148 protein-coding genes and 10 pseudogenes are annotated in these 171,726 nt (G+C 59.4%); 70 read left to right on the top strand and 88 right to left on the bottom strand.

The features are described from left to right. Positions 1 to 251: 251 nt before the first annotated feature. Positions 252 to 729: pseudogene (locus ASD60_RS29605) on the top strand (RHS repeat-associated core domain-containing protein); the annotation flags it as partial. A gap of 659 nt (positions 730 to 1,388) precedes the next feature. Here ASD60_RS29605 and ASD60_RS26770 read toward each other — a convergent pair. From ASD60_RS26770 to ASD60_RS26755, 4 genes are read right to left on the bottom strand one after another with little or no spacing between them, the layout of a single operon-like run. Next, positions 1,389 to 2,837 (bottom strand): curlin, encoded by a 1,449-nt coding sequence (locus ASD60_RS26770; RefSeq protein ID WP_056856865.1) that lies wholly within the window; start codon positions 2,835 to 2,837, stop codon positions 1,389 to 1,391. Between the two features lie 27 nt (positions 2,838 to 2,864). Further along, complete coding sequence (locus tag ASD60_RS26765; protein ID WP_056856864.1) at positions 2,865 to 3,326, bottom strand: curlin; 462 nt, start codon at positions 3,324 to 3,326, stop codon at positions 2,865 to 2,867. 60 nt (positions 3,327 to 3,386) lie between these two features. Then, the gene (locus ASD60_RS26760) at positions 3,387 to 5,636 is read right to left on the bottom strand and encodes an Ig-like domain-containing protein (RefSeq protein ID WP_056856863.1); all 2,250 of its coding nucleotides are present in this window, start codon (positions 5,634 to 5,636) and stop codon (positions 3,387 to 3,389) included. A 35-nt stretch (positions 5,637 to 5,671) separates the two neighbouring features. Then, positions 5,672 to 7,018 (bottom strand): hypothetical protein, encoded by a 1,347-nt coding sequence (locus ASD60_RS26755; RefSeq protein ID WP_056856862.1) that lies wholly within the window; start codon positions 7,016 to 7,018, stop codon positions 5,672 to 5,674. A gap of 277 nt (positions 7,019 to 7,295) precedes the next feature. Between ASD60_RS26755 and ASD60_RS26750 the strand changes: the two genes are divergently transcribed. The 4 genes from ASD60_RS26750 to ASD60_RS26735 all read left to right on the top strand — a co-directional run bounded on the left by ASD60_RS26750 (position 7,296) and on the right by ASD60_RS26735 (position 13,102). Then, positions 7,296 to 8,744 carry a sensor histidine kinase gene (locus tag ASD60_RS26750; protein ID WP_056856861.1) on the top strand — a complete coding sequence of 483 codons (1,449 nt, stop codon included), beginning with the start codon at positions 7,296 to 7,298 and terminating at the stop codon, positions 8,742 to 8,744. Between the two features lie 246 nt (positions 8,745 to 8,990). Next, the gene (locus ASD60_RS26745; protein WP_056856860.1) at positions 8,991 to 10,106 is read left to right on the top strand and encodes an SCO family protein; all 1,116 of its coding nucleotides are present in this window, start codon (positions 8,991 to 8,993) and stop codon (positions 10,104 to 10,106) included. Positions 10,107 to 10,206: 100 nt separating this feature from the next. Next, on the top strand, positions 10,207 to 11,703 hold the full coding sequence (locus tag ASD60_RS26740; RefSeq protein ID WP_056856859.1) for an ATP-binding protein: 1,497 nt from the start codon (positions 10,207 to 10,209) through the stop codon (positions 11,701 to 11,703). After that, positions 11,672 to 13,102 (top strand): sigma-54-dependent transcriptional regulator, encoded by a 1,431-nt coding sequence (locus ASD60_RS26735; protein WP_056856858.1) that lies wholly within the window; start codon positions 11,672 to 11,674, stop codon positions 13,100 to 13,102. The genes ASD60_RS26740 and ASD60_RS26735 overlap by 32 nt, the downstream gene beginning before the upstream one ends. Positions 13,103 to 13,117: 15 nt before the next feature. Here the strand turns inward: ASD60_RS26735 and ASD60_RS26730 are convergent, their stop codons facing one another. After that, entirely contained in the window at positions 13,118 to 13,501 is a 384-nt protein-coding gene (locus ASD60_RS26730) for a hypothetical protein (RefSeq protein WP_056856857.1), read from the bottom strand. Positions 13,502 to 13,679: 178 nt separating this feature from the next. Here ASD60_RS26730 and ASD60_RS26725 point away from each other — a divergent pair, with 178 nt between their 5' ends. Next, positions 13,680 to 14,486 (top strand): class I SAM-dependent methyltransferase, encoded by an 807-nt coding sequence (locus tag ASD60_RS26725; RefSeq protein WP_056856856.1) that lies wholly within the window; start codon positions 13,680 to 13,682, stop codon positions 14,484 to 14,486. A 109-nt stretch (positions 14,487 to 14,595) separates the two neighbouring features. Here the strand turns inward: ASD60_RS26725 and ASD60_RS26720 are convergent, their stop codons facing one another. The 19 genes from ASD60_RS26720 to ASD60_RS26630 all read right to left on the bottom strand — a co-directional run bounded on the left by ASD60_RS26720 (position 14,596) and on the right by ASD60_RS26630 (position 34,048). Then, positions 14,596 to 14,910, bottom strand: coding sequence for an addiction module antidote protein (locus tag ASD60_RS26720; RefSeq protein WP_056856855.1), 315 nt, complete (start codon positions 14,908 to 14,910; stop codon positions 14,596 to 14,598). 2 nt (positions 14,911 to 14,912) lie between these two features. After that, entirely contained in the window at positions 14,913 to 15,206 is a 294-nt protein-coding gene (locus ASD60_RS26715; protein ID WP_056856854.1) for a type II toxin-antitoxin system RelE/ParE family toxin, read from the bottom strand. Positions 15,207 to 15,336: 130 nt separating this feature from the next. Beyond that, positions 15,337 to 16,029 (bottom strand): GNAT family N-acetyltransferase, encoded by a 693-nt coding sequence (locus ASD60_RS26710; RefSeq protein WP_056856853.1) that lies wholly within the window; start codon positions 16,027 to 16,029, stop codon positions 15,337 to 15,339. Beyond that, entirely contained in the window at positions 16,026 to 16,841 is an 816-nt protein-coding gene (locus ASD60_RS26705; protein WP_056856922.1) for a ChbG/HpnK family deacetylase, read from the bottom strand. The genes ASD60_RS26710 and ASD60_RS26705 overlap by 4 nt, the downstream gene beginning before the upstream one ends. Then, on the bottom strand, positions 16,813 to 18,018 hold the full coding sequence (locus ASD60_RS26700; RefSeq protein ID WP_056856852.1) for a GNAT family N-acetyltransferase: 1,206 nt from the start codon (positions 18,016 to 18,018) through the stop codon (positions 16,813 to 16,815). Before ASD60_RS26700 ends, ASD60_RS26705 begins: the two co-directional genes overlap by 29 nt. Before the next feature lie 4 nt (positions 18,019 to 18,022). Further along, the gene (locus ASD60_RS26695; protein ID WP_056856851.1) at positions 18,023 to 18,712 is read right to left on the bottom strand and encodes a hypothetical protein; all 690 of its coding nucleotides are present in this window, start codon (positions 18,710 to 18,712) and stop codon (positions 18,023 to 18,025) included. An 86-nt stretch (positions 18,713 to 18,798) separates the two neighbouring features. Then, on the bottom strand, positions 18,799 to 20,718 hold the full coding sequence (locus tag ASD60_RS26690; protein WP_056856850.1) for a hypothetical protein: 1,920 nt from the start codon (positions 20,716 to 20,718) through the stop codon (positions 18,799 to 18,801). Continuing rightward, positions 20,715 to 22,019 (bottom strand): lipopolysaccharide biosynthesis protein, encoded by a 1,305-nt coding sequence (locus tag ASD60_RS26685; RefSeq protein ID WP_056856849.1) that lies wholly within the window; start codon positions 22,017 to 22,019, stop codon positions 20,715 to 20,717. The genes ASD60_RS26690 and ASD60_RS26685 overlap by 4 nt, the downstream gene beginning before the upstream one ends. Next, positions 22,016 to 23,017: a polysaccharide deacetylase family protein gene (locus tag ASD60_RS26680; protein ID WP_056856848.1), complete on the bottom strand. Its 1,002-nt coding sequence runs from the start codon at positions 23,015 to 23,017 to the stop codon at positions 22,016 to 22,018. Before ASD60_RS26680 ends, ASD60_RS26685 begins: the two co-directional genes overlap by 4 nt. Before the next feature lie 12 nt (positions 23,018 to 23,029). Continuing rightward, positions 23,030 to 24,166, bottom strand: coding sequence for a glycosyltransferase (locus ASD60_RS26675; RefSeq protein ID WP_056856847.1), 1,137 nt, complete (start codon positions 24,164 to 24,166; stop codon positions 23,030 to 23,032). After that, complete coding sequence (locus ASD60_RS26670) at positions 24,159 to 25,127, bottom strand: glycosyltransferase (RefSeq protein ID WP_056856846.1); 969 nt, start codon at positions 25,125 to 25,127, stop codon at positions 24,159 to 24,161. The genes ASD60_RS26675 and ASD60_RS26670 overlap by 8 nt, the downstream gene beginning before the upstream one ends. Beyond that, a complete protein-coding gene (locus tag ASD60_RS26665; RefSeq protein WP_056856845.1) occupies positions 25,124 to 26,491 on the bottom strand; it encodes an O-antigen ligase family protein in 1,368 nt (455 codons plus the stop codon). The genes ASD60_RS26670 and ASD60_RS26665 overlap by 4 nt, the downstream gene beginning before the upstream one ends. Beyond that, positions 26,488 to 27,585: a glycosyltransferase family 4 protein gene (locus ASD60_RS26660; RefSeq protein WP_056856921.1), complete on the bottom strand. Its 1,098-nt coding sequence runs from the start codon at positions 27,583 to 27,585 to the stop codon at positions 26,488 to 26,490. Before ASD60_RS26660 ends, ASD60_RS26665 begins: the two co-directional genes overlap by 4 nt. Before the next feature lie 2 nt (positions 27,586 to 27,587). Continuing rightward, the gene (locus ASD60_RS26655; protein WP_056856844.1) at positions 27,588 to 29,180 is read right to left on the bottom strand and encodes a GumC family protein; all 1,593 of its coding nucleotides are present in this window, start codon (positions 29,178 to 29,180) and stop codon (positions 27,588 to 27,590) included. Positions 29,181 to 29,201: 21 nt separating this feature from the next. Beyond that, a complete protein-coding gene (locus tag ASD60_RS26650; protein ID WP_056856843.1) occupies positions 29,202 to 30,224 on the bottom strand; it encodes a polysaccharide biosynthesis/export family protein in 1,023 nt (340 codons plus the stop codon). A gap of 23 nt (positions 30,225 to 30,247) precedes the next feature. Further along, complete coding sequence (locus ASD60_RS26645; protein WP_056856842.1) at positions 30,248 to 30,895, bottom strand: CpsD/CapB family tyrosine-protein kinase; 648 nt, start codon at positions 30,893 to 30,895, stop codon at positions 30,248 to 30,250. After that, positions 30,895 to 31,641, bottom strand: a complete 747-nt coding sequence (locus ASD60_RS26640; RefSeq protein ID WP_056856841.1) for a sugar transferase — start codon at positions 31,639 to 31,641, stop codon at positions 30,895 to 30,897. The genes ASD60_RS26645 and ASD60_RS26640 overlap by 1 nt, the downstream gene beginning before the upstream one ends. Next, on the bottom strand, positions 31,638 to 32,699 hold the full coding sequence (locus ASD60_RS26635; protein WP_056856840.1) for an NAD-dependent epimerase: 1,062 nt from the start codon (positions 32,697 to 32,699) through the stop codon (positions 31,638 to 31,640). The genes ASD60_RS26640 and ASD60_RS26635 overlap by 4 nt, the downstream gene beginning before the upstream one ends. Beyond that, positions 32,696 to 34,048, bottom strand: coding sequence for a UDP-glucose dehydrogenase family protein (locus ASD60_RS26630; protein WP_056856839.1), 1,353 nt, complete (start codon positions 34,046 to 34,048; stop codon positions 32,696 to 32,698). The genes ASD60_RS26635 and ASD60_RS26630 overlap by 4 nt, the downstream gene beginning before the upstream one ends. Before the next feature lie 389 nt (positions 34,049 to 34,437). On the opposite strand from ASD60_RS26630, the gene ASD60_RS26625 reads away from it, so the two are divergent. Next, complete coding sequence (locus tag ASD60_RS26625; protein WP_056856838.1) at positions 34,438 to 36,135, top strand: sulfatase-like hydrolase/transferase; 1,698 nt, start codon at positions 34,438 to 34,440, stop codon at positions 36,133 to 36,135. Positions 36,136 to 36,251: 116 nt separating this feature from the next. Here ASD60_RS26625 and ASD60_RS26620 read toward each other — a convergent pair whose 3' ends face one another. Continuing rightward, complete coding sequence (locus tag ASD60_RS26620; RefSeq protein ID WP_056856837.1) at positions 36,252 to 37,307, bottom strand: helix-turn-helix transcriptional regulator; 1,056 nt, start codon at positions 37,305 to 37,307, stop codon at positions 36,252 to 36,254. Positions 37,308 to 37,378: 71 nt separating this feature from the next. Here ASD60_RS26620 and ASD60_RS26615 point away from each other — a divergent pair, with 71 nt between their 5' ends. After that, positions 37,379 to 38,293, top strand: coding sequence for a LysR family transcriptional regulator (locus ASD60_RS26615; RefSeq protein ID WP_056856836.1), 915 nt, complete (start codon positions 37,379 to 37,381; stop codon positions 38,291 to 38,293). A 50-nt stretch (positions 38,294 to 38,343) separates the two neighbouring features. Here ASD60_RS26615 and ASD60_RS26610 read toward each other — a convergent pair whose 3' ends face one another. Then, on the bottom strand, positions 38,344 to 39,270 hold the full coding sequence (locus ASD60_RS26610; RefSeq protein ID WP_236708513.1) for a LysR family transcriptional regulator: 927 nt from the start codon (positions 39,268 to 39,270) through the stop codon (positions 38,344 to 38,346). Between the two features lie 93 nt (positions 39,271 to 39,363). Between ASD60_RS26610 and ASD60_RS26605 the strand changes: the two genes are divergently transcribed. Beyond that, positions 39,364 to 40,203 carry an AraC family transcriptional regulator gene (locus tag ASD60_RS26605; protein WP_056856834.1) on the top strand — a complete coding sequence of 280 codons (840 nt, stop codon included), beginning with the start codon at positions 39,364 to 39,366 and terminating at the stop codon, positions 40,201 to 40,203. A 77-nt stretch (positions 40,204 to 40,280) separates the two neighbouring features. Here ASD60_RS26605 and ASD60_RS26600 read toward each other — a convergent pair whose 3' ends face one another. From ASD60_RS26600 to ASD60_RS26540, 13 genes and pseudogenes are all read right to left on the bottom strand, one after another. Next, complete coding sequence (locus ASD60_RS26600; protein WP_056856833.1) at positions 40,281 to 41,189, bottom strand: ChaN family lipoprotein; 909 nt, start codon at positions 41,187 to 41,189, stop codon at positions 40,281 to 40,283. A gap of 41 nt (positions 41,190 to 41,230) precedes the next feature. Then, complete coding sequence (locus tag ASD60_RS26595; protein WP_056856832.1) at positions 41,231 to 41,998, bottom strand: heme ABC transporter ATP-binding protein; 768 nt, start codon at positions 41,996 to 41,998, stop codon at positions 41,231 to 41,233. Beyond that, positions 41,998 to 42,981: a FecCD family ABC transporter permease gene (locus tag ASD60_RS26590; RefSeq protein ID WP_162250590.1), complete on the bottom strand. Its 984-nt coding sequence runs from the start codon at positions 42,979 to 42,981 to the stop codon at positions 41,998 to 42,000. Before ASD60_RS26590 ends, ASD60_RS26595 begins: the two co-directional genes overlap by 1 nt. 329 nt (positions 42,982 to 43,310) lie before the next feature. Then, positions 43,311 to 44,753, bottom strand: coding sequence for a catalase (locus tag ASD60_RS26585; protein ID WP_056856830.1), 1,443 nt, complete (start codon positions 44,751 to 44,753; stop codon positions 43,311 to 43,313). A 183-nt stretch (positions 44,754 to 44,936) separates the two neighbouring features. Then, entirely contained in the window at positions 44,937 to 45,317 is a 381-nt protein-coding gene (locus ASD60_RS26580; RefSeq protein WP_056856920.1) for a response regulator transcription factor, read from the bottom strand. Between the two features lie 132 nt (positions 45,318 to 45,449). After that, on the bottom strand, positions 45,450 to 45,980 hold the full coding sequence (locus ASD60_RS26575; protein WP_056856829.1) for a hypothetical protein: 531 nt from the start codon (positions 45,978 to 45,980) through the stop codon (positions 45,450 to 45,452). Positions 45,981 to 46,139: 159 nt separating this feature from the next. Then, a pseudogene (locus ASD60_RS26570) lies at positions 46,140 to 46,841 on the bottom strand (AraC family transcriptional regulator); the annotation flags it as partial. 21 nt (positions 46,842 to 46,862) lie between these two features. Further along, the gene (locus ASD60_RS26565; RefSeq protein ID WP_056856918.1) at positions 46,863 to 48,317 is read right to left on the bottom strand and encodes a sensor histidine kinase; all 1,455 of its coding nucleotides are present in this window, start codon (positions 48,315 to 48,317) and stop codon (positions 46,863 to 46,865) included. Positions 48,318 to 48,586: 269 nt separating this feature from the next. Beyond that, complete coding sequence (locus ASD60_RS26560) at positions 48,587 to 48,847, bottom strand: hypothetical protein (RefSeq protein WP_056856828.1); 261 nt, start codon at positions 48,845 to 48,847, stop codon at positions 48,587 to 48,589. A gap of 22 nt (positions 48,848 to 48,869) precedes the next feature. Beyond that, entirely contained in the window at positions 48,870 to 50,069 is a 1,200-nt protein-coding gene (locus ASD60_RS26555; RefSeq protein WP_056856827.1) for an NAD(P)/FAD-dependent oxidoreductase, read from the bottom strand. Positions 50,070 to 50,292: 223 nt separating this feature from the next. Beyond that, positions 50,293 to 50,667, bottom strand: coding sequence for a response regulator transcription factor (locus tag ASD60_RS26550; protein WP_056856826.1), 375 nt, complete (start codon positions 50,665 to 50,667; stop codon positions 50,293 to 50,295). Positions 50,668 to 50,766: 99 nt separating this feature from the next. Next, positions 50,767 to 51,420, bottom strand: coding sequence for a response regulator transcription factor (locus tag ASD60_RS26545; protein WP_056856825.1), 654 nt, complete (start codon positions 51,418 to 51,420; stop codon positions 50,767 to 50,769). Between the two features lie 102 nt (positions 51,421 to 51,522). Further along, positions 51,523 to 52,977 (bottom strand): sensor histidine kinase, encoded by a 1,455-nt coding sequence (locus ASD60_RS26540; protein ID WP_330219581.1) that lies wholly within the window; start codon positions 52,975 to 52,977, stop codon positions 51,523 to 51,525. 415 nt (positions 52,978 to 53,392) lie between these two features. Here ASD60_RS26540 and ASD60_RS26535 point away from each other — a divergent pair, with 415 nt between their 5' ends. Further along, positions 53,393 to 54,367, top strand: coding sequence for a LysR family transcriptional regulator (locus tag ASD60_RS26535; protein WP_056856823.1), 975 nt, complete (start codon positions 53,393 to 53,395; stop codon positions 54,365 to 54,367). Here the strand turns inward: ASD60_RS26535 and ASD60_RS26530 are convergent. The 4 genes from ASD60_RS26530 to ASD60_RS26515 all read right to left on the bottom strand — a co-directional run bounded on the left by ASD60_RS26530 (position 54,343) and on the right by ASD60_RS26515 (position 56,201). Beyond that, on the bottom strand, positions 54,343 to 54,771 hold the full coding sequence (locus ASD60_RS26530) for a nuclear transport factor 2 family protein (RefSeq protein WP_056856822.1): 429 nt from the start codon (positions 54,769 to 54,771) through the stop codon (positions 54,343 to 54,345). The two genes, ASD60_RS26535 and ASD60_RS26530, sit on opposite strands and share 25 nt — an antisense overlap. A 27-nt stretch (positions 54,772 to 54,798) precedes the next feature. Beyond that, a complete protein-coding gene (locus ASD60_RS26525) occupies positions 54,799 to 55,530 on the bottom strand; it encodes an SGNH/GDSL hydrolase family protein (RefSeq protein ID WP_056856821.1) in 732 nt (243 codons plus the stop codon). A 100-nt stretch (positions 55,531 to 55,630) separates the two neighbouring features. Then, positions 55,631 to 55,945: a type II toxin-antitoxin system YafQ family toxin gene (locus tag ASD60_RS26520; RefSeq protein WP_056856820.1), complete on the bottom strand. Its 315-nt coding sequence runs from the start codon at positions 55,943 to 55,945 to the stop codon at positions 55,631 to 55,633. Beyond that, positions 55,911 to 56,201: a type II toxin-antitoxin system RelB/DinJ family antitoxin gene (locus ASD60_RS26515; protein ID WP_056856819.1), complete on the bottom strand. Its 291-nt coding sequence runs from the start codon at positions 56,199 to 56,201 to the stop codon at positions 55,911 to 55,913. Before ASD60_RS26515 ends, ASD60_RS26520 begins: the two co-directional genes overlap by 35 nt. A gap of 156 nt (positions 56,202 to 56,357) precedes the next feature. Here ASD60_RS26515 and ASD60_RS29065 point away from each other — a divergent pair, with 156 nt between their 5' ends. Beyond that, positions 56,358 to 56,933 (top strand): hypothetical protein, encoded by a 576-nt coding sequence (locus ASD60_RS29065; RefSeq protein ID WP_156386301.1) that lies wholly within the window; start codon positions 56,358 to 56,360, stop codon positions 56,931 to 56,933. Positions 56,934 to 56,983: 50 nt separating this feature from the next. Here ASD60_RS29065 and ASD60_RS26505 read toward each other — a convergent pair whose 3' ends face one another. The 3 genes and pseudogenes from ASD60_RS26505 to ASD60_RS29600 form a co-directional block, all read right to left on the bottom strand. Then, a complete protein-coding gene (locus ASD60_RS26505; protein WP_056856817.1) occupies positions 56,984 to 57,550 on the bottom strand; it encodes a chorismate mutase in 567 nt (188 codons plus the stop codon). A gap of 81 nt (positions 57,551 to 57,631) precedes the next feature. Beyond that, on the bottom strand, positions 57,632 to 57,931 hold the full coding sequence (locus ASD60_RS26500; RefSeq protein ID WP_056856816.1) for a DUF7693 family protein: 300 nt from the start codon (positions 57,929 to 57,931) through the stop codon (positions 57,632 to 57,634). Positions 57,932 to 57,985: 54 nt separating this feature from the next. After that, positions 57,986 to 58,183 (bottom strand): annotated as a pseudogene (locus ASD60_RS29600) (thioesterase); the annotation flags it as partial. Position 58,184: 1 nt separating this feature from the next. Between ASD60_RS29600 and ASD60_RS29060 the strand changes: the two are divergent. Further along, positions 58,185 to 58,331 (top strand): annotated as a pseudogene (locus ASD60_RS29060) (GlxA family transcriptional regulator); the annotation flags it as partial. 68 nt (positions 58,332 to 58,399) lie between these two features. On the opposite strand, the pseudogene ASD60_RS26490 reads toward ASD60_RS29060, so the two are convergent. Then, positions 58,400 to 58,727: pseudogene (locus ASD60_RS26490) on the bottom strand (hypothetical protein). A gap of 236 nt (positions 58,728 to 58,963) precedes the next feature. On the opposite strand from ASD60_RS26490, the gene ASD60_RS26485 reads away from it, so the two are divergent. Next, positions 58,964 to 60,637: a tetratricopeptide repeat protein gene (locus tag ASD60_RS26485; RefSeq protein WP_056856814.1), complete on the top strand. Its 1,674-nt coding sequence runs from the start codon at positions 58,964 to 58,966 to the stop codon at positions 60,635 to 60,637. 31 nt (positions 60,638 to 60,668) lie between these two features. Here ASD60_RS26485 and ASD60_RS26480 read toward each other — a convergent pair whose 3' ends face one another. From ASD60_RS26480 to ASD60_RS26470, 3 genes are all read right to left on the bottom strand, one after another. After that, positions 60,669 to 61,361, bottom strand: coding sequence for an RES family NAD+ phosphorylase (locus tag ASD60_RS26480; protein WP_056856813.1), 693 nt, complete (start codon positions 61,359 to 61,361; stop codon positions 60,669 to 60,671). After that, positions 61,355 to 61,759 carry an antitoxin Xre-like helix-turn-helix domain-containing protein gene (locus ASD60_RS26475; RefSeq protein WP_056856812.1) on the bottom strand — a complete coding sequence of 135 codons (405 nt, stop codon included), beginning with the start codon at positions 61,757 to 61,759 and terminating at the stop codon, positions 61,355 to 61,357. Before ASD60_RS26475 ends, ASD60_RS26480 begins: the two co-directional genes overlap by 7 nt. 92 nt (positions 61,760 to 61,851) lie before the next feature. Beyond that, positions 61,852 to 63,438, bottom strand: a complete 1,587-nt coding sequence (locus ASD60_RS26470; RefSeq protein WP_056856917.1) for a winged helix-turn-helix domain-containing tetratricopeptide repeat protein — start codon at positions 63,436 to 63,438, stop codon at positions 61,852 to 61,854. A 248-nt stretch (positions 63,439 to 63,686) separates the two neighbouring features. Between ASD60_RS26470 and ASD60_RS26465 the strand changes: the two genes are divergently transcribed. The 4 genes from ASD60_RS26465 to ASD60_RS26450 all read left to right on the top strand — a co-directional run bounded on the left by ASD60_RS26465 (position 63,687) and on the right by ASD60_RS26450 (position 67,644). Further along, on the top strand, positions 63,687 to 64,439 hold the full coding sequence (locus tag ASD60_RS26465; protein WP_056856811.1) for an SDR family oxidoreductase: 753 nt from the start codon (positions 63,687 to 63,689) through the stop codon (positions 64,437 to 64,439). A 43-nt stretch (positions 64,440 to 64,482) separates the two neighbouring features. Further along, complete coding sequence (locus ASD60_RS26460; RefSeq protein WP_056856810.1) at positions 64,483 to 64,902, top strand: cupin domain-containing protein; 420 nt, start codon at positions 64,483 to 64,485, stop codon at positions 64,900 to 64,902. Between the two features lie 79 nt (positions 64,903 to 64,981). Next, positions 64,982 to 66,079, top strand: coding sequence for an HlyD family secretion protein (locus ASD60_RS26455; RefSeq protein WP_056856809.1), 1,098 nt, complete (start codon positions 64,982 to 64,984; stop codon positions 66,077 to 66,079). Continuing rightward, the gene (locus ASD60_RS26450) at positions 66,076 to 67,644 is read left to right on the top strand and encodes an MFS transporter (RefSeq protein WP_056856808.1); all 1,569 of its coding nucleotides are present in this window, start codon (positions 66,076 to 66,078) and stop codon (positions 67,642 to 67,644) included. Before ASD60_RS26455 ends, ASD60_RS26450 begins: the two co-directional genes overlap by 4 nt. Before the next feature lie 10 nt (positions 67,645 to 67,654). On the opposite strand, the gene ASD60_RS26445 is transcribed toward ASD60_RS26450, so the two are convergent. Beyond that, positions 67,655 to 68,047 carry a response regulator transcription factor gene (locus tag ASD60_RS26445; RefSeq protein ID WP_056856807.1) on the bottom strand — a complete coding sequence of 131 codons (393 nt, stop codon included), beginning with the start codon at positions 68,045 to 68,047 and terminating at the stop codon, positions 67,655 to 67,657. Between the two features lie 282 nt (positions 68,048 to 68,329). Here ASD60_RS26445 and ASD60_RS26440 point away from each other — a divergent pair, with 282 nt between their 5' ends. The 4 genes from ASD60_RS26440 to ASD60_RS26425 all read left to right on the top strand — a co-directional run bounded on the left by ASD60_RS26440 (position 68,330) and on the right by ASD60_RS26425 (position 78,307). Beyond that, positions 68,330 to 73,798, top strand: coding sequence for a trifunctional serine/threonine-protein kinase/ATP-binding protein/sensor histidine kinase (locus ASD60_RS26440; RefSeq protein ID WP_056856806.1), 5,469 nt, complete (start codon positions 68,330 to 68,332; stop codon positions 73,796 to 73,798). Between the two features lie 119 nt (positions 73,799 to 73,917). Beyond that, a complete protein-coding gene (locus tag ASD60_RS26435; RefSeq protein ID WP_056856805.1) occupies positions 73,918 to 74,478 on the top strand; it encodes a lecithin retinol acyltransferase family protein in 561 nt (186 codons plus the stop codon). 108 nt (positions 74,479 to 74,586) lie between these two features. Then, on the top strand, positions 74,587 to 75,231 hold the full coding sequence (locus ASD60_RS26430) for a response regulator transcription factor (protein WP_056856804.1): 645 nt from the start codon (positions 74,587 to 74,589) through the stop codon (positions 75,229 to 75,231). Between the two features lie 178 nt (positions 75,232 to 75,409). Next, positions 75,410 to 78,307 (top strand): sensor domain-containing phosphodiesterase, encoded by a 2,898-nt coding sequence (locus ASD60_RS26425; protein WP_056856803.1) that lies wholly within the window; start codon positions 75,410 to 75,412, stop codon positions 78,305 to 78,307. A 99-nt stretch (positions 78,308 to 78,406) separates the two neighbouring features. On the opposite strand, the pseudogene ASD60_RS29055 reads toward ASD60_RS26425, so the two are convergent. After that, a pseudogene (locus ASD60_RS29055) lies at positions 78,407 to 78,661 on the bottom strand (hypothetical protein); the annotation flags it as partial. Positions 78,662 to 79,262: 601 nt separating this feature from the next. Between ASD60_RS29055 and ASD60_RS26415 the strand changes: the two are divergent. Further along, positions 79,263 to 79,757 (top strand): cupin domain-containing protein, encoded by a 495-nt coding sequence (locus ASD60_RS26415; protein WP_056856802.1) that lies wholly within the window; start codon positions 79,263 to 79,265, stop codon positions 79,755 to 79,757. A gap of 58 nt (positions 79,758 to 79,815) precedes the next feature. On the opposite strand, the gene ASD60_RS26410 is transcribed toward ASD60_RS26415, so the two are convergent. Both ASD60_RS26410 and ASD60_RS26405 read right to left on the bottom strand, forming a co-directional pair. Continuing rightward, positions 79,816 to 82,398 (bottom strand): bifunctional diguanylate cyclase/phosphodiesterase, encoded by a 2,583-nt coding sequence (locus tag ASD60_RS26410; RefSeq protein WP_056856801.1) that lies wholly within the window; start codon positions 82,396 to 82,398, stop codon positions 79,816 to 79,818. Between the two features lie 347 nt (positions 82,399 to 82,745). Beyond that, positions 82,746 to 83,648, bottom strand: coding sequence for a universal stress protein (locus tag ASD60_RS26405; protein ID WP_056856800.1), 903 nt, complete (start codon positions 83,646 to 83,648; stop codon positions 82,746 to 82,748). 386 nt (positions 83,649 to 84,034) lie between these two features. On the opposite strand from ASD60_RS26405, the gene ASD60_RS26400 reads away from it, so the two are divergent. Then, the gene (locus ASD60_RS26400) at positions 84,035 to 85,000 is read left to right on the top strand and encodes a TerC family protein (protein ID WP_056856799.1); all 966 of its coding nucleotides are present in this window, start codon (positions 84,035 to 84,037) and stop codon (positions 84,998 to 85,000) included. A gap of 56 nt (positions 85,001 to 85,056) precedes the next feature. On the opposite strand, the gene ASD60_RS26395 is transcribed toward ASD60_RS26400, so the two are convergent. Continuing rightward, on the bottom strand, positions 85,057 to 85,425 hold the full coding sequence (locus ASD60_RS26395) for an SH3 domain-containing protein (RefSeq protein WP_056856798.1): 369 nt from the start codon (positions 85,423 to 85,425) through the stop codon (positions 85,057 to 85,059). Positions 85,426 to 85,798: 373 nt separating this feature from the next. On the opposite strand from ASD60_RS26395, the gene ASD60_RS26390 reads away from it, so the two are divergent. After that, positions 85,799 to 87,700: a potassium transporter Kup gene (locus ASD60_RS26390; protein WP_131107961.1), complete on the top strand. Its 1,902-nt coding sequence runs from the start codon at positions 85,799 to 85,801 to the stop codon at positions 87,698 to 87,700. A gap of 177 nt (positions 87,701 to 87,877) precedes the next feature. On the opposite strand, the gene ASD60_RS26385 is transcribed toward ASD60_RS26390, so the two are convergent. The 3 genes from ASD60_RS26385 to ASD60_RS26375 form a co-directional block, all read right to left on the bottom strand. After that, entirely contained in the window at positions 87,878 to 88,804 is a 927-nt protein-coding gene (locus ASD60_RS26385) for a MurR/RpiR family transcriptional regulator (protein ID WP_056856796.1), read from the bottom strand. A gap of 69 nt (positions 88,805 to 88,873) precedes the next feature. Continuing rightward, entirely contained in the window at positions 88,874 to 89,986 is a 1,113-nt protein-coding gene (locus ASD60_RS26380) for a succinylglutamate desuccinylase/aspartoacylase family protein (protein WP_056856795.1), read from the bottom strand. 58 nt (positions 89,987 to 90,044) lie between these two features. Further along, entirely contained in the window at positions 90,045 to 90,821 is a 777-nt protein-coding gene (locus tag ASD60_RS26375; RefSeq protein ID WP_056856794.1) for an ABC transporter substrate-binding protein, read from the bottom strand. Between the two features lie 381 nt (positions 90,822 to 91,202). On the opposite strand from ASD60_RS26375, the gene ASD60_RS26370 reads away from it, so the two are divergent. Then, entirely contained in the window at positions 91,203 to 92,876 is a 1,674-nt protein-coding gene (locus ASD60_RS26370; RefSeq protein ID WP_056856793.1) for a cyanophycinase, read from the top strand. A 497-nt stretch (positions 92,877 to 93,373) separates the two neighbouring features. Here ASD60_RS26370 and ASD60_RS26360 read toward each other — a convergent pair whose 3' ends face one another. The 3 genes and pseudogenes from ASD60_RS26360 to ASD60_RS26350 all read right to left on the bottom strand — a co-directional run. Continuing rightward, positions 93,374 to 94,267, bottom strand: a complete 894-nt coding sequence (locus ASD60_RS26360) for a LysR family transcriptional regulator (RefSeq protein WP_056856791.1) — start codon at positions 94,265 to 94,267, stop codon at positions 93,374 to 93,376. An 82-nt stretch (positions 94,268 to 94,349) separates the two neighbouring features. Continuing rightward, positions 94,350 to 95,405 (bottom strand): alpha/beta hydrolase, encoded by a 1,056-nt coding sequence (locus tag ASD60_RS26355; RefSeq protein ID WP_056856790.1) that lies wholly within the window; start codon positions 95,403 to 95,405, stop codon positions 94,350 to 94,352. Between the two features lie 49 nt (positions 95,406 to 95,454). Beyond that, positions 95,455 to 95,913, bottom strand: a pseudogene (locus ASD60_RS26350) (alpha/beta hydrolase); the annotation flags it as partial. Here ASD60_RS26350 and ASD60_RS29595 point away from each other — a divergent pair. The 3 genes and pseudogenes from ASD60_RS29595 to ASD60_RS26340 all read left to right on the top strand — a co-directional run. Further along, positions 95,905 to 95,988, top strand: a pseudogene (locus tag ASD60_RS29595) (hypothetical protein); the annotation flags it as partial. The pseudogenes ASD60_RS26350 and ASD60_RS29595 sit on opposite strands and share 9 nt — an antisense overlap. Continuing rightward, entirely contained in the window at positions 95,988 to 96,452 is a 465-nt protein-coding gene (locus ASD60_RS26345; RefSeq protein WP_056856789.1) for an acyl-CoA thioesterase, read from the top strand. The pseudogene ASD60_RS29595 and the gene ASD60_RS26345, both read left to right, overlap by 1 nt. After that, positions 96,449 to 97,633: an acetyl-CoA C-acyltransferase gene (locus tag ASD60_RS26340; protein WP_056856788.1), complete on the top strand. Its 1,185-nt coding sequence runs from the start codon at positions 96,449 to 96,451 to the stop codon at positions 97,631 to 97,633. Before ASD60_RS26345 ends, ASD60_RS26340 begins: the two co-directional genes overlap by 4 nt. A gap of 261 nt (positions 97,634 to 97,894) precedes the next feature. On the opposite strand, the gene ASD60_RS26335 is transcribed toward ASD60_RS26340, so the two are convergent. After that, positions 97,895 to 98,449: a YdeI/OmpD-associated family protein gene (locus ASD60_RS26335; protein WP_056856787.1), complete on the bottom strand. Its 555-nt coding sequence runs from the start codon at positions 98,447 to 98,449 to the stop codon at positions 97,895 to 97,897. A gap of 649 nt (positions 98,450 to 99,098) precedes the next feature. On the opposite strand from ASD60_RS26335, the gene ASD60_RS26330 reads away from it, so the two are divergent. From ASD60_RS26330 to ASD60_RS26310, 5 genes are all read left to right on the top strand, one after another. Then, positions 99,099 to 100,661, top strand: a complete 1,563-nt coding sequence (locus ASD60_RS26330) for a sensor domain-containing diguanylate cyclase (protein WP_082557686.1) — start codon at positions 99,099 to 99,101, stop codon at positions 100,659 to 100,661. A 118-nt stretch (positions 100,662 to 100,779) separates the two neighbouring features. Beyond that, positions 100,780 to 101,478 carry a potassium channel family protein gene (locus tag ASD60_RS26325; protein WP_056856786.1) on the top strand — a complete coding sequence of 233 codons (699 nt, stop codon included), beginning with the start codon at positions 100,780 to 100,782 and terminating at the stop codon, positions 101,476 to 101,478. Between the two features lie 747 nt (positions 101,479 to 102,225). Then, positions 102,226 to 103,179: an enoyl-CoA hydratase/isomerase family protein gene (locus ASD60_RS26320; protein WP_056856785.1), complete on the top strand. Its 954-nt coding sequence runs from the start codon at positions 102,226 to 102,228 to the stop codon at positions 103,177 to 103,179. A gap of 207 nt (positions 103,180 to 103,386) precedes the next feature. Beyond that, positions 103,387 to 104,958: a gamma-glutamyltransferase family protein gene (locus tag ASD60_RS26315; RefSeq protein ID WP_056856784.1), complete on the top strand. Its 1,572-nt coding sequence runs from the start codon at positions 103,387 to 103,389 to the stop codon at positions 104,956 to 104,958. 113 nt (positions 104,959 to 105,071) lie between these two features. Beyond that, a complete protein-coding gene (locus ASD60_RS26310) occupies positions 105,072 to 105,764 on the top strand; it encodes a GntR family transcriptional regulator (protein WP_056856783.1) in 693 nt (230 codons plus the stop codon). Here ASD60_RS26310 and ASD60_RS26305 read toward each other — a convergent pair. From ASD60_RS26305 to ASD60_RS26290, 4 genes are read right to left on the bottom strand one after another with little or no spacing between them, the layout of a single operon-like run. Then, positions 105,761 to 106,990: an amidohydrolase family protein gene (locus tag ASD60_RS26305; protein WP_056856782.1), complete on the bottom strand. Its 1,230-nt coding sequence runs from the start codon at positions 106,988 to 106,990 to the stop codon at positions 105,761 to 105,763. The two genes, ASD60_RS26310 and ASD60_RS26305, sit on opposite strands and share 4 nt — an antisense overlap. After that, complete coding sequence (locus tag ASD60_RS26300) at positions 106,987 to 109,479, bottom strand: branched-chain amino acid ABC transporter ATP-binding protein/permease (RefSeq protein WP_056856781.1); 2,493 nt, start codon at positions 109,477 to 109,479, stop codon at positions 106,987 to 106,989. Before ASD60_RS26300 ends, ASD60_RS26305 begins: the two co-directional genes overlap by 4 nt. Further along, positions 109,476 to 110,345 (bottom strand): branched-chain amino acid ABC transporter permease, encoded by an 870-nt coding sequence (locus ASD60_RS26295; protein ID WP_056856780.1) that lies wholly within the window; start codon positions 110,343 to 110,345, stop codon positions 109,476 to 109,478. The genes ASD60_RS26300 and ASD60_RS26295 overlap by 4 nt, the downstream gene beginning before the upstream one ends. 3 nt (positions 110,346 to 110,348) lie before the next feature. Beyond that, on the bottom strand, positions 110,349 to 111,542 hold the full coding sequence (locus ASD60_RS26290; RefSeq protein WP_056856779.1) for an ABC transporter substrate-binding protein: 1,194 nt from the start codon (positions 111,540 to 111,542) through the stop codon (positions 110,349 to 110,351). 187 nt (positions 111,543 to 111,729) lie between these two features. Between ASD60_RS26290 and ASD60_RS26285 the strand changes: the two genes are divergently transcribed. Further along, positions 111,730 to 112,128, top strand: a complete 399-nt coding sequence (locus ASD60_RS26285) for a nuclear transport factor 2 family protein (protein WP_056856778.1) — start codon at positions 111,730 to 111,732, stop codon at positions 112,126 to 112,128. Positions 112,129 to 112,243: 115 nt separating this feature from the next. Here ASD60_RS26285 and ASD60_RS28640 read toward each other — a convergent pair whose 3' ends face one another. Together ASD60_RS28640 and ASD60_RS26280 are read right to left on the bottom strand one after the other, a co-directional pair. Beyond that, positions 112,244 to 112,645: a GFA family protein gene (locus ASD60_RS28640; protein ID WP_082557676.1), complete on the bottom strand. Its 402-nt coding sequence runs from the start codon at positions 112,643 to 112,645 to the stop codon at positions 112,244 to 112,246. 112 nt (positions 112,646 to 112,757) lie between these two features. Further along, entirely contained in the window at positions 112,758 to 113,654 is an 897-nt protein-coding gene (locus ASD60_RS26280; protein WP_056856915.1) for an AraC family transcriptional regulator, read from the bottom strand. A gap of 138 nt (positions 113,655 to 113,792) precedes the next feature. Between ASD60_RS26280 and ASD60_RS26275 the strand changes: the two genes are divergently transcribed. From ASD60_RS26275 to ASD60_RS26265, 3 genes are read left to right on the top strand one after another with little or no spacing between them, the layout of a single operon-like run. Beyond that, positions 113,793 to 114,536 carry an SDR family NAD(P)-dependent oxidoreductase gene (locus ASD60_RS26275; RefSeq protein ID WP_056856777.1) on the top strand — a complete coding sequence of 248 codons (744 nt, stop codon included), beginning with the start codon at positions 113,793 to 113,795 and terminating at the stop codon, positions 114,534 to 114,536. A gap of 10 nt (positions 114,537 to 114,546) precedes the next feature. Continuing rightward, entirely contained in the window at positions 114,547 to 114,948 is a 402-nt protein-coding gene (locus tag ASD60_RS26270) for a VOC family protein (protein WP_056856776.1), read from the top strand. Then, positions 114,945 to 115,922, top strand: a complete 978-nt coding sequence (locus tag ASD60_RS26265; RefSeq protein ID WP_056856775.1) for a saccharopine dehydrogenase family protein — start codon at positions 114,945 to 114,947, stop codon at positions 115,920 to 115,922. Before ASD60_RS26270 ends, ASD60_RS26265 begins: the two co-directional genes overlap by 4 nt. A 20-nt stretch (positions 115,923 to 115,942) precedes the next feature. Here ASD60_RS26265 and ASD60_RS26260 read toward each other — a convergent pair whose 3' ends face one another. After that, the gene (locus tag ASD60_RS26260; RefSeq protein ID WP_082557675.1) at positions 115,943 to 116,809 is read right to left on the bottom strand and encodes an AraC family transcriptional regulator; all 867 of its coding nucleotides are present in this window, start codon (positions 116,807 to 116,809) and stop codon (positions 115,943 to 115,945) included. Between the two features lie 204 nt (positions 116,810 to 117,013). Here ASD60_RS26260 and ASD60_RS26255 point away from each other — a divergent pair, with 204 nt between their 5' ends. Further along, positions 117,014 to 117,763 carry an SDR family NAD(P)-dependent oxidoreductase gene (locus ASD60_RS26255; RefSeq protein ID WP_056856773.1) on the top strand — a complete coding sequence of 250 codons (750 nt, stop codon included), beginning with the start codon at positions 117,014 to 117,016 and terminating at the stop codon, positions 117,761 to 117,763. Positions 117,764 to 118,178: 415 nt separating this feature from the next. On the opposite strand, the gene yfcF is transcribed toward ASD60_RS26255, so the two are convergent. Next, a complete protein-coding gene (gene yfcF / locus ASD60_RS26250; protein ID WP_056856772.1) occupies positions 118,179 to 118,811 on the bottom strand; it encodes a glutathione transferase in 633 nt (210 codons plus the stop codon). 442 nt (positions 118,812 to 119,253) lie between these two features. Here yfcF and ASD60_RS26245 point away from each other — a divergent pair, with 442 nt between their 5' ends. Then, positions 119,254 to 119,712 carry a metallophosphoesterase family protein gene (locus tag ASD60_RS26245; RefSeq protein ID WP_056856771.1) on the top strand — a complete coding sequence of 153 codons (459 nt, stop codon included), beginning with the start codon at positions 119,254 to 119,256 and terminating at the stop codon, positions 119,710 to 119,712. A 62-nt stretch (positions 119,713 to 119,774) separates the two neighbouring features. Here ASD60_RS26245 and ASD60_RS26240 read toward each other — a convergent pair whose 3' ends face one another. Next, a complete protein-coding gene (locus tag ASD60_RS26240) occupies positions 119,775 to 120,047 on the bottom strand; it encodes a hypothetical protein (RefSeq protein ID WP_056856770.1) in 273 nt (90 codons plus the stop codon). 444 nt (positions 120,048 to 120,491) lie between these two features. On the opposite strand from ASD60_RS26240, the gene ASD60_RS26235 reads away from it, so the two are divergent. The 10 genes from ASD60_RS26235 (at position 120,492) to ASD60_RS26190 (ending at position 132,943) form a co-directional block, all read left to right on the top strand. Continuing rightward, the gene (locus ASD60_RS26235) at positions 120,492 to 121,853 is read left to right on the top strand and encodes an MATE family efflux transporter (protein WP_056856769.1); all 1,362 of its coding nucleotides are present in this window, start codon (positions 120,492 to 120,494) and stop codon (positions 121,851 to 121,853) included. A 138-nt stretch (positions 121,854 to 121,991) separates the two neighbouring features. After that, positions 121,992 to 122,957 carry an alpha/beta fold hydrolase gene (locus ASD60_RS26230; protein WP_056856768.1) on the top strand — a complete coding sequence of 322 codons (966 nt, stop codon included), beginning with the start codon at positions 121,992 to 121,994 and terminating at the stop codon, positions 122,955 to 122,957. A 161-nt stretch (positions 122,958 to 123,118) separates the two neighbouring features. Then, positions 123,119 to 123,805 carry a phosphoribosyltransferase gene (locus ASD60_RS26225; protein WP_056856767.1) on the top strand — a complete coding sequence of 229 codons (687 nt, stop codon included), beginning with the start codon at positions 123,119 to 123,121 and terminating at the stop codon, positions 123,803 to 123,805. 83 nt (positions 123,806 to 123,888) lie between these two features. Then, positions 123,889 to 124,434 carry a sigma-70 family RNA polymerase sigma factor gene (locus tag ASD60_RS26220; protein ID WP_056856766.1) on the top strand — a complete coding sequence of 182 codons (546 nt, stop codon included), beginning with the start codon at positions 123,889 to 123,891 and terminating at the stop codon, positions 124,432 to 124,434. Then, positions 124,431 to 125,390, top strand: a complete 960-nt coding sequence (locus tag ASD60_RS26215) for a FecR family protein (RefSeq protein ID WP_056856765.1) — start codon at positions 124,431 to 124,433, stop codon at positions 125,388 to 125,390. Before ASD60_RS26220 ends, ASD60_RS26215 begins: the two co-directional genes overlap by 4 nt. A 192-nt stretch (positions 125,391 to 125,582) precedes the next feature. Next, complete coding sequence (locus tag ASD60_RS26210) at positions 125,583 to 128,078, top strand: TonB-dependent siderophore receptor (protein ID WP_056856764.1); 2,496 nt, start codon at positions 125,583 to 125,585, stop codon at positions 128,076 to 128,078. A 122-nt stretch (positions 128,079 to 128,200) separates the two neighbouring features. Next, a complete protein-coding gene (locus tag ASD60_RS26205; protein ID WP_056856763.1) occupies positions 128,201 to 128,770 on the top strand; it encodes a YceI family protein in 570 nt (189 codons plus the stop codon). Positions 128,771 to 128,871: 101 nt separating this feature from the next. Next, on the top strand, positions 128,872 to 129,381 hold the full coding sequence (locus tag ASD60_RS26200) for a sigma-70 family RNA polymerase sigma factor (RefSeq protein ID WP_056856914.1): 510 nt from the start codon (positions 128,872 to 128,874) through the stop codon (positions 129,379 to 129,381). Between the two features lie 3 nt (positions 129,382 to 129,384). Next, positions 129,385 to 130,338: a FecR domain-containing protein gene (locus ASD60_RS26195; protein ID WP_056856762.1), complete on the top strand. Its 954-nt coding sequence runs from the start codon at positions 129,385 to 129,387 to the stop codon at positions 130,336 to 130,338. 118 nt (positions 130,339 to 130,456) lie between these two features. Then, positions 130,457 to 132,943, top strand: a complete 2,487-nt coding sequence (locus ASD60_RS26190; RefSeq protein WP_056856761.1) for a TonB-dependent siderophore receptor — start codon at positions 130,457 to 130,459, stop codon at positions 132,941 to 132,943. Between the two features lie 156 nt (positions 132,944 to 133,099). On the opposite strand, the gene paoC is transcribed toward ASD60_RS26190, so the two are convergent. The 3 genes from paoC to paoA are packed head-to-tail and all read right to left on the bottom strand — an operon-like array spanning position 133,100 to position 136,868. After that, positions 133,100 to 135,295 (bottom strand): aldehyde oxidoreductase molybdenum-binding subunit PaoC, encoded by a 2,196-nt coding sequence (gene paoC / locus ASD60_RS26185; RefSeq protein WP_056856760.1) that lies wholly within the window; start codon positions 135,293 to 135,295, stop codon positions 133,100 to 133,102. Further along, on the bottom strand, positions 135,292 to 136,248 hold the full coding sequence (locus ASD60_RS26180; protein ID WP_056856759.1) for an FAD binding domain-containing protein: 957 nt from the start codon (positions 136,246 to 136,248) through the stop codon (positions 135,292 to 135,294). Before ASD60_RS26180 ends, paoC begins: the two co-directional genes overlap by 4 nt. Next, entirely contained in the window at positions 136,245 to 136,868 is a 624-nt protein-coding gene (gene paoA, locus ASD60_RS26175; RefSeq protein ID WP_056856758.1) for an aldehyde dehydrogenase iron-sulfur subunit PaoA, read from the bottom strand. The genes ASD60_RS26180 and paoA overlap by 4 nt, the downstream gene beginning before the upstream one ends. A gap of 215 nt (positions 136,869 to 137,083) precedes the next feature. Between paoA and ASD60_RS26170 the strand changes: the two genes are divergently transcribed. Continuing rightward, complete coding sequence (locus ASD60_RS26170; protein ID WP_056856757.1) at positions 137,084 to 137,806, top strand: GNAT family N-acetyltransferase; 723 nt, start codon at positions 137,084 to 137,086, stop codon at positions 137,804 to 137,806. Between the two features lie 500 nt (positions 137,807 to 138,306). Here ASD60_RS26170 and ASD60_RS26165 read toward each other — a convergent pair whose 3' ends face one another. Together ASD60_RS26165 and ASD60_RS26160 are read right to left on the bottom strand one after the other, a co-directional pair. Then, positions 138,307 to 139,437, bottom strand: coding sequence for a DmpA family aminopeptidase (locus ASD60_RS26165; protein WP_056856756.1), 1,131 nt, complete (start codon positions 139,435 to 139,437; stop codon positions 138,307 to 138,309). Positions 139,438 to 139,484: 47 nt separating this feature from the next. Then, a complete protein-coding gene (locus ASD60_RS26160; RefSeq protein WP_056856755.1) occupies positions 139,485 to 140,588 on the bottom strand; it encodes an extracellular solute-binding protein in 1,104 nt (367 codons plus the stop codon). 110 nt (positions 140,589 to 140,698) lie between these two features. On the opposite strand from ASD60_RS26160, the gene ASD60_RS26155 reads away from it, so the two are divergent. Together ASD60_RS26155 and ASD60_RS26150 are read left to right on the top strand one after the other, a co-directional pair. Beyond that, the gene (locus tag ASD60_RS26155; RefSeq protein WP_056856754.1) at positions 140,699 to 141,472 is read left to right on the top strand and encodes a helix-turn-helix transcriptional regulator; all 774 of its coding nucleotides are present in this window, start codon (positions 140,699 to 140,701) and stop codon (positions 141,470 to 141,472) included. Positions 141,473 to 141,567: 95 nt separating this feature from the next. Further along, complete coding sequence (locus ASD60_RS26150; protein ID WP_056856753.1) at positions 141,568 to 144,357, top strand: RHS repeat domain-containing protein; 2,790 nt, start codon at positions 141,568 to 141,570, stop codon at positions 144,355 to 144,357. A gap of 30 nt (positions 144,358 to 144,387) precedes the next feature. Here the strand turns inward: ASD60_RS26150 and ASD60_RS26145 are convergent, their stop codons facing one another. Beyond that, positions 144,388 to 145,329 (bottom strand): class I SAM-dependent methyltransferase, encoded by a 942-nt coding sequence (locus ASD60_RS26145; protein WP_056856752.1) that lies wholly within the window; start codon positions 145,327 to 145,329, stop codon positions 144,388 to 144,390. A gap of 281 nt (positions 145,330 to 145,610) precedes the next feature. On the opposite strand from ASD60_RS26145, the gene ASD60_RS26140 reads away from it, so the two are divergent. From ASD60_RS26140 to ASD60_RS26120, 5 genes are all read left to right on the top strand, one after another. After that, complete coding sequence (locus ASD60_RS26140; protein WP_056856751.1) at positions 145,611 to 146,228, top strand: cytochrome b/b6 domain-containing protein; 618 nt, start codon at positions 145,611 to 145,613, stop codon at positions 146,226 to 146,228. Beyond that, positions 146,225 to 147,010, top strand: a complete 786-nt coding sequence (locus ASD60_RS26135; RefSeq protein WP_056856750.1) for a molybdopterin-dependent oxidoreductase — start codon at positions 146,225 to 146,227, stop codon at positions 147,008 to 147,010. Before ASD60_RS26140 ends, ASD60_RS26135 begins: the two co-directional genes overlap by 4 nt. A 49-nt stretch (positions 147,011 to 147,059) precedes the next feature. Further along, complete coding sequence (locus ASD60_RS26130; RefSeq protein WP_056856749.1) at positions 147,060 to 147,326, top strand: pentapeptide MXKDX repeat protein; 267 nt, start codon at positions 147,060 to 147,062, stop codon at positions 147,324 to 147,326. A 233-nt stretch (positions 147,327 to 147,559) separates the two neighbouring features. Next, complete coding sequence (locus ASD60_RS26125) at positions 147,560 to 147,967, top strand: response regulator (RefSeq protein WP_056856748.1); 408 nt, start codon at positions 147,560 to 147,562, stop codon at positions 147,965 to 147,967. Between the two features lie 123 nt (positions 147,968 to 148,090). Next, positions 148,091 to 148,759 carry an HAD-IA family hydrolase gene (locus ASD60_RS26120; RefSeq protein WP_056856747.1) on the top strand — a complete coding sequence of 223 codons (669 nt, stop codon included), beginning with the start codon at positions 148,091 to 148,093 and terminating at the stop codon, positions 148,757 to 148,759. A gap of 211 nt (positions 148,760 to 148,970) precedes the next feature. Here ASD60_RS26120 and ASD60_RS26115 read toward each other — a convergent pair whose 3' ends face one another. Then, positions 148,971 to 149,918, bottom strand: coding sequence for a GlxA family transcriptional regulator (locus ASD60_RS26115; protein ID WP_056856746.1), 948 nt, complete (start codon positions 149,916 to 149,918; stop codon positions 148,971 to 148,973). A 124-nt stretch (positions 149,919 to 150,042) separates the two neighbouring features. On the opposite strand from ASD60_RS26115, the gene ASD60_RS26110 reads away from it, so the two are divergent. Further along, positions 150,043 to 150,834, top strand: coding sequence for an SDR family NAD(P)-dependent oxidoreductase (locus ASD60_RS26110; RefSeq protein WP_056856745.1), 792 nt, complete (start codon positions 150,043 to 150,045; stop codon positions 150,832 to 150,834). Between the two features lie 103 nt (positions 150,835 to 150,937). Here ASD60_RS26110 and ASD60_RS26105 read toward each other — a convergent pair whose 3' ends face one another. Together ASD60_RS26105 and ASD60_RS26100 are read right to left on the bottom strand one after the other, a co-directional pair. Continuing rightward, positions 150,938 to 151,255 (bottom strand): DUF2388 domain-containing protein, encoded by a 318-nt coding sequence (locus ASD60_RS26105; RefSeq protein WP_056856744.1) that lies wholly within the window; start codon positions 151,253 to 151,255, stop codon positions 150,938 to 150,940. Positions 151,256 to 151,356: 101 nt separating this feature from the next. Then, on the bottom strand, positions 151,357 to 152,373 hold the full coding sequence (locus tag ASD60_RS26100) for a GlxA family transcriptional regulator (protein ID WP_056856743.1): 1,017 nt from the start codon (positions 152,371 to 152,373) through the stop codon (positions 151,357 to 151,359). Between the two features lie 258 nt (positions 152,374 to 152,631). On the opposite strand from ASD60_RS26100, the gene ASD60_RS26095 reads away from it, so the two are divergent. From ASD60_RS26095 to ASD60_RS26085, 3 genes are all read left to right on the top strand, one after another. Continuing rightward, entirely contained in the window at positions 152,632 to 153,570 is a 939-nt protein-coding gene (locus tag ASD60_RS26095) for a cyclase family protein (protein ID WP_056856742.1), read from the top strand. 158 nt (positions 153,571 to 153,728) lie between these two features. Next, positions 153,729 to 155,312: an aldehyde dehydrogenase (NADP(+)) gene (locus ASD60_RS26090; RefSeq protein WP_056856741.1), complete on the top strand. Its 1,584-nt coding sequence runs from the start codon at positions 153,729 to 153,731 to the stop codon at positions 155,310 to 155,312. Between the two features lie 72 nt (positions 155,313 to 155,384). Further along, positions 155,385 to 156,314 (top strand): LysR family transcriptional regulator, encoded by a 930-nt coding sequence (locus ASD60_RS26085; RefSeq protein ID WP_056856740.1) that lies wholly within the window; start codon positions 155,385 to 155,387, stop codon positions 156,312 to 156,314. Here the strand turns inward: ASD60_RS26085 and ASD60_RS26080 are convergent. From ASD60_RS26080 to ASD60_RS26070, 3 genes are all read right to left on the bottom strand, one after another. Then, complete coding sequence (locus ASD60_RS26080; RefSeq protein WP_056856739.1) at positions 156,307 to 157,290, bottom strand: cyclase family protein; 984 nt, start codon at positions 157,288 to 157,290, stop codon at positions 156,307 to 156,309. The genes ASD60_RS26085 and ASD60_RS26080 overlap by 8 nt on opposite strands. Positions 157,291 to 157,461: 171 nt before the next feature. After that, on the bottom strand, positions 157,462 to 157,776 hold the full coding sequence (locus tag ASD60_RS26075) for an NIPSNAP family protein (protein WP_056856738.1): 315 nt from the start codon (positions 157,774 to 157,776) through the stop codon (positions 157,462 to 157,464). Between the two features lie 12 nt (positions 157,777 to 157,788). After that, the gene (locus ASD60_RS26070) at positions 157,789 to 158,955 is read right to left on the bottom strand and encodes an iron-containing alcohol dehydrogenase (RefSeq protein ID WP_056856737.1); all 1,167 of its coding nucleotides are present in this window, start codon (positions 158,953 to 158,955) and stop codon (positions 157,789 to 157,791) included. 155 nt (positions 158,956 to 159,110) lie between these two features. Here ASD60_RS26070 and ASD60_RS26065 point away from each other — a divergent pair, with 155 nt between their 5' ends. The 4 genes from ASD60_RS26065 (at position 159,111) to ASD60_RS26050 (ending at position 163,283) form a co-directional block, all read left to right on the top strand. Further along, positions 159,111 to 159,899 carry an SDR family oxidoreductase gene (locus tag ASD60_RS26065; RefSeq protein WP_056856736.1) on the top strand — a complete coding sequence of 263 codons (789 nt, stop codon included), beginning with the start codon at positions 159,111 to 159,113 and terminating at the stop codon, positions 159,897 to 159,899. Positions 159,900 to 160,165: 266 nt separating this feature from the next. After that, positions 160,166 to 161,479, top strand: coding sequence for an MFS transporter (locus ASD60_RS26060; protein ID WP_056856735.1), 1,314 nt, complete (start codon positions 160,166 to 160,168; stop codon positions 161,477 to 161,479). Position 161,480: 1 nt separating this feature from the next. After that, positions 161,481 to 162,602, top strand: coding sequence for an NAD(P)/FAD-dependent oxidoreductase (locus ASD60_RS26055; protein ID WP_056856734.1), 1,122 nt, complete (start codon positions 161,481 to 161,483; stop codon positions 162,600 to 162,602). 87 nt (positions 162,603 to 162,689) lie between these two features. Further along, a complete protein-coding gene (locus tag ASD60_RS26050) occupies positions 162,690 to 163,283 on the top strand; it encodes a DinB family protein (protein WP_056856733.1) in 594 nt (197 codons plus the stop codon). On the opposite strand, the gene ASD60_RS26045 is transcribed toward ASD60_RS26050, so the two are convergent. The 5 genes from ASD60_RS26045 to ASD60_RS26030 all read right to left on the bottom strand — a co-directional run bounded on the left by ASD60_RS26045 (position 163,204) and on the right by ASD60_RS26030 (position 168,731). After that, positions 163,204 to 164,124, bottom strand: a complete 921-nt coding sequence (locus ASD60_RS26045; protein WP_056856732.1) for a LysR family transcriptional regulator — start codon at positions 164,122 to 164,124, stop codon at positions 163,204 to 163,206. The genes ASD60_RS26050 and ASD60_RS26045 overlap by 80 nt on opposite strands. Positions 164,125 to 164,322: 198 nt before the next feature. Continuing rightward, positions 164,323 to 165,390, bottom strand: coding sequence for an RHS repeat-associated core domain-containing protein (locus ASD60_RS26040; protein WP_056856731.1), 1,068 nt, complete (start codon positions 165,388 to 165,390; stop codon positions 164,323 to 164,325). A 311-nt stretch (positions 165,391 to 165,701) separates the two neighbouring features. After that, positions 165,702 to 166,748 (bottom strand): RHS repeat-associated core domain-containing protein, encoded by a 1,047-nt coding sequence (locus ASD60_RS28635; RefSeq protein ID WP_082557684.1) that lies wholly within the window; start codon positions 166,746 to 166,748, stop codon positions 165,702 to 165,704. A gap of 258 nt (positions 166,749 to 167,006) precedes the next feature. Beyond that, positions 167,007 to 167,336, bottom strand: coding sequence for a DUF6124 family protein (locus ASD60_RS26035; RefSeq protein ID WP_056856730.1), 330 nt, complete (start codon positions 167,334 to 167,336; stop codon positions 167,007 to 167,009). A gap of 501 nt (positions 167,337 to 167,837) precedes the next feature. Next, positions 167,838 to 168,731: a LysR substrate-binding domain-containing protein gene (locus ASD60_RS26030; protein ID WP_056856729.1), complete on the bottom strand. Its 894-nt coding sequence runs from the start codon at positions 168,729 to 168,731 to the stop codon at positions 167,838 to 167,840. A 115-nt stretch (positions 168,732 to 168,846) separates the two neighbouring features. Between ASD60_RS26030 and ASD60_RS26025 the strand changes: the two genes are divergently transcribed. The 5 genes and pseudogenes from ASD60_RS26025 to ASD60_RS29230 all read left to right on the top strand — a co-directional run. Beyond that, positions 168,847 to 169,863, top strand: coding sequence for an aldo/keto reductase (locus ASD60_RS26025; protein WP_056856728.1), 1,017 nt, complete (start codon positions 168,847 to 168,849; stop codon positions 169,861 to 169,863). Between the two features lie 2 nt (positions 169,864 to 169,865). After that, a complete protein-coding gene (locus tag ASD60_RS26020) occupies positions 169,866 to 170,663 on the top strand; it encodes an SDR family NAD(P)-dependent oxidoreductase (protein ID WP_056856727.1) in 798 nt (265 codons plus the stop codon). 26 nt (positions 170,664 to 170,689) lie between these two features. Then, a complete protein-coding gene (locus ASD60_RS26015; protein WP_056856726.1) occupies positions 170,690 to 171,100 on the top strand; it encodes an SRPBCC family protein in 411 nt (136 codons plus the stop codon). A 220-nt stretch (positions 171,101 to 171,320) separates the two neighbouring features. Continuing rightward, positions 171,321 to 171,449: pseudogene (locus tag ASD60_RS29035) on the top strand (SRPBCC family protein); the annotation flags it as partial. 118 nt (positions 171,450 to 171,567) lie between these two features. Then, positions 171,568 to 171,696 (top strand): annotated as a pseudogene (locus tag ASD60_RS29230) (SRPBCC family protein); the annotation flags it as partial. Positions 171,697 to 171,726: the final 30 nt, after the last annotated feature.

The following is a 171,726-nucleotide window of genomic DNA, read 5'->3' as shown; positions in this document are numbered from 1 at the left end:
GCAGACCTCGAAAAACCGGAGCTCGCACATGTCTACCCGTCAACCCGCGCTGTACGTCCAATATCGCTACGATCCTCTGGATCGTCTGACCAGCCACAGCCAATCGGATGAACCCGCACACCAGCGCTTCTACTGCAAAACTCGGCTGGCCACCGAGATACAAGGCGAATTGCACCGTTCCATCGTCCAGTACGACGACCAGCTGTTGGCGCAGCAGGCACGACAGGGCGATGACCGCGACACTACGCTGNCTGCGCGCGGTGCCGGCAAGGTGGTGAACCCGCACACCAGCGCTTCTACTGCAAAACTCGGCTGGCCACCGAGATACAAGGCGAATTGCACCGTTCCATCGTCCAGTACGACGACCAGCTGTTGGCGCAGCAGGCACGACAGGGCGATGACCGCGACACTACGCTGTTGAGCACCGATCTGCAGCGCTCAGTGCTGCACCGTCTCAAGGGCAATCAGCCTCCTCATCCCAGTGTCTACACCGCATACGGCCACCGTGCCGAAAACGCTTTGACCTGCTTGCTGGGTTTCAACGGCGAACGACCTGAGCCGGTGACTGGGCATTATTTATTAGGTAATGGCTACCGGGCGTTTAACCCCGTGTTGATGCGCTTCAACAGTCCGGACAGTTTGAGTCCGTTTGGCAAGGGGGGCATTAATCCCTATGCGTATTGTTTGGGGGACCCGATTAATCGGTATGACCAGGATGGACATCACCCACTATTAATTATATCAAGAGTTAAAAAACTAGCAGGCATTTGGAAGAATCGCGCAACAGCCAAAATAGCAGCGAGGGTAGAAGAAGCAAAGGAAGTAGCAAGGACAAAAACTGTTTATATGCTTTTCAACACATACGATTTAAAACCTGACGTGTCGGCATTAGACGCTGTCAAGGCTCGTGACAAGATCAAATATCTCGACAAGCTGGGCTCTGCTGATGGTTATCACAACAGAAAGTATCTCGATGATCTGAGCAGCGCAGGCAGACGAAGTGAACTTGTTGAAAAAATGACGGGAATGCCGGCCAGTCAAAATGATCGCCTTAAGTTGCTAAATTATATAAAAGAACCCGACGCCCGCGGCTTTACGTTTTCCTATCCTAAGCTTTATAAAGCGGCTCTCGGAAAATTTGATCCTGCAACTTCACCGGCTAATCTCCCGAGCGTCGATTCAGCTAAGCTTTATCTGGCCGAAATCAATGCAGTCAAAAATCCCGATGAATCCGCATTCTGGGGCGAAGCTGAAAGTCTTAAACATCGTTACTTCACAATCAGGCGTTAAACGTCGCAATCGAAGCCGCTTCCGGGGTCAGTTCAAGCAGATATCAAACATCAAACCGCGACCCTCCCCTGAAGGCCGCGGTTTTTCACGCCGCGCGATTACTGCTGCAACACTGTTGCCTGGTTGGCCGAGCCAAACTGTTGCACGGTGGCCGTTTGCGTCATGCCGCTCTGATCGACACTGGCGATGTTGCCGGTGCCGCCCTGGGTGACGTAAGCCACGTTCAGGGTGTCGGCCTGTTTGATGGTGATCATGTTGTCGTCGCCGTACAGCTGGGCGGTGTATGCCTGGTTGCCGGTGCCTTCCTGGTTGAACTCGGTGCTGTTGCCGGTGCCGTTGGTGCTGCCCTGGGCCAGGTTGGTGGTGCCGCGCTGGTCGGAGATCAGGATGTTGTCGCTGCCGTTTTGATCGAAGTACAACTCGTTGTAGGAGTCGGCCTGGCTGACCGTGGTTTTGTTGCCGGTCCCGGTCTGGTTGGTGGTCATGACGTGGCCGACGCCGTCCTGGGTGAAGTTGGCGACGTTGCCGCTGCCGGCCTGGTTGACGGTGGCGCGCTGGTTGCTGCCGAACTGGCCGCCCGATTGCGGGCCTTTCCAGTTGCTGGCATAGACCTTGTTGTCGCTGCCCACCGACGTGGCATTGAGCACATGGCTGTCGCCGCTCTGGTAGGTGAAGTGCACGTTGCCGGTGCCCTGTTGATAGAGCGCGACAGTGGAACCGAGTGACTCGAACTGATCGGCGTAGATGGCGTTGAGGTCGCCGACCTGCAGCACGGTGGCGACGTTGTTTTCGCCAAAGCTCTGATCGACGATGGTTTCGTTGGCGCCGCCATATTGGTTGATGGTGGCCTGGGCGTTGACCTGAGTGTCTTGCCAGACTTCGGAGCCGTTGCCGTCGCCGTACTGGTTGATGGTCAGATTGCCGCCTTCACCATAGCGCTGATCGCCATAGGCATAGTTGGAGCTGCCGGCCTGATTGATGTTGATCTGGCCGTTCATGTGGCCGATCTGTTCGGCGGTCGCGTAGTTGGTGGTGCCGTACTGGATGATGACCGCGTTGTTGGCCATGCCTAACTGGATCTGCTCGATGTTGGCTTCGTTGCCGTCGCCGTACTGGTAGGTTTGCCCGGAGGTGTTTTCCTGACTGTCCTGATAGACGAACGAGAAGTTGCCGGAGCCTTCCTGCTGTTGCAGTGCTTCGCCATTGCCGACCCCGATCGACTGGCTGGCATGGCTGATGTTGAAGCTGCCGGTCTGGGTTTGTGTGATGGTGCTGTTGTTCTCGAACAGTTGTTCTGCGTACCCGGCGTTGTAGTCGCCGACCTGGGTTTGGGTAATGGTGCTGGTGGCCGTGTCTTGCACGGCGGCCGCATCGTTGCCTTGGCCAACTTGCTGCTGGGTGACGGTACTGAACGGAGCATTGCTCTGTTTCACATCGGCGATGTTGGCGGTACCGGCCTGGTCTTGTATCGACAGGCTGTCATCGGCCATTGCCTGGGCACTGACAATGACCAGTATGGCGGCTGTGAGGGGCGTCAGTTTGAACATTTTGAAACCTCCAAGTGGTGCAGTGCTTTAGCGAAATTGAGTGACCGATACGCTCATGCCATTGCCTGCCTGGGTCACAGCGCTTTGCTGACCCGTGCCGGCCTGGACGATGTTGGCGTCGTTGTTGTTGCCGTTCTGGGAAATCTGCGCACGGTTGTGGCTGCCGGTCTGGGTAATCGATGCGGCGTTGCCGGAACCTTGCTGGTTGATCAATGCCATCAGGTCGCTGCCTTGTTGCAGGATGAACGCCTCCTGATTGCTGCCTGACTGCACGATCTGGCCGAGCAGCGACTGGCCGTGCTGTTGCAGCAATGCGACGTTGGCCTGGCCGTTCTGGTCGATCAACGCTTGCTGGCCCACCGGGGGCGGCAGCTCGCCGAGATCGGCAGCGGGTGCCAGGTCGTCGTTTTCCAGCAAATCGTCGGCGCGCACGCCCGCGCTGCTGCAGAGCAGAAGCAGGCAGAGCAGGGCGGCGGTCGGCGTTTTCATGATGCAGTCCTTTGGTTGAGGGCTTGCCCCACCCGCCGCAGCGGCCGGTGGGGCGAGCGCTTACTGCACAGTGACGTTGACGGTTCGCACGGTGCCTTGGGACGAGGTGATGGTGGCTGTCGGGCTCGCCGACGGAATCACCGTGGTCGAGTTGCTGACGGTCAGGCGCCAGCGTCCGGTCAGCGGCACCGTGGTGCTACCCAGGGTTACCAGCCCGGTCGGCGTGGTCACCTGGATGGTGATGGTGTTGCCAGTGGTCACCGACGAAGTCCCCGTGAAGTCCCAGTTGAAGCGATTGTTGGAACGGGCTGTCACCGTGGCTGCCGTGACCGCGAAAGTTTCCGCGGCAGGACGTGGCGAGACCTGCACCGTGACCGTTGCCGGTGACGTCGACTGGGCACCGAAGCTGTCCCGGGCGATGTAGCTGAAGGTCGTAGTGAACGCCGTGGTGACCGTCGCCGGTGGGTTATAGGTCAGGACGGTACCGTTGCTGGTCACCGAGCCGCGATCCGCCGGTGGTTGGGTGAAGCTGGCGATTGCGAGCGGCACGTTGCCTTCCGGATCGGTGTCGTTGGCCAGCACGTTGATCGGAATCGACACACCCAGGGTCGCGATGCTGTCGGCGACGGCCACCGGAGGCTGGTTCGGCGCCACGGTGATGGTCACGGTCGCCGCAGCGGTCGAGGCCAGGCCCTTGGCATCTTGAGCCTTGTAGGTGAACGTTGTGGTCAACGGTGCATTGACCACGGCTGGCGGGGTGTAGACCACCGCGGTGGAACCGTTCAACACCACGCTGCCCTGGCCGGCAGCCGGTTGGGTCAACGCGGTGATGCTCAGCGGTGTGTTGCCATCCGGGTCGCTGTCGTTGGTCAGCAGGCTGAGGGTGATCGGCACGCCGAAACTGGTGCTGCCACTGTCGGCGACAGAAAGCGGTGCCTGGTTTTCACCGGTGTCCGGCGCGGTGCCGACCACGACGACCGGCTCGACATCGCTGCCACCTGAGGCCGATTTGATGGTCACGCTGGCCGGAGGCTGAGGCAGGTCGGCGATGGTCAGGCGTTGCAGGGTGCCTGACTTGGTTAACCGTCCGTAGCCCTGGGCAACCATGTCCGGCACCACCACTTCGTCTGACGAGATGGCTTCGATCAGCAGGCTGTGGTTACTCCAGTTGTAGCGAGCGGTTTGTACTTTCACCACGTCAGTGACTTTGCTCGAGACCGCTGTCGGCCGGGTGGTGCCGGTCGGGTCGGTCGCGGTGAGCACGACCACAGGCGGTACGGTGCTGCCGGTCAGGCGGTGGCCAAAGAACTGGCCGGTATTGTCGCCAAGCATGCTGGTGAGGCACGGCGATGGTGGTGGTCCGGGAACCAGAGCCACGGTTTCGCGGAAGCACAGGCTCGAATTGTTCGCCGATTTGCCGAACACCTCGACCCGGGTACTGCTGGTGCCCGGTCCTGTAGAAGTGCGGCGGTAAGTCGCGCGTCCGATTTCCGCAAGGGTCTGTGCACGGCTGTCGAGGACTTTGCCGGACACGGTAAAAAGCGTGGTCTGAATGGTCCCGGGCGGGCCCTGGACGCGCAGGAAGTTGGTGTTGTTGGGGCTGCCGGTGACCGCTTCGGTAAGGTTCGGGTCACCGACGAACGTCTCGATGGCGCCCGTGTCCGGGTTCACTTCGGTGTAGGGACCGTTGACGCTGCGCAGGAACGGGCCGACCTCACCGTTCAGAGCTCCACTGAAATTGCCTGGTGCGCCGATGCCGATGTCGCGGGTGATGTTGATGGCACGACGGCCGGGTGTGGTGACGTTGACCGTTTCCACGCCGTACGGGTGGGTGATGGTGTAGGTGCCTGCCACCGGTACGTTTATCCGCAGGCGAATGCGGGCGAAGCTTGCCTGGTCACCGTCGACAGGGTTTTCCGCGGCGAATGCCGCTTCGATCCCGGCCACGTAGGCGTCGACGCCATAGCCGCCGACATCGGGGATGGTGGTTTCGGCGAGGAACCAGAAGGTTTCCGGTGGCCAGTTGTCGGGGAATACCATCGGCAAGGTATCGTCATAAACCCCGGGTTCCGGATTCAGGATGCACATGTAGGAAGGTGCGCCAGGAACGCCCGGCGAGCGCGAGCTGGTGGCCCGCGACTGGCACAGTTCCAGCGACAGTGAATTGTTGTCCTGATACCACATGGGGAATTTCCCCGTGGCAAAGGTGTAGGGACCGGGATCGACCGCAGCGAGTTGCGCGAACGCACTGCCGGTCAGCGAAAGAGTCAGCCCGAGCGCGTTGAGCGCAAAGCGTGGCCACTTGTTCATGATGCCTCCTGATGCGGGTCTGGGCATGAGAGCGTTCATTGCACGATGACCACTTCTTCGGTGTCGCTGCCGCCATTGGATGACGCCACGTGAACCTTGGCCGGTGGAATCGGCGAGATGCCGGTCGACAGGGATTTCTCTGCGCCATCGCCACTGAGGGCGCCGATGGCGACCCCGGTACCGGTAGTGACGGTGAGGACCGGAGGCGAGGTTTCATCGCTGGTCGAGGCCACGACAGTGATCTGTCCGCTGTTCAGGCTGTACTCGGCCCGTGAGATCACCACCAGGTCGGTCAGCGGCATGGAGATGGAGGTTGGGGTGCTGGTGGGAATGGCCAGATGGTTGTCAGCCGTCACCACCAGGTTGCTCGGCAACGTCGGGTTGGCGGCGGACTGGGCGTACCAGTGGCCGGTGGTGTCAGCCTCGGTGAGGTTCAGTACCGGGCTGTTGCTGTCCAGCTTCACGGTGGCCGGTGGCGGCGGTGCCAACACGAAAACGTCTTGTTGCGCCACGGGTGCGCTTTCACCTGCCTTGCGAGAGTAGGTACTGCGCTCGGCGATCAGCGGAGTGGGGCGGGTCACTGTCGACAGTTTGCCGGAAATGGCCATCACCGTTGTCCGCAAGTCCAGGCCGTTCGGGCCCTCGATGCGAATGTAGTTGGTGTTGAACGGACTGCCGGTAAAGGCTTCTGCGAGGTTTGGATCGCCAACGAACTGCTCGGCAGCACCGGTGACCGGGTTGGTCTCGGTGTAGGGGCCGTTGACGCTGCGCAGGAACGGGCCAATGTCACTTTTGAGCGCGCCGTCATAGGTTTTCGGTGTACCGATACCGATGTCCCGGGTCATGTTGATGGCGCGGGTCCCGCCCGCGGGAACGTCGAAGATGTCGACGCCGTAGGGGTGGGTGATGGTGTAGACGCCCGCCGTGGGCACGTCGACCCGAATACGGATACGACCGAAACTGACCTGATCACCTTCCTTCGGTTCTTCGGCGGCGAAGGCTGCTTCGACGGCGCTGACGTAGGTCAGGTCGATGCCGCGGGCAGCATCGACGATGGCGCCGTCGCCGGTGAACCAGAACGTTTCATCGGGAAAGTTGCTCGGGAAAACGATGGGTTGGGTGTCGTCGAAAACCCCGGGAGTTGGATTCAAAACACACATGTAGGACGGCGCACCGGGTGCGCTGGGAACCCTGGAACTGACAGCCTTTGACAGGCAAAGGTCGAGGGTTCGACCGTGACTGTCTTGGTACCAGGAGGCGAAACCTCCGGTGGCGGGTGTGTAGGGGCCAGGGTCTACAGCGAACAGTGCAGCCTGGGCGACGCCTTGGGCCATAGCACTGACGATCAGAGCGATCGCGGTTTTGGACAGTAAAGGGTGCATGTGTAATCCCTCTATCAGAGTACCTGCCCCTTGGATATGGGTCAGTTGGGAGGACTTCGGCAACTCCCATGCCAATCGCGAAAAACGGCTATGAGAGGCCCGGTGCACAGGCGTTCGCCTGGCGACAAGCTGCATTTGCCTGCGGAGGGGAACGGGCCTCTTTCCCCAGGATTGGGGGTAGATGGGGGCAACGGAGCAGGGGGAGAACAGGTTGCAGCCGGGCAATCTGCCAGCAGTGGGCTATAAACCTATAGGGGCTTTTGCGGGAACAATATTGATGACCACGCTTGCCAAGACACTGACCACCGACCAGGCCGACATGCGCTTGAGCTCGCGCAAACAGCCGTTCAACCTGCTGCGTTGGTTTTCGCTCATCAGCATGGCGGTGATCGGCACAGTAGCGGTGGCGTTGGGCTCGGTGTCCACCAAGTTCGTGATTACCGAAAGCGTGCAGCGCGATGCGTTGCTGACATCTCAGTTCATTCAGGCGATCGCCGCCGCCGAAGTCCGCCACGTTTCAATCCCCAACGTGCGGACCATGGGCGAGTTGCTCGACCCGCGCAAAGATCGGGATTTCCCTGACGTCGATCCGATGGCCCGTGCCAATGCCCGGGGCGAGTTCCTCGACCACATCGAGCATTTGCCGGACGTGATCCTGGCGAACATCTATGCGCCTGACCGGATGATTATCTGGTCGACCAACCCGGCGCTGATGGGCACCACGATTCATGTCGATGAGGATCTGGATCAGGCCTTCGCCTCGAAGACACCGGTATCGGCCAGTTACCATGATGTCGACCATGGCCGCATGGAACAGAAGTTCGTCACACCGCCGGAATACATCTTCATCGAAAACTACATTCCGCTGTTTGACGCCGAAGGCAAAAACGTCACTGCGATGGTCGAGATCTACAAGGAGCCCAAGGATCTGATCAGCCGCATGGAACGTGGCCTGGTCTTGATCTGGCTGGCGACGGCGTTGGGCGGTGGGTTGATCTACCTGGGTCTTTACTGGATCGTGCGGCGGGCGGCGATTTTGCTGGCGACGCAACAAAAGCAACTGATCACCAACGAAACCTACGTGGCGCTGGGCGAGATGTCCTCGGCAGTGGCCCACAGTCTGCGCAACCCTTTGGCGACCATTCGTTCAAGCGCCGAGTTGGCGCTGGAGTTCGACAGCGGTCCGGCGCACAAGAACATCAACGACATCATCGGCCAGGTCGATCGCATGTCGAAGTGGGTCCGGGAGTTGCTGCAATCCTTGCGGCCGCTCAACGACGAAGCCGAACCGGTCAACCTGGTCGCTGTGCTGCACGACAGCCTGAACGCGTTCGAGCAGCAGATCGCCAGGGGCCGGGTCACGGTGGTGTTTACCCCCAAAGAGACGCCGATGGTCTTGAGTCAACACGTGCAGCTGACCCAGATTCTCAACAGTTTGCTGGCCAATGCGCTGGAGGCCATGGACGAAGGCGGTACGCTGACGATCAGCCTGGAACCGAGTGCTTCCCAAAGTGTGTGCGTGACCATCGGCGACACCGGCAAAGGCATGAACGAAGAGCAACGGCGCTTGGCTTTCCGACCTTTTTTCACCACCAAGCAAGGTGGGCTGGGGGTCGGGCTGGTGCTGGTCAAGCGAATCATGGAGCGCTTTGGCGGTACGGTGGCGCTCGATAGCCGTGAAGGCGAAGGCACGCGCGTGCGTCTTTCGTTCAAGCTAATCCCCTGAAAACGGGGGCAACTTTCCCCGTTAGCGGGTGCCATTCCCCAATTTTTCCCCCGAACATGGCAGATTGATGTTGATAAGCCATTGTTTTGTCGCTGGTTAATGCTTTTGTATAAATCAGTTACAAGATGGCGAGCTCCTTGCACATGCTCCATCACCCCCTTCACATATTTCGAGGTGGTTGGTGATGGACAAAAAAGAGCGCCTCCCCACCGGTGACGGCTTCGGTCCGAAAGTGACGGTCCAGCCATGAACCGGGAGGGTGTCGACATGAGACGCCATACACCACGCTCGCGCGCCTTGGGCATGCACCTTGTGCTGCTGTTGTCGGCCTGTTTGCTGGCCAGCCAGTTGCTGGTCGCCAAACCGGTGCCACCGACACCCGCACCGGCAACAGAAACCGCAGTCGCCGATAGCGCCACTCCGTGGGGTGGCGACTATTTCCCCAACACCCTGCTGACCAATCAGGACGGTCGGCAGGTGCGGTTTTTCGATGACCTGATCAAGGGCAAAGTGGTGGTGATCAATTTCATCTTCACTTCGTGCAGCGACTCCTGCCCACTGGAAACCGCCAGGCTGCGTCAAGTGCAGAAGTTGCTCGGCGACCGGGTCGGCAAAGACGTTTTTTTCTACTCCATCAGCATTGATCCCTTGAGTGATACGCCCGCAGTGCTCAAGGCCTATGCGCAACGCTTCCAGGTCGGTCCGGGCTGGCAGTTTCTCACCGGTGAGTTCGCCGACGTCACCGAGCTGCGGCAGAAACTCGGGTTGTTCATCGAAGGCGTCGACAACGGGCGCAGCAAGGACCACAACCTGAGCCTGATTGTCGGCAACCAGTCCACGGGGCGCTGGATGAAGGCGTCGCCATTCGAAAACCCGTGGATTCTGGCCGATCAATTGGCCAATACCCTGCAGAACTGGAAGCAACCGAGCGTTGAGCAAAATTACGCCAACGCTCCCGAGATCCGCCCACCGAGCAGCGGCGAGGAATTGTTCCGCACCCGCTGCGCGTCTTGCCACAGCCTGGGGCCAATAGACGGTCAGGGCATCGGCTTGCGCAGCATCGGTCCGGATCTGATCGGCGTGACCCGTCAGCGTGATCCTGCCTGGCTCAGTCGCTGGATCCGCGAACCGGACCGCATGCTGGCGGAAAAGGACCCGATTGCCATGGAGCTGTTCGAGCGCTTCGACCAAATCCCGATGCCCAACCTGCGCATGGACGAACGTGCCGCGCAGTCGATCATCACGTTTTTGCAGGAAGAAACCGATCGCCAGCATCCGCCGTCCAGCGCGTTGGCTGCTGGTAACGAAGCACCCGAACATCAACATTCCATCGCGGTTCCAGACAAAGCGCAGGTGCAATAGTGGCGAAATAGATTCATTGCCCGGGCATTGCGATCAATGCCACCTACACTGATTCGAAACACGGCTGAAAAGGCTTGTAACCCGCGACCAGGACAGTCCCATGCAGACACTGGAAGAACAAAATGCAGCTGTCCCGACAGTACCGGCAGCGGCAGAGGGTAAGGATTGGCGTCCGCCCTTCAATCTGGTGCGCTGGTTTTCCCTGGCGAGCTTTCTCATTATTGCCGCCGTGGCATTGGGGCTCGGTTACGTCTCTACGCGCTTCGTGGTTGAGGAGAGTATCGAGCGCGATTCGATGCTGACTGCGCAGTTCATTCAGGCGATTGGCGATGCGGAAATTCGCCATGCTTCAATTTCTCCCAACCGGACCATGGGCGAGATGCTCGACCCACGGCAAGAAAACGCCTACCCCGATGTCGATCCTGTAACCCGTGCCGCTGCGCGCATTGAGTTTCTCGATCATGTGGAACACCTGCCGGGCATACTGCTGGCGACGGTGTATGCGCTGGATCGCACCGTGGTCTGGTCAACCAACCCGGAGCTGATCGGTGTGCGCATCGAAGATGACGAGGAACTGGACGAGTCCTTCGAAATGAAAGAAGCAGTGTCCACCAGCTACCACGAAATCGATGAGGAACGTCCCGAACAGCGTCTGTTGCGTGAACCCCAATACCTGTTCATCGAAAATTACATTCCGATGTTCAATGCCGACAAAAGCAAAGTGATCGCCATGGTGGAGATCTACAAGGAACCGGTGGATCTGGTTGAACGCATCCAGCGCGGGTTCAAGGCGATCTGGCTGGCGACATTGCTCGGCGGGGCGGTCATTTATCTGGGCCTGTTCTGGATCGTGCGCCGTGCAGCGATGTTGTTGCAGAGTCAGCAAAAGCAATTGGTGGCCAATGAAACCTTTGTCGCCCTCGGCGAAATGTCTTCGGCAGTGGCGCACAGTCTGCGCAATCCCTTGGCGAATATTCGTTCCAGTGCCGAACTGGCCCAGGAAATCGCCAGCCAGACTGCGCAGAAGAATATCGGCGACATCATCAACCAGGTCGACCGCATGTCGCGCTGGGTGCGCGAATTGCTGGTGTCGTTGCGACCGGTCAACGACGACTTTGAAAACGTGGACCTGGTGTTGGCCATCGATGACACCTTGAATGCGTTCGAACCGCAGATCAAACGCTCGAACGTCGAGGTGCGTTTCGTCCCGACGACAGTCCCCCCGGTCCTCAGCCAACAGGTGCTGCTTACACAAATTCTCAATAGCCTGTTCGCCAACGCCCTGGAAGCCATGCCCAAGGGTGGCGTGTTGAGCATTGAGATTGAGCAAGCGTCAGACGATCAGGTGAGCATGATCCTCAATGACACCGGCAAGGGCATGAGCAAACAACAGCAGCAAATGGTCTTCAAGCCATTCTTCACCACCAAACAAGGGGGGCTGGGCGTGGGCCTGGCCCTGGTCAAAAGAATAATGGAGCGTTTCCAAGGCTCGGTCGAACTGACTAGCCAGGAGCAGGAAGGAACCCGCGTTTGTCTCAATTTCAAAGTGGCAACGGGAGGGGAATATGGAACACAGCATACTGCTGGTCGAGGATGATGAGCTGCTTGCCGAGAATATTCAGACCTACCTGGAGCGCAAGGACTTCGAGGTAACGGTCTGCCACTCGGCCGAAGACGCACTTGAGCAATTGAAGACGTTCGCACCGGACGTGGTGCTCACCGACAATTCGTTGCCAGGCATGAGCGGTCACGGCTTGATCCAGAAGCTGCGCATCAGCGCGCCGGATATGAAAGTGATCATGATGACAGGCTACGGCAATGTCGAAGACGCCGTGGTGGCGATGAAAGAGGGGGCTTTCCACTACGTCACCAAACCGGTGGCTTTGCCCGAACTCAAGCTGTTGCTGGACAAGGCCCTGGCCACCGACCGGATGGAGCGCACGCTGTCGTTCTATCAGGAGCGCGAGGCGCAGAAATCCGGGGTTCAGGCGCTGATCGGTGAGTCCGCGCCCATGGTCTACCTCAAGGGCACCATCGCCCAGTTGCTCGACGCCGAGCGACGCATGGCCAACAGCGACCTGCCGCCGGTGCTGGTGGAAGGCGAAACCGGTACCGGCAAAGAGTTGGTCGCCCGGGCACTGCATTTCGACGGCCCACGCAACAAAGGCCCGTTCATTGAATTCAACTGCGCGTCGATCCCCTCCAACCTGGTGGAGTCCGAGCTGTTCGGGCACGAGAAAGGCGCCTTTACCGATGCCAAGGATCGTCGGCTGGGGCTGGTGGAAGCGGCCGATGGCGGGACATTGTTTCTCGATGAAATCGGCGAGATGGACCTGATCCTGCAGGCCAAGCTGTTGAAGCTGCTCGAAGACCGGACCATCCGCCGGGTCGGTTCGGTGAAGGAACGCAAGGTCGATCTGCGGGTGATCAGCGCTACCAACTGCAACCTCGAACAAATGGTTCAACAGGGCAAATTCCGCCGCGACCTGTTTTTCCGCCTGCGCATCATTTCGATCAAGGTGCCGCGCCTGTACGCCCGTGGCGAAGATATCCTGTTGCTGGCCCGACACTTTCTGGCTGCCCATGGCAAGCGCTACGGCAAGCCGAACCTGCATTTCAGCGACCAGGCCGAAGAGCTGCTGCTCAATTACACCTGGCCGGGCAATGTGCGTGAGCTGCGCAACATGCTGGAACAAACCGTGTTGCTGGCGCAAAGCGACACCATCGCCGCGCATCAATTGAACGTCTGCATGAGCCTGGTGGACGAGCCGGCGATGTTTCAGCATGAACTGCCGCCCAGCGAACCACGCCCGACCTACAACGGCACCGAATCGATGAACCTGCCGGAGGTCGAGCGTGACATGGTGCGCAAGATGCTCGACAAGACCGACTGGAACGTCACCAAGTCCGCGCGACTGCTGGGCCTGAGCCGCGACATGTTGCGCTACCGGATCGAAAAGCTCGGCCTCGCGCGTCCGGACAAACGGCAGTGGTAGGCAGAAGCCGCCGGGTTACAAGGACGGACCCGGAGCGCTCAGGCAAGCCAGCATGCAGGTCGGGTCGATCACTTCATGATTGACGTAGACACCGCGAGCCGCATCGTAGGTGCGGATGAACACGCGCACGGTGGCGTCCGCTACCGTCGGCAACTGCGAGTCGGAAAACACGTGCTCGCTGGACACCGGAATGAAGGTCTGGGGTGAAGTCGGGATGTACGCGCCCGGCGGCACGGTGCTCAGTGAAGGTGGGGCGGGGTGGGCGAAAGGCTGGTCAGCCCCGTAATAGTGGAATTCAGTGTTCGATTGGTCAGTTTGCATCAGGCTGTCGTCCGCCAGCGCGACGCCGGTGGCAGTCAGGCAAAGGGCAAGCAACAGCGTGTGTCCGGTCTTGTTCATGGCAGCACCTGCGAAATCGGTTAATCCGCATTTCCCCCGAGGTCATTAACTATAGCGCTCCCGTGGGCGGGCGTCGGCGTTGCCTGTTTACAAGATCGCAACAAAGCCACGAAGAGGCTTTAAACCGAGATGATCTAGACTCGGGCCGTCAATCATTGACCCGATTCTGGAGTGTGCAATGGAAATGCCGACAAAAGAACAAGCCATCGCCAGCAACCGCGATGCCTGGAATGACTCCGCTCGCCATCACAAGGAATCTGCCGAATGGCAGCAACATTGGATCGCCGTGGCGCACGCGGACTTTACCTGCCTTGATGAGACTCTGACCGGTGTGCTGACGGAAGTCGGTATTGATGGCAAGGAAGTGGTGCAACTGGGCTGCAACAACGGCCGCGAAAGCCTTTCCCTTTTCGCCTTGGGGGCGAGGCATGTTACAGGGGTCGATCAGTCCGCAGCGTTTCTCGGCCAGGCGCGAGAACTGGCGACACGCTCGCCCCACGAGCCTGAGTTCATCAAAGCTGACATTCATCATTTGCCGCTGCAACTGAAGGGGCGCTTCGACGTAGCCCTGATCACCATCGGCGTCTTGAACTGGATGCCGGACATAGCCGAATTCTTCCAACATGCGGCGCAAACCCTCAAGCCGGGCGGGGCCTTGATAATCTACGAAACCCATCCGTTTCTGGAAATGTTCGATCCCGACTCAGCCGATCCCTTTGCCTTGAGTTCCTCGTATTTTCGCCGGGAGCCTTTCGTGCAAAACGAGCCGATCGTCTATGAAGGCAAAGTCGAGCAACCGGCATCCCCGTCCTACTGGTTCGTTCACACCCTGGGCGACATCCTCAATGGTGCCATTGCTGCCGGACTGCAGATCAACCACTTCAAGGAATACCCGCATTCCAACCGCGAAGAGCTTTATGACCTCTATCAGCAACAAGAAGCGCAGTTGCCGATGTGTTTTACGATGGTTGCGGTGAAACGCTGAAGGGCGGGGCACCTGGACTGACGCCATCGCCGGCAAGCCGTGCTCCTACAGGTTTTGAGGTGGCCGCATGCTCGCGAATGAAGCGACGCCGTTGGCGCAAGGCTTCAGGTCAAGCCTGAGCCGCCGTGGTCACGGCGACATGCCCCGGTTGCGCGCAAAGCTCAATGCCCAGCGCATGAATGACTTTTAACACCGTATCGAAACGTGGTTTCGCCCCTGGCGCGAAAGCCTTGTACAGGCTTTCGCGCCCCATCCCGGCGTCTTTGGCTATTTGTGTCATGCCGCGGGCTTTTACCACGTAGCCAATTGCTCGAAGAAACTCCTCGTTGTCACCTTCAGCCAGCACTTGGGAGAGGTACTCACTGATGGCTTCATCGCTGTCGAGCAGTGTGGTCATATCGAAGTCAGTCAAAGTCTGGCTCATGGTTAAACCTCCTTTGCCAATTTTTTTGCGTGTCTTATATCAGCGGTTTGAGTTGATTTGTCACCCCCAGCCAACAGGATGATGACGACACCGTTTCTCATCGTGAAGTAAATGCGGTACCCGGCACCAACGTCCACGCGCATTTCGGAGATGCCATTACCCACTGCCTTGATATCGCCAAGGTTGCCCGCGGCGGCTCGATCAATGCGACGGGCTATTGCAACCTTTGCCCGCATATCGCGAACGGAGGTATGCCATGCGGCGAAAATGCCGGTTTGCTGGACAAGATAATTCATCGCTCGAATGTATCCAAATGGATACGGATGAGCAGTCAGACATTTCCGCGCTTGCCTGAGTTTTTTCGGTAATTCGTGTGGGCGGGCCTAACCGCCGATGGAGCCGTAGCGGCCCCATCGGGTCATTCGGTCAAGCCTGAGCCGCTGCCGTCACCACTGGCCGGCCCGGTTTGCGCAACGGGTCGAGGCGCGAGCCGCTGTAGCGGGTTTCGCGGAAGAAGCGCCAGCGGCCAAAGAGGCCGTAGACATGGGTGACTCGCCCCTGTTCCTGATAGCCCATGCGGATGTGCAGTTTCAGCGCGGGGATGTTGTGGGTTTCGCACACATCCACCACCTTGTTGCAGCCTTGCGCCGCCATCGCTTCCCACAGCGCGATCTGGACGTCCACGGACAGGCTGCTGCCGAAATAGGCGCGGATCATTTCCCCGCCAAACTCGAAGAACTCACCGGGTTTGACCGGAAACCAGCAACCGTAATAGTGGCGGTCGTGGTAATCACGCGTGCTGCCCCAGATAAAGCCTATGGCATGACCGTCTTCGTCCACGTACATGTGCCCGGTGTGACCTTCGGCGGCGAGTTCGGCCATGGTTTGCACGCGGTCACCGAAATGCTTGGCAAACGCCGTGGCGTTTTCCGGGGTGATGATGACCTGGCGCACCCCGGAGTAAGGACGCAACTTGTGCGGCGGTACGGGGCTGACCAGGTCGCGCTCCATCCACAACAACTCCCAGTGGAAAAACACATAGCGTTTCCACAGAGTGCTGAACGTGCGGCTCAAGCCTTTTTGTTTGATTCGTTCGCGCAGTTGCTGGATCAGGCTCATGAAGCCCTCCTTGGCCAGGTTGGCCGTGTGTTGGATGAAGGTATTGACGGACAGTTGCAAGCTTCGCTGTATGCCACCCTGGGTACCCCGGGCAGGCGTTGTTCGAGCAGGACGCTCAATGACTCCCCCTGATCCAGATAGGCATCGCCGAAATCGGCGCCGAGCTGATTGGGGTGGGCGACAATTTCCAGCAAGCCTTCGCTGGGTGGCGCAGCGTTGCGCAGATCCACCGGGGTGCAGACGTAGTCGGCGGTTGCACCGGCCAGGCTGTTCAAGCGGTGGTTGAGCAATTGTTTGAACAGGCGTTTGGGCAGGCTGAGGTTTTGCCCCAGGTTGCGCGCCAGCCGCACGGGCACGCCTTGCCGGGCCGCGAAACGCGCAACGATCTCGCCGATGGGCCAGATGTTGTGCACGTGTTGATGGGAGTCCAGGTGACTGGGGCGCACGTCGTTATCCAGGCAACGTTGCCATTGGGCCTCGAGCTCTTCCTCGACCGCCAGGCGATCCTGACGCCCTAGCCACAGGCGCGTGCGCGACAGGTTGAGGTCGAACACGCCGGCACTGTCACAGAAGGTCCTGCGCGAGAGAATGCGTCGGCTCAATGGGCGGCCGTAGGTCAGGTTGAAGTGCAGGCCGATGCGCCCTGCCAGCAACGGATGCTGGGCCAGGACACACGCCGCTTCGAAGGCCGGCATGTTGGCCATGGCGGTCGCGGAACTGATGACCCCGGCCTGGAATGCGCCCAGGATCACTGCGTTTTCGCAGGCGCTGAGGCCGAAGTCGTCAGCGTTGACTATGACTTGCTGTGGCATGTTCGCCCTCCATGAGTTTTTCGGTGCAAGCCGGCGCCTTGACCACCGGTGCGGTGACCGGGGCAGGGCTGCTGGCCGCGGTCCTTCGTTTCGCCCGCCACTGCTGCATCAGGGGTTTGACTTGCTGCCAGACACGCAACCCCAGGCCCAGCACCAACCCGCTCGGGCGCCAGGAGTAAAAGCTCCAGCGCCAGTGTTCCATGTGCCCGGTCATGCGTTCATGCAGTTGATGACTGGAGTTTTCCAGGCTGACCCGCGACGCATCGATCCAGTACCAGTTATCGTCCAGTCCCCAGCGGATCCATTCTTCGAGCAGCACCCGACCGCTGCCCAGATCGGCATATTGCGGCAGGAAAGCGAGGTTGTAGTCGTACAACCGACCCTGTTCCAGCAAGCCGAGGCGATAGCTGATGCAACGCCCGTCCAGTTCCAGTGTCACCACGCGCACCAGACCTTGGGCGGCGAGGGCGGTGAAGGCTTTTTCCATCCATTGGCGGCGACGTTCATCGGCAAAAATGCCCACGCCTTCATCACCTTTCCAGCTCACCGCTTCCACCTCGGCGATGGCCTTGAGCAGCGGCCCCATGGTCGTTGCATCGGGGGTAATACGGCGGACCTGTGCGCCACAGGCGGCAATACGCTTGCGTGCCCGGCGCAGTTTGTAGCGCGGGTCGCCGGAAACTTCCTGGCGATCGGCATCGGTGATCAAATGCACTGGCACCCGACAACCGAGGCGGCGCTCGGCGGTCGAGCTGCGCGCGAACCATGACCTCAGTGCATGGTCTTCGCCGGCCAGTTCATTGAGTTGCAGCAGGGCATGGGGCAAGCACCGACGAATCTCGGTCAACGCCTTGCGCAGGCCTTCGGCATCCACGGTCGCCAACAGCGCAAGGCGATCGGCCAGGGGAAAGCCCAAGTGATGCAATACCCGAAACGGCAAGCCGCCGAACCGTTCGACGGATGCGACCAAGGGTAGACACAGCACCAGTTCATCGGCCTGCCAGCCGAGCAAAACATGCAGCCGTTCGCCAGCCGTCAGGGCCTGTTGCGACGCAGCCATCCAGGCCAGTGCGTTGAACGGTGTGTGGTCCATCACTCGCAGGCGCAGCGCTTCATAGGCCGCAGCGGGAAAGTCTGCGGCGCACAGCGAAGTACGCCATTCAAATCGCACGGTCATAGGCTCAGGCCACCGAAGCAGGGGAAGGTGAACGTTCCGGTTTGCGCAAGGCATCCAGGCGCGAGCCGGTGTAGCGGGTTTCACGGTAAAAACGCCAGCGACCAAACAGTTTATAAATGTTCATGATGCGCCCCTGTTCCTGGTAGCCGGTGCGAATGTGCAGCTTCAGGGCCGGGACGTTGCTCCACTCGCACACGTCCACCACCTTGTCGCAGCCTTGGGCATGCATGGCTTTCCACAGCTCGGTTTGCAGGTCCATCGACAGCGACGTACCCCAGTAGCCCCGGCTCAGTTCACCACCAAATTCGAAGAACTCGCCCTCTTTGACCGGAAACCAGCATCCGTAGTAGTGGCGGTCGTGGTAGTTGCGTACGGCACCCCAGATAAACGCCACGGCGTCACCCTTTTCATCCAGATGCATCTGCCCGGTGTGACCTTCGCGGGCCAGCTCGGCCATGGTTTCCACGCGGTCGCCGAAATAGCGAGTGAAAGCCACGGCGTTTTCCGGGGTAATGCTGACCACTTGCAGCGGCGGATAGGATTTGAGTTTGTAAGGTGGAATGGGGCTGACCAGGTCGCGCTCCATCCACAGCAGTTCCTGATGGGAAAACACAAACAGTCTCCACACTTTTTTAACAGTGGCACGCAGGCCTTTTTGTCTGATGTGTTGGCTGAGCTTCTGCAATGCACTCATGTTATTGGCTCCTGGCGGACAGTCCCGCAAGTGGAGTAAACCAGCGCACGGCAAAATGCCGGCGCGGCCAGGCAATCGAGCGACAGTCATGAAGCGTTCCAGCTCAAGGTGAAAAGGGTTTGCCCTGGCAGCTCGAAGCTCACGCGACCGTCGGTGCATTTGAACGGTGCGTCGCGGCTGCGGTTGTCCGCGCCGAAGTAGCGCAATGAGCCAGCGGCTAGTGGGCATGCCGCGCCATTGAGGCTGACATGCTGCAAGCGCGAGCCTTTGTTGACCCCCAGCAAGCTGCGTTTGAGGTCGTCGGCCATGGCCAGCACATCGACCTCGAACGCGTTGTTTTCCAGGCGCACCACACGCTGCAGCCAATGCTGGCCGATGAACTGCTGGGCGAGGGCGACCGGTTTGAGTTCGAAATGGTCGTCGCCCAGCATGCGCAACATGCCCTTGGGGTATTCAGGCTCGTCGGCGGCCTGGAACCAGTTGAGCATCTCCAGCAAACCGTCCTGGGACGCGTTGATCACCACTGAAGTCCACCACAACGAGGTGAAGTGGGTTTCCTGATCATAAGGGCTCAGGCTTGATCCGCTGGACAGGTTGGTCTGGTCCAGCAGCAAGGCCTTGCGGGGCCGGCCGTCGGCATCGAGCCCGACAAGGTCGGCGGCGCGACGCACGCTGTCGCGATAAACCCGGGTGGCCAGCAGATCGCGAATCATCCACTCGTGCCAAGCCAGGGCATCGATCTGATCGCCGGACTCCTTCAGCAGGCGTCTGGCCCAGTCGATACCACGCTTTTCGGCGGCGTTGTCGGCGAACGGGCCGTTGACCAGCCGCGAACTGGCCGGCATGGCGATGCGCACGCCAGCCTTGGCGTTGTCCGGATTACTGCGCACCTGACGGGCCATGCTGGTGAAAATGCTTTGATAGCTGGCGTAGTCCGGGTAGTTGAGGTTCGGCTCATCGGCAAAACCGATGTAATGGGTGCCTTTGCCGCCGAGTGCGCGGGTCGCGGCGAGCCAGGCGTGGAGGCCGGCGTTGCTGGTGGTGTCGGCGCGCAGATCGGCCTGGCGCTGACTGCCGGCGAGCAGGGTGATGTCCTGGGTAATGCCGAAGCGATCCTGATACAGCCGGCGGAACGCGTCTTCGTAATGCGGCTGTTTGGCCGTGATGTCGACGAAACTGTAGTAAGCGCCGGCCTGGGGCTTGATGGCGTCGAGCACCGCATAACTGGATGGCGGCGGCATCACGTAGGGCAGGGCGATACCCAGGTTCGGTGTGTTGCCGAGCACGTCCTTGTGCACGGTCAGCCGGGTTTCACCGTCGTCCTCACGCACCGGTTTGAGCTGCTGCGGATTCTGCGCGAACAGGTTGGCCGTACCATCGAGCCAGAACGCTGCCTTACCGCTGCCTTGCAGGCGCAGTCGCCAGACCTGTTCGGTGTCGGCCACGGGCAAGGCGACCTGATCGAATTGCCAGTAGGCACGGTAGGGTTTGAGTGCCAGCGACAATTGTTTGCCGTCGCCGACACGTTGCGCTTGCAGAGCGCCGACGCCGCCGTGGAACTTGCCTGCCAGCACGGCTTGCTCGCCAGCCGCCACCTTGAAAAACAGCTCGTCGCCATCACGGGTTTCGGCGCTGAAATGCACTTTGGCCGGGGTGAACAATGCCACCGTGCGCTCGTCATGTTCGACTTTGTAGCGACGGAAGCTGTAGCCGGGGATCTCCAGTCGATAACTGCTGGCGCCGGGCAACAGCGGCCAGCTCTGGGTGCCGCGGGTTTCAGTGGCGGCAATCAGTCGCTCGCCCGCCAGACGACCTTTGCCATCGAGCAGGTAAAGGCGTTCTTCGTTGGCATCCGCCTGCCACGCCGGGACCCAGCGCACGGTCACGTTATCGGGACGATCTGCTTGCAGGTACAGGCTGCCGTCACGAATGTCGGCCCAGCGCATCGGCCCGGCATAAGCGTCGAGCGACAGACCCAGACTCACCGCCAGGGCAAAATATCTCATGCCGACTTCCGTTGCAGGATTTGCAGCATCGGGGCGACGTCGCTGGGCAGGATGATCAGAACTTGCCACAACGGCACATGGCTCAGGCGGCAATACATCACCAGCAAGGCGATGGTCACCGCCAGGTAGGCGATGGACGACGCCGCGGCAGCGCCGACGATGCCGTAGGCGGGGATCAGCACCAGGTTCAACGCCAGGTTGAGCAAAGCCCCGAGGCCCATCAGCAGTGAAATCGAACCGGGACGATCCTTGCCCAGCAAATCCAGGCGCAGGATGCTCGCGTAGCACAAGCCCAGCAGCCCCGGCAGCAGCGCGAGCAAGGCGGGATAAGCCGGCTGATAGGCAACGCCGAACAGGGTGACGATCAGCCATTCGCCGATCACCGCCATGGTCAGGCATGCGCCGAGCATCACCGTGGCCGTCAGGCGCAGGGCCAAGGGCGTGACTTTCTCAATGCCTTCTTCCTGTTGCAGCAGGCGTTTCATCAACGGCGTGGTCACCGCTTCCGGGACGATCAGCAGCAACTCGGCGGCGGCGCTGGCCATGGCGTAATGACCGAGCGCGGTGCTGCCGAGCAAGGCGCCGATGAACAAATAGTCAGAGCGCAAAATCACTTGCTGGAACAGCAGGTCCGGATGGCTGCGGGCGCTGAAGCGCAGCAGTTCGTTCTGGCTGGCGCGGTCCCATTGCAGGGTCAGCGGTTGATTGCGCTTGAGCCACAGCCAGCCCACCAGCACCACCAGGCTGATGCCCGCCAGCCAACTGATCAGTGCCGCTTCCAGCGCGGCGCTTTTCCACATCCAGAACAACGCCAGAAACAGCAGCAGCGGTGCCAGCGACTCGATCAGGCGCAGGACGTTGAACGCCACCACGCCGCCCGAGGCGTTGTGCAACGTCAGCAGCCCGCTCTTGAGCACGGTCAGCGGCACCGCGAGCAGCAACAGCCAGGCCAGCAGGCCGAGTTGCGTGGTGATGTCCAGTTCGCTGCCGAACTCACGGGTCAGCGCCACCACCAGCAAGGTCAACAAACCGGCGAGCAGACAACCGAACACCAATACCTGGCTGAGCAACAAGCCCATCGGCCGTTGCTTGGCCGCCTGGTAACCCACCGCCGAATTCAGCCCACCACTGGTGGCGGCGCTGATCAGGTCCGGCAGGGTGCTGAGCAAGGCGAACAGGCCGCGCTCGCTCGGCCCGAGAATCCGCGCCAGCAACACATTGCGCAGCAGGCGCAAACCGATCATCGCCAGTTTGGTGCCCATGCTCAGCGCCAGGTGTTTGAGATAATGGCTGCGACTCATGGGCGAGCCCCACGGTAAATGCGCCAGGACAACAAATCCGGGTTGCGCGCGGTGCGCTGACTGACGCCGAAACGCGGCAGGGCCAGCGGATCGCTGACGCCCCGGTAGATTCCGGTGCCGGTGCCCAGGGCAAACGGGAAGTCATGGTCGGCCACGTGTTGCCGCACCCGTTCGTCATTGTCGCCGTTGGGATAGCAGTAGACCGGCAACGGCCGGTTGCAGCCGTTGAGCAATGCCTGGCGACTGCGGGTCAGTTCTTCGTCCAGGGTTTGGTCGTCGAGGCCGGTGAGGATCGCGTGACTGGCGCCATGGGGACCGAAACGGATCAGGCCGCTGGCTTCCAGCGAACGCACCTGTTGCCAGTCGAGCGCTTGCGGCAACGACTCTTGCGGACACTCGTCGGTCAGGCGATTGAGGTCGCGAGGAGACAGGGTTTTCAGGTTCTGCAGAAAGTGCAGCAATGCCAGGCTGCGCCGTTGCACGTCCGGGTCATCACACAGCACCGGCAGTGGCCGACCCAGTTGCTGCAAACATTCGATCAGGTGCATGCGGGCTTTTTCACCGTGGCTGTTCCACAGGGTTTCGCCGATGCTTTCCCACCAGAAACGCTGGCGGCTGCCGATGAAGTCCGTGGACAGGAAGATACTCGCTGGCACTTGGTATTTGTGCAGCAGCGGGAACGCGTTCACCGCGTTGTCGCGCCAGCCGTCATCGAAGGTCAGCGCCACTCTCGGCCGCTCGGACCGCAGGCTGCCCGGTTGCAGGATCTCCATCAACGGCACGCAATCGAAGTGTTTTTTCAGCCAGGCCAGCAGGTGCTCGAAAGCCTGCGGCCCGACGCACAGTTCATTGCGGTGGGGCAGGTTGGCGGCGCTGTCGTTGGCCAGCACCCGATGCAGCATCAGGATCACGCCGGCACCCTGCAATTGCTGGCGCCCCACCGAGGAGTTGAGGTAGAGCCAGCCGCTGGTGCGTTTTAGTAATTGTTTGATCGCCATGGCACGTGCCTCTCATCGATTTTGCTCGGGGTTCCATTGCGCATAACGCTGACCGCGCAGGAACTGCCACAGACCGATGCTCATCCCGGCAAGGGTCACCAGGAGGAATGCGGCGAGGCGAAAGGGTTTGGGCAAGCGATGCTGCGAGTCGAGCAAGCCGATGATGGCCGCGGTGTATCCGAGCAATTGCGCAACCAGGGTCCAACGATAGAAAACGTGGTCGTCCCACAGCCAGAAATTGCTCAACAGCAGTGGCAACAACAGGATCGGCGCCAGGCGGCGGATCAATTTGTGGCTGATCAGGGCAATCGCATACAAGCCATGCTTCAGCGGGTTGAGCAGTTCGCGACGCTGGGCCAGGCTCTGCAATCCACCCACGGTGACCCGCTGGCGACGGCGGAATTGCTTGTCCGCCTCATCGACGCCGGTGTCGATCACTCGGGCTTCGGGCACGTAGATGATCCGCTTGAACGCCACCGGCGCGCAGGTGCTGATAAAGAAGTCGTCATTGACCTCCGCCGGCACGTTCTGGAACAACTCACGACGCAGCGCGAGCAGGGCGCCGTCAGCGGAGACCATGCAACCGGTACGGTTTTCCACGTAGCGCAGCCAGCCTTCGTAATGACGATACAGACTGTCGCCGATGCTCAGGCCTTTGCCGGTCACGGGGATCAGCATGTGCCCGGCACACGCGCCTACCTGAGGGTCGGCCAGTGGTGCGAGCAAGTGGCCCAGCGTGTCGTGGGACCATTGATTGTCGGCATCGGTGAACACCAGAATCTCGCCACGGCTCAGCGCTGCGCCGGCATTGAGCGTCGCGGCCTTGCCCTGGCGGGGCAGGTCGAGCACGGTAATACGCGGATCGGCGACCTTGCGCGCGCAGGCCACGGTGTCGTCGGTGGAACCATCGCTGGCCAGAATGATTTGCAGCGAACGCGCCTGATAATCCTGGGCCAGCACGGTGCGCAGTTTTTCTTCGATGTGCCGCGCCTCGTTGTGCGCGGCAATCACGATGCTCACGTCCATTGGCGCCGCCGGACCATGCCGGCGTGCGGCGAAGAGCGGCGCGAGCAGGGTCAGCAGCAATGGGTAACCGAGGTAGGCGTAGACCGGCAACAACAGGCACAACCAGAAAATGAATTCAGCCACGGGCGGGCCTCCTGGCATTCCAATGACAAAGACTGAGAATGAACGCGGCGCCGGCCAGGTGCAGGCGCACCCAGTGCAGGCCCCACAGTTGCACCGTCAGGCACGGATTACGGTGTTTCACGGTCTGACGCACACTCAGTACCAGCGCGGGTACTGTGGTCAGCAGCACCATGATCAATGCATGGTGAGGAAAGCCGTCGAGCAAGGCGGATATCGCCAAAAAGTCCAGTAGCCAGGCACCCAGCGACAGCAGTGGGAAGCGCAGCAGTCGCAGGCTCAGGCCATGGGTGCGCAGCAGTTGCAGATGGCTGCCCTGGCGCCACATTTCCTTGCCCATCCATTCGCGCCAGTTCATTTCGTAACCCCAGTGCAGCGCGACGTTTTCGTTGATCGATGTCAGCCGCGCGCCCTTGGCGGCCTGACGCAAGGTGAAGTCCTTGTCCTCGCCCGTGCGCAGGGTCTCGTTGAAGCCGCCGACCTTGTCGAACCACTCGCGGCGCATCAGCAGGTTGGCGCTGGTCAGCCAGTCCACCGATTGCACGGTATGGCGCGAAGGACGCAGGGTGCGCCGTTGCCAGGCGGTGGCGTACCAGGGCGCCTGCGCCGGGGTGTGCAAGTCCAGGCTAAACACATCGGCGACACCGGCGTCCTCGAGTTTCAGCAGATGGGTGAGCCAATCTTCAGGCATTTCGATATCGGCATCGAGGAAGGCCAGCCATTCCCCCGTGGCAACCTCTGTGCCGCGGTTGCGCAGGGCACCGATCAGCACACCCGGAACGACCAGCACGTGTGCGCCGAACTGCCGGGCGATCTCCGGACCCTGATCCTGTGAGCCGTTGTCGACCACGATCAACTCGCATTCCAGGTCTGCAACGTTGGCGGCACGTTGCGCTGCCAGCAGGGTCCGGGCGATATGCCGGGCTTCGTTGTACATCGGGATGACGATACTGATGCGGCTCATGCCTTGGCCTCCAGGATTGGACTTTCTTCGGCTTTCAGACGCAGGACGCTGGTCAGGGCAAGCATGATCCAGACGTACTTTTGATTCGGGGCACTGAGGAACATCAAGAACAGCGTCAATGACAGGAAACTCATGCCCAGGTGGGTCATCAGGTCGGCCTGCTGCCAGTTGCGCCGCTGCATCCAGGCGCGACGGGCGCGCATCAAGTTGTAGAACCCGAGGGCGAGCATGCCGACGAACAACAGGCCGGCGGGAATCCCCAATTCGCTGAAGATCTCCAGATAGGTGTTGTGAGCACGGCGGTACAGATCGCCGACTTTGCGGTTGGCGGAGAACGCCTTGGCGTAACCGGTGGTGGCGTAGTGCAGCGGGAAGGTTCCGGGGCCGGTACCCAGCAACGGATTTTCGCGGATCATCTGGCTGCCGACGACGATGTACGAGGCGCGGCGCCCGAGAGATTCGTCCTGCGCCTTGGCCCCGGAACTGAGGATGCTCAGAGACTGGATGCGCGCGACATAACCGGCGGGCATCGCGTAGATGGCCAACGGAATCACGATGGCCAGCCCCAGCATGGCAAAACCCAGGTGACGCGGGCGAATGCGTGGCAGCTGCGCACGATAGTGCCACGCACCGATCATCAGGCTGAGAAACAACACCACCAGGCCTGAACGGGACTCGGTCTTGGTCATGCCGCCCAGCAGCAGGATGAAGCAGCCCAGCCAGAACAGGCGTTGCAACATTTGCGGGCTGCGGATCATCAGCAACAAGGCCAGCGGCACGGCAAACGCGATCAACATCGCAAAGGCGTTCGGGTCTTCCAGCAGACCGGCGGCGCGGCCCTGATCCTGATACTTGCTGGAAAACATCGCCAGCGCGCAGGTGAGGGTGACACTGAGGGTCACCAGCCTGGCGAACAGATCCAGATTCAATTCACGGCCGATCAACAGCGTGATCACGAACAGAATGAGCCCGACGCTGATTTCCCGCAGGTGCCCCAGCGACATGCCCAGGTCATCGGTGGTCAGCATACTCAGCAGATACAGCGCCATGAAGCCGATCAGCAAGCGCCAGATGTTGCTGCGCAAGCGCTCGGATGGAATGTGGTGCAAGGCCAGTTGCAACATCAGGATCAGCGCCAGCGACGCGCCGATCAGCTTGGTGCCGGACAGCGCGCTGTCCTTGAAGAACCCTTCGAGCGGCACCAGCGCCGCAATGCCCAACAGGCCCCAGGCGGGCTTGCGGAACAGCACGGCAACGCCCACCAGGCCCAACACCGCTCCCGGCGCCAGAAATGGATAAGGGCTGGCCAGCAAAGCGAGGCAGACCAGACCGAAAAAACTGACGATCGAGAGTGGAAAAATCACGCGCGTGCCTCCCGTGCAGTACGGATATAAAGCTGCGACCAGCGTTCGGCCAAGGCCTTGAGGTCGTAGCGATCCAATTGTGTGCGTCGTGCGTTGTCGAGCAGCTTGCGGGCCAGTGCCGGGTCACGCAGCAGGGTACCGATCTGCCGGGCGAGGGCGGCACTGTCGGCGGGTGTTGCCAGCAGGCCGTTGTGCCGGTCTTCCAGCACATCGGGAATCCCGCCGACACCAAATGCAACCACCGGCACCCCGGCTTGCATGGCTTCGAGCAGAATCATCGGCGTGCCCTCGGTGCGCGAGCTGATGACCAGCGCATCGAGTTGTCGCCACCACGCACGCATGTCGTTCTGGTACCCCGGCAGCGTGATGCGCTCCTGCAAACCCGCGTCGTTGATGCGCGCCAACAGGCTGTCCCGTTCCGGGCCGTCGCCGAGCATCACGGCGTCCAGTTGCGGGTACTGCTGGCACAGCGGAATCAGCGCATCGAGGAACAGGTCCGGGCCTTTTTCACTGCTCAGCCGGCCGACGTAACCGGCCAGCCAGCGTGGCCGTTGGGCGTTGTGCGGTTGCAGATCGTTGACGGCGGGCAAGCCGTTGGGGATCACTTGCAGCTTCTCGGCACAGACACTGGCCTGACGGTGCAGTGCGGCAATGCTTTCGGCGACACAGACCACGCGATTGACCGATGCGGTCCGGCACAGTTGCAGGCTCAGCCAGGTGTAGAACTTCTGCTTGCGACTGCGCGGGGTGAAGCCGTGCTGAGTGATCACCAGCGGCAGGCGCAACAAGGTTGCGCCCACCCAACCGTACAACAGACCCTTGAAATTGTGCGTGTTGATCAGCGGCCGCTCGGCCCGTCGCTCACGCAAATGCGCAAGCAACGCCCCAAGACCGGTGCAACCGCGGCAGTCGACCCCCGCCTCGCGAAACCGGGCAAGCAACTCGTACGGTGCATCGAGAAACAGCACCTGGTGTTGCCCCGGCGTCGCCAGGCAATGATCGAGCAGCATGCGCTCGGCCCCATAGAAGCCGCCACTGCTGAGCAAATGAATGATCGGCAGTGATGGCTTGCTGTGGTCAGAGGGCAGGGACATGTTCAATTGCGCACCCAATGGACGAAGCTCGGTACGCTCCAGTTTCTGTGCGGATTGCCTGGCTCCACGTTCTGATCGTTGATCACCAGCAGTACCGGCAGGCCCAGTTCGTGGGTGATCTGCGCTGGATGCTTGAAGCGATGATCGAAGAACTCACGTACGTAGACGAAGGCAATCGCCAGCAACAGCCCGGTGAACAAGCCGAACGGAATGATCAGCAGCGGTTTGGGGAACGCCGCCTCGGTCGGTTCGAACGGTGGGCTGAGCACTCGGGCGTTGGACAGGTCGTTGTCCAGCGAACGAGCAGTGCTGCTCTCGGCAAAGCGCTGGGCGTAGGTGGAGAAGGCCGCGTGCAGAGCGTCGATCTCGGTGTCCTTCTGCCGCAACTTGCTCTGGGTTTCCTGCAACTGGCGGATGCGGTTCTTGAACTCGGCAATGCGTGCGGTTTTCTGGTCGATCACCGAGCTGACAATCGCCAGGTCGTTGGTACGTTCCTGAATCCGGTTGCTCACCACTTTGAGGAACTGCTGGCGGGTGCGGGCGATTTGCTCGCGGGTCAGCAGCATCGGTTCACTGCCGGGCTGGAAGATCGCCAGGTCGTTCATGTAGCGGCTGACCTGGCTGGTCAGCGCCTCACCCATCTGCTTGATCTCGCGATCCTCGAACGCCACGTTGTCCACGGTGGTGGTGAAGGTGTAGGGGAAGGTGTAGTCGTTGAGCTTGGAGTCCTTGGCGGCGGCCAGGCTGGTTTTCAGGTAGTCGAGCCAGCGTTGGCTTTGCAGCAGGCGATCGCGGTACAGGTTGAGCGCTTGCTCTTCGGTGTTGATGGCGTTGAGGCGGAAGGTGATCTCTTCCTTGGGATCGGACGAGCCGACCGCGCCGAGCAAGGTCTGCCGCTCGTCTTCCAAACCGTTGAGGCGCACCTGGTATTGGGTCTTCTTGGTTTCGTAGAAGCTCTGTGGCAGGTCGATCGATTGCAAGGCCTGACGGCTCACCAGGTAGTTTTGCAGCAGCGTCGCGACAAACTTGGTGCCCTGGGTCGGGTCAGGAAAGCTGTAGATGATCGAGATCACGTTGGAGCCCGGCAGGGTTTCGATCTTCAGACTATCGATAGCCTCTTGGGTCAGGGAATCGAGCGCGGTGTCGCGCACCGGATCGGTTTCCATGCCCAGCGCCGACTTCAGCGGGTTGACCACGTTTTCACGCAGCGGCGTGCTGACATATTTCTTGAACGGTTGCGCCAACAGTTTATTGAGCATGCCCGGAGGCGGGGTGTATTCACCCTTGTCGCGCAACTCGCTGATGGTCTGACGGATCAGGGCCGGCGAGCGCAGGATATTGCTCTCGGTTTCCATGTCGGCCAGTGACGGTGGGATGAATTGCGCGTTTTCCTGGGTCAGCGACGTAGTGGCGTCACCCTGGGAAAGTTTTTTCGACTGCACGATCACCTGGGCGGTGATATCGAAGCTCTGTTTGAGCAACAGCGGCAGTACCAGTGCGATCACTGCAAAGACCAGGAATACGCGCTTCACCAGTTGTTTGTTGGCGAAGAAGATCCTGAAGAACTCGTGCAGGTAGTTTTCCTTTGGATTCATGTCGGGTCACCTGAGAGTAAGTTAGTCATCACTGTCTTTGTTGTCGACGCGGTAGCCGAAGCTGAAGCCCACACCCTGGAACAGCACCACGTCCGCCAGTTGCCGTGCGAGCTCACCGGCGCTCGCCAGTTTGGTCTTGGGCACATAGAGCATGTCGTCCGGTTGCAGGTAGGCGATCTGTGAGGCATCGCCGGACAGGGCTTTTTCCACGTCGTAACGGCGGGCCTGGACCTGATTGCCGTTGCGACGCATGATCACCACCGAATCGAGGCGCGCCTTGACGTTCGAACCACGGGCCAGGGTCAGGGCTTCAAGCACCGAGACTGGACGGCGGATCGGGTAGGAACCTGGCTGGCCGACTTCACCGAGCACATAGATTTCGTTACCTGCGGTGGACTTGAGCAGCACGTCGACCGTCATCCGGCCCGGCAGTTGTGCGTACCTCTTGTTGAGGAAGTCTTCCAGTTGGTTGACGGTCATGCCTTGCAGCGGCACGGCGCCGATTTCCGGGAAACTCGCATAACCGTCGGTACCCACGGTGATCTCGCGGCTCATGCCGGTGGCCGGGTGGTTCAACGCGCTCTTGAGGTTCGACTCGTTGCTCAGCGGGCTGATGACCTGCACGGTCAGTTGGTTGCGGTTGGGCTGGAACAGTTGTTTGCGCTGGTAGGCACGCTGGATTTCCTGGCGTGCTTCTTCGGACGAAAGCCCGGCGATTTTCACCGAGGTGTTGGCGCCCGGCAGTTCGATGGTGCCATCGGGCAGCACCAGTTGATTGCCGTTGAGCTGACTGGCAGCGGTGAAGTTAAGACCGATCTGGTCACCGGACTGAATGCGGTAGGCATCCGAGCCGCTGGTGCTGATGTGGAAGATCACGTCCAGCACGTCCTGTGGGCGCAAGGTCTGTTCGATCTTGGGCATGTCGGTGGCCTGGGCGTTGGCCGGTGAGGCGGTAAGAATATTGACCGGCATGTTCTGGGTTTCGGAAGTGCTGGTGCAACCTGCAAGCGGCAGCAACAGCAGGACAAGCATCTTGGCGTTCATGGCGTCATCCTTTTTGCGAGGGCTTACAGGTTTTTGTACAGCCACTTGGGCATGTAGTACTTGCGTCGGTTGAACACACTGCCGACCAGTTTCGCCCCGGCCTGGGTCAGGCGTTGAACCGCCGCCTGCGCCACTTCCCAGCGTGTATCTTCCGAGCGCACGACCATGATCACGCCGTCCACCTGGGTACTGATGACCAGCGTGTCGGCGGCCGAATACACCGCGTCACCGTCGATCACCACGAAGCGGTACTGACTGCCGAGCTGATCGAGCAACGGGCTCAGGCGCTCCGGTGTCAGGTGTTCACTGCCCCGGGCGAAGCGCCCGAACGGCAGCACGTGGAAGGGCAGGCTCGACACGTTGACCACACAGTCCTGCAACAGCGGCGGACTTTGCTCGTTGAAGAGCAGGTCGCGAAAGCCGCGCTCCTTGCTCAGCCCCAGTTGTTGGGTGAGGTTGGTCGCGGACTGGCTGGCGTCGACCAGCAGCACTTGGCCGCTGCTCATTTGCGCCAGTTGGCTGGCCAGCGCCAGGGCACTGGTGGTGGTGCCCGCACCGGGGTTGGCCGCGGTCAGGAGCAGGATGCGCAGATCCTGATCCAGCACGGCCGACGTCAGGTTGGACTCGCTGGGGTTGGCGATGCTGAGGCTTTTAGCAGTTGAACCGTCCATTAGCTTGCTCCGTGGCCGCTGAATACTTTGAAGGGGGTTTTCAACAGAATCTTCAGATCAAGCAGCAGGCTCTGCTCGGCGATATAGCTGAGATCCAACTCAACGCGCTGGTCGAAGTCGATATTGCTGCGCCCGGAGATCTGCCACAGACCGGTCATGCCGGGGTAGATGCTCAGGCGCGCGAGATGATTGTCCTTGTAGCGATAGGCGTTGAACGAGGTTGGCCGTGGGCCTACCAGGCGCATGTCGCCGGTCACCACATTGATCAGGTTTGGCAGTTCGTCGAGGCTGGTACGGCGCAGGAAACCACCGATGCCGGTGATCCGCGGGTCCTTGTCGATCTTGAAGTCGATGGCGTCGGCACCGTGTTTGTTCAGGTGGCGCAGCGACTCTTTGAGCTCCTCGGCATTGGCGACCATGGTGCGAAATTTGTACATGCCAAACAGACGGCCGCGGTAACCGGTGCGTTTTTGCACGAACATCACCGGCCCGGGGCTGGTGAACTTGATGGCGAGCGCCAATACCAACAGCATTGGCGAGATCAGCACCAGGATCACCAACGCGCCGAAACAGGCGAACACCCGGTTGGTACGCGACAACGTCCATGGCCGACCACCGTCACGCCCCGTCACCCAACCTCGACCCTGCATGTGAATAGCCGCGTCGAGGCGCATTCGGTGCTCGGGGTCAAGGCGCTTGTCACGGCGCATCTGTTGGAGCGGTACTCCTTGTTCATGTCCAGTCATTGAGCATTCCTCCGCTGGAATTCAGCCGCGAGCGGCGCAGGGGCAACAGGCAGTGGGTAGTAGTCGCGAAACCAGGCGATGAAACGCCCGAGTCCCTCATCCAGCTCGATACGGGGCTGGAAACCGGTGGCGCGGGCCAGGTCGCTGGCGTCGGCGCAGGTGTTGAGAACATCGCCGGGCTGCAGTGGCAGCAACTCGACCAGGGCTTTTTGCCCCAGGTGTTTTTCCAGCAATGCCAGGTAGTCCTTGAGCTCCACCGGGTGCTGGCCGCCGATGTTGTAGATCCGCCATGGCGCCATGCTGCTGGCCGGGTCCGGTTGTTCGCGGTCCCAGGCGGCGTTGGCTTGCGGTGCGCGGTCGATCAGCCGGGCGATGCTTTCGATGATGTCGTCGATGTAGGTGAAATCGCGCTGATGCTCGCCGTAGTTGAACAGCTTCAAGGGTTGCCCTTGGGCAATCGCCTGGGCGAACTGAATCGGCGACATGTCCGGCCGACCCCAGGGACCGTACACGGTGAAGAAGCGCAGACCGGTGCAGGGAATGCCGAACAGATGGCTGTAACTGTGGGCCATCAGTTCGTTGGCTTTCTTGGTCGCGGCGTACAGCGACAGTGGGTGATTGACGCCGTCCTGCACCGAATACGGGGTGTGCTGGTTGGCGCCGTACACCGAGCTGGATGAGGCGTAGATCAAATGCTTGACCGGGTGCCGGCGGCAGCTTTCGAGAATATTGAGGAAACCGTTCAGATTGCTGTCGAGGTAGGCCCGCGGATTTTCCAGCGAGTAGCGCACGCCGGCCTGGGCCGCGAGGTGAATCACCACCTCGGGTTGTTCCTCGGCGAACAGTGACTCGATGGCCGCGACATCGGCCAGGTCAACCGTAGAGAGCTGGAAAGGGCCGACCTGCTCCTGCACCCATTGCACGCGGTCGTGCTTGAGTTGCGGGTCGTAATAATCGTTGAAGTTATCGAGCCCGGATACCTGATGCCCGTCGCGCAATAGCCGCAACACACAATGGGCACCAATGAAGCCGGCGGCTCCGGTCACGAGAATCTTCATGGACGCGGCGCCTCGGGTACGACGTGACGCAGGCCGATACCGCTGTAGTGCAAGCCGGCCGCCGCGACGTGTTCGGGGTTATACAGATTGCGTCCGTCGATGATCACCCGCGAACGCAGCTTGCTCGCCAACAGGTCGAAGTCGACCACACGGAAGTTCTTCCACTCGGTGCAGATCACCAGCGCATCGGCATCTTCCAGAGTGTCGTCGCGGGTAGCACACAGGTGCAGGTCGTTGCGATAGCCATAAATGCGCCGGCATTCGGACATGGCTTCCGGATCATAGGCCTGCACGCTGGCGCCTTCGGCCCACAAGGCTTCCATCAGATAGCGGCTCGGAGCTTCGCGCATGTCATCGGTATTGGGTTTGAACGCCAGGCCCCAGATCGCGATGGACTTGCCGGCCAGCCCCTGCGGGAACTGCGCCTTGAGTTTGCCGAACAGAATGTGCCGCTGGCTGTCATTGACGTCGGTGACGCTGCGCAACAGTCGCAGCGGCATGCCATTGTGTTCGGCGGTATGCAGCAGGGCGCGCAAATCCTTGGGGAAGCACGAACCGCCGAAGCCGCAACCGGGATAAATGAAGTGGTAGCCGATGCGTGGGTCCGAACCGATACCCTTGCGCACCGCTTCGATGTCGGCGCCGAGCAATTCGGTGAGGTTGGCCAGTTCGTTCATGAAACTGATGCGGGTGGCGAGCATTGCGTTGGCCGCGTACTTGGTCAGTTCGGCACTGCGGTTGTCCATGAACATCAGCTTTTCACGGTTGCGGCAGAAGGGCGCGTACAGCTCGCTCATCTGATTGCGGGCCTCGTCATCGTCGGTGCCGACGATAATCCGGTCCGGACGCATGCAGTCGGCCAACGCACTGCCTTCCTTGAGAAACTCGGGGTTGGAAACCACCCGCACCGTCAGCGCACCCTTGTCCCTGCGTTGCAGTTCAGTGCGGGCAGTGGCAGCGACCTGGTCAGCGGTGCCGACCGGCACCGTGGACTTGATGATCAGGGTGCGGTCAGCTTCCATGTGGTTGGCAATCTGCCGGGCCACGTTCAGCACATGGCTGAGGTCGGCGGAACCGTCTTCATCGGCGGGCGTGCCGACGGCGATGAAGATCAGCTCGGCGTGCTCGACCGCGTCGCTGGCCTGGGTGGAGAACAGCAACCGGCCGGCCTTGATGTTTTCTTCCAGCGTTCCGGAAAGTCCCGGTTCACTGATCGGCGGTACGGCTTGTTGAAGTTGCTTGATCTTATTGGGATCAATGTCGACACATAAGACGCGATGTCCGACATCGGCCAGTGCCGCTGCTTGTATCAGGCCAACATAGCCCGTACCAAATACGCTCACGTCCATATTGGCGTGCCTCGTAAGACGGTGGAAAGATCAGAAATGAGACTGTCAAAAGGGGTATAGCCCAGCCTTGGAAAAGCGTGTCAGCAAAATGACATGTTAAAAGAGTAAGACATCCCCAGTTTTGGGGGGCCAATTGCCATCAAAGGCTTGTGGCAGTTGGGTTTACCGCGAATTTGAGCGACGGAAACTAATTCAAGGAAAGCGATAAACGGTCGTAAGGCTTGAATTACAAGGCTTGTAGGCACTTGAGTGTGTCAGATTTGAGACGATTTTTTTTTGACGCTTTCATCTCTTTTACGTCATTTCTTGCGCTTTGATGGCCCGGTGCTAGTGTCAAAAAATGGCCGACTACTTATTGACCTTCGGCGTGAATGCAGACCGGAAAGACAATGATTCGATATCTCAAAGAACTACTCATAGCTGTCTATTTGATCACCCATTACGACTATTACTTTGGGCGTATCAGTGCGATCGGAATCAGTTATCCATTAGTTCTGTTCGCGGGAATGTTCGTTGTATTGACAGTTGCACTGTTCATGTCGGCTTATATTCGACAAACAATTATTCGATATTTGTTCGCTCTCGGCCTCTTTGCCTCGGCGCTATTCTTTGATGTGTATACGCAGGTCACTGCGGATTACCTGACATACAGCAGCTTTGTCTCGATGGTGTATTCCGGTGGTTTTATCCAGGAAGCGCTCATCCAGTACCGCGATGCGATCATCAGTGGTGTGCTGGGTGGTTTGCCGCTGCTGCTCGGTATCGGTTTGAAGCCACGTCGGCGCTGGCCTGTTCCCGGGACGGTGTTGGTGGCGGCACCGTTGATGGGGGTGCTGCTGCTCAGCGCGGTGCTGTTCGTGCGCGCGGGCGAGGGCGCACGGGGTCTGCCACAGATGTACACGCCTCTGGCTTACTTGAACCTGTTTGCCTATGAATCCCTGCACAACACCGTTGGCCCGCGCGAACCGGTGAGCCTGGCGCGCGTCGATCAAGCGGTGAACCACGACATTGTGCTGATCATCGACGAGAGCATTTCCGGCAATTACCTGGACATCAACGCGCCGTTTGGCGTGCACAGCAACCTCAAGCAGCCGCGCCCCGGGGTCGACATCTTCAACTACGGCTACGCAGCCGCGATCGCCAACTGCAGCGCCGACACCAACATCACCTTGCGTTATGGCGGAACCCGCGCCGATTACATACGCATCAACAGCACGCTGCCGTCGATTTGGCAGTACGCGAAAATCGCTGGTTTGCGTACGGTCTACATCGACGCCCAGCGCACCGGCGGCAATCTGCAGAATCTGATGAACGATGCCGAGAAAAAAGACATCGATGAATTCGTGCAATTCGACCAGACCAGTGTGCGCGAGCGCGACATGGCCGCAGCGGCGAAACTGATCGAACTGCTCAACGACGACAAGCCGCAGTTGGTGGTGATGAACAAGGTCGGCGCGCATTTCCCGGTGCACGATAAATACCCGGACGCGTACATGGCCTACCGCCCGACATTGCCTCGCGGACAGTTCACCGAAGTGGCCGACACCGGTGAACGCAATGGCTTTAACGGCCAGCCGGATGACTGGTTGCTGTATCGCAATGCTTACAAAAACACCTTGTTGTGGAACGTCGGCGAGTTTTTCTCACGGGTGTTTGCCCAGGCCAACTTGAACAACGCGCTGCTGATCTACACCTCCGATCACGGACAGGATTTGCATGAACGGGGCAATCCCGGCTTGAACACCCATTGCGGTGGCGACCCGGTGGAAGAGGAAGGGCTGGTTCCGCTGGTGGTGATCCAGGGCAGCGGTTTGAAAACCCTCGATTGGCAGGCGCAACTGGCCGCCAACAAGGATCGTTCGAGTCACTACAACATTTTCCCGACCTTGTTGCAGTTGATGGGTTACGACCTGGCGGGCGTGGAGGCGGTGTATGGCAAGCCGCTGAGCGTGGCGACCGGCGATGAGTTCACGTTCAACTATCGGTTCAATGCGCGGCTGGGGGCCAAGCCCGAGTGGAAGCATATCGATCTGAACAGCATTGTGACGCCGGAGCAGGCGGCTACCAGCTTGGCGGTGGGGCAGTAGGATTTGTAGTGTTTGGTCTGGCCTCATCGCGGGCTTGCCCATCGGGTTTAACTCAGGTGTTGTGTACACCCGATAACCCTGTGGGAGCGAGCCTGCTCGCGATGGGGCCAGTTCATTCAACCCAGAACTGACGGCTGCGCCCACTTGGCCCGATACACCCCCGGCGCACACCCGAACCAGCGCAGACAGGCACGGTTGAAACTCTGCACATCGCTGTAACCGAGTCGGTCGGAAATCTCCACCAGTTCCAGGTCCGCGCCCTGCAAATAGTCCTCGGCCCGGCAGCGGCGATACTCATCCAGCAATTCTGAAAAACTCCAGCCCAACGCCTTCAAGCGTCTTGCCGCCGTGCGCTCAAGCAAATGCCGAGCACTGCAGAACTGTTGCCAGTTGGCATTGGCGAGGTCGGCGATCAGGTGATCGCTCACTTGCTCCAGCAAGGTCGGCTCGCTGTTGCGACGGGTTTGCTCCAGCAAATCGATCAGGGTGTTTTCCAGTTCATGATTGCCAGGTGTCAGCGCCGTGACGAACAGCTCGGAATCGAGACGGATCCCATGCTGTGGTGCCCCCCAGCCTACCGGTACGCGGAACGCCTGCTCATGCAGTTCAGGGCTGTTCGTGCAGGCACACGCCAGATCGACGCCAAGGATCGGGTCGCGTTCAAGGCCGCTGGCCAAAAATTTGCGCCGCAGCATGCTGCACAGGCTGATGAGGATGTAATCGGCGCTCGGCGCACTGATCCTGACGCTGCCACGTTCGAGCAATTGCAGCTGTACATCGTGTTCGCCGCGCACAATCCGTGCCTCGAAGTGCCCATTGAAAAACGGGAAGAAGCGCACGAAATACTGGCACGCGCTGTCCAGCGTCGCGGCCACGTCGAACAGGTACGTCAGACCATTGGTGGCGGTGGAAACAAAGCGCCGGCCTGCCGCCAGACCGATCAACGGGTCGCCGGTCTGTTGCTGGGCAAACTCCCAGAAACGCCGCGACAGGAAGAGCGGCACGCGCATGAACGGCGTGCGCAACTCGAACAGGCTGCGCCGGAACAGCGCTTCGATACGGTCGCGGGCAACCCCGCGGGCCAGCAACTCCTCGATGGCCGGCAGCAACGTCGGGGCATAGAACGCATTGGGCAAAGGTTGCTTGCACGATGCCTGATCGCTTTTTGTCATGTAGGGCTCACGGCGTCTGGCGAAACACTGGTTAGGCTGCGCGACGTTAAGCGATTTGCCGGAGCAAGACCATGCTTGATTTACGCCAGCTCGACCTGAACCTGCTGCTCGCCTTCGATGCAATCTACCAGCAGCGCAGTGTCACCCGTGCCGCCGAAGTGATGTGCCTGTCGCAACCGGCCATGAGCAACGCATTGCGCCGCCTGCGCGAGTTATGCGGCGACCCGCTGTTCATCAAGAGTCGCCTGGGCGTGACCCCGACGCTGGTCGCCCATCGCCTGGCCGATTACGTGCGCGCTGCATTGGAATCCCTGCGCGACGGCTTGCGGATGATTCCCGCCGCACGGCAGAACAATCCGCTGTTGCGCATCAGTTGCCTGGATTGCCTGCAACCGGTTTTGCTCGATGCCTTGCTCGAATCGCCCCACGCCGACTGGCAGGTCCGCTACTTCCAGCCACGTCGACGCGATGCCTTGCAGGAACTGTCGAGCGGCAAACTGGACATCCTGATCGACCTCGACCAACCCCTGGCCGGGTTGGCCGGCTTGCATAAACAGGTATTGCCCGCCGATCGTTATGTGTTCGCTTACGGCGCCGCGTTGAAGGAGCCGCCGAGTACCTTGCAAGCCTATTTGCAGCAACCGCAGATCCAGATTTCCAGCCGCCGCGACGGGCTCAGCCCGGTGGATTTGCAACTCGGCCTGAAGGGGTTGCGCCGTACACTGGCGGTAAGCACCCAAAGCACGCTGGCGGCGAAAGTGATGGCCGACCGGCAACCGTTCGGCATGAGCCTGCCGAGCCGGGTTGCCGGTGCATTGGGGTTGCAACATGTGCCGTTGCCGTTTGAGGAGCCGGTGGAGTTGAAACTGGCGCTGTACATCGAAGCGCGCTATCGCTTCGAGCGCAGTCGTGAGGAAGCGATGCATTGCCTGCTGCGGGCTCTGGGTGAACCTCGTTCGGTGCAAGCATTGGCACGCCGGGCCTGATGCCGCGCCCCGAAATCCTGTAGGAGCGAGCCTGCTGGCTCCCACCGGGTTTACATCGAGGTCGCGGCCAGCAAACGCTCATCGACCCGCACTATCGCCTCCATCATTGCCAGCGCTGCGGGTGTCAGGGAATAGCCGACGCGACTGACGATGCCGTAATGCAGAAGCAGTCCAGGGTCATCACTGGGCGCATCGACAAATTCCAGAAGCTGTATCAACCCTTGTTCGACCTGTTCGGCGAGCGCTTCCATGGTAGCGATGCCTACCGCATCGGAGCGTCTCACCACGCGGCAGATGGCATCGAATTGAGCGCATTCGACGGTCGGATTGAAGTCCGGCTCGCCCTGGGCATCGGCGAGGATTTTGCGGATCATCGGCGGAATGCGGGTGCCCACGACGGCGTAATCGAGCAGGGCGCGCAAGGACAGGTTTTTGCGCTTGGCCAGGGGATGACCGATACGACAGAAAAAACGCCCGCGCCGCGGTCGCAACAGTTGCACGTGGTATTGCGGATCACCGGTGAAATAGCGCGCATCGGCCACCAGGAATTCGATCTGTTGCTCACGCAACCACAACGCCAGTTGTTGCCAATCGCCCTGATGGAAGCTGATGCGGATCGCCGGATGGGCCTGGATAAATTCTGCCAGGGCTTCGGGTACCAATAATTGAGCCGGATAGGGGCCGCAACCGAAACGCAACTCGCCGCCGGTCAGGCCGTTGTACTGGGTGAGTTCGTTGTGCAGGGCCTGACTGCCGGCGAGCAAGCGGCGAGCATGTTGCAGCACCAGTTCGCCTTGACCGGTCAGACGGAATTCGCGACTGCTGCGTTCCACCAACAGGCAATCGAGGTCCCGTTCGAGGGTCTGGATGCTGCGACTGAAGGCCGGCTGGCTAAGGTTGATCGCCTCGGCTGCGCGACCAAAGTTGCGGTAGTCGGCCAGTGCAACCAGATGGCGAAGCTGGCGTAGATCCATCATGCGTCTCCTGCATTGCGTAGATACTTTTAATGCATTGGATCGATATCACAGAGGCTGGCATAAGTACACGCCTGTCTTTCGTTGTAGCGTGCCATGACCAGTCAACCGTTCATTTCCAGCGCCTTCACCCGCACCATCCTCAGTCACGCCCAGCAGTCAGGGCTGTGTCGTGATCAGTTGCTCAAGCGGGCCGGTATCTGCCTTTCGTTACTGGACGAGCAAGGTTCACAGGTGCCGGCGCACCTGGTCGAGGAGTTGTGGAGTGAATGCGAGCGGCTGGGTGCAAGCGCAACATTCGGCTGTGAACTGGTTAACGGCATGGCCACCACCACCCTGCAAGGCTTGAACATTCTGCTCGATTCCGCCGCGACCCTGCGCGCCAGTCTGCTGTGCTTCACCGAGTTTCTGCCCCGAGTGACCAATTATGTTCAGGCGCAACTTGAGCAAGTCGATGGGCAGGCCCACCTGCACTTGCGCAGCGTTTACCGGCTACCACATTTTTTTGGGCTGGATGCGGCGACGTTGAGCCTGGTGCGCAACATCGCCCGACGACTGGGGCGGGCTCCGGGTGAGGTTTTTTGCGCAGTGACCCTGACGTCCGAGCAGGCGGCTGGCGAGTGGTTGCGCGGTGTCGGGGTTGACGTGAAGCGCGGAGCCCATCCGTGCCTGAGCCTGCCGCTGGCCAGTCTCGATGAACCATTGCTGGGGGCTAATCCGTTTTTGCATCAGAGCATGTTGCGCCACTGGCAGACTGAAGCTTCACAGCACGTTCGCGGTGACAGTCTGGAGTTGGCACGGCATTGGCTGACGGCGGGGGACCAGCCCATCGAGCGGATTGCCGAACGGCTTGGGTATCGGCAACCGAGTAATTTCATTCGGGCGTTTCGCAAGCGGTTCGGGATTACGCCGAAGCAGTTTCGGTTGGGCCTGTGAGGTTTTCCTGGCGCACGGTCGAAAAGATCCTTCCAGGTGATGGACTAATCAAACTCTCTACAACTTTACGCGGCACGTTATCGCTGCATTGTCGATGACGTGCCGCCACGCAAGCTCGCGCAGTGATCCTGCTCCGGTTGCGCGGCGGTGTACCACACATAATCCGCGCTTTCTGCTGTCACGGTCTTGCCTGCTTCGGCCAGCACCAGCACCGCGTTACCTTTGCCGGCACCGAGGTCTTTGAGGTGCAATGGCACACCGAGATCCTTGCGTACATGAAACGCGCCGGCCAGTAACAGTGCAGGCGTCGGTGCCGTTGACAGGCGTTCTGCCATGTGACGGTCACGCTGTTGCTGTACCGCCAGCATTGCCGGCATCTGTGATTCGGGCAGAAGGCCGCAATGGGATTCCCGGATGTCCTCCAGCAAGGTCGCTTGTACCTGTTGCGTGGTGGACGCTTCGCCGCTGAGCGTCGGTCGCTGTTGGTAAATCTGCATGATCTGCGCGCGGTCAAGGTTGGCCGACAGCAGCGGGTAGGGCTGGCTTAGGGCGTAAGTCACCACGGCACCGTAAACACTCCAATCCCAATTGGCTTGCCAGGAAAGCGCCTGATAGACATTGGCCGGTGGCTGACCGGCGCGGGTATCGGCCTGCGCGGCGTCGACTTTCGCCTGTTGATCGGGGTTGAGCATTTCCATCAGCAGACTGCCTTGCGGACGCCGCGCCGCCAGTTGGCGCAGCAGCCACAGTTGCAGGGCATGGTGATCAGGATTGTCGTGTTGTTCACCGACCAGCACCCGTGGCGCAGCCGCCAGGCGTTCGACCAGCGCTTGCGGGGTGAGGGTGCGGCCGGTGGCGAGTTCACGGATCACCCGGTGGTCAGCGTGATCGCGACCTTGCGGGGCGATCGGCGCGGGTGGGGCAGTGACGGAATTGGATTGGCAGGCAGCCAGCAGACTGACCAGGCATAACAGCAGAATGCGCATCGGTTTTCCTCATCAGACATGGCCTTTCGCACACCGGGGAATCAGCGCGCGATAATCAAAGGGTGGCCGCGTTCCGGGTGTCGGTGAATCAGCACTTGCAGCCCGTACACCGCTTCCAGCGCTTGAGCGGTCAATACTTCATCCGGTGGGCCGCAGGCGTGTGGACGACCGTCTTGCAACAGCAGCAATTGATCGCAATAACGTGCCGCCAGGTTGAGATCGTGCAGGATCACCAGCACCGCCGCACCGCGTCCGGCAAAATCGCGCACCGCTTGCAGGATGGTGTGCTGGTGCAGCGGGTCGAGCATCGAGGTCGGCTCGTCGAGTAACAGAATCTGCCCCTCGGCGCCCGGCCACAGTTGCGCGAGCACCCGTGCCAGATGCACACGCTGGCGCTCGCCACCGGACAACGCCAGATAACTGCGCCCGGCCAGGTGCAAGGCGTCGGCGGCACTCAGGGCTTCGGCGACAATTTGCGCATCGCGCACACGTCCGCTGGCATGGGGCAGACGGCCCATGCCCACCACTTCATTGACCGAGAAAGCGAAGTTCAGGCTCGAACTCTGCGGCAACACGGCCAGGCGTCTGGCCCGCTCCTGGCCCGGCCAGTCAGCGAGTTTGCGCCCGTCAAGGCTGACCGTGCCTGCGCTGATCGGCAACTCATCGCAAAGGGCGCCGAGCAGGGTGCTTTTGCCCGCGCCGTTAGGCCCCAATACGCCAAGTACTTGACCCGGACGCAAGTCGATATCGATGTCGGCCAGCACGGTGCGGCTGCCGCGTCGGACCAGCAAATTGTTTGCCCGCAGCATCAGGCACGCCCTCGCACCAGCAGGTAAAGGAAGAAGGGCGCGCCGATGAGCGCCGTGACGATACCGATCGGCAATTCGGCTGGCGCCAGCAGCAGTCGGGCGACCAGATCGGCCAACAACAGCAGGCTGGCACCGGCCAGCAACGAGGCCGGTAACAAAACCCGATGATCCGGGCCGACCAGCAGGCGCATCAGGTGCGGCACCACCAGGCCGATAAAACCGATCAGGCCTGCCGCCGCCACGGCGGCACCCACACCCAGCGCCGTGCACAGCACCAGTTCGAGTTTGATTCGCTCGACATTGAAACCCAGGTGCCGGGCTTCCGATTCGCCGAGCAACATCGCATTGAGTGCTGCCGCGCGCCGTGGCAGCCACAACGCCACGCCCACTGCAACGATCAGCAACGGCCACAAGCGCGGGTAACTGGCGCCGTTGAGGCTGCCCAGGTTCCAGAAGGTCAGGGTGCGTAGCGTGGCGTCGTCGGCCAGGTAAGTGAACAAGCCGACACCTGCACCGGCCATGGCGGTCATCGCCACCCCCGCCAACAACATGGTGGCGACGTTGGTCTGGCCATTGCTGCGGCCGAAGCGATACACCACCGCCGTGACGATCAAGCCACCGGCGAAAGCGCATATCGACAGCAGATACGGTTCGATGGCCGGTGACAAACCACCCAGCATGCTGCCACCAACGATGGCGAAAGCCGCGCCGAGCGCCGCACCGCCAGACACTCCCACCAGGCCCGGGTCCGCCAATGGGTTGCGGAACAACCCCTGCATCGCCACGCCCGACAACGCCAGTACCGAACCGACCGCGATGCCGAGCAAGCTGCGTGGCAGGCGGATCTGACCGAGGATCAGCTGCGCCTGTTGCGTGTCACCGCCATTCACTGGCAGGCCAAGCAGACGCAGGCCGGCAAGCAAGGTATCGCCCAACGGCAGGCTGACCGGCCCGAGAGCCAGCGACAACCAGAACACCAGCAGCAACAACAGACCCAGGGAAATCAGCATCGGCCTTGGCCGAACGATGGCCGTCATTGGGTGATTCCGGGCGGCTGGCACGGGCGCACATCGGCGCACGCCGGCATTGATTTGGAGTGCATCAGGACGCTTCCTCTGTCGATCTGACGGGGGATGATGCCATCAACGCTCCGTTTGCGTACACGCCGAAGCCCGGTCTCTGGGTCGATATCTTCAACTGTAGCGATAAACCTGCAGGAGCGAGCCTGCTCGCGATTGCCGTGTACCAGTCACCTTTAAAGTGACTGACACTCCGCAATCGCGAGCAGGCTCGCTCCTGCAGGGTCTGGGCTTTACCGGTCGAGTTCGGCCAATGCTCGGGAAACCCCGGCGCCATAAAACGGATCGGCCAGGGTGCAATGGGCGATATGCCGTTGCTGCACTTCCTGAGAGACGCCACTGAGCGAGCGCGCGGTGTTGTCGAACAGCGCTTGTTTCTCCGACTCGGACATCAGACGGAACAGGTTGCCGGGCTGTTCGAAGTGATCTTCGTCCACGCGATGATCCCAATGCCCGGCAGCGCCGGAAATCTTCAGCGGCGGTTCGCGCCAGTCCGGTTGATCGGCCCATTGACCATCGCTATTGGGTACGTACGCCAATTGACCGCCGTAGTTACCGTCCACGCGCATGGCGCCGTCGCGATGAAAGCTGTGCACCGGGCAACGGGCGGCGTTGACCGGGATCTGGTGGTGATTGACCCCCAGGCGATAACGCGCGGCATCGCCGTAGGCAAACAACCGCGCTTGCAGCATCCGGTCGGGTGAGAAGCCGATGCCGGGTACGACGTTCGACGGCGAGAACGCGGCTTGTTCGACTTCGGCGAAGACGTTTTCCGGGTTGCGGTTGAGCTCGAAGTAACCCACCTCGATCAACGGGTAGTCTTTGTGCGGCCAGACCTTGGTCAGGTCGAACGGGTTGACGCCGTGATCATGGGCCTGGTCCTCGGTCATGACCTGGATGTAGAACGTCCAGCGTGGAAAGTCGCCCGCTTCAATGCTGTCGAACAGGTCACGGTGGTGGCTTTCGCGGTCGCGGCCGATCAGGTCCTGAGCCTGTTCGTCACTCAGGTTGTCGATGCCTTGTTGGGATTTGAAGGTGAACTTGACCCAATGCCGTTCGTTGTTGGCGTTGATCAGGCTGAACGTATGGCTGCCGAAACCATGCATGTGCCGGTAGCTGCGCGGAATGCCACGCTGGCTCATGACGATGGTCACCTGATGCAAGGCTTCGGGCAATGACGTCCAGAAATCCCAGTTGCTTTGCGCATTGCGCATGCCGGTGCGCGGGTCGCGCTTGACCGCATGGTTGAGGTCCGGGAAGCGCAATGGGTCGCGAAAGAAAAACACCGGGGTGTTGTTGCCGACCAAATCCCAGTTGCCTTGGTCGGTGTAGAACTTCAGGGCAAAACCACGAATGTCGCGTTCGGCATCCGCCGCGCCGCGCTCACCGGCAACCGTCGAGAAGCGGGTAAAGATCGGCGTTTGTTTGCCCACCTGCGAAAACAGCCGGGCCTTGGTGTAGCGCGTGATGTCGTGGGTTACGGTGAAGGTGCCGTAGGCGCCGGAACCTTTGGCGTGCATACGTCGCTCGGGAATGACTTCGCGGTCGAAGTGGGCGAGTTTTTCCAACAGCCAGACGTCCTGCAGCAATGCTGGGCCGCGAGGGCCGGCGGTCTGGATATTGAAGTTGTCGACGACGGGAGCGCCGTTGATCGAGGTCAGTTTGTTTTTTGGCATGTCACGGTTCTTCACGTTGAGGTTTTAGTTGGGCAGGAAGAATCAAAGTTTTAAATAAACAGAAACTGATAATGAAAATGTTATTTGTTTCGGTGTTGCAGCGCAGCTTTGCAAACGGCAAAAAAGTGCCTGCTTGAGTCTGAGTTTGTTATACCAAGGTGTTAAGAATTATTGATCAGGCGGTCAGCATCGAACCTGGCGCTTAAGCACCCTGTCGATACACGCCAGCAATGCATCGGTATTGAAAGGCTTGGCAAAATATCCTTCGGGTTTTCGCACGCTGGCGCTGAACTGCGGTGGCAGGCCAGGCTTTCCGGTAATGAAAAGCGTGGGGATATGGGTGTTTCTGGCCGCCAGCGTTTCGTACAGCTGTACCCCGCACATACCGGGCATCTGAATGTCGGAGATCAGGCAGTCGGTCTGCTCGGGGCCGCTGGATTCAAGAAACGCGTAGGCGCTGTTGTAGGTGTTTACCGTGTAACCGTAAGAACGCAATAAACTGTCCAGCGAGATAAGAATTAGTTCGTCATCATCAACAACTGAAATAATAGCTGAGTTGAACATGTGGAAACCTTGCGTCATTGCGAGTGGCGCTAAGTGGCGCCCGCCATACTTGCAAGATACGCGCTCAAAAAAAGCGGAATAGTATACTTGGGTATGTTTGTTGGTTGATTTTAGATAAATACAGCAGCGTTCTCAGTACGGCTGTTCCCGGGCCAGGTTGTCCTCGAGCAGCGACAGGAAACGCGCGTTGTGCCGTGCGCACTCTTCAAAGAATCGTTTGCTGGCGGTGTCCTTGTTTTCGATAGCGCTGTCGCAGCAGTCGCGCAGCAAGGCATCAAAGGCTCGCAGGCGGCGCGTACCCTGACAAATCCCGGTCAGGCAGTCGGCAAAACACTGTGATTCACGACTGTCATTCAGGCTGTAGAGCGCCGCGGTTTCAACGTATCCGCCGAGGTCGGTGATGCCGTCGGCAAGGAATTCGGCGTAATCGGCGTTGACGCGTACCAAGCGATGGAACAGCTGTTGCACCGGCAGGAAGCTGACGTTTCGTACTGTCTGCTGACCCCGTTTGAGCTGCGCAAGAATGCCCAGCGTGGTGTTGAGGGTTTGCGTCAACGCGTCGATGATCTCCACTCGCTCGCAAGTGGACAGCGACGTATGCGCACCATAGCGACTGATGCGCAGCGGATGACTGACGATGTACAGCTTTTGCAGTGCGTTCATGACAACCGTCCCCGGGTCAGCGCGTCGGCGCGATGAGTTGATTCATTCAAGGTGCCCAGCGTAAATCGATACACGCCTGACAACACTCCTACCTCAAGACAGTGGCGTAGCACATGGGGCTACAGTCGTCATACCTGGGTATGGGCGTCAGCATTGGAATTGCGATTGCAGCAATGCGCCCCAGTGCTCCTGATTGTCTGGTCGGCGGTAATACACCACCATGTGTCGGGCGACCTGCATCGCGACTTCGCGCCCCCCGTCAGCCTCCACGAGCGCCAAGGCCAGATCGATCCCGGCACTGATGCCGGCGGAGGTCCACACCGACTGTTGCTGCACGAAGATCGCTTCCTGATCCAGTTCGACCTGGGGGTACAGGCGCTCGAACCATTCGGCCATCACCCAATGGGTCGCGGCCCGCCGGCCATCGAGCAAACCGGCCTGGGCCAGCAAGAATGTGCCGCTGCACACCGACGCCGTGCGCGTGGCCGTGGCTGAAGCCTGGCGCAGCCAGTCCACCAGCGCCGTACTTTCGGCAAGGATCTGGCGAATGCTCGGGGAGCCGGGGACGATCAGGGTATCGACCGGGTTATCGTCAAACTCGCTCAGCTTCCGGCTTTGCACCACCAGGCCTTCGGCCGACTGGATTTCGCCACCGGTGAGACTGGCGGTATGCAGCGCATAGCCGGGGAGCCCGCGTTCAGTCATGGCTTTGTTGGCCACCCAGAACACTGTCTGGGCACCGGTCAGGTCCAGCAGACCCATTTGCGGGTAGGCCACGAACACGATGGTGCGCGGTTGGGCATGATCAGGATGCGGGCTTGTTTCATTGATAGACACAGCGAGTTCTCCAAAGCACCGCATGGCGGCATGTGTGGATGAAGGTTATTCATCGTGATTCGGGGACGTCAGCGGAATCGCAAACAGAAACTGCGTGCCCACTCCCACTTCGCTGGACACCCAGATGCGCCCACCATGAAATTCAATGATCGAGCGGCAAATCGAGAGGCCCATCCCCAGGCCGGTGGGTTTGGTGGTGAAGAACGGATCGAACAGCGATGGCAGAATGTCTTCGGCAATGCCGGTGCCGGAATCGGCGATTTCAAGCAGCGCTTCGTTATCCTGGACCGACGTTTGAATCCGCAGCGTTCGTGCCCGGTCATGCACATTGGCCATGGCCTGGCAGGCATTGATGATCAGATTGATGATCACTTGCTGCAGTTGTATCCGGTCACCGTGGATGTGCGCGCCGGGGGCACCCAGCTGTGCGAGTGGACGAACCTGATGATTGCAGATGTCATGTTGCATGAGCGTCAGTGAGTCACTGACGATTTCGTCGAACACTTCGGTCTGGCGCTGCACTTCACTCTGGCGCGACAGCGCCCGAATGCAGGTGATGACATCGGACACCCTGGCTGAATTCTGAATGATCCGGTCCAGTGAGCGGCGAGCTTCTTCGAGGTTCGGCTCGGGGCGGTTGATCCAGCGCTTGCAGGATTCACCGCTGGTGATCACCGCCGCCAACGGTTGGTTGATCTCATGGGCAATGGACGCGGCCAATTCACCCATGGAGGTCACCCGCGTCACGTGAGCGAGTTTGGCCTGGGTGTGCAACAGCGCTTCTTCGGAGTGTCTTGACCCGGTCACATCCATCAAGGCACCGACGTACTCAATGCGCCTGCCATGCTTGAACAGTGGGTTGGCGATCATCTGCACATGCTTGATCCGGCCATCGGGCATGACCAGCCGGTGCTCCACTTCAATCAGGCTTTTCTGGCGGGCAGCCTGTTCCAGGACACTGTCGAAAATCGCCAGGTCATCAGGATGTGTGCGCTCGCGGGCCATCGCCAGCGTTGGCGTTTCGCCCAGTGGGTACTCGAAAATGCGCGAGGCTTCATCCGACCACGACACGATCACCTCGTCATCGATGGCAAAACCGACACTGCCGGTGTGACTGAGTTTTTCTGCACCCAGAAAGAACGCTTCTTTGCGACGCAACGTCTCGGTCGCGCGCTTGCTGCGCAGCGCCAGCAAGGTGATGGTGGTCAGTGCGATCAGGCAACGCACGAACCCGGCGATCATCCGGTGATCGCGGTAGCCTTCTTCGACGACGAAGGTGGCGCTCAGGATGGCTACGCAACCGAAAGCGACGGCGAGGAAAACCGGAACAGGAAAGAAGTTCGCCGACATGAACACCAGCGTGATGTAGAACAGTGTCGGCGCAACATCCAGCTCAAGGTAAGAGTTGGTAATAAAGATCATGCTGCCGACCGCAATGGCAGCCAGCCAGGCCAAGGCATCTGAAAAAAAAAGTTTCTTGCAACGTTTAATGATAGACATTTGTTCTTCCGGGTTTTTGCTATCGAACGGCAACTCGCAGGGCATCGGTGATGCCGGGCAAACTCTTAGTGAGGGGCGTTGGTGTTGTTGTGCAAAAGCACTACTGAAATGGGCTGTTCAGTTGTCCTTTGGAGCAAATGTTCATCGGGAATTGCGGTAGAGCTGACGTGATAAAAAACGCCCGCCAGAAAAACCAGTGGCGGGCGCTTGGGAAATGTCCCGGTCCAGCAAGGAGTGGGCTGGCCGGGATACGGGCGTTTAACTTCACTTCACCCGGTGAAACCCTGCAGCGTTGTCAGCGGGTTTTGTCGCAGCCGATTGAAAGACAGCAAGCGCATGACATAACCCAGCTTGATGGCTGTCGGACCGAGTATCGTCAAGGCATGGGCCATCACCAGGCCGGGCAATGACAGATACGCGTCATAGCCGTAAGCCAGAACGGCACCGATGAGCAGCGCGAACAACCCACCGATCAGCAGTACATGGGACAGCCTCAGTACCCGATACGGATCTTCGAAAAAAGCATACATATCGATCACCTGCGGCTTGGCGTCAGGCCACTGGAATCAATGGATCAGCCGCGGCCAGCGCGGTGGCACGATCTGCCGCCGGCGGGTAGATCCACACGGAGTTGATCTGGGTCTTGAGTTCCTTGGCTTCCTGTTTCACCAATTTCACCTGGCGATCCCAGCCCTCGGTGAACACCGCACCCCAGGTGCCCAGGTCCAGGCAAGTGACGTACTTGGGTTGGCTGTAGGCCATCGGTTCCACGCCCAGCAGTTCGGCGGCGACGTTGTTGCCGGCGTAGCGACCCAAAGCAATCGCGTGCTGGCAGGACATGGCGGCGAAATTGCCCTGATCATCGGTGGCGGCATAGGCCACGTCACCACTGGCGAAGACATCGGCGTGCCCGCGCACTTTCAGGTTCTGATCCACATGCAGACGACCCTGATGATCGCGGGTGCCTTGCACTTGCTCGGTCAGCGAGTGGGCGCGGAAACCCACGGTCCAGATCACTGTGTTGGACTCGATGCGACGGCCATCGGTGAGGGTCACACCGTTTGCATCGACCGAGGCCGTGGTGGCGCCGACCAGCCATTCGATGCCCAGATGTTCCGACGCCTCGACGATGGATGGGCGAATGCCGTCGCCAAGAGCGGCACCGATTTGCGGGGCGCGTTCGAGAACGACCACACGGATGTCGGCGTCATCACCCAGCGCGGCACGCAGGCGTGCCGGCATTTCAGTGGCGGTTTCGATACCGGTGAAACCACCGCCGATCACCACTACGGTATTGCGCGCAGCACTGGCCGGCTGGTCCTTCAGCGCCTTGATGTGCGCTTCCAGTTCGGTGGCGGATTCGATTTCATCGACATCGAACGCATGCTCCAGGCCTTCGAGCGGCGGACGCATCAGCTTGCTGCCGGCAGCCAGCACCAGGCGGTCGTAGCTCAACTTGCCCTGGACACCGGCGACGTTGGTGTAGCCAACCTGTTTGTTTTTCTCGTCGATCACCTCGGCCGAACCCTGAACGAATTTCACGCCCACGGCATCGAACAGATCGTTCAGCGGTGCTTTCATGGTGTGTACATCGGGCTCGTAGAAGCGCGGGCGGATCCGCAGTTCAGCTTGAGGAGCCAGCACGGTGATTTCGATGTCATTTCGATCGTGCTTGTCCAGCAGACGGGCAGCGCTCAATGCGCTCCATACACCACCGAAACCTGCACCGATAATCAAAATTTGCTGTTTCATTGTTTTGCTCCTGAAGAACAATCGAGGGAGAAAGTTGTTGCGATGTAAGCACTACCGCTGTGGCCAATCATTCGCGTAGTGGTAAAAAAAACGCGGCGCAGACGGTTCGGCTTGATCTGCAGCAGATGGTATTCGAGCGGTTTGAATCTGACACTGCTACATTGGGTCAGCGCGAGTATGAGTAAGTATGAGTGGGCTATACCAAGGTATTAACCGGCTGAAGTTAGTTGCGTCGGTTGAGGACTGTTTCGATACAGGCGAGCAACTTGTCGGTGGAAAAAGGCTTGGGGAAAAAGGCAATCGGTTTCTTCGCGCCGAGGCCGGGAGGCCGCTGTGCATAAGGGTTTCCCGTTATGAAAATCACCGGTATATGGATGCCTCGGGCCGCCAGTTGCTCATACATGCTGATGCCGTCCATTTCCGGCATTTGTATGTCGGAGATCAAACAGAACGTCACTAAAAGATCCTCGGAAAAAAGAAACTCCTTTGCTCCCCCGTACGTACGAACCCGATAACCACTGGATCGCAATAAACTGTCTAATGCCATTCGAACGGATTCATCGTTATCGACAACGGCAATCATTGCCTCATTACACATAGTGGTGTCCTGCCTGGTAACGCAGAACACTGAAAAGGCTCTGCGCCATCACTGCAAGATACGCTGTCCCGAAAGGACGCACAGCATACGTGGGTATAGTCACCTGATTGCGGGCTGGGCCGAGATCACCTCAGACATGCGCACCAGATCGGCAAAGGACCGCGCACCCATTTTGCGCATGGCCTGGCCGCGATGGATCTTCACGGTGATTTCGCTCAAGCCGATTTCCCCGGCAATCTGTTTGTTCATCAAGCCCGAGGCGGCCAGCGCCATAACCGTTTGTTCCCGGGCGGTGAGGGTTTGGTGGCGCGCCCGTAGTTCATCGGCATGGCGCTCGGACTCGCGACGTTGTTTATCCCGGCTGTGTGCGGCGCACACGGCGTCGATCAGATCCTGCTCGCGAAACGGCTTGGTCAGAAAATCCACCGCGCCGGCTTTCATCGCGCGCACCGTCATGGCGATATCGCCATGGCCGGTGATGAACACAATGGGCACGTTGATGCCGGCAGTGGCCAGTTCGTTTTGAAAGTCCAGGCCACTGCTGCCTTGTAACCTTACGTCCAGCACCAGGCAACTGACCGTGTCCGGTCGCTGGTACTTCATGAACTCGGCAACCGAACCGAACAACGCGACCCGCAGGCCGATCGATCGCAACAGACTGCCGAGGGATTCGCGCAGCGGCGCATCGTCGTCAACGATGAAAACCATGGACTCGTTTGGGGTAATTTTGTTGAGTGGATGTTGTTCGTTCATTGCTGATTCCCAAGGGGTGGACGCGCAACCGCCGGGGCTGTGTTCCTGGCGAGGGACGCTACATTAATTGTCAGTCCGACAGACGGCACTCATACCTGTGTATTAAATGGCCGCAGCGAAACCCTGATCGTTGGCGACGCGTATCGGCAGGGCAAACAGGAACGAACTGCCCTGGCCGGTTGCGCTGGTGGCCCAGATTCGCCCTTCGTGGAAATCAATGATCGAACGGCAAATGGCAAGGCCCATGCCCAGGCCGTTTGCCTTGGTGGTGAAGAAGGGCGTGAACAACTGCGGCAAGATGTCGGCAGGTATGCCCGGGCCTTGATCGGCTACTTCCAGCAACACTTCGTTGTGTTTGACCCAGGTGCGGATGCAAAGCACCCGTTCGCAAGGACTGACTGCCTCCATGGCCTGGCAGGCGTTGATGATCAGGTTGATGATGACTTGCTGCAGCTGCACGCGGTCGGCACTGACCTGGCCGCCGAATGCGTTCAGTTCGATTTTCGGATTGATCTTGTGATGCGCCAGTTCGCAGCGCACCAGGCTCAGGGTTTCGCTGACGATGTCGTTGAGCGATTCGTTCTGGCGCAACGGGTCGCACTTGCGCGACAGCGCCCTGACCCGACGGGTGATTTCACTCGCGCGGCTCGAACTGGCGATGATGCGTTCGAGTGACTGACGCGCTTCGAGTACATCGGGGTGCGGCCGGCTCAGCCAATTGCGGCAGGCCTCGGCACTGCTGGTGATCGCCGCCAACGGCTGATTGACTTCATGGGCAATGGACGCCGCCAATTCGCCCAGGGTGGTCACGCGGGTGACGTGCGCCAATTCGGTCTGGGCGCGGCACAGCGCCTCTTCGGCTTGTTTGCTGGCAGTCACGTCCATCAGTGCGCCCAGATACTCGAAGCAGCCTTTTCGGGTGAAGAGCGGGGTGGCGAACAAATGCAGATGCTTGATTCGACCATCGGGCATCAGCAGGCGGTGTTTGACCTCGATCAGGGTTTCATGACGCGCAGCCTTGTCGAAACCGGCCAGTACCAGCGGCAGGTCATCGGGGTGGGTTCGCTCCAGGAACAACGCCACCGAGGGCGGTGTGCCCGTTGGGTATTCGAGGATCCGTGCCGCCTGTTCCGACCAGCCCATTCTGCCGAGGTCGGCGCGAAAGCCAAAGCAAGCGGTCTGGGTCAGGCGCTGGGCACCGACCATATAGACTTCCTTGTGGCGCAGGATGTCGGAGACCCGTTTGCTGCGAAGCGCCAGATAGACAATGGCCGCCAGTACAGCCAGGCTGTGCAGCAAATCAGTGACGGTTTCCCAGTGTTGAAACCCGCCCTGATACAAGCACATCGTCGTCAGCACCAACATGCAAAACAACGCAACAACGATCACTGCGCTGATCGACAGCAGGTTGATCGCCATCAACAACAGCGCGATATACAGCGTGGTGGTGGTCAGGTCGGTGCGGGTTTCGGTGTTGATCAATATGCAGGACGCCACGATCAACCCCATCAGCCACACCAGGGGTGCTTCCAGCGGCTTGAGACTGAGACCGAGCAAGAGACGAGAGGTCCTTTGGCCTGTGTTGAACAGCATCTTGCTGCAGGTTCCTTTTGCAAAGGGCGGCGTGCGCTCAGGGGCAGGCTTTTGTGTGGGCGTTTCGATCATGCGCGCCTCGGTTTCTTGTTCGGGCTGGGGCGGAAAATCGGTTCAGTATCCTAGAAGCACGGGCGTGCCACACGTTAGGACAAAAAACCCGTGAAACCTGCCACGGCGTCATGTGGCGCTTATATTGGGCATAGGCAAGTCATTCATTTAAATGCGCTTTTTACAGGGCGCTATACCGAAGTATCAGCACACTCACCTAATGCATGATCGTTTTGTCCCCATGTACGACAGACGTTCCGCCACCACACTCATAACCTGTACAGGCACCTTCCCGAACTCAATGGCCGTGTGCCGGGTAGCGAACCTCATGAACAGAAATGACCTGCGTCGTGCGGACATCAACCTGCTGGTGGTTTTCGAAACGATGATGCATGAGCGAAATGTCAGTCGCGTCGGCGAAAAGCTGTTCCTTGGGCAACCCACCATCAGCGGTGCCCTGGGCCGTTTGCGCGTGTTGTTCGATGACCCGCTGTTCATTCGTTGCGGGCGGGTGATGGAGCCGACTGCGCGGGCCGAGGAAATCTTTGCCAACCTGGCGCCGGCGCTGGACGGCATCGCCGCTGCGTTGAGCCGTTGCCAGTCGTTCGATCCACGCACCAGCGATACGACGTTTCACATCGGACTGTCCGACGATGTCGAATATGCGTTGCTGCCACGGCTGTTGCGCCAGCTGCGTATCGAGGCACCGAACATCAAATTGATCATGCTTCGGGTCGATCAACAGCAGATGTCGCAGAGGCTGGTGAACGGCGACATCTCCATGGGCATCAGCCATACCCTCGACCTGCCGGCCAGTGCGCGACGCAAGGGGCTGCGGCAGATTCGCCCGACGCTGCTGCGTTTTGACACTCGGCCTGGACCGTTGGCCCTGGACGAGTTCTGTCGGCGCCCGCATGTCGTGGTGTCGTCCATGGGCAATGCCACGGATGATACCGACCACGCCCTGAGCCTGCTGGGCCGACAGCGCAAGGTGGTGTTGACCGTTGCACAGTTCAGTGCGTTGCCGGGGTTGCTGGCGCAAAGCGACATGCTGGCCATCGTGCCGGATTACGTGGCCAAGGCGATGGCATCGGTGGCGGGCATGCGGGCTGAGCCGGCACCGCTGCACCTGCCGGTACATGAGTTGTCGATGGTCTGGCGCGCAGCAGCGCACGCGGATTCAGGCCAGCGCTGGTTACGTTCGCGCTGCAGTGCGTTTCTCTGTGAGCCGGTCGAGTTGCAGGTGGTGCCCAAGGCCCGACCGGTGTTGCGCAGCGATCAGGCCTTGCTGGCGGCCAGATAGGCACCGAGGCGTCGGCCCATTTCTTCACCCAGTGCCTGCAAGCCGCTGAGCGGACGAACCATCACTTCGAAATCGACGATTTTCCCCTGCTCGTTGAAGCGGATCATGTCGATGCCCTTGAGCTGTTTCTCGCCGACCCTGGCGCTGAACTCGAGGATGACATTCAAGCCGTCGGCGGTCGCCAGTTCACGGTGATAGGTAAAGTCTTCGAACACCTGGGACACCGTGTTCAGGATCATCGATACCACCGGCGCGCCCGGATACGGTGTGTGCGCCATCGGTGAACGGAACACCGCTTGCGGATCCAGCAACGTCGGCAAGGATTTCAAATCGCCAGTGCGGATCATCGCGTGCCACAGGCTCAAGGACTCCGCGGCTTTGGGGTGCAGTTGCAGTTCAGACATATTCAACTCCTGTTTTTTTGTTGTTGTTCAAAGCTTGCCTGATGCGGGTTTACCCAGTTGGCGGGCAATGACCTGCGCGGCGTCATCTGCCCAGAAGCTGTAGATGGCCGGCCCCGGATGGAAACCATCCCGCGCCATCGAACCGGCCACGGGGGCCAGGTCGGTTGTCAGCATCGTACAGTGATCTTCGCGGCTTGCCAGTTGCGCCAGGCGTGTATTGAAACGCGCCGCCCGATTGCCCAGATACCAGCGCAGCGGTTGCGGCAGCGCAGGAAACAGATGCATGGGCGGGACAGGGGACATCACGATCTGCCTGGCTGCGAATCGGCCGCGCAGCACAGCCAATAACTGTTGTTGCCGGGCGATCCACTGATCAACCGTCAGTGTACTGGTGACATCGTTGACCCCAATCGACAGCAGCACTACATCAAAGACCTGCGGTGGCTGCTGCTCAAGCATTTCAAGTAACGCCTGCGAGTCCAGACCCGAACGTGCCCAGAGGCTCCATCTCACCTGGTAATCCCTGGCCAAGCGACTGACCAGTTGCCCGCTCAAGGCCTCGGCCTGGGTCGACGCCCCGACACCCGCGGCGGCACTGTCGCCCAGAATCAACAGGCGCAGGACCTCACCACTGCCCGCCATACCCTGGCGCTCCCCCTCGGCTTCGGGCAGTTTCGGCGTAACCCGCCGCGTGTACGCACCCTGCATCAGCAACACGGGGCCGAGCATGATTTTGGCCAGCGCTTCGGTCTTGCTCATGGGAGAGATCCGCAGAAAGGAGGCATAGGTTCGCTTAAAAACCGCCCACGAAAAAGCCCCGAATCAATCGAGGCTTGGTGTTTTTTGCTGGTGTTCGGCGTTATTTGAACAGTTCGGAGTGACTGCCGAGGTCGACAAATGTGAGCAGGTCGGGGCGTGTGTGCTGATAGATCAGCAAGAAGTCACCACCCATATGGCATTCTCGAAAACCGCTCCAATCTCCCGACAACGCGTGATCAAGGTAGTTTGCTGGTAACGGCTCTCCCAAGAAAAGCATGACCATTACCTGACGAACCTCATTCATATTGCGTCGGCCGGCACGCTTGTAGCGTTCCCACGACTTCTTGAACTCCGAGGTCTGTGCACACTGCTTTGGCAGTTCAGCGCGTTTTTGTTTTTTCTCCGGTTTCGCCATCAACATCCCTCAGCATTTCGTCTATCGAGTCGAACCGCTGACGAATTTCGCGTGCTTCCATCATGGCGCGAGCCGTTTTCTCGGAAGGGACGCGAACTTCAAACGGTAGTCCCTGAGTCGCGACAACCTGACGAAGAAAAAGACGCATGGCGTCACTGATGCTCAAGCCGCACGCACTCAAAACTTCGGTAGCTCGTGCTTTCAAATCCTCATCAATACGGCAACGCACGTCAGTCGTTTTCAGTAATGCACCCATGGCAGTAACCTCATTATTAATTTGTAGCTACATCAGCGCTACCTCCGGCATTCTGGTTGAGCAGGGGGTTCAGGGTCAACTGCAGCATGATGGGTGGTTGAAAGCGTGTCTCCCGGCTGAGTTCCCAAACCGATATTTCAACGGTTACCGCTCGTTTTGAATATCAGCCTGATCCTTGTTTTGTATGGGATGGGGCTCGATCTCGTGCAGGAAATTGCCATGGGCGAAAGTCCCTTTTTCAACGTGCACGAAAAAGCCCGGCTGATCAGGCCGGGCTTTTTTGGCTGTTGCGGTGTAGCTATTTATTTAGGCGACGGTGTTGCCATTCAGGCGGTCGGAACCATCGGCAGCGACGGTGTTGCCTTGCAGGCGGTCGGAGCCATCGGCAGCGACGGTGTTGCCTTGCAGGCGGTCGGAGCCATCGGCAGCGACGGTGTTGCCTTGCAGGCGATCCGAACCATCGGCGGCGACGCGGTTTTCGATCAGGCGATCGGAACCGCCTTCTGCGACACGATTCTGGATCAGACGATCCGAACCCCCTTCAGCCACACGATTTTCAATCAGTCGATCCGAGCCGCCTTCAGCGACTACAGGTTGAACAGAGGTCGCGGCAAATGCGTTGATTGCGAAAACCGAGAAAGCGATGCTGAGGATGGTTTGGCGTTTCATGATCGTGTGCTCCGGGGTGTTGTTGGTTGGTATGGAGCCAATGTTACGCCGTGCAGTTTTTAAGAGAACTTCATTGAATCAATGGTGACTATCGACGCAGTCAATGGATACGGTCATTGATCCGTCACGCACAACTCACCGGTTGCGCGAATCAATGCCTGGCCATGCAGGGCATCCTTGATCAGGCTGGCGCGTTGTTCGGCCAGCCAGTTAGGGCATTCCGGGTCGACGCGATAGGGCATGAAATCGGCGTATTGCTGCAACAGGCGGACTTGCAGCATATCCAGTTTTGGCCGGATTTGACTCAGGTCGGGCCGTGGCACGTCGGGTGCCTTGCGGGCGGCTTGCCAGACAGCGAGCAGCCCATACTGCACCAGTTTGTTGGCTTCTATCTGCGCCGCAACCAATTCGGCCGCTTCGTCCGGGTCAAGTTTTTGCTGAACCGCCTGCTTGCGGGCGTTGGCAATGACTTGCGCTTCGCGGGCTGTATCCTGGATTGGCTTGCCACTGTCCCACTTGGTCAGCGCCACCTGATCGGCAATATTCAGGCGCTCATTGATGGTTGCCAGTAACGGTTGCAGGGCATCGGGGGCAGGGGAAGGGGCAGCGTGAGCAGCTGCGGCGACCAAGCCGAGCAGGGCGCCGCTCAGCAGTTGCGGCAAGCGTGGGCAGTGGAACATAAGCAAACCTCTTGGGCATGGGATGCGCATCAGGTCTTATGTATCACAGCACAGACGTTGGTACGAAGCTCAATGGTGTAATCAATCTGTTACAGCCGCAGCCAATAACTGCTCGATCTGCGCCAGTTCCCAGGTGCTGAGCAAGCTCACCGGATCGGTGCCGAAACGTTGCCCTCCATCGAAAATCCGCCCGTCCGCACTCTGGCAGCCGAGGCAGTGGCGCAGGCGACCAGCGTCGATATCAAGGCGCAAACGCCAGCCATCGATATCGACCTGCACCATGCCAGGCTCAGATTGTTCATCAAGACGCTGGAGCGAGCGCAGGCCCAGGGCAGCGTCGCGCAATTGCTGGTAAACCTCGCGGGCAGTCAAGGGGGGCACAGGTGTCTCCGGGCAGTGGATGGAGCGACAGGATAAAGTGCACCCCCGCGACTGTCATTCTACGGCCTGTGCCTGTCGAGCACGCGGCGCCTCTTCGTCCCGCAGATGAAGGCTTATGCCGTCGCAACTTTGTGACCACTCCGTCAGCCACGAAGGCATTTGCATCGACTGTTCCGACAACCCCAGTTCGCGGGCAAATTCGCCGGGTGGCACCGTACCTTTCGCTGCACGGAACAGGCCGCGCATCACCACCCAGTTGCTGGAATCCACCCGCATGATCCTGGACAGCATCACCTACGCCGTCGGCTACGAAGATGGAAACTCGTTCCGCAGGCTCTTGCGCCAGCGCGTGGGCTTGTTGCCGGCGGCGTACCGCAAGAAGTTCCCATCGGTCGCATGATGCCGCACACGAAAAAGCCCGGCTGATCAGGCCGGGCTTTTTGCTGGGTACCGCGATGTAGCGATTGATTATGCAACGGTGTTGCCTTGCAGACGATCCGAGCCATCGGCGGCTACTTCGTTACCTTTCAGGCGGTCGGAACCATCGGCAGCGACGGTGTTGCCTTGCAGACGATCCGAGCCATCGGCGGCTACTTCGTTACCTTTCAAGCGATCCGAACCATCGGCAGCGACGCGGTTTTCGATCAGGCGATCAGAGCCGCCTTCAGCGACACGATTCTGGATCAAACGATCCGAACCCCCTTCAGCCACACGGCTTTCGATCAGTCGATCCGAGGGCAAATGCGTTAACTGCGAAAACCGAGAAAGCGATGCTGAGGATGGTTTGGCGTTTCATGATCGTGTGCTCCGGGGTGTTGTTGGTTGGTATGGAGCTGATGTTACGCCGCGCAGTTTTTAAGAGAACTTCATTGAAGTGATGGTGGACATCGACGACATTGATAGAGCGAACGAGCTACCTCCCGTGGGGGTGATGATGCGGCCTGACCTGTCGTCGGCTGCACTGCCTGGGCACAAGCGTGGGGGTATCCTGTTTCTTCGCGGGTTTCACGCTCTGATCGGGAGGGTAAACCGATGCATGACTACTACGATTTGGGCACCTACAGCCGCCCGGTGACAACGAGTTCGCCACAAGCCCAGCTCTGGTTCGACCGCGGCCTGATGTGGTGCTACGGCTACAACCACGACGAGGCCATCCGCTGCTTTCACAAAGCCCTCGAACATGACCGCGAATGTGCGATGGCTTACTGGGGGATCGCCTATGCCAGCGGCCCCAACTACAACAAGCGTTGGGATGCTTTCATCGAGCAGGAACTCAAGGAGGCCGTGGCCCAGGCCCGGTTGGCGACGCAAATTGCATTGGTGCACCTGGACGGCGCAACGGCGGTGGAACAGGCGCTGATTCGCGCACTGCAGCAACGCTATCAGTCCGAGCAGGCCACGACCCTCGACGAACTCCTCACCTGGAACGATGCTTACGCCGCCGCCATGCGTGAGGTCTACCAAGCCTTTCCCGACGATCCGGATGTCACGGCACTGTTCGCTGAAGCGTTGATCGACCGCACGCCCTGGCAACTCTGGGACCTGAAAACCGGCACCCCGGCCCCCGGCGCCGACACGCTGGAAACTGTGGCCGTGCTGGAGCAGGCGCTGCAGCGCATGACTCCGAAGGGTGAGACACCGCACCCCGGCGTGCTGCATATGTATGTGCATACCATGGAAATGTCGCCGTACCCGGAACGGGCACTGCGCGCCGGCGACATGCTGCGGGACCTGGTGCCGGACGCCGGTCATTTGCGCCACATGCCGTCGCACATCGACGTGCTGTGCGGCGATTACCGTGGCGCGATGATCACCAACAGCCGCGCGATCGAGGTCGACAGCCAATACCTGGCGCAAGAAGGCCCGCTCAATTTCTACACCCTGTACCGATGCCACAACTACCACTTCAAACTCTATGCAGCGATGTTTCTCGGCCAGTATCAACCGGCGCTGGACGCTGCCGAACAGATGAGCGCGACGATCAAGGAAGAACTGCTGCGCGTTGAGCAACCGCCCATGGCCGACTGGCTGGAAGGCTTCGTTTCGATGAAGCTGCACGTGCAGATCCGCTTCGGCAAATGGCAGGACATTCTCGCAACGCCGTTACCCCACGATCCGGCGTTGTACTGCGTGACCACCGCCATGCTGCATTACGCCAAAGGCGTGGCGCACGCGGCGTGCGGGCAGGTCGCTGCCGCTGAAGCCGAACAGCAGCACTTCCTCGAAGCCTGGGCACGGGTGCCGGACACTCGCTACCTGTTCAACAACACCTGCAACGACATCCTGGCCGTGGCCGGGGGCATGTTGCGCGGGGAAATCGAGTACCGCAAAGGTCATGTGGACGAGGCCTTCGCCCACCTGCGCGAGGCGCAAGCGCTGGACGATCACTTGCCGTACGACGAGCCTTGGGGCTGGATGCAACCGGTACGCCACGCGCTTGGCGCCCTGTTGCTTGAGCAGGGCAGGGTAGAAGAAGCCTTGCAGGCCTATCGCGCCGATCTGGGACTGGATAACACACTCAGCCGGGCATCCTGGCATCTGGACAACGTCTGGAGCCTGCATGGTTATGTCGAATGCCTGACGCGCCTGGGGCGCGAGGCAGAAGCGGCGGCTGCAAAGATCCGCCTCGATCTGGCCATGGCCCGTGCCGATGTGGAGATATCGGCATCGTGTTTCTGCCGGGTCGGCCAGCGTTGCTGCCATTGAGCTGCCCGATCGACAGGCAAGGAACGCCGCCTCAAGCCTCGCTGATCTGGCTGACGCTGGTGATCTGGCCGTTCCAGACCATCTCGTAATGGGCGCTCTGGATGATCGACGACACAGGTTTGGGCGTCATCAATGCCCAGCACAAGCTGCCCGGCAGACGCACCGAGTGATAGCGCAGCCCGGGGCAGCGAGCCTTCCTGATTTCCCGGCCCAGCACTCGTGACTGGCTGTAGTCGTCCGGCGCATAGATCGGGTCATGGGTCGGCAGGGTGGCCGCGTCCTTCATTCCCGCATCACCAAAAGTGCAGGTCAGCCCGCGAAACACAAAGCGTTCATAGTTCAGGCTTGGCACTTTCGACCAGTACAGGCTCTGGTGATACCGCACCTCGGCCAGCGCGGTTTCCATCGAGTCGGCAAGGTACAACACCCCAAAGCTGCCATCACTGAACCGCGAACCGGCCGGATTGACGTGAGTAAACGGCGCCGTCGCATAGGAACACCCGGGGATGCCGAACGGAATTTCACTTCGTGGAATCAGCTCCAGTTGACCCACTTCATTCTTCAGTCGGGGATTGACCAGCGCCTGAATCTCGAACAGCACGTCGAACTCGTCCGCGTCAGCCACGTCTTCGAACAAGGCAATCGGCGGAAACTTCGAGTTGACCAGCCGATACGCCTGCAACGGCTTGCCGGCAAACACCGGCAGCTCAGCCACCTTCACCACTGCGCGCCACGCAGCACATCAATGCGCCGGAAGGTTTCGTACAACGAAATCATGTCGCCCTGGGCCATGATCTCCAGCGGGCTGCGGCCATTGAAAAACTCGTTGTCATTGGCCATCGACGGGAAACCGTAGACGTTCTCGGGGTTATCGAACACCAGGCGCAGGGTGGCGTGAATGTTCAGCACAAAACTGATGCGCTGCATCTGGTCTGCATCCAGCGCCACTGACCAGTCAGGGTCACGCTGCCGTGCGCGGGTGTAGGTGCTGCGGGAAATGCGCAGAATGTGACACGCCTGCTCGCTGCTGGCCTGCCATTTGTCCAAAATGCTCACGGCGGCACGCAGCCCGGTGACGCACTGGTTTTTGCTGAACGATTGCGCTTGCGCGGCGACGGCCATGTTCGTTACCTGTTTGAGTCCATAGACACAAAATTAGGCATTATGAATCTATAGATCAAGTGGCATGCGACCAGCGGCCTAAGGGCTGTCTGTCACTCCGGCATGCCCGCCAACCGCAGTCCGTCGGCGAACAGCGCGAGATCCACAGGCCGCTGGATCGGCAGCCAGTCCTGGAGGTTGCACAGGCGCAACGTTGGGTCCTGCTCACGCAGGCGTTGCATCGCCAGTGTCGCCTTATCCATTCGGTCGCCGAAGGCATGGCTGGCCGCCAGCAGCGCCGCGGCGGGAAGCAGGCTGGGCAGGTTGCCCAGTGCCTTTTCCGCCCAGTGGGCGGCGGCATCGAATTGACCGGCGAAGAAATTCGCGAGCGCCATCCCGACTTGCATTCTGAACATTTCCGGATCCAGCGGACTCAAGCGCACGGCATGGCTCAAATCCTTGATGGCCATGTCTGTTTCACCGTGCAATGCGCGCAGGATGCCGCCCAGGTACCAGGCGGGTGCCAGATTGGGATTGAGCAGCCTGGCCCTGTCCAGCAGGGCGATGCCGCTGTCCACTTCACCCGCGAGGTGGGCCAGTGCATGGCCGCCACGGGTCAATGCAACCGCATCATCGCGGCCCAGAGCCACCGCCAGGCGCGCCAGGCGAATGCCCTCGGCGATCTCGCCAGGTCTATCGGCCATCCAGCCATTGAGCTTGCGCCAGAAGTGGCACCAGGCGGCCATGCCATAGGCCGAGGAAAATTCCGGGTCGAGCTCGATCGCTGTGTAGAACATCGGCAACGCCTGCTCGATGGCTTCGCGGCTGCCGCTGTGCAGATTGGCCATGGCGCGCAAATAGTAATCGTAGGCGCCCAGGCTTTCCGTCGGCTTGCGTTTGGCGCGCTCGATTTCTGCCTGTTCCAGTTGCGGCGCGATGGCGCCGACCACGCTTTCGGTGATGCGATCCTGCAACTCGAAGATGTCGTCGAGCAAACCTTCGAAGCGCTCCGCCCAGATATGCGTCCCGCTTGTCGCGTCGATCAGCTGTCCGGTGATGCGCACCTTGTTTGCGCATTTGCGCACGCTGCCTTCAAGCACATAACGCACTCCCAATTCCTGGCCTACACCCTGAGCGTCCACTGACCGGCCCTTGTAGGTGAAGCTGGAGTTGCGCGCGATGACGAACAGCCAGCGGATACGCGACAGCGCGGCGATGATGTCTTCCACGACGCCGTCAGCAAAGTATTCCTGCTCCGGATCGCCGCTCAGGTTATGGAAAGGCAGGACCGTAATCGAGGGTTTGTCCGGCAGGGCGAGAACAGCAGGGGATGCTTGCCTGGGGGGCACGGGCTGTCGATCAAGGTCGGCTGGTGGCGCTTGTCCGCTGTCGTCGACCCTGACCTGTCCGACGAAACGGTAACCCTTGCGGGCAATCGTGCGCACCAGACGCTGTTCTTCGCCGGTATCGCCGATAGCCTTGCGCACCGCGTTGATGTGGCTGGTGATCGTCGACTCCGAAACGATCCGCCCGCTCCACACCCCTTCGAGCAACTCGTCCTTGCTGACCACGCGATCGGGGTTGCTGACGAACAGCAGCAATAGATCGAAGACCTGCGGGCCGACAGCGACGGCCTGCCCGCGCAAAGTCAGTTCCCGGCGATCCTGATTGAGCACGAAATCATCAAATGCGAACTGCAACGTGAGCTTCCCCTGGCGCAGCGCCTTCGACTCCGTGTCCCAGGCGATTGTCGATTGAACGTTAATGATACGGCAGCTCAAAAGCCGCTGCACCGTCTGCGATCCGGGCGGTTGGACAGCCGCTTTGGACATAAATCCAAGGATTCGCCAAGACAAAGCCAAGGCCGGCGCAAGGACTCGGTCCGGATGCCCAGGCATTCTTGTTCCACACCGACGCAACGGTTGCAGTCGACAAATGGAGAAAACCCATGAAGATCGTCGTCATCGGAGGCTCCGGCCTCATCGGATCGAAACTTGTGAACATCCTTCAGGAACGCGGGCATGACGTGCTCGCCGCCAGCCCGAGCACAGGCGTGAACAGCATCACCCGCGAAGGCCTGGCCGAAGCGATGGATGGTGCTGATGTCGTGGTGGACGTGGCGAACGCACCGTCGTGGGAAGACCAGGCCGTTCTCGATTTCTTCGAAACCTCGAGCCGCAACCTGCTGGCCGCCGAAGCGGCTGCCGGGGTTCGCCATCATGTCGCGTTGTCGATTGTCGGCACTGATCGGTTGCCCGATAACGGTTACTTCCGGGCCAAGGTCGCGCAAGAAAAACTGATCAAGGCGTCCGGCATTCCTTACACGCTGCTGCGGGCCACGCAGTTCTTCGAGTTCGTCGGCGGCATTGCCCAATCGTTCGCCGTCGGTGACGCGATTTACGCATCGCCGGCGCTGATTCAGCCAATGGCGTCTGATGACGTTGTGGCGGCGCTGGCCGACGTGGTGCTGGCGGCACCGGTCAATGGCACGGTCGAAGTCGCAGGTCCCGAAGCCTTACCGATCGACGAACTGGTCAGGCGCTTCCTGCGGGCCACCCAGGACAACCGCAAGGTCGTTGCGGACGTGAACGCACGTTACTTCGGCTCCGTGCTCGACGACCAATCGCTGACCGCCGGCAAGAACGCACGCCTGGGCGCCATCCGCTTCGAAGACTGGCTCGCTCAGTCCTCGACCCGATAACCCTGCGCATCATCACTTTCGCATCCACGAAGGAGCAATCACCATGGTTACTCGTCTGCTGTTAGCCGCTGTCTTTGCAACGCTGTCGATCGGTGCAGCGTCGGTTTCGGCCGCTGAGCCACCCCCCGGCAAGGTGACCGTCGTGTTCGACCGTCCCATTCCCAACATCCCCGGCAAGAGCATGAAAGGTGTGATGGTCGAGTATGGGCCAGGCGCCGCATCGCCAGCCCACACCCATCCGAAAACCGCATTCATCTATGCCACGGTCCTCGAGGGCTCGTTCCGCATCAAGATCAAAGGCGAGCCTGAAAAGATCTACCGTGTCGGCGAAAATTTCGTAGAAGAGCCGGGTTCCGTGCACGAAGTCAGCGCCAACGCCAGCGACACCGAACCTGCGCGCCTGTTGGCGGTGTTCGTGGTCGACAGCGGTGATATGCCGCTGGTGACACCGATCAAAAAGTGAGCCGGACACTCGACAACCGGGTGGCAGGTTACTGCCGCCCTTATCCGCTGCAGCGATGGGTACTGAACAGGAACGCAAAATGAAATCGCTCCAGGACAAAGCCGCCATTGCCACCGGTGCTGGCGCCACAGGCCCGGTCGTGGCAATGCGACGCAGCAAACGCAAAACCCTTGGCCTGGTGCTGTGCGCGAGCGCGGTGGCGGTTGTCGCGGCCTGGGGCGCAATGGCTTTTTCCAGCGGCGTGACCTCCACCGATAACGCCTATGTCCGCGGCGACGTCACTTCGCTTGCCGCCAAGGTCGCGGGTTATGTCACGGCGCTGGAGGTCGAAGACAACCAGGCCGTCCGGGCCGGCGATGTGTTGTTCCGCATCGATGATCGCGACTATCGGGCCAAACTTGCCCAAGCCGTGGCCAATCTCAACGCTGCGCAGGCGCGCCTGAACCATGTCGATGCACAGATTCAGCTGCAAAATGCGCTGATCAGGCAGGCGCAAGCGCAAAAACGCTCGGCCTCTGCTGAGATGAACCTGGCCAATAAAACCCATGATCGCAGCCGCAAACTGATCGTCAGCAACGCGGTCAGCCAGGCTTTGGTCGATGAAACAGGCACCGCGCAATCCAGAGCCGCAGCCTCAGTCTCGGCTGCTTCGGCAACGGTCGAGGCGCAACAGCAACGGATTGCGGTTTTCGTGGCGCAAAGAGAGGCAGCCGTGGCCGCTGTTTCGCAAGCGCAAGCCGCCCGTGATCTCGCGCAGATCGATCTAGACCACACCGTGGTGCATGCACCCGTGGATGGTGTCGTCGGTAACCGCCAGGTGCGTGTCGGGCGGTTCGCTACACCGGGGGTTTCCTTGCTAGATATCGTACCGGTCAACGATGTGTGGGTCGTGGCCAACTTCAAGGAAACCCAACTCGCACACATCCAGCCTGGCCAGCCCGTACGGATCACGGTCGATGGCTATCGCGATACGGCGCTGGACGGCGTGGTTGATAGTTTTGCACCGGGCAGTGGTGCAGCGTTCAGCTTGCTGCCGCCAGACAACGCGACCGGCAACTTTGTGCGCGTAGTACAGCGCGTTCCGGTGAAGATCCGCCTGGCCAAGAATCCATTGCCGGGACGCATCGTGCCCGGACTGTCGGCGCGGGTGGAGGTGACGCAAGGGGCTGGCTCATGAACACGCCTGCCCGGTACAGAACCCGGACCGGTGCGTTGCTCATGTTGGGCATTGTGCTGGCAACATTGACCGAAGCGATTGCCAGTACCGTTCTGGCGTTGGGGCGCAGCGACATCATTGGCGACACCTATGCCACGCCTGATGAGTTCGCCTGGCTGGATGTCGGCTATGTGGCGCTCAAGCTCATCGGATTCATGACCGCCCCTTGGATGATGCAGCGTTTCACGGCGCGAAATGTGCTCATCGGCGCCACCCTGGCCATGGGAGTGGCGTGCTGCGTGGCTGCCATCACCGCACGGCTGGACCTGCTGATCGCGCTGCGCATCATCCAGGGCTTCGCGGGAGGTGCACTGTTGGTGGCGGGGCAGGTGATCATTTTTCGCGCGTATTCGCGCTCGCTGCAACCGTTCCTGCAAGCCTTGTTTGCGATGGGCGCAGTGGTTGCGTCCGCCACCCTCGCGCCAGCTCTGCAAGGGTGGTTGATCGACAGCCAGGCATGGACCTGGATTTTCTTCAGCGTTGTGCCGCTGGCGCTGGCCGCGACCGGACTATTGCTCCTCGCCGACCATCCCGTGCCCGCCAATACCCGATCACGGCCCTTCGACTTGCCTGGTGTGTTATTGGTCTCTGCCTCGTTGTTCTGTTTTACCTACGTGCTCAGTCAGGGCAGTCGCTGGGACTGGTTCGAAGAACCGCGCATTCTGCTGCTGACCATGCTCGGCACCACCGCTCTGCTGGCTTTTCTAGGTCAACAGATCCTGGCCGGGGAGCGAGGGCTGTTCGACTTTACGGTGTTCAAATCCAGTGATTTCAGCTTTGCCTTTATAGTCAGTTTCGTCGCTGGCGCTGCATTGTTCGGCAGCGCTTTCCTGATTCCGGCGTTCGCTTTATCGGTACTCGCTTTCACCCCCACCGATGCCGGTCTGCTGTTGCTGCCCAGCGGTGGTTTTTTCATCGGCTCGCTGTTGATTGCAGCCTGGCTCTTCACATTCCGCGACGTTCCACCCGTTGCGACCGTGCCCTTTGGCATCCTGCTGATCATGGCAAGCATGTGGATGCTTTCCGGTTCCACCAGCGAGAGCGGTGCCGACGACATGATGACGGCCATTCTGTTGCGTGGCCTGGGGTTGGGCTTTCTGTTCCTGTCGATCACGTTGATCGCCTTCAGCGACCTCAACAGTCGCAACCTTGCCTGTGGCATCGGCCTATTCAATACCGGGCGGCAATTGGGCGGCCTGATGGGCGTCGCCGGGCTGCAAACCTTGATCGAGCACCACGTCGCCAGTAACGGCGTCGTCCTTGGCGCCAACGTCACCCCGGGTGGGCACGCGCTCATTGAGCGGCTGACCAACACCACGGCGATGCTGGCCGGCAAGGGCATGGATCCAGCGGCCGCCGGGCGTGCGGCAACCAGCCTGCTGGAGAAGGTGGTGTCAAGGCAAGCCGCGGTGATTGCCTTTGATACGGCATTTTTCTACGTGGCACTGCTGTTTGTCGTGGCTGCGCCGATGCTGGTGGGTATCAAGATCATACTGGCGCGCTATGCCAAAGCGCACAGTCATTGATGCGCGTGTTTCAGTGACGCTGGAGGAGGGCGGCTTCGATGCAGTTGAGCAACCTGTCGGCGTCGCAGGGTTTGGGCAGGCAGGCAATCAGCTCTGGGGAATGGGAGCCCAGGGGCGGAGCCGCTCCTGGATAGGCAGTGATTAAAATTGTAGGGATGTGGTAACCCGTCGCGATGAGACGCTCAAGCATCTCCACGCCGCTCATCCCCGGCATCTGGATGTCGGAAACCAGGCAATCTGTTTCAGTGGTGGCGTTGGCGTCGAGGAACTCCAGGGCGCTGCAATAGGTTCGGGTTTTGTAGCCACTGGATCGCACCAGGCTTTCCAGGGCACCGCGGACGGAATCGTCATCATCGACGATGGCAATGGTGGTTGCAGTGCGCATCGGGGTGTTTTGCGTCATGTGGTCTGGCTCGTGAATGCGCCTGTCGTTACTACACGATACGCGGTACTGAAAGGGGGAAAAGTATATCTATGTATAGGTCGCTAAGATCTAAGTGTTGATGTACCACCGACCATTCAATGACATCGTGGGCGGTGTTCAATTGCTCATATGGCGAGCATGCGTACTTGGCGCGTGCCAATAAACAGCTAATCTGAAGCGGCGCGACGCTTCCGGATGGCTGATCCGACGGCAAATGCCAGGCAAAACACGACTTTTGTTCCCTCTGCGATGGATAACAACATGCAAATTCTTTGGGACGATGGTGAGCGTATCTTCTGTCGGGAATTACGCTCCAGTGCCGGCGGTGAAAGCCACGTTCTGGTGGTGCGTCCCGCTGCCGAACAGCCGCTGCCGGCCTGTCTTGGCCGTCTCGCCCATGAATTTGCATTAAAGGATGAGCTGGAAGGCAGTTGGGCGGTACGGCCGCTTGAAATGCTGCGTGAAGCCGGGCAGATGCAACTGGTGCTCGAAGACCCCGGTGGCGAGCCGCTGGTTCGGTTGCTGGAGGCGCCCATGGACATCACCAGCTTTTTGCATCACGCCATTGGCATTGCAGTGGTCCTGGGCAAGCTTCATCAGCGTGGACTTGTGCATAAAGACATCAAGCCCAGTCATATCCTGGTGAACTGTGCCGACGGGCAGGCCCGGCTCACCGGATTCGGTCTTGCGTCACGGCTGCCCCGCGAGCGGCACGCGCCGGAGACCATCGCCGGTACGCTCGCCTACATGGCGCCTGAGCAGACCGGCCGGATGAATCGCTCGATCGATTCGCGCAGCGATCTCTATTCCTTCGGCGTCACCCTGTACCAGATGCTGACCGGCTCGCTGCCGTTCACCGCCACCGACCCGATCGAGTGGGTGCATTGCCACATCGCGAAGAAACCGCTGCCACCGAGCTCGCGCGTTGAAAGCGTTCCCGAAGCACTGTCCGACCTCGTCATGAAACTGCTCGCCAAAACCGCCGAGGATCGCTATCAGACGGCGGCGGGCGTTGAGCATGACCTGCGCAGATGCCTGGCCGACTGGCAGCAACAGCGCCAGATCAATGCATTTACCCTGAGCGAACACGGCACCTGCGACCGCTTGCTGATTCCCGAGAAACTGTACGGGCGCGAGCGGGAGGTTGACAAGCTGGTTGCCGCGTTCGGCCGAATCATTGAAAACGGTGCGCCGGAGCTGGTGCTGGTCACCGGCTATTCCGGCATCGGCAAGTCGTCGGTGGTCAACGAATTGCACAAAGTGCTGGTACCGCCGCGTGGGATCTTCGCCTCCGGCAAGTTCGATCAGTACCGGCGCGACGTCCCCTATTCGACGCTGGTGCAGGCGTTTCAAAGCCTGGTGCGCTCGCTGCTGGGCAAGAACGATACGGAGTTGGCGAACTGGCGTGAGGCCTTGCAACAGGCGCTGGATGCCAATGCGCGGCTCATGACCGACCTCATCCCGGAACTCAAGCTGATCCTCGGCGAGCCGCCACTGGTCCCGGCCCTGGACCCGCAACAGGCGCAGCGGCGTTTCCTTCTGGTGTTCCGGCGCTTTATCGGCGTTTTTGCCCGGGCCGAACACCCGCTCGCCCTGTTTCTCGACGATTTGCAGTGGCTCGATGCGGCGACACTCGATCTGCTGGAAGACCTGCTGACCAGTCCGGATGTGCGCCACCTGATGCTGGTAGGCGCCTATCGCAGCAACGAAGTGGATGGCACGCACCCGCTGTCGAGCAAACTCAGGGCCATTCGCAATGCGGGCGGTCGGGTCGATGAAATCACCCTGGCGCCCTTGGCCAAGTCGCACATCGAACAGTTGATCGCCGAGGCGCTGCATGCCGAGGTGGCGCGTATCGAGCCTCTGGCGCAGTTGGTATTGGACAAAACCGCCGGCAATCCCTTCTTCGTGATCCAGTTTTTGCAAGCGCTCGCCGAGGAGCAACTGCTGACGTTCGATCATGAGGCGCGGCGCTGGTGCTGGGATCCGGATCGTATCCATGCCAAGGGTTATACCGAGAACATCGTCGACCTTATGGTCGATAAACTCTCCCGCTTGAAGGCCGAGACACAGCAGGCGTTGCAGCAACTTGCCTGTCTGGGGCACGTTGCCGGCATCACCGCGCTTTCGACTGCCATGGGCGTACCCAAGGCGCAGGTTCGTACCGTGTTGTGGGAGGCGATTCGCCAGGAGCTGGTCGAACGGCTGGACGATGCCTATGGTTTTGTCCATGACCGCATCCATGAAGCCGCTTATTCACTGATCCCCAAGGATTCACGCGCCCAGGCCCACCTGAGAATCGGCCGGCTGCTGGCGTCGCAGACGCCTGCGGAGGATCTGGAAGCGTCAATCTTTGAAATCGTCGGTCAGCTTAATCTCGGCGCGTCGCTGCTCGCTGAGCGGGGCGAGCGGGAGCAATTGGCCGAGTTCAACCTGATTGCCGGCCAGCGTGCCAAGGCTTCGACTGCATACGCTTCCGCGCTTAATTATCTGAGCATGGGTGTGAAATTATCGGGTGAAGACTGCTGGGCGCGCCGGCATGGGCTGATCTTTGCACTGGAGTTGAACAGGGCCGAATGCGAACTCCTGACCGGTCAACTCGCTATCGCGAACGAACGTCTGACGGCGCTTTCGGCGCGCGCCATAACGGTGACAGAGCGAGCCAGCGTTGCTTGTCTGCAAATGGACGTCTACCTGCTTCTGGACCGCAGCGATGCTGCGGTCGCTGTCTGTCTCGCTTACCTGCAGCATGTGGGTATCAAGTGGTCGGCACATCCGAGTGACGATGAAGTGCGGCGTGAGTATGACCACATCGGGTCGTTGCTGGGGGATCGGGCAATCGAGGAACTTATCGATCTGCCGTTGATGACTGATCCGACGTCCCTTGTGACAGTCAATGCACTGGGCAAACTCTTCGCGCCTGCCTTACAGACCGATGCGAACCTGACGGACCTGCTGATTTGCAAGGCGGTCAGTCTGAGCCTCGAGTGGGGTAACTGCGATGCGTCGTGTGTGCTCTACGCCAACGTGTTCAGGGTCGCCGGTCGGCGGTTCGGCGACTACCAGATAGGCTTTCGATTCGGTCAGTTGGGTTGCGACCTGGTTGAACAGCGCGGCCTGACTCGATTCGAGGCCAGTACCTATCTGTGCTTCTCGTGTTTCGCTGTGCGCTGGATGAAACCCGTAAAGCAATGCCGCGACCTGCTGCGCCGTTCGTTTGTGGCGGCGAACCGTATCGGTGATCTGCCCTATGGCGCCTATGCCGGCAACAATCTCACTGCCGACTTGCTCTTCGCCGGCGAGCCGTTGTCCGAGGTGCAAGGTGAGTCTGAACAGGGGCTGGCTTACGCCAGGAAGGTGCGCTTCGGTTTGGTGGTTGATTTTATCGTCACACAATTGAAGCTGATCCGGATGTTGAGAGGCCTGACGCCTACCTTCGGTCGTCTTGATGAAGGCGAGTTGAATGAGCAAGGCACCGAAGCCCACTTGTCCAGTAGCCCGGATCTGGTATTGGCTGAGTGCTTGTACTGGGTCCGCAAACTGCAGGCTCGCTACCTCGCCGATGAACCTGAAGCGGCCATGAAAGCCGCCGCCAAGGCGCAGCGGTTACTCTGGGTTTGTCAGGCGTTCTTCGAGGAAGCCGAGTTTTATTTCTATGATGCACTGGCCCGTGCAGCCTGCTGCGATGGCACCCCGGTGAGCGAGCAAGCGGAACATCTGCTCGCCATGGCGGCTGACTGTCGGCAACTGCAGACCTGGGCGGAACAGTGCCCGGAAAACTTTGCCAGCAGGGCAACTTTGGTCGGTGCTGAAATTGCCCGAATCGAGGGGCGTGTGGTTGATGCCGAATTGTTGTACGAGCAAGCGATTCACCAGGCACAGGAGACCGGCTTTGTCCATATAGAGGCGCTTGCCAGCGAACTTGCATCACGCTTCTACGCCAAGCGCGGTCTGGTCAGGATTGCCCATGCCTATCTGCAGGACGCCCGCTACGGCTATTTACGTTGGGGCGCCGATGGCAAGGTGCGGCAGCTTGACGCAAAGTATCCCTCGCTGAGATCCGAAGAACACAGGCTCGGCCCGACCACCACCATGGCCGCGGCGGTCGAACACCTGGACCTTGCCACGGTACTCAAGGTGTCCCAGGCCCTGTCGGGTGAAATCATGCTGGAAAAACTCATCGATACGGTCATGTTCACCGCCATCGAACAGGCCGGTGCCGAACGGGGGTTGTTGATCCTGACGGAAGGGGCAGAGCTGCGCATAGCAGCACAAGTCACCAGCGACAATACAACGCAATTGAGCGATTCACCGGTCAGCGCGCAGTTGTTGCCGGAGTCTGTTCTCTATCATGTGTTGCGCACCCGCGAGAGTGTTGTGCTCGACGATGCCGCGGCCGAGGCGATGTTTGCTACCGACCCCTACATTCGTCAGCAGTGCGCACGGTCGATTCTCTGCCTGCCCCTGATGATCCAGGCCAAGTTGGTGGGGGCGCTCTACCTCGAAAACAATCTGACCGCCAGGGTGTTCAGCCCCGACCGGATCGCCGTGCTCAAACTGGTGGCGTCGCAGGCGGCGATCTCGCTGGAAAATGCCCGTTTGTACCGCGAGGTCGCAGAGCGCGAGGCAAAAATCCGGCGTCTGGTGGACGCCAACATCATTGGCATTGTCGTATGGAACGCCGAGGGCGACATCGTCGAGGCCAATGATGCGTTCCTGCGCATGCTGGGCTTCACTCGCGAGGATCTTGTCTCGGGCCGCATGAGCTGGCGTGAGATGACGGTGCCGGAATATCGCGAAGCCAGCGAGCGCTCCATGCTGGAGGCGGTACAAACCGGCCACGCCCAACCCTTCGAAAAGGAATACTTCAAAAAGGATGGCAGTCGACTGCCAGTCATTGTGGGGCTGGCCATGTTTGAAGCGGACAGCAAGGAAGGCGTGGCTTTCGTGCTGGACCTGAGCGAGCGCAAGCAGGCGGAAGAAAAAATCCGCGAAAGCGAACGACGCTATCGTGAGGTGCAGACCGAGTTGTCCCACGCCAACCGCGTCGCGACCATGGGCCAGCTCGTGGCGTCGATCGCTCACGAAGTCAACCAGCCGATTGCTGCCGCCATCCTCAACGCCAATGCCGCGCAGCGCTGGTTGAATATCCAGCCACCCGAACTCGACGAAGTCCGTCATGTGCTCAGCCGCCTGATCGAGGATGCCAACCGGGCTGCGGATGTGCTGGGGCGGATCCGCGGGCACATCCGCAAGGCGCCGCCGCAGAAAGGGCCGGTGGACATCAACGCGGCCATTGGCGAAATGATCGGCTTTACCCGTAGCCAGATCATGAAAAGTGGCACTGTATTGCAGACCCAGCTCACCGATGGACTGCCACTGGTTGAAGGCGATCGTGTCGAGCTGCAACAAGTGCTGCTGAACCTGATCATGAATGCCCTGGAAGCCATGCGCAGTACCAAGGAAGGCGAGCGGCAATTGCAGATCAGCGTGGTGCCGGGCGATGCCGGCTATTTGCGGGTCAGCGTCAGTGATTCAGGCCCGGGATTTCCCGTGGACAACACCGACCAGGTATTCACCTCGTTCTATACCACCAAGCCGACTGGCCTGGGGTTGGGTTTGTCGATCTGTCGCTCGATCATCGAAGCCCATGGCGGGCGTTTATGGGCAGGTGCCAACCAGCCTGGCGGGGCCACTGTCCAGTTCACGCTGCCGGTGCTGCAGGGCTGACTTAATACTTAAGTTTAAGTGAGGCATATTAATGGTTCGAACGAACTAATCGCAGGTACAAATGAAGCTCCGCAACCCCGGCGATATATTGAGCCTCAAGGGTTGCGGAGAACTTTATCGTGAAAAGCTCAATAGCCAATGTCATCGAAAAGTGTTCATTTCTGCGTGCAAAAGCATTGCAAGCAGTGGCGCTGATAACCGCCGTTTTCAACCGGGTGTCAGATGCTCGCCTGTTACAGAACTACCTGTGCGCCGAACCGCTGATAAACATCGAACGGTCACTGAGCCAAGTGCCAGTGGGCTCGCATCTGATCAGTCCGCGCCGGTTTTACGTCCATCATGGGATCTACCTTGGAGGCGGCTGTGTCGCCCATTACGCCGGGTACAGCAGTTCAATCAAACCGGGGCCGATCGAGGTGACTGATCTGGACAGTTTCGCCAGCGGCAAACCCGTCTGGGTACTGCGGGAACATTGCGAATATTCCAGCGATGAAATCGTCAGTCGCGCGCGCTCGAGAGTCGGTGAACGCCATTACCGGATTTTCTCCAATAACTGCGAACACTTTTGCAGTTGGTGCACTCGCGGGAAAAGTTACAGTACCCAGGTCGACGCGCTACTGCGTTCGCCACGGGTTTTTTTCTCGTTGATTTCAGCGTTGCAGCCGCGTTTTATTGCATAGCTTCAAGTGCCTGGCTGTGCTGCTGGCACTTGGCAGGAAAGGCATCCCAGACACCCAATCAGGCTGTGCTACACTTTTTTTTCCTCAATTTTCCGAAGAGTTCCATGCATGAGCGCACCCTCCAGTGAGCCGCAAAGCAATGGTTCTATTGTGTACGTGGTCGATGACGACGCCTCCATTCGCGATGCATTGAGCAATCTATTGCGCTCTGCCGGCATCCGTGTCGAAACCTTCGCTTCAACCACGGAGTTTCTCCTTCAGCCAAAGACCGCGAGCGCCAGTTGCCTGGTCCTCGATGTGCGCCTGCAAGGCAATAGTGGCCTGGATTTCCAGCGTCAACTGGTTGAGTCAAACTCCGCGATCCCGATTATTTTCATCACGGGCCATGGCGATATCGAGATGTCGGTCAAGGCGATGAAAGCAGGGGCCGTGGATTTTCTGGCAAAACCGTTTCGTGAACAGGACCTGCTCGACGCGGTATCGTCTGCGCTGCAAACCGATATCAAGCGCCGGGAACTCGAACGGCAATCTTCGAACCTGCATGCCGACTACCAGTCACTGACGGTCCGGGAAAAAGAAGTCATGGCCCTTGCCGTAAGAGGCCTGATGAACAAGCAGATCGCTGGTGAGATGAATCTGAGCGAAATCACCATCAAGATCCACCGCTCCCATGCCATGAAAAAGATGCACGCGCGGTCCTTTGCCGACCTGGTTCGCATGGCGGAAGCGTTGGGGGTAGGGCATAGTTGTTGAGTTGCGTCGCACGGTTGTTCTGTTCAACAAATCGCGAATAACTGGCTGCCCGTCTCACGGTCGTCATTCAAACCAATAAAGTTGTTGAAAAAAAACACTGTAAGCTTTAAATGGGAAGATAACTGGCACTTTGCTAGCAGTTGGTCAGTATCGCCAGTTTTTGGCTCAGGGAGCGCTGATGAGTTTTGCCGGATTGACCGACTCCCCACGGCAATCGTTCGATTGCGAAACAGCTTCACCTCAATCAAACGACAATCCGGATCGGGTCGGTATGGCCGGCGTTGGCCGTGACGACTCGCTTGAGCAGTTGCTCGGCCCGGCGTGTAACTGGAGCCACACCACCGCATGGGTGTTTTACCGCGCCGGTGAACAGCTGCATTGGGTCGGCCAAGGCAACCCGCAGCAGCAGTGGCCCTCAAACATCGAGCATCAAGCGTTTGAAGCCTTTTGCCAGGCCCGGCAGTTGCATTGCTGGCCGACCGGTAGAGGCGAAAGTGTGTTGGGCTGGCTACTCGCGCCGCAAACCGAGGCCGCGGATCCGGCACTCGCCGAGTTTGCCCTGCGTCTGGGCGTTCAGCTACAGACCAACACCCTTGCCCGTGCGCAGATTACTCAGCGTGTGTTGTATGAAATCACTTACCTGGCCAGTTCAACCCGCGACCGTTCCGTGTTTCTGGTGGGGGTGCACAAACTGCTGGCCAGTCTGATCGACGCCGAGAACTTCTATCTCGCGTTGTATGACCCGCACAGTGGCAAGATCGATTATCCGTATTACGTCGACATCATCGATGTTGATGCCGTGGAGTCTTCGCACTACGAATACCTTGATCCCGCGCGCCTGTCGTTGACCGGCCAAGTGTTGACCTCTGGCCAGCCGTTGCTGATCGACGCCGCCGGGATCCTCGCGGCTCAGTCAGAAAAGCGTTTCTACTGTGTGGGTGATCGTCCCGAGTTCTGGATGGGCGCACCGTTGAAAAACGCCTCGGATGACGTGTTCGGCATGCTGGCGATGCAGGTCTACGATGTCTCCCGCATCTACAGCGCTGAAGATCGCGCGCTGTTTCTGGTGGTGGCGCGACACGTGGCCATGGCACTGGACCGGATTCTGCACCGCGAGGACCTGGAGCAGACGGTGATGCGCCGTACCCTGGAGCTTTCGGCGCTCAACGACGCCTTGCGCCAGGAAGTGGCGGAACGCGAGCGCGCCGAGCATCTACAGAGCGCATTGTTCCAGATCGCCGAACTGTCGAGCCAGCCAGGCGACATGGCCGAGTTGTTCCAAACCCTGCATGGCATCGTCGGTGACCTGCTGTTCGCGCAGAATTTCTATATTGCGCTGTTCGACGACGCCACCAGCGAAGTGACCTTTCCCTATTATGTGGATGAGCGGCAGACCATTTGCCCGGCGGCACGGCGAGGTCGCCGGGGCCTCACCGAGTATGTGATTCGCCAACGTCGGCCTTGCCTGATTGACGTTGGCGAGGCTGAACGACTGGCCGAAAACGGTGAAATCGAATTGGCCCGGGAGTCCGTCCGGTCCTATTCCTGGCTGGGCATTCCATTGTTCGATGGCGACGTCGTGCGCGGCGTGCTGGCGGTGCAAAGCTATACCTCGCAAGTGTGCTACACGCTGCGCGACCAGGAACTGCTGACGTTCGTGTCCCGCCACATCGACACGGCGTTGTCGCGCCGCACCGCCGCCGAAGCGATCCATGCCGCCAACCTCAAACTCGAAGCCCGGGTGCAGAACCGCACCCGCGAGCTCGATCATGCCAATGCCAAACTGCAACACGAAAACTCCCACGATGCGCTGACCGGGCTTCCGAATCGCACCTACCTGCAACAGCGCCTCAATCTGGCCTGGTCGCGGTTCGGCAGCGAAGGCGGACACCTGGCGGTGATGTTCATCGATCTCGACCGCTTCAAGATGGTCAACGACAGTCTCGGCCATCATTTTGGCGACTTGCTGTTGATGCAAGCCGCTCACCGTCTGCGCGGCTGCCTGCGCGAAACCGACATGCTGGCGCGTCTGGGCGGCGATGAGTTTTCGGTGCTCGCGCCCGAGGCGTCGCTGGACGCGGTGATTGAAATCGCCGAGCGGATTCTGCTGGCGTTTGACTTGCCGTTTTTCATCAATGGCCATGAAGTTTTTTCGTCCTGCAGTATCGGAATTGTCAGCGCCGACAAGCAGTACCACAACGAGCCAGCCGACTTGCTGCGCGATGCCGATGCGGCGATGTACCGGGTCAAGAGTGCCGGGCGTGACAGCTACGCGGTGTTCAACCAGGAAGTGCGCCGCGAAGTGTCGGACCAGATGGAGCGGGAAGGGGCCTTGCGCAACGCCCTCAAGCGTACCGACGAATTGCTCCCGTATTTCCAGCCGATTGTCAGCGTCGAAAGCGGCGAACTGCTGGCCCTTGAGGCGCTGATCCGCTGGCATCAGCCGGGCGGCCGGGTGATCGCACCGGGCGAGTTCTTGCCGGATGTAGAAGGGTTGCGCCTGATCGGCCGACTGGACCTGTACATGCTGGCCAGCATCGCCGCGATCCTTGCCCGGCCCGAGCATGCCAACTGGCCTGCGGTGCACGTCAATTGTTCCAGCTACAGCATGACGCGCCCGGATTTCGCCAATGATGTACTTGCCCTGTTGGCGCTGCACGGGGTCTCACCTTCACGGATCTGCCTGGAGTTGACCGAGGGGGCGTTGGTGGCTGAGCCGGCGATTGCCCAACAGACCATGCAGCAATTGGCCGACAACGGCATGTCGGTGGTGCTCGATGACTTCGGTGCAGGTTTTTCATCCCTGAGCTACGTGCATCAGTACCAATTCAGCGGCTTGAAAATCGACAAGTCGTTCATCCTTGAGCTGACCACCAGCCCCCGCAGTCGTGCAATCGTCCGGGCCATCGTGCGCATGGCCGAATCGCTGGGCCTGAGCGTGGTGGCCGAAGGCGTCGAGGATCAAGCCACGTTGGATCTGCTGCGCGAAATAGGCGCGGGGCAGGCCCAGGGGTATTACTTCGCCAAGCCGATGGGGCTGGAGACGTTGTTGTCGAGTGCTTTGATCGGTCGTTGATGACTACGCTGCCGTGTCATTCCTTGTGGAAGCACGCACGAAAAAGCCCGGCTGATCAGGCCGGGCTTTTCGAGGTGTTGCGGGGAAGCGATTCAACTTTCAGGCAACGGTGTTGCCTTGCAGGCGGTCGGAACCATCGGCAGCGACTTCATTGCCTTTCAGGCGGTCGGAGCCATCGGCAGCGACTTCGTTGCCTTTCAGGCGGTCGGAACCGTCAGCGGCGACGGTGTTGCCTTGCAGGCGGTCGGAGCCATTGGCGGCGACTTCATTACCTTTCAAACGATCCGAACCATCAGCCGCTACAGCATTGCGTTTTTCCAGCAGGCGATCAGCGCCACCTTCAGCCACACGGCTNGGCGGCGACTTCATTACCTTTCAAACGATCCGAACCATCAGCCGCTACAGCATTGCGTTTTTCCAGCAGGCGATCAGCGCCACCTTCAGCCACACGGCTTTCGATCAGACGATCCGAGCCGCCTTCAGCGACGACGGGTTGAACAGAAGTCGCGGCAAATGCGTTAACTGCGAAAACCGAGAAAGCGATGCTGAGGATGGTTTGGCGNCGATCCGAGCCGCCTTCAGCGACGACGGGTTGAACAGAAGTCGCGGCAAATGCGTTAACTGCGAAAACCGAGAAAGCGATGCTGAGGATGGTTTGGCGTTTCATGATCGTGTGCTCCGGGGGTGTATTTGGTTGGTATGGAGCCAATGTTACGCCGCGGATTTTTTAAGAGAACTTCATTGCCGTGATGGTGAACATCGACAGTATTGATAGGGCGTACGGCGTGACTACGCTGAGCATGATGTTGAGGCGCGCCCTGGCAAACGCGGTTTCGTCGGCACATTGATTACATCGTGGATCATCTGTATTGCGCGGCCGCGCCATTATCAGCAATGCCAATCACGAATAGAGTCAGCCCGTCGATATGTCCACTGCATCGCCAAGGTGTATCTCATGATTCAGAGCATTCTCAAAACGGCTTCTCTGGCGGCACTTTTTGTCGCAAGCGCAGGCGCGCCTTTTATTCAGGCACAACCATTGCCACTCGATAAAGTGGCTGCGTTACACAATGAAGAGGTGGAATGGCGCAGTTTTCCCGCATTCCCGAAAGAAGTGAAACTCGCTGTCGTGGCTGGCGACCCCAGTAAGCCGGCACCTTACGTGGTGCGAGTCAAAGTGCCGAATGGCACCCGGTTGATGCCCCATACCCATCCTGAAGATCGTATCTATACCGTCATGTCCGGGGTGTTCTATATCGGCTTTGGCACTGTTTTTGATCCGGACAAACTGGTTGCTTATGGCCCCGGAAGCGTCGTGATATTGCCGGCCAATACGCCGCACTTTCATTGGGCGAAGTCAGGAGAGTACATCTCGCAGGTTTACGGCACGGGGCCGCTGGGGCTTGAATACATCGATAGCCATGATGATCCACGCAAGGCAGAAAAATGAGCAAGCCCTGAGCACGACGAACCCTGAAGGAGCGAGCTCGCCGACGCAGGGCCGCGCTTCAAACCCTGCTCGGGGAGCCTGTACTTTTTCTGGCCTTCACCAACACGTTGAAGTCGTCGGCTTCAAGAGGCCGACTCAGAAAAAAGCCCTGGCCTTCATCGCACGATACCGCTTTGAGCAACTTCAAGTGCTCGGCGGTTTCTATCCCTTCTGCCGTCACGGTGAGCGATAACGCGCGGCCCAATCCCACGATCGCCTGGATGATGGACTGATCATCTGTTTCTACCAGTTTGCTCAGAAAACTGCGGTCTATCTTCAGGCCGTCGAAGGGGAATGTGCGCAAATAACTCAGTGATGAATAACCCGTGCCGAAGTCGTCCATGGCTATTCGCACGCCCAGGCGCTTCAATGTACGCATGAGTTCCAGTGCGCCGGTGGCATCTTCGAGCATGACGTTTTCAGTGATCTCCAACTCCACCCGGGTAGGGTCGATTGCGGAGTCGTGCAGCGCTTTCTGCACGCGTTCCACCAAGTTGCCTCGCTTGAATTCGCTAGGTGAAAGGTTGACCGATACAAACAAATGTTCCGGCCACCCTGCGGCGCAACGGCAGGCCGTGTCGATGACCCAGTCGCTCAAGGAAAGAATCAGCCCGGACTCTTCAGCAATGAGAATAAAAGTATCCGGCGCTATCAACCCGCGCTCAGGGTGTTGCCACCGTACCAGCGCTTCGGCGCCGACCATCTCTCCGTCCGAGATCCGATAGCGCGGCTGGAAATGCAGTCGAAGTTCTCCATTCCTGATCGCGAAGCGCAGATCACTTTCCAGACGACGCCGCTCAATAATTCTGGCGTTCATGTCTCCCGCATAAAAACGCCAGGTGTTACGTCCCCCGGCCTTTGCTTCGTATAACGCGATATCGGCATAACGTAGCAACTCGCTCGCCTCGCATGCGTCGTTGGGTGCCATGGCAATGCCAATACTGGCGCTGACAAACACCTCTTGTTCACTGACCTCTATCGGTTCCTCGACGGACTCGATCAGACGGCGACAAAGCGTCTCGACTTCCTCCTGGGACCCGACATCGGTGAGTATCAGAACAAACTCGTCCCCACCAATTCGGGCGACAAGGTCTCCGTGGCGAACGCATTCTGCCAAACGGCTCGAGACCTGATTGAGCACCAGATCGCCTGCTGCATGTCCTAGCAGGTCATTGACCGGTTTGAATCGATCAAGGTCCAGGCTGAGCATGACCAAGGGTTGTTCCACCGTCGGCACAGCTTTGAGTTTGCCATCCAGAAACTCTTGGAGACGGGTCCTGTTGGGCAGGCCGGTCAGGGCGTCATGCTGTGAGAGGAATTCGATTCGACGGCGAGCTTTGACTTCCTCCGTAACGTCGGTTGCCGTTCCCCGGAATCCTCCTCCCGCCATTGCTCGCGCTGATAGACGGGTGATTCGTTCCTGGCCATTTGTATCCAGGTAACGACACTGCACGCTGATGTCCGGCCGACGATTCGGAATACTGAGCCACTGAGAGACTGTGCCTAGCTCAGTGCGCAACAGATCATCCATCGCCGCACCAATCCATGCCTCCCGGGAAAGGCCTGTGACCTCTTCAAACCGCTCTGACAGATAAGTGAAGTGCCAGCCACCGTCCATTTCCCAGACCCAGTCCGAGCTGGCCTCTACGACATCGCGAAAGCGCGCCTCACTGGTGGCGAGGTCGGCCTGACTGCATTGCAGCGATAAATAGCTGGCATCAAGTGCCTGCGCAGCGGCGGTGGTTCGACGCAAGATGACCCACGTCATCAGGCACACCAACAGCGCAGCGATCCCCACAAGGGGCAGCCCGAGCGCGAGCAATTGCAGACCTGGCCTGTGCGGGCTCCAGTGCAGACTGCCTGCGGCGCCGGTTTCACCCAAGGGGTACACAGATTGCGAGTGAATATCATCGGCAGTGGCCAAGTGCAGGCCTTCCACTCCGAAGTCCCGACCCATCGCTGCAAGTTTGGCGCTGTCCAACGGATCCACGAAAATCAGCACCGACGCCGATCTGTCATCAGTTTTAACCGTCGGATCGGTTCCCGGGGTAATCGCTGCTGCAGCGATCAGGGCGGGTATCCCTCCGATATTGACGAACGTAGTGGTAGGCGTTTCGGATTCGGCTCCCTCGCGGGCCTTGTCGAGAATCGCGTCGATGGACTGCTCGAGCCATTGTTCTGCTTCAACTGACACCTTCTCCCCGTCGACCACGGAATAAACGGTGCGATTGAGATCATTGACGACAAACAAGCCGCGGAATCCGAAGTCCGTGTAAAGAGTGGTGCCGATATTTTGTCGTACATACGCCCAGTCGGTGTCTACTTCAGTGTGCAAGTGCTTGTAAGCATCGCCCCAGAATGCGTAATCCTTGACGGTAGAGCGCAGCGAATTTTCCAACGATTGCACGGCCTTCCTGGTGTAGAACGCACTCTTGACTTCCTCCGCGCCATCCAGTTTTTGCGCAAGATAAACAAGCGAGCCGCACGCGAGCAAAAACACGCCTGCCAAAAGACCAACAAACTTGAACAGCGAAGCGCGGGTCAGGGCCACGCTTGAACGATTGGTTGGGGAACAAGAAATAGTGGGGAGATCGTTAGGCATAAATTCCCGGCAGTCGGTGAGAACAACTCATTTGCACACCAACTTATCGGCAGTGGACGCTAAAAGGTGAGTTGCCGTACGTCGCCAAACGACCGGCCGAGTCTGCCGAAGCGACGCAGGTTCCTGGTTATCGACGCTCACAGCGATGCAGCGCCAGGGCCTAAACCAAAGGCGCGAATTGTCCGCACGCCGCGCTATCGCTGGCCCATCTCCCGACTCAGCAGCGGCCGCTGAAGGCTCGATCTGCGTGTCTTGCTGGAGACCGCCCAAGGGTCAGCTGAAGTCAGCAGCTTGGGTCAAAACCACATCGACACCAACAGCCGGCTGCGATAGTGGCGGTTTTTTCTTCAGGCATCCGTTTCTCCCTTGATGGCCAAAACGCTGCAAGGCACCTGATATAGAACATGCTCCGTGGTACTGCCAACCAGCTTGTCCACGCCTTTGTGATGGGTATTTCCCATCACGAAGACATCCGCTCGAGTATGAGTGGCAAAGTCGGCCATTGCTTTGGTTGGCGGTCCTGCAATGAAGTGTTGTCGCTCAGGTGGCACGCCGTGGCGCGCCGCCAAGGCAATGAAGCATTTTTCTAGTGACCGGCGCACGTCGTTGCTGAAGCCTGGCATCGTCACGGCGCCAGCACCTGCATCAGAGAAATGTGTGTGTGTCAGTTCATAGGCATACAGCAGGTGCAATTCAGCGTCACACTGCGTCGCCAATTCGTTCGCCGCCTGAATGACACTGTCGTTGATTCCGCTGATCTGACCCTCTGGATGCGATGGGTCAACCGCTGCCACAATCACCCGAGGAAGCGGACACCTGACTTCGCTGACCAGATGTATGGGCGTGGGACATTCGCGCAACAACTGCCAATCCAAAGGCGTGACGAATACGCGTTTGAGCGCCGATTCATGATGTACGTCCTTGATAGTCAGGTCCGGCTGCATTTCAGCCACATGCTCAAGGATCTGTTGCAGCGGGTCACGGGTCAATGCAACTTCGGTGGTCACATTGATGCCCTTCCTGCGCATGAGTCCGGCTTCATCCTCCAACCACTGCAGGTTCTCCTGCCGGCAACTCTCGCGAAGTTGTTCACTGTTGCTCATTAACCGCATAAGGTCGAAGTCTTCGATGAACACCGCGATGTGCAGCGCTGCGCCTGTGGCGTCGGCCAGTGCGATTGCCCGCTCCATCGCCGGCGAATGACGCATGGTCGGACCTGCGATCAGAAAGAGTCGTTGATACTGCCTCATGTGACACCTCCAAACGTTCTGGGTTGTTGGCTAGCGCCCCCAGCACTTTCGCTTGTCCCACCATTGGCGATCTTTTATCGCCTCACTACCTGGATCGACACTATCAATATACGCCTGCATCACCGGCTTGCCAGTTGCCAGGGCTGGTGAAGGATATAGCAGACCTTTTCATCACGGCCGCGCAGTAAACGGGGCTGCTGGAACCGCGGGCCATGCCACCCGCCTTGACCATGGAGCACAACCAATGCGATTGCCGGCAGTTCAGCACCTGAATCAACACTTCGTAAAAAACGAACTATTGGCAATGAATAAACGATTTTTGCTGATGTAACAGGCTCGTTAGCATGACTCCTCCAGCCTATTGCTGCTTCATGCGGAGACAGTCAATGACCGCCATCAGCGTCGGCCAACCCTGGATGTGGGCCGCCTTCATCGTATTCGTCCTTGCCATGCTGGCCCTCGATCTGTTCGTCTTCGGCGGGCGCAAGGCGCATCGTGTTTCGGTGCGCGAAGCGCTGGCCTGGGTCATCGCCTGGATCAGTCTGGCGCTGGTCTTCGCCGTCCTGCTCTGGTGGTATCTGCGCAGCATGTTCGGCGCCGAAATCGCCCAGCGTACAACGCTCGAATTCCTGACGGGCTACCTGATCGAGCAGTCGCTGTCGATCGACAACATGTTCGTTTTCGTGATGATTTTCGGCTACTTCGCCGTGCCGCCAGAGCTGCAACGCCGCGTCCTGCTCTATGGCGTGCTCGGCGCCATCATCATGCGCGCCGGTATGATTTTCGCCGGTGTCTGGCTGGTGCGGGAGTTTGCCTGGCTACTCTATGTCTTTGGTGCTTTCCTCATCATCACCGGCATCAAGATGCTGATCTTCGCCAACCAGCAGCCAGACCTCGAAAAGAACCCCTTGCTGCGCTGGCTGCGTAGCCATCTTCGCATCACCGATGGCTTTCATGGCGAGCGCTTCTTCGTACGCCAGAACGGCCTGCGCTGGGCGACGCCGATGTTCCTGGTGCTGGTACTGATCGAGGCCAGCGACCTGGTCTTCGCGGTCGATAGCATCCCGGCTATCTTCGCTGTCACCACCGACCCCTTCATCATATTCACCTCCAATATCTTCGCCATCATGGGGTTGCGCGCACTGTATTTTCTGCTTGCCGACCTGGCCTACCGCTTCCACTTGCTCAAATATGGCCTGGCCATCGTACTGGTGTTCATCGGCGGCAAGATGCTGGTCGCGCCGTGGTGGCACGTGCCGATCCAATGGTCGCTGGCGACCGTCGGCGGCATCATATTGGTTTCGGTACTGTTGAGCCTGACTATGACGAAGAGCAAAACGCTGCTCGACTGACCGAGCGTTGTCGCGCAAGGCAGCGAGCCCGTGGCAGCGCTGCTGGAAGTGGCACCTTATGGTGGGCCGGCGGCTTCGCGCAGATACCTGCCGTTTACCCAACCGGTAAACTTCTGCTTGAGGCCAGCCTCGATTTGGCACCAACGACTGGAACCCACCGGTTTGCAGCCCAGGTTGCGTACTCGGTCGCCGATCATTAGCGCGCCGACGATCTGCTTGCCGACACCGGGCTCGCTGCGCACGTTGAGAGTTTCGCCGCTTGAGAGGTTTGCGACGTCCCAATAATCGGGGCCACCGGAAAACCCGTCAGCGTAGTCGGTCGTGATGTCCGCCTTGGTTTGCCGGGGTTCCTGGTGAACACCTTGGGCAACCACGCAGGTCGCACCGAAGAGCGCCACAACCGCCATGAACCCGATAATTCGCATCCCCGTACTTCCTCATTTAGTTTGAGTGGACATCTGGTCTGTGGGGCAACGGCAATCAGCGTACCGCGATCAACTGAAGAAATTCACCGGCCTAGCCACTGCATGGATTTCCTCGACGCGGCGTGACATCTGCCATTGAGAAAATGAACCCTACGCGATGGTTTTGTTCCGCGAACCGGGAGCGCATAAAGCCAGATTCCTGCTGTGGTGCTGCAACTTTTTTACGCTTTCTTTACGGTCAGCATTTCTGCCCGCAACGATACTGGCGGCGTTTTTTATAACGTCCATGAGCCTGGCTTTTTCAAGGGCCGTGGAAAAGTGTATTGCCCAAGGATGGCGTGCAGTTATTCCCTGTTAACTGAGAGATGCCGCCTTGAGTGAAACAGCGACCCTTGCACACGAAAACTCTTCAACCAAAACGTCAGGCGTGGGCATGCTCGTCGCGGCTGTCGGCGTCGTTTACGGAGACATCGGCACCAGCCCCCTTTATACGCTTAAGGAAGTGTTTTCCGGTCACTACGGTGTTCAGGTCAATCACGACGGCGTGCTAGGCATTCTGTCGTTGATCTTTTGGTCGCTGATCTGGGTCGTCTCGATCAAATACGTGTTATTCATTCTGCGAGCAGACAACCAGGGCGAAGGCGGCATTATGGCGTTGACCGCCTTGGCTCGCCGTGCGGCAGCGCCGATTCCGCGCATGAGTAAGGTGCTGGTTCTGCTCGGTCTGTTCGGGGCAGCACTGTTTTACGGGGATAGCATGATTACCCCGGCAATTTCGGTGCTTTCTGCGGTTGAGGGGCTTCAGCTGGCGTTTGACGGAATAGAGCACTGGGTGGTGCCCTTGTCGGTGATCGTGCTGGTGGCACTGTTCCTGATCCAGAAGCATGGAACGGCGCGTATCGGCATCCTCTTTGGCCCAGTGATGGTGCTGTGGTTTGTGGTGTTGGGTGCACTTGGAATCTACGGGATTTTGCAACGCCCGGAAGTGCTACAAGCCCTCAATCCTGCTTGGGGCGTGCAGTTTTTCATGGTTCACCCAGGCATCGGCGTTGCGATTTTGGGTGCCGTGGTGCTGGCTTTGACCGGTGCAGAGGCACTGTATGCCGACATGGGCCACTTTGGCCGCAAGCCGATTTCCCGTGCCTGGTTCCTTCTGGTGTTGCCAGGGCTGGTGCTCAATTATTTTGGCCAGGGTGCCCTGATCCTTGAGAGTCCGGAGGCTGTACGCAATCCGTTCTATCTGCTCGCGCCGAGCTGGGCACTGCTGCCGATGGTCGCGCTTTCGACACTGGCGACCATTATCGCTTCTCAAGCCGTGATCTCCGGTGCTTTCTCCCTGACGCGCCAGGCCATCCAGCTAGGCTACGTCCCTCGGATGTTTATCCAGCACACCTCAAGCCAGGAGCAGGGGCAGATCTACATCGGCACGGTTAACTGGGCGTTGATGGTTGGTGTGGTGCTGCTGGTGATCGGTTTCGAGTCGTCCAGTGCATTGGCAGCTGCCTATGGGGTCGCTGTGACGGGCACCATGTTGATCACCACCATTCTGTCTTCGGCTGTCGTGCTGCTCCTCTGGAAAACGCCACGTTGGCTGGCCATCCCGATGCTGCTCGGCTTTCTGCTGGTCGATAGCCTGTACTTCGCGGCCAATGCGCCGAAAATATTCCAGGGGGGCGCGTTCCCGGTCATTGCCGGTATCGGCCTGTTCATCTTGATGACCACTTGGAAGCGGGGGCGAAAGATCATCGTCGAGCGTCTGGACGAGACCGCGCTACCTCTGCCGTTGTTTATCAGCAGCATCCGTTCACAGCCTCCGCATCGGGTGCAAGGCACCGCGGTTTTTCTGACGGCCAGGGCCGATGCGGTTCCCCATGCACTCTTGCACAACCTGCTGCATAACCAAGTGCTGCACGAGCAGGTGGTGTTGCTCACCGTAGTGTCCGAAGACAGCCCTCGGGTACCCGCTGATCGACGCTTTGAGGTAGAAGCCTATGGCGAAGGGTTCTTCCGTGTCAGTCTCCACTTCGGTTTTATGGAAGAGCCTGATGTACCCTTGGCCTTGAGTCTCTGTCACTTGAATGAGCTGGATTTCAGCCCGATGCGCACGACCTATTTCCTCAGCCGGGAGACGGTGATCCCCACCAAGCGCATTGGTATGGCGCGCTGGAGAGAGAGCCTGTTCGCGTTTCTGTTGAAGAACGCCAACAGCAATTTGAAGTATTTCAAATTGCCACTGAACAGAGTGATTGAATTGGGAACTCAGGTAGAAATGTGAGGGAAGGGCAGCAGGTGCTCGGATTTACTGCTAGTGCATTAAAGTCCATGCAATTGCGCACAAACGACCCGATCCTGACTGTCGTCTCTATTGCGACCAATTCACTCGCCGAGCTTTCGCCACTGAAGTTACATTGTTGAGCGTCAATTGTGCCGCGACGGCCATTTCTCACAGGTGTTAACGGCTGAGCGGCTTTCTCTTCGAGCTTGGCTTGCTATTGGCAGAAACATGCAGGTAGGACAGCACGCTTTCAGTCAGCTCGGCAGAGAGCCTGACTGCTTCCTTATTTCGCGTCATGACGGCGGCAACCAAGCCCTCGATCAACGCCAAAACAGCCGAGTTTGAGCTGATGAGTACTGGATGATTCGCCGCAGCAAACAGTGCGTGATGCGCGATGTTGGCCAAAGGCGATGCTGGCGAGTCGGTGATGGCTAGCACCGAGGCTCCCCGTTCTTTGGCAAATCTCGCTAATTGCAGTGTGTCTTGGGAGTAACGGGGCAGCGAGATCGCCAGAAGGACGTCGGCGGGCGTGATGGATGCCAATCGATAGGCTGCGTTCTCGTTGCCACCTTCCATACTGATTGCCTGCGCATCGGCAATAAAGGGAATCAGGTTGGAGGCGGCAAGTCCTGCCATGTAGGCACTGTTTCCAAAACCAAGGATGTAGATTTTACGCGCCTGGATGAGTGCACTGACAAAGGCTTCGAACACTTCTGAGGAATTGTTGGTGTTGGTCGTGCTCAGGTTACTGGTTGCGATTTGAAGTTGCTCGGTCAAACCGAATTCCCCCAAGGGCCGGTGGGCCATTTCATTGCGCAACTTGTCGACGGGCGAAACCATGTCTTGCAACGTAGCGACCAACTCGACCTTTAATTGCGTGTAGCCCTTCAGGCCTATCGCCCGAGCAAGTCGATTGACTGCTGCCGGCGAAGTCAAAGACTCCTGGGCCAGCTCTTCGATGGTCAGGGTTGCGGCCTTCAGTGGATGACGCAGGATGAAGTCAGCCACCTTGCGCAGTGACGGTTGCAAATCCGGCACAGCCTCGGCGAGGTTGCGCATGATGGGCGCTGTATAAACGGTGGCATTGCGAGGAGTTTGAAGCATAAGTTGGGTCGGCCTATCGATCAGTTGCCCCAGTGTATCTGAAGCGAGCGAAATCACGGGAGTGCCGCCTCAATCGGTCAAGAGTCGGCCATGACGAATGGGGTCGCTGCCTGTGACCTTGGCCAGCCACAGGCCGGGTTGGGCAAATCGCAGGCGCTCACGGGCGTAGAGCACGCCGTTGGTAGTAGCGCAAACCCGTGTATGAAGGTCAGTGATTGGATCGAAGACTTCAAAGAGCGCGTCCCCTTTGTTTACTCGTGCACCCAACGGTTCCAGGAATGAAACGACCCCGGCGTGTGGTGCATAAGCATATTGCGCCCCTGCAAATGGCGTGGCTTCACAGTAGGAGGGGGGGACATATGGCCATTCGCCGCTGATCATCTTCAGGTCGCCCAGGTACGCCAGAATGGCTTCTGCATGGGCTTGGGCAGCGACGTGACCGGTGTCCGCCATACCGCCCAGTTCTATGGTCGTTGCCATGCAAGCCATCGGAATGGATGCGTCTGGAAATTGCCTGGCCAACTGGAGCCAAGGGGTGGAGCATGCTTCGTCAAAGGAATCGCCGCCGGCCGCTTCGGCCAGTAAAGCCGCGCCGGCGCCGAGTCGGTTTGCCAATGGCTCAAGTGAGTCCCAAAGCTGCGGCAGGCTATAAAGCAGAAGAATTGACTCGAAGTCGCAATGCAGATCAAGCACTACATCGGCATCACAAGCGTGAGTCAACAAAAGGCGTTGCAACCCTTCAAGCGCTGAGGTCGCTTGAGGCAGTTCGTTCAGCGCTTCGTGCATGGCTGCTCGAATGACTGCCACATTATCCTTGGCCTGTCCGCCCAGGCGCCCGGTAACCCGAGCAGCCACCGGTTCCCCGAGTGAGGGGAAATCCCGATTGAAATTTTTGCCGCTGGCAAAGTCGAATCGCCCCTGATGAGTGGCTTGAAACATCTGTGACAACCCGATGGGATTGGCTACCGGAACCAGTTCAATCGTTGCGTTCAGCCGACCTTCTTGCTCCAACTCGCGCAAGCGCTTTTTCAGCTCGACCGCTACGCGCATGCCCGGCAATTCATCCGCGTGCAGCGACGCCTGAATGTAGGCTTTGCGAGGGCCGCTACCAAAACGAAAAACCGACAGACGTCGTTCGATACCCGGGCTGCCCCAGGGTAGCAAGTGCTCAATGTGTTGCATGGAGAGTTCCTGAAAAAGGCAGGCAGGAGTCGCTGAAACACGACTCCTGCGCAAGTGATCAGCCGCCGTAGATGTCGTAGCTGAAGTACTTGTTCTGAATCTTCTGATAGGTACCGTCTGCGCGAACGGCGTCGATGGCGGCGTTCAGTTTTTCAGCGGTTGCAGAATCGCCTTTGCGTACCGCAATACCCGCGCCGTTACCGAAGTATTTCTTATCGGTGAAGTCCGGGCCTACCAATGCGAAACCCTTGCCTGCATCGGTTTTGATGAAACCTTCATCGATGTTGACGATGTCGGCAAGGGTGGCGTCCAGGCGTCCGGATGCCAGGTCCAGGAACGCTTCACCCTGGGAGCCGTAGCGCACGACTTCAATACCCGCTGCGGCGAATTTGTCACTGGCATAGCGATCGTAGGTAGACGCTCGCTGAACGCCCACTCGCTTGCCTTTCAGGTCTACAAGCGGGTCGTTGATAACGGTACCGGCCTTCATCGCCAGCTTGCCGGGGGTGTGATAGTACTTTTTGCTGAAATCGACCGATTTAAGCCGATCGGGGGTTATCGACATGGAGGACAGGATTGCGTCGATCTTGCGTACCTTGAGGGACGGAATCAATCCGTCGAACTGCTGCTCAGTCCATACACATTTGACCGCCATTTTCTCGCACAGCGCATTGCCGATGTCGTAGTCGAAACCGGAGATCGCGCCGTTTGCTGTCTTGGACGCAAAGGGTGGATAGGCCGCTTCGATACCGATGCGCAGCGGCTGTTCCTCTGCCATCGCGAATGCGCTCATGGCGGCCAACGCCACAGCGCCGAGAAGTGTGATTGTTTTCATTGTACGACTCCTTATAGCGGGTATCAGGGTAAGTAGAACGGGTCGACGAGCACGTATGGCGCTTGACTTGAATCGGGAGTCACCATGACGGCAATGAAACAGTTATTTTCATACAATGTAAAACAAGAAAATAATAAAATCACTATGCGTGGAAAAAAACTGATCTTGTAGATTCTACAAATCATTGAAATAAAACGATTAAATTAGATTTTGTGGCCTGAAACCGGTTTTTTAAGCGCTGATCAAAGCCCTTGATCAGCCAAAAAATGCGGCGTATAAACTTTCATATGTAATGAATCTGAAAGAAAAATTTACAGGTCGGCGCTGTAATGGTCGGTTGTGAAGCCAGTGATGTTCTCCCCACAAAAAGAGCAAATGCGGATGAGCAAAGTGAGAAAGGGCAGGGTTTTGGTCGCGTTGGCTATCGCTTCTTCAGCGACGTCGGTGCTCGCGGATGGCCATTTACTGGCGGTAGGGGGCATGCTGAGGGCCAGCAATTTGCCCGTGTATCACAAATTCGTGGATCTGGCGGGCGGGTCTGGTGCGGCGAGGATTGTGATTTTCCCCACTGCCAGTGCAAGCCTGGGTTCAAGTAAGCGCTTTCAATCCGAGCTGGTGGCGTTGGGTGTGCCGGCTTCTCACGTCACGATTGCGTCGATCGACAGCAAAAATTACGCACAAACAATGAATGATCCCGAAGCCGTCAGGCCGATCACTGAGGCAAGTGCCGTGTGGTTTGTGGGTGGCGATCAAGCGCGAATTGCCAAAGCGTTGTTTAACGCTGATGGCAGTGATTCGCTGGCGATGCAAGCCGTGCGCAAAGTGTATGAGCGGGGCGGAGTCATTGGTGGCACGAGCGCGGGGGCGAGTATTCTCGGCGCAAAGATGCCGACGGCTTACGGGGTTGTCATGGACACGCTGGACTTCGGTGTAGCGAAGTCTTCCGGGCAGCGTGGTGCGGCATTGCTCAAGGGCTCTGGCCTGTTCAAGGCCGGGATAATCGATCAGCACCTGGATCAACTCGAAGAAACCAGTACCGGGCGAACCGCGCGCATGGCCAGTTATCTGGTCGACGACCCACGCGGCAAGGGTTTCGGGTTAGATACCAACACCGCCATGTGGGTGAAGCCTGACGGTCGGATCGAGGTCATTGGCGAGGGTTATTTGACGGTGATGGATGCCAGCCATGCGACCAAGCGGTTCGGCGTCTATGGCACTGAATTGCATAACGTGCAGCTCGCGATGCTGGGCAACGGCGATCATTACAACCTTTCGACAAATGCAGTCTTACCGGCTGAAGGCAAGGAGGTCATCAAGCCGGGCGATGAGTATCTGGTGGGTAACCAATTGATTACAGACCTATCGGCAGTGGCGGCGATGCGCCGGGCGGTGCTGTATGGTCTGGCGGACAACACAGCTACCCGTCAATCGGGGCTGATGACTCGATACAATCCTGCCAATGGATACCATTACGGGTACCGGTTTGATTTCACCAAGGCCCCGGGTTTTGTTGCACACAGCAAGACTTATGACTCATTGACCAACTACACCGCACAGGGCGTGAGTCTGGATGTCACGCCGGTTGATGCGAGATTGAGACCTGCGCAAAAAAACGTACCCGCCGACATCCCGGCCAATCAGGCCTCCGATGCGGTGCGGGCAGTAGTTTTCCGCGGGCTGATGACCTGTAACGAAGCAAACGCCTTTGAGCCGGCCCGTGCCATTACCCGAGGCGAGTTAGCCAACACGTTGCAGATGACGTTGGCCGGTGAGATGAAGGTCGACACACGCGCTGGCTTCACGGATATGCCGACGGATTCCCCATTGTTTGATCAAGCCCGGATTGTGGTTTCCAATGGCTGGATGAAAAGTGGACCGGCGTTCGAAGCGAGCAAACCGGTCACCCGGGCTGAGTGGGTTGAAGCTGCCAGGTTTTTGGTTGCGCAAGGTCGTGTCACAACGGTGGTACCTGACTCGAGTAAGGGTTCGACCGTACGCCGTGATGAAGTGGCCGAACTGATCGCCCGGGCTTACGATCTTGGAGATAAATCTTGAAGTCGGCTGTCATTCGGCTACGCAGTCCATGCGCGCTGACTAAATGAATTGACTCAGATGCCCCTCGACCAGATTGAGATTTTCGCGCTCTCTCACCTGTTTGCCGGTGAGGAAATAGGCTCGGCATTAGCCAGGTCTGATAACCGAATGTTTCGAGTGATTGCGCGAGAGAAAACCAATGCTGGCTTTTACTCGATCATTGAGTATTCGCTAGAGGGGCGATGGGCAAATGAAGTGAAGGAGCGGTGCTGGACATTCAATCATGCCGCCCTGAGTCCGCGGGGCGTCTTTGTCTGCTGGTCCGAGGACAACCGGACTCTGTGTCTGGAAGCGTTCAATTGTTCGGGCGGATGGCCTTCGGAGTTGTTGCCCGAGCAATTGTGTCTTGCGACCTGCGCTTGAAGTGCATTCCAGCAGTTAGCATCCGGGATGTCAGGCGCTCAGGTCAAAGTGACAAACACCGTTGGTAAAATTGAGACGGCTTGAAGGTCGATGACTCAGCGCTTGTAGAGCAACGCTTCAACTACAACGCCAAACGCTGATGAGTGTTCACGGCGATTGGGGTAATAGAGATGGTAACCGGCAAAGGGCTGGCACCAATCTTCCAACACTCGCACCAGGCTTCCGTCAGCCAGCTCTTTGGCGACCATATCTTCTGGCAGGAACCCCAAGCCGCATCCCGCCACAGCCGCACGCAGGATCGGCACGCTGCTGTTGAACGTCCACTGTCCCTCGACGCGCGCCTTGAGTTCGTGTCCGTCCTTTTCAAAATCCCATTGCATCAGGCTCCCGTGGGTGGGCAGGCGTAGATTGATGCAGTTTTGAGCGGCCAGATCTCCTGGTTCCCTGGGAATGGGTCTGTGTTTGAAATACTCGGGGGATCCTACGACGGCGATGCGTAACGGCGGACCGATAGGCACGGCGATCATGTCCTTGGCTACCTGGTCCCCCAGCCGCACGCCGGCGTCATAGCGCTGCGCGACGATGTCGGAGAGGGCGTAGTCGACGGTGATTTCGACCTTGATGTCCGGGTAGTCGGGCAGGACCTTCATCAACTTGGGCCAAAGAATATTGTTCGCCGCATGTTCGGAGGCGGAGATCCGCACATTGCCTGCCGGGGTATCGCGAAACTCGCTGACCGCGGCCAGTTCAAGCTCGATCTCGTCAAAGCGCGGTGCCATGCTTTGATACAGGCGTTGCCCGGCTTCGGTAGGGGAGACGCTGCGTGTGGTTCGCGTCAGCAGACGAACCCCAAGCCGGGTTTCGAGCGCACGCATGGTGTGGCTCAGCGCGGATTGCGAGACGCCCAGCTGCGCCGCCGCGCGGGTGAAGCTGCCTTCGCGGGCGATGACCACGAAGGCTTGCAGATCGTTGAGATTGGCGCGGGACATTGATGAGAGCCTCTCATGGGGCAGCGCGTGATTATGCCATCTAAGCAGGTTCCGGCTGGATGCGCGACCCCCGAAGAGCCTGTCAAAGGGTTCGTGCGTAGAACGCTGTCAGTTTGCCAATGGCCGCGTCGACATAACGTGGGACCCAGTAGGTTTCGATGTGGGTGGCGCCGTCGATGATGAACAATTCCTTGTCCTGGGTGCCGGTGGCCTTGGGAAATGCATCCTGGCTCATGTACAGGCTGTCAGCCTTGCTGCCGGCGATCATCAGCAATGGCTGATTGATCAGCTCGATCTGATTGGTCGCGTCAAAACGCATCAGGTCCAGCAGGCTGCTCGTGGTGTATTTGAAGGTCGAATTCGGATGCGCATGGGTCTTCCAGTAGTACTCGTAGCCTTGGCGATACAGTTCGAAGGGCAGCTTGGCGATCTGCTCATCGGTGAGGTTGGCATCACCCGAATACAGCACCGCGCCACCGGCGGCTTCCTGCGCGCGGGCAGCCGACGCTTGTTGCAGGCGTTGCTGGATGCTGTCCAGTTGCGAGTCGTTATAGCCGTTGCGGCGCACGCGTCCCGAGTTGAACATGCTCACCGTCGCCAGCGATTTGAAGCGCTTGTCGGTTTGCGCCGCGGCCAGCGAGTAACCGCCACCGCCACAGATGCCAAGCAAGCCCAGGCGCGTGCTATCGACGCCCGCATATTGGCTGATGAAGTCTGCCATGCCGTGGATGTCTTCGATGCGATACGCCGGCTTGTCGATGCTGCGAGGCTGTCCGCCACTTGCGCCCTGGTAGGCCGCATCGGCGGTGATCGTGATGTAGCCCTGTTCGGCCAGGCGCTGGGCGTACAGACCGGCGACCTGCTCTTTGACGCCGCCGTTCGGATGCGCGACCACAACGGTCGGGTAGACCTTCTTCGCATCGTAGTTGGCCGGGGTGTAAACGTTGGCAGCGATGTCCAGGCCATTGAGCTTGTAGCTGACCGGGTGGATGTTGACCTTGCCCGGTTCGTTGCGGGTCAGGGCGCCGTCGTACGCCAGGGTGAACGGGTTCTTTTTGTAGTCCGCAGCGCCAGCTTCGCCCGCAGAGAGACCGACCAGCGCCGACATGAGCGTGGCTTTGAGAAGGGTGTTTTTCACGTGAGGCTCCTGAGTAATAATAAGGGCGGCAGTGCAATAGGGAGAGGGGTTAATCCAGCTGTTTTTCTTTGAGGAATTGCGACACCAGGTCGGCGATCTGCACGTTGTTCAAATCCGACATGGGGAAATGGGTATTGCCGTTGATGCCAATCTCCGGCAAATGGATCAGTCGCACGTCGCCCCCATGCCGATTGACCGCATCACGCCATAGCCGGGCCATCTTCAGGCGGGCGCGCCAACTGTCCTGGGCGGGCAGGTCGACGGCCTGTTCCGGGATGTTGTCGCCGTAGAGGATCAGGATCGGAATGCGCGTCAGTGCCATGAATTGTTCCATTGGCACCGCCGCGCCTTGCACCGTGTCGAACGCACTGGGAATCGGCGCCGGCAGTTCACCCTGCGGGAAGACGAAGCTGCTACCCGGCTCGAACGCCACAATGGCCTTGACCTTGTCGTTCTTGATTGCCGTCAGCCAGCCCGGCCCGCCACCTTGCGAGTGCGGATGCAACAGCAGCGTCTGCTCGTGAACAACCCGCGCACACTCACCGAAGCCGACGCGTTGGCCATTTATGAAGCGGCATATTGATGACCGACCTCAGGCAGCGTGCCGGCTATCGGCACTTCACAACGATCAACACCCGTTGGCACGACAACGACGTGTATGGACACGTCAACAATGTCGTCTTTTACGGTTTCTTCGACACTGCCGTGAACAGCGTCCTGATCCAGCAGGGAGGGCTGGATATCCACGCAGGTCCGGTGATCGGCCTGGTGGTGAGCTCCGGCTGCGATTACCACGCGCCGGTTGCGTTCCCCGAGCCCATCGAGGTGGCACTGGCGGTCAGCAGACTGGGTAACAGCTCTGTGCATTATCAACTTGCGGTGTTCCGTGAAGGCCAGGCACTGGCCTGTGCGACCGGGCGTTTCGTGCATGTGTTTGTTGACCGTCTTCAACGCCGCCCGGCGCCGATTCCCGAACGGCTGCGCCTGGCACTGAGTGAGCTGGTCAGCGACTGCCAGCCCTCATCGAACAAGGAACTTGAACCATGAAAGACGCCGTGATTGTTTCCACCGCTCGCACACCGATCGCCAAGGCGATGCGTGGCGCATTCAATGACCTCAAGACGCCCAGTATGACGGCCGTTGCCATTCGCGCAGCAGTCGAGCGTGCTGGCATCGAGCCGGGTCAGATCGAAGACCTGGTGCTGGGTACGGCCATGCAGAGCGGCACTGCGGCCATCAACCCGGCGCGTTTGTCGGCCCTGGCCGCAGGCTTGCCCATTTCGGTCAGTGGGCAGACGATTGACCGCCAGTGCGCATCGGGCCTGATGGCCATTGCCATCGCCGCCAAGCAGATCATCGTCGACGGCATGCAGGTGACCGTTGGTGCCGGGCAAGAGCAGATCAGCCTGGTGCAGAATGCTCACAATCAAATGGCGAGCGAGGCGTTCGATGCCAACGTGCTGCGCATGAGCGAGCATGCGTACATGCCAATGCTACAAACGGCCGAACTCGTTGCGCGCCGGTATGGCATCAGTCGGGAAGCGCAGGACGCCTATGCGCTTGAGTCTCAACAACGCACCGCGGCGGCGCAGGAAGCTGGTGTTTTCGCCGACGAAATTGTTCCGGTCAAGGCACGCAAGCGAGTCGTTGACAAGGAGAGCGGGGCGGTGAGCTATCAGGATGTCACGCTTGTCCAGGATGAAGGCAACAGGCCGACAACCCAACTCAGCGATCTGCAAGGACTCAAGCCGATAGTGAAGGGCGGTAGTGTCACGGCCGGCAATGCCAGTCAGTTGTCCGACGGCGCCAGCGCCTGCGTTTTACTTGAGGGGGCAGTGGCTGCGCGATCAGGCATTGCACCCTTGGGCCTGTATCGAGGGATCGCAGTCGCCGGACTGGCGCCAGAAGAGATGGGTATCGGCCCCGTACTGGCAGTGCCCAAGCTGCTCCGTCAGCACGGGTTGAAGGTGGACGATATCGGCTTGTGGGAATTGAACGAGGCGTTTGCCTGCCAAGTGTTGTATTGCGCACAACAGTTGGGGATCGATCCGGCGAAACTGAACGTCAATGGCGGCGCAATTTCCATTGGGCATCCCTACGGCATGAGCGGCGCGCGAATGGTTGGGCACGCGTTGCTGGAAGGAAAGCGGCGGGGGGTGAAGTTCGTAGTGATAACGATGTGTGTGGGTGGCGGGATGGGGGCGGCGGGATTGTTCGAGGTTTTGTAACCCAAACCCGAACATGGGCTGCCAGCGTGCAGGCTGTCGTTCAGAAATGCCCCAATTCGATGCCGCTTGCGTTGCCGTGTCGCGAAGTATTTACCAAGGGCCAGCGCAAGGTCAGCCTACTGCATAAAGGATTCTGGTCATAAAAGGGTTCGAACCGAAGCTCGAGTGTTCCCTGGCGCTGCTTCCTAGCAAGGAATGCAGCGCACAAAATTGATCAGTTTTTCTTGCCTCCTTTGCTGGCGATGCAACGTAATGCCCCATTCAAGAATTATCCGCCTCGGGCGCACGGAAGGCCTTACTGTAGTAACCGGACGGGTCGAAACAGCAAACGTGCTTCTTGCCGCTGGCGAGCATATCGCAGGCATCACCGATTCGTTTCGCGCGGGTCTTGAGTTGCTTGGCTGAAGTGATCCAGTGTATCCAGTCTACTCGTGCGATGGTCGTCGTATTGTTCCAGACTTTAAGCGCCTCAGGAGTAGCTGCGAGTGCCTCTTGAAAATCTGCCGGTATGTCAGGCTCGGGTTCCTTCTTCACAGAGGCTAGCTCCAGCGTAACGACGTCCCCCACAGCTGCGCCTGCGGCTTCGAGTAGCTCTCTGCCGACCGGCAGCCAATGGCTCAGTTGACCATCAGGCTCAAGGGTTGCCTGGAAGGGGTGCCCATTGATTGTGCCTTCAACTGTCGTTCTTCCTCGCCTTGGAAGCTGTTCACTCGCGTCTGCTGGCAATATCAGGAACGCCCAGGACGTATCATTACCAGGCTTTGCCGGGCGGAGAAGCTTTGCTTCGAATCGGAATTTCCTATCGATTGTTGTCATTGCAACGTCTCCAACCAATACGCCTGACGACTCAACTACGGGATAAATTCAGTATCGAGGGTCGACGTTACCGATTAGCCACTAGTGTGTCCAGCGGCTGCTTGTGGGCGTTTTTTTGCCTGTCGCAGCCTGGATAGCCGACTTTATGTGCGATGCGAACCGCTCTCAGGCCGCGGTGCTTGTCATCGGAAACACTCGCCAGTCACTTGTCGTGCTGGCAAATAGCCGCTAAACCTTAGGGTGTGTTAGGAGAGGGCCTGAAGATGATTTCCAGATTCGTTGTTGTCCCTGCAATCCCGACAGAGACTGGATCGACGCGTGATGGAATGCGCTTCTATTGTGAGACTGCGCCATCGGTTTCAACATCTATGACAACGAAGAAAAACGTCGCTTGAAGACGACCTATCAAATTCGAGAGGAAGTTCGGGACGAGTGTCAGCGGCTTAACCACAAGCAGTTGCTGGAGGTTCTTACGGAGCGACAATCCATGACCGTGGTTTAGGCGCTTGCCCACGTGATCAAAATTTTCACCTGACGAAACGAGACGCTACAGTCAGGGGCATGGAAAAATACAAGTTGTTTCGCTGAAGGCTGAATGCTTGTAGAGCGTGACAGTAATTTGGACGCACCGCGAAATCGGAAGATCAGGATGATATGGACAAAGCGGCGCAACTCGCTGATGGGCTTTATTTTTTTAGCGGTCGGTCTGGTGGTTTTTTCGGCGTTACTATTGCTGAAGTCCGAGACTCAGCGAAGGGAAACGTATTTTTCCGAGTACGTGCAAAACATCTCTGGGATTGTGCGCAATCAGCTTGATACCAATGAAGCTGTGCTCTCGGGCTTCTCTGCATTCCTGCAAGCCGTAGACCAGAGTGATACCGAAGCGACGTCCCGATATGCGGCAGTCGTATTGTCGGCCTACCCGCATATCTACATGCTCGAGGCAGCCCGCTCCGTGCCTGTCGCCGAGCAATCCGCCTTTGAGGATCTGTTGCGGCGCACATGGCGCCCAGACTTTGAGCTCAAGGATTTCCCAAGTCTCACTGGGCAGCCAAGCCAACCTCAGGCCTTCCTCAAAGAGACCTGGCCCGTTTTGTTTATGTACCCCTTGCTCCCTGAATCCAGTTCGATTTACGGGGTGAGGTTAGAAACGGTCGCTTACCTTTCCTACGCGCTGGCACGCGCCCAAAGCAGCCAGAAACCCGTGGTTTCTCCCGTTTTTTCCATGTACGAGGGCGGTAGTGCTTACATTCTGATGCAGTTAGTCAACCGGCCTGACCAAGAGCGAACGAGCCCCAGCCCCAATTTTTTTGGTAGCACTATGGTGTCATTGCTGTTGATCAAGACGGGCTCTCTTCTTGATGCCGTCAATCACGCTAACGTCGACCCACTGGTTCATATAACTGCCGTGCTGAAGACCGCAGCCGGTTCTGAAAGCGATGTTTTTTCCACGCACGTTCAACAGGCTGGCTTCCTTGATCGCCTGTTTTTGCCGCAATTGAACGACCGTGTCGAGATCCGCAGTACATCGCAGCCCATGACGCTGGTATTCGACCGGCAACTTCGTTTCGGGGATGTCCTTACTGAAGAAATGTTGATGATTCTTTTGGTACTCGCCGGCGCTCTGGTGCTGATGCCGATGGTATTGATCACGCATTTCAAGGCGATAGAAAGAGCCGAAGTTGAGCACGAACGCTCAGCCTATCTGGCAACCCATGATGTACTCACGCAACTGCCTAACCGTTACCTGTTCGCTGAGCGTTTTGCCCAGGCCATCTCGGATTGGGAAGTGAAAGGGATTCCGTTCGCTGTGCTTTTGATCGACTTGGATCATTTCAAGGAGGTCAACGACAAGTACGGTCATGAAGTCGGCGACCAGGTTTTGCAAGCGGTTGCACGCCGCATGCTTCAAGCCACCCGGTCATGTGACACGGCTGCCCGATACGGCGGCGACGAATTTGTGATGCTGATCTCCAATCTTTCTGACCCCCAGAGCGCTGAGTCGCAAGCGGCGAGGGTATTTGACACCATCGCCCAGACAGTCGCGACAAGTGCGGGGGAGCTTTCAGTGTCGTGCAGCGTCGGAGTTTCGCTGTGTCCTGTTCATGGGCAATCTCTCGACGCATTACTTAAAGCAGCGGATCAGGCCATGTATGGTGTCAAGCAGCTAGGGCGCAAGGGGGTAGGGATGAGGGAATCCCCCCTTGCATGAGGCTTGCGCGGGCATTGGACAAGTCAGTTGTGTTTCTGGGGCTATCATGCACAACTGGACCCCGTCGCGCTTGGTCTTGTCAGGTCACGTGCGTTACTTCAACCTCTGGGAATCTGGTATGACAAGCCCGCAAGATAAAGCCGAATCCGACGCGGATTTAGCTCAGATGGTAATAGGGCTAGGGCCCTGCACTTATCTGTTGCTGCTTTTACTGGGATTGATCCTCCTGTTCCCCTTTCTTGAGGAGGGGCTGATTGCTCGCATGTTGCTCGGCATTCTGTTTTCGGCTGTGCTGCTCGTGGGCGCTTTCGCCACCCGGCAGACCCGACCCGGATTCATCCTCAAACTGTGCCTGGCGTTGCTCGGGATTGGCCTTCAATGGGCGGCCTTGTGGACCGAGAGTATCTCGACTCTTGAACTTGCAGGGATAACCTATGCGGTGTCTCTTACGGTTTCGTTCAGCGGGGTACTGCGCTACCTTCTCAAGCGCGGGCCGATTACAGCGGACAAGCTGCATGGCGCACTTGCGGGCTACATCATGCTGGCCTTCGTTTGGTCCTTCATCTATGCCCTGGTCGAGATTTCCGCCGCTGGCTCATTCGGCCCTGGCAACTTCGATTTCAGACAGCCCGGCACTTTCTTCAAACTGATCTATTTCAGCTTCACGACGCTCACGACCACCGGTTACGGGGATATTATCCCGATCACCAACCATGCCCGCTCACTGGTGATGGTCGAAGAATTTTCAGGCGTCTTTTACGTGGGGGTCGTGATAGCGCGGCTTGCCGGTATTTATCCGTCGCATCAGGCCAGATGACGCCCGATTTGCCTGAGCCACCCAAGGCGTTTTTGGTTGACTCTTCCCTGATTTATCTGACACCTCCGAGCGACTACTTTTGGCTGTGGATTCAACCGGTCGATGCAACAGATTGGCTAAATCGTTCAGGCGTTTCGTACGTTAGCGATTTCGGCTTAACGCCCTAAACCACGAGCATTGGTACAGATGAGCATGGCCTATCCAAAGGCGTGCACCGGAGCGGTTTCCCCCTTGGTCTGCGTTATGCACTGCATAGCCGCCTCGCCTTGAAGATCAAATGCAGCCTGTCGAGCAAGCTCCGTGAACCGCACTACACTCGTAGACACACATCACAGGCAGCTTTCTATGAATTGGGGCAGCTGCACTGAGCAGAACAGCAGCGCTTAGGCAATTCCCCAATCGACACTTCGGATTCGATAGCCCATCCCTCCTGAAGTTTTAGCTGATTAGTTACGCCATGTATTAACTGATATTTCAGATCGTCCGTTTATCTTGATGATCATCATAAATATAGTGACCCCATCGTTCTCCTGAAGCACAGCCAAGTTCAACTTTCCATAAAAAACCGGCGATGTTGGCTGGCCGGCAGAAGGGGGTATCACCAAGTTGCACATAAACATGACCACATCGCGCCTATATTTGCCAAAACGGTACTGCTAATTCGAGCATCAACCGGTGCTCGTGGTCCTGAACAGAAATCAGGTCAATTCATCGTTGTTCATTCCATAAAATTGGAGTTCCACCATTATGAAATCACGACGTATCGTAAGCGCCACTCTCGCCTTTAGCATGCTGTTGGGCGGGAGTACCATAGTTGGTCAAGCCCTTGCCGCCGACCCTGCTACCAGTCCCCCAAAATCCGCCAGTTCCTCCCCCAACCAGTTTCTCATTGACAAGATCAGTCCGGAATACTGGCGAGTGCAGATCAACAACCCGCCTTTCAACATATATGGTCCGGATTCTACCTTGCAGTTCGAGAAGGTGGTCAGCGCGATAGAAAACGACACCAAACTCAAGGTGGTGGTTTTTGAAAGCAAGGTGCCTGGCTTTTTCCTAACCCACTACGACTTCGCCGAGCCTCTGGAGCGGACCCTGGAAATGCCCAACGGGAAGACCGGCCTGCCGCCCCTTCCGGACATGTTGGTACGCCTGAGTAAGTCCCCAGTGGTTTCCATCGCGATGATCAACGGCCGCGCCTCTGGCGTGGGCAGTGAACTGGCCTTGGCCAGCGATATGCGTTTTGCCAGCGACAAGGCAGTGCTTTCCCAATTTGAAATTGGCGCCGGCTTTGTCCCAGGCGGAGGCCCAATGGCGCGCCTGCCACGTCTTATCGGCCGCGGCCGTGCATTAGAGGTCCTGCTAAGCGGTAACGACATCGACGGCAAGCTGGCCGAGCGTTATGGTTACGTAAACCGCAGCTTTCCCGAAAACGAGCTGAACAGCTTCGTCGATGCTCTGGCCCGCCGTATCGCCACCTTCGACAAGCAATCTCTGGGCGAGATCAAGGAACTGGTGAATGTAGCTTCCCTCCCTTCAAATGAAGACGTCGGGAAGGAATGGCCCGCTTTTCTCAACTCTGTTCGACGCCCTGCCGCCCAACACCATATCGGCCGCCTTATGGAACTAGGCCTGCAACAAAAAGCTGATGTGGAAATTAATCTGCCCAAGTATACCGGCCAGGTCAGTGCCGAGAAAAACTAAGGCGCAGAAAACTGCATTTCCGAGGTGGCGGTTCAAAAACTGTTGAACGACGCCGGATCTCTTCAATAGCTTGTTTTGGGGGGCCTGGTTGACGTTCAAAAGGGTTTGACGCTGGACGCCACCCCGTCTGCCGCAGGGTAAAAGGCATACATCTTGCTTTGCTAACAATATTCATATCGATAGCTAGCAAAAAAGAGGCCTTGAACCATGATCGCTACCTCCAGTCGTGCCGTGATCTGTACGCCCCATGCCGATGCCAGCGCCACCGGCATGCGGGTTCTGGAGGCGGGCGGAACGGCCATCGATGCGATGCTGGCCGCCAGTGCCATGCTTGCAGCGGTTTTCCCGCACATGACCGGTCTGGGTGGCGATGCCCTGTGGATGATCCACGACAGCAAGGTGCGCACCATCGTGGGGATCGGCCAGGCCGGGCAGCGTTTGCCTGAGGGCGGATCCATCACCGTGCGAGGTCCGGCTTCGGTGGCCAGCACCGCGGGCGCGATGGCGAGCTGGAAGACCGCAGCAGACATCAGTCGTCATGAGTGGGGCTCCAGGCTGGGCTGGGCTGATCTGTTGGTAGACGCAGCGAGCGTGGCCGATGCCGGTGTCGTGGTTTCGCAATCGCAATTGTTCTGGCAAACCCTGCGCCAGCCGCTGATCGAGCAATTGCCGGACCTGCATCACCTGTGCAAGACCGACGGGCGCTGGCTGCGCGAGGGCGATAACCTGCGCCAGCCCGAGCTCGCCAACACCCTTCGCCATCTGGCGAAACACGGCGTCGAGGATTTCTACCACGGCGAACTGGCTGAGGCTTTCGGGGCTGCGTTCGATCGCCTTGGGTGCGGCTTGACCGCTGCCGATCTGGCCGCGACCCGCGCCCCTGAAGTCGCACCGATTTCCGTGCGATACCGCGATGGACGACTCTACAATGTCGCGCCGCCGTGCCAAGGCCTTTACACGTTGCAGGCCATGGCTGCGCTGCAACACAAGCCGCTGGCGCAAGTCGGCAACGGCAGCGCGCTGTACTATCACTATCTGGTCGAAGCCATCAAGCAGGGGTTGCTGCGGCGCAATGCGCAGTTGTGCGATCCGCTGAGCAAGCCCTGGGATTTTGCCGCCAGTCTCGAAAGCGTGCAGATTCAAGCCTATGCCGATGCCATCGACGACCAGCGTGCTGCACCCTGGACTGAGCCGGGGCGCCCGGCCGATACAGTCTGGATGGCCGCGACCGATGCCCAGGGGCGTACAGCCTGCCTGATCCAGAGCCTGTTTCATGACTTCGGCTCGGGCTGCGTTCTGGGTGACACCGGCGTGCTGTGGCAGAACCGCGCTGCCGGCTTCAACGCGAATCCCGGGCACGTCAATGGCTGGGCTCCCGGCAAGCGTCCGGCGCACACGCTCAATCCGTCCTGCTATCTGGCTGACGATGGCCGACGCTGGTTCTTCGGCACCCAGGGGGGCGATGGTCAACCGCAGACCCAGATGGTCCTGGCGACCCAACTGATCGACTATCAGCAGCCCATTGACCAGGCCCTGCAAACCCCGCGCTTTTTGTTGGGGCGCAGTTTTTTCGACAGCACGGACAATCTCAAGCTGGAAGGCGACATGGCGGCTAACACGATTGAGGGCCTTGGGATGCTGGGGCATGAGGTGGAAATCATCCCGGCCCGCAGCCCCATGACCGGCCACGCCGGGATCATCGCCATCGATGCCGATGGCCTGCGCAGAGCCATGCATGACCCACGGGGCGAGGGCGCGGGCCTGGGTCAGGCGGGCTGAGTCGTGAGCGGGGCATTTGCCGGGTTCATGCCGCTGGCGGATAATGCCGCCGATTGCCCGCCATCCGCAGCCTTGCGTATTGGCCTGAGGCTTTCTGGACAACAGAGGAATGGATGGGCTTGAGCACTGTCACCGCCAAACAGCTTGAAGTGCAACGCATCGTCGATGCGCTGTTCAAGGCTATCGCCCAGCATCGCCTGCCGCCTGGCACTCGATTGGTAGAAGCACACATTGTCGAAACCCTGCAGGCCAACCGCAATCATGTGCAGGTGGCGTTGCAGCGGCTGGCGATGCAAAAGGTGGTGACCATCGAAGCCAATCGCGGCGCCATGGTTGCTCAGCCGACGGCAAAGGAAGCGCGGGATATCTTCAGCGCGCGTCGCGCCATCGAGCGGGCGATGGTCGAGGCCATCACCCCGGCAGGGATGCGCAAACACCGGCAGCGCATCGCCCGGCACATGAACAACGAACGCAAAGCCACCAACGACACCGATCGACGTGCCATCGTCCGCGAGCTGAGCGAGTTTCACCTGCTGCTCGGCGAGATCAGTGGCAATGCCGTGCTGAGCGATATCCTCGCCAACCTGATGGTGCGCAGTTCATTGATCGTCGCGCTGTACCAGCGCAATGACGTGCCATCCTGCGCCTCGGATGAACATCAGGAGATCATTACCGCGCTGGAAAATGGCGACAATGAAAGAGCCGTCGCCGTCATGCTCGAACACCTGGATGAACTGGAAGGGCAGTTGGCCCTGGAAGAAAGCGTGCCCGAGGAATTCAACCTCAAGCAGGCGTTGATCGATTAAGCACTCGGCTTCAGCAACGTTCCCGCCGGCCGGCTGAACGTCTGAAGCCCTCCCTTGAAGCCCATGACCGGTGCGCATATTTCAGCGATGACCGCCGCCGGCGAGGGCGCGTCGAACACAATGAAATCGGCGCGGCAGCCTGGCAGCAGGCCGTAATCGGACAACCTCAGCATACGCGCCGCCTCGCTGGATACCCACGCCAGGCATTGCCGCAGTTGCGCCGCCGTGCCCATCTGGCTGACGTTGGCGAACAGGTTGGCCTGGCGGATCAACGACGCGTCGCCATAGGGCGTGAACGGGTTGCCGATGTTGTTGGTGGACACCGAACAGGTCACGCCGCAAGCGTGCAGATGCGCCAGTGGCGCCAGTCCTCTGGGTTTGTTGTGAAACGCCTCGCGACCCATCAGGAACAGATCGGTGCTGGGCAGGCAAGTCACCTGCACGCCCGCTTGCGCCAGGTGCAGGCCAAGCACCGTCAGGGGTTCCCGGGGCAAGGTCGACAGCTTGGTCGCGTGGCCGACGGTGACGCGTCCGCCCCAGCCATGCAGCTGCGTGCAGCGTGCCACCTCCATGACGGTCATGCCTTCGGGATTCAGGTCGAAATCCAGGTGCAGGTCCAGGTCGCAGTCGTAGCGCACCGCCAGTTCGAACAGGCGCTGGATCTGCCCGTTCGGGTCACTGTCCATATAGGGACAGCCGCCGAGTACGGTGGCGCCGCTTTCCAGTGCCTGGCACAGCAGCGCTTCAGTCCCCGGATTGTTCAGCAAACCCTCCTGGGGGAACACGCAGATTTCCAGGCTGATGGCCCAGGCATAATCGGCTTGCAAGCGGCGAATGGCATTGAACCCGGTCAGGCCAATCTGCGGGTCCAGCTCGACATGGGTCCGGATATGCGTCGTGCCTTGGACAATCGCCTTGTCCATTACCCGGGCACCGCGCCGATAGACATCGTCTTCAGTGAATTCGGCTTTTGCTGCCCGGGTTTGCGCCACGGCCTCAGCCAGCGTGCCTTCATGCAGCTGGCAGCGTTGCATGATGCAGGCCTTGTCCAGATGCAAGTGGGTTTCGATCAGGCCCGGCATCATCAATTGGCCCTGCAGGTCAAGGGTTTGCCAATGGCGTGTGTCCTTACTGAAGGCGGCGACGAAGTAGCCGTTCTCGACATGAATCTCGCTATTGGCGCGCTCGTCAGGCAGTCGGGCATTGATGATTTTCAAGGCGCTCATGCGACGGCTCCTTCACCCAGGTAAGCGGCAGCCAACGCCTGATCGTCGCGCAACTCTGCGGCGCTGGCGGCTTTGACAATGCTCCCGGTTTCCAGCACATAGGCGCGATCCGCCACCTGAAGGGCCAGGTTGGCCATTTGATCCACCAGCAGGATGGTCACGCCTTCGTCGCGCAGTGCGGCCAGTGCGTCGTACAGCTCGCCGATCATGGCCGGCGACAAGCCCAGTGAAGGTTCATCCAGCAACAGGACTTTTGGCTTGGCCATCAGGCCGCGACCCACCGCGACCATTTGTTGTTCGCCACCGGAAAGCAGCCCGGCCGGGTTGTCGATGCGGTCTCGAAGGCGCGGGAAGCGCTTGAGGATGGCCTCGATTTCCGCGTCGGCGTCGAAGGCTTCGCGGCGTGAATACCCACCCAGCAACAGGTTGTCGCGCACACTCAGGTAAGGGAATACCTGGCGGCCTTCGGGTACCAGCGCCAGGCCTTTTGCCGCGACGGTGCTGGCGTTGGCCTGTTCGATGTTTTCGTTATCCAGCAGGATGCTGCCGCTGCTGGCGCGATGCAGGCCGGCCAGGCATTGCAGGATGCTCGATTTGCCCGCGCCGTTGGCGCCGAGAATCGCCACCAGCTCGCCGGGATTGACCAGCAGGTTGACCTTGTCGACCACCGCTGACGCGCCATAGTCGATGACCAGGTCCTTGACGAACAGGCGCGCATCGCGGCTGCCATTCCAGGCCTGTTCGCGCGGCGTGGCCTGATACTCGGTGCCGCCCAGGTACGCGGCGATCACCTGCTGGTTACGGCGGATTTCAGCCGGCGGACCTGCGGCGATAGGCTTGCCCGCGTCGAGCACCAACAGGTGCTCGGACACCGACATGACCAGCGCCATGTCGTGCTCGACCAGAATCACCGTGAGGCCAAAATCCGCCAGCTTGCGCAGCAGAACGGCCAGATCATCGGTGTCGCGGCGGCTCAGACCCGCTGCCGGTTCATCCAGCAACAGGACCGCAGGCGCGGTGGCCAGTGCGCGGGCGATTTCCACCAGGCGGCGATCCACATGGGGCAAGTCCTCGGCGGCAATGTTCACCTCGCCGCGGTAGCCCACCAGTGCCAGCAGATCCAGCGCCAGGCTTCGCTGCTCGTCGGTGGCAAGGCTGAACGGCAGGCCCAGGCGACCCTTCTGCATCGCGACCAGCAGATTGTCCAGCACCGACATTTCGCCGAACAGCAGGGTGGTCTGATAGGTGCGGGCGATGCCGGCCCGGGCGCTTTTCCAGGCCGGCAGGCCCGCCAATGGCTGTTGCAATTCGATCTGGCCGCTGTCCGGCACATAGAACCCGCTGATCATGTTGAGCACGGTGGTTTTACCCGCGCCGTTGGGGCCGATGATGCTGGTGATGCTGCCGGCAGGTGCATGCAGGCTGACATGCTGCGCGGCCTGCACGCCGCCGAAGCGAATGCCTATGTCACTGACCCGCAAGCCTGAAGACGGGCCACGACTGCGCAAATGCGCGGCGATGCGTTGCTGATCGATGCGCGTCGGTGGCAGCAAGCGAGGCGGTTTGATCCAGCGTCGGGCGAGGGCGCCGAGCAGGCCGTTGGGCGCGATCCAGAGCACCAATAGCAGGAGCACGGAAAAGATCAGCAGGCGGTACTCGGCAAAGTCGGACAGCAGTTCCGGCACCAGCACGATCAGCAGTGCGCCAATCAACGGTCCGAACAGCATGCCGCTGCCGCCGACGATCACGGCCAGGACAAACAGAATGGATTGGGAGAACGGGAAGGATTCAGGGTTGATGAACATCAGCAATGGCGCGAGCAAGCCACCCGCCAGCCCGGTCAATGCCGCCGACAAGGCAAACGCCAGGGTTTTGCTGATGACCGGATTGAAGCCCAGTGAGCGGGCGGCAATCTCCGAGGCTTTCACCGCGCGCATGGCCTTGCCCCAACTGCTGTGGCTCAGGCGCTGGTAAAACAGCAGGGCGCCTATCATCAACGCACCGGCCAACAGGGCGAGGACAGTCGCCGGATCAAGGCCGGCGAATTCCGGCAGCGGGATACCCATCAAGCCGTTGGAGCCGCCCGTCACGTCCCGCCATTCGATCAGGCTGTGATGCACCACAAAACTGAAGGCGATGGTGATCATCGCCAAGTACGGGCCGCTGACCCGAAGAGCGGGAATCGCCAACAGCGCGCCGACCAGTCCGGCTACCGCACCGGCCGTGGGCAGGGCCAGCCACAACGGCCAGCCCGCCAGTGTCAGCAGTGCCGATACATAGGCACCGATGGCGTAGAAGGCGATATGCCCGAAGGATATCTGCCCACTGAGGCCGATCAGGATATTGAGGCCCACACCGACCACCGCCGCCAGGGCGCAGAGGGTGAAAACCAGCAGCGAGTAGCTGTCCAGCGTGAACGCCAGCACGCCGCAGACGATCGCGAGCAGGGCAATGAAGACCGGTGCGGCCAGGGGGTTGAAGTTCTTCATACTTTCACCAGTGCCTGGCTGCCGAACAGACCGTTGGGACGAATCGCCAGTGCGACAATGACCAGCGCAAACGTGAATATCTGGGTGAAGGCGGAGCCGAAATACAACGTGATCAATGCTTCAGTCAGGCCGAACAGCAGCCCCGCCGTGAACACACCGCCCGCGCTGGTGATGCCGCCGAGAATGGCCACCGCGAACGCCTTGAGGCCAAACAACATGCCCATTTCCGCATTGACGCTGAACAGCGGCGCAATCAATAAACCCGCCACGCCGGCGAATACCGTGGAGACAGCAAAGGCGATGGCGACCACGCGATTGACGTTGATCCCCATCAGCATCGCCGCGCGGGGATTCTGCACGCAGGCTTCCAGTACCTTGCCCAGCCGGGTGTAACGCCGCACCAGATACAGCGCCAGGGCAATGGCCGCGCCTGCCAGCGGAATCAGCAATTGCAGTGCGCCCACGTTGCTGCCAAACAGCTCGATGTTCAGATTGACCAGGCTGCTTTCAAATTGGCGCGGCTCCTTGCCGAAAGTAAACAGCGCCAGGTTATCCACCAGGATGCCTCCCGCCACCGTTGCCATCAGCCAGGCCTGTGAGCCGCGACTGTGGAAGGGCCGTACCAGCCAGCGTTCGATCACCAGGCCGTACAGCCCGCAGAGGATCAGCGTCAGCGGCAGGGCCAGCCACAGCGACCAGCCCCAGTTGATGCAGAGGGTGTAGCCCAGCACGGCGCCGACCATCATGGCGCTGCCTTGGGCAAAGTTGACGGTGCGCGAGACGACGTAGGTCAGGTGAAAACCCAACGCCAGCAACGCGTACATGCTGCCGAGGCCGAGGCCGGTGATGATGGCGGCGGTGAACATGGCTTACTCCTCAGGCTTGAGCGGCACGATCTGGTCGTTGACGACGTGGGTGAACAGATAGTCGTCCGGCCCCAGCGCGTCATGCTTGGATGGGGTAAACGGTTGCTTGTAGTGCTTGATCAAACCATCGTATTCGTTGATGGCGTAGAACCCGTCGCGTACGGCCTTGCCCTCGGTGCTGCCGGCTTTTTCAATGGCCTGGGCGGTGAGATGCAGCGCGTCGTAGGCATTGGCAATGCCCACTGCCGGCGTGACGTCAGCCAGCGTCTTGATCTGCGGGTATGCCGTTTTCAACGCAGCCAACAAGGCATCGCCCTTGGCGCCATTGTTCTCGGTGAACACGTAGGTCTGGATGAAATGCACGCGAGAGGCGTTCGGCCCCGCCAATTCGCCAAAGCGACCACCGGCCGGCCCCCAGTGAGAAACGACCGGCACGTCCCAGCCCATGCGGTCCAGGGACTTGACCACCTGTGCCGAGGGACTGACGTTACCGACCAGCAGCAGGGTGTCCGCACCGGCGTTTTTCAATCGGGTCAGTTGCGGCACTACGTCGAGATCGCTGTCCTGGATACGCTCGACACCAGCGTTGGGCATGCCGCGTTTTTCCAGGGCGCGCTTGAATCCAGCCTCGTTGGACTCGCCCCATGGATTGTTGATGAGGATCATCCCCGGCTTCTTCATGCCGTTGTCGACGCCGTACTTCACCAGTGCCTCATCCACCAGTTCATCGACGGCGGAAACCCGGAACACGTAGTTATCGGCTGCGCCGTTCTCGGTGATTTTCGTACCGGCGGCCCAGATGCCCATGAACGGTACTTTCATCTGGTTGACCAGCGGCACGATGGCCAGGGAAACCGGTGTATCAAGACCGCCAAACAGCACCGCGACCTTTTCCCGCTGGACCAGTTCGCGAGCGGCGAGGATGCCCTTGGACGGGTTGCTTTCGTCGTCACGACGCACCAGCTCCAGCGGACGCCCCAGCACGCCGCCGCTGGCGTTGACCTCATTGATGGCCATGGTCAAGCCCCGAGTCAGGGCTTCGCCGGATTTGGCCGACTGGCCCGAAAGCGCGGCTACCAGACCGACTTTGATCGGCGGCTCGGACGCTTGCGCGCCACCGAAAAGAGCCATGTTGAGCGTGACTGCCGCAGCCACGGGAAACAGCAGACGTTGCAGGTTTGGAAGCCGGGTGGCCATAGTTGATTCTCCTGATTGCTAGCAGTTGCATAATTATTGCTAGCAAGTAGGATGCCAGTCGCAGCAGCCCTTGAAATAGGGTGGTTTTGCAGGGGCTGGCAGAGTTTTTCGCGCCAAAAGAAGGCGGCTTGCACCATGCAAAGGCGTCCGAATCAACCGGGTATTCCTAGAGTCAGGAGTTTTAGCGATGTCTGAAATGAATAAGGATGTACAGATTGTTAGCAATTTTCTCGAGGCTTCCATGGCCCCGGATCCCGTCCGGGCGGCGACGTTCATGAGTGCCGATGTAAAGATCACCTTCACCGGCGGCCGGGCCATGCCCGATCCGCTGGCGATCACGGCGTTCAATGGCTCACGCTACGCCTGGGTCAAGAAAGCCATGGGAAACTTCGACTGGATGGACCGGGGCGACCATACCGTGGTGTATTCCAATGGCACACTGTTTGGCGAATGGCCGGATGGCCGCCGCTTTTCGGGCAATCGTTATCTGGACCGCTTCGAAGTGCGCGATGGCAAAATCACCCATATGGACGTCTGGAACGACAGTGCTGAGTGGTTGCTGGCACCGGAGATTGCCAAGGAATGAAAGGGCACTTTGTTGTTGCGCACAGTTGAGCCAGGGTTCAGCGCGAACGAAAAGTTGGGGGCAGGCGATTGGCGTGGCATATGCGCTGAGTCCAATCGAAATCGACCTATTGCGGTCAATCCATCTGAGGCGATGAGTTGGAGGGTGTATACCAGTGAACTCTAGAGACGACATGAACGTGTTTTTGCTTCTGAGGCGTGAAGGGGGTGTCGAGTGTGCCCAGTGCTATCGAAACCCAATCGGAAGATTCGCCTTGAGAGCGTGACCAAAACAAAGTTGAACCACATTGCGCGCAGAACTCGCGTAGCACCGATTCTGATGAAGAATACTTAGTGATGTGGCCAGCGCCGTTGAGTATCCGTAGTGCGCTACGGGGCACGCTACCATACGAAGCGAATGCTGCACCGTGACCTTTGCGGCATTGATTACAGTGACAATGGCTCACTGCTTTTGGCGTAGTCAGTAGCTCATAACTGATTGCTGTGCAAAGGCAGCTTCCCTGATAGGCCACTGTCATGCGTTCGTCCCTGTCGCTGGAAAAGACACCAGCTTAACCACCTTGATCTGATCAGTCGAACGTCCGCTTTTTGGCCGATAGTTGCCAGTCACGGCTACCTGCGGTATGCCGCTCAATTACCTGCTATCACTCTCGCTTGCCCATGGATTCTGCTCGCATCCTGCGAGGGGGGAAGCCCAAACACCTTTGCATAATCCCGGCTGAACTGCGTCGCGCTTTCATAACCAACTTCGAAAGCAGCAGCCATGACACTCTTCGCATTCGCCACCATCAGTGTTCTGGCCTGGAGCAGGCGCACGCGCTTTTGGTACTGCAACGGGCTCAGGTTGGTCACGGCCTTGAAGTGGCGGTGAAACGCCGAGACGCTCATCGACGCTCGCTCGGCCAGGCGCTCGACCCCTATGGGCTGGGCGAAGTCCTGGCGGATCCACTGCACCGCAAGGTTCACACGGGCCATCGCGCTGTCGGGCGCTGCGATCTCTCGCAGCATCCAGCCAAGGGGGCCCTGGAGCACACGGAAAATGATTTCCCGCTCGTAAACCGGGGCCAGCGCGGCGATGGCATCGGCGTCACCCATGAGTCTCAACATTCGAACCCAGGCGTCCATGAGTTCAGTGGTCATCGATGCGACCGAAAACCCTGAGTAGGCGTCGACTCGATTGGCAGGTTTGGGCAGGTCGGCGAACAGGTTGGATAACACCGTCGGATCGAGCGTCAGGCTGACGGCAAGATACGGCTCCCCGGTTTCGGCGGGGTGCACCGAGCCGACGGCGGGCAGGTTGATGGACATCACGAAGTAAGTCGCGGGGTCATATCGCAGCGTGCGGTCGCCCACGGTCATGCATTTGCTGCCTTGCAGAATCACGTTGATCATCGGGTCATAGACCGCCGCGAGCATGTGCTCGGGAATCTTGCCCTTGACCATGGCCACGCGGGGAATACCGGTTTCGGTGCGCCGGTTTTCAGCCTTGGCCGCGAGAGACCTGAGTTCGTTCAGTTGATTGTCCATGCCGGCCATGCTGAGGGCAGAAGCTGATGCGCTGCAAGTAAAAAGCAGAAACAGGCAGGTTTCGAGCAGGAACGGGTGCGTTCTGCACTGGGGAGATCAGTACGCTGGGTCCTCATTCCAAGCACTGAGGAACAGCACATGAGCGTCATCGTCACTACGGGCGGGAGTCGCGGCATTGGTGCCTGTGCCGCCGAGCATATTGCTCGGCGGGGCATGGGCGTCATCCTGACCTACAACCGTCATCCAGAGGAGGCGGCTCGCGTCGTGGAGGGCATCGAGCATGCGGGAGGCAAGGCGGTTGCGCTCAAGCTCGATGTGTCTGATGTCGCAAGCTTCTCCGAGTTTCGCGAGTCAGTGACACTTGCCTTGCGCGAGACCTGGGGCCTCACCACCCTCAGTGGCTTGGTCAACAATGCCGGATATGGTCTGTTCAACCCTTTGGCCACCGTCAGCGAAGCGCAGTTTGATGGCTTGTTCAACGTTCATCTCAAAGGCCCGTTCTTCCTCACACAGACCTTGCTGCCGTTGCTGGCGGACGGTGCGAGTATCGTCAACCTTACCAGCGCGACCACTCGCGTCGCCACGGCGGGTGTCGCGCCTTACGCAGCGTTCAAGGGCGGGCTCGAAGTGCTCACGCGTTACATGGCCAAGGAGTTTGGCGAACGACGGATTCGGGCCAACGCCGTGTCACCCGGCGCGATCCGTACCGAACTTGGCGGCGGCCTGAACAAAGAATTCGAGGCTTTGCTGGCGGCGCAGACTGCGCTGGGCAGAGTAGGCGAAGCGGAGGACGTTGCGCGAGTGATTGCCACGTTGCTGTCGCAGGACGGCGGCTGGATCAATGCCCAGACCATCGAGGTCGCTGGCGGCTACAACATCTGAGGATTACTCCATGCTGGATCATGTCTTTTTGTCGGTAAGCGACATCACCCGTTCCATCCGTTTCTACGAAGCGGCGTTGACCCCGTTGGACATCACTGCGCGACTGGACTACGACGGCAAGGATGGCCCGCCGGGGCATCCCGACCTCAAAGGCTTCGGCGCAAATGGCCGGGTGTTTTTCTGGCTACGCGAAGGGATCGTTGAAGGCCGTGCCGCCCATGTGGGGTTCGTCGCCAAAAGTAAGGCTGCGGTGGACGCCGCCTACGCCGCAGCCATGAAAGAGGGCGCTGTCGACAACGGCGCGCCAGGCGCACGTCTGCACTACGACCCGGATTACTACGCCGCCAACGTGCTGGACCCGGACGGATACAGCCTCGAATTCGTTTATAAAAAATGGCAGCACGTCCAATGAGCACACTGCTGATATACGGCGCCACCGGCTATACCGGTCGCATGGCCGCTGAACGGGCGAAGGCGCTGGGCCTGCGCTTCGAAATTGCCGGGCGTAATCACCTGCGTCTTGCGGCCCTCGCAACGCAACTGGATGTGCCGTTTCGGGTGTTCGATGCCGACGCGGACGCGGCGGGCTCGCTGTCTGGTATCTCTGTCCTGCTCAATTTCGCCGGACCCTTTGCGCACACCGCAGAGGCGTTGATGCGCGCCTGCATCAAGGCCGGGGTCGACTATCTGGACATCACGGCGGAGATCAACGTCTATCGGCTGGCCGAGCGTCTGGGCGCAGATGCCGTTTCGCATCACGTCATGCTCTTGCCGGGTGTGGGGTGGGACGTCGTACCGACCGACTCACTGGCGGTGCATGTCGCCAGGCGTGTCGAACAGCCCTTTGCGCTGAGCATCGCGCTTCAGGTCCCAGGTTCGATGTCCCGTGGCTCGGCCCTGAGCGTCAGCGAAATCATGGGGGCGGGGATAATGGCGAGGGTCGACGGAGAACTGGTCGCGACACCTGATGCAACGCCGCGTCACTTCGATTTCGGTGATGGCCCGGTCCTGTGTGCGCCTCTGTCGTTTGGTGATCTGGTGACAGGTTGGCACTCGACAGGCGTCCCGAACATCGCGATGTTCGTGCACATTTCAGGCGACGCGTTTCCAGAAGGCGATCTGTCGCAACTGCCCGATGGCCCGACGCCCGAGGAAAGGGAGGCGTATCGCGCCCGAGCAGTGGTTGAGGTCATTGGCGTTGACGGCGTAATCGCCCGCTCTGTAATCGAAACCGTGAACGGCTATTCCTACACGCCACTGGCCGCAGTGGAAGCGGCGCGGCGGGTATTGGAAGGTGAACGTCTGTCGGGATTCGCTACCCCCGCCAACGTCTTTGGTAGCGGGTTTGCCGAGAGTATCGAAGGGACGTCGATCTCGGATTTTTGAGGCGACTCACCCGAGTGCCATCAGCCTGCGGCGGGGAGGGGAGACTTGAATCTCGCCGCATCCCGCGCAGGAGGCAGGCCAAACAATCTTGCATATTCACGGTTGAATTGCGAAGCGCTTTCATATCCAACGGCATAGGCGATTGATGTCGCGTCCAGCGTGTCGAACAGCAGCAACCACCGCGCCCGGAGCAAGCGCAGGCGTTTCTGATACTGGATCGGTGTCATGGCCGTTACTGATTTGAAGTGCCGGTAGAAGGCGGCAACGCTCATGTCCGCCATGCGTGCCAGCGGCTCTACCCGAAACGGCTCGGTGTAGTGGTCTCGAATCCACTGGGTGACGCGGCGGATCTGCGTCAACCGCCCATCCGGCCGCGCGACGTCACGCAGAATGCCACCCAACGGTCCCTGCAAGGCGCGGAACAGAATCTCCCGTTCGATCATCGGCGCCAGGATCGCCGCTTCGTGAGGGTGATCCATGAGCCGCATCATGCGCAGCCACGCATCGATCATTTGCGCAGGCGCGAGAACGCCTTCAAAACAGGCATCCTGCAATGGCCTTGGCGTTTTGCCTTCGTCCATCAAAAGCGTGGCGATCACATCCGGATCCAGCGTCAGGCTGACCGCCAGATAGGGCTGCTCAACTGTGTCTGCGTGAACCTGTCCTGTGGCGGGCACGTCCAAAGGCACCAGAAAATACCGGCCTGCAGAATACCTGGAAACTTTTTCCCCAATCGACAAGGTCTTAGTGCCCTGCAGAACCAGGTGCAGCATCGGTTGATAGACCTGACTCGCACAGGCCTCGGCACGCACCATCGCCACGCGGGGTAACCCGGTCTCGGTCCACTTGTCTTGCGCACGCATCACGATGCAGCGCAGTTCTGCCATTGATTGTTCCATGCTGTCCACCGTGAGCCATATCCCGGGCCATGGCAAGCCCAGTGAGAAGGATAGGCAAGCATGTGCGATTAACCGGCAAACGTCGGCGTCCTCGCTGCCTGAATACTGATGGCAAGCGGCGCGTTGCCTTGCAGTCTTTCATGACCCAAGCGCGACGCAGCCACCTGTCACGTAACTTCAAAAGGGCAAGTCATGAAACTCGAAGGAAAAATAGCGGTTGTCACCGGCGCATCCAAGGGCATCGGCGCCGGGATTGCCAAGGCTTTGGCGGCGCAGGGCGCAACGGTCATCATCAATTACGCCACCAGCCAGGCGGATGCCGATGCTGTGGTTGCCGGGATTGAGGCTAATGGCGGAGCAGCGCTAGCCGTGCAGGCAGACATGAGTCAGGCGACCGATGTGGTGCGCCTGTTTGAAACGGTCCGTGAGAACTACGGCACTCTGGATATCCTGGTCAACAATGCCGGTGTGGCTGTGTTCGAGATGATCGATGACCTGACCGAAGATGCCTTCCATAAGCAATTCAACCTGAATGTGCTGGGCTATCTGCTGGCAGTGCGTGAGGCCGTCAAACTGCTGGGGTCGAACGGTAGCATCATCAATATCAGCTCGATCCTCAGTACCGACCCCTATCTGGCATCGAGCGTCTACTCGGCTACTAAAGGTGCAATCGATACCTTGACCTTCGCACTGGCCAGGGAGTTGGGCGCACGCGGTATCAGGGTCAACTCGATTCTGCCAGGCCATACGAACACCCCGGCTACCGATGGCAACTTTGCAGGAGAGTTCGGAGAAAAGCTGTTGGCTGGAACACCGTTGGGACGCTTTGGGGAACCTGAGGACATCGCACCATTGGCCGTGTTTCTGGCATCTGAAGATTCGCGTTGGGTGACGGGCGAATCCATCCGTGCTTCGGGCGGTGTTCGTGGTGTGGGGTACTGACTTGCCTGGCTAAATCTCCATCGTTGCGGCGTTGTTCGGTGCCTTGGGCACGTCGATACCACTCATTCTGTCAGCAATCCCCGAGTGACCTTCGAGGGTGACAGGGCACACCTGGATGCGGTTATGAAGGCGCAGCCTGTGCTGAAGAACGACCCGGCACGCCATTGCCTCATGAATACCGCTACGCCGTTGAGTTGGTCAGGCTCGGCGCGGGATAGGGCATCCAGCGGGTGACGGTCGACAACGTCTGGCGGGCAGGCGACTCTGGTGTGCTAATAGGCGCTTAATCGCGAAGGGGACCTGACGTGTCCGGGCGTGACTTGTACGTCGCGCTCGGTTTCAAGAGGCTGCTTTCGCCCCATAACTGCTGCTCAGCAGCGGCAGAATTCGGCCATTATCAGCAATTTGCGTGCGGCTACATTGGAGGTCGTTGCAGCTTGATCCACTCTTGCACTGTCGGGCGCTGCCATTGGCGCTGGGCGTAATCCTCCAGTTGAGCCGGTACGGTGTCCCCATTAAGAATCAATCGGTTCAGCATCAATGCCAGATCAACATCGGCGATCGACCATTGGCCAAAGATGTAGTTCGGGCTATCGGTAAGCAGCGATTGAGCGACATCAAGCAACTTTTGCTTGGCAGATTCAGCCGATGCGGACAAAGGTCCGTATTTTTGGCCATAGAATATAACCAGCGTTGAGCGCTCCTGGCGGATGGGTAGCAAATCACTGCGTAGCCACGCTTGAATTTGTCTCGCCGCGGCACGCTGTTGCGGGGGCTGTGGGTAAACAGATGTTTGGGGGAACACATCTTCCAGGTACTCAGTGATTGCCGATGATTCCGACAACGCAAAGTCACCATGCACGAGGGTGGGCACTCTCTGAGTCAACGAAAGACGGGCATAATCACTGGTCTGGTTCTCCAGTGTTGCCAGGTTCAAGGTACTCATTTCGAACTCAATTCCCTTTTCTCTAAGTGCCACAAAGCATGACAGCGCGTAGGGGCTGGTGAATTGAGAGTCAACGTAAAGGCGCAGTCTCGGGTCATTCATAGCGACATCTCCATATGCAGAATGGAACACGCTAGAACATCCGACGCTTTAAATAAAATGCGTGTTTTTTATGGGGGCATTCCTCACAGGAATGCGGTATTGCCGCGAATCACCTCTAATTTTCTAGACGCTTTCGAAGGTTTCCTCTTGGCCGCTTTCTGCCCATCCCGGAGGATCAAAACGATGCCAGTCACTCAGGTGGTTGAAGATACGTTTCATCGTGTGATTATGAGTATCTTGGGGGCTTGGGTGCGAGGGTACCTTCTTCAGTGATTGGCTGCTATGAGGCGGCGTTCTTCAACCAGTCGCACATGGGTACTCGGTTGATCCGCCAGAATCAGAAATGATGAAGAACTATCGGATGGACTTTTAAAATTACTCGAGCGGCAGCTCCTGGCCGTTTCTGTTGAAGATCATCCTTGAGCCTGACTTGGAGCCTTGCATGAAAGTTGGCGTTATTTCCGATACCCACGGCCTGCTCCGTCCCGAAGCTCTGATGGCTTTGCAGGGCAGTGGGTTGATCATTCACGCGGGCGACATCGGCAAGCCGGAAATTCTTGAGCAACTGGCAGCCATTGCGCCGTTGCATGTGGTGCGCGGGAACAATGACTTGGGCGCACCGTGGGCGGAGCAACTCGTTGATCACCTGGGTTTCGACGTCGAGGGCTGGCAGACCTTGCTGGTCCACGACGTTGCCGATGTGCCTGCCTTGCTTGATGAAGGCACGAGGCTGGTGATTACCGGGCATTCTCATAAACCGCTCATCGAATGGCGCAGTGAACGGCTGTACCTCAATCCAGGCAGCGCGGGGCCGCGGCGGTTCAGGTTGCCGGTGACGTTGGCGTTGCTTGAGGTGGAAAAGGGGTCGATTGAACCGCGATTGGTTGCGTTGTTGGAGTGAGCTGACGAATAACCCTATTTTGATCCTGCGAAAAGTCGGGCGCCGAGAGCGCCCGATTTTATTTACTGCGCCGCTTGCGCCCGCAATCGTCGCCCAACCACATCCATCAAATCACAACCATCGCGCAACGGAATGGCCAGCAGTTTGGAAAAGTCCGACAACACCACCGTGTCGCAACCAATCTCGGCGCGAAAGGCGATGTTCTCCAATACCTGAGTGACTGTGCGAATGCGGTAATCCGCCATGGCTTGCAGGACGTCGAGCGGGGCTTCGGTATCAATGAGCAGGGAGGGCGGAATCAGGTCAAGTCCGGTGAGGGGCATGTATCTTTCCATAGTGAAACTCCGATCAAGGCAAAGGTTGACTGTCCCTCAATCGTCGCCAAACGAATGGGTGACAGCTGTACGCAGGTTGGCGAACCGGGATCGGAATCCGGCAGACCCGAAGGTCTCCCGCGCACAGCTGCCATAAAGACAGCTTTGCGGGCATGCAAAAGCGACTGCATTAAAGCACAGAGCCTTTGCATTCCAATCGATCAGGTCGCCAAACCCGAATCGCCATTTGGGGCGACGGCACCGACTATAAGCCTCACGAGATCGGCAGGGTAGGTGAGGCATTCCGAACTTCATGTAGGACCAAAGTCGCCGCATTCTCGGATCTTTCACATCACTTCCCTACAAAACTAAACACGTCCCCCAAAATGTACGTTGCCCCTCGCTCATAACTCACCGAAGCTATCCTTCATCAGCCCTCACGCCGTCGAGATGGACCTCCACCCCATGCAAACTGCCACTGCCGCCCAACATCCGCTCTGGAAAACCTACCTGCTTTTCCTCGCGCCCATGGTGCTGTCGAATTTCCTGCAATCCATGTCCGGCACCGTCAACAGCATCTACATCGGCCAGATGCTCGGCACGCAGGCGCTGGCGGCGGTGTCGGGGATGTTTCCCATCGTGTTCTTCTTTATTGCCCTGGTCATTGGTTTGGGCGCGGGTGCGGGGGTTTTGATCGGACAAGCGTGGGGCGCGCGTGAGGTGCATCTGGTCAAGGCCATCGCCGGGGCGACGTTGATGTTGGGGGTGTTGATCGGCTTGGTGGCGGCGGTGGTGGGGAGTGTGTTTGCGCGGTCTTCGCTGGTGGGGTTGGGGACGCCGGCGGACGTGCTGGACGATGCGGTGGCGTATGCCCATGTGATGTTGTGGTTCATGCCGACGATGCTGGTGTTTGTGTTGTTCACGCAGTTGTTGCGCGGGGTGAGCGATACGATGTCGCCGTTGTTGGCGCTGGTGGTGTCGACCGTTATTGGCCTGGCGCTGACGCCGGCGTTGATTCGCGGGTGGTTGGGGTTGCCGCCGCTGGGGATTCAAAGTGCGGCGTTTGCCGGGTTGGCGGGTAACCTGGTGGCGATGGGGTGGCTGGCATGGCGCTTGATTCGTCGGGGCCATCCGTTGGCGCCGGACCGCGAGTTTTTTGCGTCGATGAAGCTCGATTGGGGGATTCTCGGCAAGGTGTTGCGCATCGGTTTGCCCACCGGGTTGCAGATGGTGGTGTTGTCGCTGTCGGAGCTGGTGATCCTGGCGCTGGTGAACCAGCACGGTTCCCAGGCGACGGCGGCTTATGGCGCGGTGACGCAGATCGTCAATTACGTGCAGTTCCCGGCGCTGTCGATTGCGATCACGGCGTCGATCCTTGGCGCGCAGGCGATCGGGGCAGGGCGCATCGAACGCATCGGGCCAATTCTGAAGACCGGATTGATGATCAATGTGTGCCTGACGGGCGGCTTGATCGTGCTCGGGTACGTGTTGTCGAGTTGGTTGCTGGCGTCGTTCCTCACGGAAGAAACGACGCTGAATATGGCTGAACACCTGTTGCACATCATGCTCTGGAGCCTGTTGGTGTTCGGCTTCCAGGCAATCATCGGCGGCATCATGCGCGCCAGCGGCACGGTGATGGTGCCGGTGGCGATTTCGATTGTGTGCGTGGTGGGTGTGCAACTGCCGGTGGCGTATTTGCTGGACGCGCGGTTCGGCTTGCCAGGGGTTTGGATGGCGTTTCCGGTGGCGTATCTGGGGATGCTGGCGTTGCAAACGCTGTATTACAAATTGGTGTGGCAGCATCAGAAGATTGAGCGGTTGGTGTAGCAGGGCGGCAGGGCCTGTGTATCGCTATGTAAGATCGGCGGTGAAAATACAGATCATTACAAATCCGGTACGGGGTGGATACATCGAGGTGGCACTGTTTACCCAGGTCACTTTTGCACCTTGAATCGGAGTTTTCCCATGAATAAATGGCTGCCTGCCCTGGCCCTCGGTTGTGCCATGGGCCTGTCGCTTTCCAATGTCGCCCACGCTGCCGAACCGGCCAGCCCTTCGGTGGAGCATATGACGGTTGCCTACCGCAGTATCAAGGTTGATGACCTGTCGATTTTCTATCGTGAAGCCGGGCGGCCGGATGCGCCAACTTTGTTGCTGCTGCACGGCTTTCCCAGTTCTTCGCGCATGTATGACCCGCTGCTGTCACGGTTGGCGCAGCACTACCACCTGGTGGCGCCGGACTATCCTGGGTTTGGTCACAGCGATGCCCCGGATGCGAAGTTGTTTGTTTATACCTTCGATCATCTGGCCAGTGTTATGGAGCATTTCACCGAAGCACTGGGCCTGAACAAATATGCGCTGTATGTGCAGGACTACGGCGGCCCGGTTGGATTCCGAATGATGCTCGCCCATCCCGAACGCCTGCAGGCACTGATTATCCAGAATGCGGTTGCACACGAGGATGGGCTCGGGCCGCTGTGGCAGAAACGGCGTGAGTTCTGGGCCAATCGAGCCCCGAACGAGGCGGGGTTGCGAGCGAGCTTTTTCTCGTTGGCGACCACCCGGCAGCGGCACGTCGGTGCCAATCCTGCGATAGAAGTTTTCAACCCGGATTTGTGGACCGACGAATACAACTTCCTGAATCAGCCAGGACAAGCGGATATCCAAAGTGATCTGTTCTATGACTACCGCAACAATGTGGCCAGCTATCCGAAGTGGCAAGCCTGGCTACGCGAGCACCAACCACCGACGCTGGTAGTGTGGGGCAAGTTTGATCCGTCTTTTGACGTTGCCGAAACCGAGGCCTATCGACGGGATCTCCCGGCCGCGGACATTCATGTGCTGGAGGCCGGTCATTTTGCACTGGATGAAAAACCCGGGGAAATTGCGCGGTTGGTCGGGGATTTTCTTGCCAGGCATGTAGGGAAATAACCCTCAAGCGTCACGGTTGACTGGGCTGGCCCCATCGTGAGGAGGCTCGCCTGCAGGGGATCGGCGGTACGCAGGGAGGTCTTGATGACGGCCATCATCGCACCGACAATCAGGGGTGGGGGAAGTCACCGGCAGGCGCGATCGCCTGGGGAGGTTTTCCAATGAGCCCCTTGTCCCATTCCATCCTGCAGGATCGAGCAGCCGCAGGGCGGCGGTTGGTGGAGCCGTTGCTGCATTACGCCCATCGGCCTGATGTCATCATTCTCGCCTTGCCCCGTGGCGGTGTGCCGGTGGCCTATGAAGTGGCCAGGGCGCTGGGTGTTCGCCTCGACTTGATGCTGGTGCGCAAACTCGGCGTGCCGTCCCGTCCGGAGTACGCCATGGGCGCGATTGCCAGTGGCGGCATTCAGATTCGCAATGAAGAAGCACTGCACTTTCATCCCATCGACAGGGCTGCTTTCCAGGCCGTGGTCGACCGCGAGAGCCGCGAACTGCGGCGTCGAGAGCAGGTCTATCGGGGATCGCGTGCGCCGGTGCATCTCAAGGACCAGGTGGTGATCCTGATCGACGACGGCCTGGCGACTGGCGCTTCGATGCGGGCGGCGGTGCAGGCGGTTCGATTGCAGGCGCCGTCGCGCATCGTGGTGGCCGTTCCGGTGGCGCCGGTTGAAACGGCCGAGGCGCTGCGCAGGGAAGTGGATGAACTGGTGTGCCCATTGTTTCCGGACTGGTTCACATCGATTGGGCACTGGTACGTGGATTTTTCCCAGACGTCGGACGCGGAGGTCATCGAGTTGTTGCAACGGGCGTGGGTGCAGGAGGCCGACTCGCCTGACGCCAAAGGTTGATCACCACGTCGCTTGCTCTGGTGAAGATTTGCTGTCATCGTTCGCGCTATTGGTAATTTTTCTTATTTGAGAAATTTTTTCGTATGCGCGATTTTTCCGTGGCCGGCGACGATCTTGCGCGTCGTCAGCAGACTTTCACTGAGCTCTACAGCAATCATCATTCATGGTTGCATGGCTGGCTGCGGAAAAAACTGGGCTGCTCGCAACGGGCGGCGGACCTCGCGCACGATGCCTTCATTCGGGTGCTGACCCTTGCCGAACCGCAGTCCATCAAGGAACCCCGGGCCTTTCTGGCGACGATGGCGGGGCGCTTGCTGATCGATGGCGCGCGGCGCCGACGGATCGAGCAGGCGTACCTTGAGGCGTTGGCGTTGCAGGCTCAAGACGCCGGCATGCCCGATCCGGCGGCGGTGCACGCGGCGCTTGATGCGCTGGAAAAAATTTCCGCCATGCTCGCCGGGTTGCCGACCAAGACCCGCGAAGCTTTTCTGCTTAGCCGCCTGGACGGCCTGACCTACAGCGAAATCGCCATCGAACTGAAGGTGTCGGCCAGTACCGTGAAAAATTACGTCGCGAGTGTGTTGGTGCATTGCTACAACGCCTTGTACACCGAGGATTCGCCCGCGTGACGAGCCTCGATAAACCTACCGAGAAAATGATCGTCGAGGCCGCGCACTGGCTTGCGTTGCTGCACGACGAAGCAGTCACTGATCGCGACTGCGAGGCGTTCGATGCCTGGTGCAAGGCCGACCCGCGCCACGAACTGGCGCACACACGCATGCGGGCATTGTGGTCGAGCCTGGATGAGTTGCCGGCGGCACCGGCGCGGGTTGCACTCAAGCAGGCCTTTGCGCAACCGCGTCCGAAAGCCACAACCCGTGGCGCTCAGGTGTTCGGTCTGTTGAGCGTGCTGTTCTGTGGGTGGTTCAGCCTGGAGAACTGGCCCCTGTGGTTTGCCGACCAGCGCACCGACGTGGGCGAACGGCGGGAGGTGGCGTTGGCCGACGGCAGCCGGGTGCAACTCAACAGCCATTCGGCGCTGGACGTGAAATTCGACGGCCAGCAACGGGTGGTCGAGTTGCTCACCGGGGAGATGTGGGTGGAGGTGGCCAAGGACGCCAAGCGGCCGTTCGTGGTGCGCACCGAACAAGGCACGGCGACCGCGCTGGGTACGCGTTACCTGGTTCGTCGCACGGACGATGGCGCCACCGTGGTCACGGTTCTGGAGTCGGTGGTCGCAGCCAAAGCCAATGGTGCCGAGGCGATCAAAGTCATGGCGGGGCAGCAGACGCGGCTCAAGGACGGGCAGGCGCAAGCACCACAAGCCATTGGCAACGCTGAGCCGGATGCCTGGACTCGCGGTTTGCTCAAGGTCGACGATCGGCCGGTGAGCGAGGTGCTTCAGGCCCTCGCCGGTTACCGTCGCGGACTGGTGCGTTTCGATACGCAAGCGTTGCAGGGCATGCGCGTTTCCGGGGTGTTCCGCCTCGACGATACCGACGCGGCACTGGCGACATTGGCGGACAACCTGCCGATCAAGGTGGAGTACTTCACGGATCTGTTAGTGGTGGTCAAGCCGCTGTAGTTCGCCAAAATCAATGCAGGAGCGAGCCTGCTCGCGATTGTGGAGTGTCAGCAATCATCCTTTTGGCTGACACGGCTCTCATCGCGAGCAGGCTCGCTCTTACATTTTTAATGCAAATCACTCGTATTCGTTGTCCGTTTTTTCGACATGGCCGTCATGGATAGTAACGCTCCCCATTTCACAGGACTTTCCATGTCACGCTTTGCTCGTCCCTTGCATCCCTTGGCGCTGTCGGTCGCGATGGCTTTTGTCGCGGTGCCCCTGCACGCCGCTGAACCAACATCGCCCGAAACCGCAACCAGCGCAGTGCGCAGTTTCGCCATCCCGGCCGGGGATTTGGGCCAGGCGCTGAACAGTTTCGCCGAGCAAGCCGACCTGACGCTGGCGTTCGACCCGGCGTTGACGCGCGGTAAAACCAGCGCTGGCCTGAGCGGTCAATTCAGTGCGCCGCAGGCGCTTAGCCGATTGCTGCAGGGCAGCGGCCTGAGCGCCATCGCGCTGTCGGCCACGCGTTATCGCATCGAGCCGACCCCCGAGCCAGTGGCCGGTACGCTGATGTTGGGCGCCACCGATATCAACGGTGCCTGGCAAAGTGAAAGCCCTACCGGCCCGGTGGCAGGCTACGTCGCAACCCGCGCGTTGTCAGGGACCAAAACCGACACGGCGTTGATCGAGACACCGCAATCGATTTCCGTGGTGACCAAGGATCAAATGCGCGCGCAAGGCGCCGAGAGCCTCAATCAGATTTTGCGCTACACCGCTGCGGTGGTGCCGGAAACCCGCGGCTCCACGGCTTCGCGTCTGGATCAGATGACCATTCGTGGCTTCTCCCCGGCCACTTATCTGGACGGCTTGCGCATGCCCGGCAGCCGGGATGCTTCACCGCAAAAGGATGCCTTCGATCTGGAGCGGGTAGAGGTGCTGCGCGGTCCTTCTTCGGTGCTCTATGGGCAGGCCAGCCCCAGCGGCGTGCTCAACATGGTGAGCAAGCGTCCGCTGGATACGCCGTTCCACGAGATCGGCATCGAGTACGGCACCTTCAACAAAAAACGTACGACCTTCGACACCACGGGCCCGCTGGATGATCAGGGCGTTTACTCCTATCGCGTTGCCGGCCTGTACGACGAGGCCGACGGCCAGCTCGAACACACTGAGACCCAGCGTCAGGCGCTGTCGTCGGCTTTCACCTGGCGTCCAAGCGATGACACTTCGCTGACGTTGCTCGGGCACTTCCAGAAAGATCCGAAAGCCGCCTCGTACGGCTCGGTGCCGGCCTGGGGCTCGGTGTTGCACAGCCCGTTGGGGCGCAGCATCGACGTCGATTTCTACGACGGTGAAGAGGATTTCGAGAAGAGTGACCGGGAGTATTTCTCTCTTGGCTACCTGTTCGAACACCACATCAACGACGTGTGGACCGTGCGCCAGAATCTGCGTTACCTGCAAAGCGAAGGCGATTACCGCAGCATCTACAACAGCAATCTGCGGGCCGATTACCGTACGTCCAATCGCTCGACCATTGCCACAGATGTGAACCTCGATTCCTGGACCGTGGACAACCAGTTGCAGGCCAGATTCGACACCGGCGCGGTGCAGCACACGGTGCTGTTCGGCGCCGATTACCAGAACACCAGCACCCACACCAAGTCCGGTTTCGGCACCGGGCCGACCCTGGATATTTTTGACCCGGTGTACGGTGCGCCAGTCACCACACCGGCGTTCACCTCTGACGCCACGCAACGCAACGAGCAAAAAGGCCTGTACCTGCAAGAGCAATTGAAGTGGGACAAATGGGTGTTGCTGTTGGGCGGTCGCTACGACTGGGCCGACAATAACAACAGCACCACCAACCTGCGTACCAACGCCAAGACCAAGACCTCGCTGCAAAGCGAAGCCTTCACCGGTCGCCTGGGCGTGGTGTACCTGTTCGACAATGGCATCTCGCCATATGCCAGCTACTCGGAATCGTTCGAGCCGCAATCAGGCACCGGCTACGGCGGTTCGGTGTTCGAACCCACCGAAGGCAAGCAGTACGAAGTGGGCATCAAGTACCAGCCGCCGGGCAGCAACAGTTTCATCACCGCTTCGGTCTTCGACCTGCGCCAGAGCAACGTGCCGACACTTGACCCGGACCCGACCCACATCTGCGGAACCGGTCGCTGTCAGGAACAGACCGGTGAAGTGCGCTCCCGTGGTTTCGAACTCGAAGGCAAGGCCAGCCTCAACGACAACCTGGACATCACGGCCGCCTACGCCTATCTGGATAACCGGATTACCCAGTCCAACAGTACCGTCAGCTACGCACCGTTGACCGACATCGCCGTCGGCCCGGCCGTGCCCGCCAAAGGCACCACTACCTATGGCGTACCGCGTCACACGGCTTCGGCCTGGGCTGATTACACCTTCCACGATGGCGTCGCCAAAGGTTTCGGCGTCGGCGCCGGTGCCCGTTACGTCGGTTCATCCTGGGGTGACACGGCCAACACGTTGAAGGTGCCGGGCTACACGCTGTTCGATGCTTCGTTGCACTACGACATCCCGCACCTCAACAGCCTCAAGGACAATCTGCGCCTGGCCTTGAACGCCAGTAACCTTGCCAACAAAGAGTATGTGGCTTCCTGCTATTCCTACTCCTGGTGCTGGTATGGGGCACAACGCACAGTGCAGGCGAGCGCGACTTATCAGTGGTAGGCATCAATGTGACATTCTGAAACGGGCTGCCTTTGAGGCAGCCCGTTTTTTGCGGTGGCATAAACGGTGGTTCTTTGCTTTAGTCCACCTACTGTCAGCTTACCCGCACCCCGGAAAGTCCCATGAGCTCTCGAGCATCACGTTTTATTGCATTGGCCTCCGTGCTTTTGTTCGGTGCGTTTCCTTGCGCCCATGCAGTCGAATACACCGACGTGAATCCCACGGCCAGTACCCTCAGTTTCACTTACAACCAAATGGGGTCACGGGTGTATGGCACCTTCAGCAAGTTCGTCGGGGTCCTCGATTTCGATACAACTCATCCCCAGGATGCACATGCGAAGTTGACCATTGACCTCGACAGTATTGAAGTGGATGACAGTGATGCCAGGACTGAACTTCCAAAGCCTGCCTGGTTCGACACGGCGACTTATCCGAAGGCAATCTTTGAGTCGACTCGGGTCAAAGACCTCGGCAGCAACCGTTATTTGATCGCCGGCAGACTTACTCTACGGGGGCTCACTCGAGAGGTGGAAGTGCCGGTGCTGCTGAAAGCGGAAAGTGCCGTTGGCATTTTTGATGGCGAGTTAACGCTCAAACGCAGTGACTTCAAGATCGGTGCGGGTGAATGGGCAGACAGCGTTGTTTCCAATGACATTTACATTCGTTTCCGGATAGTTGCCCCCGAGCGCTGAAGTGGGGTGAGTTTCACCAAACGTGGGAGGTCTTGCCAAAGCGTGTCGGCCTGGAAGAAAATGAGAGTCATTATCAAATAAATCTGTATCGGGCCTTTTTCATGTCCTCCGCCGACCACTCGCTGCAACACGCCGTGCATACGCTTTATGAGGATCACCACAGTTGGTTGTGTGGCTGGTTGCGCAAGCGGCTCGGCTGCAACCACAGCGCGGCAGATCTGGCCCAGGACACCTTCATTCGTGTGCTCACCCAACGCAAGACCCAGGAGCTACGCGAGCCGCGCGCCTACCTGAGCACCATCGCCCGTAGCCTGATGATCGACATGTTCCGTCGCCGGGCGCTGGAGCAGGCATATCTTGAAACCCTGGCCAACATCCCGGAGCCGGTGGCGGTTTCCCCGGAAACCCGTTCGCTGATCATCGAAACCCTGATGGAAATCGACCGTTTGCTCGACGGTCTGGGTGAGCGCACTCGAGAGATTTTCCTGCTGGCCCAGCTCGATGGCCTGAGCTATGTCGAGATCGGTCGACGTCTTAATGTCTCGGTGACCACGGTGAAGAAACACGCAGTCCGCGCCCTGACGCATTGCCTGTTGCTGATCGAGGACTGAACCGTGGCCCGTGCACAACCGCTGGATTTCGCCACCCTCGAAGCCGCTGCGCGCTGGTATGTCGACTTGCGCGGCGAGGGGCCGGACGATGGCTTGCGCGAAGCGCATCGGCGCTGGCTCGAGCGTGATCCTCGTCATGTGCAGGCGTGGGAGCGCCTCGCACGATTGCAGGACAAGCTCGGGCAGCTATCTCCCGCTGTCGCTCGCCCGACCCTGGCCAGCGCCCGGGCCAAACGCCGGGACGTGCTCAAGGTGTTGTCGATTCTGTTGATGGCGGGCGGCGCCGGGACACTGGCCTGGAATACCACGCCGCTGCCAACCTTGATGGCCGACCAGCGCACCGGTACCGGTGAACGTCGTCGGGTGCAACTGGACGATGGCAGCCAGTTGCAACTCAACACGGCGACGGCCGTGGACATCCGCTACAGCGCCCACTTGCGTGAAGTCCGTTTGCTGCAAGGCGAAATCCAGATCGAGACAGCGCGTGACGCATCGGCGCGGCCTTTTGTGGTTCATACCGCCGAAGGCAGCATCCGCGCACTGGGCACCCGTTTTGTCGTGCGGCATGACACAGCGCAAACACTGGTCAGTGTGCAGGAACATGCGGTCGAAGTGCGCAGCGCGGTTTTGTCCGGCCCGGCGGTACGCGTCGACGCCGGTCAGCAGGTGAGCTTTCGCCGCGATGCCGTCGACGCCGTGCAGCGAGCTAGCGCGCAATCCGATGCCTGGACCCGCGACATGCTGGTCGTCAATGACTGGCGCCTGGAAGACTTCGTCCGCGAACTGCAGCGCTATCGTCCGGGCCACTTGGGATGTGATCCGGCGGTGGCGGCACTGCGTATCTCTGGCGCTTTTCATCTGACCAGTACCGATACCATTCTGGACAACCTGACGTCGACCTTGCCCGTGCGCATTCGCCGGTTCAGCCGTTACTGGGCCAGTGTGGAGCCGGTCTGAGTGATTAACCGAAAAAAACTTGCCGGAGGGGTTATTGATTTTGATTCTCGTTCGACTTGGTAGTTAGAGGCGCATTTAGACGCTGCCATTGACTGCCACACGGGCGAAAGGAAACTGCATGACCCCTCGCAATTCCCCATTGAGCATTTCTGCAATTGAGCCAATTGTCAGACCCTTGAGTCGCGCCGTGCATGCCGCATTGCTCGGTATGGCGCTGGTCGTCCCGTTGGGCATGGCGATCGTGGCACAACCAGCGTGGGCGCAAACCAGCACTGAAGCCGAATTCGATATCCCGCCAGGTCCGCTGGGCGCGGCATTGACCCAGTTTGCCGGCACCGCCGGGGTGACCGTGTCGTTCGAGCCGGCCTCTGCCACTGGTCAGAGCACCGCGGGGCTGCAAGGGCGTTATTCGGTGGAGGCGGGGCTGAGTCAGTTGCTCGTCGGGAGCAAATTGCAGGCTGTGCGTCACGACAACGGCAGCTATTCGCTATTGCCGTTGGTGGGTGATGGCGCGGCGCTGCAACTGGGGGCCACCAGCATTTCCGGCGCTGTGGTGGAGTCCGCTTACGGCCCAGTGGACGGCTTCGTCGCGACCCGCAGTGCCACGGGCACCAAGACGGACACGCCGATTCTGGAAATCCCGCAGACCATCAACGTGGTCACCGCCGACCAGGTCGAAGCCCAGGGCGCCCGCAACCTGACCCAGGCATTGCGCTACACGCCGGGGGTGAACACGGGCGGTTACACCGACCGCAACTCGATTGCCGATGAAATCACCAGCCGGGGTTTCGCACCGACGCCGCTGTACTTCGATGGTGCATACATCCCTTACGCCGGCAGCCTCGGCGGCGCGCCGCAGATCGATCCCTATACCCTGGAGCGCATCGAAGTGCTCAAGGGGCCGTCGTCGGTACTCTATGGGCAGAACCAGCCCGGCGGGCTGATCAACATGGTCTCCAAGCGTCCGACCACCGAGCAGCGCAGCCAGATCAAACTGGGGGCGGGCAGTTACGACCGGGTCAACGGTGCCTTCGACACCAGCGGCCCGATCGACGAACAGAAACAGTTCACCTATCGCCTGATTGGCGTCGCCAACAAGGGTGGCGAACAAGTCGAGCACAACAGCAGTGAACGCATGCTGCTGGCGCCGAGCCTGACCTGGGCGCCAACCGAGGACACCTTCCTGACGGTGCTGGCGCAGGTCCAGCGCGATGACGGCGTGCCCGATTATCAGTCGCTGCCACGGATCGGTTCGCTCAACCGCGGCCCTGACGGCGAGAAAATCAATCGCGACTTTTTCTCCGGTGACACTGACTTCAACGATTACAAACGTGACCAGTACATCTTCGGATATGACTTCAGCCACAACTTCAGCGAAGACCTGAAATACCGCTCCACGGCGCGTTACACCGACGTGCGCGACCGCTACAAGGGCTTTTACCTGCGCAGTTTCGTCACTGATGCCGGCGTGACCGATTACACCCGGGCCAACCGCGCCAAGGTCGACTGGCACCAGCACAACATCGCTTGGACCGTCGATAACAACCTCGAATACACATTCAACACCGGTGCCCTGGAGCACACTACGCTGGCGGGGGTGGACTATCGGCATTTCACCCGCAAGTACGACGGCTACAACGCCAACAACGTGTTGCCGGTCAACCTGTATGGCAAGAACAACTACGACACCAGCAGCGTGACGCCAACGCTCACCACCCAATGGGACAACACCTTGCGCCAGACGGGTGTGTATCTGCAGGACCAGATCAAACTGGACCAGTGGATCCTGACCATCGGTGGCCGCCAGGACTGGGCGGAAATCGACAACAAGGATTTGCTGGCGTCGACCCGTGAATCCAAACGCGACAACAAGTTCACCGGGCGTGTCGGCCTGACCTATGTCACTGATTTCGGCCTGGCGCCCTATGTCAGCTATTCCGAGTCGTTCCTGCCGACAATAGGCACCGGGGCGCCTGAGCGTGGCGGCAAGGCCTTTGAGCCGACCGAGGGTCAGCAATACGAAGTGGGTGTGAAGTACCAGCCGTTCGAGCAGACCCTGATCACCGCATCGGTGTATGAGATCAAACAGAAGAACGTGCTGACCGGCGATGATGACTATCCGGAGTACATGTCCCAGGGCGGAGAGATGCGTTCGCGCGGCGTCGAACTGGAAGTCAAATCCAGCGTCGACAACGTCGATATCCTGGCCGCCGCCAGCTACATGGACTCGTTCTACACCAAGGACACCTGGGGCAACGAAGGCCACCGCAACGAAGCCCAATCGCCGGTTTCAGCGTCGATGTGGATCGACTATCACTTCACCCAGGCCACCCTCAATGGCCTGACCTTTGGCGCCGGCGCGCGCTACACCGGACGCAAGCCGGGGGATGCGGCCAACTCGTTCGACGTACCGTCCTGGGTCGTCTATGACGCTACCGTCAGCTATGACATGGGCAAACTCGACCCAAGCCTGCGTGGTTTGCAAACTCGCCTGAACGTGCAGAACATCTTCGACCGCGAGTACGTGTCGGACTGCAACTACTCGTTCGGTTGCTATTACGGGCAGGAGCGGGTGGCGTCGGTGGAGATGACTTACGACTTCTGATGTTCTTCGCTGCAACTGACTGTGGGAGTGTAGGAGCCGGCTTGCTGGCGATGGCGGTGTATCAGTCAACACAGATGTTGAATGTCAAGCCGCTATCGCCAGCAAGCCGGCTCCTACAGGAAAGGTGACCGCTGCGTTATTGTAAAAATGCAGCGCTCAAATCATCGGCGGCAGTTTGTCGAGCATCTTGTCGAGGGTGATCGGGTAGTCCCGGACGCGAATCCCCGTCGCGTTGTACACCGCATTGGCGATGGCTGCGCTGACTCCGCAGATGCCCAGTTCACCCACGCCCTTGGCTTTCATCGGCGATGAAACCGGATCGTCCTCCTCGAGGAAAATCACTTCCTGATGCGGGATGTCGGCGTGCACCGGCACTTCGTATCCGGCCAGGTCATGGTTGACGAAAAAGCCCAGGCGCTTGTCGACCGCCAGTTCTTCCATCAATGCCGCACCGACGCCCATGGTCATCGCACCGATCACCTGGCTGCGTGCCGAAGTCGGGTTGAGGATGCGCCCGGCAGCACAGACCGCGAGCATTCTCCGCACGCGGGTTTCGCCGGTGGCACTGTCGACGGCGACTTCAACGAAGTGCGCGCCGAACGTCGACTGCTGGAATATTTTACTCAGCTCGGCAAACTCGATCGAATCCTCGGCCACCAGTTCTCCGCCTCGCGCGGCCTCTTGAAGCGGCACACGTCTATCGCCGGTACTGACTTCGCCATCGGCGAATGTCGCCTCGTCCGGTTTCATGCCCAGGCGTTGCGCAACGGCTGCGCGAAGTTTTACGCACGCCGCGTAGACCCCTGACGTCGAACAGTTGCCACCGAACTGGCCACCGGACCCGGCCGACACCGGAAAGCTCGAATCGCCGAGGCGCACCAGCACTTTGTCGAGGGTGACACCCATCATTTCTGCCGCGGTCTGGGCAATGATCGTGTAGCTGCCGGTGCCGATATCGGTCATGTCGGTTTCGACGGTGACGATGCCTTGATCATTCAGGCGAACCCGGGCTCCGGACTTCACCAGCAGGTTGTTGCGAAAGGCGACGGCCATGCCCTGGCCGATCAACCAACGGCCCTCGCGTTGCGCGCCCGGCTGCGCCTGACGACTGCTCCAGCCGAAACGCTCGGTCCCCGTACGCAGGCATTCGATCAAGCGGCGCTGCGAGAAGGACCGTTGCGTGTTCACCGGGTCGACCTGGGTATCATTGAAAATGCGAAACTCGACCGGGTCGATCTTGAGCTTTTCCGCCATTTCGTCCATGGCGATTTCCAACGCCATCATTCCCGGCGCTTCGCCGGGTGCGCGCATGGCGTTGCCCTCCGGCAGGTTGAGGGTCGACAAACGCATGGACACCCGGCGGTTTTCCCCGGCATACAGCAATTGACTCGGCTGCGAAGCGCGCTCGACCTTGCCGCCCGGCAAGTCACCGGACCAGCCTTCGTGGGCCATGGCGGTGATCTTGCCGTCAGCTGTGGCGCCAATGCGGATGCGCTGAATGGTGGCGGGGCGGTGTGTGGAATTGTTGAACATCAGTGGCCGCGCGAGCGCGACTTTCACCGGCCGGCCGGCCAGTCGCGCACCGAGCGCCGCCAACACCGCGTCGCAGCGGATAAACAGCTTGCCGCCGAAACCGCCGCCGATGTACGGCGAGATCAACCGTACATTTTTTTTCGGTATGCCGAGGGTGGTGGCCAGATCGGTCACGGACCAGTCAATCATCTGATTGGAGGTCCATACGGTCAGTTTGTCGCCGTCCCACGCAGCCATCGAGGCGAAAGGTTCCATCATGGCGTGGGCCTGATCGGGGGTGGTGTAAGTGGCGTCCAGTTGCACCGGCGCGGCGGCGAAAGCCCCCTCGAAATCGCCATGCACGGTATCGGGCATTTCCTTGGTCTGTTTGGCCGAATCGCGGGTTGCCGCAAGATCGAACACGCCCTTGGCTCGCACATAGTCGACCTTGACCAATTCGGCGGCAGCCCGGGCCTGTTCGAAGGTCTGCGCCACGACCAACGCGACGGCCTGGTGGTAGTGCTCGATTTCAGGCCCACCGAGTAATTTGGCAGTGTTGTATTTGCCTTTGCCGAGCTTGCCGGCGTTGGCCGCCGTGACAATGGCCAACACTCCCGGCGCCGCTTGGGCAACCTCGAGGTCCATCGAGGCGATACGGCCCTTGGCGATGGCCGAACCGACCACCACGCCATACGCCTGATTCGGCACGGCGGTGTGATGCTCGTAGGCGTAGGGTGCCTGGCCAGTGGTTTTCAGTGGGCCTTCGATGCGCGTAGTGGCTTTGCCGATGACCTTCATCTGGTCGATCGGGTTGCTGGTGGCGGGCGTGTCGAATTTCATGCGTGCTCCTTCGCTTGGGCCATCACCGCAGCGAGCGTGCGCTCGACCAGGGTCAGCTTGAAGGCGTTTTCGTGGGTGGGTGTGGCGCCGGCGAGCAGCTTTTCGGTGAATGCTTTCGCGCCTTGGGGCATGACCGACTCCGCGCTCTCGACACGCCACGGCTTGTGCGCCACGCCACCCAGGGCGACGCGTCCGCTGCCGTTGCTCTGGATGATCGCGCCAACAGAAACGAGCGCAAACGCGTAGGACGACCGGTCCCTTACCTTGTGATAAATGTGGGTGCCGCCGATCGGCGCTGGCAGGGTGACAGCGGTGATCAATTCATTGGCCATCAGCGTGGTTTCGATGTTCGGTGTGGTGCCGGGCAATCGATGCAAATCGGCCAGGGGAATGACGCGGATAGTGCCGTCGGGTCTCACCGTCTCGACCTCGGCATCGAGCGCGCGCATGGCCACGGCCATGTCGCTGGGATGGGTGGCGATGCAGGCCTTGCTGACACCAATGATGCCCAGTTGCCGGCTGAAGCCGTCGATGGCCGCGCAGCCGCTGCCGGGCTGGCGCTTGTTGCAGGCCTGATGCGTGTCGTAGAAGTACGGACAGCGTGTGCGTTGCAACAGGTTGCCGCCAGTGGTGGCGACATTGCGCAGTTGCCCCGAAGCGCCGGCGAGCAGGGCGCGGGCAAGCAAGCCGTAATCTTCGCGCACCCGCGGATGGGCGGCGAGATCGGTGTTCCTCACCAGTGCTCCGATGCGCAAGCCACCCTCTGCCGTGACTTCGATGCGGTCGAGGCCGACATCGTTGACATCGATCAGATGCGTGGGGGTTTCGATGTCCAGTTTCATCAGATCCAGCAGATTGGTGCCACCGGCGATGAACCGCGCGTTACTGACCTGGGCTGCCAGCAATGCCGCTTGAGCCGGGGATTTGGCGCGCAAGTAGGTAAAGGGTCTCATGCGCTGGCCTCCGCGACTTCCGTGATCGCCTCGATGATGTTGGAGTACGCCCCGCAGCGACAGATGTTGCCGCTCATGCGTTCCTGGATTTCACTGGCGATCAGCTGGGGTGGTTTGGTGAGGCTGGGGCTGGCGTGACTGGGAATGCCGTCACGAATTTCTCCCAGCACCGCGACGGCGGAACAGATCTGCCCCGGCGTGCAGTATCCGCATTGGTAGCCGTCGTGCTTGATGAACGCGGCTTGCATGGGGTGCAGCTTTTGCGGCGTGCCGAGGCCTTCGATGGTGGTGATCTTCGAGCCTTCGTGCATGACAGCCAATGTCAGGCACGAATTGATCCGCCGGCCATCGGCGATCACCGTGCAGGCGCCACATTGGCCGTGGTCGCAGCCTTTTTTGCTGCCGGTCAGATGCAGGTTTTCCCGCAGGGCATCGAGCAGGGTCGTACGGGTGTCCAGGTCGAGGTTGCGTTGTTGGTCATTGACCCAGAACTTCACGGAGGCTTTGACCGGCCGCGCGGCATTGGCGGCGGATGCCTGCGCAGAAATGAACGGCGGCAGTGCCACGCTCGCCGCCGTCACTGCACCCACAATCAGAAATGTACGTCGGGAAATCGTCATCAGGTCTATTCCTTTGCGTAATTTGCGAGTGCAGTGCACTGCGGTACTTTTGCAGTTCACATCAACAAGAGTGACCATCGGATTCAGGAAAAGGTTTATGCGGTTTTCGGCTATAGACTCATGCGCTTAGTTCATGAATCCAGAAATGGCGCGGAACGGGTTAAGATGTCCACCCGCATCGAACGCTGCACACCGCCCCGGAGCCACCCCCCGCAATGCCCCAGATCACGCACTTCAAAACGTCGTGCCCCGAGCACATCAACAGCCAAATCCTGCAGATGGTGGTCGACAACCTGACCGACATCAGCATGGTCGCGATACCGCCGAGCAACCTGCTGTACAACGTCTATCAGTACGCGATCGGCTACGAGGTGCACCTGTATCTGGAAGCGTTGAACGGCGCGAAGGGCATTGATGTGGAGTTGATCGTCGCCACCGATCTTGACGATCCAGACCAAGTCATCGGCTTCTTGCTGTACTTGCCGGTCAAGGATGATCCCGACGCCTGCAGCGTGGCGTACATGGCGGTCCAGGCCGAACATCGGCGCCAGGGCATTGCGCGCCGGATGCTGCGGGAAATGGTCGGCCGTTATCCGCACGCCGAACTGACCTGCGCGGTGGCCAAGGTGCCGTACTTCGAAGCGATGGGTTTTCAGGTGATAGGCGTGCGCGCGACCCAGGTACTGATGAACACCCGTGACCATGGCAGCGACGGCTTGATGGCGCTGCTGGATGTGGCACCGATCTACAGCTCGCTGGAGGTGCGGCAGATTCATACGTATTTGCTGCAAAAACACGGCAAGCGGGCGATGGTCGATGCGGAAAAACAGCGCGACCGGCATCTGGATCAGCTGACGTTCAAGGCCAATGCGTTCGTGCGTGAGCGGTTGGGCGACGACGCAGTGCCTGCCAGCGGTCCACGGCTTCGCCTGGTCTGATCGAGCTCTCCAGGCATGACATAGCACTCTGTGGGAGCTGGCTTGCCAGCGATGGCGTCCTGACGGCCGACCAATCTCTGCCAGTTGCACTCCAACACCTGTAGGAGCACGGCTTGCCGGCGATGGCGTCCTTGAGATCGCCATCGCGAGCAAGCTTTGCTCCTACAGGGGATCTTTATTGGTCAAAAATCCCGATCACACCGGGATCCACAGTGGGAGCTGGCTTGCCAGCGATGACTGAGTATCGGCCGACACATTCATTGACTGACTCACCGCCATCGCTGGCAAGCCAGCTCCCACAGGGTAAAGTGGTGATTCTGGAGGTAAAAAAAGAGCCTCAAAGCTCTTTGATGGGGAGGAAGTAGAGCCATTGAGGCTCAAGATGCGCATGAAGCAAGCAGTGAGCTTGTAGGGGTTCAGTGCACTCACCGCTTACGCAACGGCTTGTTGAGCAAACAAGCGGCTGCGTAAGTTCATCCTAGAAAGACCAAGTGTTTCACTCAAGTACCACTAGTCGCGTCCCCCGGCCACCCGGCCCGACGCAGTGCTTGCAGCAACGTTTCGGCATCCAGCCCCGGCACCGCGTGACCATTGCCTTCGGCGGTTTCGGCGGCCAGTACGGCATTGATGATGGCTTCTTCCACGGCTTCGGTCGCGGCCAGGAACAGCTCGCTGATGTGGTCGTTGTTGACCATGCACAGACCATCAGTGGTGGCGGCTTTTTTACGCTCGTACGCCGCCGGGGGCACGTGCTGGTTGCCGGTGGCGAAGGCGATGAAGATGTCGCCACTGTGGTCTTCATTGCCGCCGCCGGTGCGGGCAAGGCCGAGGCTGGCACGCTGCGCCAGCCGAGTGCACTGGTGCGGCAGCAACGGCGCATCGGTGGCCAGGCAGACGACGATAGAACCCATGCCCGGATGCGGCAACGCGGCCTTGAGAAACGGCGAGTCGACCTGATCCATGTAGCGCCCGACCGGGTAGCCATCGACGCGCAATTCCTGCCGGATGCCGTGGTTGGCCTGCACGATGGCACCCACCGTCCAGCCACCCTGGGCATCGCTCAGGCGCCGCGAGGCGGTGCCGATGCCCCCCTTGAATTCGTGGCAGATCATGCCGCTGCCACCGCCGACATTGCCTTCTGTCACAGGGCCGCTCTTGGCACTGCGCACGGCTTCGGCGACGTGCTCGGGTTTCACGTGAAAGCCGTTGATGTCGTTGAGCAAACCGTCATAGGTTTCCAGCACCACCGGCATGTTCCAGTAGAGCCTGCCGTCGTCCGGTTGCTGCTCACGGTCCACGGCGATCAGCGCATCGCGCACCACGCCCAGGCTATGGGTGTTGGTGAAGGCGATCGGGCTGGTCAGCAAACCGGCCTCGCGGATCCATTCAAGCCCCGTGGCGTCGCCATTGCCATTGAGCACATGGACCCCGGCGAAACACGGTTGCTGGCTGGTGGAACCGGCACGCGGTTCAATCACGGTTACCCCGGTGAGGATGTCGCGACCCTTGGCGGTGCGTCCTCGCACATTGCTGTGGCCGACCCGTACACCGGGCACGTCGGTAATGGCGTTGAGCGGGCCGGGTTGCAGTTGGCCGAATCGAATGTTCAGGTCGCGGGCACGTGGTTTCATCGGTTTTCTCATCTTCAGAAGTCGCGGGTGGAAAGGTGGGGCGTGGGTTATTGACCGTTCTTGACCTTGCTCCAGATCCGCGTCCGTACCCGTTCGGTAGCCGGCGGCAAAGGTTGCAGAGTGAACAAAGTGGCCAGGGCTGCGGCTGACGGGTAGACCGCAGGGTTGTTGCGGGTCGCCTCAGCCACCAGCGCCGTGGCATTGCGGTTGCCATTGGGGTAGTTGAGGTGATTGCTGACCGGGGCGATGACCTCGGCGCGTATCAGGTAATCGATGAAAGCCAACCCTTGTTGTGGATGCGGCGCGTCCTTGAGCAACACCAGCGTGTCGAACCACACCGGCGCGCCTTCCTTGGGCAAGCTGTAGGCGATCTTCACGCCGTTGCCGGCTTGCTCGGCGGTCGCCTTGGCTTCCAGCATCGCGCCGGACCAACCGACCGCAACACAGATGTTGCCGTTGGACAGATCACTGATGAATTTCGACGAATTGAAGTAGGCGATATGCGGGCGCAGTTTGAGCAGCAACGCTTCGGCCTTCTTGTAATCCTCGGGGTTGGTGCTGTTGGGCGGCAGGCCAAGGTAGTGCAGGGCGACCGGGAGCATTTCCGACGGCGAGTCGAGCATCGCCACGCCGCATTCGCCGAGTTTGGCCAGGTTTTCTTCCTTGAACACCAGGTCCCAGGAATCCACCGGCGCTTTGTCGCCAAGTACCGCCCGCACTTTGTCGATGTTGTAGCCGATGCCGTTGGTGCCCCACAGATACGGCACGGCGTACTGGTTACCCGGATCGTTGTGGGCCAGTTTCGCCAGCAGGTCGCTGTCCATGTTCTTGAAATCAGGCATATCAGCGCGGGGCAGCGGCGCCAGGGCACCGGCCTTGATCAGCGTTGGCAGGCTGAAGTTGCTGGCCACCACCACGTCGTAGCCACTGCGGCTGGTCAACAGTTTGCCTTCGAGCACTTCGGCGCTGTCGAAGGTGTCGTAGACGGGCTGGATACCGGTGTCACGCTTGAAGTCATGCAGGGTGTTCGGGCCGATGTAGTCATACCAGTTGTAGACGTGAACGGTTGGGGCCTCGGCCGCCACCGCCGACAGCGAAACCGCCAGACAGGCGCCAAACCCCAGATTGAAATACGAGCGATGACCACTCATGATGCGGCACTCCTGGCCTGCTGCGGCCGGTGATGTTCAGGAGCTTGCAGGGTATCGACGGGGCTGGCCGTTACCCATTCCCATCATGGGTTACTCGAAAGGGGTAGGGCGTGGACGCGTTGTTGAAAGAGTTGCCGCTGCACCAAGGGCTGGCGCGCGTGTTTGCCACGTTGGGCGAGGAAGGGTTCTGGCGTGCGCTGGTCGACACCCTGCGCCTGCTGGTGCCGCTGGACAACGCCCTGGTCGCGGTGATGAGGCCGGGTCGGGTACCGCGCCTGCTCATTGATTTCGACGCCAAAGGCAGCGGCGAGGAGCACGAAGACCTGGCAGATTACAGCGCCGGCATGTACTTGCTCGACCCGTTCTATCAAGCGGCCTGTGCCGGCATTGCCGACGGCTTGCACAGCCTCGAATCGGTGGCCCCGGACCAGTTCCAACACAGCGAGTATTACTTGAGCTACTTCCGCTCGGTGGTCGGCGGCGACGAGTTGCAGTTCATGGTCAACGTCGATGGCGCGGTGCTGGGCCTTTCTCTCGGGCGCTCGACACGCTTCAGCCTCGAAGAGCAGGGCCGTCTGTTGTGCGTGCGCGACTGGGTGCTGGCCGCCATGCGCCGACACCTGCGATTGCTGCCGCCGGAAGGACCAGTCGCCGAGGCCGTGGCCGGAGATCTGGCAACGCTGCTCGATCGCTTCGATGCGCGCCTGTCAGTGCGCGAGATCGAAACCGCGCGGCTGATCCTCCAGGGCTTCTCCAGCAAGGCCATCGCCCAGCAGATGGGCATTTCACCCGAGACAGTGAAGGTGCATCGGCGCAACCTTTATCACAAGCTCAATGTGAACGGGCATGGGGAGTTGTTCGCTTTGGTGCTAAATCCGCGATAGCGATTTACACGCGCTTACCTGTTACTTTTTACAGTATCGATCTAATCAAAAAAGGCTCAGTCTTTCCTCGACCAGTGCGAAGGACTTTCGATGCCGTGAACGCTCATCACCACTTCGCCACGCCGACCCTGTCGGTCATCGATCCGCGCACGCTGGCAATCCGCAGCGTGGGTTTTTGCCGTCATCCCGACAGCCCAGTCAGCGATCCACGTATCACCCGGCAACGCTTCGATGTAGCGGGGCGCTTGGTTGAATCATGGGACCCGCGTTTGTGGGACGCGGCGCCAAAGCCGAACCTGGCGACGATCTATGGTTTGAGCGGTCGGCCATTGCTGGCGGACAGCGTCGATGCGGGTTGGCAGTTGAGCTTGTTGGATCAGGGTGGTTCACTCTGTTCATTCTGGGATGCACGGGGCAGTCAGCGTCACACTGAGTTTGATGATCAGCGACGCCCGATTTGCGTCACTGAGCAAACTGCCGGCGACGATTCGCGTGTGGTGGAACGCTTGAGCTATGGCGGCGCAGAGCTCGGGTACGCCGTGCAAAACCAGTGCGGTCAGTTGATTCGCCATGACCATCCGGCAGGCACACAACGGTTGGCGGGCTACGGGCTTGCCGGTGCAGTGCTGATTGAAGAGCAACGCTTGCTCCTTGAACTGGAACCCCCCGACTGGCCGTTGGAGCTTGATGCCCGGGACGAATATCTGGAAGCGCAATCGTTCATCACTCGTCAGGCTTTCAATCCGGCAGGTGAACTCAAGCGACAGGTCGATGCGATGGGCAACGTTCGCAGTTTTACTTACGACGTGGCAGGCCAGTTGAGTGAGGTCTGGTTGCAAATGGCCGGCGAAGCGAGTGCAGCGCAATGTCTGGTCAGTGGCATCCGCTACAACGCCCAGGATCAGGTCGAAAGCGAAATCGCCGGTAACGGGGTGGTGACTCACGTCGAGTACGCGGCCGATGATGGACGGTTGGTCAGGTTGGTGGCGGGGATCGCCAATCAAAAACCGCTGCAGGACCTGAACTATCGCCACGATGCGGGAAACAATATTGTCGAACTGGAAGACAGATCCCGGCCGGTGAGCCATTTCAACAGTCAGCGTATCGAGCCGATCAGTCGCTACCGTTACGATACTCTGTATCAACTGGTCGAAGCCCGAGGCTGGGAAGTCAGCCAGCCCAGCCATGGACCTGCGTTGCCAGCGCTGTTGCCTACACCACTGGATCCCACTCAACGACGCAACTACTGCCAGCGTTTCGACTACGACCGCGGCGGCAACTTGATCACCCGCCACCACAGCGACGCCCCCGGGTTCTCGATGTTTACCTCGGCGCGCAGCAACCGCAGTATCGCGCAACGGGACGACGGTTCATTGCCGGGCGAGCCGGACATCGCTTTGGGTTTCGATGCCGGTGGTAATCAACATGAGCTGCAACGCGGCCAGGCGATGGTTTGGGGCAGTCGCAACCAACTGAGCCGCGTGACGTTGGTCAAACGCGAAGCCGAACCTGATGACTACGAATGCTACGACTATGACCGCCCGGGTCATCGTGTGCGCAAAACCGGATTCGCGCGCCGCAGTGGCCGCACCCAGCGCTGCGAGGCGCGTTACCTTCCCGGCCTGGAAATCCACCGCCAAGCCGAGGGTGAAGAGCATCACGTGATCAGCGTCGAAGCTGGACGCAGCAATGTACGGGTGCTGCACTGGCCCGAAGGCGCGCACAGAGACCAGTTGCGATACAGCGTCAGCGATCACCTCGGCTCCAGCACTTTGGAGCTGGATGAACAGGCAGGATTGCTGACCCAGGAACACTATTACCCCTTTGGCGGTACGGCGTGCTGGGCGGGGAGAAGTGCGCTAGTGGCGAAGTACAAGACTATTCGTTATTCGGGCAAGGAGCGGGATGCGACAGGGTTGTATTACTACGGGCATCGGTATTACGCCCCGTGGTTGCAGCGGTGGCTAAGTCCGGATCCAGCGGGGACGGTGGATGGCCTCAATGTTTATAAGATAGTCGGAAATAATCCTCTCGGCTTTTACGACTGGCAAGGCACGATAAAAATTCCGGTGGGCATTTTTATTACCGACATCGTCAACGCTCTCGCGAAGAGCATTGGTACGGGGTGGTTCGAAGAGCTAACGTGGGATGAGCACAAAAGTGAGTTCAAGAGTACCGGGGCGGTTTATGGTCGAGGGCTGAAAGTATACGAGCAGGAACGTTCCGTGTTTACACCCTCCACGGACGGGCACGCGATTGCCATGTTTCGTGATCAGGACCGTAAGCTTCGTCTTTTTGCGAACATGTATTTTCAGCACATGGGTATTCAACCCGGCATGGGGTTGCCAGAGTTTGCCGGTTTGTTGAAGATTGACGAGCAGGACCCTTCAAAACTCATCATTAACAACCACTCCGGCCACTATAAACCCGAATCTTCAATTGACGCGGAAGCGATGATTCGTGAGATTGCCCCGCGACAAAGCTCAGTGAGCTATGTCCCTATTCCTGAAAGCCCGTCTTTCGATTCGACGCTCAGGATAGGTTCAATTAGCTCGCCCGAGGAGTACTCGCAGCTTGTAAATACCTACAAATCGAACTTCAAAGGCTTGATTGTCTATTTGAAAGAACAAGGTGTCTGGGAAGCTGCCAAAGGCCTTTTGGGTGACAATGAAGGCGTCAATATCATCTTCAAAATGGAGGCTTCAGGGTTGGAGGCCCACGAAATCCGTGCAAAAGAAGCTCATGACAAAGAAGCCCAATTGAAGAGTAAGCAACAGTCGAGCCCAACTCGACGAGCCTTCCGGGGCGCTGTCGCTGCGGCGCTGCCACCGACTCACAGAGAGAACAAGAAGTCGTCGTTTGTAAAAAGGCTGTTTGGCAAGTAATGAAAGAGAAGCGGTGTCGCAGTACCGCGTTTATTCATCCAACTTAAACACTAACGCCTTCAACCCAGCCTCAACATCCGCATCGGGAAACTCCGGCGGGTTCTCCAGGCGTTGTTCAAAGCGCAGGCTCGGCGCCTCGCGCGTCACGCCGTCGATGAGGAAATCGGCACCGAATGCCGGGTCGTTCATGCAGGCCAGCACCGTGCCGTTTTCAGTCAGCAGTTCCGGCAATCGGCGCAGCACCCGCTGATAATCCTTGGTCAGCAGGAAACTGCCTTTCTGGAACGACGGCGGGTCGATGATCACCAGGTCGTACGGGCCTTTGCCGATCACCTTGCCCCAGGACTTGAACAGGTCGTGGCCGAGGAACGTCACCTGGCTCAGGTCATGGCCATTGAGCCGGTGATTGTCGCGGCCACGGCTCAGCGCCGGGCTGGACATGTCGAGGTTGACCACGTGCGTCGCACCGCCTTCGATGGCCGCCACCGAGAAGCCGCAGGTGTAGGCGAACAGGTTCAGTATGCGTTTGCCGCCGGCATTGGCCCGTACCCAATCGCGGCCATAGCGCATGTCGAGGAACAGCCCGGTGTTCTGCTTGCGGCCCAGGTCCACCCGGTACTTCAAGCCACCTTCGGTGATGGTCATTTCTTCGATGACATCGCCCAGTAGCCATTCGGTGGTGCTTTGCAGCAGGTAGCGGTGCTGCAGCAACAACGTGTGCGCCCCGGATTGTGTCCACTGCGGTGATTGGGTGATTGCCATCAGCCGTTGCTTCAAGTCCTCCAGTTGCGCCGCTTCCGGCTCCTTGAACAGTGCCACCAGCACCACGCCTTGCAGCCAGTCCACGGTCACCTGCTCCAGCCCCGGCCAGCAGCGGCCACGGCCGTGGAACAGCCGCCGGGTTTCGGCGGGAGGCGTGGCCAGTGCCGTCAGCAAGTGGTCGTGGAGGATGGAGAGGGCGTCTGCGTTCATGGGTCTGGGTCGGCAAGTTGCGGGGGGCGGCATTTAACCATAGTTGCGCGTTCGGCGGGCTACCACCGCCCCCTGTAGGAGCGAGCCTGCTCGCGATAACGGTTTCAGATTCAACATCAATGTCGGCTGACTTGATGCCATCGCGAGCAGGCTCGCTCCTACAGGGTTTTGGGTGGCTGTGAGTGAGCAGTTATCACATTAAATTTAACTTTGCGTGAGGATTTGGCGATCTTCCGGCTCCCATACTCGGCTCCAACGAACAACCACATCGGGAGCCGGACATGTCGCAGTCATCTGCCTCACCCAAGGCCAGTCATCCACGCTGGCTGCGCCTGACCCATTGGCTCAACGCCCTGGCGGTGTTGGTGATGGTCACCAGTGGTTGGCGCATCTACAACGCCTCGCCGCTCTACGATTTCAGTTTTCCCACGTCGATCACCCTCGGCGGCTGGCTCGGTGGGGCGCTTCAGTGGCACTTCGCGGCGATGTGGTTCCTGGCGATCAACGGCCTCGTCTACCTGCTCATCAATGTCTTCAGTGGTCGCTTGAAACGGCGCTTTTTCCCGGTTTCGCCCAATGGTGTGCTGCGCGACTTGTCGGCGGCACTGCGCGGAAAACTCGGGCATGCCGACCTCAGTCATTACAACCAGGTGCAACGGTTTGCGTATTTGTTCGTGATTATCGACATCACCCTGCTGGTGCTCTCCGGGCTGGTGTTGTGGAAGTCGGTGCAGTTCCCGCTGCTGCGTGAATTGCTGTGGGGTTACGAAGGGGCGCGCCGTGTGCATTTCTTCGCCATGGCGCTGTTAGTGGCATTCGTTGCGGTGCATCTGGTGATGGTCGCGCTGGTACCTAAAACGCTGTTGGCCATGATCGTTGGCCGCAAGGAGCACGTATGAAAAAGCGTATTCAGGTCCCCGGGCTGGATGAGGCTTCGATCCTCGCGGATGCCCGCAAAATCCTTGCACCACAGATTGAAGACCGCTCGCGTCGCTCGTTCCTCTTGCGTGGCCTGACCCTTGGTGGCGTGGCGATGTTGTCGGGTTGCAACATCACCGACAACGACGGCGTCGAGACGGCGTTGTCATCGATGTCGCGCTTCAACGACCGGGTGCAGGGCTGGCTGTTCAACCCCAACGCCATGGCCCCGACCTATCCGGCGTCGATGATCACCCGGCCATTTCCGTTCAATGCGTTCTACGGCATCGACGAAGCACCGACGGTGGAGGAGGAGAGCTATCGTCTGGAAGTCACCGGACGGGTCGCCGACAAGCGCAGCTGGCGCCTCGAAGAGCTGCGCGCCATGGCCCAGACCGAGCAGATCACCCGGCACATCTGCGTTGAAGGCTGGAGCGCGATCGGCCGTTGGGGTGGCGTACGCTTCAGCGACTTCCTCAAGCGCATCGGCGCCGACACCGACGCCAAATACGTCGGCTTCAAATGCGCCGACGACTACTACACCAGCATCGACATGGCCACCGCACTGCATGCGCAAACCCTGTTGGCGCTGACGTACGACGGCGCGGTGCTGCCGCGCGAATACGGCTTCCCGATGAAGCTGCGCATGCCCACCAAGCTTGGCTACAAGAACCCCAAACACATTCAGGCGATTTTCGTCAGCAACACCTACAGCGGCGGCTACTGGGAAGACCAGGGCTACAACTGGTTCGGTGGCAGCTGATGAACCCCCGCAACCTACCCATCAAACCTGTGCTTCAAGGAGTTTCATCATGAAAAAGCTGACCACCGTTGTTCTGTCTTTGTGCCTGGCCGTCGGCGCCGCCAGTGTTTTTGCTGCTGACACCATGAGCAAAGACAGCATGAGCAAGGATTCGATGTCCAAGGATGCAATGTCCAAAGACGCGATGAAGAAAGATTCAATGTCCAAGGACGCGATGAAGAAAGACACGATGTCCAGGGATTCCATGAGCAAGGACGGCATGAAAAAAGACGCCATGTCCAAAGACGCCATGAAAAAGGACGTCATGTCACAGTAATCCCAAAAATCCCGTGCCCCTGTAGGAGCTGAGCTTGCTCGCGATGGCGGTGTATCAGTCAACCTGTAATGGCTGACACAGCGCCATCGCGAGCGGGCTCAGCGCCTGCAGGAAGCATGAATTCGTCGCCTGACTGTATCAAAAATGAATTTCCGCCGAGTCCGCTGCTCCTACTTGTAGGTAGCGGATTCAAGCCCGCGAAATCATAGGTGCAATCAGGGAGCAGCAAGGTCATGAGTCGAGTAACGACAGCGGGCGGATATCTTCCTGAGGGGTTGATCCTGGTGGTTGAGGACGACCCGTTGATCCTGGAATTTCTCTGCGAAATTCTGCAGGACGAAGGCTTTGTGGTGGAACCGCAGATCAGTGCCGATGCGGCTGCGGCGTATCTGGAGCAGCATGCCGCGCAGGTCAGGTTGTTGCTCACGGACATCACCATGCCCGGCAAACTCAATGGTGCAGACCTGGCCAATCAGTTTGGCGATCGCTGGCCGGACAAACCGATCATGATCATGTCCGGCTATGAAACCCCGGAAAGCTCCGGCGTCCGGCATGAGGTGACATTCATCAAGAAACCCTGGGCGTTGGGGCAACTGCTCGATTGTGTGCAAGGGGCCTTGAAATCACGCCCTGCCTTGTAGGGGCTGGGGCAGGCTGCGATCTTTTGATTCTGCTTTTTCAGGATCAAAAGATCGCAGCCTGCGCCAGTTCCTGTGGGGATCGTGTAAATTGGCGCAAATGTCCGCTGAGATAGGAAGGACCCTTTGCCCGTGCCCACGTCTGTTTTCAACGTCCCTTACCGTGCCTTCCTGTTCGACATGGACGGCACCATCCTCACCTCGATTGCCGCCGCCGAACGCGTCTGGACCACTTGGGCCTTGCGCCACGGTGTCGATGTCGAAACCTTCCTGCCGACCATTCACGGTGCCCGTGCCATCGACACCATCACGCGTCTGGGATTGCCCGGTGTGGATGCCGAGGCTGAAGCGGCGTGGATTACCCAGGCGGAAATCGAAGATGTCGAAGGGGTTGCCGAGGTGCCTGGCGCGGCGGCGTTCCTCAAATCGCTGCCGGCCCATCAATGGGCCATCGTCACCTCGGCGCCGAGGACGCTGGCGTTGCGGCGAATGGCAGCGGCAGGGATTCCCGAGCCGGACGTGATGATCACCGCCGAAGACGTCAGCCTCGGCAAACCCGACCCGAGCGGTTATCGACTCGCGGCGACACGGCTGGGGGTGGACATCACTCAATGCCTGGTGTTCGAAGATGCCACGGTGGGGATCCTCGCCGCGCAGGCGGCGGGGGCGGGTTTGTTGATTGTGACGGCGACGCATGACGTGCCGATCGAGACGGATCATGCGACGTTAGCTGATTATGATTTGGTTGTGGCGCAGGCAAGCGCCGACAATTTGATTCGCTTACAGCCTTTGTAATCGACATCAGACCCCTGTGGGAGCTGGCTTGCCAGCGATGGTGGTGTGTCAGGCAGCGTGGATGGTGAATGTGCCGACGTCATCGCGGGCAAGCCACGCTCCCACAGTATTTGAAGTCTCCGCAGTTTTTGTGCTTGGCATAAAGCCCCTGTGGGAGCTGGCTTGCCAGCGATGGCGGCCGCCAGGATTGACGCCGGTCGGCGGTTCGCTCCTACATTGACATCTCGGATCGCGCGCTGCGCCGTATCACCTGCGGCGGCTGCCCGAATGTTCGCAAGAACGCTTCGCGCATGCGGCGGCGGTCGCTGAAGCCGGTTGCCAGGGCGATCTGGTCAAGGCTCAGGCGCCCGCGTTCGAGCATCTGCCGTGCCGTTTCCAGGCGCAGGTTTTCGATGGCCTTGGCCGGTGACTGGCCGGTTTCCGCGCGAAATGCCCGGCTGAACTGCCGTGGGCTCAGGCGTGCCACCTCAGCCAGTTGCTCCACCGAAAGCACTTGGTCGAGGTGTTCCCGGGCATAGGTCAACACGCTCTGAATGCGATCGGATTTCGGCTCCAGTTCCAGCAGCGCCGAATGTTGCGACTGGCCACCCGCGCGACGGTGGTACATCACCAGTTTTTGCGCCACTGAACGGGCGAGGTCGGCGCCGTGATCTTTTTCGACCATGGCCAGCGCCAGGTCGATACCGGCGGTCATGCCGGCTGAAGTCCAGATCGAACCGTCGATCACGTAGATCCGGTCAGCCTCGACGTTGATCCCCGCAAAACGCTCTTGCAGTTGTCGCGCATAGGCCCAATGAGTGGTTGCCCGCTTTCCCTCCAGCAAACCGGCCTGGGCCAGGACGAAAGCCCCGGAACAGATCGACGCCGTGCGTCGCGCGGTCTTGACGCCAGCCCGCAGGTAATCGAGCACCGCTTCGGGCGCCTGTTCGAGAATCGCATCGCCACCGACCACGATCACCGTATCGAACACACGCTCATCGAATGCCTCGGTGCCGACACACAAGCCGCCGGAGGCCCGCAACAAGCGACCCCCTTCAGACAGCACACGCACGTCGTACAGCGTTTCGCCAGCGCTGAAGTTGGCGTATTCGAACACCGGCATCGCCGCCAGCGCCATGGACTGGAAGCCGTCGAAAACCACGAACGCCACGGTAATCATTGATCTGCCCTCAAACGGCGATGTCCGAAAAACGTACTTTAAACGTCATTTGCGACACCGGCGAGCGGATTTATAACGGTACACAACCGGCGAACGTCTCGCCCAACCGTGAAGGAAACCGATTATGGCGCTCTCATCCAAAGGTACTGCATTGATCACCGGTGCATCGTCGGGCATTGGCGCTGTGTACGCCGACCGCCTCGCTCGCCAGGGTTATGACTTGATTCTGGTGGCCCGTAGCCAGGGCAAGCTCAACGCCCTGGCCCGGCATCTGAGCGACCAGACCGGTCGCACCGTGGAAGTGGTCGCCGCCGACCTCAAGGACAAGGCCGATGTGCGACGGGTAGAAGACATCCTGCGCAACGATGCCAGCATCACCTTGCTGGTCAACAATGCCGGCGTCGGCGCGGTTATGCCGCTGCTCGCCAGCCCGGTGGATGAAATGGAAGACATGATCTCCCTCAATGTCACCGCGTTGATGCGCCTGGCTTATGCCGTGGTGCCTGGCTTCGTCGCGCGCGGCACCGGCACGGTGATCAACATTTCTTCGATCGTTGCCATCGCTCCGGAAATTCTCAATGGCGTTTACGGTGGAACCAAGGCGTTTGTGCTGGGTTTGAGCCAGTCGATGCATCGGGAACTGGCCGACAAAGGCGTGCGCATCCAGGCCGTGCTGCCGGGCGCCACCGCAACCGAGTTCTGGAGTGAAGCGGGCAACCCGGTGGAAAACCTGCCGCAGGAAATCGTCATGTCTGCCGAGGACATGGTTGATGCAGCACTGGTTGGGTTGGCGAATGGAGAAGTGGTGACCATCCCGGGCCTGCACGACGGGGCGCAGTGGGACCGTCATGAAACTCAACGCCAGGTGTTGAGCGGGCTGTTCGGAAATTCAGAATCGGCGCCGCGCTATCGCTGAATACTGCCCGGTCAAGTGGAGCAGGTGGCGGTCAATCGACAGCAAGGCAGGGCTGGAAACGCAATCCGGGTGTCACGAGCCCCACCGCTGAGGTTGGTCGTCTTCAGTGATCGGCAGCAACGCCTTGCTGGACAAGAATGGCTCGCGCCAAGTCTTCATCGCTGGCATTGAGACCGGGGTTTTCCTGGCGGATCCGCTGCAACACCTGCTCCAGATAAACGCCACGAATCGCACCGCCACTGGCGACGAAGCTGGACGCGTCGTCACGGGCGGGAATCATCATTTTGTCATCCTTGAACGTCGAGTACAGCGAAGCGGAAACACCGGCCGAAGTGGCAACATCACCTGCATCCACTTTGGCCATGGCTGAACCGAAGGGCAAACAAAGTACCAGGGAAGAAATGATCAACAAACGTCGCATGACGGTGTCCTCCGAAAGCGTGGAGCATAAAGAAAGTACCACACCATTTAGGATGCACGAGGGCCCTCTGGAGTTCCCTGCGGATGCAATTGGCCGTTGATTCAACGGGAAAACCGGTTGCGATAGTCCCGTGGCGAAACCCCCAGGTTGCGCTGGAAAGTCAGGCGCATGCGTTCTTCGTCACCAAAGCCGCACAGTCGGGAAATCTGATCGATGTTGCGCTCGGATTCTTCCAGCAGGCGCCTGGCGGCTTCGACCCGCAGCACTTCCACAGCTTTGGCCGGGGTGCGGCCGGTCTTGAGTTTGTAGACCCGGGCGAAGTTGCGTGGGCTCATCTGCACTTGTTGGGCGAGCCGGTCGATGGTGAGGTTTTCACCGGCCAGGTTTTGCGTGATCCACAGGTGCAGGTCGTCGAAGGCGGCGCCTTCGCTGGTTTGCGATTGCAGCAGTTGGCTGTACTGGGCCTGACCACCAGGGCGCTTGAGGAACACCACCATTTCCCGCGCTACCAGCAACGCCAGTTCGCGGCCGCAATCTTCTTCGACCAGCGCCAGGGCCAGGTCGATGCCGGCACTGACCCCGGCAGAAGTCCAGACTGAACCCTGCTGGACAAAGATCGCATCGTTGTCGACTTCGATCGACGGGTGTCGCTCCTTGAGCATGCCGCACATCGCCCAATGGGTGGCGGCACGACGACCGTCGAGCAATCCGGCTTCGGCCAGCAGGAACGTGCCACTGCACACCGAGGCGGTGCGCCTGACTTTGGTCGAGGCGACCTTGAGCCACTCGACGACCTCCAGTGAATTGTTCATGGCCGTGATAATCACCGGCGCGCCAGGCACGATCAGCGTGTCGATCGAGTGCTCGGTGAAAGCGCTCAATGGCACAGTGTCGACGGCCAGGCCTTCGGCAGTCTGGATCAGGCCACCGGTGAGGCTGGCGGTTTGCAGTTTGTAACCCGGCAAGTTGCTGCTGTTGAGATAGCGCGAGGCCGCCCAAAATACGGTTTGTGCGCCGGTCAGGTCCAGCAGGCCCATTTCGGGGTAGGCGAGGAAGACGATCAAACGCGGTGAATCGGATTGGATTTCGCGGGCGGCTGGAGGGTTTGCGATGTTCATAGGTTTCTGTATCAGCGAGATGGAATAATCATAATTCGCAAACGTTCTAAGCGTTATCGCAATTGGTCGACTGTCAGGATTTCAGGGTTTTATGTCAGTTGACCCACCGGTTCCACTCTAGCACTGCCGACTGTTTGTGCAGATATCGATGCAAGCACTCGTGAAAATCCAGAACAAATGTATTGTCGAGGGCTGGCTGTTTCTGCACAAAACCGCTGAGTACCGTGGGGTCCATCAAAAACAGACAAGGACTCCAACATGCTCAAGCGCCTGGCTTTGCCATTTGCCCTCCTGTTCACCCTCAACGCCGCCCACGCCGCCGAGGGCGAAAAATGGTATCCGTCCAAGTTTGGTGCCAACGATGAAATCGGTGCACTGAACCTGCTTGACGCCGATTCGGTGCTCAACGCTGCCAAGTTGATCAAGACAGGCAAGACTTATCCGCTGGCCGTGCCCATCGACAAGAACCTGCCGGCGTTCCGTCACCGCAGTTTCCACCTGACCAATGTCCAGCCGGGCGAAGCGGGCGGCACCACCATGGGGCCGAACAAATTCACCTTCAACGATGAATTGGTGGTGGGCTGGACCGGTGTGGGCACCCAGCTCAACGGCATCGGCCACATTGGCATCGACAACGTCTACTACAACGGCAATCGCGCGGCGGACTTCGTGACCGTGGAAGGGGTGCAGAAACTCGGTATCGAGAAAGTCCCGCCGATTGTCACCCGTGGTGTGGTGCTGGACATGACCGCAATCTACGGCCGCGCCATCGTGCCGGAAAAAACCGAATTCACCGTTGCCGATATTCAGAAGGCCCTGCACCGGCAAGGCATCAGCATCGAGAAGGGTGACGTGGTGCTGTTCAACACCGGTTGGCTGGAACTGCTGGGCAAGGACAACGAAAAATTCCTCGCAGTGGAACCGGGCATCGGCATGGCCGCGGCGAAATGGCTGGCGGACAAACAGATCGTCGCTTTCGGTGGTGACACCTGGGCTTCGGAAATCTACCCCGGCACTGATGGCCAGGAGTTCCCGGTCAACCAGTTCATGCTGGCCAAGAACGGCATCTACAACCTGGAACTGATCGACAGCCGTGCGCTGGTTCGGGACAAGGCCTGGACGTTCATGTTCGTGCTCGGCCAGCCGCTCTACAAAGGCTCGACCCAGGTCAACATCAACCCGGTAGCGATTCGCTGAGGCGACTGACGGGCCGGGGGATGACAAATGCTCATCCCCCGGCCCGTTGTTGTCATTTGTTCGCCCCTGATCCCGACCCCTAGAGTGGGCACTGCGCCGGTCGGCGCATTCCTTCAATTCGAGTGTTCGCCTGCCGAAACCAGGCGAGGGAGTTTTTGATGTCCGATATTCTCGGCCAGCAGTTCATTGATGGGCAACGCAGTGCCCTGGGCCGCGAGACGCTGCACAGTGTCGACGCCAGTAGCGGTCAGGCATTGCCTTATGTTTTTCATCAGGCCACTGAGCAGGAAGTCGCTCTGGCCGTTGTTGCCGCGACCCGTGCCTTTGCTCCGTTTCGTCAATTGCCGCCGGGGCGTCGTGCGGATTTTCTTGAGGCGATCGCCGACGAGATCGATGGGCTGGGCGAGGAGTTCATTGCACTGGTCTGCCGGGAAACGGCGCTGCCCGAAGGCCGGATTCGGGGTGAGCGCGGCCGCACCAGCGGTCAGTTGCGACTGTTTGCACAAGTGCTCAAGCGAGGGGATTTCCTCGGTGCGCGGATTGATCAGGCGTTGCCTGAACGGCTACCTCTACCGCGAGCGGATATTCGCCAATACCGCATCGGTGTCGGCCCCGTCGCAGTGTTCGGTGCCAGCAATTTCCCCTTGGCCTTTTCCACTGCCGGTGGTGATACCGCGTCGGCGCTGGCCGCCGGGTGCCCGGTCGTGTTCAAGGCCCACAGCGGGCACATGGCAACCGCCGATTGCGTGGCCAGCGCCATCGTTCGCGCGGCGCAGCGCACGGGTATGCCGTCGGGGGTATTCAACATGATTTACGGCGCCGGTGTCGGACAGGCGCTGGTCAAGGCCGAAGGAATCAAGGCCGTGGGGTTTACCGGGTCGCTGAAGGGTGGCCGGGCGTTGTCCGATCTGGCGGCCGCGCGGCCGCAGCCGATACCGGTGTTCGCCGAGATGTCGAGCATCAATCCGGTGATCCTGCTGCCTCACGCCTTGAGCACTCGGGGCGACAAAATCGCCGCAGAGCTGACGGCTTCGGTCAATCTGGGCTGTGGTCAATTCTGCACCAGCCCCGGTCTGATCATTGGCCTGCGTTCAGCGCAGTTCAGCGAGTTTCAGCAACACTTTGCCCAGCACATGGGCGACCAACCGGCCCAGACCATGCTCAATGCCGGAGCGCTGAACAGCTACAGTGCCGGGCTCAAACACCTCGATGGGCATGCCCAGGTCGATCACCTGGCCGGTCAACCGCAAGGCGACCGCCAGGCGCAACCGCAGTTGTTCAAGGCCGATGTGCAACTGTTGCTCGAGGGCGATCCGTTGTTGCAGGAAGAGATCTTCGGCCCGGCGACGGTGCTGGTGGAGGTGGACGATTCGCAGCAACTGCGCGCTGTACTCGACAGCCTGCACGGTCAGCTGACCGCCACCCTGATCGCCGAGCCGGCGGACCTTGAGCGCTATAGCGACCTGTTGCCCGTGCTCGAAGACAAGGTCGGACGCTTGCTGCTCAATGGCTACCCGACCGGCGTCGAAGTCAGCGATGCGATGGTCCATGGCGGACCGTACCCGGCGACTTCCGATGCACGCGGAACCTCCGTCGGCAGCTTGGCCATCGATCGCTTCCTGCGCCCGGTCTGCTACCAGAACTATCCTGATGAGTACCTGCCCGAGGCGTTGCAAAACCATAACCCGTTGGGCCTCAATCGACTGGTCAATGGCCAGTGGAGCAGGGCTTCGCTGATTTGAATACCGGCCCGCGCCGGTATTCGCCGGCGCGGCACTTCACGGATCCGGCCCTTGAAACGAGCACCTACCGACATGGTTCCCTCCCTTGGCAGCATCGCTTCACGTCTGCGTCTGAAACAACTGCGGTTGCTGATCGCGCTGGATGATCGCGGCTCCCTGCACAAGGCCGCCGAGCAGATCTCCATTTCCCAGTCCGGCGCCACCAAGGCCTTGCATGAGGTCGAATCGTTGCTTGGCATGCCGTTGTTCGAGCGTCAGCCCAAAGGTCTTGTGGCCAATGAAATGGGGCGCTGCATGATTCGTTATGCGCGGCTGATCTACAGCGATGTCGAACACTTGCGTGAGGAAATGCTCAGCATCATGCAGGGGCAGGGCGGGCGACTCTCGGTCGGGGTGATCATGGGCGCGGTGCCATTGCTGACCCGAGCCTTGACCGAGCTGCGCCTCAAACAACCGGAGTTGTCCGTTGAACTGGTGGAAAACACCAGTGCGACCTTGCTCGGATTGCTCGATCAGGGGCGGTTGGACCTGGCGATCTGCCGCACCAGCGTCGGCCAGCGCTCGGACGCTTACGATTGCATCGAACTCAGCGAAGAGCCCCTGGCAGTGGTTGCCAGCCAGCGTCATCCACTGGCCAGTGCCCAATCCCTGCAATTATCGCAGCTCAGCGATTACCGCTGGGTGGTCTACCCCAAGGACATGCCCATGCGCCAGGCCCTGGAGCGTGAACTCAATGAGGCGGGGCTGGAAATTCCCCGTTACCCACTGGAGACTTCGTCCACCTTCGCCACCATTTTGCTGGTGCAACAAGATCCAACCTTGCTCGCGGTGATCCCGGTGGAAGTGGCCGAGTTCTGCGAGCAGTTCGAGTTGCTGGTGAAACTGCCGGTGTCGTTGCGCGCCCTGATCGAACCCTATGGGGTGATCAGCCGGGCCGGCGCCGATTTGTCTCCGGCGGCGACCCTGCTGATCAATGAACTCAAGCAGGATCTGGTTACTTGATCACGATCGGGTTCACCGGCGCCCCGGTGCCACCGACGATTTTCAACGGTGCAGCGGTGTAGAGAAACTGCCACTGGCCGTCTGCCGCGCAATCGTCGGCCAGCGCATCGAGCATCGCCACTTCGGTAAAGGTCACGCCTAGGTTGCGCATCAAGGCGTTGTGCAGCGGAATCAACACACCTGAAGTCGGGTCGACCGCCACTTCGTTGGCCATGGTATCGGTGACCAGGTTGGGGATTTCCATCTGGTGAAACCATTCCACCAGCTCGCGGCTGAAGGTCAGGCCCGGCTCGGCGAAATCCTTGTAAAACTCTTGCGGCTCGCGCGCGTAAAACGATCCGATCCAGCCAGTACGGATGATCAGGATGTCGCGCTTGTGGATCTCGATGCCCTGAGCTTTCGCGGCGGCCAGCAGGTCGTGGTGATTGAAGGTTTCACCCTTGTCCAGCACCGCTTTGCCGCGATGGCGGGCCATGTCGATCAACACCGCACGGCCGACGATGCCGCGTTCGGCAATCGGCAGGATGCTGGCCTTGTCCATGCCGCCGATGGTGCTCATGGCGTCGTAGCCGTTCCACAGTTTGTTGTCATGCCAGACATGGCCCAGCGCGTCGTATTGGGTCGAGCCTTGCAGGTGCATGAAGATCACGTCGTCGGCATATTCGACGTGACCGTCGAAGTGAGTTTTACCCGCGAGAAAGTGCCCCTTGTCGAGCACGTTGACCCGCATCGATGGACGACGGCCGGGCCACAGTGGCTCGCCTTTGGGGTGACCGATTTGCACTTGCAGGGTGAAGGTCTTGCCTTGGCGCACAGTGGCGATGCCACGGAGGATCTCGGCGCTTTGCAGGTAGTTCAGGGCGCCGACTTCATCGTCCGGGCCCCACTTGCCCCAGTTGGTCGGCAGGCCTTCGAGCAGGGCTTTAATGTCGGGAGAACGGTCGGCGGCGGTGTTGTTGGTGTTGTGGTCGCACATGGGGTTGTCCTTGGGTTTGGGCAGTTCAACAGTCCACCAAAGTCCCCTGTGGGAGCTGGCTTGCCAGCGATAGCGGTGTGTCAGACAACAACGATGTCGACTGATACTCCCTCATCGCTGGCAAGCCAGCTCCCACAGGTTGTTTGATTGTCTTTCGAGCTCGAACAGGGATTATTTGATCGGCGAGAACTGCGCTGGCATCAGCAGTTTCGATTCCATCTTTTCCAGCATCGGGAAGGCGATCGGCACGAAACCTTCGAGCCAGTCCGGGTCCTGGTACAGCTCGGCGCGCTTCTTGATGCGCTCATCCAGGCTCTCGTAGGCCCAGATGTGGATCACCTGGTTCAGCTCGCCGATTTCGGTGTACCACCAGCCCACCAGCGTGGTGTAGCGGGAGATCACCGGCAGACCGTTGTCCTCGAAGTGTTTGAGGTAGGTCTGCATTTTTCCGATTTGGATCGTGTAGGTGCGCATTTCATAAAACATGCTGGTCGTCTCTCAGGTATGAAGGCCGTGGAAGGCATTGCTGATGATTCGCTCGACGTCGGCAGCGGTCGTCAAACGTGGATTGACCAGCACGTTGCCGCTGCGCATCGAATCGCTGACCATTTGCGGCATGTAGTCCAGGTCCACGCCCAGGTCCTTGATGTTGTCGGGAATGCCGATGGCCTCGTTCAGTGCCATCACGTGTTCCACGACTTTGTGCCCGGCGCGGGCAGGGCTCAGGCCGTCGACGTTTTCGCCCATGGCCAGGGCGATCTCGCGGAACAATTCAGGGCAGGCTGGCAGGTTGTATTCGATGACGTAGGGCAACAGCGTGGCGTTGGCGATGCCATGGGGAATGTTGAACACGCCGCCGAAGGTGTGGGAGATCGCATGCACGTTGCCGAGTTTCGATTGGGCGAACGCCACGCCGGCGAGAAAAGAACCGAGCAACATCTGCTCCCGGGCGTGCAGGTCGGAGCCTGTGAAAAACGCTTTCGGCAGGTATGTGCAGATCATCTTGATCGCTTGCAGCGCCAAAGCCTGGCTGATCGGGTTGGCCTGCTTCGACACGTAGGATTCGATGGCGTGGGTCAGGGCGTCCATGCCGGTGGCGGCAGTGATAGACGGCGGCAGCTTGAGGGTCAGTTCGGCATCGAGAATCGCCAGTTTCGGGAACAGTGCGGGGCTGATGATCACCGTTTTGAACAGGGTCCGGGTGTTGGTGAACACCGTCGATGCCGTGCATTCGCTACCGGTGCCCGAGGTGGTGGGGATGGCGAAAATCGGCAACGGAGGATGCAGCAGTTTGTCGTAGCCCTCGTAGTCGAGGATGTTGCCGGGGTTGGTGGCCATGGCCGCGACACCCTTGGCGGTGTCAATGCTGCTGCCGCCACCCACGCCGATCACCGCATCGCACTCGTGGTTCTTCAGGAACCCTACGGCGCGCTCGAGCACATCGGTAGTGGGGTTGGGTTCGACGCCGGCAAACACTTCATAGGCGATTTCACTGTCCGTCAGCGAAGCAAAAAACGCATCCAGCACGCCCGACGCCATCAGTCCATTGTCGGTGACCACCAGCAGTTTTTCTCGGACATGGGGTTTGAGCAGCGCACCGGCCTGACGCACCAGGCCGTTGCCGCTTTTCAAGGTCGTGGGGAAGTAAAACTGGAACGGGTTCATGGGTGTCTCCGGTTTCTTGTTGGTTGCGCAACAGTAATCAGCCGCGTGGGCAGCCGATAATGAAAAGGCTTGATACTGCGATCACCCTTTGTCATCCCCCGGATAGCCGCTGGGCGGTGGTAACTTAGGGCTTTTGAATCGCGAGGAGCATCGACATGGATTTGGGTATTTCGGGGCGCTGGGCGATTGTCTGCGCCGCCAGCAAAGGCTTGGGTCTGGCGTGTGCACGGGCCTTGGCAAAGGAAGGCGTGAACCTGGTGATCAACGCCCGGGGAGATGAAACCTTGCAGGCGGCGGCCGTGCACTTGCGCCAATTGGCACCGGCCATCGAAGTCCGCACCGTGGCCGGGGACATCAGCCAGCCGGGCGTGCGCGCGCAAGTGCTGGCGGCCTGTCCGCAGGTGGATATTCTGGTCAACAACGCCGGTGGCCCACCGCCCGGTGACTTCCGCGACTGGCAGCGCGAAGACTGGCTCAAGGCGCTGGATGCCAACATGCTCACGCCCATCGAGCTGATCAAGGCCTGCGTCGATGGCATGGCCGAGCGCGGTTTCGGGCGCATCGTCAACATCACCTCCGGCGCGGTGAAGGCGCCGATTGATGTGCTGGGGCTGTCCAACGGTGCCCGTAGCGGCCTCACCGGTTTTATCGCCGGGCTGGCGCGTCAGGCTCGATTGGCGGGCAACAACGTCACCGTCAACAATCTGCTGCCCGGGCCATTCGAGACCGAGCGCTTGCACAAGACCCTCAATGCCGCCGCCGAGGCCAACGGCACCAGTGTCGAAAGCGTCGCCGAGCAACGGCGCAAAAACGTTCCCGCCCAGCGCTTCGGCCAACCTGATGAATTCGGCGCGTATTGCGCATTCATTTGCGGTGCGCAATCCGGTTTTCTGACCGGGCAGAACCTGTTACTGGACGGCGGCAGCTATCCGGGGACTTTCTGATCGCTGCTGGGGGATGACATTCGGTGATCCCCCAATCAGATCCCATCATTATTCAGCACGCGGGGGCGTGATTAGAGTGGGGCCGCTTGCCTGAAACCGTCAGTCAAAACGCAATACCTGCAGGAGTGAGCCTGCTCGCGATAGCGCAAGTGCAATCAACATTGATGTTGGCTCGTACTGCGCCATCGCGAGCAGGCTCGCTCCTACAGGGAGGGTTGACTGGCAGGCATCAGGCCGCTTGTTTCCACAACAATAAGAGCCCCCACATGAACAATCCAAGTGCCGAAAGCCTGGCGTTGCCAGCCGCGAACGCAACCGAACGCGCCACAAACGTACGTTGGCGAATCTTCCTCATCATGTTGTTGTTAACCGCCATCAACTACATCGACCGTGCCTCGCTGTCGGTGGCCTTGCCGCTGATTTCCAGTGAATTCCAGATCCCGCCGGCCCTTGAAGGCCTGATGCTCAGTGCGTTTTTCTGGTCCTACGCGTTGATGCAAATTCCCGGCGGCATGCTGCTCGACCGCTTTCACACCCGTCGTGTGATCGTCGTCGCGACTGTTGCCTGGGGTGCATTCCAGGCCCTGGCGGCCGGTGCGCACAACTGGATCACCCTGATGATCACCCGCATGGGTCTCGGTGTCGCCGAGTCGCCAATCATGCCCGCCGGGGCCAAGCTCAACGGCGCCTGGCTGACCCCCAACGAACGCGGGCGCGGCGCAGTGCTGGTCGACGGCGGTGCGCCTTTGGGCAGTGCTTTCGGCGCAATCATCATTGCCGGGCTGATCGGCTGGTTCGATTCCTGGCGCATCGCCTTCGTGATTGCCGGCGTCGGCACCATGCTCGCCGGTGTGCTGGCCTGGAAGTACATCCGCAACCATCCCAGCGAACACCCCGGTGTCAACGCCGCCGAGCTCAAGCACATCACCGAGGGCAACGCCACGGTCAGCCAGCCCGGCGCGGTCACCAGCATCGGCTTCAAGGAACTGCTCAAGGACCGCTCGGTGCTGGCGATGTTCGCCGGTTACTGCTGCATTCTCAGCGTGTTCTATGGTCTGCTGACCTGGATGCCGAGCTATCTGCACCAGACCCACGGCCTGAACATTTCCGGCATGGGCGGCGCGACCTTCCTGATCTTCATGTGCGGTTTTGTCGGCGAACTGGTTGGCGGTTACCTGGGGGATAAATGGAAATCCAGCGGCGCGTCGCCGAACCTGGTGATGCGCAGCATGTTCAGCGGCTCGGCGCTGGTCGCAGCCCTGTGCATGCTCGGCACCGCTTACACCGCTGACGCGACTCAAGCCATTGGCCTGCTCTGTGTGGCGATGTTTTTCATTCGCTGGTGCGGCATGTACTGGTGCATTCCGTCGATCCTCGGCGGCACGTCGAAAACCGGTGTGCTGGCCGGCACCATGAATTTCTGCGGCAACATGGCCGGGGTGATCGTGCCGATCCTGATCGGCTTGATCGTGCAGTTCACCGGCTCGTATTTCCTGGTGCTGATCTTCTTCGTGGTCATGGCCATGCTCCTGGCGATATTCTCCAGCCTGATCGATTACCGCGAGCGAGGGTTGGTTTGACATGAGCGCAGGGCAGGGCAGCGTCGATATCGATTGTGTGGTGGTCGGGGCCGGGGTGGTCGGGCTGGCAGTGGCCTGGGCATTGGCCTTGAGCGGGCGCGAGGTGATCGTGCTCGAGGCTGGCGAGGGCATCGGTACGGGCATCAGTTCGCGCAACTCCGAAGTGATCCACGCCGGCATCTACTACCCCAGCGGCAGCCTCAAGGCGCAGTTGTGCGTGGAGGGCAAGCATCGCCTCTACGCCTATTGCGATGAACGCGGCATCAGCCATCAGCGCCTCGGCAAACTGATCGTCGCCACCGATGACGCGCAGCGTTCGGCCTTGCAGGGGTTACTGGAGCAGGGGCTGCGCAACGGTGTTGATGATCTGCAATGGCTGGACGCCGCTCAGGCGCAGCAGCTTGAGCCAGCTCTGTCCTGCGTCGCCGCGCTGTGGTCGCCGTCCACCGGGATTATCGATTCCCATGGGTTGATGCTGGCATTGCAGGGCGATCTCGTAGCCTGCGGCGGGTCGCTGGCCTTGCACTCGCCGCTGCTGTCGGCACGCTGTATCGACCAGGGGTTTGAACTGCACGTAGGTGGTAGCGAGCCGATGACCCTGAGCTGCCGCGAGTTGATCAATTGCGCCGGTTTGTCTGCGCCTGAAGTGGCGAGCCGTATTGCCGGCCTGCCTGCGCAGCATATTCCGCCAGCCTGGTTGTGCAAGGGCAGCTATTTCAGCTTCAGTGGCCGCGCACCATTTCGGCATCTGGTGTATCCGGCACCGGAGAGCGCCGGGTTGGGGGTGCACATGACCCTCGACCTGGGCGGCCAGGCGCGATTCGGGCCGGATGTGGAATGGGTCGATGCGCAGGATTACCGTGTCGACCCCGCACGGGCCGACGGTTTTTATGCGGCAATTCGGCGTTATTGGCCGGGCTTGCCGGATAACAGCCTGCAACCGGCCTACAGCGGCATTCGCCCGAAAATCAGTGGCCCGGGCGAGCCGGCCGCCGACTTTCGCATCAGCGGTCCGGTCGAGCATGGGGTGGCCGGTCTGGTCAATCTGTTCGGCATTGAATCACCGGGCCTCACCAGTTGCCTGGCACTGGCCGAGCGGGTGCTGGATGCGCTGACGCGATAACGGCCGTACCGATGATCAGCGCCTGCGCCACTATGCGTGGTTAGCGCTATCCTTGAGAGATGCGCTATTCGCCATCGGAGAATTTCGATGATCAATGTACGCACTGCCCGCATGCTTGCCGATTACAAACAATGGGCCAACCAACGACTGTTCGACAATCTGGCGCAACTGCCCCCGGGCGAAGTCGAAAAGGAACGCGCCGGAATCTTCAAGAACATGATTGGCACGCTCAACCACATCTATGTGGTGGATTGTCTCTGGCAGGCTCATCTGGAAGGCCGAGGGCACAGCTTCAAGACGTCCCATGATCTGGTCTATCCGGCATTACCCGACCTGCGTCTGGCACAACAAAACGTTGATCACTGGTACTGCGACTGGAGCGCCCGACAGTCCGATGCCTCGCTGGACAAACCCATGCGGTTCACCTTCCTTTCCGGTGAAAGCGGCACGATGAGTGCCGGCGCGATGCTCATGCACGTGGTCAACCACGCCAGCTATCATCGGGGCTGGGTGATCCAGATGTACTTTGAAATTCCCGCCATGCCGCCGATGACCGACCTGCCGGTGTACCTGCGCGAGACTGATCCGAACTTCAATTCGCTCAATGCGTCGACGGTGGAGCCGACATGTGTTGCGCAATACGCGAGCGCAACCAACGTTCTGCCGGATCGTTATCGCTGACGCCGTTCCAGACCATCGACAGTTCCGACAAGTTGATATCGAACGGCGGGTCATCGGCCCGCAGCTGGTCGCTGCCTTCAATCAGCGCCGCCGCCGCATAATCGGGCACCGAAGCCAGCATGTCGGTGCCTGCCAGCAAGGCCCGCAGGCCGGAAAACTGCGGCACCGCCAATACCACTCGACGCGAACGGCCGATACGCGCCAGGTCATTGTCGATGGCGCCGCTCAAGTCCCCGGAAAACGACACCAGCGCATGGGGACGCTCGCAGAATTCATCCAGTGTCAGCGGGCCGGGTCGATTGTCACCACGCAAAACCTTGACGCTCAGGTCGCGCAATTTCTTGCGCTTGGCATTGGCCGGCAACTCGGTGGTGTAACTGATGCCCACGGAGATTTCACCGCTGGCCAGCATCGACGACATCAACAGATAATTGACCCGCCGCACCACCACTACAACGTTCTGCGCTTCCTCGCGGATCTGCTTGAGCAGCGGCGGAAACAGGCCAAACTCGGCATCATCGGACAGGCCGATGCGAAACACATCGCGGCTGATGGACGGATCAAAATCCTTGGCCCGGCTCACCGCGCCGGAAATGGTATCCATCGCCGGCTGCAACTCCTTGAGAATCGCCAACGCCCGTGGCGTCGCCTCGAGGATCCGCCCGTTGCGCACCAGCAACGGGTCATCAAACAAATCCCGCAACCGCGCCAGCGCCGCACTGACGGCAGGCTGGCCGAGAAACAGCTTCTCCCCGGCCCGGGTCAGGTTCTTCTCGAACATCAGCGTTTCGAAGATCACCAGAAGGTTCATGTCCACGCGGCGCAGGTCGTTGCGGTTCATTAGAGCAGGCTCAGAGGTTTCGGATCCTTTTAGTAAAGCAGCAAAGCGCTAGCGATGTGCGGGTGAATCAGGAGCGCTGAAACTTCGGATCTTGCTGCGCTCCAGCTGCTACTGCCTGAACTATTATTCAGTCTGTCACTATCCTGAAAATGAGATGGTGCGAAATGTTCCTGAGTTTGATTTGTCGTTAAGGCTTTTTCATTTTCTTAAGTTAACAGATTTGTTGTATTTCTCTTTTAGGGCTTCTGCTTTGGCGATATTTCTATAGTGTTTAGGGTTTTTGATTGATTGTAATTTTTTTAGGTAAGCATCGATATTCATGAAGTTGATTCCACGAATTTCTTCAGGAAGCTGGGTTTTTTCTTTTATTGCTTTGTTTACAATACCAAAGCTTCTGTGACTGAGTGTGATCGTGTTCGAGTATTGGGGGGCTGATGAAAGATACTCGTATAGAGGAAGTAGCTCTCGGGCTTTTTTACTATATACAACTCCTTGCAAGTAGGGCGGAAGAGAATCAAGTTGATCTATGGTTAAATTAGCAGCTATGTCCGAAGGTTTTTTAATTTCATAGCGTGGAAGGGGTGGGGTGTTTAGAGCGGTTCGGTAGTCCCTGAGGAAAGTTTTATTCATTAACTCGTGATTAAGGTTGTCATTTTTTTTGATTATTTTATCCGCTTCATCCAAATAATCTGGAGTGTTAAATTTCCGGGACAGTATTTTTGGAAACTTAGGTATATGTCCCGACGGGTCATGGCCGTTGATTGGGTCTCCAAGACAATATCCATAGGCGTTTAAGCCACCCTTGCCAAACGGGCTGAAACTATCCGGGCTATTAAAGCGCATTAGTGCTGGATTAAAAGTTCGATACCCATTCCCCAACAAATAGTGCCCGGTCACCGGATCCTGCCGTTCGCCATTGAATCCCAGTAAACTCAATAGTCCATTTTCAATAGCACGGTATCCATAAGGGGAATACGCCATGGCTTTGCGCTGTTGATTGTCTTTGCAGGTGTGCAGTACTGACCGTTGCTGGTCGGTCGCCAATAACGAGGTGTCGATTGCGACGTCGCTACTTCGCTGTTGTGCCAGCAGCAGGTCGCCCTGTTGGAAGATGGAATGGCGCATCGTTCCTTGAATTTCGGTTGCAAGGCGGCTTTGGTTGTAGAAACGCTGGTGCTCTGGTGTAGTCGCGGGAATTTGGCCGACTAAGCGATCGAGGGCATCGTAGCGATACTGGCAGAGTACGGTTTCGTGGGGTAACGTCATGTGAGGAACTCCGAAGGCCTGCAGTGCTGGCATTCAGTATTGCTGGTATCGCAACTATTGGGAACTATCAGAACTGATAGGTGAAATTGTAGGGATGTGGGAAGAACTGCCGAAGAATATGTGGGAGCAAACACAAGTCTTGCATACGACACCCATCACCTGTAGGAGTGAGCCTGCTCGCAATGGCGGTGAGCCAGGCACCGGGGATACTCAATATGCTGGGCGTTTCACCGGTCCAGCCGGAGCAGGTTCATTCAATGCGATCCACAGCGGACTTTCGAGGAGTCTTGAGTCAGTGACCATTCCCAAGATCAAGGAATGTCACGAATCTCGCGAAGAATTCTATCTGGACGGTTTTCCCGTAGCGCTCTTCCCTCCATTTGCTGATGGGTGCGCCTATGCGTTTCGAAGGCAGGGGTATGTCGATTGGAGTTGCCACTTAACGCTATTGTTCGAGCGGCTTCTTCAGTCGGCGTTGGAAGACGGACCGCGGTTAACGACGACTCGCCCATATTGCCAAGTGCAACTCTCATCGCTGGATTCAGTTGAGCACGCCTATCCGGCGATCGGGAAGCGGATTCGAGAGCCCCTATAAACTCACGTCCATTATCGACTGTGTGCAGTTGAAGGGTATTCGTCACGTTGAGAGATGCAACTTCTGAAACTGGGGGAACAGCTAGTATGGGCTCTACTGCCGCCACGGCACGATTCAATCGCGGGGGAGGTGCATCCGGCAACATCGTTGGATCAAATCCGGGCCAGGGAGTTGGGCGGGGCACTCGCCTGACGATGCTATTGCGTACCCACCCCCATCCAAGTGAAGTGGCATGTCCTGTCGGATCTGTCTGGTTCACAGGAGCGCCTTGGCAATATGCGTATGGATTCACTCCACCTTCCCGAAACGGACTCAAACTGTCCGGACTGTTAAACCGCATCAGCACCGGATTGAATGCCCGATACCCATTACCCAAAAGATAATGCCCGGTCACTGGGTTACGCCGCTCACCGTTGAAACCCAACAAACTCAGCAATCCATTTTCAGCAGGACGGTGCCCATAAGGCGAATAAGCAATGGGATTTCGTTGTTGATTGACTTTGCAGGTGTGCAGTACTGACCGCTGCTGGTCGGTTGCCAATAACGAGGTGTCGATTACACCGACGCTATTTCGCTGTTGCGCCAGCAGCAGGTCGCCCTGTTGGAAGATGGAATGGCGCATCGCTCCTTGAATTTCGGTTGCAAGGCGGCTTTGGTTGTAGAAACGCTGGTGCTCTGGTGTGGCCGCGGGAGTTTGGCCGACTAAGCGGTCGAGGGCATCGTAGCGATACTGGCAGAGTACGGTTTCGTGGGGCAACGCCATGTGAGGAACTCCGAAGGCCTGCATTGCTGGCATTCAGTATTGGTGGTATTGCGACCATTGGGAACTATCAGAACTGATAGGTAAAACTGTAGGGATGTGGGGAGGACTACCGAGGAATTGTAGGAGCAAACACAAGTGTTACGTACGACACCCATCACCTGTAGGAGTGAGCCTGCTCGCGATAGCGGTGTGTCAGTCACAGGAATGCTCAATGTGTTGACCGCATCGCGAGCAGGCTCGCTCCTGCCGGCTCATCGTTTACTCAGGCGGATCGAGTCGATCCAGTGCCCGATTCACCGCCAACTCGCCCAGCATGATGACCTGAGCAATGCCCAGCAGCGTGTTGCGATGCGAGCCTTCCAGAAAACCAGCCAGATCGTTGGTCATGACGCTGGCCGAGGCCAGTGATTCGCAGGCGTGGGCCAGCAGGGTTTCGGTGTCGATGTCGGGGTTGATGGTGAACATCGTGGTGGGTGTGCGGGGCGTGGCCATGATGTTGGCGGCCGCTTCGTGGAATTGCTTGGAATCAGGGCTTTCGTAGGGCGAGGCCGGGTCTGATTCTGGCGGGTTGGGGGTTGGTTTGATCATGATGGAACTCCTGGGTTGTAGATTAGGAGCCATCACCCTTCGCTACCAAACGATGGGTGGCAGCCATACGCAGATTGGTAGACCGGTAACACCCAGGAACCCGGCGCGTCCGAAGACGCCCTGCGCATGGCCGCCATAAAAATGCAGTGCGGAGAAATACCCTGCAAATGATGGCGCAGTGCGACTGGATATACCGGGCTACCAAACCCGATCGCTGTTTTTTTCAGCGACCGGCAAACGATAGAGTCCTGCCCCAAGGCGCACAAGCCGGCGGATTCTGGCGTACCCGTAGGCAATGACGCAAGGTGTTGTAGCTTTCATCAAGTTTCGCTGACAACCATTAAACATGTGCCTGAACAGGCACCGTTATCGCGAGCAGGCTCGCTCCCACACGGATCTTCAACACGACATCAATCAATTGTAGGAGCACAGCTTGCTGGCGATGGCGCCTTTGAAATCGCCATCGCCAGCAAGCTGTGCTCCTACAGGACGGGTGTGTGATCAGTCGGCCGGGTGTGTCAGGACTTTCCTGAATGTCTCCACCAACGGCCGCAAATTGATCCGGTGCCATGCGGCCCACAGCGGTGTGGTGTAGGCGATCCACGGCACATCCCGCAGCACCACGCCCGGCGGTGCGTTGCGGCTCAAGCCTTTCTGAATCATCGCGATGCCCAGCCCCGAGGCCACCAAACCCAATGCGGTGAACGGCTCGGTCGCTTGCATGCGAATGTCCGGGGTGAAACCGGCGCGGATGCAGGCGCTGACGAAGTCGTCGTGGCCATTGGCATTCTGCCGATGTTGAACGCCGATCCATTCCTTATCGGCGAGGTCGGCGGCCGTCAGTGTCGATTGCTGCGCCAGCGGATGATCTTCGGGCAAGGCCAGCAGCATCGGATCGTCCAGAACCTGAAAACCCAGCAAGTCCGGGTCGTCATCGGTCGGCGGCTCGCTGACCAGGGCGATATCCAGACTACGCTGACGCAGGCCTTCGAGTTGTTCGGCGGAACTCAGGTTGTACAGCGCGACATGTACGTTCGGCCGGTCGACCCGCAGCACGCGCAGGGCATTGGGCAGCACACCGGCGTGCATGGCGTTTTCGATGTAGCCGATGCACAAGCCGCCTTCTTCGCCGCGCCCCAGGCGTTTGCCCAGGGATTCCAAGCGATTGGCGTGGGTCAGCAGGGCGCGGGTTTCGGCGAGGAACGTCTGGCCGTCGCGGGTCAGGCGGATGCGTTGCTGGCTACGCTCGAACAAGGTCAGGCCCAGGCGCTCTTCGAGCTGGGCGATCTGCCGGCTGAGGGGCGATTGGGAAATATGCAGGCGCTCGGCGGCGCGACCAACGTGTTCTTCTTCGGCGACGGCAACGAAGTAGCGCAATTGGCGGATGTCGATCATGTCAGACCTCTGGGGACTCAAGTGCTGCACATTATGTCTTGGACGGTCCGAACGCCGCAATCTAGGATCTGCTCAACGGTCAAACACTGGCCACTGAAACGATGAGGATTGAATCATGAGCTTGAAAGACAAACTGCCCGGCGCGCTGGGCTTCGGTACTGCACCACTGGGCAACATGTTCCGCGCCATTGCTGAAGAAGAAGCGCAAGCCACCGTTCACGCCGCCTGGGATGCCGGCGTGCGTTACTTCGACACCGCGCCGTTCTACGGCTCGGGCCTGTCGGAAATCCGCCTCGGCGCCGCACTGTCGCACTACAACCGCGACGACTATGTGCTCAGCAGCAAGGTCGGCCGAGTGATTCTCGATGAAGTCGAAGACGCTGCGGCCCGCGATCTGGGCGAGAAGAGCGGGGTGTTCGAGCACGGTCGCCCGAACAAGATCGTCAACGACTACAGCGCCGACGCGACCCTGCGCTCCATTGAAGATAGCCTCAAGCGCCTGCAAACCGATCGCCTGGACATCGTCTGGGTGCATGACATCGCTCAGGATTTCTACGGCGATCAATGGTTGGAATACTTCAACCAGGCCCGCACCGGTGCTTTCAAAGTGCTGACCCGCTTGCGCGAAGAAGGCGTAATCAAAGGTTGGGGCCTGGGCGTGAACAAGGTCGAGCCGTGCGAATTGACCCTTGATCTGAGCGAAGCGCAGCCGGACGGTTTTCTGCTGGCGGGTCGCTACACTCTTCTCGACCATGACCGCGCATTGCAACGCTTGATGGACGCCGCCCTGGCACAGAACGTCGAAATCGTGGTCGGCGGCCCTTACAGTTCGGGCATCCTCGCCGGTGGCGCGCACTTCGAGTATCAGAAGGCCAGCCCGGCCATCGTCAGCAAGGTCGAGCAGATCAAGCGTATTGCCGCGGCCCATGGTGTCGACATCAAAGCGGCGGCGTTGCAGTTCTCGTTGGCCAACCCGGCTGTGGCGGCGGTTATTCCAGGTGCCAGCCGACCAGAGCGAATCGCCGAAGATGTGGCCGCGTTGTCGGCGGTGATTCCTGCAGCCTTCTGGCAAGCGATGCGCGACGCAAAACTGGTGTCCGAGCGCGCCCCGTTGCCAATCATTGGAGCCTGAAAATGAAAATCGATTTGAGTGGAAAACTGGCGATTGTCAGCGGCAGCACCGCGGGCATCGGCCTGGGCATCAGCCGGGCGCTGGCCGAATCCGGCGCCACGGTGGTGGTGATCGGCCGCGAGTCGGCCAAGGTCGAGCAGGCTTTGGCAAGCATTCGCCAGAGCGTGCCGAATGCACAGTTGCGCGGGTTGACCGCGGACCTGGGCACCGCCGAAGGCGCCGAGAAACTGTTTGCCGCCGAACCACGTGCCGACATCCTGGTAAACAACCTCGGGATCTTCAACGCGGTGGACTTCTTTGAGACCCCCGACAGCGAGTGGACGCGCTTCTATGAGATCAACGTGATCTCCGGTGTGCGCCTGTCACGGCATTACGTCCCGGACATGGTCAAGCAAGGCTGGGGGCGGGTGATTTTCCTGTCTTCGGAATCCGGGATCGCGATTCCGGCTGACATGCTCAACTATGGCGTGACCAAAAGCGCCAACCTGGCGGTCTCCCACGGGCTTGCCAAACGGCTGGCGGGCACTGGGGTGACGGTGAATGCGATTCTGCCAGGCCCGACGTTGACCGACGGCGTGGAGCTGATGCTCAAGGATGCCATGGCCCAATCCGGCCGCAGCTTGCAGGAGGAAGCCGACGCCTTTGTGCGCACCGCGCGGCCAACCTCGATCATCCAGCGCGTGGCGCATGTCGAGGAAGTCGCCAATCTGGTGGCGTACATCGCTTCGCCGTTATCCTCGGCCACCACCGGCGCGGCCCTGCGAGTCGACGGCGGTGTCGTCGACAGCATGGCTATCTGACTTTATTCATTGAGAGAGAGCTTTACATGGCAACTGCATCAGCATTCATCGACATCCCGGCTTCGGCCGATCAGGTCTGGCAATTGATCGGTGGTTTCAACTCGCTGCCGGACTGGCTGCCGTTCATTCCCCAGAGCGAGCTGAGCGAAGGCGGGCGCGTGCGCAGCCTGCAAACGGCGGACGGCGCAGTAGTGGTCGAGCGCCTGCAAGCGTTCGACAACGTCGCGAGGACTTACAGCTACTCGATCTTGCAGGCACCGTTTCCGGCCACTGACTATCTGGCGACGATCAAGGTTGAAGCGCAAGGGCAGGGCGCGCGGGTGACCTGGTCCGGTCGATTTGAACCGGTGGGTGTGAGTGATGAGGAGGTGGTGGCGCTGTTCACCGGGATTTATCAGGGCGGGCTTGAGGCCCTGCGGGCCAATTACCCGGCTTGACTCGTCGATCGTTCCCACGCTCTGCGTGGGAANGTGGTGGCGCTGTTCACCGGGATTTATCAGGGCGGGCTTGAGGCCCTGCGGGCCAATTACCCGGCTTGACTCGTCGATCGTTCCCACGCTCTGCGTGGGAATGCTTTAAGGGACGCTCCGCGTTCCAGCTTCCGAAAGGGCCGCGGAGCGTCCCAGGTTGCATTCCCACGCGGAGCGTGGGAACGATCAGGGCGCGCGGGTGACCTGGTCTGGTCGCTTCGAACCGGTGGGTGTGAGTGATGAGGAGGTGGTGGCGCTGTTCACCGGGATTTATCAGGGAGGGCTTGAGGCCCTGCGGGCCAATTACCCGGCTTGACTCGTCGATCGTTCCCACGCTCTGCGTGGGAATGCTTCAAGGGACGCTCCGCGTTCCAGCTTCCGAAAGGGACGCGGAGCGTCCCAGGCTGCATTCCCACGCAGAGCGTGGGAACGATCAGAGCGCGCGGGTGACCTGGTTTGGTCGCTTTGAACCGGTGGGTGTGAGTGACGAGGAAGTGGTGGCGCTGTTCACCGGGATTTATCAGGGCGGGCTTGAGGCCCTGCGGGCCAATTACCCGGCTTGACTCGTCGATCGTTCCCACGCTCTGCGTGGG

Source organism: Pseudomonas sp. Root562 (genome assembly GCF_001427125.1).
In the GTDB taxonomy this organism is placed as follows: domain Bacteria; phylum Pseudomonadota; class Gammaproteobacteria; order Pseudomonadales; family Pseudomonadaceae; genus Aquipseudomonas.
Note: the sequence above shows the minus strand (reverse complement) of the source record. Positions and strands in the feature narration are given on the sequence as shown.

Bases quoted from the DNA above. Each gene is read 5' to 3' on its own strand.
- ASD60_RS26035 (WP_056856730.1), bottom strand. From the start codon at position 167,336: ATGATCAAACCAACCCCCAACCCGCCAGAATCAGACCCGGCCTCGCCC.
- ASD60_RS26020 (WP_056856727.1), top strand. From the start codon at position 169,866: ATGAAAATCGATTTGAGTGGAAAACTGGCGATTGTCAGCGGCAGCACC.
- ASD60_RS26375 (WP_056856794.1), bottom strand. From the start codon at position 90,821: ATGAAAACAATCACACTTCTCGGCGCTGTGGCGTTGGCCGCCATGAGC.
- ASD60_RS26240 (WP_056856770.1), bottom strand. From the start codon at position 120,047: ATGGAAAGATACATGCCCCTCACCGGACTTGACCTGATTCCGCCCTCC.
- ASD60_RS26555 (WP_056856827.1), bottom strand. From the start codon at position 50,069: ATGAAACAGCAAATTTTGATTATCGGTGCAGGTTTCGGTGGTGTATGG.
- ASD60_RS26690 (WP_056856850.1), bottom strand. From the start codon at position 20,718: ATGAGATATTTTGCCCTGGCGGTGAGTCTGGGTCTGTCGCTCGACGCT.
- ASD60_RS26475 (WP_056856812.1), bottom strand. From the start codon at position 61,759: ATGGCCGTCGCCGCGCAAGCGCAATCGTTCAGCAAAAACCAGTGCGTC.
- ASD60_RS26025 (WP_056856728.1), top strand. From the start codon at position 168,847: ATGAGCTTGAAAGACAAACTGCCCGGCGCGCTGGGCTTCGGTACTGCA.
- ASD60_RS26080 (WP_056856739.1), bottom strand. From the start codon at position 157,290: ATGTGCGACCACAACACCAACAACACCGCCGCCGACCGTTCTCCCGAC.
- ASD60_RS26685 (WP_056856849.1), bottom strand. From the start codon at position 22,019: ATGAGTCGCAGCCATTATCTCAAACACCTGGCGCTGAGCATGGGCACC.
- ASD60_RS26620 (WP_056856837.1), bottom strand. From the start codon at position 37,307: ATGACAAAAAGCGATCAGGCATCGTGCAAGCAACCTTTGCCCAATGCG.
- ASD60_RS26325 (WP_056856786.1), top strand. From the start codon at position 100,780: ATGACAAGCCCGCAAGATAAAGCCGAATCCGACGCGGATTTAGCTCAG.
- ASD60_RS26125 (WP_056856748.1), top strand. From the start codon at position 147,560: ATGAGTCGAGTAACGACAGCGGGCGGATATCTTCCTGAGGGGTTGATC.
- ASD60_RS26280 (WP_056856915.1), bottom strand. From the start codon at position 113,654: ATGGACAATCAACTGAACGAACTCAGGTCTCTCGCGGCCAAGGCTGAA.
- ASD60_RS26450 (WP_056856808.1), top strand. From the start codon at position 66,076: ATGAACACGCCTGCCCGGTACAGAACCCGGACCGGTGCGTTGCTCATG.
- ASD60_RS26535 (WP_056856823.1), top strand. From the start codon at position 53,393: ATGAACAGAAATGACCTGCGTCGTGCGGACATCAACCTGCTGGTGGTT.
- ASD60_RS28635 (WP_082557684.1), bottom strand. From the start codon at position 166,748: ATGGCGTTGCCCCACGAAACCGTACTCTGCCAGTATCGCTACGATGCC.
- ASD60_RS26370 (WP_056856793.1), top strand. From the start codon at position 91,203: ATGAGCAAAGTGAGAAAGGGCAGGGTTTTGGTCGCGTTGGCTATCGCT.
- ASD60_RS26730 (WP_056856857.1), bottom strand. From the start codon at position 13,501: ATGAACAAGACCGGACACACGCTGTTGCTTGCCCTTTGCCTGACTGCC.
- ASD60_RS26230 (WP_056856768.1), top strand. From the start codon at position 121,992: ATGAATAAATGGCTGCCTGCCCTGGCCCTCGGTTGTGCCATGGGCCTG.
- ASD60_RS26610 (WP_236708513.1), bottom strand. From the start codon at position 39,270: ATGATGGATCTACGCCAGCTTCGCCATCTGGTTGCACTGGCCGACTAC.
- ASD60_RS26530 (WP_056856822.1), bottom strand. From the start codon at position 54,771: ATGTCTGAACTGCAACTGCACCCCAAAGCCGCGGAGTCCTTGAGCCTG.
- ASD60_RS26130 (WP_056856749.1), top strand. From the start codon at position 147,060: ATGAAAAAGCTGACCACCGTTGTTCTGTCTTTGTGCCTGGCCGTCGGC.
- ASD60_RS26115 (WP_056856746.1), bottom strand. From the start codon at position 149,918: ATGATTACCGTGGCGTTCGTGGTTTTCGACGGCTTCCAGTCCATGGCG.
- ASD60_RS26725 (WP_056856856.1), top strand. From the start codon at position 13,680: ATGGAAATGCCGACAAAAGAACAAGCCATCGCCAGCAACCGCGATGCC.
- ASD60_RS26400 (WP_056856799.1), top strand. From the start codon at position 84,035: ATGACCGCCATCAGCGTCGGCCAACCCTGGATGTGGGCCGCCTTCATC.
- ASD60_RS26425 (WP_056856803.1), top strand. From the start codon at position 75,410: ATGAGTTTTGCCGGATTGACCGACTCCCCACGGCAATCGTTCGATTGC.
- ASD60_RS26770 (WP_056856865.1), bottom strand. From the start codon at position 2,837: ATGTTCAAACTGACGCCCCTCACAGCCGCCATACTGGTCATTGTCAGT.
- ASD60_RS26210 (WP_056856764.1), top strand. From the start codon at position 125,583: ATGTCACGCTTTGCTCGTCCCTTGCATCCCTTGGCGCTGTCGGTCGCG.
- ASD60_RS26295 (WP_056856780.1), bottom strand. From the start codon at position 110,345: ATGTTCACCGCCGCCATCATCACCGGCCTCGGCCTCGGCAGCATGTAC.
- paoA (WP_056856758.1), bottom strand. From the start codon at position 136,868: ATGACGATTTCCCGACGTACATTTCTGATTGTGGGTGCAGTGACGGCG.
- ASD60_RS26310 (WP_056856783.1), top strand. From the start codon at position 105,072: ATGGGCTTGAGCACTGTCACCGCCAAACAGCTTGAAGTGCAACGCATC.
- ASD60_RS26520 (WP_056856820.1), bottom strand. From the start codon at position 55,945: ATGGCGAAACCGGAGAAAAAACAAAAACGCGCTGAACTGCCAAAGCAG.
- ASD60_RS26300 (WP_056856781.1), bottom strand. From the start codon at position 109,479: ATGAAGAACTTCAACCCCCTGGCCGCACCGGTCTTCATTGCCCTGCTC.
- ASD60_RS26765 (WP_056856864.1), bottom strand. From the start codon at position 3,326: ATGAAAACGCCGACCGCCGCCCTGCTCTGCCTGCTTCTGCTCTGCAGC.
- ASD60_RS26335 (WP_056856787.1), bottom strand. From the start codon at position 98,449: ATGACAACAATCGATAGGAAATTCCGATTCGAAGCAAAGCTTCTCCGC.
- ASD60_RS26750 (WP_056856861.1), top strand. From the start codon at position 7,296: ATGACCACGCTTGCCAAGACACTGACCACCGACCAGGCCGACATGCGC.
- ASD60_RS28640 (WP_082557676.1), bottom strand. From the start codon at position 112,645: ATGACAGTGGCCTATCAGGGAAGCTGCCTTTGCACAGCAATCAGTTAT.
- yfcF (WP_056856772.1), bottom strand. From the start codon at position 118,811: ATGAATGACCCGAGACTGCGCCTTTACGTTGACTCTCAATTCACCAGC.
- ASD60_RS26615 (WP_056856836.1), top strand. From the start codon at position 37,379: ATGCTTGATTTACGCCAGCTCGACCTGAACCTGCTGCTCGCCTTCGAT.
- ASD60_RS26605 (WP_056856834.1), top strand. From the start codon at position 39,364: ATGACCAGTCAACCGTTCATTTCCAGCGCCTTCACCCGCACCATCCTC.
- ASD60_RS26445 (WP_056856807.1), bottom strand. From the start codon at position 68,047: ATGACGCAAAACACCCCGATGCGCACTGCAACCACCATTGCCATCGTC.
- ASD60_RS26565 (WP_056856918.1), bottom strand. From the start codon at position 48,317: ATGTCTATCATTAAACGTTGCAAGAAACTTTTTTTTTCAGATGCCTTG.
- ASD60_RS26740 (WP_056856859.1), top strand. From the start codon at position 10,207: ATGCAGACACTGGAAGAACAAAATGCAGCTGTCCCGACAGTACCGGCA.
- ASD60_RS26275 (WP_056856777.1), top strand. From the start codon at position 113,793: ATGAGCGTCATCGTCACTACGGGCGGGAGTCGCGGCATTGGTGCCTGT.
- ASD60_RS26040 (WP_056856731.1), bottom strand. From the start codon at position 165,390: ATGACGTTACCCCACGAAACCGTACTCTGCCAGTATCGCTACGATGCC.
- ASD60_RS26180 (WP_056856759.1), bottom strand. From the start codon at position 136,248: ATGAGACCCTTTACCTACTTGCGCGCCAAATCCCCGGCTCAAGCGGCA.
- ASD60_RS26260 (WP_082557675.1), bottom strand. From the start codon at position 116,809: ATGGCAGAACTGCGCTGCATCGTGATGCGTGCGCAAGACAAGTGGACC.
- ASD60_RS26525 (WP_056856821.1), bottom strand. From the start codon at position 55,530: ATGAGCAAGACCGAAGCGCTGGCCAAAATCATGCTCGGCCCCGTGTTG.
- ASD60_RS26415 (WP_056856802.1), top strand. From the start codon at position 79,263: ATGATTCAGAGCATTCTCAAAACGGCTTCTCTGGCGGCACTTTTTGTC.
- ASD60_RS26645 (WP_056856842.1), bottom strand. From the start codon at position 30,895: ATGGACGGTTCAACTGCTAAAAGCCTCAGCATCGCCAACCCCAGCGAG.
- ASD60_RS26710 (WP_056856853.1), bottom strand. From the start codon at position 16,029: ATGAGCCTGATCCAGCAACTGCGCGAACGAATCAAACAAAAAGGCTTG.
- ASD60_RS26560 (WP_056856828.1), bottom strand. From the start codon at position 48,847: ATGTATGCTTTTTTCGAAGATCCGTATCGGGTACTGAGGCTGTCCCAT.
- ASD60_RS26385 (WP_056856796.1), bottom strand. From the start codon at position 88,804: ATGCTTCAAACTCCTCGCAATGCCACCGTTTATACAGCGCCCATCATG.
- ASD60_RS26580 (WP_056856920.1), bottom strand. From the start codon at position 45,317: ATGTTCAACTCAGCTATTATTTCAGTTGTTGATGATGACGAACTAATT.
- ASD60_RS26595 (WP_056856832.1), bottom strand. From the start codon at position 41,998: ATGCTGCGGGCAAACAATTTGCTGGTCCGACGCGGCAGCCGCACCGTG.
- ASD60_RS26760 (WP_056856863.1), bottom strand. From the start codon at position 5,636: ATGAACAAGTGGCCACGCTTTGCGCTCAACGCGCTCGGGCTGACTCTT.
- ASD60_RS26205 (WP_056856763.1), top strand. From the start codon at position 128,201: ATGAGCTCTCGAGCATCACGTTTTATTGCATTGGCCTCCGTGCTTTTG.
- ASD60_RS26430 (WP_056856804.1), top strand. From the start codon at position 74,587: ATGAGCGCACCCTCCAGTGAGCCGCAAAGCAATGGTTCTATTGTGTAC.
- ASD60_RS26715 (WP_056856854.1), bottom strand. From the start codon at position 15,206: ATGAATTATCTTGTCCAGCAAACCGGCATTTTCGCCGCATGGCATACC.
- ASD60_RS26015 (WP_056856726.1), top strand. From the start codon at position 170,690: ATGGCAACTGCATCAGCATTCATCGACATCCCGGCTTCGGCCGATCAG.
- ASD60_RS26315 (WP_056856784.1), top strand. From the start codon at position 103,387: ATGATCGCTACCTCCAGTCGTGCCGTGATCTGTACGCCCCATGCCGAT.
- ASD60_RS26220 (WP_056856766.1), top strand. From the start codon at position 123,889: ATGCGCGATTTTTCCGTGGCCGGCGACGATCTTGCGCGTCGTCAGCAG.
- ASD60_RS26095 (WP_056856742.1), top strand. From the start codon at position 152,632: ATGCTCAAGCGCCTGGCTTTGCCATTTGCCCTCCTGTTCACCCTCAAC.
- ASD60_RS26625 (WP_056856838.1), top strand. From the start codon at position 34,438: ATGATTCGATATCTCAAAGAACTACTCATAGCTGTCTATTTGATCACC.
- ASD60_RS26225 (WP_056856767.1), top strand. From the start codon at position 123,119: ATGAGCCCCTTGTCCCATTCCATCCTGCAGGATCGAGCAGCCGCAGGG.
- ASD60_RS26050 (WP_056856733.1), top strand. From the start codon at position 162,690: ATGATCAATGTACGCACTGCCCGCATGCTTGCCGATTACAAACAATGG.
- ASD60_RS26755 (WP_056856862.1), bottom strand. From the start codon at position 7,018: ATGCACCCTTTACTGTCCAAAACCGCGATCGCTCTGATCGTCAGTGCT.
- ASD60_RS26065 (WP_056856736.1), top strand. From the start codon at position 159,111: ATGGATTTGGGTATTTCGGGGCGCTGGGCGATTGTCTGCGCCGCCAGC.
- ASD60_RS26340 (WP_056856788.1), top strand. From the start codon at position 96,449: ATGAAAGACGCCGTGATTGTTTCCACCGCTCGCACACCGATCGCCAAG.
- ASD60_RS26380 (WP_056856795.1), bottom strand. From the start codon at position 89,986: ATGCAACACATTGAGCACTTGCTACCCTGGGGCAGCCCGGGTATCGAA.
- ASD60_RS26515 (WP_056856819.1), bottom strand. From the start codon at position 56,201: ATGGGTGCATTACTGAAAACGACTGACGTGCGTTGCCGTATTGATGAG.
- ASD60_RS26410 (WP_056856801.1), bottom strand. From the start codon at position 82,398: ATGCCTAACGATCTCCCCACTATTTCTTGTTCCCCAACCAATCGTTCA.
- ASD60_RS26265 (WP_056856775.1), top strand. From the start codon at position 114,945: ATGAGCACACTGCTGATATACGGCGCCACCGGCTATACCGGTCGCATG.
- ASD60_RS26075 (WP_056856738.1), bottom strand. From the start codon at position 157,776: ATGTTTTATGAAATGCGCACCTACACGATCCAAATCGGAAAAATGCAG.
- ASD60_RS26290 (WP_056856779.1), bottom strand. From the start codon at position 111,542: ATGGCCACCCGGCTTCCAAACCTGCAACGTCTGCTGTTTCCCGTGGCT.
- ASD60_RS26255 (WP_056856773.1), top strand. From the start codon at position 117,014: ATGAAACTCGAAGGAAAAATAGCGGTTGTCACCGGCGCATCCAAGGGC.
- ASD60_RS26345 (WP_056856789.1), top strand. From the start codon at position 95,988: ATGACCGACCTCAGGCAGCGTGCCGGCTATCGGCACTTCACAACGATC.
- ASD60_RS26270 (WP_056856776.1), top strand. From the start codon at position 114,547: ATGCTGGATCATGTCTTTTTGTCGGTAAGCGACATCACCCGTTCCATC.
- ASD60_RS26060 (WP_056856735.1), top strand. From the start codon at position 160,166: ATGAACAATCCAAGTGCCGAAAGCCTGGCGTTGCCAGCCGCGAACGCA.
- ASD60_RS26030 (WP_056856729.1), bottom strand. From the start codon at position 168,731: ATGATCGACATCCGCCAATTGCGCTACTTCGTTGCCGTCGCCGAAGAA.
- ASD60_RS26160 (WP_056856755.1), bottom strand. From the start codon at position 140,588: ATGAGTGGTCATCGCTCGTATTTCAATCTGGGGTTTGGCGCCTGTCTG.
- ASD60_RS26440 (WP_056856806.1), top strand. From the start codon at position 68,330: ATGCAAATTCTTTGGGACGATGGTGAGCGTATCTTCTGTCGGGAATTA.
- ASD60_RS26640 (WP_056856841.1), bottom strand. From the start codon at position 31,641: ATGACTGGACATGAACAAGGAGTACCGCTCCAACAGATGCGCCGTGAC.
- ASD60_RS26585 (WP_056856830.1), bottom strand. From the start codon at position 44,753: ATGCCAAAAAACAAACTGACCTCGATCAACGGCGCTCCCGTCGTCGAC.
- ASD60_RS26485 (WP_056856814.1), top strand. From the start codon at position 58,964: ATGCATGACTACTACGATTTGGGCACCTACAGCCGCCCGGTGACAACG.
- ASD60_RS26330 (WP_082557686.1), top strand. From the start codon at position 99,099: ATGATATGGACAAAGCGGCGCAACTCGCTGATGGGCTTTATTTTTTTA.
- ASD60_RS26165 (WP_056856756.1), bottom strand. From the start codon at position 139,437: ATGAAACCACGTGCCCGCGACCTGAACATTCGATTCGGCCAACTGCAA.
- ASD60_RS26680 (WP_056856848.1), bottom strand. From the start codon at position 23,017: ATGGCGATCAAACAATTACTAAAACGCACCAGCGGCTGGCTCTACCTC.
- ASD60_RS26660 (WP_056856921.1), bottom strand. From the start codon at position 27,585: ATGTCCCTGCCCTCTGACCACAGCAAGCCATCACTGCCGATCATTCAT.
- ASD60_RS26110 (WP_056856745.1), top strand. From the start codon at position 150,043: ATGGCGCTCTCATCCAAAGGTACTGCATTGATCACCGGTGCATCGTCG.
- ASD60_RS26455 (WP_056856809.1), top strand. From the start codon at position 64,982: ATGAAATCGCTCCAGGACAAAGCCGCCATTGCCACCGGTGCTGGCGCC.
- ASD60_RS26105 (WP_056856744.1), bottom strand. From the start codon at position 151,255: ATGCGACGTTTGTTGATCATTTCTTCCCTGGTACTTTGTTTGCCCTTC.
- ASD60_RS26705 (WP_056856922.1), bottom strand. From the start codon at position 16,841: ATGCCACAGCAAGTCATAGTCAACGCTGACGACTTCGGCCTCAGCGCC.
- ASD60_RS26320 (WP_056856785.1), top strand. From the start codon at position 102,226: ATGAAATCACGACGTATCGTAAGCGCCACTCTCGCCTTTAGCATGCTG.
- ASD60_RS26735 (WP_056856858.1), top strand. From the start codon at position 11,672: ATGGAACACAGCATACTGCTGGTCGAGGATGATGAGCTGCTTGCCGAG.
- ASD60_RS26550 (WP_056856826.1), bottom strand. From the start codon at position 50,667: ATGTGTAATGAGGCAATGATTGCCGTTGTCGATAACGATGAATCCGTT.
- ASD60_RS26745 (WP_056856860.1), top strand. From the start codon at position 8,991: ATGAACCGGGAGGGTGTCGACATGAGACGCCATACACCACGCTCGCGC.
- ASD60_RS26720 (WP_056856855.1), bottom strand. From the start codon at position 14,910: ATGAGCCAGACTTTGACTGACTTCGATATGACCACACTGCTCGACAGC.
- ASD60_RS26360 (WP_056856791.1), bottom strand. From the start codon at position 94,267: ATGTCCCGCGCCAATCTCAACGATCTGCAAGCCTTCGTGGTCATCGCC.
- ASD60_RS26200 (WP_056856914.1), top strand. From the start codon at position 128,872: ATGTCCTCCGCCGACCACTCGCTGCAACACGCCGTGCATACGCTTTAT.
- ASD60_RS26145 (WP_056856752.1), bottom strand. From the start codon at position 145,329: ATGAACGCAGACGCCCTCTCCATCCTCCACGACCACTTGCTGACGGCA.
- ASD60_RS26190 (WP_056856761.1), top strand. From the start codon at position 130,457: ATGACCCCTCGCAATTCCCCATTGAGCATTTCTGCAATTGAGCCAATT.
- ASD60_RS26090 (WP_056856741.1), top strand. From the start codon at position 153,729: ATGTCCGATATTCTCGGCCAGCAGTTCATTGATGGGCAACGCAGTGCC.
- ASD60_RS26140 (WP_056856751.1), top strand. From the start codon at position 145,611: ATGTCGCAGTCATCTGCCTCACCCAAGGCCAGTCATCCACGCTGGCTG.
- ASD60_RS26395 (WP_056856798.1), bottom strand. From the start codon at position 85,425: ATGCGAATTATCGGGTTCATGGCGGTTGTGGCGCTCTTCGGTGCGACC.
- ASD60_RS26505 (WP_056856817.1), bottom strand. From the start codon at position 57,550: ATGTTCCACTGCCCACGCTTGCCGCAACTGCTGAGCGGCGCCCTGCTC.
- ASD60_RS26045 (WP_056856732.1), bottom strand. From the start codon at position 164,124: ATGAACCGCAACGACCTGCGCCGCGTGGACATGAACCTTCTGGTGATC.
- ASD60_RS26545 (WP_056856825.1), bottom strand. From the start codon at position 51,420: ATGAACGAACAACATCCACTCAACAAAATTACCCCAAACGAGTCCATG.
- ASD60_RS26700 (WP_056856852.1), bottom strand. From the start codon at position 18,018: ATGACCGTGCGATTTGAATGGCGTACTTCGCTGTGCGCCGCAGACTTT.
- ASD60_RS26305 (WP_056856782.1), bottom strand. From the start codon at position 106,990: ATGAGCGCCTTGAAAATCATCAATGCCCGACTGCCTGACGAGCGCGCC.
- ASD60_RS26655 (WP_056856844.1), bottom strand. From the start codon at position 29,180: ATGAATCCAAAGGAAAACTACCTGCACGAGTTCTTCAGGATCTTCTTC.
- ASD60_RS26405 (WP_056856800.1), bottom strand. From the start codon at position 83,648: ATGAGGCAGTATCAACGACTCTTTCTGATCGCAGGTCCGACCATGCGT.
- ASD60_RS26135 (WP_056856750.1), top strand. From the start codon at position 146,225: ATGAAAAAGCGTATTCAGGTCCCCGGGCTGGATGAGGCTTCGATCCTC.
- ASD60_RS26575 (WP_056856829.1), bottom strand. From the start codon at position 45,980: ATGAACGCACTGCAAAAGCTGTACATCGTCAGTCATCCGCTGCGCATC.
- ASD60_RS26245 (WP_056856771.1), top strand. From the start codon at position 119,254: ATGAAAGTTGGCGTTATTTCCGATACCCACGGCCTGCTCCGTCCCGAA.
- ASD60_RS26650 (WP_056856843.1), bottom strand. From the start codon at position 30,224: ATGAACGCCAAGATGCTTGTCCTGCTGTTGCTGCCGCTTGCAGGTTGC.
- ASD60_RS26600 (WP_056856833.1), bottom strand. From the start codon at position 41,189: ATGCGCATTCTGCTGTTATGCCTGGTCAGTCTGCTGGCTGCCTGCCAA.
- ASD60_RS26635 (WP_056856840.1), bottom strand. From the start codon at position 32,699: ATGAAGATTCTCGTGACCGGAGCCGCCGGCTTCATTGGTGCCCATTGT.
- ASD60_RS26070 (WP_056856737.1), bottom strand. From the start codon at position 158,955: ATGAACCCGTTCCAGTTTTACTTCCCCACGACCTTGAAAAGCGGCAAC.
- ASD60_RS26055 (WP_056856734.1), top strand. From the start codon at position 161,481: ATGAGCGCAGGGCAGGGCAGCGTCGATATCGATTGTGTGGTGGTCGGG.
- ASD60_RS26085 (WP_056856740.1), top strand. From the start codon at position 155,385: ATGGTTCCCTCCCTTGGCAGCATCGCTTCACGTCTGCGTCTGAAACAA.
- paoC (WP_056856760.1), bottom strand. From the start codon at position 135,295: ATGAAATTCGACACGCCCGCCACCAGCAACCCGATCGACCAGATGAAG.
- ASD60_RS26465 (WP_056856811.1), top strand. From the start codon at position 63,687: ATGAAGATCGTCGTCATCGGAGGCTCCGGCCTCATCGGATCGAAACTT.
- ASD60_RS26100 (WP_056856743.1), bottom strand. From the start codon at position 152,373: ATGAACATCGCAAACCCTCCAGCCGCCCGCGAAATCCAATCCGATTCA.
- ASD60_RS26460 (WP_056856810.1), top strand. From the start codon at position 64,483: ATGGTTACTCGTCTGCTGTTAGCCGCTGTCTTTGCAACGCTGTCGATC.
- ASD60_RS26170 (WP_056856757.1), top strand. From the start codon at position 137,084: ATGCCCCAGATCACGCACTTCAAAACGTCGTGCCCCGAGCACATCAAC.
- ASD60_RS26695 (WP_056856851.1), bottom strand. From the start codon at position 18,712: ATGAGTGCATTGCAGAAGCTCAGCCAACACATCAGACAAAAAGGCCTG.
- ASD60_RS26285 (WP_056856778.1), top strand. From the start codon at position 111,730: ATGTCTGAAATGAATAAGGATGTACAGATTGTTAGCAATTTTCTCGAG.
- ASD60_RS26670 (WP_056856846.1), bottom strand. From the start codon at position 25,127: ATGAGCCGCATCAGTATCGTCATCCCGATGTACAACGAAGCCCGGCAT.
- ASD60_RS26630 (WP_056856839.1), bottom strand. From the start codon at position 34,048: ATGGACGTGAGCGTATTTGGTACGGGCTATGTTGGCCTGATACAAGCA.
- ASD60_RS26235 (WP_056856769.1), top strand. From the start codon at position 120,492: ATGCAAACTGCCACTGCCGCCCAACATCCGCTCTGGAAAACCTACCTG.